At 41.1% G+C, this 230,686-nt stretch carries 179 protein-coding genes (1 of these 179 running past the window's edge); 74 read left to right on the top strand and 105 right to left on the bottom strand.

Annotated elements, in window-relative coordinates; translation table 11 throughout:
* The 4 genes from ilvA to can all read left to right on the top strand — a co-directional run.
* On the top strand, positions 1–1,504 hold the 3' portion of the coding sequence (ilvA, locus tag AN213_RS09660) for a threonine ammonia-lyase, biosynthetic (protein ID WP_054561166.1). The gene continues 47 nt to the left of window position 1, outside the view; only the last 1,504 of its 1,551 coding nucleotides appear in the window; its start codon lies off the left edge, out of view; its stop codon occupies positions 1,502–1,504.
* A 140-nt stretch (positions 1,505–1,644) separates the two neighbouring features.
* Positions 1,645–2,640 (top strand): ABC transporter substrate-binding protein, encoded by a 996-nt coding sequence (locus tag AN213_RS09655; RefSeq protein ID WP_055198480.1) that lies wholly within the window; start codon positions 1,645–1,647, stop codon positions 2,638–2,640.
* A 49-nt stretch (positions 2,641–2,689) separates the two neighbouring features.
* Positions 2,690–3,868, top strand: coding sequence for a methyltransferase (locus tag AN213_RS09650; RefSeq protein WP_055198453.1), 1,179 nt, complete (start codon positions 2,690–2,692; stop codon positions 3,866–3,868).
* 18 nt (positions 3,869–3,886) lie between these two features.
* A complete protein-coding gene (gene can / locus AN213_RS09645) occupies positions 3,887–4,549 on the top strand; it encodes a carbonate dehydratase (protein WP_054561164.1) in 663 nt (220 codons plus the stop codon).
* Between the two features lie 51 nt (positions 4,550–4,600).
* On the opposite strand, the gene ubiK is transcribed toward can, so the two are convergent.
* A complete protein-coding gene (gene ubiK, locus AN213_RS09640; RefSeq protein ID WP_054561163.1) occupies positions 4,601–4,864 on the bottom strand; it encodes a ubiquinone biosynthesis accessory factor UbiK in 264 nt (87 codons plus the stop codon).
* A gap of 111 nt (positions 4,865–4,975) precedes the next feature.
* Here ubiK and rep point away from each other — a divergent pair, with 111 nt between their 5' ends.
* Complete coding sequence (gene rep, locus AN213_RS09635) at positions 4,976–6,988, top strand: DNA helicase Rep (protein ID WP_054561162.1); 2,013 nt, start codon at positions 4,976–4,978, stop codon at positions 6,986–6,988.
* Here rep and AN213_RS09630 read toward each other — a convergent pair.
* From AN213_RS09630 to elbB, 3 genes are all read right to left on the bottom strand, one after another.
* Positions 6,978–9,542 (bottom strand): diguanylate cyclase domain-containing protein, encoded by a 2,565-nt coding sequence (locus tag AN213_RS09630; protein WP_054561161.1) that lies wholly within the window; start codon positions 9,540–9,542, stop codon positions 6,978–6,980. The genes rep and AN213_RS09630 overlap by 11 nt on opposite strands.
* A 200-nt stretch (positions 9,543–9,742) precedes the next feature.
* A complete protein-coding gene (locus tag AN213_RS09625) occupies positions 9,743–10,135 on the bottom strand; it encodes a cytochrome c5 family protein (RefSeq protein ID WP_054561160.1) in 393 nt (130 codons plus the stop codon).
* Positions 10,136–10,317: 182 nt separating this feature from the next.
* Positions 10,318–10,968, bottom strand: a complete 651-nt coding sequence (gene elbB, locus AN213_RS09620) for an isoprenoid biosynthesis glyoxalase ElbB (protein ID WP_055021876.1) — start codon at positions 10,966–10,968, stop codon at positions 10,318–10,320.
* Positions 10,969–11,479: 511 nt separating this feature from the next.
* Between elbB and polA the strand changes: the two genes are divergently transcribed.
* Entirely contained in the window at positions 11,480–14,215 is a 2,736-nt protein-coding gene (gene polA, locus AN213_RS09615) for a DNA polymerase I (protein ID WP_055198450.1), read from the top strand.
* A 200-nt stretch (positions 14,216–14,415) separates the two neighbouring features.
* Here polA and AN213_RS09610 read toward each other — a convergent pair whose 3' ends face one another.
* Together AN213_RS09610 and AN213_RS09605 are read right to left on the bottom strand one after the other, a co-directional pair.
* Complete coding sequence (locus AN213_RS09610) at positions 14,416–14,724, bottom strand: hypothetical protein (protein WP_055198448.1); 309 nt, start codon at positions 14,722–14,724, stop codon at positions 14,416–14,418.
* Between the two features lie 42 nt (positions 14,725–14,766).
* Positions 14,767–15,714, bottom strand: a complete 948-nt coding sequence (locus AN213_RS09605) for a GlxA family transcriptional regulator (RefSeq protein WP_054560742.1) — start codon at positions 15,712–15,714, stop codon at positions 14,767–14,769.
* A gap of 119 nt (positions 15,715–15,833) precedes the next feature.
* On the opposite strand from AN213_RS09605, the gene AN213_RS09600 reads away from it, so the two are divergent.
* Complete coding sequence (locus tag AN213_RS09600) at positions 15,834–16,370, top strand: cysteine hydrolase family protein (RefSeq protein WP_055198446.1); 537 nt, start codon at positions 15,834–15,836, stop codon at positions 16,368–16,370.
* Here AN213_RS09600 and AN213_RS09595 read toward each other — a convergent pair.
* Positions 16,351–17,250 (bottom strand): LysR family transcriptional regulator, encoded by a 900-nt coding sequence (locus tag AN213_RS09595; RefSeq protein ID WP_055198444.1) that lies wholly within the window; start codon positions 17,248–17,250, stop codon positions 16,351–16,353. The genes AN213_RS09600 and AN213_RS09595 overlap by 20 nt on opposite strands.
* A 106-nt stretch (positions 17,251–17,356) precedes the next feature.
* Between AN213_RS09595 and AN213_RS09590 the strand changes: the two genes are divergently transcribed.
* Both AN213_RS09590 and AN213_RS09585 read left to right on the top strand, forming a co-directional pair.
* A complete protein-coding gene (locus AN213_RS09590; RefSeq protein ID WP_055198442.1) occupies positions 17,357–18,190 on the top strand; it encodes a type 1 glutamine amidotransferase domain-containing protein in 834 nt (277 codons plus the stop codon).
* A 43-nt stretch (positions 18,191–18,233) separates the two neighbouring features.
* A complete protein-coding gene (locus tag AN213_RS09585) occupies positions 18,234–19,388 on the top strand; it encodes an iron-containing alcohol dehydrogenase (protein WP_055021311.1) in 1,155 nt (384 codons plus the stop codon).
* A gap of 177 nt (positions 19,389–19,565) precedes the next feature.
* Here the strand turns inward: AN213_RS09585 and AN213_RS09580 are convergent, their stop codons facing one another.
* On the bottom strand, positions 19,566–20,039 hold the full coding sequence (locus tag AN213_RS09580) for a YqhA family protein (protein ID WP_054560737.1): 474 nt from the start codon (positions 20,037–20,039) through the stop codon (positions 19,566–19,568).
* Positions 20,040–20,385: 346 nt separating this feature from the next.
* On the opposite strand from AN213_RS09580, the gene AN213_RS09575 reads away from it, so the two are divergent.
* Positions 20,386–20,952 (top strand): hypothetical protein, encoded by a 567-nt coding sequence (locus AN213_RS09575; RefSeq protein ID WP_150114706.1) that lies wholly within the window; start codon positions 20,386–20,388, stop codon positions 20,950–20,952.
* A gap of 69 nt (positions 20,953–21,021) precedes the next feature.
* On the opposite strand, the gene AN213_RS09570 is transcribed toward AN213_RS09575, so the two are convergent.
* Together AN213_RS09570 and zigA are read right to left on the bottom strand one after the other, a co-directional pair.
* Positions 21,022–21,690 carry a DUF1826 domain-containing protein gene (locus tag AN213_RS09570; protein ID WP_055198438.1) on the bottom strand — a complete coding sequence of 223 codons (669 nt, stop codon included), beginning with the start codon at positions 21,688–21,690 and terminating at the stop codon, positions 21,022–21,024.
* Positions 21,690–22,886, bottom strand: a complete 1,197-nt coding sequence (gene zigA, locus AN213_RS09565; RefSeq protein WP_055198437.1) for a zinc metallochaperone GTPase ZigA — start codon at positions 22,884–22,886, stop codon at positions 21,690–21,692. Before zigA ends, AN213_RS09570 begins: the two co-directional genes overlap by 1 nt.
* Before the next feature lie 436 nt (positions 22,887–23,322).
* Between zigA and AN213_RS09560 the strand changes: the two genes are divergently transcribed.
* From AN213_RS09560 to AN213_RS09545, 4 genes are all read left to right on the top strand, one after another.
* Positions 23,323–25,389 (top strand): catalase, encoded by a 2,067-nt coding sequence (locus AN213_RS09560; protein ID WP_055198431.1) that lies wholly within the window; start codon positions 23,323–23,325, stop codon positions 25,387–25,389.
* Positions 25,390–25,447: 58 nt separating this feature from the next.
* On the top strand, positions 25,448–26,425 hold the full coding sequence (locus tag AN213_RS09555) for a DNA topoisomerase IB (RefSeq protein ID WP_055198429.1): 978 nt from the start codon (positions 25,448–25,450) through the stop codon (positions 26,423–26,425).
* Between the two features lie 137 nt (positions 26,426–26,562).
* Positions 26,563–27,561: a kelch repeat-containing protein gene (locus tag AN213_RS09550; RefSeq protein ID WP_055198427.1), complete on the top strand. Its 999-nt coding sequence runs from the start codon at positions 26,563–26,565 to the stop codon at positions 27,559–27,561.
* A gap of 90 nt (positions 27,562–27,651) precedes the next feature.
* A complete protein-coding gene (locus tag AN213_RS09545) occupies positions 27,652–28,653 on the top strand; it encodes a family 43 glycosylhydrolase (protein ID WP_054560730.1) in 1,002 nt (333 codons plus the stop codon).
* A 67-nt stretch (positions 28,654–28,720) separates the two neighbouring features.
* Here the strand turns inward: AN213_RS09545 and AN213_RS09540 are convergent, their stop codons facing one another.
* Entirely contained in the window at positions 28,721–29,542 is an 822-nt protein-coding gene (locus tag AN213_RS09540; RefSeq protein WP_236702904.1) for a DUF2306 domain-containing protein, read from the bottom strand.
* A gap of 215 nt (positions 29,543–29,757) precedes the next feature.
* On the opposite strand from AN213_RS09540, the gene AN213_RS09535 reads away from it, so the two are divergent.
* The gene (locus AN213_RS09535) at positions 29,758–30,894 is read left to right on the top strand and encodes a helix-turn-helix transcriptional regulator (RefSeq protein WP_236702903.1); all 1,137 of its coding nucleotides are present in this window, start codon (positions 29,758–29,760) and stop codon (positions 30,892–30,894) included.
* 3 nt (positions 30,895–30,897) lie between these two features.
* On the opposite strand, the gene AN213_RS09530 is transcribed toward AN213_RS09535, so the two are convergent.
* On the bottom strand, positions 30,898–32,625 hold the full coding sequence (locus AN213_RS09530) for a response regulator (protein WP_055198423.1): 1,728 nt from the start codon (positions 32,623–32,625) through the stop codon (positions 30,898–30,900).
* 1 nt (position 32,626) lies between these two features.
* Positions 32,627–33,166 (bottom strand): heme NO-binding domain-containing protein, encoded by a 540-nt coding sequence (locus tag AN213_RS09525; RefSeq protein WP_054560727.1) that lies wholly within the window; start codon positions 33,164–33,166, stop codon positions 32,627–32,629.
* Between the two features lie 192 nt (positions 33,167–33,358).
* Here AN213_RS09525 and AN213_RS09520 point away from each other — a divergent pair, with 192 nt between their 5' ends.
* Positions 33,359–34,963, top strand: coding sequence for a diguanylate cyclase (locus AN213_RS09520; protein ID WP_054560726.1), 1,605 nt, complete (start codon positions 33,359–33,361; stop codon positions 34,961–34,963).
* Between the two features lie 116 nt (positions 34,964–35,079).
* Entirely contained in the window at positions 35,080–36,666 is a 1,587-nt protein-coding gene (locus tag AN213_RS09515; protein WP_055198421.1) for an RICIN domain-containing protein, read from the top strand.
* A 57-nt stretch (positions 36,667–36,723) separates the two neighbouring features.
* On the opposite strand, the gene AN213_RS09510 is transcribed toward AN213_RS09515, so the two are convergent.
* Positions 36,724–37,872: a hypothetical protein gene (locus tag AN213_RS09510; protein WP_054560724.1), complete on the bottom strand. Its 1,149-nt coding sequence runs from the start codon at positions 37,870–37,872 to the stop codon at positions 36,724–36,726.
* 264 nt (positions 37,873–38,136) lie between these two features.
* Between AN213_RS09510 and AN213_RS09505 the strand changes: the two genes are divergently transcribed.
* From AN213_RS09505 to AN213_RS09495, 3 genes are read left to right on the top strand one after another with little or no spacing between them, the layout of a single operon-like run.
* Positions 38,137–38,991, top strand: a complete 855-nt coding sequence (locus tag AN213_RS09505; protein ID WP_235575450.1) for an alpha/beta hydrolase — start codon at positions 38,137–38,139, stop codon at positions 38,989–38,991.
* Positions 38,988–39,545: a DUF2975 domain-containing protein gene (locus AN213_RS09500; RefSeq protein ID WP_055198419.1), complete on the top strand. Its 558-nt coding sequence runs from the start codon at positions 38,988–38,990 to the stop codon at positions 39,543–39,545. The genes AN213_RS09505 and AN213_RS09500 overlap by 4 nt, the downstream gene beginning before the upstream one ends.
* Positions 39,545–39,751: a helix-turn-helix transcriptional regulator gene (locus AN213_RS09495; RefSeq protein WP_054560721.1), complete on the top strand. Its 207-nt coding sequence runs from the start codon at positions 39,545–39,547 to the stop codon at positions 39,749–39,751. The genes AN213_RS09500 and AN213_RS09495 overlap by 1 nt, the downstream gene beginning before the upstream one ends.
* Here AN213_RS09495 and AN213_RS09490 read toward each other — a convergent pair.
* Positions 39,748–40,518 (bottom strand): AraC family transcriptional regulator, encoded by a 771-nt coding sequence (locus tag AN213_RS09490; protein WP_055198417.1) that lies wholly within the window; start codon positions 40,516–40,518, stop codon positions 39,748–39,750. The two genes, AN213_RS09495 and AN213_RS09490, sit on opposite strands and share 4 nt — an antisense overlap.
* Before the next feature lie 156 nt (positions 40,519–40,674).
* Between AN213_RS09490 and AN213_RS09485 the strand changes: the two genes are divergently transcribed.
* Positions 40,675–40,923, top strand: coding sequence for a hypothetical protein (locus AN213_RS09485; RefSeq protein ID WP_055198415.1), 249 nt, complete (start codon positions 40,675–40,677; stop codon positions 40,921–40,923).
* Between the two features lie 44 nt (positions 40,924–40,967).
* On the opposite strand, the gene AN213_RS09480 is transcribed toward AN213_RS09485, so the two are convergent.
* A complete protein-coding gene (locus tag AN213_RS09480) occupies positions 40,968–41,618 on the bottom strand; it encodes a tellurite resistance TerB family protein (protein ID WP_055198413.1) in 651 nt (216 codons plus the stop codon).
* 182 nt (positions 41,619–41,800) lie between these two features.
* On the opposite strand from AN213_RS09480, the gene AN213_RS09475 reads away from it, so the two are divergent.
* The 5 genes from AN213_RS09475 to corA all read left to right on the top strand — a co-directional run bounded on the left by AN213_RS09475 (position 41,801) and on the right by corA (position 45,545).
* Positions 41,801–42,184 (top strand): hypothetical protein, encoded by a 384-nt coding sequence (locus AN213_RS09475; RefSeq protein ID WP_054560717.1) that lies wholly within the window; start codon positions 41,801–41,803, stop codon positions 42,182–42,184.
* A gap of 167 nt (positions 42,185–42,351) precedes the next feature.
* Positions 42,352–42,564 carry a helix-turn-helix transcriptional regulator gene (locus AN213_RS09470; RefSeq protein ID WP_055198410.1) on the top strand — a complete coding sequence of 71 codons (213 nt, stop codon included), beginning with the start codon at positions 42,352–42,354 and terminating at the stop codon, positions 42,562–42,564.
* 31 nt (positions 42,565–42,595) lie between these two features.
* Positions 42,596–43,210 (top strand): hypothetical protein, encoded by a 615-nt coding sequence (locus tag AN213_RS09465; protein WP_054560715.1) that lies wholly within the window; start codon positions 42,596–42,598, stop codon positions 43,208–43,210.
* A gap of 28 nt (positions 43,211–43,238) precedes the next feature.
* Positions 43,239–44,468, top strand: coding sequence for a serine hydrolase (locus AN213_RS09460; protein WP_055198408.1), 1,230 nt, complete (start codon positions 43,239–43,241; stop codon positions 44,466–44,468).
* Between the two features lie 120 nt (positions 44,469–44,588).
* Positions 44,589–45,545: a magnesium/cobalt transporter CorA gene (gene corA, locus AN213_RS09455; protein WP_054560713.1), complete on the top strand. Its 957-nt coding sequence runs from the start codon at positions 44,589–44,591 to the stop codon at positions 45,543–45,545.
* Positions 45,546–45,623: 78 nt separating this feature from the next.
* Here the strand turns inward: corA and dps are convergent, their stop codons facing one another.
* The 4 genes from dps to AN213_RS09435 all read right to left on the bottom strand — a co-directional run bounded on the left by dps (position 45,624) and on the right by AN213_RS09435 (position 49,130).
* On the bottom strand, positions 45,624–46,142 hold the full coding sequence (gene dps / locus AN213_RS09450) for a DNA starvation/stationary phase protection protein Dps (protein ID WP_054551887.1): 519 nt from the start codon (positions 46,140–46,142) through the stop codon (positions 45,624–45,626).
* A 227-nt stretch (positions 46,143–46,369) separates the two neighbouring features.
* Complete coding sequence (locus tag AN213_RS09445) at positions 46,370–46,789, bottom strand: HPP family protein (protein WP_054551886.1); 420 nt, start codon at positions 46,787–46,789, stop codon at positions 46,370–46,372.
* A 79-nt stretch (positions 46,790–46,868) separates the two neighbouring features.
* Positions 46,869–47,879, bottom strand: a complete 1,011-nt coding sequence (locus tag AN213_RS09440; protein ID WP_055198406.1) for a substrate-binding domain-containing protein — start codon at positions 47,877–47,879, stop codon at positions 46,869–46,871.
* A gap of 102 nt (positions 47,880–47,981) precedes the next feature.
* Positions 47,982–49,130 carry a GGDEF domain-containing protein gene (locus tag AN213_RS09435; protein ID WP_095209728.1) on the bottom strand — a complete coding sequence of 383 codons (1,149 nt, stop codon included), beginning with the start codon at positions 49,128–49,130 and terminating at the stop codon, positions 47,982–47,984.
* A 145-nt stretch (positions 49,131–49,275) separates the two neighbouring features.
* Here AN213_RS09435 and AN213_RS09430 point away from each other — a divergent pair, with 145 nt between their 5' ends.
* Together AN213_RS09430 and AN213_RS09425 are read left to right on the top strand one after the other, a co-directional pair.
* The gene (locus tag AN213_RS09430) at positions 49,276–49,947 is read left to right on the top strand and encodes a penicillin-insensitive murein endopeptidase (protein WP_055198402.1); all 672 of its coding nucleotides are present in this window, start codon (positions 49,276–49,278) and stop codon (positions 49,945–49,947) included.
* A gap of 254 nt (positions 49,948–50,201) precedes the next feature.
* Positions 50,202–51,383, top strand: a complete 1,182-nt coding sequence (locus tag AN213_RS09425; RefSeq protein ID WP_055198400.1) for a hypothetical protein — start codon at positions 50,202–50,204, stop codon at positions 51,381–51,383.
* Positions 51,384–51,442: 59 nt separating this feature from the next.
* Here AN213_RS09425 and AN213_RS09420 read toward each other — a convergent pair whose 3' ends face one another.
* Positions 51,443–52,033 (bottom strand): LysE family translocator, encoded by a 591-nt coding sequence (locus AN213_RS09420; protein WP_055198399.1) that lies wholly within the window; start codon positions 52,031–52,033, stop codon positions 51,443–51,445.
* A 99-nt stretch (positions 52,034–52,132) separates the two neighbouring features.
* Between AN213_RS09420 and AN213_RS09415 the strand changes: the two genes are divergently transcribed.
* Positions 52,133–52,582, top strand: a complete 450-nt coding sequence (locus tag AN213_RS09415) for an Lrp/AsnC family transcriptional regulator (protein WP_054551870.1) — start codon at positions 52,133–52,135, stop codon at positions 52,580–52,582.
* A gap of 98 nt (positions 52,583–52,680) precedes the next feature.
* Positions 52,681–53,490: a hypothetical protein gene (locus AN213_RS09410; RefSeq protein ID WP_055198397.1), complete on the top strand. Its 810-nt coding sequence runs from the start codon at positions 52,681–52,683 to the stop codon at positions 53,488–53,490.
* 31 nt (positions 53,491–53,521) lie between these two features.
* Here the strand turns inward: AN213_RS09410 and AN213_RS09405 are convergent, their stop codons facing one another.
* The 9 genes from AN213_RS09405 to AN213_RS09365 all read right to left on the bottom strand — a co-directional run bounded on the left by AN213_RS09405 (position 53,522) and on the right by AN213_RS09365 (position 63,754).
* Positions 53,522–54,223, bottom strand: coding sequence for a (2Fe-2S)-binding protein (locus AN213_RS09405; protein WP_055198395.1), 702 nt, complete (start codon positions 54,221–54,223; stop codon positions 53,522–53,524).
* Positions 54,198–56,597 (bottom strand): GNAT family N-acetyltransferase, encoded by a 2,400-nt coding sequence (locus AN213_RS09400; RefSeq protein ID WP_055198394.1) that lies wholly within the window; start codon positions 56,595–56,597, stop codon positions 54,198–54,200. Before AN213_RS09400 ends, AN213_RS09405 begins: the two co-directional genes overlap by 26 nt.
* 19 nt (positions 56,598–56,616) lie before the next feature.
* Positions 56,617–57,804: an MFS transporter gene (locus AN213_RS09395; RefSeq protein ID WP_055198392.1), complete on the bottom strand. Its 1,188-nt coding sequence runs from the start codon at positions 57,802–57,804 to the stop codon at positions 56,617–56,619.
* Positions 57,801–59,093, bottom strand: coding sequence for a lysine N(6)-hydroxylase/L-ornithine N(5)-oxygenase family protein (locus AN213_RS09390; RefSeq protein WP_055198390.1), 1,293 nt, complete (start codon positions 59,091–59,093; stop codon positions 57,801–57,803). Before AN213_RS09390 ends, AN213_RS09395 begins: the two co-directional genes overlap by 4 nt.
* Positions 59,086–60,630: an aspartate aminotransferase family protein gene (locus tag AN213_RS09385; RefSeq protein WP_055198388.1), complete on the bottom strand. Its 1,545-nt coding sequence runs from the start codon at positions 60,628–60,630 to the stop codon at positions 59,086–59,088. The genes AN213_RS09390 and AN213_RS09385 overlap by 8 nt, the downstream gene beginning before the upstream one ends.
* 466 nt (positions 60,631–61,096) lie before the next feature.
* A complete protein-coding gene (locus tag AN213_RS09380) occupies positions 61,097–61,666 on the bottom strand; it encodes a PepSY-associated TM helix domain-containing protein (RefSeq protein WP_055198476.1) in 570 nt (189 codons plus the stop codon).
* Positions 61,659–62,129, bottom strand: coding sequence for a DUF4920 domain-containing protein (locus AN213_RS09375; RefSeq protein ID WP_054551863.1), 471 nt, complete (start codon positions 62,127–62,129; stop codon positions 61,659–61,661). Before AN213_RS09375 ends, AN213_RS09380 begins: the two co-directional genes overlap by 8 nt.
* An 89-nt stretch (positions 62,130–62,218) precedes the next feature.
* Complete coding sequence (locus AN213_RS09370; protein WP_054560701.1) at positions 62,219–62,854, bottom strand: response regulator transcription factor; 636 nt, start codon at positions 62,852–62,854, stop codon at positions 62,219–62,221.
* 3 nt (positions 62,855–62,857) lie between these two features.
* Positions 62,858–63,754 (bottom strand): sensor histidine kinase, encoded by an 897-nt coding sequence (locus AN213_RS09365; protein ID WP_160316759.1) that lies wholly within the window; start codon positions 63,752–63,754, stop codon positions 62,858–62,860.
* A gap of 403 nt (positions 63,755–64,157) precedes the next feature.
* Between AN213_RS09365 and AN213_RS09360 the strand changes: the two genes are divergently transcribed.
* From AN213_RS09360 to AN213_RS09345, 4 genes are all read left to right on the top strand, one after another.
* Positions 64,158–64,970: a MipA/OmpV family protein gene (locus AN213_RS09360; protein ID WP_055198386.1), complete on the top strand. Its 813-nt coding sequence runs from the start codon at positions 64,158–64,160 to the stop codon at positions 64,968–64,970.
* A 15-nt stretch (positions 64,971–64,985) separates the two neighbouring features.
* Positions 64,986–65,639, top strand: coding sequence for a hypothetical protein (locus tag AN213_RS09355; RefSeq protein ID WP_054560698.1), 654 nt, complete (start codon positions 64,986–64,988; stop codon positions 65,637–65,639).
* 111 nt (positions 65,640–65,750) lie between these two features.
* Complete coding sequence (locus tag AN213_RS09350; RefSeq protein WP_054560697.1) at positions 65,751–67,118, top strand: alkaline phosphatase PhoX; 1,368 nt, start codon at positions 65,751–65,753, stop codon at positions 67,116–67,118.
* A gap of 141 nt (positions 67,119–67,259) precedes the next feature.
* Entirely contained in the window at positions 67,260–68,336 is a 1,077-nt protein-coding gene (locus AN213_RS09345) for a hypothetical protein (RefSeq protein ID WP_054560696.1), read from the top strand.
* Here AN213_RS09345 and AN213_RS09340 read toward each other — a convergent pair.
* The 3 genes from AN213_RS09340 to AN213_RS09330 form a co-directional block, all read right to left on the bottom strand.
* On the bottom strand, positions 68,333–69,028 hold the full coding sequence (locus tag AN213_RS09340) for an ATP-dependent Clp protease proteolytic subunit (RefSeq protein WP_054560695.1): 696 nt from the start codon (positions 69,026–69,028) through the stop codon (positions 68,333–68,335). The genes AN213_RS09345 and AN213_RS09340 overlap by 4 nt on opposite strands.
* Before the next feature lie 43 nt (positions 69,029–69,071).
* The gene (locus AN213_RS09335; protein ID WP_054560694.1) at positions 69,072–69,992 is read right to left on the bottom strand and encodes an alpha/beta fold hydrolase; all 921 of its coding nucleotides are present in this window, start codon (positions 69,990–69,992) and stop codon (positions 69,072–69,074) included.
* Between the two features lie 154 nt (positions 69,993–70,146).
* The gene (locus tag AN213_RS09330; RefSeq protein ID WP_054560693.1) at positions 70,147–72,516 is read right to left on the bottom strand and encodes a TonB-dependent receptor domain-containing protein; all 2,370 of its coding nucleotides are present in this window, start codon (positions 72,514–72,516) and stop codon (positions 70,147–70,149) included.
* Between the two features lie 252 nt (positions 72,517–72,768).
* Here AN213_RS09330 and AN213_RS09325 point away from each other — a divergent pair, with 252 nt between their 5' ends.
* From AN213_RS09325 to AN213_RS09315, 3 genes are all read left to right on the top strand, one after another.
* The gene (locus AN213_RS09325; protein ID WP_054560692.1) at positions 72,769–74,022 is read left to right on the top strand and encodes an MFS transporter; all 1,254 of its coding nucleotides are present in this window, start codon (positions 72,769–72,771) and stop codon (positions 74,020–74,022) included.
* A 143-nt stretch (positions 74,023–74,165) separates the two neighbouring features.
* Positions 74,166–77,726 (top strand): ImpA family metalloprotease, encoded by a 3,561-nt coding sequence (locus AN213_RS09320; protein WP_054560691.1) that lies wholly within the window; start codon positions 74,166–74,168, stop codon positions 77,724–77,726.
* 139 nt (positions 77,727–77,865) lie between these two features.
* Positions 77,866–78,339: a VOC family protein gene (locus tag AN213_RS09315; protein WP_054560690.1), complete on the top strand. Its 474-nt coding sequence runs from the start codon at positions 77,866–77,868 to the stop codon at positions 78,337–78,339.
* On the opposite strand, the gene AN213_RS09310 is transcribed toward AN213_RS09315, so the two are convergent.
* Positions 78,336–79,976, bottom strand: a complete 1,641-nt coding sequence (locus AN213_RS09310; RefSeq protein WP_095209726.1) for a hypothetical protein — start codon at positions 79,974–79,976, stop codon at positions 78,336–78,338. The two genes, AN213_RS09315 and AN213_RS09310, sit on opposite strands and share 4 nt — an antisense overlap.
* A gap of 235 nt (positions 79,977–80,211) precedes the next feature.
* Here AN213_RS09310 and AN213_RS09305 point away from each other — a divergent pair, with 235 nt between their 5' ends.
* A complete protein-coding gene (locus AN213_RS09305; RefSeq protein WP_054560689.1) occupies positions 80,212–81,525 on the top strand; it encodes a DASH family cryptochrome in 1,314 nt (437 codons plus the stop codon).
* 115 nt (positions 81,526–81,640) lie between these two features.
* Positions 81,641–83,323, top strand: a complete 1,683-nt coding sequence (locus tag AN213_RS09300) for a sensor domain-containing diguanylate cyclase (protein WP_054560688.1) — start codon at positions 81,641–81,643, stop codon at positions 83,321–83,323.
* On the opposite strand, the gene AN213_RS09295 is transcribed toward AN213_RS09300, so the two are convergent.
* The 8 genes from AN213_RS09295 to fucP form a co-directional block, all read right to left on the bottom strand.
* Positions 83,309–83,878, bottom strand: coding sequence for a DUF2799 domain-containing protein (locus tag AN213_RS09295; protein WP_054560687.1), 570 nt, complete (start codon positions 83,876–83,878; stop codon positions 83,309–83,311). The genes AN213_RS09300 and AN213_RS09295 overlap by 15 nt on opposite strands.
* Before the next feature lie 128 nt (positions 83,879–84,006).
* Positions 84,007–85,674, bottom strand: coding sequence for an asparagine synthase-related protein (locus tag AN213_RS09290; protein WP_054560686.1), 1,668 nt, complete (start codon positions 85,672–85,674; stop codon positions 84,007–84,009).
* Positions 85,675–85,786: 112 nt separating this feature from the next.
* Positions 85,787–87,670 (bottom strand): propionyl-CoA synthetase, encoded by a 1,884-nt coding sequence (locus AN213_RS09285; protein ID WP_054560685.1) that lies wholly within the window; start codon positions 87,668–87,670, stop codon positions 85,787–85,789.
* A 149-nt stretch (positions 87,671–87,819) separates the two neighbouring features.
* On the bottom strand, positions 87,820–89,988 hold the full coding sequence (locus AN213_RS09280) for a tetratricopeptide repeat protein (protein ID WP_160316758.1): 2,169 nt from the start codon (positions 89,986–89,988) through the stop codon (positions 87,820–87,822).
* Positions 89,989–90,039: 51 nt separating this feature from the next.
* Positions 90,040–90,795: an ABC transporter substrate-binding protein gene (locus AN213_RS09275; protein ID WP_054560683.1), complete on the bottom strand. Its 756-nt coding sequence runs from the start codon at positions 90,793–90,795 to the stop codon at positions 90,040–90,042.
* Between the two features lie 84 nt (positions 90,796–90,879).
* Positions 90,880–91,260 (bottom strand): hypothetical protein, encoded by a 381-nt coding sequence (locus AN213_RS09270; protein ID WP_054560682.1) that lies wholly within the window; start codon positions 91,258–91,260, stop codon positions 90,880–90,882.
* Positions 91,260–91,610, bottom strand: coding sequence for a hypothetical protein (locus AN213_RS09265; protein WP_054561182.1), 351 nt, complete (start codon positions 91,608–91,610; stop codon positions 91,260–91,262). The genes AN213_RS09270 and AN213_RS09265 overlap by 1 nt, the downstream gene beginning before the upstream one ends.
* 80 nt (positions 91,611–91,690) lie before the next feature.
* Positions 91,691–92,980, bottom strand: a complete 1,290-nt coding sequence (gene fucP / locus AN213_RS09260; RefSeq protein WP_054560681.1) for an L-fucose:H+ symporter permease — start codon at positions 92,978–92,980, stop codon at positions 91,691–91,693.
* A 155-nt stretch (positions 92,981–93,135) separates the two neighbouring features.
* On the opposite strand from fucP, the gene AN213_RS09255 reads away from it, so the two are divergent.
* A complete protein-coding gene (locus AN213_RS09255; protein WP_054560680.1) occupies positions 93,136–94,266 on the top strand; it encodes an ROK family transcriptional regulator in 1,131 nt (376 codons plus the stop codon).
* Positions 94,267–94,299: 33 nt separating this feature from the next.
* On the opposite strand, the gene AN213_RS09250 is transcribed toward AN213_RS09255, so the two are convergent.
* Both AN213_RS09250 and AN213_RS09245 read right to left on the bottom strand, forming a co-directional pair.
* Positions 94,300–96,339, bottom strand: coding sequence for a S9 family peptidase (locus tag AN213_RS09250; protein WP_054560679.1), 2,040 nt, complete (start codon positions 96,337–96,339; stop codon positions 94,300–94,302).
* Between the two features lie 141 nt (positions 96,340–96,480).
* The gene (locus AN213_RS09245; protein ID WP_054560678.1) at positions 96,481–97,713 is read right to left on the bottom strand and encodes a TMEM143 family protein; all 1,233 of its coding nucleotides are present in this window, start codon (positions 97,711–97,713) and stop codon (positions 96,481–96,483) included.
* A 236-nt stretch (positions 97,714–97,949) separates the two neighbouring features.
* Between AN213_RS09245 and AN213_RS09240 the strand changes: the two genes are divergently transcribed.
* The 3 genes from AN213_RS09240 to AN213_RS09230 all read left to right on the top strand — a co-directional run bounded on the left by AN213_RS09240 (position 97,950) and on the right by AN213_RS09230 (position 101,170).
* Positions 97,950–98,858, top strand: a complete 909-nt coding sequence (locus AN213_RS09240; RefSeq protein ID WP_054560677.1) for a GGDEF domain-containing protein — start codon at positions 97,950–97,952, stop codon at positions 98,856–98,858.
* Between the two features lie 59 nt (positions 98,859–98,917).
* Positions 98,918–99,502 (top strand): YqaA family protein, encoded by a 585-nt coding sequence (locus tag AN213_RS09235; protein ID WP_055021262.1) that lies wholly within the window; start codon positions 98,918–98,920, stop codon positions 99,500–99,502.
* A gap of 81 nt (positions 99,503–99,583) precedes the next feature.
* Positions 99,584–101,170, top strand: a complete 1,587-nt coding sequence (locus AN213_RS09230; protein WP_054560675.1) for an L-lactate permease — start codon at positions 99,584–99,586, stop codon at positions 101,168–101,170.
* 58 nt (positions 101,171–101,228) lie between these two features.
* Here the strand turns inward: AN213_RS09230 and AN213_RS09225 are convergent, their stop codons facing one another.
* Together AN213_RS09225 and AN213_RS09220 are read right to left on the bottom strand one after the other, a co-directional pair.
* Entirely contained in the window at positions 101,229–103,157 is a 1,929-nt protein-coding gene (locus tag AN213_RS09225; RefSeq protein ID WP_054560674.1) for a phytase, read from the bottom strand.
* A gap of 58 nt (positions 103,158–103,215) precedes the next feature.
* Positions 103,216–105,516 carry a TonB-dependent siderophore receptor gene (locus AN213_RS09220; RefSeq protein ID WP_055198384.1) on the bottom strand — a complete coding sequence of 767 codons (2,301 nt, stop codon included), beginning with the start codon at positions 105,514–105,516 and terminating at the stop codon, positions 103,216–103,218.
* A gap of 284 nt (positions 105,517–105,800) precedes the next feature.
* Here AN213_RS09220 and AN213_RS09215 point away from each other — a divergent pair, with 284 nt between their 5' ends.
* Both AN213_RS09215 and AN213_RS09210 read left to right on the top strand, forming a co-directional pair.
* Positions 105,801–106,718: a sensor domain-containing diguanylate cyclase gene (locus tag AN213_RS09215; RefSeq protein ID WP_054560672.1), complete on the top strand. Its 918-nt coding sequence runs from the start codon at positions 105,801–105,803 to the stop codon at positions 106,716–106,718.
* Positions 106,702–107,700 (top strand): AraC family transcriptional regulator, encoded by a 999-nt coding sequence (locus tag AN213_RS09210; protein WP_054560671.1) that lies wholly within the window; start codon positions 106,702–106,704, stop codon positions 107,698–107,700. The genes AN213_RS09215 and AN213_RS09210 overlap by 17 nt, the downstream gene beginning before the upstream one ends.
* A gap of 32 nt (positions 107,701–107,732) precedes the next feature.
* Here AN213_RS09210 and AN213_RS09205 read toward each other — a convergent pair whose 3' ends face one another.
* The 4 genes from AN213_RS09205 to AN213_RS09190 form a co-directional block, all read right to left on the bottom strand.
* Positions 107,733–110,489, bottom strand: coding sequence for a cadherin-like domain-containing protein (locus AN213_RS09205; RefSeq protein ID WP_054560670.1), 2,757 nt, complete (start codon positions 110,487–110,489; stop codon positions 107,733–107,735).
* 168 nt (positions 110,490–110,657) lie between these two features.
* Positions 110,658–111,725, bottom strand: a complete 1,068-nt coding sequence (locus AN213_RS09200; protein ID WP_054560669.1) for a cytochrome-c peroxidase — start codon at positions 111,723–111,725, stop codon at positions 110,658–110,660.
* Entirely contained in the window at positions 111,718–114,396 is a 2,679-nt protein-coding gene (locus tag AN213_RS09195; protein WP_054560668.1) for a TonB-dependent receptor plug domain-containing protein, read from the bottom strand. The genes AN213_RS09200 and AN213_RS09195 overlap by 8 nt, the downstream gene beginning before the upstream one ends.
* A 302-nt stretch (positions 114,397–114,698) precedes the next feature.
* A complete protein-coding gene (locus AN213_RS09190) occupies positions 114,699–117,452 on the bottom strand; it encodes a cadherin-like domain-containing protein (RefSeq protein ID WP_054560667.1) in 2,754 nt (917 codons plus the stop codon).
* Between the two features lie 240 nt (positions 117,453–117,692).
* Between AN213_RS09190 and AN213_RS09185 the strand changes: the two genes are divergently transcribed.
* The 3 genes from AN213_RS09185 to AN213_RS09175 all read left to right on the top strand — a co-directional run bounded on the left by AN213_RS09185 (position 117,693) and on the right by AN213_RS09175 (position 120,910).
* The gene (locus AN213_RS09185; RefSeq protein WP_054560666.1) at positions 117,693–119,045 is read left to right on the top strand and encodes a magnesium transporter; all 1,353 of its coding nucleotides are present in this window, start codon (positions 117,693–117,695) and stop codon (positions 119,043–119,045) included.
* A gap of 154 nt (positions 119,046–119,199) precedes the next feature.
* Positions 119,200–119,937, top strand: a complete 738-nt coding sequence (locus tag AN213_RS09180) for a hypothetical protein (RefSeq protein WP_082401532.1) — start codon at positions 119,200–119,202, stop codon at positions 119,935–119,937.
* Positions 119,938–120,004: 67 nt separating this feature from the next.
* Positions 120,005–120,910 carry a lipopolysaccharide assembly protein LapB gene (locus tag AN213_RS09175; RefSeq protein WP_054560665.1) on the top strand — a complete coding sequence of 302 codons (906 nt, stop codon included), beginning with the start codon at positions 120,005–120,007 and terminating at the stop codon, positions 120,908–120,910.
* Here AN213_RS09175 and AN213_RS09170 read toward each other — a convergent pair.
* The 3 genes from AN213_RS09170 to AN213_RS09160 are packed head-to-tail and all read right to left on the bottom strand — an operon-like array spanning position 120,907 to position 123,729.
* Complete coding sequence (locus tag AN213_RS09170; RefSeq protein ID WP_054560664.1) at positions 120,907–121,455, bottom strand: hypothetical protein; 549 nt, start codon at positions 121,453–121,455, stop codon at positions 120,907–120,909. The two genes, AN213_RS09175 and AN213_RS09170, sit on opposite strands and share 4 nt — an antisense overlap.
* Positions 121,456–121,514: 59 nt before the next feature.
* The gene (locus AN213_RS09165) at positions 121,515–122,210 is read right to left on the bottom strand and encodes a response regulator (RefSeq protein ID WP_054560663.1); all 696 of its coding nucleotides are present in this window, start codon (positions 122,208–122,210) and stop codon (positions 121,515–121,517) included.
* Between the two features lies 1 nt (position 122,211).
* Positions 122,212–123,729, bottom strand: a complete 1,518-nt coding sequence (locus AN213_RS09160) for an ATP-binding protein (protein WP_054560662.1) — start codon at positions 123,727–123,729, stop codon at positions 122,212–122,214.
* 231 nt (positions 123,730–123,960) lie between these two features.
* Between AN213_RS09160 and AN213_RS09155 the strand changes: the two genes are divergently transcribed.
* Positions 123,961–124,842, top strand: a complete 882-nt coding sequence (locus AN213_RS09155; protein WP_082401530.1) for an intradiol ring-cleavage dioxygenase — start codon at positions 123,961–123,963, stop codon at positions 124,840–124,842.
* A 63-nt stretch (positions 124,843–124,905) separates the two neighbouring features.
* On the opposite strand, the gene AN213_RS09150 is transcribed toward AN213_RS09155, so the two are convergent.
* The 4 genes from AN213_RS09150 to AN213_RS09135 form a co-directional block, all read right to left on the bottom strand.
* Positions 124,906–127,425, bottom strand: a complete 2,520-nt coding sequence (locus AN213_RS09150) for a TonB-dependent siderophore receptor (protein WP_054560660.1) — start codon at positions 127,423–127,425, stop codon at positions 124,906–124,908.
* A gap of 136 nt (positions 127,426–127,561) precedes the next feature.
* The gene (locus AN213_RS09145; protein ID WP_235575448.1) at positions 127,562–128,542 is read right to left on the bottom strand and encodes a GGDEF domain-containing protein; all 981 of its coding nucleotides are present in this window, start codon (positions 128,540–128,542) and stop codon (positions 127,562–127,564) included.
* Positions 128,543–128,691: 149 nt separating this feature from the next.
* Positions 128,692–129,069 carry a DP-EP family protein gene (locus AN213_RS09140; protein ID WP_054560659.1) on the bottom strand — a complete coding sequence of 126 codons (378 nt, stop codon included), beginning with the start codon at positions 129,067–129,069 and terminating at the stop codon, positions 128,692–128,694.
* Between the two features lie 23 nt (positions 129,070–129,092).
* Positions 129,093–132,347: a winged helix-turn-helix domain-containing protein gene (locus AN213_RS09135; RefSeq protein ID WP_054560658.1), complete on the bottom strand. Its 3,255-nt coding sequence runs from the start codon at positions 132,345–132,347 to the stop codon at positions 129,093–129,095.
* 238 nt (positions 132,348–132,585) lie between these two features.
* Here AN213_RS09135 and AN213_RS09130 point away from each other — a divergent pair, with 238 nt between their 5' ends.
* Together AN213_RS09130 and AN213_RS09125 are read left to right on the top strand one after the other, a co-directional pair.
* Positions 132,586–133,014 carry a hypothetical protein gene (locus AN213_RS09130; RefSeq protein ID WP_054560657.1) on the top strand — a complete coding sequence of 143 codons (429 nt, stop codon included), beginning with the start codon at positions 132,586–132,588 and terminating at the stop codon, positions 133,012–133,014.
* On the top strand, positions 133,011–133,202 hold the full coding sequence (locus AN213_RS09125; protein ID WP_054551820.1) for a helix-turn-helix transcriptional regulator: 192 nt from the start codon (positions 133,011–133,013) through the stop codon (positions 133,200–133,202). Before AN213_RS09130 ends, AN213_RS09125 begins: the two co-directional genes overlap by 4 nt.
* Positions 133,203–133,240: 38 nt before the next feature.
* Here the strand turns inward: AN213_RS09125 and AN213_RS09120 are convergent, their stop codons facing one another.
* Complete coding sequence (locus AN213_RS09120) at positions 133,241–134,431, bottom strand: MFS transporter (RefSeq protein ID WP_054560656.1); 1,191 nt, start codon at positions 134,429–134,431, stop codon at positions 133,241–133,243.
* Positions 134,432–134,698: 267 nt separating this feature from the next.
* On the opposite strand from AN213_RS09120, the gene AN213_RS09115 reads away from it, so the two are divergent.
* Both AN213_RS09115 and AN213_RS09110 read left to right on the top strand, forming a co-directional pair.
* The gene (locus AN213_RS09115) at positions 134,699–135,550 is read left to right on the top strand and encodes a universal stress protein (RefSeq protein ID WP_055198382.1); all 852 of its coding nucleotides are present in this window, start codon (positions 134,699–134,701) and stop codon (positions 135,548–135,550) included.
* 104 nt (positions 135,551–135,654) lie between these two features.
* Entirely contained in the window at positions 135,655–137,787 is a 2,133-nt protein-coding gene (locus AN213_RS09110) for a TonB-dependent receptor (RefSeq protein WP_054561980.1), read from the top strand.
* Between the two features lie 438 nt (positions 137,788–138,225).
* On the opposite strand, the gene AN213_RS09105 is transcribed toward AN213_RS09110, so the two are convergent.
* From AN213_RS09105 to AN213_RS20060, 4 genes are all read right to left on the bottom strand, one after another.
* Positions 138,226–139,083: a GyrI-like domain-containing protein gene (locus AN213_RS09105; protein ID WP_054561979.1), complete on the bottom strand. Its 858-nt coding sequence runs from the start codon at positions 139,081–139,083 to the stop codon at positions 138,226–138,228.
* An 85-nt stretch (positions 139,084–139,168) separates the two neighbouring features.
* Positions 139,169–142,036 (bottom strand): prolyl oligopeptidase family serine peptidase, encoded by a 2,868-nt coding sequence (locus AN213_RS09100; protein WP_054561978.1) that lies wholly within the window; start codon positions 142,034–142,036, stop codon positions 139,169–139,171.
* Complete coding sequence (locus AN213_RS09095) at positions 142,036–142,587, bottom strand: hypothetical protein (protein WP_054561977.1); 552 nt, start codon at positions 142,585–142,587, stop codon at positions 142,036–142,038. Before AN213_RS09095 ends, AN213_RS09100 begins: the two co-directional genes overlap by 1 nt.
* Before the next feature lie 513 nt (positions 142,588–143,100).
* Entirely contained in the window at positions 143,101–143,247 is a 147-nt protein-coding gene (locus tag AN213_RS20060) for a DUF2986 domain-containing protein (RefSeq protein WP_064971746.1), read from the bottom strand.
* A gap of 156 nt (positions 143,248–143,403) precedes the next feature.
* Here AN213_RS20060 and AN213_RS09090 point away from each other — a divergent pair, with 156 nt between their 5' ends.
* Positions 143,404–144,894 carry a dipeptidase gene (locus AN213_RS09090; RefSeq protein WP_054561976.1) on the top strand — a complete coding sequence of 497 codons (1,491 nt, stop codon included), beginning with the start codon at positions 143,404–143,406 and terminating at the stop codon, positions 144,892–144,894.
* Positions 144,895–144,959: 65 nt separating this feature from the next.
* On the opposite strand, the gene AN213_RS09085 is transcribed toward AN213_RS09090, so the two are convergent.
* The 4 genes from AN213_RS09085 to AN213_RS09075 all read right to left on the bottom strand — a co-directional run bounded on the left by AN213_RS09085 (position 144,960) and on the right by AN213_RS09075 (position 148,034).
* Positions 144,960–145,751 carry a putative porin gene (locus tag AN213_RS09085; RefSeq protein WP_095209725.1) on the bottom strand — a complete coding sequence of 264 codons (792 nt, stop codon included), beginning with the start codon at positions 145,749–145,751 and terminating at the stop codon, positions 144,960–144,962.
* A gap of 126 nt (positions 145,752–145,877) precedes the next feature.
* The gene (locus AN213_RS09080; protein ID WP_054561975.1) at positions 145,878–146,306 is read right to left on the bottom strand and encodes an OsmC family protein; all 429 of its coding nucleotides are present in this window, start codon (positions 146,304–146,306) and stop codon (positions 145,878–145,880) included.
* A gap of 89 nt (positions 146,307–146,395) precedes the next feature.
* Entirely contained in the window at positions 146,396–146,548 is a 153-nt protein-coding gene (locus AN213_RS20055; RefSeq protein WP_082401584.1) for a DUF2256 domain-containing protein, read from the bottom strand.
* The gene (locus AN213_RS09075) at positions 146,538–148,034 is read right to left on the bottom strand and encodes a cryptochrome/deoxyribodipyrimidine photo-lyase family protein (RefSeq protein ID WP_054561974.1); all 1,497 of its coding nucleotides are present in this window, start codon (positions 148,032–148,034) and stop codon (positions 146,538–146,540) included. Before AN213_RS09075 ends, AN213_RS20055 begins: the two co-directional genes overlap by 11 nt.
* Positions 148,035–148,202: 168 nt before the next feature.
* Here AN213_RS09075 and AN213_RS09070 point away from each other — a divergent pair, with 168 nt between their 5' ends.
* Together AN213_RS09070 and AN213_RS09065 are read left to right on the top strand one after the other, a co-directional pair.
* Positions 148,203–148,490, top strand: coding sequence for an EF-hand domain-containing protein (locus AN213_RS09070; protein WP_054561973.1), 288 nt, complete (start codon positions 148,203–148,205; stop codon positions 148,488–148,490).
* Complete coding sequence (locus AN213_RS09065; protein ID WP_054561972.1) at positions 148,487–148,954, top strand: hypothetical protein; 468 nt, start codon at positions 148,487–148,489, stop codon at positions 148,952–148,954. The genes AN213_RS09070 and AN213_RS09065 overlap by 4 nt, the downstream gene beginning before the upstream one ends.
* A 55-nt stretch (positions 148,955–149,009) precedes the next feature.
* On the opposite strand, the gene AN213_RS09060 is transcribed toward AN213_RS09065, so the two are convergent.
* The gene (locus AN213_RS09060; RefSeq protein ID WP_054561971.1) at positions 149,010–149,609 is read right to left on the bottom strand and encodes an FMN-dependent NADH-azoreductase; all 600 of its coding nucleotides are present in this window, start codon (positions 149,607–149,609) and stop codon (positions 149,010–149,012) included.
* Between the two features lie 188 nt (positions 149,610–149,797).
* On the opposite strand from AN213_RS09060, the gene AN213_RS09055 reads away from it, so the two are divergent.
* The gene (locus tag AN213_RS09055) at positions 149,798–151,720 is read left to right on the top strand and encodes a S9 family peptidase (RefSeq protein ID WP_054561970.1); all 1,923 of its coding nucleotides are present in this window, start codon (positions 149,798–149,800) and stop codon (positions 151,718–151,720) included.
* Positions 151,721–151,780: 60 nt separating this feature from the next.
* Here AN213_RS09055 and AN213_RS09050 read toward each other — a convergent pair whose 3' ends face one another.
* Genes AN213_RS09050 through yghU form a run of 3 tightly spaced genes read right to left on the bottom strand, consistent with a single transcriptional unit; the run spans position 151,781 to position 154,399 of the window.
* Positions 151,781–152,167: a hypothetical protein gene (locus tag AN213_RS09050; RefSeq protein ID WP_054561969.1), complete on the bottom strand. Its 387-nt coding sequence runs from the start codon at positions 152,165–152,167 to the stop codon at positions 151,781–151,783.
* Between the two features lie 58 nt (positions 152,168–152,225).
* The gene (locus AN213_RS09045; protein WP_235576258.1) at positions 152,226–153,551 is read right to left on the bottom strand and encodes an MFS transporter; all 1,326 of its coding nucleotides are present in this window, start codon (positions 153,549–153,551) and stop codon (positions 152,226–152,228) included.
* 8 nt (positions 153,552–153,559) lie between these two features.
* Complete coding sequence (yghU, locus tag AN213_RS09040) at positions 153,560–154,399, bottom strand: glutathione-dependent disulfide-bond oxidoreductase (protein ID WP_054561967.1); 840 nt, start codon at positions 154,397–154,399, stop codon at positions 153,560–153,562.
* A 111-nt stretch (positions 154,400–154,510) separates the two neighbouring features.
* Between yghU and AN213_RS09035 the strand changes: the two genes are divergently transcribed.
* Both AN213_RS09035 and AN213_RS09030 read left to right on the top strand, forming a co-directional pair.
* Entirely contained in the window at positions 154,511–154,885 is a 375-nt protein-coding gene (locus tag AN213_RS09035; RefSeq protein WP_054561966.1) for an STAS/SEC14 domain-containing protein, read from the top strand.
* Positions 154,886–154,893: 8 nt separating this feature from the next.
* Entirely contained in the window at positions 154,894–155,913 is a 1,020-nt protein-coding gene (locus AN213_RS09030) for an endonuclease/exonuclease/phosphatase family protein (RefSeq protein WP_054561965.1), read from the top strand.
* A 32-nt stretch (positions 155,914–155,945) separates the two neighbouring features.
* Here the strand turns inward: AN213_RS09030 and AN213_RS09025 are convergent, their stop codons facing one another.
* Positions 155,946–156,536: a rhomboid family intramembrane serine protease gene (locus AN213_RS09025; protein ID WP_054561964.1), complete on the bottom strand. Its 591-nt coding sequence runs from the start codon at positions 156,534–156,536 to the stop codon at positions 155,946–155,948.
* 112 nt (positions 156,537–156,648) lie between these two features.
* Complete coding sequence (locus tag AN213_RS09020; RefSeq protein ID WP_054561963.1) at positions 156,649–157,335, bottom strand: type 1 glutamine amidotransferase domain-containing protein; 687 nt, start codon at positions 157,333–157,335, stop codon at positions 156,649–156,651.
* 134 nt (positions 157,336–157,469) lie between these two features.
* Between AN213_RS09020 and AN213_RS09015 the strand changes: the two genes are divergently transcribed.
* Positions 157,470–158,381 carry a LysR family transcriptional regulator gene (locus AN213_RS09015; protein WP_054561962.1) on the top strand — a complete coding sequence of 304 codons (912 nt, stop codon included), beginning with the start codon at positions 157,470–157,472 and terminating at the stop codon, positions 158,379–158,381.
* Here the strand turns inward: AN213_RS09015 and AN213_RS09010 are convergent.
* The 5 genes from AN213_RS09010 to AN213_RS08990 all read right to left on the bottom strand — a co-directional run bounded on the left by AN213_RS09010 (position 158,378) and on the right by AN213_RS08990 (position 163,982).
* Positions 158,378–159,115, bottom strand: coding sequence for a dienelactone hydrolase family protein (locus AN213_RS09010; RefSeq protein WP_054561961.1), 738 nt, complete (start codon positions 159,113–159,115; stop codon positions 158,378–158,380). The two genes, AN213_RS09015 and AN213_RS09010, sit on opposite strands and share 4 nt — an antisense overlap.
* A gap of 89 nt (positions 159,116–159,204) precedes the next feature.
* Positions 159,205–160,374, bottom strand: a complete 1,170-nt coding sequence (locus AN213_RS09005; protein WP_235575476.1) for a glycerophosphodiester phosphodiesterase family protein — start codon at positions 160,372–160,374, stop codon at positions 159,205–159,207.
* 95 nt (positions 160,375–160,469) lie between these two features.
* The gene (locus tag AN213_RS09000) at positions 160,470–161,327 is read right to left on the bottom strand and encodes a carboxylate/amino acid/amine transporter (RefSeq protein ID WP_054561959.1); all 858 of its coding nucleotides are present in this window, start codon (positions 161,325–161,327) and stop codon (positions 160,470–160,472) included.
* A gap of 89 nt (positions 161,328–161,416) precedes the next feature.
* A complete protein-coding gene (locus AN213_RS08995) occupies positions 161,417–163,555 on the bottom strand; it encodes a M3 family metallopeptidase (protein WP_054561958.1) in 2,139 nt (712 codons plus the stop codon).
* Positions 163,556–163,772: 217 nt separating this feature from the next.
* Positions 163,773–163,982 carry a hypothetical protein gene (locus AN213_RS08990; RefSeq protein ID WP_054561957.1) on the bottom strand — a complete coding sequence of 70 codons (210 nt, stop codon included), beginning with the start codon at positions 163,980–163,982 and terminating at the stop codon, positions 163,773–163,775.
* A gap of 195 nt (positions 163,983–164,177) precedes the next feature.
* Between AN213_RS08990 and AN213_RS08985 the strand changes: the two genes are divergently transcribed.
* Entirely contained in the window at positions 164,178–165,050 is an 873-nt protein-coding gene (locus AN213_RS08985) for a mechanosensitive ion channel family protein (RefSeq protein WP_054561956.1), read from the top strand.
* Between the two features lie 23 nt (positions 165,051–165,073).
* Here AN213_RS08985 and AN213_RS08980 read toward each other — a convergent pair whose 3' ends face one another.
* Positions 165,074–165,622 carry an HdeD family acid-resistance protein gene (locus AN213_RS08980; protein WP_054561955.1) on the bottom strand — a complete coding sequence of 183 codons (549 nt, stop codon included), beginning with the start codon at positions 165,620–165,622 and terminating at the stop codon, positions 165,074–165,076.
* A gap of 155 nt (positions 165,623–165,777) precedes the next feature.
* Between AN213_RS08980 and AN213_RS08975 the strand changes: the two genes are divergently transcribed.
* The 6 genes from AN213_RS08975 (at position 165,778) to yegD (ending at position 173,575) form a co-directional block, all read left to right on the top strand.
* On the top strand, positions 165,778–167,472 hold the full coding sequence (locus AN213_RS08975) for a mechanosensitive ion channel family protein (RefSeq protein ID WP_054561954.1): 1,695 nt from the start codon (positions 165,778–165,780) through the stop codon (positions 167,470–167,472).
* A 368-nt stretch (positions 167,473–167,840) separates the two neighbouring features.
* Positions 167,841–170,102 (top strand): TonB-dependent receptor, encoded by a 2,262-nt coding sequence (locus AN213_RS08970; RefSeq protein ID WP_054561953.1) that lies wholly within the window; start codon positions 167,841–167,843, stop codon positions 170,100–170,102.
* A 110-nt stretch (positions 170,103–170,212) separates the two neighbouring features.
* Positions 170,213–170,512 (top strand): hypothetical protein, encoded by a 300-nt coding sequence (locus tag AN213_RS08965; RefSeq protein WP_054561952.1) that lies wholly within the window; start codon positions 170,213–170,215, stop codon positions 170,510–170,512.
* Positions 170,513–170,560: 48 nt separating this feature from the next.
* The gene (locus AN213_RS08960; protein WP_054561951.1) at positions 170,561–171,217 is read left to right on the top strand and encodes an HAD family phosphatase; all 657 of its coding nucleotides are present in this window, start codon (positions 170,561–170,563) and stop codon (positions 171,215–171,217) included.
* An 83-nt stretch (positions 171,218–171,300) separates the two neighbouring features.
* A complete protein-coding gene (locus AN213_RS08955; RefSeq protein WP_054561950.1) occupies positions 171,301–172,140 on the top strand; it encodes a DNA ligase in 840 nt (279 codons plus the stop codon).
* Between the two features lie 67 nt (positions 172,141–172,207).
* Positions 172,208–173,575 (top strand): molecular chaperone, encoded by a 1,368-nt coding sequence (gene yegD, locus AN213_RS08950; protein WP_054561949.1) that lies wholly within the window; start codon positions 172,208–172,210, stop codon positions 173,573–173,575.
* Positions 173,576–173,607: 32 nt separating this feature from the next.
* Here the strand turns inward: yegD and AN213_RS08945 are convergent, their stop codons facing one another.
* The 4 genes from AN213_RS08945 to AN213_RS08930 form a co-directional block, all read right to left on the bottom strand.
* Entirely contained in the window at positions 173,608–174,072 is a 465-nt protein-coding gene (locus tag AN213_RS08945; protein WP_054551787.1) for a methylglyoxal synthase, read from the bottom strand.
* 8 nt (positions 174,073–174,080) lie between these two features.
* The gene (locus AN213_RS08940) at positions 174,081–174,713 is read right to left on the bottom strand and encodes a LysE family translocator (protein ID WP_054561948.1); all 633 of its coding nucleotides are present in this window, start codon (positions 174,711–174,713) and stop codon (positions 174,081–174,083) included.
* Positions 174,714–174,811: 98 nt separating this feature from the next.
* Positions 174,812–176,653, bottom strand: a complete 1,842-nt coding sequence (locus AN213_RS08935) for a S8 family serine peptidase (RefSeq protein WP_054561947.1) — start codon at positions 176,651–176,653, stop codon at positions 174,812–174,814.
* Between the two features lie 223 nt (positions 176,654–176,876).
* The gene (locus AN213_RS08930; RefSeq protein ID WP_054561946.1) at positions 176,877–178,049 is read right to left on the bottom strand and encodes a multidrug effflux MFS transporter; all 1,173 of its coding nucleotides are present in this window, start codon (positions 178,047–178,049) and stop codon (positions 176,877–176,879) included.
* Positions 178,050–178,215: 166 nt separating this feature from the next.
* Here AN213_RS08930 and AN213_RS08925 point away from each other — a divergent pair, with 166 nt between their 5' ends.
* The gene (locus tag AN213_RS08925; RefSeq protein ID WP_054561945.1) at positions 178,216–178,692 is read left to right on the top strand and encodes a hotdog fold domain-containing protein; all 477 of its coding nucleotides are present in this window, start codon (positions 178,216–178,218) and stop codon (positions 178,690–178,692) included.
* On the opposite strand, the gene AN213_RS08920 is transcribed toward AN213_RS08925, so the two are convergent.
* From AN213_RS08920 to bcsR, 12 genes are all read right to left on the bottom strand, one after another.
* Positions 178,689–179,171, bottom strand: a complete 483-nt coding sequence (locus AN213_RS08920; protein ID WP_054561944.1) for a polymer-forming cytoskeletal protein — start codon at positions 179,169–179,171, stop codon at positions 178,689–178,691. The two genes, AN213_RS08925 and AN213_RS08920, sit on opposite strands and share 4 nt — an antisense overlap.
* Complete coding sequence (locus AN213_RS08915) at positions 179,161–180,312, bottom strand: M23 family metallopeptidase (protein ID WP_054561943.1); 1,152 nt, start codon at positions 180,310–180,312, stop codon at positions 179,161–179,163. The genes AN213_RS08920 and AN213_RS08915 overlap by 11 nt, the downstream gene beginning before the upstream one ends.
* 151 nt (positions 180,313–180,463) lie before the next feature.
* Positions 180,464–181,777, bottom strand: coding sequence for a fumarylacetoacetase (gene fahA, locus AN213_RS08910; RefSeq protein WP_055021458.1), 1,314 nt, complete (start codon positions 181,775–181,777; stop codon positions 180,464–180,466).
* Positions 181,778–181,921: 144 nt separating this feature from the next.
* Positions 181,922–182,968 carry a 4-hydroxyphenylpyruvate dioxygenase gene (gene hppD, locus AN213_RS08905; protein ID WP_055021474.1) on the bottom strand — a complete coding sequence of 349 codons (1,047 nt, stop codon included), beginning with the start codon at positions 182,966–182,968 and terminating at the stop codon, positions 181,922–181,924.
* 315 nt (positions 182,969–183,283) lie between these two features.
* Positions 183,284–186,007 carry a metallophosphoesterase gene (locus AN213_RS08900; protein WP_055021459.1) on the bottom strand — a complete coding sequence of 908 codons (2,724 nt, stop codon included), beginning with the start codon at positions 186,005–186,007 and terminating at the stop codon, positions 183,284–183,286.
* A 115-nt stretch (positions 186,008–186,122) separates the two neighbouring features.
* Positions 186,123–187,553: a peptide MFS transporter gene (locus tag AN213_RS08895; RefSeq protein WP_054561940.1), complete on the bottom strand. Its 1,431-nt coding sequence runs from the start codon at positions 187,551–187,553 to the stop codon at positions 186,123–186,125.
* A gap of 244 nt (positions 187,554–187,797) precedes the next feature.
* Positions 187,798–191,610, bottom strand: coding sequence for a cellulose synthase subunit BcsC-related outer membrane protein (locus AN213_RS08890; RefSeq protein WP_055021460.1), 3,813 nt, complete (start codon positions 191,608–191,610; stop codon positions 187,798–187,800).
* Entirely contained in the window at positions 191,601–192,716 is a 1,116-nt protein-coding gene (gene bcsZ / locus AN213_RS08885) for a cellulose synthase complex periplasmic endoglucanase BcsZ (RefSeq protein ID WP_054561938.1), read from the bottom strand. Before bcsZ ends, AN213_RS08890 begins: the two co-directional genes overlap by 10 nt.
* A complete protein-coding gene (gene bcsB, locus AN213_RS08880) occupies positions 192,716–194,965 on the bottom strand; it encodes a cellulose biosynthesis cyclic di-GMP-binding regulatory protein BcsB (protein WP_055198380.1) in 2,250 nt (749 codons plus the stop codon). The genes bcsZ and bcsB overlap by 1 nt, the downstream gene beginning before the upstream one ends.
* The gene (bcsA, locus tag AN213_RS08875; protein ID WP_054561936.1) at positions 194,962–197,628 is read right to left on the bottom strand and encodes a UDP-forming cellulose synthase catalytic subunit; all 2,667 of its coding nucleotides are present in this window, start codon (positions 197,626–197,628) and stop codon (positions 194,962–194,964) included. The genes bcsB and bcsA overlap by 4 nt, the downstream gene beginning before the upstream one ends.
* Complete coding sequence (bcsQ, locus tag AN213_RS08870; protein WP_054561935.1) at positions 197,618–198,340, bottom strand: cellulose biosynthesis protein BcsQ; 723 nt, start codon at positions 198,338–198,340, stop codon at positions 197,618–197,620. Before bcsQ ends, bcsA begins: the two co-directional genes overlap by 11 nt.
* The gene (gene bcsR / locus AN213_RS08865) at positions 198,337–198,564 is read right to left on the bottom strand and encodes a BcsR/BcsP family cellulose biosynthesis protein (RefSeq protein WP_054561934.1); all 228 of its coding nucleotides are present in this window, start codon (positions 198,562–198,564) and stop codon (positions 198,337–198,339) included. Before bcsR ends, bcsQ begins: the two co-directional genes overlap by 4 nt.
* Positions 198,565–198,685: 121 nt before the next feature.
* Between bcsR and bcsE the strand changes: the two genes are divergently transcribed.
* The 3 genes from bcsE to tyrR all read left to right on the top strand — a co-directional run bounded on the left by bcsE (position 198,686) and on the right by tyrR (position 203,712).
* A complete protein-coding gene (bcsE, locus tag AN213_RS08860; RefSeq protein WP_055198378.1) occupies positions 198,686–200,311 on the top strand; it encodes a cellulose biosynthesis protein BcsE in 1,626 nt (541 codons plus the stop codon).
* 169 nt (positions 200,312–200,480) lie between these two features.
* The gene (gene bcsG, locus AN213_RS08855) at positions 200,481–202,061 is read left to right on the top strand and encodes a cellulose biosynthesis protein BcsG (RefSeq protein WP_055198376.1); all 1,581 of its coding nucleotides are present in this window, start codon (positions 200,481–200,483) and stop codon (positions 202,059–202,061) included.
* 94 nt (positions 202,062–202,155) lie between these two features.
* Positions 202,156–203,712: a transcriptional regulator TyrR gene (gene tyrR, locus AN213_RS08850; RefSeq protein ID WP_054561931.1), complete on the top strand. Its 1,557-nt coding sequence runs from the start codon at positions 202,156–202,158 to the stop codon at positions 203,710–203,712.
* 65 nt (positions 203,713–203,777) lie between these two features.
* Here the strand turns inward: tyrR and AN213_RS08845 are convergent, their stop codons facing one another.
* The gene (locus AN213_RS08845) at positions 203,778–204,266 is read right to left on the bottom strand and encodes a hypothetical protein (protein ID WP_054561930.1); all 489 of its coding nucleotides are present in this window, start codon (positions 204,264–204,266) and stop codon (positions 203,778–203,780) included.
* Positions 204,267–204,375: 109 nt separating this feature from the next.
* Here AN213_RS08845 and AN213_RS08840 point away from each other — a divergent pair, with 109 nt between their 5' ends.
* Positions 204,376–204,906, top strand: coding sequence for a thioesterase family protein (locus AN213_RS08840; protein WP_054561929.1), 531 nt, complete (start codon positions 204,376–204,378; stop codon positions 204,904–204,906).
* A gap of 61 nt (positions 204,907–204,967) precedes the next feature.
* On the opposite strand, the gene AN213_RS08835 is transcribed toward AN213_RS08840, so the two are convergent.
* The 9 genes from AN213_RS08835 to AN213_RS08795 form a co-directional block, all read right to left on the bottom strand.
* A complete protein-coding gene (locus tag AN213_RS08835; RefSeq protein WP_055021466.1) occupies positions 204,968–206,212 on the bottom strand; it encodes a DUF642 domain-containing protein in 1,245 nt (414 codons plus the stop codon).
* Between the two features lie 246 nt (positions 206,213–206,458).
* Complete coding sequence (locus AN213_RS08830) at positions 206,459–210,538, bottom strand: hypothetical protein (RefSeq protein ID WP_055021467.1); 4,080 nt, start codon at positions 210,536–210,538, stop codon at positions 206,459–206,461.
* The gene (locus AN213_RS08825; RefSeq protein ID WP_055198373.1) at positions 210,528–214,802 is read right to left on the bottom strand and encodes a hypothetical protein; all 4,275 of its coding nucleotides are present in this window, start codon (positions 214,800–214,802) and stop codon (positions 210,528–210,530) included. The genes AN213_RS08830 and AN213_RS08825 overlap by 11 nt, the downstream gene beginning before the upstream one ends.
* Entirely contained in the window at positions 214,787–215,530 is a 744-nt protein-coding gene (locus tag AN213_RS08820; protein ID WP_054561925.1) for a hypothetical protein, read from the bottom strand. The genes AN213_RS08825 and AN213_RS08820 overlap by 16 nt, the downstream gene beginning before the upstream one ends.
* A complete protein-coding gene (locus AN213_RS08815; protein WP_055198371.1) occupies positions 215,520–217,784 on the bottom strand; it encodes a hypothetical protein in 2,265 nt (754 codons plus the stop codon). Before AN213_RS08815 ends, AN213_RS08820 begins: the two co-directional genes overlap by 11 nt.
* On the bottom strand, positions 217,771–220,884 hold the full coding sequence (locus AN213_RS08810; protein ID WP_055198369.1) for a poly-gamma-glutamate biosynthesis protein PgsC/CapC: 3,114 nt from the start codon (positions 220,882–220,884) through the stop codon (positions 217,771–217,773). The genes AN213_RS08815 and AN213_RS08810 overlap by 14 nt, the downstream gene beginning before the upstream one ends.
* Positions 220,884–222,776 carry a hypothetical protein gene (locus AN213_RS08805; protein WP_054561922.1) on the bottom strand — a complete coding sequence of 631 codons (1,893 nt, stop codon included), beginning with the start codon at positions 222,774–222,776 and terminating at the stop codon, positions 220,884–220,886. The genes AN213_RS08810 and AN213_RS08805 overlap by 1 nt, the downstream gene beginning before the upstream one ends.
* A gap of 9 nt (positions 222,777–222,785) precedes the next feature.
* On the bottom strand, positions 222,786–224,999 hold the full coding sequence (locus AN213_RS08800) for a CapA family protein (RefSeq protein WP_055198367.1): 2,214 nt from the start codon (positions 224,997–224,999) through the stop codon (positions 222,786–222,788).
* Positions 225,000–225,332: 333 nt separating this feature from the next.
* Positions 225,333–225,986, bottom strand: coding sequence for an OmpW family protein (locus tag AN213_RS08795; RefSeq protein WP_054561921.1), 654 nt, complete (start codon positions 225,984–225,986; stop codon positions 225,333–225,335).
* 234 nt (positions 225,987–226,220) lie between these two features.
* Between AN213_RS08795 and AN213_RS08790 the strand changes: the two genes are divergently transcribed.
* Positions 226,221–227,639, top strand: coding sequence for an MATE family efflux transporter (locus tag AN213_RS08790; protein ID WP_054561920.1), 1,419 nt, complete (start codon positions 226,221–226,223; stop codon positions 227,637–227,639).
* A 70-nt stretch (positions 227,640–227,709) separates the two neighbouring features.
* A complete protein-coding gene (dapE, locus tag AN213_RS08785) occupies positions 227,710–228,888 on the top strand; it encodes a succinyl-diaminopimelate desuccinylase (RefSeq protein ID WP_055021472.1) in 1,179 nt (392 codons plus the stop codon).
* Positions 228,889–228,939: 51 nt separating this feature from the next.
* On the opposite strand, the gene AN213_RS08780 is transcribed toward dapE, so the two are convergent.
* A complete protein-coding gene (locus AN213_RS08780; RefSeq protein ID WP_055198365.1) occupies positions 228,940–230,658 on the bottom strand; it encodes a lysophospholipid acyltransferase family protein in 1,719 nt (572 codons plus the stop codon).
* Between the last annotated feature and the right edge of the window lie 28 nt (positions 230,659–230,686).

Raw genomic sequence — 230,686 nt, 5'->3', positions numbered from 1 at the left:
CATGGAGCCCCTTGCAAAAGTCACTGAGGTCAGCGAAATGGCTGATCTTAGTGCACGGCTAGGCAACCATGTGTGGTTAAAGCGTGAAGACCAACAACCGGTTTATTCATTTAAGCTTCGTGGTGCATTTCATAAACTGAGCAAGTTGCCAAAAGGTTCTGATGTGATCACAGCCTCAGCGGGTAACCATGCACAAGGCGTTGCACTCAGTGCTTCATTTTTAGGCCATAAAGCAACGATTGTGATGCCAGTCACAACACCAGAAATTAAAGTGAATGCAGTACGTTCACTCGGTGGTGAAGTGGTATTACACGGCCATCATTTTGATGCGGCAAAAGCCCATGCTTTAGAGCTGACAGAGCAGCGTAACGGGGTGTTTGTGCCACCGTTTGATGATCCTGATGTGATTGTTGGCCAAGGTACCGTTGCCCGTGAATTAATGCAGCAATTGAATGACCTTGATGCTGTTTTTATTCCTGTTGGCGGTGGTGGTTTGCTAGCAGGCATGGCGGTGTACATTAAGTCGTTACGTCCTGATATCAAAGTCATTGGTGTTGAAGCTGATGAGAGTGCTTGCCTAAAAGCAGCGCTTGAAGCAGGCAAGCCCGTTGAGCTTGACCGTGTTGGTAGCTTTGCAGATGGTGTAGCCGTAAAAGTTATTGGCACAGAAACATTTCGTTTAGCGCAAAAGTTTTGTGATGAAGTGGTCACTGTAACGGGCGACGAAATCTGCGCCGCAATGCAAGATATCTTTGTTTCGACTCGTGCTATAGCGGAGCCTTCAGGGGCGCTATCAACAGCGGGCCTTAAAAAGTGGTGCCAACAAAATGGTGTTAAAGGCTTAAACGTAGCTGCGATTTTATCGGGTGCAAACTTAAACTTTGACCGCTTACGTTATGTTGCAGAGCGAACGGCACTTGGTGAAAAGAACGAAGCACTGCTTGCCGTGACCATAAAAGAAGAAAAGGGTAGCTTTAAGCAGTTTTGTAACTCATTAGGTGGCAGGGCTATCACCGAGTTTAATTACCGTTATGCAGGCCCTGGCGAAGCACAAATTTTTGTTGGTATTGCCTTAAGACAAGGGCAGCAAGAGCTCGATGAGTTAAAAGCAGCACTGACAGAAAATGACTACACGTTTTGCGATCTATCAGATAACGAGCTGGCTAAATTGCATATTCGTTATATGGTGGGTGGTAAAGCGCCAGCTCAACTTCATGAGCGTTTATTACGCTTTGAGTTTCCTGAATACCCAGGTGCACTGGCGCGATTCTTAGATACCCTTGGTAGTAATTGGAATATTACTTTATTCCATTACCGTAACCATGGTGGAGCTATTGGTAATGTGCTGGCGGCCTTTGCTATCGAACCGAGTGATTATGAAGTATTCAATGAGCATTTGAACCGTTTGGGATACAACGTTCAAGATGAAACAAACAACCCATGTTTCACCCAGTTCCTAACCAGCCAAGGTCAGGAGTTGAGCGCAGTGAAAGTGGCTAATTAGTTATAAAACCTGAATAAGGCTGCTAACTAGCAGCCTTGTTTTTTTCTCTATTTTTCCTATAGTTAATGCACGGTTTCAAGCAAGGATGATGCGTGCAAGGTATAAAAAGCCTATTAGGGGTAATCTGTTTAATACTAACTATGAGCGCGCAGTGCGCTGATAAAGTTAGCTTACAATTAAAATGGACTCACCAGTTTCAATTTGCAGGCTATTATATGGCTGCTGAAAAAGGCTTTTATAAGGAAGCTGGCCTTGATGTCTCTATTATTCCTGCTGATCCAAACCACCCAGATACCTTCCCTAAAGTACTAAGCGGTAAAGCCGATTTTGCCATTACTCACTCAGGCATATTACAAAAGCGTCAGCAAGGCGCTCCGGTTGTTGCCCTTGGAGCCATACTGCAGTTTTCACCTTACTGCTGGATGGTAAAAAATAACTCAGATATTTTTCAGCCAAGAGACTTTGCTGGTAAAAAGCTAAGTAAAATCGGTTCAATAGAAAATGCTGAATTACTGGTGATGTTACAGCGCGCAGGATTGAGCCTAGAAAGCTTGATGGCAGCTAGCCATGAAGGCGGTATTAAAGAGTGGCTTGCCGGTGATTTAGATGCGGTGCAAGTTTATGTCACTAATGAGCCTTACACGATGACATTACAAGGAGTAGGTCACCGACTTATTTGCCCGCAAAAGTTTGGTTTGAATGTGTATGGCGATATTTTATATACCTCTGAGCAATTTTTAGCGAAAAAGCCTGAGGTTGTTGAGCGCTTTTATCGTGCCAGCTTAAAAGGGTGGCGGTATGCCTTATTACACTTAGAAGAAAGCATAGATGTAACCAAGCAGCACTATGCCACCCATAAAAGCGTACAAGAGCTGGCCTATGAAGCCCATGTGTTAGCAAGCTACATTCAACCACCGGGCATTAATCTTGGCAATATGTCGATGGCAAAGTGGCGCTTGATTGCAGATTTATATGGCTTAGATCAGGATGAGTTTGATCAGGCCTTTGATGGCTTTATGTATGATCAACAGCAAACAGAAGGGTTTGAGCTATCTTGGATGCTGATCCTAGCCATCATTTTAAGTATTGCATGTGTGCCATTGTACATTCGTTTGATCAGTAGTAACCGACGTTAAATAAGATAAATCTGTTATACTGCTTTTTATTTCTTGTCGCTAAGTAGTTATGACACTTGCTGAGCACTTTGCTGCCTTAGATGCACTGCTATTTTCAACCCGCCAATACTGGCAATGTACCGCATTTGATTTTGATGATCTTCCTTGGCCTGAATTAGCCAACTTATTATGGGCGCTTGATGACCAACAAGTGAGTGAACTTGATGCCGATCAGCAGGCTTTATATCGTTATTTTACTGATGAAATCGAACACATCGAAAAGCTGGCTGAATTGTGTGAGTTGCCAGCGATAAGTGCTGCCCGTAATGAATTTCCGTTTTGGATAAGTAATGGCATTAAAGGCCGTAAGTTTGAGCAACTACAAGACTTTGTCGCGGCGATCAGTCAGCAGCCATTAAACCAGCCTGTTTTAGAATGGTGTGCAGGTAAAGGGCATTTAGGTCGCATGTTGGCATTCAATGGAGCACCACGTGTACATAGCATTGAGCTACAACAACACTTGTGCGACCAAGGTCAACACAGTGCTAAACAACAGCAATTGGCGATGCAGTTTACACAAGCTGATGTATTAACCGATGACACTGATGGCTTTTTTGAAAGCCAGCAGCATGCTGTTGCTTTACATGCTTGTGGTCGTTTGCATCAAACATTTATGCAGCAAGCAAGCAAAGCGAAAACCCAACAAATCAGTTTTTCACCGTGCTGTTATCATTTATTCACAGATAACGCCTATCAAGCAATGAGCGAGCCTGCCAAGCAAAGCCAACTTGCACTTACTCATCGCGATTTAAAACTGGCGCTGCAAGAAACGGTAACAGCACCGAGCCGAGTTGATAAGGTAAGAAAAACAGAGGTTGAATGGCGTCTTGGATTTGATGCGCTACGTAAATCGCTGACCGGTGAAATGCACTATGTGAGTGTGCCATCAGTGAACAAAGCGATCTTCTCTGATTCGTTTAGCTCATTTTGTTTGTGGGCAGCTGAGAAAAAATCATTATTTTTACCAGAAGGCATTGATTATAATAAATTTTTAGAGATAGGTAAAAAGCGCAAAAGGGTTACTGAGCGAGTTGAACTCGTCCGACATGTGTTCAGAAGGGCAATTGAAGTTTGGCTCGTGCTCGATCGTGCTTTATATTTGCAACAACAAGGGTATCAAGTAACAGTTAGTACGTTTTGCGAAAAGCAGCTGACACCAAGGAATATCTTGATCCAAGCTAATTATTAAATACCGTAAAGAGGCGCAATGAGAAAGTTAAAAAATTTATTCGAGAATAATAAACGTTGGGCAGCGCGTACGAGTGAAAATGATCCTGAGTTTTTCAAAATTCTATCAATGCAGCAAAATCCAGAGTACCTGTGGATCGGTTGTTCTGACTCGCGTGTACCTGCAAACGAAATCGTAGACTTATTACCGGGTGAGCTATTTGTTCACCGTAACGTGGCAAATGTTGTTGTGCATACCGACCATAACTGTCTTTCGGTAATGCAATACGCTGTTGAAGTACTGAAAGTGAAGCACATCATGGTCGTTGGTCACTATGGCTGTGGTGGTGTTCAAGCAGTATTAAACGAAGCGCGTTTTGGCTTAATTGATAACTGGTTACGACACGTAGGTGATGTAAAAGAAAAACACATCGAACAACTCAATGCATTACCTGAGCAAGAGCGTTTAAATAGCTTAATTGAACTAAACGTTATCGAACAAGTACGTAATGTGTGCCGTACTAACATTGTGCAAGATGCTTGGGCGAAAGGCCAAGAGTTAACAATTCATGGTTGGGTGTATGGCTTAGCAAATGGTCACCTTAATGACTTAGAGTCGGTTGTGACTTGTGCAGAAGAAGCCAGTGATACCTACGGTATTGCCGTTAAGCGCGTATTTGAACGTGTGGCAGAAAAAAGCTAAACCTAAAACTAGCTAGGTAGAAAAAAGGAGAGCTAATTCGCTCTCCTTTTTTTATTGTTCGTCTTGTTTGCTAGCAAGTTGCTGCTCGAGCAATGCAACTTTCTCTTCAAGCTCAGTGAGTTTTTCACGAGTACGAATAAGTACTTGGCTTTGAATATCAAACTCATCACGGCTTACAAAGTCCATCTCAGCAAGTTTGTTTTGAATAGCTTGCTTTGTTTTGCCTTCAACTGTTTCGGCAAGGTTTTTCACGCCTTGCGGCATGTTGTCAGTAATTTGCTTAGCGATTTCTTCAAGTTTTGCTGGGTTGATCATCTTCGTCCCTTGAGTCACGTAAAAAAACAATCTTACCTTATTGGCTAGGCGTAGTGTAGTGATTACGGTAAAATTGCCCGTCCTGTCTTTGGATAATTTCTTTAGGGGCTTATGAAACTCAACCCAAAACAAGATGAAGCGGTAAAGTATATCAGTGGACCGTGTCTGGTATTAGCCGGTGCGGGATCTGGTAAAACGCGTGTTATTACTAATAAAATCGCTTACTTGGTGCAAAAGTGTGAGTATCAAGCGCGCAATATTGCAGCGGTAACCTTTACCAATAAAGCGGCAAAAGAAATGCGTGAGCGTGTAACGCAAACACTGGGTAAACAAGAGTCGAAAGGCTTATGGGTTTCAACGTTTCACACCCTTGGGCTTGAGATCATCAAAAAAGAGTTAACGACGTTAGGTTTTAAACCTGGTTTTTCGTTGTTTGATGATCAAGATACCAACCAGTTATTAGCAGAGCTGACCGAAGAAGAACTTAAAAAAGACAAAGATCTACTCAACCTACTAAAAATGCAAATAGGTAGCTGGAAGAACGAATTGATTCTGCCAGAGCGTGCTGTTCGCGAAGCCCGTGAGCCGCAAAAAGCCTTGTTTGCTCAGCTGTATGCGCGTTATCAAAATCAATTACGTGCTTACAACGCCCTAGATTTTGATGATCTGATCATGATCCCTACTTTGTTGCTGGGCCAAAATGCCACTGCTCGTGAGCGTTGGCAACAGCGTTTTCGTTACTTGCTGGTGGATGAGTATCAAGATACTAATACCAGTCAGTATCAGCTGGTTAAGTTATTGGTGGGTGAACGAGCTCGTTTTACCGTGGTAGGCGATGACGACCAATCAATTTATTCATGGCGCGGTGCTAAGCCTCAAAACCTTGTGCTATTGAGTAAAGATTTTCCGGGCTTACGTTTAATTAAGCTTGAACAAAACTACCGTAGCGCAGGGCGAATTCTAAAAGCGGCGAATATTTTGATTGCTAATAACCCTCACGAGTTTGATAAAAAGCTATTCAGTGAGCTTGGCTATGGTGAGCCTATCAAAGTGATTGGTTGTCGTGATGAAGAGCATGAATCAGAGCGAGTGGTGGCAGAGATCATTTCTCATAAATTCATGAAACGCACCAGTTATAAAGATTACGCGATTTTATATCGTGGTAATCACCAAGCACGCGTGTTTGAAAAAGCACTTATGAGCAACCGCATTCCCTATAAGATCAGTGGCGGCATGTCGTTTTTCTCGCGTTCAGAGATCAAAGATATCATGGCGTATTTACGCCTATTGGTGAACCAAGATGATGACAATGCCTTTCTACGTATAGTAAATACGCCACGTCGTGAGATTGGTACGGTCACACTTGAAAAGCTCGGCACCCTTGCTAATGAAAAGCATATCAGCTTATTTGCTGCCTGTTTTGAGCCTGAGCTTGCGCACAGATTAAAGGGTCGTGGTTTTAATGCTTTAGCTGGTTTTGCCCGCTGGGTAGTTGAGCTTTCTGATAATGCGGTACGGGGCGATACCCTTGAAGCAGTGAAAGAGTTAGTTAGGCAAATTAACTACGAAGCATACCTTTATGAGTCATCACCGAGTGCAAAAGCCGCTGAAATGCGTATGAAAAACGTTTCAGAGCTTTATCGTTGGATCACCGACATGCTAACAGGGGATGCAGATAATCCACCGCTGAACCTTGCTGAAGTGGTTAGTAAACTGACCCTGCGCGATATGCTTGAGCGTAACGAAGAAGAAGACGAATCTGACGCGGTACAATTACTGACACTGCATGCTTCAAAAGGTTTGGAGTATCCGTATGTGTTCATGGTTGGTATGGAAGAGGGTTTGTTACCGCACCAAGTAAGTATCGATGAAGATAACGTTGAAGAAGAGCGTCGTCTTGCTTATGTAGGTATCACACGTGCTCAGCAAGAACTGGTAATGACTTATGCTAAGTTACGTCGTCAATTTGGTGAAACTTCAGATACTGAGCTCAGTCGCTTTGTACAGGAGTTACCACAAGATGATTTAGCCTTCGAAGCGAAAAAGCCACCGTCTTCGCAGGCTGAGCGCATGGAAAAAGGCCAAGCTCGTGTAGCTAATCTAAGAGCAATGCTTAAGAAGTAATAAATTGTGCGCTCGGTGCTTCGTGTTCGAAGGGCGCCAGCGCATGTTGCTTACCAATAAACAATGACAATCCGTGCTTATCGAGTAAGGTGCGGTAGTTAAAAATTGACGGGCCTTTCGCGATTACTTGGATATTTTGCAGCTTAGTAATCGCCAGCACACCTTGCAGTTGTAGGTGATAGTTTTCTTGCTGTAGTACACGCTTACTGAATGTTGAACTTAATAACAAGTAATCGAATTGGAACTCTGTTAGTAAGTTTAACTCACAGCGATCTTTAGCAAATTCATTTAAACCAATCGAAAATCCTTGTGCGACCAAGTTTTTTAAATTTTCAATTTGTACTGCTGATGCATAACGAATTTCTTGTTCATTGAATAATAAACACATTCTATTTGCATCGTGGGCTTTTAATAGCTTACACAGTGCTTGAAAATTAATACGTTCAAGGACTAAACCAGAGCAAGGGAACAGTACTTTTTCTAGATTACTGTCACTTACTAAGCTGAAGGCTTGTTTTAATAAATTAAGTTCAACCTCAAAGTGCTGTACTCTATCGGTCGCAAATTTCTTAAGTACTTCAAAGCTGGTGCTACCAAGTACTGGGTGTTCACCAAATGCTTCGAGTAAAGACTCTGCGCGAGATTGTTCATCCAAGGTAATGATTTCGGCACTTCTAAAGTGCATAGGCAAATCATCTAAGTGATGCATATTGTCAGCATCATGCTGTACATTGCTGGCATTAAGCAGCGGATGGAAACATTCAAAGCGATTACGGCCTGCATTTTTCGCGTAATACATGGCTGCATCCGCATCACGTATAATTTCATCGGTGTGCTTGTAGCTTGGTTTTGAGTAGGTAATACCAATACTGGCACCACTTTGAATGCACTGACCCTTCATACAGAAAGGTTTTCTCATAATTTCGATAATACGTTTGGCAACATCTTGGGCTTGCTGTTGTTCTGTTAAGTGAGTGAGCAATATCACAAACTCATCACCACCTAAACGTGCAAGCAAATCGTGCTCACGTATACAATGCGAGAAAGACTCGGCAACACCAATTAAAAATTGATCGCCTGCTTGGTGACCAAGGTGATCGTTGATGTCTTTAAATTTATCAAGGTCAATAAATAGCACTGCAAACTGCTGCTCTGGGTAGCGCTGGTAATGCTGCAATGTTTTTTCAAGTTGAGTTAAGAATAAACTGCGATTCGGTAAGCTCGTCAGTGAGTCATGGTGTGCATCGTGATACAGCTGTTGCTCTATTTTTTTACGCTCTTCAATTTGCATTTGCAGGTGCATATTGGCTTGGCGAAGTTCTTTGGTTTTTTCAGTGACCCGGTGCTCAAGCTTTTGGTGACTAAGCTTTAACTCTTGGTTTGCTAGGTGAGTTTGAATAACATTAGCAATTTGATGCGATACAAAGGTGATTAGCTCACAATCATCCTGACTAAATTCATGTTTATTGTTATAAGCTTGGCAAACAATGAGACCTATAACGCCTTGCGAGGTTTTCAGCGGAGCACCTAACCAACTCGTCGCGGTGCGCTCTGGTGGTACATTAACCGGTCTTTCTATAACGCCCAGCTTGATAAGCTCTTTTGCTCTTTCACTATCTATGACTTGGCATTTTTCAGTGCTGAGCACCAGTTCACTGTAGCCTTTAGCAAATGGCCTTGGTTTACCATTGTCGTTAAACTCATCGACGCAGTAAGGAAAACTCAACCAATGTGATTGTTGGTCGTACAATGCGATGTATAAGTTATCTGCATAGGTAATATTTTTTATAATGTTATGTACATGCAGATATACATCGTCGAGGTTTTTACTTTGTGTTGCCAGCTCTGATATTTTAAATAAGATCTGTTGACGTTCTAGTGCACTTTTACGTTGTTGAATTTCGTCGTTAAGTGCTTGGTTACTTTGTGTCAGTGCACGGGTGCGAATTTTTACTTCAGATTCGAGCAGTTCACGTTTTTTTACTCGTTCAATTGCTGTCGCTAAATATAATGACATAGCCTCTAGCAACTCTATTTGCTGCTCCGAATAGCCTTGCTTATTGTCATAGCTTTGCGCGACCATGACGCCAATAATGACTTTATCGCGATAGACGGGCACCCCAACCCAATGCTCAGCTGGCGTACCAAAGCATTTAAGTAAGCCTTGTTCAACCGCTTGCTCTGTTTGTTGTTTGGTAAAGTAACAGGTTTTACCTTGTTTAAATACGTAACCCGTGAGGCCTTCTTTAAAGTACTGCTCATATTTTAACGGTACTGAAAGACCATCTTTTTCATCAGCGAAATAAGATAACTCAAGGTTATCGTAAACCGGGTTATGCAACACAACGAAGAAGTTTTTACTTGGGATATAGTCTTGCAGAATGTTGTGGATAGCAGGGTAGAGCAGAGTTAATTCGGCAACAGTACTTGCTTGCTCTGATAATTGTAAAAGAGCATGTTGCAAGTGATGTGATTGCTTATACTTTTGTAAAAGCGATTTTAAGCGAGCATTTTTTCGCTCTAGCTTATCAATGTGTGTTGCTGAATCTTCCAATGATTTAGAACCAGATCTTATTATTGTTTAAATTTCGTCCTTTATAGTTCCACTTTTTTATTAGATCGTCAAGTAACAGATGTTAACAAAATAGTAATTTATGATGGGGCGTATTTGGCTACAGCATTAGTCTAGCGGCTAAAAGCAGGCACAAAAAAAGGCTTAATAAAATTAAGCCCTTAGTATTAGTTTTTGAACTGTTACTTGCTAGTCATGAAATCGATAGCAGCGCTGATCTCTTCATCAGAACAGTCCATACACGTACCTTTAGGAGGCATCGCGTTGAAACCGTTGATTGCATGGTTAAGTAGAGTGTCCATGCCTTTAGCAATACGAGGAGCCCAATCATCAGCTGATTTAGGTGCACCTAGTGCGCCAGTACCATGACAAGCAAAACATGCTGCTTGGTAAACTTGTTCACCAGAACGAGGACCTGTAGGTTCAGCAGCGACCGCAGCTTTATCACCTTCTAGATATACAGAACCAATTGGCGCTAGACGCTTTTTAATTGCATCTTCAGTCAAAGAGTTGTCATACGCTTGTGCATATGCCGTTGTTGCTAGCAGTAATAATGCAGCTGATAGTTTTTTCATTTTGCCTTGCTCACTTCGATTTGAACGTGATCAATCACGATATCTGACGGAAATTAGAACGATTATAACGCTAAGCCACAATTTATAAAATGATCTAAAAGGCTTTTTCTTGAGAAAAACCGTCATTTTTTTGCGTTAGCGCAAGAAAAGCCAGCATTAAATACTGGCTCCTAGCTTGATGTTTAAGCAAGCTCTAATACTTTGTTAACCAATTTTTCGATACCCGCATCAGCATCTAAAATGCTTTGGGCCAACATATAGGCTGGGGTTGTGACCACTTTATGCTGAGGATCAACAACGATATCATCCACAGCACAGCTTTGGTGCGCTCCGCCAAGTTGCTCTATAGCTGAGGCGGTGTCTGCATCGTTACCAATGGTTGTTTTTACACCTTTACCATAAATAAGCGGCAGCATGGCAGGAGCAATACATATATAACCTGCTGCTTTGTTGGCATCGACAAAGCCCTTCGCAGTTGTCAGTACATCACCTTGAACTTGGGCATCTGCGCCTTTAACAGCAAAGTCAGATAGGTTTTTCGCGGCCCCAAAGCCACCTGGTACAATCAAGGCATCGAATTCATCTACATTTAGCTCGGTCAGCGCTTTAATTTCACCACGGGCAATACGCGCAGCTTCAACTAACACATTACGGTTAGGAGTCATTTCTTCACCGGTTAGGTGATTAATGGTGTGCATTTGGTCGATATCGGGTGCGAAGCATTGATAGCTCGCGCCTGCTTTTGCGATATGTAATAAGGTTAATACGGCTTCATTGATTTCTGCGCCGTCGTAAACACCGCAACCAGCTAAAATTACAGCAACTTTTTTCATTTTTGAACTCTCCTTAATGCGACTAGCTTTAGTTTAACAAGGATACGAGCATGGCGACAAAATAAAAAATTTTCGTCGCTTGATAACTCGCAAAGCGTGATGAATAGCTGTTTATGCCTTTTTATAAATTACTAACGAAAAAAAAAGTATAAAGGATCGCTATGATCTTTGATCCATTATGCTAGAATACTCCTCCGGTTATGAAAAGGGATGTTAATTCGGTATCGAATAAGCAAAAGGTTATCGCTACTAAAACCGTTTTCCACATCGGACAAAAATAATAAAAAAAGAACGCCGTAATATCTTTTTTAAATCAAAACATGAACTTATAAAATTTTCCTAAATGTTTTTTCATTTCGGGAGAATAGGCTCTGTCTGTTATCTACAAAGTTATCCACAGCTTGCTCTGTCATAAACCTTTATTGGTTAATAATTCACAGTCGTTTTCTTCATGGCCTTATGGCATGCTTACAAACAATTTAATGTTATTCAATTAGGATCCAATTTCACCATGGCTCAGATCCCTGAAAATCCACTTATTCTTGTAGATGGTTCTTCTTATTTATTCCGTGCATACCATTCGCCACCGCACCTTACTAACTCAAAAGGTGAAGCGACAGGCGCAATCTATGGCGTAGTTAATATGCTTAAGAGTTTGATCAAGCAATATGATCCGTCGCACATGGTGGTGGTATTTGATGCCAAGGGTAAAACCTTCAGAAATGACATGTACAGTGAATACAAAGCGAATCGTCCGCCAATGCCGGATGACTTACGAACACAGATCGCACCACTGCATAACATTATTAAAGCAATGGGTTTCCCACTGATTAGTATTGAAGGTGTTGAGGCTGACGATGTTATTGGTACCTTTGCGCGTATAGCGTCAGAGCAGCAGCGTCATGTACTGATCTCAACTGGCGATAAAGATATGGCGCAGCTTGTTAATGAGCATGTAACGCTGATCAATACCATGACAGATAGCATTTCAGATCCAGAGACTGTGGTTGAAAAGTTTGGCGTTGGTCCTGAGTTGATCATTGATTACCTTGCTTTAATGGGTGATAAGGTCGATAACATCCCAGGTGTTGATGGCTGTGGTCCAAAAACCGCAGTGAAATGGCTACAAAAATATGGATCATTGCAAGGTGTTATTGATCATGCAGGTGAAATTAAAGGCAAGATTGGTGAAAAACTTGCTGCTGCACTTGATCATCTGCCACTTAGCTATGAATTAGCAACAATTAAGTGTGATGTTGAGGTTGAGTCAGATCTTGAAACCTTTAAGCTGCAAGAGCCTAATCGTGACGAGCTGATTGCACTTTATGGTGAGTGTGAGTTCCGCCGTTGGTTAGCTGAGCTACTTGATAATCCTAAAGACGCTGACACGCATTTAGATGTGCCAACTGAAGCTAACGAACTACCAAAAGTTGCTGATGCACACTACGAAACTATTTTAACTGAAGAGCAGCTAGATACCTTAGTGGCGCAGTTAAATGACGCTGAATTATTTGCTTTTGATACTGAAACAACCAGCCTTGATTATATGCAAGCGCAATTGGTTGGTATGAGCTTTGCTGTTAAGGCGGGTGAAGCGGCTTATCTTCCGGTTGCTCACGATTACCCAGATGCGCCAGAGCAATTAAGCTTAGAAACCGTAATGGCAAAAATTGGCCCAATCTTAGCTGACGAAAACAAAGCGAAAGTGGGGCAAAATCTTAAGTACGATAAAAGCGTGTTAGCGAATGCGGGCTTTGAGTTAAAGGGTATTAAATACGACACTATGTTGGAGTCGTATGTATTTAATAGTGTAGGTAGCCGCCATGATATGGACTCACTGGCACTGAAATACCTAGGTCATAAGAATATCAGCTTTGAAGATATTGCCGGTAAAGGTAAAAAGCAGTTAACGTTTAACCAAATTGAGCTAGAAAAAGCGGCGCCTTATGCTGCTGAAGATGCGGATATAACGCTACGTCTTCACCAAGTGTTATGGCCAAAAATTGATGCCGATAGCCAATTAAAATCGGTATTCGAAGATATTGAGTTACCACTTGTCACAGTGCTTTCTGATATTGAGCGTACTGGTGTTGCAATTGATAGCAACATGCTGGAAGCTCACAGCCAACGTTTAGGTGAACGCCTGTTAGAGCTTGAGCAAGAAGCTTATGATATTGCAGGTGAAAAATTTAACTTAGGCTCACCTAAGCAACTGCAAACTATTTTGTTTGAAAAACTTGAGCTGCCTGTTATCAAGAAAACACCTAAGGGTGCACCTTCGACAGCAGAAGAAGTATTGCAAGAACTTGCTCATGATTATCCATTACCAAAAGTGATTATTGAGCACCGTGGTTTATCTAAACTTAAATCAACTTACACAGATAAACTTCCGCTAATGGTTGATGAGCGCACTAAGCGAGTGCATACCTCTTATCATCAAGCTGTAACAGCAACAGGGCGTTTAAGCTCAACGGATCCTAACTTACAGAATATTCCAATTCGTTCAGAAGAAGGCCGTCGAATTCGTGAAGCCTTTATTGCTGCACCTGGCCATAAAATTGTGGCTGCCGATTACAGCCAAATTGAATTACGTATCATGGCGCATTTATCACAAGATAAAGGCCTATTAACTGCGTTTGCGAATGGTTTAGATGTGCACAGCGCAACCGCTGCAGAAGTCTTTGGGGTTAGCCTTGAAGAGGTTACCAGCGATATGCGTCGTAAAGCGAAAGCGGTTAACTTCGGTTTAATTTATGGCATGTCGGCGTTTGGTTTATCACGTCAGTTAGATGTACCACGCCATGAAGCACAGCATTATATTGATAAATACTTCGAGCGTTTCCCAGGCGTACTTGAGTACATGGAAACAACCCGTGAAAAAGCAGCTGATAAAGGGTATGTAGAAACGATTTTTGGTCGTCGCTTACATTTACCGGAAATCAATGCCCGTAACGGCGCTCGTCGCAAAGCCGCTGAACGTGCTGCGATCAACGCACCAATGCAAGGTACTGCTGCTGATATCATCAAAAAAGCGATGCTTAAAGTTCATCAGTGGGTGAACGCGCAAGCTGAAGGTTCAGTGAAGCTGCTAATGCAAGTGCACGATGAATTAGTGTTCGAAATTAAAGAAGAGTGTGTTGACGACTATAAAGCTGAAATTTGTAAGCTAATGTCTGAAGCGGCTACTCTTGATGTGCCTCTGATTGTTGAAGCCGACAGCGGTGACAACTGGCAACAGGCACACTAATAGTCGCAAAAAATGAAAGCTGTCAGCTATCAGCCGTCAGCTTTCAGACCAAAAGTTAGCGAGTTACTAGGGGAAAGAGTAAAATTAGCGAGTTGCTTGACGCGTTAGCTAAGTCATTTAGGCTTGCTAACTTGCTAACTTGCTAACTTGCTAACTTGCTAACTCACAACTCACAACTCACAACTCACAACTCATTCCATTTAATCGTCTGGGCCTTTTAGGGTAAACACTAAATGCCTGCGCATGTCTTTTAAAATCACGCCTTTTTTCAGCATTGCGCCACTTAGGCGTTTTTGCCATTTTAATAGTTCTGGGGTCGCTGCATCGAGTGATTGCTGGTTTTCAAATTGAAAACATAATAGCAATGAGCCTGGGAATAAGTGGTATTCCACATCAAACCAGCATTGCAACATGCCTTCAAGTTCTGCACGACCTTGCTCTTCAAGGGCGTCGGCAACATTTAATACAAGGGTTTGCTGTTTTAATTGTACTTTAGAAAGCTTTTTCATTTAAAACCAAAATCGAGTCGAAAAACAGATTATACCTAAGCTTTACGCTTGGCGGAATGCATTACGCCAGTCTCGCGGTGATAAACCAAACTGAGAGCGAAAATGATGACGTAAAGTAACAGATGAGCCAAAGCCGCATTGCTCGGCTAAATGTTCTAGTGGTAAATCAGTTGACTCAAGAAGTCGCTGTGCGTGGTTTAAACGTTGATTTAACAGCCACTGCCCAACGCTCTGTCCAGTAAGCGATTGAAAGTGGCGGGTAAAGGTGCGTCGGCTCATGTGCATTTGCTCTGCGAGTGTATCAATCGTATGGTTGCTAGCTAAGTTTTCTTGCATCTGTTCAAGTAAGCTTGCTAAACGCTCATCAGCAACACTTTCGGGGACGGGTAAGGCAATAAATTGTGTCTGCCCACCAGTGCGATACGGAGCCGTTACCATCATTCTGGCAATAGCATTAGTTTGCTCGCTTCCTAAAAATTTGCGAACTAAATATAAGCAGCAATCAATAGCTGCTGCTGTTCCTGCCGATGTATAGAGCTGGTCATGTTCAAGGTAAAGTACTTGATTGTTAAGTTTCACTTTTGCAAAGCGAGCTTTAAAGTCATCGCTGTATGCCCAGTGGGTGGTTGCTTCAATATTATCTAAAAGCCCAATGTGTGCTAACGCATAAGCTCCTAAACAGAGCCCTACAATAATAGCGCCACGGCTATGAGCGTTTAGCAAACTGGTTGCTAATTCTTTAGAGGGGGCTGTTTCAGGGGATGGCCAAGACGGAATAATTATAATATCTGCCTGATCAAATTTTGTTATTGAGTGGTGAGCTTGAATATCAAACCCCGCACTTGAGGGCATTACCTGTTCACATTCGCTGCACACTGTTAAATTAAATTCTTTGATACCTGCCGAGCGAGCGCCCTCACCAAACACCATACATGGTACTGCAAGATGAAATGGGCTGATATTAGGAAATGCGAATACTGCAACATTCATGGTAAAGCCTTATTAAACACTTTGGCCCAATATTATCGATAAATGGTATTTGGGTCACTGTTTGATACGTTAAAAATTCAGCAAACTAGGGTTCAATAAAATGAAAAAGGGCTCATACAATGACAAACACAGCATTACTAATTATCGACTTACAGAATGATTATTTTGAAGATGGTGCATTTCCTTTATGGCAGGCTAAACAAGTAAAAGATCAGCTAGTAGATGTGATCAAACAAGCAACAGAACGCGGAGTTTTACCTATTCATATTCAGCATGTTGCTGATCCTTCTCAGGGGGTAGCGCCATTTTTTAATGAAGGTACAGAAGGTGTTGATATTCATCCTGATATTTTAAAAGCAGCACCAGAAGCCCCTGTGGTTGTAAAACACTATGCAGACAGCTTTCATCAGACCAATTTAGAAGATGTATTAAAGCAACATGGTATTAAAAAACTTTTGATCGCAGGCATGATGACGCAAAACTGTGTGACTCATACTGCTATCTCAGAGCAAGCTAAAGAGTACGATGTGGCAGTTATAACGGATGTGAGTACCACAGTATCTGAAATGCTACATTTAATCGCACTAAATGCGCTTGCCCCACGAGTAAAACTGTTAGACGCAAAGCAAGCCTTGCTTAGTTTGCAAAGTAGTTAATATTTGCAAAGGCCGAAATAACATCTTTGGCAAATGCAATACGGGGGTGCTTTAGTGCCCCTTTGTTCCAAACTAAGTAAATTATGTTTTCTGGGCCTTCGGGCCCTAGTTGCACAAGCTCTCCGGCTTTTATCTGATCGCGACAAAGGTAATCGGGTAATACAGAATAGCCAATACCTGAACGAATAATATTGCTAATAGCACGTATGTCCGGGCAAATAGCAATGACGTTTGAGTGGCATTTTGCGTTGAATACAGCTTCAAAGTATTGTCTTATCAAAGGCAGCTCTTCATCATAAGCAACGACATTGTAGCTTGAGAGTAAAGCTGCGGTAATGGCGCTGTCTTTGATTTCTCGGCCATGTAGACGGTTCATCACCAAAATGAGCTTTTCTTTGTCGAGCACAAGGCTATCGAATAGTGCTGGATCAGGCGCTGATGCGGCAATAGCAATATCTGCAGTACCTGATTGTAATGCTTCAAAAATACTCACCTTATTACCAATATGCAGAACAAGGTTTACATTGCCAGATTGCAGTAAGTTGGCAATTTGTGGCCCCGATACACTACTAATATATTCGGCAGGTCCTGCAATATTAACAGTGCCATGTGCGGCATCAGAACGTGCCCGTATCGACATGATCTTTTGCTCTAATATATCGATATGACCAGAAACCTGAAGTGCTAGATCATGTGCAGCGGCAGTGGGGGTAACGCCACGGGCTTTGCGCTCAAATAAAGGTTTACCAACTACAGCTTCCATTGCTTGAATGTGTGAGGTCACCGAAGGCTGAGATAAGCCTAAATTAGCCGCTGCCTTCGTAATATTTTTACAACGATAAACTTCAACAAAGGTTTTTAATTGCGTGAGATAAGACATGTAAATGTACGAGCCATAAATATTCTGATTGCTCCTCTTAATTTATCCGAATTCTACTCGCCCCGCAAACCAACTATGATGGCTGTACTTTCTTAAAGGATGAGTTATGAAAAAGATATTACAGCGACTAACGCTTGTTGCTGCATCAACTATGTCGATGTTTGCAGTGGCGGGTGAAGGCGAAGTATTGGTTATTTTATCAAGTGAAACAACCATGGACTTAGCTGACGGCCAGAGCATCGAAACAGGCTACTACCTAAATGAGTTTGGTGTGCCAGCAAAAGCATTAGTTGATGCGGGTTATGAGCTTGTACTTGCAACACCTAAAGGTAATGCGCCTCAAGTAGATAAAAAATCAGTGAGTACCGACTACTTTGATGGTAATGAAGCTAAAATGCAGAGCATTCAGCGTTTTGTAGCATCGCTACCAGATATCAAAGATACCGCAAGTCTAAGCGAAATTTTAGCGGGTGACTTAAGCCAGTATGAGGCAGTATTTATCCCAGGCGGCCATGCGCCTTTAATTGATTTAGCAAACAACCCAGAAGTGGGTGAAATTTTGCGTCACTTTAATAAGCAAGGTAAACCAACAGCGGCAATTTGCCATGGCCCAATTACGTTGTTGTCGGCACAAGTTCAGCCAAATTCTTATTATCAAGCGATAAAAGATGGCGAAAAGGCATCGGCCAATAACTGGATTTATGATGGCTATAAAATGACTATTTTTTCAGACCCTGAAGAGCGTGTTTTTGAAAGCAGTTTAGAAGGTAAAAAGCTTAAGTTTTATCCCGCTATGGCAATGGAAAACGCCGGTGGAAATATGGCATTCGCTAGTGAGTGGCAGCCAAACGTGGTTGTTGACCGCGAACTCATTACGGGGCAAAACCCGTTTTCAGATAAATTATTAGCAGAAAAGCTTTTAGAAATGTTAGCTAAGTAAATTAGCTAATTAGCAATTTAAACCTAATTTAAGGGGCATTTAAATGTTGAACTTTATTTATAAAAATCAAACCGAAATTTTGTTTGGTAAAGGTCAAATGAGTGAGATCACGTCACGTTTACCAGAAAACGCTAAAGTACTATTACTTTTTGGTGGTGGCTCAATAAAGAAAAATGGCGTATACGACCAAGCAATGAGTGCATTAGCCGATGTTGACGTGATTGAGTTTGGTGGTGTTGAACCTAACCCAACATACGAAACGCTGATGCAAGCTGTGGCAACTGCTAAAGAGCAGAATGTTAACTTTATTCTAGCTGTTGGCGGTGGCAGCGTTATTGATGGCGCTAAGTTTGTTGCAGCAGCTTATAACTTTGCAGGTGAGCCGTGGGATATCCTTGTTAAAGGTGCTGAGTTTAGTAACCCGCTTCCTATTGGTGCAGTTTTAACTTTACCTGCAACTGGCTCTGAGAGTAACGGTAACTCAGTGGTTACTAAAAAAGAGACGTCGCAAAAACGTGCTTTTTCATCACCGAGTGTGCAACCTGTTTTTGCAGTACTTGATCCTGAATATACTTTTTCGTTACCAGAGCGCCAAGTAAGTAATGGTGTTGTAGATGCGTTTGTACACGTTATTGAGCAGTACTTAACTTACCCAGTAAACGCGCCATTACAAGACCGCTTTGCAGAAGGTATTTTACAAACCTTGATCAGCGAAGGGCCTAAAGCACTAAATGAACCGCAAAACTATGATGTAAGAGCCAATGTTATGTGGTCGGCTACAATGGCACTGAATGGCTTGATTGGTCAGGGTGTACCGCAAGATTGGTCTACGCATATGATTGGTCATGAATTAACAGCCCTTTATAACCTTGATCACGCACAAACGCTGGCGATTGTTTTACCTGCGCTAATGCATGTTCAAAAAGAGCAAAAGTCTATTAAAATACAACAGCTTGGTGCGCGAGTGTTTGGTTTTAATTATAACGATGAAGCTGAGCAAATCGATAAAACGATTAAAGCAGTGCAAGACTTCTTCGAAGCAATGGCTGTGAAAACGCGCCTTGCTGATTATGACCTTGATGAACAAGCAATCGATGCGGTTGTTAAAAACTTAGAAAAGAATGAGATAACTACGCTAGGTGAACACGGTGATATTGATTTAGCGAAAGTTAAGCAAATATTAGCGCTTGCACTTTAGGGCTTAAATTTAAAGGCGTAACATGAAGTGTTACGCCTTTTTAGTGCTTAAAATCGATTTGCTAGAACTGGCTAAAGATAGCCAAAAGAGCGGTTTACTTGAGCAGTTTAATGCGTGATGAAAGAGCAATATCAGCTACGTTACCCCAATAAATAAACTAATGTAGGTGAGTGTTCACTATTTCATTGAGCGCCATGCAAAGGTCGAAGCGGCAACCACAATCGCAATAGAAATACCGAGGTAGAGGGTTTCTATTGTGCCGCCAAACTCAACGGCGTGCTCTAAAAACAGAATCACCAAAATGACAGATGTTACTTGCACTAAAGTAATTTTTAAGTCATGAAAATCTTCGATATGAAAGGCGGCCAAAAACTGGCTACTCTTTGTGGTTGCAGGCGAAATGAATAGCCGGTACAGGCTGATGGTAATAACTTGAAGAGTAATGCCAATCAGTAATAAGTCGAGAATTTTTAAAAGCTCGACTATCATCTCTTTCCCTCCCTTAGCAGAGTCAGGCAACGATATAAGAGTCGTTTTAACAACATTAAAAACGATGTTCACACAGGTTATATAAACAAGTAATGACGAAATTGCTGTAGTGATAATCGCGATGATGACTAAAAACCGGCTATTTTGAAAAAGGCGCTCCATATCAGCTCACATATATAAATTTCTTTGTTATAAGAAGCTTAGCTGGTTTTTGATTAAATACAGCACGTTCATTAGCTAAGGGGGCTTAACTTATTAGTTCTTTAAGTATTTACGTGCGAGCTCTGGTTGTGTATAAGTTTAAGGAACAAAAAGGTTGCTTCTATTAAGCATTAATACAAAAGGGATTTTTATGGGCTCGATGGCTAAGCACTCACTCGAACTGGATTTAAATGATAAAAAATGGTTTCGATATGCTGCCTTTAAAGAAAAATCGTCACTAACTGAAGAGTCAATAACAGAACTAGAATCTCTCCCAGGCTTAGCGACGTTATCTGGGTGGGCCGAAGTGTTTTTTGCGCTTATGGTATGCGCAATTTCGCTATCTAGTTTTTATTTAGTAGATGCTTTTAACCCATGGCTGGCTTTTTTAGTTTGTCTTACAAGTTTTTTGGTCGTGTTTATTACCAAGCGCATCATGACTTACAAGAAGTATGGCTTTGGTTCTAAATGGGCAATGAGCATAAGCAAGGATGAGCTCAAAATTGATAAATTGACTTTTAAAGAGCACCAAAATCACACTCTCACCATTGCTAAAAACGAAATCGCAGAGGTTTTGTTTCACTACACGATGGATCTAAAACGCAAACGAAAGTTTGGCGAACCACGAATTAGATTACCCACTTTGCATGTATGTGAAATTCACTTAAAAAATGGCGATACCCATGAAATTGACGGGATGCGGGTAGGGCTTTTTAACGTGTTATATTTAATGGTTTTTCATGGCTACCCATTAAGCTTTAAAGGCACTTTTGCTGGTGGCGCAAGGAATGCCTTAATTCTGTTACTAAGGATGTTTGCCCTATCGGCAATTGCAAGTGCGCTCAGTATGCTTTTCATTAATTTAAAGCCTTGAGCAGTTGTAGCGTGTTCTTGAATGAAATAGCGCCTATTAGAATTAATAGACGCAGTTGGTATGCTCGTATTAAGCAATAAAGTCGAGGGTTACAAGTAGCCGTTTTTCTCCAGCAGCGAGTGCTGGTGAGCGGTGCACAAGGCCTTTGCCTTCGTTATCTTGCCAAGTTTCGCCTTTTAATAGAGCTACATCACCCACATTAAGAGAGTGAATTTTGGAATTTGCTGTCATTAACCCTGATTCTTCATCACTTAATCCTTGGTGACCTGCACCAAGTTTAGTGCGATCAAGTCCTGCATTTTGCAACCACTGTGAGCCACTACCACAATAGGTGCTGACTAACCGACAAGGAACTCTGTCAACATGAAAACGTGGGCACATGGCACGTTCAAGTACTCTTAGGCGCAATCCGGTGCGCTTTAACTCAAATAAATAACAAAACATATCAACAAGCTGAGCGAGGTCGGCTTTAAGCTCTTCTGCTTGAGGTAGTTTTTCAAGGGCCTTATTTATGTCAGCCACAATGGTATTTTGATTGATCACAGCGTTAATACTGAGTTCTGGGTTAGCTGTAATACTCTCAGCTACTTCTGATTGCAGCTGTTCAGTTAAGCTGCGTTGCCAAATTGCAATGTTATGCTCAGGTTTATAAATTTGTGAAAACACCACAGGGCTTAGCGCTGTTGCTGCCGCTGATGGTAGGTTATCAGTGTCATGTTCTAATGCGTAAGCTGTCATTATGCTTCCTCCCAAACAGGAAATGGATCGGGCAGGGTTTGCCAAAGCGCTTTGCCTGCTAATAGTTCATCGTCGCTAAGTAAGCATTTATCGAGAGCTTGAATGATCGCTGCTTGATTGAGGTTTTGACCAATAAAAACCAGCTCTTGGCGCATATCACCAAAGGGTTCTTGCCATACTTGGTTAATTGAATCTAAGTAGTCGCTATCAGTTGGCCACTGATCTTTCGGTAAGGCTTTCCAAAATATCCCGCCAAAACCATAGCGGGCTATGCCGCCTGCTTGATTCCATTGGCAGGCAAATTGCGGTCGAGAGGCTAACCAAAAGTAGCCCTTGGAGCGAAGCAATTTGCCTTCGCGTTGATTGTTATGAATAAAGTTATAAAATTTTTCAGGGTGAAAAGGGCGGCGGGCCTCGTAAGTAAAGCTGCTAATACCGTATTCTTCGGTTTCTGGGGTATGCTCGCCGCGCAGCTCTTTTAGCCAGCCAGGTGCTTGCTGAGCTTTTTCAAAGTTAAACAGGCCCGTGCCCAAAATTGTGTTGATATCAACTTTGCCATTCTCAATAGCAATAAGCTCTGCAGAGGTATTTAATGAACTTAAAATGGCTTTTAAACTCTCAAGCTCATCGGCGCTAATTAAGTCTGTTTTACTAATTAAAATGACATCAGCAAACTCAACTTGATCAATGAGTAGGTCGGCCACGCTTCGCTCATCTTCATCACCTAAATGCTCGTTGGTTTCTTGTAAAAATTTGGCTTCGTTAAAGTCGTTTAAAAAGTTAACGGCATCAACGACCGTGACCATGGTATCAAGTCTTGCAACATAAGAAAGTGACACGCCATCTTCATCGGCAAAGGTAAATGTTTCGGCAACCGGAAGGGGCTCTGAAATCCCGGTTGACTCAATAACCAAATAATCAAATTGGCCTGTTTGCGCTAAAGCGCGTACTTCAATGAGTAAGTCTTCACGCAGTGTGCAGCAGATACAACCATTACTCATTTCTACTAGTTTTTCTTCGCCGCGGCTCAGCGAAACATCGTTTTTAACTGTTGCTGCATCGATGTTTATTTCGCTCATATCATTGACGATTACAGCCACTTTTTTGTCTTCACGGTTATTTAAAATATGGCTGAGCACAGTGGTTTTACCTGCACCTAAAAAGCCAGAGAGCACGGTGACGGGAAGTTTGCTCATGGTAGTGACCCTTAATTAGATTAAACAAAATATGGTAAATGTTTTGTTATAATATATCAATAAAGGGGCGGTTAGGAATAGTTGTTATGTATTATTGCAAGATAAAGGTTAACGATAGTGAAGTGTAATACGCTATCGCATTGCTTTTTATTAGTGAAAGCTGAGCTTTGCTGTGTGCTTACCTAAAAATACGAAGTTAATAAATGCCGAATGTTGAGTGTATTTTATGGTGGGGAGGGTAAATCTAAAGTAGGAGGTTTAGATTGTTTTAGTTAGAAAAAATTACACAAATTGTGTAATAAGTTTATTTACATGTTATTTAATTTAATTTTAACTTGTTGATATTGTTGGTTTTAATTTTTGGCTTTTTACTTGCTACTAGTTTTCCTAAATTTACGTAATAACAATTTAACGAGTTTAAAATAAAGGGAAACTTATGCCGGAGTCATTTAAATATTCAGGTCAAAAGGGGCATGGTGGTGAGCTACATCAACATGCAAATAATCAGTATTCAACAATGACTACAGCACAAGGCTGTCCTGTTAGTGATAATCAAAATTCCTTGTCAGCAGGGAAGCGTGGTCCAACATTAATGGAGGACCATATTTTTCGTGAAAAAATGTTTCATTTCGATCATGAGCGTATTCCTGAGAGGGTTGTGCATGCTAGAGGTTATGGGGCACACGGTTACTTTGAAACTTACGAAACACTTGAAGAGCTGACATGCGCGGATATATTTCAACGAAAAGGCGAGAAAACACCTGTATTCACTCGGTTTTCAACGGTAGCTGGTAGCAAGGGCTCGCCTGATTTAGCAAGGGATGTGCGCGGATTTGCTGTTAAATTTTATACAAAAGAGGGAAACTGGGATTTAGTTGGTAATAACATTCCTGTGTTTTTTATCCAAGATGCGATGAAATTCCCAGACTTGATCCATAGCGCTAAAGCTGAGCCTGATCGTGGTTTTCCGCAAGCTCAAACGGCTCATGATAATTTTTGGGACTTTATTAGCTTATCGCCTGAATCTATGCATATGGTCATGTGGGCGATGTCTGATAGAGCTATTCCACGTTCATTACGCTTTATTGAAGGATTTGGCGTTCACACATTTAAGTTTATCAATAAAAATGGTGAGCAAAAGTACGTTAAATTCCATTGGAAACCTAAATCAGGCATGCAATCAGTGGTTTGGAATGAAGCTGTTAAAATTAATGGAGCAGATCCTGACTTTCATCGCCGTGATATGTGGGAATCAATTCAAAATGGCGATTACCCTGAGTGGGAACTTGGCGTACAGGTATTTGACCAAGCTTTTGCCGATGACTTTGAGTTTGATGTATTTGATGCCACAAAGCTTATCCCTGAAGAGCAAGTACCCGTTAAGATCATTGGTCGAATGGTTTTAGATAGAGTGGTTGATAATTTTTTTGCAGAAACCGAGCAGGTTGCTTTTTGCACACAAAACATAGTTCCCGGAATCGATTTTACACCAGATCCACTATTACAAGGGCGTAACTTCTCATATTTAGATACTCAAACAAAGCGATTAGGAGGGCCAAATTTCACTCATATCCCTATTAATGCACCTAAATGTCCAATGCACCACTTTCACCAAGATGGTCACATGGCAATGCATAACCCCAAAGGAAGAGTAAATTATGAGCCAAACTCTTGGCAAAGTGATGAAAACAATCCAAGAGAATGTCCTGTTCATGGCTTTAAAAGCTCTGATGATGAAGCGCAAGGTAGCAAGCTAAGGTATCGATCAGAAACCTTCAGTGATCATTACAGCCAAGCTAGGCAGTTTTATCTAAGTCAAACTAAGATAGAGCAATCACATATCCAGGACGCATTGATTTTTGAACTGTCAAAAGTGGAACATTTAGCTATTAGGGAGCGTGTGGTGTCTCATTTACTAAATATTGATAGCGAATTAGCTAAGTTAGTGGCCGCTGGTTTGGGTTTGCAAACAATGCCTGAACCTGCTGAGGCTGCACTAAAAACTCGCCAAGATTTACCTGTATCTGATGCACTGAGTATTCAAAAAAGTGCTTTGGCTACTTTTGAGGGAAGGAAGCTCGGTATTCTCGTTAGTGATGGCTTTGACGATCAGCTATTTAATTCATTAGTTAGCGAACTAAACGAGCAAGGTGCGAACTTTGAAGTCATTGCAGCCCAGATCGGTGGAGCGAAAAGCTCTACTGGTGTTCACCTTGGAGCAGAGCAAGTTATTAACGGCGGCCCTTCTGTTTTATATGATGCAGTTGTTTTACTGACATCAGAGGAAGGTGCTAAAGAGTTAATTAAAATTCCAGAGGCGAGAGATTTCGTTTCTGATGCGTACTCACACAAAAAATTTATTGGTTTTACTGAAAGCTCAATGGCGTTGTTAAAAGCTGTTGGCTTAAATGAAGACCAAGACGACGGCATCATTAACCTAGAAACGTGCAAGGCATGTGACTTTCTTCAGACACTAAAACAACTTCGTTATTGGCAACGATAACTCATCTTTCAAGGCGAGGGCTACTCGCCTTGAGTAATAATTATAGTGAGAAGGTGCAGTGAAATTAATTTATGTTGATGATAATTTGCCCGGTATTACTCGAAAAAGTCACTCTAAATGTTGGCTTTACTACGACCCAACAGGTAAGCGGATTAATGATAAAAGTGAAATCGCCCGTTTAGATGCACTAGCATTCCCTCCTGCATACAAAGATGTTTGGTTTTGTCCTGAAGAAAATGGCCATATTTTAGCAACTGGTTACGATACAAAAGGGAGAAAACAATACCTTTATCACCCAGATTTTAGAGAGCAGCAGGAGCTAAAAAAGTTCGAAGTGTGTGAGCTTTTCGGAAATAAATTACCCTTACTTAGGGCAAAGTTAGCTGAATATTTAGAAGGTAATACACTTGATTATCAAAGGACAATAGCTGCAGTTGTAAGATTGATGGATTTAGGCTCTTTAAGGATAGGGTCTAAACGTAACGCGAAAGAAAATAATAGTTTTGGAGCGACAACCTTACGTCGCCGCCATGCGAAGATAACAGGGAAAAATATTCGCTTAGAATATAAAGCTAAATCTGGCAAAGTGAGAGAGGTTAACCTTACAGATCGCGTTTTGAGCTCCATTATTAAAGAGTTGCAAGATTTACCCGGACAAAACCTGTTTCAATACAAAGAGGATGGTGAATGTATTCCCGTGACCTCACGTGAAGTTAATCAATTTATCCAGCATGTAATGGGAGAGGAGTTTAGTGCAAAACACTTTAGAACCTGGCGTGCAAGTGTTTTAGCATTCGAAGCTTTTTATAATGCAAAGAAAAAGCTCCCTTTGTGCGACATGCTAGAAACGGTATCGAGCCATTTGGGTAATACGCCAACGATAGCCCGTAATTCTTATATTCAACCGGCGCTTATTGATTTATGTAAAAAGGATGAAAACAACCAGGTTGGTTTAAGAAAGCAGTTAAAACTGCCCCGTAAAACGAAGTATTTGAATAGATACGAGCGAGGACTTCTACTCTTTCTCGGCCAGTAGATATGTCTATTTCTGGTAGTCAAGAAATACCAATTCCTGATAGCAACAATGACAGAATAAGTAAGACTATTTGGCAGTGTACTAATCGGTACAACTAGTTTAACTTTTTGCTAAATAACTGCTCATTAAGGATTTATATGCGCTTAGCCAAACTGTTGTTAGCATTTTCTATTACTTGTTTACCTTATACGTTATCGGCAAAAGAGCCATTAGCACCAAAGCTCCCAGAGGCTATACAAGAAATTTACCCTACAGTAATGAACCAACATATTTGGGTTGCAGGGGGGATCTCTACCGAGCTGCCAGCATCAGCGGGTAAGATGACAGCAAAAGTCCATTATTGGTCACCTAAGTATGCTAGTTGGCAATCAGCACCTAGTTTGCCTGAAGGGCGTCATCACACGTATTTAATCGCAGTAGAAAACAGATTATTTGCCTTTGGTGGTTTTGTTAATACACAAGGCCAGTGGACCAATAGCCGTGATGTGTTAATGCTAGATAAAGGCGCCAAAGCATGGCAAAAGGTGGCGAGTTTGCCTTTTGCGTTGAGTGAAACTGTGGGCGCAGTGCTTAATGGTAAAGTACATTTAGCTGGTGGCCGTAGCCCGAATAGTGAGAAAAATGGGCAATGGCAACATAGTTTAGATGTGAGTGCGCATTTAGTCTTTGATCCTAAAAACTTCACCTTCAAAGAAGCCGCGGCTTTACCTTCAGCTAGAAACAGTGCAGCGAGTGCACAAGTAAACGGCCGTTGGTTTGTGTTAGGTGGCAGAACCGTTGGCGGCGAGCCTATCACTGACATGCTCGAATACTTACCCGAAACAGACACTTGGCAAGCACATGCAGCACTCCCTAAAGCACGAGCAGGGCATGCGGCGGCAGTTATTGATAATGCTATCACTGTGTTTGGCGGTGAACATAGCCAAGGAGTTGACCGTGAGGTTTTTAGTTATGATTTAACCAAGCAGCAATGGCGCAAAACTTTCGAATGGCAAACACCTCGCCACGGTTTAGGGGCGGTTACATTAAACGGCGAAATTTGGCTATTGGGTGGTGCCACAAAGGTAGGGCTTTCTGAAACGAGCCGTGAAGTTAATAATGCAAATGTGCTGTTTGAAGGTATGAAAGGTTTATGATTACTGTCTGTTAAAAATAATGTTATATTTGTGTTTTTACTTAAAAGTAATAAAATAATACAAATTAAAATTTAACGATCAGGTTTCAAGATGACATTACAAACAAATAGTCCGTTAGTAGAGCAGCGTGCCGATCCGTTTGTGCATAAGCACAGCGATGGTTTTTATTATTTTACAGGTTCTGTACCAACTTATGATCGCATTGAACTTCGTAAGTCTGCGACATTAGAGGGCTTAAAAGACGCTGAAACCTTTGATATTTGGTTTAAACATGACAGCGGCCCGATGAGCCGTCATATCTGGGCACCTGAAATTCATTACCTAGATGGCAAATGGTATATCTACTTTGCTGCCAGTGAAGAAGATGATATTTGGGCATTACGTCCGTATGTGCTTGAGTGTAAAGGCCAAGATCCGCTAAATGATGAGTGGGTTGAACTTGGCATGATGCAAGCCGCTGAGGGCGATGAAAAGTCGTTCACCGATTTTTCTTTAGATGCCACTATTTTTGAAAATAACGGTAAGCGTTACTTCTGCTGGGCAGAGAAAACTGGCGGCCAATTTGCTGCATCAAACCTGTATTTAGCTGAGATGGAGTCACCTATTAAGCTAAAAACAGCGCAGTTTATGCTGACTACACCTGATTACGATTGGGAACGTGTCGACTTTTGGGTAAATGAAGGCCCGGCAGTACTTAAAAATAACGGTAAAATCTTTATTGCTTTCTCTGCAAGCGCAACAGGTGCATGTTACTGCATGGGCTATATGGAAGCCGATGAAAACAGCGATTTACTTGATCGTAATTCGTGGACTAAAACACGTATGCCAGTGCTTGAAACAAGTGTTGAAAAGAAAATTTTCGGCCCAGGTCATAACTGTTTTACAGTAGCTGAAGATGGTGAAACACCACTGTGTATTTACCATGCTCGTGACTATGAGCACGCAGTTGGTGAACCAAGTGTGGTCCCAAAAACAGACACCCGTCCACTTGAAGAGATTGTAAAAGATCCGCTTTACGATCCAAACCGCCATGCTCGTGTTATGGAAGTGAAGTACGACGAAAATGGTCGTCCGCTATTTGAACTGTATTAATTTTATAGTGACGTAAATTAACTTCATAAAGCCACCAGCTTAGGTGGCTTTATTGTATGAGAGTTAGTTAGCCAACAATAGCTGGGTACCAGTTTGCCAAAGTCACCCCAAATAAGCCGATTAAGAACACGATTGATATTAGCGTCATTAAACAGGCAGTGCCGATAGTGATAAACGTAATATTTGTACGAGCTGCATAGCGAACAAGTTCGGCTATTAAAAGTGGTACTAAGTAAGAGCAAAGGCTAACAGCAAGCACGGCAGGCCCAGTGAATGTGGCGGTATCAACGCCTAAGGTGCCAAATACTAAAAACCATGCAAATATCAATAATCTAAAAAACAACACACCATTAGCCGCAAGATATAACCGTATAGCCCACCTTTGATGAGCATTGAAGTTACGAGCCCGTGCTGTTTTCACTGCAAATATACTTGATACAATAACCACTAAGCCGCCAAACATTGTCAGTGCATGCATCAGTGTATTACCAACGGTGCCCCTTACTATCATTAAATACATGCCAGCAAATGAAATACAGCAAACTAAAACAACAAATACACGACCATTGTAGCGATGGAATGCGCTGTATTTTGTCCTCAGTTTTTCAATGAGTTGTAAGCTTCCGCCAAGGATCATCACTACCGCAAATAATACATGCACTGCATACATCAAATTCCCTGTGGCATCATTAGCAACATAGGCGGTGTTATTAAGTCGGTTCCAACCTGATAGACCTGTAGTTAACCCTGTCATTCCATAACCAAGAATGAGATAAACTACAAAGCAAGTTTGCGCCATTAGCAGGCTAATAAACCAAAGCTTTTTACTGTATTCGAGCGCTTTTAAAGGTGTGATTTTGCTATCTTTGTTAAACATCATCAATTCCATTACATTTTTCTAATACCGCTAATATAAAGGGCTAGAGCAAGATTTCTTCTCAAATTCGAAATTTGATCAATGAAATATTGTGTTTGTTTTTGAGAGCTCACACAGAGTTTGACATATTCACTAACAAACTCTTTTTGCTATGTTGATCTTGAAAAAGTAAACTTATCTGATTGGTAAATAATTCATCAAACTCCCAATTTAAGGTATGTAGAGTTATGCAAAATACTTCCCCTTATTACTTACTCGTTTTTGTTTGTATGGGGCTCATGCTGCTAAATGGTATGAAAAAAGAGAAGCAGCTTATTCATTATCTGTTTGCAGTATTTTGCGGTTCGCTTTGCATGGTTGGGGTGCAAAAAATCAGTGCACCAACTATTGGTGTTTACAGTTATTTAATTGGCTTATTTACCTGCGCAACCTGTAATATGTCTTGGCTTATATCACGCACTTTGTTTCGTAAGCATAAGCCTATTGCTTCGGTACATATTGTCGTGGCAGTTGCTATTGCTGGTTTAATTATGTTTAACCAAACTTGGCATTATTTGGTGAGTATTGATGTGCAAGTTTTCCCTGATAGCCAATTCATGTGGCGTTTAAAGCAAGGTATGGCCGAAATAACGGTGTTGCTATCTTCGAGTATTTTGGTGCTCTCTTTTTGGGAAGCATTACGAGGCTATAAAGAGAAAACACAAACGCAAAAGTTGCAGGCAAATATTTTTGCTAGTTGCTACTTTTTAGCGGTATTTAATGCCAGCATACTGCCTAAATTTTTATTCAGTGAAAGCGAATTTCAACAATTTGAGCCGCTTATAATTGCCTCATCAGCATTGTTGATTGTACTTGCAATGCAGTTAGTGATGTTTTTGCAAAAACGTGCCCACAACACAGTGCCTGAAGCTATTGATAGTAAAGTGGTGAACTCTGAAAAGGTAATGAAAGCTACCCATCAGGCTGAACAATCTGAAAATAAAGAGGTAGAGCCTGAGCTTATTACTGGCATAGAAGCACTCATCAATAAGCAGGTTTATTTGCAAACTAATTTGAAAATTTCTGATTTTGCTCAAGCATTAGCAGTACCTGAGTATAAGATCAGCCGGGCTATTCGTTATCATTTTAAAGCCGCAAATTTTAATTTGTTTATTAATCAGTATCGAATACAGCATGCGCAAGGGCTGTTATTAAAAGATGAAGCAAGTCATTGGAGTATACTCAGTATTGCAATGGAAAGTGGCTTTTCTTCGCTTGCTACCTTTAACCGTGTGTTTAAAAGTATCGTTGGGGTTAACCCAAATGAGTTTCGTAAGCAAAACAACTCATTAGTAGAACAAAAAATCATAGAGCTTACTGACTAGAAATTACAGCTGCTTTTGCATTAAATGCTCTGCAATGACCTCAAACATGGTTTGCACTTCAATTGGCTTGGCTATATAGCCTTGCATTCCTGATTCTTTCGCTTTTGTAAGGTCGGCTTCCATAGTGTTGGCGGTCATGGCGATAATAGGGATATGGGCAAACTTTGATTGCTGTTTAATTTTATTCGCTGCGGTATAACCATCCATTTTTGGCATTTGGCAGTCCATCAAAATACAATCGAAAGATTCTTTTTCGACAGCTTCAATCGCTGCTATGCCATCTTCGGCAATATCAACCACAAAGCCATTTGAGCGTAGTATTTGCGATGCAACTTGTTGGTTAAGCGGGTTGTCTTCAACTAGCAGTATTCTTGAGCCCGCAAGCTTTTTAAAGCATGTGTTGTCGACTCTGGTCTCTTTTTTCGTAGCGATACCCATCACATGCTCGAGGGTTTTCAATAGGTTCCCTTTAATAATCGGCTTTAATAATATTTCTTCAACGGTTTTATCTAGCGTACTTAGCGTGTCTTTAACTTCTTGGTTTTCATAAGAAGCGAGGATAATGGTTTTTTTAATGTCGATAGAAAGCTGCTTTTTGAGGTTCTCTAGAATGTTATTTTGTTTGCAGTTTAATACGTGCCAGTCTAAAAAAATAAAGTCGTAGTTGTGACTAATATCAGCGTTAGAAAGCTTTTCATCCATGCAATCAATCGTCTGTACATTGATGTCTAATGCATTGAGCGTGGTATTTAAAATAGCTTCAGGTTGGTCGCTTTGCTCAATAATAAGAGCGCGTTTATGTTTGAAAATATCTGTGTCGTGGCAGCTTTGCATAACCGATAGCGAAAATAACACATCAAAACTGAAGCTACTCCCTTTGTCTAATTGGCTTTTAACCTCAATATGACCTCCCATAAGCTCGATAATTTTTTTACTGATAACAAGACCAAGACCTGTGCCACCAAATTTACGAGTTGTTGAAACATCGGCTTGTGAAAAAGGCTTAAACACACTATTAACTTGCTCTTCAGACATACCAATGCCTTGGTCAATGACCTGAAAATTAATACAAATAGAGGTATCGGTTTGTGATTTTTTTGTCAGTTTCAGCGTGACATCTTGCTGGTTTGAAAACTTAATGGCATTGCTCAGTAAATTTAATAAAACTTGATTAAGCCTAAGAGCGTCACCGATTAAAAACTCTGGAATGTCATCATCAATATCAAAAATGACTTCGATGTTATTTTTCTCAATTAAACTACTGGCTAAATTAGCGAGGTTCGCAAGAAAGTCATTTAAGTTAAAATCACTGTTTTCAAGTTCAAGCTTGTTGGCTTCTATTTTAGAAAAATCGAGAATGTCATTAATAATCCCAAGCAGTGATTTGGCCGAAAGCTGAATTTTTTCAACGTAATCATATTGTTTATCGGTTAATTCAGTATCAAGGGCGAGGTGTGCCATGCCCAAAATTGCATTCATAGGGGTGCGGATTTCATGGCTCATATTGGCTAAAAACATTGATTTAGCTTGATTGGCGGCATCGGCCAACTCTTTTGCTTTATTTAAATCTTGTGTGCGAAGAATAACTTCTTTTTCTAGATTTTCGGCCGCATGTTTTAGCGTCATATTGGCTTCATATAACTCTAAAGACTTCTGTTCTAACAGGGCTTCGGCTTGTTTTCGAGCCTGGCGCTCTCGTTCTATTCTACGTTTGTAGAGTTCTTCATCCACACTAATCTTCTTTTGTTAAAGTAAAGGTTGCCGACATATGATCAGCGCTTATATCCTTTTTAATCGTAATTTTTTCATTAAATTTTTCACATGCACCTTCAATTAATCCACCTGCTAAACAGGCGAAAGGGTTTCCAGAGCGATAGAACATTTGCATTTTGCGCTCACTAATACGTTTTGTTTCAAAGCTTGGTAACTCAGCATCGCTATAAAGCTTTTTAACTTCTACATGAACATGGCGGTCGATGGTATCTAAAAAGTCAAACGTAGTTGAAACACTGGTGAAAAAGTGAGGAAAAAGGATAAAAAAACGATTTAATAAATACTTACCATAGTGCGTGGCTAATTGTTCTGCAGGCGTATTGACGTGCTTACTTAACGAAGTAATAAGCATGATCATTTCAGCGTTGTCGTAATTACCAACACTGGTATAGGCCCCATTTGAAGCAAGTGAGTTTTCTTCAATGATTTTGTCTGCCACTTCATAAGAAAATTCATTTTCGACCATGTCTAAAAACTCGGTAAAGACGATACCTTTCATACAGTAGCCCTTCAAAATTTCATACTAAAAGTTTAGATATAAACAGGGATTTTACAATTTATCAGTCACCAACTTTAGTAGAGGTTCTGCCTTTATGAGACTGATTTATTAAAGCTTGGCAAGCAAACTGAGTAAACGTGGTTATACTTTTTAATACTAATGTACTTTTTATTCTGCTTGGTTTGGTATTTTATGGTGATTGGTGCGAGGCTCAAAAAACGCTTATTACTTGCTTTCACCGCGGCGTGCTTTGCTATTTTGTTGGCGCAAACAATTATTCGGCATTTTTGGATATTGCCAACTTTTGAAGCGATGACAAAACAAAATGATCGGATTGATATTCAGCGCGTGGAGTCACAACTTCAGCAAGAGGTTGATGCGCTGTCAAAAATGGTCTTTGACAGCGCTGCTTGGGATACCATGTATGAAGCTGCACAGCAACGTGATACCCAGTGGTTTAATAGTGACTATGTTATTGCAGACGCACTACAGCGGTTAGACGTAAATGGTTGGTATTTATATGATACACAGGCAAATATTATTGGCGGTGGCAGCTTTAATAGTGATTATCAGCCTTACTCACCAACGGTTTTAGAAAGCCCCAATTTGTTGATAAAAAACGACCTAATAATCTTATCTGGCGATATAGACAATAGCCAATCTGAGTTAACTCATAAAGTCCGGTTTATTACCATAGATAAAACGCCTGCCGTCACCGTCGCTTACAATGTAACGAAGTCCGATGGCACTGGTGAATTTGTGGCGACATTATTGCTTTGGAGCTTTATTGATGAAGACTTTGTCGAAAATCTAACACCAGGGTTAGCAAATGATATTAGCTTTTATGGCATTGATGAAGCACCTAAATATAGGGATCATCTAATTAGGGTGTTTGGTGAGAAAAGGAGAGCAGTCGAGACGACTCAACACAATCGACGGCTTTACTTAGGAGTCAATGATCAAGCAGGAGACTTACTATTTGTGCTATCTATCGCATCCCGTGAACGAACTTACGACCGAAGCTTGTTTGATAGCTCTTTAATTACCGGTTTATTGATATCTGGATCTGTGTTTATTTTGTTTTATTTATATATAAATCAACAGGTTTTAAGGCCACTCAGAAAGCTTTATACATTGGTGAATTCAGCAATCAGTAATAACGATTTTAGCGCTCGGGAAGAGTATTTTGGTAATAACGAATTGCACCAACTCGGGCGAGGTATGAATGAGTTATTTACTTTGATAGAAAATCAACGTGATGAAATACTAGAGCGCCACCAGAAGTTAAAACATATCAGTTACACCGATTCAATGACGATGCTTGCCAATCGTCGGGCATTAGATAAACATTTTGCGAAGCTTGCCAGCGATGCAGATTTAGCATCGCAACCTATCTCAATGATTGTCGCCGATATCGATCATTTTAAACTCTACAATGACTTTTATGGGCATGATCAAGGTGACAAAGCGCTCTGTGAGGTCGCCAATCTTCTTAAAGAAAACACCCAGCCAAGTAATCACTTTGTTGCTCGGTATGGCGGCGAAGAATTTGTTATTGTGCTCAGCAATACCGATAAGCATCAGGCACTCAAAGTGGCTGAAACGCTACGAAACGCCGTTGCATCAGCTCACATAACTCACCAAGGCCGTGCAGACTTAAGCTATGTTACCTTATCGATAGGTATTGCCAGTAAGGCTGCTAATGAGGCGTTTGATTCAGATAGCTTGTTTAAAATAGCAGATGACGCGCTTTATAAAGCGAAAAAGCAAGGTCGAAATTGCTGCGTTGTTGGGTAATTTTTAACATTTGTTTACATAAAATAAACATAAATAGGTGTTTTTAGGTACGTATAAATTAAACTATCTCTTTAATAATGTAATTTTATATTACAAATGTAATAAAGGAGATAGTCTTGAAGATTTTAAACCAAACTAAACTGTTAGCATTATGCCTACTAGCAGTTGCGTGTTTTGCTCAGAGTGCTGTTCATGCACAACAGTGTAGTGCTATGCCTGAATCTGGCACTGTATATTCCATTATTAATAGAGGCTCTGGCCTTGCACTTGATGTAAATACCAGTGATTCTAGCTCAGCCCCGAATATTATTAGCTACGAATACTGGGGTGGAAATAACCAAAAGTTTCAGCTTATTCAAGAAGCAGATGGCTATTGGATTATACGCTCTAAATTTAACAATAAAGTTATTGATGTGTTGAACTCATCGCAATCAAATGGTGCAAATATAATTGCTTATGATGATTGGCAAGGGGCTAATCAACGTTGGTTGTTAAAAGCATCTTCATCGGGCGGCTTTAATATCGTCAATAAGTTAACTGGTAAATCTTTGACAGTTGCAGGCTCAAATAATACTGCAAATGTTTATCAAAATGATGATGCTGGGATCAGTTCACAAAGATGGTTTATTAATCCAGTAAATGGCGACTGTGGGACTACCGGAACCACTCCCAGTGACTTAATAGGCTTTGCATCTCAAGCAGGTCAAGATGGATTGAGCACAACGACCGGTGGTGGTAATAACACTGCCATCACAGTATATAGCTGTGATGATTTAAGTACTGCATTAAGTTCTGGCTCTGCTGCGGTTATTCAAGTTCCTGATAACACAGTGATTGATTGTCGAACCGCCAATAGAACGGTACCAGCTTGTCCACTTGATTGTGGTCAATGGGGAGATTACGGTAAGACGTGGTACAGAATTCCCGTTGGTAATCAAAGTTGTAGTGAGTTGGGAAGCAGCTCAAACTCAACCGTGAATGTTACCCGAAATGATAGACGTATCATTGTGCAATCAAATAAAACGCTGCAAGGGTTGGGTAAAAACTCGAAAATAATCGGTGCCAGCCTCGTCATCAGTAAGCAACGAAATATTATTATTAAGAACATTATGCTTGAGGATATTAACCCTGCGCTTGTTGAAGCAGGTGATGCTATTTCAATAGATGATAGCAGTCATGTATGGGTTGATCACATGGCATTTAATAAAATAAGTGATGGATATATTGATGTCGACAATAGTCAAAACGTTACTTTAAGTTGGAACCGTTTTTATGGATATAACCCTCAAGTTTGCGCTAACCAGCATTGGTATACCCATTTATTTAGAAACTCTCAAATAACAGCGCATCACAATTTTTGGGATACAGCTGCAGGGCGAAACCCTAAAGTAGACGGCTATAACTCTCGTGTGCATATGTTTAATAATTACTGGAAGAACATTACTTATTTTTCAATTAGTGCGGGGAATGGCGCAGAGGTTTTAGTGGAAAATAATTACTTTGAAAATTCAGCGAAACCTCACTGGAATCAAGGCTCTGGTTATTTTAGTGCCTCAGGAAATGTTTACACTGGAAGTTCTGCAACTGATCAATATCGTGATAGCGGGGCAACAGTATTCGGTGATATTCAACTTTACCCATATCGATTAGATGATCCAAGTTCTTTGGGCAGTAAAGTGAATGGCGGAACAGGTCCACAATAAGTATCAATTGTGAATTGGAAAAAGCTCAGCTATTGCTTTATAGCTGAGCTTAACGCTTTAAATTGCAACCAAGCTCTGCTCAAGCATTGCTTTAATTTGCTTAACAATTTTCGCTTCTGTTTCTGGCTCAAATTGTTGAATACGTGGGGTGTGAATATGCCCCGTTGGGATGTCTGAATTAAGCTCATCACGCAGGCGAATACTACGGTACGAGATTTCATTAGATAAGTAGCCTCCGCCACCACCTTTTACTGCAATCGCACCTTCTAACTCTTTAAGTGATTTTGGCTCAAATGCTTTTTCAAGCGTAACGACTTTATGATTGTCGTTGATTGGGAATGGCCCTTTGGCTTGTTGCATTTGCTTAACTGGTAAGCTGAACGTTACAAACTCATTGCCCGGAAGAGGGCGGTCGTTAAGGCTCGAAATTTTCGGTGCAGTTGCTGTGCCGCCATACACAATATTGGCGTTATCGGGCGCCGTTACACTGCGGCGTTTACCCGGAAAGCGTTCAAGGTCAAAGTCTTTGCTGCCCATACTGATAGTGGCAATCATATCGACATTGTTAAGTGCATAATATGGCGCAAGTAATGATTCGATAATACCCTGGTCAAAGTCTTCGTAGCGCACTGGCACCATCACCGTATTGATCTCGGCGCTAATGCCATTGTAATTAATTACTTGGCCATCAAGTAATAATGCTGCAACACCGGATGGGTTACTTTGATTAATATTTCTATCTAATAAGAATGGATCAAAACCTGTAATTAAAATGCGTTTGTCGGTTTTTTTACTGTAATCAAGGTCGGTGCGGCCACGGCTGCCATTTTCGAGCATTGTTAATAACGCGGTTTGTTCGCTGTCGGTCATTGCAAACTGGGGTTTGCTGGTACGAATAATCTTGCTTGAAAGTAAACGAGCCCAATACAGCTCTCGGTCGTCGAAGCTGTTGGTTTTAATTATACGTGTTTTGGCATCGCGCCATAATTGTTTGGCGTAATCATCAATAAGGTCACTTGCTTGCTGATAACTAGCAGCAGCTTGCCACTGTTTTTCAAATTGGTTTACTTCATTAGAAAAAGCATTTAACACCTTTGGCATGGCTTTGCTGGCTTTTTCAATACGCAGTTCTTCAACGGTTAAATTGGCTGCAAATGCAGTAAATGACGAGGCGATTAAGCCGGTGGCAAGTAAAACTTTTTTCATGATTATCCTATTTAGTTACAGCTCGTTTAGTAGGCTTGCGTTAACTATCCTATGGATAAATGCCGAGCGCAAATAAAATCGCTCAACACAGAATTTGAAAAATAATGAATTAAAGGAGATAGCGCTTTTGATCAAAGCTATTTTTCAAAGGAAGGGCTTTTAATGTTCGATATTGAATAATTAATTATCGTTTTTCGGTAATTTTAGTTTGTTTTTTAACTTATCTAGTGCCATAGTAGTTTTTTTACTAGAAGGATCGTGAAAATGAAATTTGGTTCTATTGCAGTGGTTTCGCTGATTGTGCTGTTATTAACTGGTTGTACGACAATTAAAGTTGAGGAATCTCACTTTTTATATCCGGATAAAAAAATAACGATGCAGGAAATACAAAGTGTTAATGCCACCGCCAAAACGCAGGAGATAACTTTAAACACCGATGAGGGTACTAGACTTAAGGGTACCCTTATTAAAGTTGCAGATGCTCGTGCGACGGTAATTTACTTCGGTGGTAACCAGTTTCGCGTTAGTGCCGCAGGTGGGGAACCAGCCAAGCTACTTTTACCTTTTCAAGTTAATATTTTAATGATGGATCATCGTGGTTATGGGCTTAGTTCTGGAGTACCTAGCGTAGCTAATCTGCAAGCTGATGCATTACAGGTATTTGATTATGTAAAAGGCAGATCAGACCTAAATACTTTGCCTGTGGTGATCCATGGTCATTCTTTAGGAAGTATGATTGCAGGTTATCTTGCCAGTCAGCGTAACGTTGATGCTCTGGTACTCGAAGGGAGTGTGACAAATGTTGAACAGATGACAGCAGCACGAATTCCGTGGTTTGCTAAACCGTTTGTTAGTGTTGAGTTTAGTGAAGAGATTAAACAAGTCGATAATTTAAAAGCGTTACAAGTTTATCAAGCACCGCTATTAATAATCACCGGTGAAAAAGACACTCAAACTCCACCTGAGTTAGCTAAATCACTATATCAATATGCAAAATCTCAGCAAAAGCAGATTTACATTGCAAAAGGGAAGCACCATTCTAATGCGTTAACAGGTAAGCAGTTAGCGACTCATTATGAGCAACTTCTAAAACAAATAACACTGAGTAAATCGTCATGAAAAAAATTGTTTGGATGAGTTCGTTTATCCTAAGCCTGCTAATTTTTACGCTTATTAGCTTGTTAGTAACAAGCATTATTGTGCTTTTCAGTGACAGTAATGTTTTAAGTTTTACACAAAGTAATGGTGCGCATATGTGGATTGGTCTTGAAGTCAGCGGCTCCTGGCAAGGAGTAGCACAAACATTAAATGAGCATGGTTTTGATAGTGTTTTATGGCTTGGTCTTGTGCAATTGCTACCGTTTATTCTGATCAACATAATTTTGATTCGGTTATTTTTGCTTTACCGACGTGGATCCTTCTTCGCTATTGAAAATATACAATGTTTTAAATGGTTAGGTGGCGTATTATTGGCGCAATTTGCACTAGTTGTGTGCTACCCGTCACTACTTATAACTCTTCTTAACTTGGCAACAGGATCAGATATCGGAAGGGTCGTGGCTATACAAGATACTGATATTATAGGCTTAGTGATGGGATTAATTATTTATGTTATTGGTTGGATCATGGGTCAAGCGCAGCAGCTACAAAAAGAGCAAGAGTTAGTGATTTAATGGCGATTATTATTGATTTAGATGTAGTGTTAGCTAAGCGAAAAATGAAGTCTGCAGAATTAGCTGAAGCGATAGGTATTACGCCACAAAACTTATCAGTTCTTAGAGCTGGACGAGCTAAAGCTGTGCGCTTTACGACCTTAGATGCAATTTGTAAGCACTTAGGCTGTCAGCCTGGTGATATTCTGCGTTTTGAGGACGACTAACAAAAAATAAGCTTTGTTTGTTTAGTTTGAGAGTCTTTCAATAACTTGCGGTATTTTGCTGGGGTGATGTGCATTATTGCTTTAAATTCTTTGATTAAATGAGGCTGATCGGTAAAGCCACATTCAAGTGCAATATCTGCAAAGCTCATTTCAGGGTTATCTTTAATTGCTTGTTTAGCAAGTTTTACTCGGTAGATACGCTCAAAATACTTAGGGGTAACGCCGCATTGATCCTTAACTTGTCTTTCGAGCTGTCGTTGACTGAGTGGGGCAAGTTGGTAAGCAGTTTCGAGTGGCGTTAACTCTATAAGGTTACGGATTAGGTGTTTTGAGTGCCTGTTGCTGTGGTTAATGTTTTTATTATCAGTAAAGTGGTGGCTAATAAGTGCAACAAACGCGGCTAAGCTGGCATCATTTTGCAGATCTTCGGCAATTTCACATAGTGACTGCTCTGCAAGGAGTGGGTGAGCATTACGCTTTAGTTCAGACAATACGGTTGGGTTAAAACGAATACCACAAAACTGCGCATCGTGTGAAAATGTGACTTTAGATGCTTGAGTCGATGTTTCTTGCACTGCATAAGGGGCAGCAAGCGGCTTGTCATCAAGTAAAACTTCACCAGCAACAGGAAACACAAGCCCTGTGGCACCATCGCAGGCAAGCCATTGCTCTCCTTGAGAGTGCGCTGTGGCATACCAAATAGCTTGTATGCTATCGGCAAGATTGCCCTTTGGGGTCATTAATTCGAGCGTTAAATGGTTACTCATTAAACTTCACTGCCTCTATCGATAGCGAAAGTATCATCAATTGAATAGCGTTGTGTCAATTTTTAGTCCAAAAGTAAGCTAGATTAGGGGCTGTTATTCGCACCCTGTTTTTAATCCTGCTATGCTACGCCCATTAGCAATCACTGAGTATTTGAGATGATTAACGATAACGATGTAATTGAAACATTAGACGAGTTAGAAACATTTTTACGCCTAGTTGAAACTGGCGGTTTAGGGCTAGAGAATGTAACCGGTGTTGCTCTTGCAACCAATAATAGTGATGGCCGCCCATTTATTGCGGTACTTGATGATAAACATCAACTTTTACTTGGCCGTTACGTGACAACTGAAGTGTATGAAAACGGTAAAGATATGGTACGTTACGGCACTAAAAAGTCGCATTAATCATCACTGTTTACCAATAAAAATGGGGCGAAGACGCCCCATTTTTATTGGTAGTCGGCAAGCTCTCTGTGAATGCTCATTACCAGTTCATTAGGAATGCATAATTGGTTAGCGAGCGTGTCTAAGTAGTGTTTAGAGATTGCTTGGTTTAAATCAATTGCGCTGGCACTGGCTGCATATACTTCAATGCCCATTTGTGCGTTAGGCACAGCGGCAACTAACTCTGATAGTTGCATTGGTTTTCTTAGCTCATCGAACAGCATGGCCTTTTCTTGCACAGACAATTGCATTGTTTCTACTTGTGCGAAGATTTTTTGTCTTTCCGTTTCATCAATGTGGCCATCAGCATAGGCGGCTGCAATCATAGCGCGCATCAGTAATAATTGCCCATCATTATGGTTATCGTCGATTGCATCAGTAAATGACTGCTCAGACAGCGTGGCGGGGGTAATATCAAAACCACGAGAACTAGTTTGCTGAACTGGAGCCGCTTTTTGTTCTGAGTATTGTTTATAGGCTTTCCAAGCAAGGCCACCGACAGCAGCAAGCGCACCATATTTTACGGCTTTTTTACTGCTCTTTTTACTTTTTCCGCCCATTAAGCTCGTTAGTCCGCCGCCAGCAACGCCTCCTAAAAAACCACTCAGCGCACCTGATTTATTTAAATTACCCACTAACTTTTGTATGTCTTTCATTGTTCTCTCCTTGCAGTTATGTGCCCAGACTAGGTGATTTAAAATGAAAAGGAAACGAGATAAATGTTACAAAACACATCAGGTAACAATTCTCTGCTTTAGGTACTTATCTTTAGCTTGCTTAAAATACACTCAGTACTATAAGTTAGGGTTTCTGTTTGATTAATAATAAGGAAAAACTCATGGCAGATAATTACACTCCACCTGAAGCAAGCCTTGAAATGGCATCTGAAAATAACTCAGGGCAGGGGAAGGTAGACGATTTACCCGAGGGCATTAAAGGCTTTAGTTGGGGCGCTTTCTTGCTAAGTTGGATTTGGGCAATTGGCAACAGCACTTGGATTGGCTTATTGGCCTTAGTGCCTTATGTTGGTTTTATTGTGTCGATTTATCTGGGCTTTAAAGGCCGAGAAATGGCATGGCAAAATAAACGTTGGGATAGTGTTGAGCATTTTCAACGAGTACAAAAACAATGGTCATTTTGGGGCGTGTTGATCATTGGTGGCATATTTTTATTGGGTATTGTAGCGGCGATAGCTATCCCTGCTTACCAAGCCAATGTCTAACTTATAAATAGAGCGAAAAGCCAGTATTTACTGGCTTTTTTTATGCCTGAAATGGTCAAAATATGGGTTTAATTACTTACTGAGTTATTATGTTTTTCATTCTTTATTTTATGATAATCGTAAAATAAAGTTTGACAATCATAAATCCGCTGTGTACTTTTTAGACTATGAAAATACGAATCAACCTAGATATAGAATTGGCAAAGAACAAAATGCAGCTGAAAGAGCTATCTCAGCGCATTGATATTTCTATGACCAATTTATCATTACTAAAAAACGGAAAAGTGAAAGCGATCCGCTTTAGTACCCTTGAAGCTATTTGTGAAGAGCTTAATTGCCAACCCGGCGATATTTTGGTGTACGAACGCGATAGCGATTAACTTTACAACGCAACAGGATTTTGGAGGGCATATGCTCAACCGTGATTATTTACTACCCGGCATAGCAGCGGGGTTACTTGCCATAATTTTTCCTATGTACTGGATTTCAGTATTTGGCGAAACACTTGATGGCTTAGGCGAGGCGCTTAAGCTTGATTTACAAAGCTTAAACTTTTCAGACCTTGTGTTCGTGCTCATCGGTGCACTTGAAATTTACGTGTACCTGAGTTTACGCAAGGCACTAAAAGATATGTTTGATGTTGAAGGTGTACGCATACTGTTATGTGTGTTGGCGGTGTTGGTATTAGCTTTTCATGCCACTGTGTTATGCGATGTTTATCTTGCTGTTGCAGGTGATAAAGCATCGAATGATGTAGTAGAAAGTATTTCAATTATTGCCATGGTGGTCTCGGCTGGGAGTTTAGGCTTGTATGCGTTAGTGGGTTTGATCACAGCCGCATTATTACTAACAAAGCGCCATGGAATGTCATCGTTGCTAACGGTGTTTTCTATCCTATTGTTGCTAATGTGCATCTTACAGCTAACGGTGATTTTTGCTTATTTGAATGTGTTTTTATTCCCAGCAGCATTATTAATTTTAATGGTGTTCTTTATCAAAAAACCTGAGCAAATCGAAGTGATTTAACAGCGCTTTGTAACACAAGGAATAGGGTATGAGCTGGTTTAAAACGATTCTGTTAACGCTATTTTTGTCATTTGTTTGGGCTGCTACCTGTGTATATGGTGGTGTCAGTGGTTGGTTTTTAAAACCCATTGCCGAAACGGGCAACACTGAGCAATTTATTGCTAATAGTCAGGCGCTGATTGCCAACAATCAAGCAAACATCGCTTATGTTTTGATTGAAAATGGCCAAGTGGTTTTTCAAGATTACTCAAAAAGCAAAGATGAAATAACTGCAAATACTTTGTTCCCAGTGGCATCGCTCAGTAAATTTATTACCGCCTATGGTGTGATGAGTCTGGCAGAGCAGCAGCAAGTCCTTTTAGATCACGCTATTAATGAGCAACTGACGGGTTGGCAGTTACCTGAATCAGAGTTTGATAATCAAACCGTTAGCCTTGCACATCTGTTATCGCATACTGCGGGGCTTGGTGATGGCTTAGGCTTTGCTGATATTCCTCTAAATGAAACCGTACCAAGCTTGCTTGAGTCGCTCAACAAGCCGCTATCATCAACGGGTGTGCGTGAAATAAAAGTCACCAAGCCTGTGGGCGATTTTAAGTATTCTGGGGGCGGCTATTTAATGCTGGAGCTGCTGGTAGAAGAAAAAACGAATCAACGCTTTGCAACTTGGATGGCTGATAACGTCTTTAAGCCAGTCAATATGACTGATGCCAGTTACGATGTACTCACTGAGTTAGACAACATCGCACCTGCTTATGATAAAAGCGGGCAAGCTGCTGGGCATTTTCAATACGCATCGGCAGCAGCAACAGGCTTACTGGCAAGTAGCCATGACTTAATCGCTTTAGTGCAAGCATTAACATCACCTCAAACAGGGCAGTTAAGCCTGCAAATGATCAGCTCCATGCGAGCGCCTTTGGCAATTAGCTTAGGCGCACCAATTTGGGGGCTAGGTACCATGCTTTATGCACCAACAGCATCGGGAGATTTTGTCTTTGGTCATGATGGCGCGAATGAGCCAGCAATAAATAGCACGCTTCGCATCAACCCAGATAACAATGATGCAATCATCGTACTTAGCAGCGGTGGTGAACATATTGCATCAAAACTCGGTTATGAATGGACGCTTTGGCAAACCGGTTACCCCGACTTTTTAGCGTTTGATATTGCCCTGCAAAGCGCTTTTGTACCTTGCTTAATAGGCCTTGGTATCATCTTGATAGGTATGCTTTTGGTGCGCTTCAAAAAAGCGAAATAAGCAATTGATGTTAGGTTTTAATTATTTTCTGCTTTACCTTTTAATTCGTTGCATTGTCATTGTTCATTAACGTGAACAGCTATAGTATTTGTTTTAAATTGATTTATCAGGGTAGGGCAAATGTTACGATTTTTTTCTATAGACCAAGGTGTGATCACAGAAACTGAGCCAGCTGCTGATACGCCTCTTGCAACAGCCATAAAAAATGCCCACTGGATTGATACCATAAATCCGACTGAAGAAGAACGACAAGCGCTGGCAAGCACGCTTAATATCACCTTACCTGGTGCTGATGATGTTGAAGAAATCGAAGCCTCTTCCCGTTGTTTTATTGACCATGAAGGTTTGCATGTGCATGCGCTTTTCATGTCACCAAATGAAGGGCGCTTTAATACGGTAACCGTGGCTTGTTTGCTACAAGACAACTGCTTGCTGACAATCCGCGATGATGAACTAGCTGATTTTCGTCTATTACGACTGCGTGCTCGTAAAGGGCAAGTAGCGTGTGATAATCCGAAGCAACTTTTGGTGACTTTATTTGACCAAAAAGTCGAAAACCACGCTGATATGCTTGAAGACATGCATCACCAGTTAGAAAAACTCAGTGCCTATGTACTTGAAGAGGATGACTCAGACTTAGAAGAAGCTGTTAGTCGAATTTCGCGCCTTGAAGATAATAACGGTAAAGTGCGTTTATGTTTGATGGATACGCGCCGGAATATCTCGTTTTTACTGCGCCACCTAGGAGCGCCGACAGAAGACCGCGAGTCACTTCGTGAAATTGTACTCGATATTGATACCCTTATGTCTCACTGTACATTTTTGTTTGATAAGGTGAATTTCTTAATGGACTCGACTCAGGGTTTTATTAACATCGAACAAAACCAAATTATCAAAACCTTCTCTATTGCCTCTGTGGTGTTTTTACCGCCGACCGTTGTCGCCAGTATCTATGGGATGAATTTTAACAGCATGCCTGAACTGCAATGGGCATGGGGTTACCCGTTTGCAATTGGCATTATGTTGCTGTCTGGCTTTGCACCTTACTTGTTCTTTAAACATAAAGGTTGGTTGTAACAAAGCATAAAAAAGCCCAGCAAATGCTGGGCAAGGGGTCTTCGGATAGACCTAGGGGGTTTAACCTTTAAATGGGGTTTAACCTTTCAATTCGCCGGTAGACGATTCGATATGTGCACGAACAAACCATTGGAATTGTTCTAAGTCAGCCAGTTGGCCGGTGATCATATCTTCAGAAACTGGGTCTAGCTCACCAAGCTTATCGATAGCTGCACGGTGGTCTTTATTGACTCCGTTATACACTTTATCAAGTGCTGTTAGATGGTCAGTAACTAAGCCTTTACCAATTGAATAATCTTGCCAAGTACGGCGTTCTACAATTGATTGTGGTGTGCCAACAGGTACGCCGCCCATAGTTGCAATACGCTCTGCGATCGTGTCAGTCATCTCTTGCACTGCGCTTACTTGCGGGTCTAACATTTCGTGTACACCAATAAAATTAGGGCCAACAACATTCCAATGAATGTGTTTTAAAGTGAGGTGTAAATCGATTAAAGCGACCATGCGTTGGTCTAGAATAGCAATCGTGTCAGCTGCAGCTTGGTCTTTAACACCGGGTGCTGTAAATTCTGCGATTTTTGATGATGAATTACTCATTACTCCTCCGAGATTATCTGTAAATTTCCTTTCGCTTTTAATCTAAAAAGCATGTGTAATTACATAGAAGCAAGCGTTGTGCCTAATTATTTTTAAATTATAAGATTATGAATTTAAAGGGTTAATTTCATTTGGGTCTTGAGTGAGGGTGATACTAGCTAAGAAGAAGTATGAAAACTCTGCACACCTTCTGTAAAAAATTCAGTGTGCAGATACTAATTTACGACTTAAGAAAGTAAAGCCGCCGCTAAACGAACAAAATCAGATGAGGTTAGAATGCCCACTAGGTTGTTATCTTTATCAACCACAGGCATGCAGCCATGACGGTTTTCAACAAAAAACTTAGCAACTTCGTGTAGCGGTTGCTCTGGCGAGATACTGGTAAAATCGGTAGCCATAATATCAACCACTTTAGTTTGCTTTTCCTTGCGTTCGAGGGCGCTGGCACTGTAATTCGCCATGATATTCATTACCTGAGCAATCATGATTTTTTGCGTTAACATGCCAACCAAACCACCATGCTCATTGATCACTGGAATATGGCGGACATTTTTCTCTTTCATTAGATTATGCGCGTCATGCAGGGTATTTTGCGCGCTAATGGCGAATGGGTCTGGCGTCATCAAATCACTAACTAGGTGTGTCATGGCTACATCCTTACAATTAATCAAGTTGTGGTAAGTCTAGCGCTTATCGAGTTAATTGCACTTTAGTGAGATCAAAGTTTTAGTGATTAACGGTGCAAGTACCTGCATTATTTTGCTGACAATAATGAAAGTCTAAATAATAGTGAGACTTAGCTGGTCGTTCACCTTTAGTGAGGTATTGATACATCAATTCTGCAGAAAGTCGGCCCATTTCAAATGGGTTTTGACCAATATTGGCCGATGATAATCCTTGTTGTAATACTTCTAATTGCATTTGCTCAGTATCGGCAGAAACGATCACCACCTCTTGATTAGCAATACGTTGCTTATGTTTAGCAATCACGTTTGCATAATTAGGGTTAAATTGGGCAAAGCCCGCTACCGCTAAAAATAGTGGTGGATTTTCAAGGTTAAGAAGTTTGTCGAGTTGACCGAGGGAGACCTCTCGCTTGCCTAAGCTATATAAAGGGCATCTATCAAACTCACTCCAGCCATTTTCACCACTTAAACGTTTATCTTTTTGCCCAGATAACGCATAGCGAACACCTTCAATGCGCTTGTTTAAATTAGGTGTTGTTGAGTGCCCTGATTGAATACACACCTGGTTATTTTCTTTGCTGGTGAATTTTTTTAATTCGTTCCCCAAGGCCACACCATAGTCAAAATTGTTGGTACCTACATAAGCTAAACGGTACTGCTGATCTTCTTCGAGCAGATCAGAGTCAAAAGTGATCACAGGAATATTGTTATCTTTAAGCTGTTTAAGGGCTCTTTCAACAAGGTAATTGGAATCTGTGGTTGCGATTAATAAACCACTAATGTTGTTTCTGCGAACAAGGTCGGTGATCACTAAGACTTGTGTGCGAATATCTTGAAAGTCTTTGGGGCCATCGTAAATACATTCAAAATCGAGATGCTGTTTTGCAAATTGCTCACACCCTTTAAAGGCTTGCTGATAAAAACTATCGTTTTTGGTTTTACCCACAACAGCCACCACATATTTAGCCTGAATTGGCAGGGCAAAAAGCCAAAAACTGGCACACAAAAGTACCCAGTTCAATTTAAAATTTAATAATACTTTTAAGGACATAGCACTACATATTGCAAGTTAAGCACGAGCTAATTATAGTGACAGAGTTGGAATTTACAAGATTGATAGAAAGGTATTTGTTTTAGTGGCGTCTCTAGTTATTTACTCCTTGTTTAGGCTGTTTGTTTCTATGCGATTACGACCATTATTTTTCGCTGCATAAACGGCTTTGTCTGCGCGGTTTACTAAGCTTTCAAAGCTGTCATTTGGTTGCCAATTGGTTAAACCAAAGCTAGCAGTAACCGATATACGATGTTCTCGATAAGCTATTTGACTGGTTTCAAATGTTTTACGTAGGCCCTCTAAAAATTGCTTAGCCGAGCTGATGTCGGTAGCAAAGAACAACAGTAAAAATTCTTCACCGCCGAGCCTGCAACATAAGTCTTCTTTTTTCAAATGGTGTTTCATTAGATCAGAGAACACTTCGAGGACTAGGTCACCGCCATCATGCCCGTAACTATCATTAATACGTTTGAAGTAATCAATATCAACTACGCAGGCGAATAAGCTAGATGTTTGACTTGGGCTGAATAGTTGCTGTTGTTCAATAATGAATTGCAGCCCGCGGCGATTGTAGAGCCCGGTAAGCGGGTCTTTTAGAGACAATTCCAAATAACGCTTTTTTTCATCCACCAACAGGGTGGTGATGAGACCGAGGCCAGTCATAACAAACACGGTTGCATGGGCAATGACGGTCAATGAATACAAGGTCGCTAAGTTATGTTCATGGGTAATAATACTTAGCTGTGAAATGGGCACTAATAGTAAAATGCATTGCGCCATTGACAACACAGTGTTGCCAATATTCTTTTCACATACAGCGCGTTTAGTGGTGAAGTAAATAAGTGCGGGTAATACGCTTAATGTAAAACAGGCTTCGACAAGGGCAAGTTGATTTATATTTTGAGTGAGGAGGGCAAATACAGAAAAAATAGCACCATGCGCAATAATTATCTTATTAAATCGGCTGGGTTCGTCGTGGTTATAAATGGATAATTGTAGCAACGTCATGGAAATCATATAAATCACCACGCCAGAGCGAAAACTTGGCGTAAGGTCTAATAAGTCTTGGATCCACAGCCATGCAAAGCCAATTACACCAAGGTAAAAAAACAGGTTAAATAAGTAAATCGAGCGGTTATTAAAACTACTGCGCATCAGGCGCGTGGCTATAATGGAGCAGGTTACTACCGTAATGAGTAAGAAGACAAAAAAGCCGTGGTAAAAGTAATTCTCTACGTTACTAGCCATGAGTCGCACTGAAAAGCTCTAGGTAAATAAAGCTTAGCACAGGAAAAATTACTCACCTTTAAATCCTACCTATGATTCAAAAATGCTTTAATCGTTAGTTCATTTATTGATAGCTAAGCTTTAAATTTTTAAAGAAGCTACTGCAATGAAAACATGTTTATTTTTAGCCTTATTATTTTGCTCTGGGTCGGTTTTGGCTAATAGCGTCTGTGGTGGAACGACTGCCAATGGCTATGTACGCAATGCAGTAAAACTACCCAGCAAGGGTGATAACTTTACCAGCTACAGCAAAGTGGCTGAGCTGGCAGGGCGTACGTATGTTCATTCGCAGGTAAAAAACATTATTGTTGATGCCTACCAAGCGCTCCAGAAATCCCATCCAGATAAACGATACAAATACGCTGAAACGGGCTTAGAAAATGGCGGGAAATTTAGCCCGCATAAAACTCATCAAAATGGTTTGTCGGTTGATTTTATGACACCTGTTATTAACGAAAAGGGGCTATCAGTTCATTTGCCTACACATGTGTTTAATCGTTTTGGCTACGATATTGAATTTGATAAACAAGGTCAGTTTGAACAGTTTAAGATTGATTATACCGCTTTAGCAGCCCATATTGTTGAGCTGCATAAATCGGCAACAGCCAAAGGTTACGATATTTGGCGAATGATCTTTGACCCAACCCTGCAAACTGGGCTTTATAAAACTAAGTATGCTGACTATTTACAAGAGCATATTCAGTTTTCTACTAAGCCATCCTGGGTGCGACATGATGAGCATTACCATGTTGATTTTTTAGTACCGTGTGAAAAATAGTCTTCAATTCATTACGGTTAGAATTGTTTATTAGATTATACGGTTTTAGTGAACAAGCAGCTGAAAGCTGATAAAGTACGTTGCGCAAAACATGGATGTTTCAACTTGTGCCACTTTTAAGTAAGTCCCTCACGTTTTCTTTAAGAAAAATAGAATCATGCCTCTGTTTGTATTTAATATGCTTAAAGCCTCACTATGCACATAGCTTAAGCATTTTAATTTAGAATTTACTATTAAATATAGAATTTAAAAATATGAAAAAATTAATACAAATCTTTGCTATTTTATTCTTTGTATCAACTTTAGCTGCTTGTATGACAACTTATAACCCTGTTCCTCAAGGGTATCAGGGCGAAACTGCAACTATAGATGACACCTTCAGAACCATGGCAACTAGTACAGGACGGTTCTTTTACTTGAGTAAAGTGAATGGCAAAGATGTCAATAACGCTATTAGGGCAACAAACCAAGCTACTTATGGACAAGGTATGGTTCTGTCACCTGTTGGGTTTAGTCGAAAAGTACCAGCAGAGGAAATGACACTAACACTAGTAGCGCAGGTCCATCATGCCGCACCTATTAACTATATGTTTAACTCAGGAACGAATTACATTGTTACAGGTGATGTATCTTTTATTCCAGAAGCAGGGCAAAGCTATCTAGTAAAGGGGTATTTGAGTAGCGACTTTTCTTCTGTGTGGCTTGTGAATAGCGCTGGTGAGCAAGTATCTGATGCTGTGGTTTTAAAAGGTGATCCTGATAATAATGCAGCTGTAATCGCCAAATTAGTTAAGGGCAAAGTTGTACTTCCCGAGCCGCCAAAAACGCAAGCGACTATTAAAAAGCAGGTTGCTATCACAACAGAGTCATTTGATAACCCATTGTTTTTTCTTGAGCAGGGACTGAGTGCGGAAGCTATTATTAAGAAGTTAGGTGAGCCTGATCATATTCGTTATGTTGAAAAAGGCTTTTTTAATAACCAGCCTGAAATGCAGATATTTCATTTTACAGATCTTGGCAGTGTTCAAATGGTTAAGTCACCTGCAGATGGGCAGTTTTATTCAAAGTTAACTTATAATGTTAATAGCCAAGAACATTATCAGTTTGTTGATGTAGTGAATCAAGCTGATGGTACCGAAACTCAAATCCTTGGTAAGAAATTTTATAATATCGGTGTTTACAAAGAGCAATACCTAGACGCATTAGCGAATAAGCTATGGCAAAATAAATATACTGTCGATGGGCGTATGCTAGATGGTGTCGCGTACTATTGTAAAATTATTGCCAATGCACAATCGATGCGTTACCAAGCTATGCTAAAAAACCTTGTTGCAGATAAAGATGTTCCTTCAAAGTTACGTCGTCATTGTAAAGCGGCCAAAAAAGACATAGACAAATTAAAGCTCGCAACTGTTGAGCAGTTTGAATTTATGTAGTTTAGTTCCAAGCCAATTCACTTAATCAAGTGAATTGGTATTTAAATCTTAATAATCATTTAAAACAAACTAAACATCACTGAAGCAATTAATAGTATTGCCATTAGGTAGTTAAATGCTTTTAAGCGCTTTGGGCTGGCAAGCCAGTGTTGCAGCTTTTCGCCAAGTAAAGTCCACGAGCTGACACACGGCAGGTTAATTAAACCAAATACGAGGCTTACGATTAACACTGAGGTGAGGTTTTTGTCTGGGGCATACAAACTAACCGCGCTTAATGCCATTGCCCAGGCTTTTGGGTTCACCCATTGAAATAGTGCAGCCTGAATAAAAGTAAACGGCTTACTTTCACTACTGGCTTTTTGTTGTGCGTTACTTGTGGCAATTTTAAACGCCAGATATAGCAAGTAAGCAATGCAAAATACTTTTAATATCAAATAGCTTGGAGGGAATAAGTCAAATAGCTGCATGATGCCAAGGCCCACCAAAACCAGCATCAACATAAAGCCAAGCGTCACGCCAAGTAAGTGTGGTGTGGTTCTTTTAAAGCCAAAGTTAGCACCTGAGCTCATCAACATTAAGTTATTTGGTCCAGGGGTAATTGATGACACCAAAGCAAATAATGCCAAGGCTGTTAAAATTTCAAAACTCATCGCTATCTCTCCATTTGAATTAAGATGCAATTATAAGTTGTAATGCGCGCAATTTTTGCGCTTAATGTTGTTGTGTATGTTTAAGGTTCACAATCAAAAATGAAAAAAGATAAAATTAACGACAGAATATTGCATGAGCTTAAACGCAATGGCCGAATTGCCAATGCCGAGCTGGCAGATAAAGTGGGTTTATCGCCATCGGCATGCCTTCGTAGAGTGCAAGAGCTAGAAAAGCTTGGGGTTATTGCAGGGTATCGGGCGGTTATTAATAATCAGGCTGTTGGCTTAGGATTTATCGCTTATGTTGGGGTTGGTTTAAATGAGCACTCAACAGTATCTCAGCGAGCATTCGAACACGCTCTTGAGTTTATTGATGAAGTAAAAGAGTGCCACAATGTAACTGGCTCGTTCGAATATTTGCTGAGGGTTGAGACGGCGGATCTCAAGTCCTACAAAGCGTTTCATGCAGATGTACTCGGCTCAATTCCACAGGTACGAACCATTACCACTCACGTGGTGATGGAATCACCGAAGGATGAACGCGCTTAACAATAGAGTTTGTACCTTTTTTGTTATTAATTTATTGCGAGCTATAAGGCCTTAGTCTAGAATCTTCGCGTTAAAATAATAATATATAAGGGAATTACGTGAAAACGTTTAAGCCTTTTTTGGCGTTTATAGCTTTAGGTTTATTAGCTGGCTGTCAATCGACAACCGAAACAGGTGTATCGATGGCACGCTTTGAGAGCCCAGAGATCAACAGTGACCCCTTTCATTTTCGTGCAACCGTTGGTACAGATACAAGCAAGATCATTGCGAAAGATACCAGCGAGAGTACATCAACGAGTACTGCGATAACGACTTCGATGAGTATGACCTTAGGTTATTCGACGGAGCTTACCGTAGGGGCTGGTATTGGTGGCGATCATGATTATGAAAAATACGCTATTAAGCATCAGTTTTATGGTAGCCCTTTAGAATCGGCCGTCGAGAAAAACTTCTCTATGGCTGTCAGCCTTGGCTATATTCGCAGTGAAGATGCGGGGTATGGTCCACTATTAGCGGGTAATTATGATGACGATACCTATGATTGGGATTTATCGCACGATACTTATGATATTGCACTCATTTCAGGATACCGCTTAAGCTCAAAAGCCTTATTATACGGCAGTATTTTTTATCAAAAAGGCACTATCGATGTTGATTATACCCAAATGTATTACCGTACAGAGGAAGGTGATGTATTTTTATCGGGTGCATGCAGTGATACGCCAGAGCAGTGCCTTGATTTTAGTGCTGATTACGATGGTCATAATGCAGGTGTCAGCATTGCACTTGAATATGCATTTACGCATTGGTTCGCTATTACAGGTGAAGCTGTTTATAAATCGATGAACTGGTTTGATCGCAGTGAAAGCGAGACAGCGGCAAATGTAAACTTTGAATTTAGGTTTTAGGCTCTAGGTTCGGTTTTTCGAGAAAAAGGCATTAGCAAGCGCTAGTGCCTTTTTTGTTTAACGGGCAGTTAGCGCAATAATCAGCGGCTACAAGTTGGTAGTGTAAGCAGCAGGTTTTACGCATAAATGTCAGCGTATTGTTTTGATCACGAAAGCGATGTTTACCACATAGCTTTTGCCATGGTTGAAAACGCTTTGCTATAAATTCTATCGATTTCTCTGGCCAGCAAGCGATTAACGCTGCGTGGAAAGTATCACTTTGTAAACGTTTTAATAATCCTTCATTTAGCCTGTATTGCAATGGCAGGTTATCATTCCAAGCGTGCTGGAGGTCAAATAAATGATTGGCTGCCAGTTCTATCAAATCTGCATTATTAAAAGAGTCATGTTGAACCATGATATTTAAATTAGCCAAACCATAAATATGTGAGCCCGTTACCCGCTGCTTAATATTGACCAGATCAGGAATGCAACCAAGGTGCTCTACACTGGCTACTAATAAGTAAATAACTTGCCAGCTCAGCTGTAAGTAGAGATTGATTGCGACATATCCCTCAGTAACATTTGTCCCTCTTAATTTTATAGCGTTAGCCAAATCGGTTAGTTGCTTGCTAGTTAAACATTGACTGCTAAACCATTGTTCATCGTTTGTTGGAGTTAAGAACGTCAGCAGTGAACACTGCTGACGTAAGGCTAACTCAAGCTTATTATGCTGTTGTGTTTGCAAGTGCATATTGCGCCAATGGGTTTTGCAAATCACCTGCATACTGCAAGCTTGAAGCTGGGTCGGTAATATCAACCATTTGTTGATTATTACGCAGCTGTAAGCGGTTTAAGCATGACAATGGGAATGACTCAGCAAATAAATCATGCTCAGCAAACTTGTCTTTTAGCGCTGGGTGGCTCGCCTGATACTGAACAATTGTATCGGCGACGGCTTGCCAAAATTGTTGTTCGGTCAGTAGGCCATCAGTTACTAAAATTGCCGAAAGGTAGCGGAAGAAGCAATCGAAAATGTCAGTAAAAATAGACAACACGGCAACGCCTTCTGGAATGGTTACCTTAATCCGCTTTATTTCATCATTCAGCTCGATGTTACTATTTAATAAGGCAATTTCTTCACCAATGTCTTTAATGAATACGCCTACCGGAACATGATTGTTAAATCGAACGATGAGGTTTTCACCATGTGGCATAAAGACTAAATCATATTGGTAAAAACAATGTAGCAATGGTGTCATATAAGCCTGTAAGTAGTGGGCTAGCCACTTATCAGCACTTAGCCCCGATTTGGCAATTTTAGCACTTACAAATGAACGGCCTTCGCTATCGATATGAAGTAGACTTGCCATAGTGGCAAGGCTTTCATTCTCGTCCATATATTGAGCAGGATTTTCACGCCAAAGAGCCGCCATCATTTTCTTATAAGGGTTATCGCCAAGCGCAGGATGAGTGTAATACTGCTCATCAAAGCCAAGGGTTGCGACTTCTCTTAAAGGTTGAAACTTCAGTGATTTTAAATAGCTATCTTGGTTTACTAAGTCGAACAACCATTGATTTATTGCCGGAGTTACTTTCATATAGGCGCTCGATAAGCCCCGCATAAAGCCCATATTTAAAATCGATAAGGCGGTTTTAACATAGCATTTGTGTGGTTTGCTGATGTTATACAGGGTACGAATTGATTGCTGCGGTAAATAACTATCTTGCGAGTAGCCTAAGCACACAATGTGTTTTTGCGAGATATGATAGCTATAAACATGGACTAATTTGTTGAACCACTGCCATGGGTGCATAGGAAATAACAGATAGTCACTTGGCTTTAAACCTTGCTCAGTTAGTGCTTTTTCAAAGCGCAAACGCTCAGCTACATCAAGCTCATCGGCAATCAAGCTCTCGTATTTATAATCATCGGTACTTTTAAAGGTGGTATGCTGTTTGTGGCACGCAAGCCATATTATTTGAAATGGGTTTGCGGCTTCTGGGGTATATTGGTGAAAATCTTGTGAGTTAAAACCAATGCGGCCATTGTTGGCAATAAAGCTTGGGTGACCCATGGTCATTTGGGTTTCGATCAGCTGAAAATCTGCGTCTGCTAATTGCTGAGCGTTATAGCGATTATTTTTAAATTTAAATGCAAATCCACTGAGTGTGCTCGCGAGTTCTTCGAGATAGGTGCCAAGCATTGATTTGTCTATGTTTAACTTGTCATTACACTCAAGTACAAACGAGATAGCGTCTAATGGCTGGCTGTGGTTAAGCGCCATTTTAGTAATGCTATTTGGATCTACTTGTAGGTGATTAAGCAGCATTGATTCACCTTTAAACTGATAGCTTTGCCCACCCATGGTATGCAACACGTAATGGTTTGGTTTTTCACTGTCGTAGCTAAATAGTCGTTCGTGATAAAACTCACTGAGCATTTTGGCAATCAGTAAGCGGTTTGCGTATTGCCACGCTTGTTGGTCTAGATGTGAGGTACTGCAAGATGGCGTTGCTTGTTGCACTGCGGGACCTTGCTGTGAAGTGTCGAATCGAGACGAAAGATGCTGTAAGTAATTAAAATGATCTTTTTCTAAACTACCTAGTAATGCAGTTTTCTCACCTAATTTAATAACTTTATGATGGCTGAAACCTGCCTTTAAGTTAAGGCGATGAATTTTATGATTGGCTACATCTGGCTCCACAATCACTCGCTCACATGAGAGGGTATTAAACATAAACTCTAATACCGACTGCATAACAGCAAGGCTAAACCCTGCAACAGAGAACTGCTTTGGAGCGAGTAAAATATGCATGCCCAAATCGCCGTTTTTAAGCGCTAGGTGGTTCTCAAGTTTCAGTATTTGAGGTTTGTAAATTTCAATTAAAGCAATGGGTGTTTGGTTTATTTCAAGTAAATAGGCTTGTTGAGCCTCATCTTTATTGAGTGTTGTATAAAATTCTAAAATTTCTTCGGGTGAATGTTCCATTGCTCCCCAAAATTGAGCTTGGGGATGTTTAAGCCAAGGGGTAATAGTTGTTAGATCGTGTTCAGGGTTTAATGTTCTGATTTTTACATCACCAAGCAAAGCGTGCTTGATAGGAGTTTCAGTGATATTTTTCATAATCGTGTTCTCTTAAAAATTAATAACTGTGAATAGGGTCTGTTGAGGTATGTTTGTTGCGTAAAAAAAGCAGATAAAACAAACATAAAGTGATGGCAAAGCCGACAGAACCCGTCAGTAATGGGGTGTTAAGTTCAAAGCGAGATACTAAATCTCCCGCTAAAAATGAGGCGCAGATGACACCGATATTTTGCATAAAATGAAGCTTGGCAAAGTCGCTTGAGTAAAAACGTGGTTCGCTCATTGCAAACAACATGACTTGTAGACGCACGGTTAGTAAAAATAGCCCAATAGCAAATACAACACGGCCGAACACAAGCCATTGCCAGTGTGAACTAAGTTGTATAAATAGGCCGATACTGCTCAACACAAGTGCATAAGCGATTGTTTTACTGTGCTTATTGGTTGCGGCTTTGTTTTTGGTTGTAATCAAAATGATAAGTGCAACCCAAGCAGGGATAGCAAACACAGCGCCAGCTAAAAGTGCATTGCTGAAATTGCTTACTTGTTGCCAAAGTAGCGTAAAGTATGGCGTTGCTAAGAACATGCTGAAGTACACGCCCATAGATATAACTCCTAAGCGAATTATGTAGCCAGGGAAACGCTGTCGTTTTACTGATGATGCGCTTAATTCTCGCGGCTTGTAGCTTACTTTTAATAAGTAAATTAAATACAAGCAGAGCATAACTTGTAAGCAGTCACCCGCAGCCATCACTAAATATAAAAAGCGCGGCTCAATACTTTGAATGATCAAGCCTCCTAATAAAGCACCGCCAATACCACCAAAGTGTAAAAGCACGCTAAATAAAGCAACGACACCGAGGTGCTGTTGTTTTTCTTCGATACTTAGAACAAAGGGATAAATAAGCAGGTAACTTGCTTTAAATACCAGCATGAGCTGTGATAACAGCCAAAAGCTCCACACGTTTTCGCTGTAAAAGCACGCAACACCTAATAGCCCTGCAATTATTTGGGTGATCACCCATAAATACAGTTCGTGCACGTGCTGCGCCATTTTCGCCCATACAGGGAAAGCACACATCACGGTGATGCAGCAAACAGCAATATAGGCACCAATGTGATTACTTGATTGCAAACCAAATTGGGCACTAAAAAACTGCGGGTAAAAGGGCAAAATCATGGTGTCGCAAACAACAGATATAATCGTCAGCAGCACCAAGCTTGACTTTAATGCGGGTTGTTTCATGCTATTTGCTTCTGTTTTTCATTGATAACATCGGGTAAACCAAACTCTTGAAAGGCAATTTGTGTTTCAACAGGGTAGGGGGCATAACCTAAGATTGAGCGCAGAATATGGCTGTTTCGATAGCAGGCCATGCCCAGATCTGGCGTTACAAAACCATGACTGTGGAGTTCAGCATTTTGTACAAACAGCCTTTGAAGCTTGTCGATACTGTAATTTCGCTCAACAGCAAAGCACCCGTTATCTAGCCAATTTATTTCGCTCATTAAGCCACTTAGAAAATCGGGTAACTGATAACTAAAGCCTGTTGCCATAATGACCTGATTACTATGCAAGCTAAATTCAGCCTGTTGTTCACTGTGTCTAAAAACTAACTTACTGCCTTGTTTTTTAATGAGCTCGCTGTTGGTTAGTAACCTTGCGCGGTTCACACCTTGAATATCAAGTTGATAGAGCTGATCATAAATTTGATTAATTAACTCTGAGTTGATGCCTTTGTATAAATTACGTTGCTTGGCTAGTAACTCCTGTTTGGTTGTCTGTTCTAGGTTATAAAAGTAATCAACATACTCAGGAGAGGTCATTTCTAGTGTGAGTTTCGTGTACTCAAGAGGAAAGAAACGTGGCGCTCGCGTTACCCAATTGAGTTGGTAGTTATGCTGTTTAATGTCACACAACAAATCATAAAATACTTCAGCAGCACTTTGCCCTGAGCCAATCACAGTAATGCTCTTACTATTTACTAACTCATCCCGTTTATACAGATATTCAGTGGCATGGCAGAGCTGTGTATCTTCTGCCTGAACAGCGGGTGGATAATAAGGTGAGGGACCTGTGCCCAGTACCAGGTGACGACAATAAAGCGTTTTAGTTTGCTTTGCTGATTCGACAGTGAGTACATAGAGCTGCTTTGTTTGATCAAACTGGCTATGAATGACTTTATGACCAAATTGTATGTTACTTAATTGGCTTGCTGCCCATTGGCAATACTGGTTGTATTGCTCGCGCAGTAAAAAGAAACTTTCTCGAATATAAAACTGATACAGCTTACCTTGTTGTTTCGCATAGTTTAAAAAGCTGTATGGATTGGTTGGATCTGCCAATGTGACTAAATCCGACATAAACGGTGTTTGTAATGTAACGCCATCGAGCATCAGCCCTGGATGCCAATTAAACTCATCACGTTGTTCTAAAAATAACGAATCAAGTTTTTCAATTGGTTCAGCTAAACATGCTAAGCTGAGGTTAAACGGACCAAGACCCACAGCAATTAAATCGTACACTTTATTCATAGCTAGTTTCCTCTACTTTTAGGCATGCCTTGATGCTGTAGGCGCAGGCTTTAATATCAGCTGCAATGCTTTTAATGTCTTCAATTTGTGTGTTTGGATTAAGTAACGTGAACTTTAAGTAGTTGATACCTCTAAATTTGGTGCGAGCAATGGCACACTCACCTTGTTTGAATAGCTCATCTTTAATTTGATAATTAAGCAGGTTTAATTGCTCATCACTGAGGCTTTTATCGTTAAAGCGAAACACTAAAGTGCTGAGTTCAGGTTGGTGAATTAGCTCAAATTCTGGGTCTTGTTTGAGCGCCACATAACTACTACGGGCTAATGCCATAACAGAAGAAAACACTTTGCCAATCTGTTCGTGGCCCATAATGCGTAAAGTTAGCCAAAGTTTTAAGGCATCAAAACGGCGAGTAGTTTGAATGCTTTTATCAACAAGGTTTGGCGCTGCTTGTGGGTTGTCGTTAAACGGATTTAAATAATCAGCATGATGAGTTAAATGTTTAAATTGTTTTTTATTAGCAACAATAAATGCACTGCTACTGACAGGTTGTAAGAATGATTTGTGGTAATCTAACGTCACCGAGTCAGCCTGTTCAATGCCATTGAGTAAGTGACGGTGATCATCAGCGGCAAGTAGTCCACAGCCATAAGCTGCATCGACATGAAGCCATAAATTATCAGCTTTGCAACGCGTTTTTAGCTTATCGATAGGGTCTATTGAACCAAAGTCAGTTGTGCCTGCGGTGGCAACGAGCGCTATCGGAATATTGCCTTGCGCTTTACATTCATCAATCGCTGCATCAAGCGCAGCTAGGTCCATTTTAAACTCTTTATCAACAGCAACAGGAACAACCGCGTTATAGCCAAGACCCAGTAAAGCGGCTGACTTTTGAATACTAAAATGGCTGACTTCAGAGCAAAAAATACGGTAGCGATGAGCATCTGGACCTAAACCAAAATCGCGATTTAGGTGCCCAGATAAACGCTCTGCTGCATGGTCTCTAGCAAGTAACAATGCCATTAAATTAGATTGACTGCCGCCACTTGTGAATATGCCATCGGCAGCAGCACTTAAGCCAATGCGTTCGATACTCCAGTCAATTAACTTTTGCTCAATGAGCGTCCCGCCAGCACTTTGGTCCCAGGTGTCTAACGAAGAATTTATAGCAGTTAATAACTGTTCGGCTATCACCGCGGGGTAAGCAACGGGGCAGTTTAGATGGGCAACATATTTTGGATGATGAAAGTAGACTGCATGATCTAAATATAGAGATTTTATTTCGCCTAGCGCTTGCTCAACGTTATTGAGAGGTTGACTTAGTTCAACACTGGCAATTTGTTTACTGAGCTCCTTATGACAGACACCAGAATGAACTTGTTTTGCAGAACGCAGTGCTTGATGGATAAGCGACAGTGTTTGCATTGAAGCCATCTCATATTTGAGTAAATTATTTTCGTTAAAAATAAACGCATGGGGCTGTTCATCAACGTTTATTGATGAATGAGCATTATGCACGGGGGCTAATTGATTCACGACTCAATTCCTTCTCAGTTAATTTGAATCGGGATCGTAATGATAGTGATTCTCAATATCAATAATAATAAATCATTAATTTACTTTACAATTTAATTACCTTTTATAGGTTGAAGGTGTTTTATTTTTTGTTTTATCTAGTAATAAATAATTGCAATTAAGTCATAAATTATAACTAAATTAGTCCCTTTTTTAGGTTCCATTTGGCAGCGTTCTTTTGCTTTTTCGATGAAAATGCTCACAAATAAAAGCAATAAAGCCATCATTTAAGAAAACTATAATAGGTAGGTGAGAGGTTTTAAGAGCTAAGTAAACACACTTTGAGCTGCTATAAAATGCTTAAGCAAAGTGAGGATTCTGCGAATAGTTATTTTAAAAAAGCTGTGTCAAAAAGTGGGTGAGGATTAAATTAATTGAAAATAATGTTGCCATCGCTGTTTGCTAGAATGGCAACAGGAGCTTTAGTTTATAAAAATACATAAGCAGCGGGGAGTAGCATACCGCTAATGACTAATACAGAGCGGCTGCCCCATGGGCTATTTTTACCTTTGATCATAAACAAGCCGCTGATTGCTAAAAACAGCAGCAGCCCAGCAAAAATATCAGAAAAAATCACCCACGAAGCTTTTGTCTCGTTCAAGTGTAAGCGGTTAAATGCTTGAAATACATGACGAGGCTCAATGGCTTCATAGTTTATGATATCTTGATTGAGTTTAAGGCTGAGGTTGTTACCGTTTTTTAAAAACACCTTAAACTCTTGCGGCGATACCCAATAAGAGGCCTTTACCGGCTCGCTTACATCAGCATGAGAGATAATTTGCTCAATCAGCAACTCGTCATTATCTAATTGCCAAGTTTCATCGCTCACACTGATTTGCTGGTGGCTTACTTTGTAGTTTGGGTTCCAATCATCTTTGTGGTTCACTGCAATGCCAGAAACCGCAAAGATAATCACTAAACCAACACAAAAGTAACCAATATCGCGGTGTAAGTTTCTGTTTAACTTAAACCAGTTGATACTTGATTTGTTACTCAATGATTTCAACTCCGCTCGGTACGAGCTGATAAATAGCCATTGCTTCAGTCACTGAGTTTGCATCAAAGCTTTCGCCGGCTTGCTGCGCTTTGTGAGCAAGTAGCGCTTTAGTGCGGCCAAGGCTAAGCTGAATTTTATCGAGTTTACCAGTTACGATAGCTTTACTACCTTTAGCCGTCATCGGGAACACCATGTCGCCATCTTCAACTTTGATACGTAAGTTTTCAAAGCGCTTGTCAGATGCAAGTGTCATCCAGCAACCACGTTTTTCGCATACCCCAGTGATAGTCCCTTCCACGGTAATTGGACTTGCAAGGTAATCGTCTGGTGAGGCCATAACCGTCGAAATTTTAATGAGTTTGTCACTGTCGACTTGATTGCCAAACTGTAAGCTAAAGGCGTGTTGGCTAAAGCTTAAAAGCGCCAATGAGAATGCAATAAATGTTTTTGATTTTAGGAACATAGTGGTTGCTTCTTTAAATAAAATTAAGCCTTAGTTTAAGCGATTTACTTGTATGATAAAAGCTTAATGAGATTAAAAATGATTTGCAATTATATCAAACCTAGATCAATTGCTTTTAATGCTGCACGGGTTCTATCACGTACATCTAGCTTTCTGAGAATAAAAGACACTTGATTACGGATAGTCCCTTCAGACTTATAAAGTGCCTCGGCGATTTCACTATTTGAATAGCCTGCAGCGATTAAATTGAGCACTCTAAGCTCGCTTTTACTTAATTTATCAGGAGTTGCTAAAGAAGTATCGGTTGTTTTAGTGGGCTTATTCAAAATTCGCTCGGTGATCGCAGGAGCTAGCGCTGAGCCACCTTTAGCAAGTGTTTCGATGGCGCTGACCAAGCGCTCTAAATTAATATCTTTTAACGCATAACCCTTAGCGCCATAGCGAATACATTCTAGCACTTGTTCACTATCATCAAAGGTCGTGAGTACCAGTACTGGTTGCCTCAGCTGTTGTGCTTGCATACTTTTCAGTACGCCAATACCGTCTAGAATAGGCATGCGAATATCAAGGAGTACAACATCAATAGAATGTTGCTTGAGCATCTCAAGAGCCGTTTGGCCATTGTCAGCCTCAGCCACGACTTGAATATTTGCTTTAAGGGCGAGTAAGCTTTTTAAGCCTTCTCTTAATAATGTTTGGTCATCAACGAGTAATACCCTAATCATTTTTTACGCCAAAGTATGTGGATTAAGTTTATGAGGTAACGTTGCAGCAATCGCAAACCCATTATTATTTTGTTCAAACTCGATTGCCCCTCGCACTAAAGCTAAGCGCTCTTGCATGCCTGTTAAGCCATTGCCTAAGTTCAGCTTGGGCATTTCGCCGCCGTTATCATAAATAGTGAGATGCACTGAATCAGCTTGGAGGTCTAAGCTTACCGACAGCTCGGTCGCATCACTGTGTTTAATACAATTCGTAATCGCTTCTTGCACAGTATGAAATAACGTTTGTGCCAATAACGTATCACTTATTTTTATATTTTCATCGTAATTGAGTGTGACATTTAAGCCTGTAACATGGCTGCACAGTGAATTAAGCGATGCATGTAAATCAATGGTTTGGTTTTCTCGCATTGACGAGACAGAGTCACGCACATCATTTAATAACAAGCGGGTAATTTGCTGTGCTTTAGTTATGTGTTTTGGTGCTTCATGATTAGCACAATGATTGGCGACTTCTAAGTGAATACTGAGTCCTGTAAGGTGGTGGCCAAGGGTATCATGTAAATCTCTGGCAATACGAATACGTTCATCGCGAGTTGCGGTGTCGTTTAAAAGCGCTTGAGTTGCTTTTAATTCACGTAATAAATGGGCTGCTTGTTCTTTGGCTTTACGCTCAGAAATAAGCCGAGTAGCAAAGCGATAGGCAAAGCTATTGTATAAAGTGAAAGCCAACCCGTTGAGCAATACAAATTGCTTATCAAAGCCATAGTGAAGCGTCAGCGCCATCAAAAAGGGCAGGCAAATGAGTAAATAGAGGCTGGCTTTGTTTGGCTCGTAATCGCTGAATTTAACTAAGAAGATGATCAATAGAATTGCAACAAAGCCAATATTAAATAGCCACATCAATAGCACAACATTAGCGATAGTGAAGTTCAAAATACGGGTTTGATAGTGCTTAAATCGTGATCTGAAAAACTCAAAATAAATTAAAAAAGCAAAAAAGCTTATAAATAACACACTGATCAAAAACGTATTTATTGTACTAAAACTTAGCTGCGCCGACTCTGCTCTTTGCGACCAAGCGTGCAGAGTATAAATAAACACAAACCCCCAGGTGATTGCTGAGAGTATGAAATCGCTTCGATGTATCAACGTTTGCAAGAGTTTGTTCATACGCTTAGTTTAATCCGCAATTATTCGTTTATGTATATGACAAATGTCACGATTAAATATGTGACATTTGCAGCAAGTCAGCCCTAATGGTGAGGCGTTAAACTGCATAAAACACCAATATAGGGACATTATCATGACCAAACATGAATTTCTGCGAAATAGTCTTTTTTCTTATCTGTTGATTGCAGCTTATTGTTTAGCAGCATTATTTGTTGATGATGCCAAGGCCGATGAGCAATCACAGCAATGGCAAATGGAGGTCGGTGCTGCACAATTGGCCATTGATACAGCATGGCGAGATCACGATATTCAAACCATGGTCTTGCCATACTTCAACGCCCGAAAAGGCAACTGGCGCATAGGGCCTAAATATGGCTTAGTGCAATATGCCTTTTTACAAGGCGCAGAATTTGAAGCGTCAATGGGGCTTAGTTTCCGAGATGAAACCTACGATAGCAGTTTAATCTTTAGTGATGAGTTGTCGGATGATGAGGTTTTCACTGACTATAAAGACGGCAAAGGTGAGCTAACCTTCAGAACGCAGCTGCAATATAAACAGCTTTTTGTTCGTTTAGCGCAAGATATTTCGAATCACTCCGATGGACTTACGTTTCTTGCCCGCTATAACCTACCGATTTATGGCCAAGGATTAGGGTTACAGCTAAGTGCTGATCTCGGTTTTTATTGGCAAGATAAAAAATACACTCAATACCTGTATGGCATAGCTAATGGCAATATCGCCCCTGAGTTTGGCAGATATGAATATCAGCCAAGTGCAGCCCTAAACCCATTTACCTCGCTAAACCTGACTTATGTTTTTAATGAGCAGTGGTCTGTTTTTACGAGCTTGCGGTATGAGCAACTTGACTCAGCCATCAAAAAAAGCCCGCTCGTGGGTGAAACTGCCAAGCAGCAATTCGCTGCAACTATAAATTATCGTTTTTAGAAAAAGGGATGAGCAATGAATTATCTACTGAGATTATGCATTTTACTCTTACTTACTGGTTGCAATAGCGCTGAAGAGGAAGTGTTTGACGAAGACGATTTATACCAAGGTGTCTATGAAAATGACTATTATGTTTATAACTTTAGCGAGTACCCGGTTGATTTTTATATGATGAACCTACGAAACAACACACCAACAAGCGCAATTTATAAGGAGCAGAACTTCCAGCAATCAATCGATGGCTACGGTGGTTTTGAAAAGCTTAACTTTAAGCGTTCAGTGGTCTCAAAGGTTGGCTTTGCAGCTTTTTATGATGCTGAAATAAAAGCTCATCTACAAAAGTGGGTTGTTAGTGATATAGCTAATTATGTGATCAGTTATATGGATGGCGAAACGCTGAAACTGGCTTTTTTAACACGCACTGAGGCTGTAGATAGTGGTGATTACCCTGTGGTTAGGCTGGTTAGTTTTATCGGCAATACGAACTACAGCTATAAACTTGCTAATAGTGAATTAACTGAAGCAACAGCAACAGCTTATATACCGCTAACTCATTGCGCTAGTGACTTACAAATTGCAGGTTTTGAATTTGATTTTTGTAACTTAGAGCAGCGTGGTTACTTAATTGTGCTGCTACCTAATAAGCAACTAGCAATCATCAAAGAGTAGTGCTTTATGACAATTTCGTGAATATTGTGATAATGTAACTTTTTATCGTTTCATTGCTTTATAATGCCTTTTTTATTTGTATGATAAAGCTGGTTTTAGCTTGGAGTTAGCATGGTTTCACGTCGAGAATTTTTAGTAGGGGCGGGCACATTAGCCTTTTTAGGATTATCAAAAAGTGCCATAGGTAAAGTGTCGTTAGGTGATTTAAAAACAACGGCTGTCGGCTTTGGTCCGTTAATTTCTGATCCAGATAAATTGCTCGACTTACCCGAGGGATTTAGTTATCAAGTAGTTTCAAGCCTAGGTGAGAAAATGTCTGATGGGTTTACAGTACCGGACAAAGCTGATGGCATGGGCTGTCTAGCGCTTGGTAATGACCGTGTTGCATTAGTGAGAAACCATGAGCTCAAACCAAAAGATTTAGCGAAAGCTGAAGCAAGTATTGCCAACCATAAAACGCCCCTGGCTTTTGATACTAACAGTGACGGTGTGGCGTTACCGGGTGGCACAAGTCATATCGTTTATAACTTAAAAACCCATCAAAAAGAGCAAGAATACCTGTCATTGGTTGGCACTATTCGTAACTGTTCTGGCGGTATTACGCCATGGGGCACTTGGCTTACGTGCGAAGAAACCACCGATACTAAAGCCGATGGATTTAATCAAGACCACGGCTATATTTTTGAAGTACCCGCAAATAGCAAAGGCTTAATTAAACCTGAGCCATTAAAAGCCATGGGTCGATTTAACCACGAAGCGGCTGCTGTTGATCCGCGTACGGGCATTGTTTATCTAACTGAAGATAAAGGTGATAGCGTCTTTTATCGTTTTATTCCAAAGGAATATGGCAAGCTGCATAAAGGCGGGCAATTACAAGCTATGGTGGTAAAAGGTAAGCCACAATTCGATAGCCGCAACTGGAATAATAAAGCCATGGGGCTACATCAAGAGCTTGAGGTTGAGTGGGTCAATTTAGATAACCCTGAAAGCCCGAAAGACGACTTACGCCTGCGCGGATACAAACAAGGTGCGGCACTATTTGCTCGCGGTGAAGGTATTCACTGGGGTGATAAAGAGCTTTATTTCTGCTGTACCAATGGCGGTAAAAAACAACTTGGTCAGGTTATGAAATATCAGCCATCAGAATTTGAGGGCACAGATAAAGAAGCACAGCAACCAGGTAAAATCTCGTTGTTTGTCGAAAGTACTAGCAAAACCCTTTACAACTTTGGCGATAACCTAACCGTGTCACCTAATGGTCATTTAATTGTTTGTGAAGACCAGTACACCGATGTGGTTGATAATCATCTTCGTGGTGTGACACCAGATGGGCAAGTTTATAATTTTGCCCGGTTAGTGGCGCAAACCGAGCTGGCAGGTGCCTGTTTTTCACCAGATGGTAGCACATTGTTTGTGAACGTTTACTCACCTTCAAAAACACTTGCTATAATAGGCCCATGGCATAAGTTTAGTGTTTAATTAAAGCTTATTTTAAATAGCCACTGCGAAGTGGCTTTTTTTGTACCACGAAAATTTATGTTCCTCTTTTTATAATCAGCTGTTCTAGTTAGAATCACTTTGTTTTACAGGAAAAAATAATAAAACCAAAACGGAGTTGATATGTCTGTTACTGAGCAGAGTCGAGAGCAAGTTAAAGAAAAGCTAGTTAAGCAAAGTCCACTTGCAGCCGCAATCGGCGTAGCGTGCTGGAGTATCCCAATCATTATTTTATGGATCACAGTATTTTCAATTAAAAGTGCTATTGGGCCAGTAATGTTAGTGATTAGCGGCGTACTCGTTGGCCTAGCCGTTCGTATTCATGGGCGTGGCTATGATCGTATCTTTTCAGTTATTTCACTTATTGCATACCTATCAGTAATCGCTGTTGCGCTCAGTTCGGAGGTTTTGATCAGCGGTACATTGTCTTTATCAATTTATGCTTTGTTATTTGCACTTGGCTCTTGGTCAGCAGCATTTATTGCACGTAAAAGCATTCCATTTATTGATCATAAGTTATTTGCTGAGGTGTATGAATCTGGTGAGCTAGCAGGGTATAAAAAAATTAAAAATCATTGGTTGGTAGTATTACCGAGTACCCTAATTGCTACATCATGTTTGAGTTTTGCAGGCGCCGTTGGTGCATTTGCTCACCAGCAGTATTTGTCTATTGAAAAACAGGTAGAACAAGAGCAACATCAAGCTGCTAAGTTTAGAGCAAAACATATTCCGACAGATGATGAGTTTCTTGCAACCTTGTCTGACAAAAAAGCATTTAGCTATGCTTTTGCCTATTATTCCGGTCGTCACTTTGATGAACGAGGCGTTTATCAGGGGAATTTTCCGCAAGATACATTTAAATCAGAAACTATTTTACGTTATCTCGTTGAACATAAAAATGAACCTAGAGCGCAATTTATTCTGGGAAGAATGCTTGCTTTTGAGCGTGGTGAAGCACTCATGGCAAGCTCAAGACATAGCGGTGATCAGTTCGCTCGGTTATATGACATTTATCAATTCGGTTGCCATATAGATGCAAAGCAAGGACGTACGCTATTGCAAAGCTTTAAAAAGCTCGTAACAGAGCAGTCGGTGATCATCGATATTCAGCAAATGCAGAGTAATGATTTTCGTGATTATTGCGACATTCTAGATGACACCGAATTTGATTACCGTTATATCCGTGATTACAAAAGCTAATCCCCAAGCTCACTAATTATTAGTAACGGAAAGTTCTTTGCCGAGCGGGGCTGCCAGTCTGCAAACTCAATATTATTCACATTCAGTGTATTGAGTGCTTTTTTTGAGTAGCTCCAGCCTCTGGCTTTTTGTGCCACAGCTGCACGTTTTAGCTCTTCAGATAAACCAATCGTTAGCAAGTCATGATTAACCCCGCGTTTTGCATAAAAGGCTTTTTCACGAGTCACGGCTTTTGCGATTATTTCATCGTAATGAGTGCGTAAAGTCTGCCACTTGGTTGTTTTTTCTGGCTCTTTTAAATGCGTTACCATGGCATCAATATCGCTATCTCGCCAGCGAGCCGAAGCGGCATCGCCGTGCCAACCGACAATGGCGTTCTTAGCTATGGTGGTAGGGTTTCCTGCAAGCAATACGTAATTCGCACACGACGAAAAGCAAAATTGTTTTATATGAACTTTTAAATTATGCGCCAAAATTAATTCGGCGAGGTCCATACCTAAATCAACGTTTCCGCCACCACTGGTAATTTGTATGCTGTTTATGCTTGGCTGCTCAGCCAAAAGCTGTGCAACATGTTGATTGTTTTTGGCACTAATTTCGCCCTGATAAATAATGCGCTGCTCGCTTAGTGACACACCGGCAAAGCTTAACCAAGGGATAATTAAAAACAGACTAAAAAATACACGCAACATAAAACGCTAACCTTATAAATTGTATGATAATTCTATCATGCTTTTAGGGTTTTTTAGCGGCTTTTTTGGCGCTGACTTTAGCTGCGTGTTTAGCAATCCACTTAGTCATTTTTTTCATTAAAGCGGGCGGAAAATCATGACCCATACCAGGCACAACTTTTAACTTACTGCGCTTTATTAACAGTGCGGTGTTGATACCCGCAGACAGTGGCATAACAGGATCAGCGCTGCCATGAATTACTAATGTGGGGGCTTTAATCTTTTTTAGTAATTGCTCGCGATAAGGCGTTGCGGCAATGGCTGCAAGCTGACGTTTAAAGCCAGTTTGATTCGTGTGGGCCCGTTCAATATAGCGCTGTGCGTTGGCGTATAAAGCGTGTTCATCTTGTGGGTAGGCTGGGCTGCCAATGAGTTGGTTGAGCCTAACATTGTAATCAATCGCGGCTTCTTTATTACTGCTTCGGGGGCGTATTTTAGCGAGCTTTACTAGCAGGTTAATGTTTGAACCCGAAAACGATAACGGCGAGCTACTCGACATAATTGAAGTTAAGCTCAGTACATGTTTTTTATACTTTGCCGCGGCAATTTGCGCAATCATGCCACCCATCGAAGCCCCCACTAAGTGCGCTTTTTTGATAGCCAGTGCATCCATTAATTCTTTTACATCGCGAGCCATGTCATCGAGCGAATATGGCAGCTTTGAGCGAATCGGTAATCGGCGGCTAAGCCAATGCTTCACCAGGCTCGGCTTGCCTAACTCATCTAACGATGAGGACAGCCCTGCATCACGATTATCAAAACGAATAACCCGAAAGCCTTTTTCGACCAAGCCAAAATATAGCGACTCTGGCCAAACGGTAAATTGAGCACCTAAGCCAATAATTAAGATGATCACTGGCGCATTTTTATCGCCTTCATCTTGATAACTAATACAGATACCACTGGCTGTAAGGATATGTTCCATAGACTGACAAATAAGCTTACGCAGGTATCATCAGCTTAGTGTGTGAAGTTGGCAGTTTAGTGACAATAAAAAGAATACTGATAGTAGGAGTAATTGTGTAGTTAGAAAAATAGACAGCACATGACTGCATGCTGTCTATTTTCAGGGAGTTTTCTTAGAAGTAAGCGGTGACGCCAATCCAGAAGTTACGGCCTTTATCTTTAACGTTGTAGTCGTCTGTGAATGTGACTTCGCTAACTACACCACGACCTGTTAGGTATTCGTACTCACCATCGCCATTTAGGTCGGTATAGCTAGTGCTATATGAGGTGAAATCTTCGTCTAATAGGTTGTTTACACGGGCATTGATTTGCACGTACTCATTTACATAAAACTGCGCACCTAAATTAAGTAGGTTGTAGTTTTTGTAATATAGCGCTTTGTCGTGCACGTTATCCCAACCGCGGTAACGGTCTGAACGATATACACCTTGTAGGTATAAGTTCATAAAGTCAGTCGCTTCCCAGTTTAGGGTAAGGTTTGCCATGTGCTCAGCTGAGTTAGTTAATGGCTGACCTTGTTCAGGACCGCTCTTTTGTTCGCTATCAGTCCACGTGTAGTTACCGTTAACAGACACTGTTTTAGTGATAGTGTATTGACCAGCAATTTCAACACCTTGAAGGTCTACTTCGTCGATATTGATCTTTTGGCTGTAGCTATCGTAGCCAAGTTGATCGTACTGACCTAAGTTCACACAAGGGCGTACATCGTTAGTTTGTTCACAGCTTAAAATAGTGTCGCCGCGGGCAATTTTGTCTTCAAACTTGGTGTTGTAGTAAGTCACATTAATGTTGTGATCGCCATCAAGCGAAGTCCAGTACAGTGCAACTTCAGAGTTCACACTGGTTTCTGGTTCTAAATCTGGGTTACCCGCAAATGGGCTTGTGCCCTGACCACCAAATCCGGTGATACCGTCGTAAAGATCAGTGGTTTGCGGCGTTTTATAACCTGTACTCACACCCCCTTTTAAGGTCCAAGTGTCAGAGAGGTTATATACACCGTAAACGCGCGGTGATACTTGGCTGCCAAATACATCATGGTCATCGTAACGAGCACCTAATGTAAAGGTGAAGTTGTCAGTTGCCATCCAGTTATCTTCGGCAAAGATTGAGTACATGTTTTGCTCTTGCACTTGACCTGCTTGGTCACTTTCAAGGCCAAATACGCCGTCTTTTAATTCACCGTCGATAAGCTGACCACCAATTGCTAGGTTATGGCTACCAAAGCTACCTGTGATAGGAATATCAAAGCGTAAGTCATAGGTATATTGGCTGCTTTCAAGTGGGCGAGCAGGGCGCGGTAAGAATGTTTCTTCGGCTAAGTCTTTACGTGCTTGCTCGTCCATTCCTTCGTATTCGCCAGTACCATCGTACATAGCTTGCAGCTCTAATCGCTCGCTTACACTCAGTGGTAAAGTACGGCCATTGTTTTGCGTATCAACATAAGATACAGAGGCTTTAATCGTTGCCCAATTAAGTTCACCATCATAACTGAGTGACCACCATTCACGGTCAAACTCTTGGTCTGCCGCATAACCTGCGCGCGGGTTTACTTGGCCGCGGCGGTCTTGCCAAATTGATTCAATGTTATCTTTAGTACCAAGCGGGTAAGTAATGGTGCCTGACTCAATGTCGTAGCTTGGCGTGTTGTCGTACACTTGGCTTGAGTTATCGTAATCAAAACGTAAATGATGCGACTCAAACGGTGTATAAGTTAAAGTAAAACCATACTGCTCGTTTGTATTATCAACGGTACGACCGCCACTACCAAAACCTAATGAACGAGCATGTACAACACCATTAGGATCGGTTGCTGGTTCAAATGTTGGCGATGATGCTTGTTGCTCGTAAACGCTGCCGCGTACACCTAAGCTTAATACGTCTTTGATAAGCGGACCCATCACACTAAAGTCAGTGGTAATGTCATCACCAAAATCATCGTTTTGTTGTAATGAACGGCTAAAAGATACTGCACCGCTCCAGCTGTCAGTGTGCTTTTTAGTGATGATATTAATTACACCACCCAGTGCATCTGCACCATAAAGCGTTGATGCAGGGCCGCGAATTACTTCAACGCGCTCAATGGCATCGACCGGTGGTACGTGGTTAAACGCGTTACCACCAAAGTTGTTTGGATAAATATCGCCATGGTTGTTTTGGCGTTTACCATCAATAAGTAACAGGGTGTATTCACCTGTTAAACCACGCATACTTACACTGCCTTGGCCTGTTTTATCACGAGTTGTGCCAATGTCGATACCTTCTAAATACTGCACAGCATCAAGTACTGAGGTGAAGGCATGAGACTTAATATCTTCATTAGTGATAATTGAAATACTTGCAGGTGCTTCGGTAACTTTTTGCTCAAAACCCGTTGCAGTAATAACTAAGCGTTCCATATCTTGTTTCGGCTTAGCGTCATCAGCAAAGGCTGAAAAATGTGTTGTTATGGCAAGTGCCAGTAAGCTTGGTTTTATTGATTTCATTGTAGGTTTCCAGTTCTTTTTGTAGGTTATCCCTTTGAGGAACGCTGCGTATACTACAGAAATGAAAAATACAATCAATAACTATTCTTATTTAGATTAATCTTTTTCAAGTTGGCTTAACACTATTCACAATTAAGTTGCGTTTGTTTTTTAGCTAATTAATACGCTGTTACAAACAAGTTTTAGATTAAATACCCAAGGCAGATTCAGTTCCTGTATAGTGTTTTAATCATCATCATAAAAATTAAAATAATGAATTCAGATATCTCTTTAGCGCGCTTTAAGCAGTTTCCTGTGCTTATGTGGATCTTCTTATTTGGCTCGTTTATTACCCGTGGCAGCTATTACATGGTATGGCCATTTCTTGCGGTGATCTTGTACGAAAAGTTTGCTTTATCGGCGACAGAAGTCGGTTTGGTACTTACCAGTGCTGCCGTGATTTCGGTGTTTACCAGTTTTATTGGCAGTAGCCTCTCAGATAAAGTGGGCCGGCATACGCTGATGTACATCACTGGTGTGCTGTATATTATTTCTTTCTCGCTGTTGGCTGAGGTAGAAACCGTGGCCGGTTATGTGATTGTGATGACCTTATGCTCTATTGCGACTGCACTTTGGCGACCACTAACCAGTGCGGCGATTGGCGATATTATTAATGATGCACAAACTCGTGAGCTGGCCATGCAGTCGCTGTACTTTATTGTTAATGTGGGCTGTGCGGTGGGTCCATTAGCTGGGGTATGGCTAGGTTTAACAGGTGAGCAGTCGAGCTTTTATATTACCGCAGGGGCATTTGCTATTTTATTAGTGCTGCTTGTTTGGGGCTTTAATTTTAGTGATAAAGCCGCCAAAAATACTGCCGCAATCGACGAGCCTGAAGAGAAAAAACCAGCTGTACAAGGCAAGCAAATCTTACGTATTCTATTTGCAGATAAGCTGCTGCAGTGTTTAATTTTAGCCAATATTTTGTGCATGTTTATTTATGCGCAAATGGATAGTTCACTCATACAATACCTAACTCGTGCAGAGGCACCCGACCTACTTGCATTGATTTCTGCGCTGATATTTACCAATGCGATAGTGATCATTTCAAGTCAATTTCTGCTGTTAAAAATGATGGCGCGATTTAGCCTAACGGTACGAATACAAATTGGTTTGGCGCTATTGATGGTGTCGCAGTTTTGGCTCGCACTTAATCCAATCGATTTATTCTGGGGCTGGATAGGTGCGATAGTGGTGATGAGCTTGGCCGAAACCATTTTGTTTCCGACGATGAATGTTCACCTTGATAGGCTCGCACCATCAAACTTACGTGGAGCCTACTTTGGCGCGGCTTCGTTTTATGATTTAGGATTTGCTTTAGCACCCCTCGGTGGTGGTTTAATTTTAGATTATTACGATGGCCCAACTTTATTCTTTGTAGCGGGAGGGCTTTGCCTTGTGGTGATTTACTTATACGCCATACTCGAAAAGTTACCCAGACCCGATTTCGCAAACCCAAGCTCGTAACCCTTAAATAGCCCCTTTATGGGGCTTTTTACGCTTTAACAATTAATGACAGCGATATCAATTTACGTATTTTTTCCGAGATATTAGTTTGTAGTATCGGCTTATAATGTTAAAAAATTGTTTACCATACCGATAAGAACTCAATGAACGCACCTTACTCTTTGTGCATACGCTCGCTATTATGCTCGGCTGTATTGCTAACACTTGCTGCTTGTGGCGGCTCAGGCTCAGATGAAAAACAAACAACAACCCCTCCTGTAACCGAAACACCACAAAATCAAGCGCCGCAAATCAGCGGTCAATCACAGACTTTACGTGTTGGTGAAACCTTGAGTTTTAGCCCTGAAGTCTCTGATCCAGATAATGACCCACTTACTTTGTCTGTAACAAACTTACCAAGTTGGCTAAGTTTTAATGAAGCCTCAGCAAGTATCAGTGGCACGCCTGAGCAAGTAGGTAAGTATGCAAACATTGAGTTTACGGTCACTGATGGGCAGCTCTCTGCACAGCTTTTGATTGATATTAATGTAGAGGCCAAACTTATTGAAAATACACCGCCAACGCTCACGTCCATCCCATCGGATAGCAATGAAGGCCAAGCTTATACTTACCAGCTAACATTTACTGATGCACAAAATGACACTGTGGTAGTAAGTGAAGTTAGTAAACCTGATTGGCTTAGCTTTGATGCGACTAACCTCAGTTTTAGCGGCACGCCCTTGTTTGCGAATACGGGCGAACAGCAAATTCGTTTTCGTTATTCAGATGGCGAAGTGACGCAGCAGGCAGAGCAAACATTTAACATCGCTGCCAGAGCAAACTCAGCGCCTGTGGTGTCTCCACTGAGTAGTGAAGTTCGTGCTGAGCAGGCTTTGAGTGTGCAGTTAATCAGCACCGATGCAGACAACGATGATGTGAGCTTAACCTTAACAGGTTTACCAACGTGGCTAAGTTTTGATGAGCAAACTAGCATCTTATCAGGCACCGCGAGTAATGAAGAACTTGGTGAACATAAATTCACAATCACAGCCTCTGACTCACGTGTACAGGCAAGCTTTGAGTTTGTGTTAAACATCACCCAAAGTTATGTGGCCGAGGCACTCGAAACGGGTAATGCGCTGGTTGTTCCAAACAGTGAGTTGCTACTTGATGCTGCGCTTAATGAAATAGATACCCACAAAGCGCGCTTTCAAAGCATTAAAAATAGCTTATTTGCTTTTGGCTCAAGCTCCGCTCTTGATGAATTAAACTGGTATCCAACATGGGATGCAACGTTATTAAATGCCACTTATCCATTCAATGAGCCAGTTCTACTTACCAACAATAGTTGGCAAGATGGCTACGAGACAAAAGTCAGAAACCTTGCTGTAGTTGGAACTAGTGATGGGGAGCAGGGCCGTTACTTGGTATTTGGTAGTAATCCTTATCGAAATACCATTAACGAGCAAATGACTCAGTTTTTGAAAAACAGCACCACATGGTTAGCTGGTAGAGAAATAACCGCAGAGCAGCCACTTAAACTTGTATTAGCGCAACTTGATCAAAGCTATTACTTTCAAGATAGGATTAAAACGCGAGAGTGGTTTGATAGTCAATATGAAGGCATGGTGAGCTATAACGACAATACAAGTTGTGACAATGACGCTTTAGCGGCGTGTTTAACAACTGACACGGATGTACTGATTATCTCTCAGCATGAGCGTGAAGGATTAAATATTGAGAATGTTGTGGCTGCAGTAAAGCAAGCGCAAGCAAATGATATAGCGGTGATCTATATTCAGCGTGATGGTAGTCAAACAGCACTAGGTAAAGCGCTATTTGAATTACTCCATGTGAGCGTTGCAGGTGATAACTATTGGCACCGATTAGAACTGGCACAGTGGAACCCAATTGCTATCAACGACAGCTTGCCAACTGATGCGCAAACTATTAAAGACTTACTTAGCCGCTTTAAAAGCAGCGAATTTAGTGTTGATTTAAGTGCCTGTGATAATCGTAGCTGCCCAGCTGAAAGCCAATATCAGCAACAGTTTAGTGATGCGGCAACTATCATTAATTCGGTTTTTAGAGGTTTTGACCAAGCGAAAACAGATATCTTTACTGAGCAGGGCTATCGCTTTTACCAGTTACTGGCGCTGCTTGCAGATCATTATCGCCAAGTTGTGAGCTTCCCGATGGATAAGCTAAGCACCGATAATACAAGCTTCTTTCGCGCACTGTTTACTGATCATGCGGTATTAAATATACGTAAAGTTAATCCACTTCAAGTTGATATGGGGAATTTCAGCCGTAGTGATTTTAGTCATGTAACACCTAAAACCGTCACCGTGAATATGCAGAGTAAGGCGTATTTTCGCTCAACGGGTGTGTATGCCTTGCCGGGGCAAACATTTGCTATCAAACGCACCGATAATCAAGCAGTGAATACCAAGGTGTTTGTTAATACTCTGCGTGATGGCGCAACACATTACATGAGCAGCAATGGCTATAATCGACCCGCTAAATTGCAGTCGGTTCATGTGCCTATAGAGACAAATGAAACGGTCTATTTTACGTCACCTTATGGTGGGCCAATTCAAATTGAGTTTGATCAAAATGATTTAGATGTCAGCTTTGAATTTAGTAATGTAGGTGAGCACCCGTATTGGCGCAGCAGCAGTGATGATGAGCGCTTTGCTGAGTTGCTTGAAAAAGGCGACTATGATTGGGCTGAGGTAGCAACCGGTGGCTTTGAAGTGCATTCAAAGCTCGAGAAAATGCGTATTTCAATTAACGATGGTTATTGGCCCATAGCGTCTGACTTCGCCCATGCAGTAGAGCGTTATACTCATAACTATCCGCATGTACTTGCTGGTTTCAAAGGGCCGGGCATCGATGTGGTTAGCGAAATTCATGACTTTGCGAGTGCACGCAATATTGAGGTGCAAACAATTGATATTGTAAAACATATGAATGCAGACCAACCGACCTGTGGTTGGGGTTGTTCTGGTAATCCGTATGACGCAGGTTGGAATTTTAATCCAACTGGGCATGGCGATATCCATGAATTAGGGCATGGACTTGAAAGAGGGCGCTTCCGTATCGAAGGGTTTGGTGGCCATTCAAATACCAACTTTTACTCCTACTACAGTAAGTCGAAGTTTGAAGATGAAACCGGCTTTTCGGCATCGTGCCAAAACTTGCCATTCGAGAACTTGTTTGATCATTTACAAGCCAGTAAACAAAGCGCAGATGCATTTGCTTATATGCAAGGTTTAGCGATGTCAGAGTGGTCGCAAAGTCACGCTATTTATTTACAAATTATGATGGCCGCACAGGCACACAATAAGCTTGAAAACGGCTGGCATTTATACCCTCGCTTACACATCTTGGAGCGTGCGTTTAATCTAGCTGATAACAGCGAGACTAATTGGCAGGCACAAAAAGATGCACTTGGCTTTTCAAGCTACAGCTTGTCGGAGGCACAAAGCATAGGCAACAATGATTGGCTATTAATAGCGCTTTCAGAAGCAGCCGAGCTCGATTTGAGCAACTACTTCAGCATGTGGGGCATGGCAACGTCAGACAAAGCAAAACAGCAGGTTAAAGCAAAAAACTACACGGTATTAGGTGATGTTTACTATGCCTCATCTGCCACAGGTTATTGCACGACGTTAAATCAAACAGAGGTTGCAATTGATGGAGCTCAAAGCTGGCCTGAATAATACACCGCTTTGTTAAGTTGATTGGTATTTGTATTTAAAACGCCAGCGAAAGATTTCGCTGGCGTTTTTATTATTAGATTAGTGAAATTAGCTACAACTGCTACCTTTATAACTCACACATTTAACGTTGAGGTGTAACATGGCTGTTTCTGCAATCCCTAAAGGTTTCCATGCGGTAACCCCGTATTTGGTTATTGAAGGTGCCACTAAGGCGATAGAGTTCTACAAACACGCTTTTGATGCAGAGCTTGTAATGCAAATGCCCTTGCCTGATGGTGGAGTGGCGCATGCTGAAATAAAAATAGCCGACTCTCATATTATGCTTTCTGATAATTGCCCTGATGTGCAATTTAAGTCGCCGCAACAACTTGGCGGTACACCGGTGAGCATTATGCTGTATGTTGAAGATGTCGATGGTGTTTTTGCTAAAGCTTTGTCGCTTGGGGCAAAAGAGCTACGCCCAGTACATGACCAATTTTATGGCGATAGGTCAGGGACTCTAGAAGACCCTTTTGGTCATATCTGGACTATAGGCACACACAAAGAAGACCTCAGTGAGCAAGAGCTTATGCAGCGCATGAGCGAGCTTATGAGTAAAGAGCAAGATGCTTAAAAAGTTGTTTCAACCGACATTCCTATTTGCCATGAATCCACGTCTTGGTAACTGCCCAGAGGCGTACTAAAGTCGATATGTATCACATTGTCGTTACTTGAGCGCGATGAATATAGGCGAATACCAACGCCTGCACTGGTTAGCATTGAATCTGAAATATTTGCAGTTTCAGTGCTGCCAAATGCTTGGCCTACATCAACAAAGCCAACAAAGCCTACATCTACAAACTGATACAGATTGATATTAGGGTACATTCTTAGTTCAGCCGTTGCTTGTACGCTTGATGTACCATGTTGGTAACTTTCTGGGAAGCCACGCATGCCTTCTTCACCGCCAACGGCCAGTGGTTTATCAGCAAATTCATGGTTTTGCCAATGACCATTTAGATGCGCATAAAAAGCAAATGAGTTTGACCAGCGATAGTTAAATTGTGCTTTTGAATAAAGCGCTAAACGGTCATCAAGCTCAGTTCCCATATTGCCTTTCATTCCAGCGGCAAATCGATACAAGGCGTTATTGTTAAACCACGCTTTGGTAAGATTTGTATCAAATAAAAAGCCTTGGCCAAAATTTACGGTATCGATGGCAAACTTTGAATTTAGCTCCCAACCTAGGTTAACGTCTTCGTTGTGGTTTATTAGGTCAATATCGTGCAATACGGCATAATTGTCTTCTAGCCAATGTAATCCGACCCAAGGCGCTGCAATGGTGTAATCGTTAAGGCCTGCAAGCAAAGGCTCTGTTTCAAAAGGGCGGTAACTGACATCTTCGTAATCAATCCCAGCAAGCCAGTGAAAGGTTTGCTGACTGTCTTGCGATAAAATTCCGCCGTAAGCAAACTGGGCGATTAATTCATCAGTAAAAAACTCTGAACGAGTCATGCCATTTTGATAGATATAACTTTTTTGCTTTTGTGATTTAGCAAAGTAGCGCATTAGTGCGTCACTGCTGCGTTGATAAAAAGGCTGATGATAATCCACTAAAAACACTTGCCCGTCATCGTAATCATCAGCTTGTAAAGTGAGGGTTGCATGAGGCTGCCAAGGCACTGGCATTTGCAGCACTGAGTGGTAGCCTGAGCGTTCATGATCTGATTTATACTTTAAAGATGCGCGAATACCGTAGCCTAAAAAGTTTTCTTCTTTAAAACCTAAGCTGTATTTATTATTGCCACTACTACGGCCAAAATTAATGGTTGGCAATAAACTCCAGGTATCCCAGGTATCGATTTGCACCACGCGGGGTTCATCTTCAAGGCAATCTTTTGTATAGCTAACCTTGGCATCTCTTAAGTATTTTTTGCTGCGCAAAATGCGCTCCGCTTCTTGTAGCTGACGCTCACTGACTTGATCACCCTCTTTGAAGGTAATTTGCTCACTAACCACTTTGTTTTTGGTATCAATGTGCAGCCAGTTGATAAAGCGATGTAGGGCGGTTGTTTCAGGGTCATTAGGATCGAAAATCGTATGCGTATCAATGTTGAGTTTATCAACAGTGATGTCTTTGTCCTCGCTTAACTCTGCAGTAGGTTTGCTTTTTACTTCACAAACCACATCTAAGCTTAAAGGCTCGTTTGCATAAACAGTCCCTGTAGCAGTGCATGTTATTAATAAAACCGATGTTATTTTATTCATCATTATTATGCCTACTAAATACCAAGGAGATGCAGCGTGTTTGGCTTTATCAACCTTTAAATTCTTTACAGTTATCAGCATAAAATCGCTAACTTAAGAAAAACTTAACTAAAACTTAAACTTCATTGAAGGTTGTAAGTTTATGATTAATAAACGTTATGCTAACTAACTGTGGCGAAGTTAATCGATAAATAGCTGGCTTACGTATGATTTCTTAAGGTTTCTAATAGAGCAAATAATGAAAAAGCGTGTTTTATATTGGCTGCAAAATGACTTACGCCTAGTCGACAATGAAATTCTATCTGAGTTAGCTGATTTTGATGGCGAGCTTGATTTAGTGTTTGTGATTGAGCCGCGCTGGTTTAGGCAAACTAACTATCAATCAAAACCGTATGGCACGCATAGACACCGTTTTTTACGTGAAAGCCTAGCAGCATTTGCACAAGCTGTTGAGAAGCTTGGGCAAACACTTCATGTGCTAAGTGGTGAGCCTGAGCAAGTAATCAGTCAGCGATTACAAAAGTACGATATTGAAACTTTGGTTTGTACAGAGCAAGTTGGCGTTTATGAGCAAAAACAGCTCTATAAAATCAAAGTGTTATGCCCAGAAGTGACAGTGAAAACTTATCAACAAGATACCTTGTTTAAAGCAACGGACTTGCCTTTTCAGTTTGATGACCTACCTAAAAACTTTACTGCCTTTCGCAAAAAGGTAGAAGCTGAGCCAACCTTTATAGCGGCGCCACTGCAAGCGGTTAGCCACTTACCTCATCCTGTACAACTATGCCCTGATAACCCTATTGATGATGTTGCAACTCAACCTAACATTTTTAAAGGTGGTTTACTTGCAGCTCAGCAGCATTGTGATGCGTACTTTTCATCTAAAGCGCCAAGCAGTTATAAAGAAACACGCAATGAGTTAGACGGCTTTAGAAACAGTACTAAGTTCAGTGTTTGGCTCGCTGGGGGCACAATTAGCGCAAAACAGCTTTACCGAGAAGTTGAAGTGTATGAGTTAGAAAACGGTGCGAATGAGTCGAGCTATTGGATAAAGTTTGAATTACTGTGGCGCGAATATTTTAAGTGGCATGCGATGCATGCTGGCGCAACACTCTTCCAGTTTAAAGGGCAAAAGCATAGTGCGCCACTGACGACTTTTAACAGCCAGCGCTTTAATGCGTGGTGCCAAGGTCGCACGCCGTTTGCTTTGGTAAATGCAATAATGCATGAGCTTAATGCGACAGGCTATATATCTAACCGCTCTCGGCAAATTGCGGCAAGTTGTTTAGTTAATGAGCTTGAACTGGATTGGCGCTATGGCGCAGCGTATTTCGAACAGCAACTCATCGATTACGACGTGGCTGCGAACTGGGGTAATTGGCAATATATTGCGGGTGTCGGCGTTGACCCTAGAGGCGGTCGACATTTTCATATTAATAAGCAAACAGCGCTTTATGATCCCCTAGCGCGTTACATTCGAAAATGGCAAGGAGATCAAACCATCGTAAGCACAATCGATAGTGTTGATGAGGTGGATTGGCCAAGGATTTAATAGCCTGCGTTAGATCAATATTCTTCACAGATTTTTAGTGTTTTTTTATTTTGTTAACTAAAATAATGATTAAGGCTTGCTTTTATTGTTGGTGGGCTAGTTAACAAGGCTAATTATGGCATTTAGTGAAGGGTATGATGCGATTAAGTCGCATCTAGGTTTAGACATTGCTCAGCTAATTCTCGACAGTGGAGATGCGGGTATTTGGCTTTGGAATGTACAAACAGGCGAAACCATTTTCAATGATAAGTGGGCCGATATTATCGGTTACACACTGCAAGAATTATTGCCAGTTTCAATTGAAACTTGGCTCAGCTTTGCTCACCCTGACGACCTATCAAAATCGGAACAGCTATTAAACGCTCACTTTAAAGGTGACTCTAAGCGTTATATTTGCGAAGCGCGAATGAAGCACAAACAAGGGCATTGGGTTAAAGTGCTCGATAAGGGCCAAGTGCAAAGCTGGGATGAAAATGGCAATCCTGAATGGATGCTAGGCGTTCATATCGATATTACTGAACAGTGGTTAAAAGAGCGAGAAATTGAGTTTTTACATGCTAAATTGCAAAAGTTTACTGATAACTTACCGGGGTTTGTTTATCAGTATGTGGTGGAAAAAGATGGCACCGCATATTTTCCTTTTGCCAGCTCCAAAGTCTTCAACATTTATGGCTGCACGGCAGATGATATAAAAAACTCTGCAGATTTAATCATGCAAACGATTCACCCAGATGATTTAGAGCGAGTCGTTAAAAGCATTGAGAAATCGCGAGGCGAATTATGCGAGTGGCATGAGGTATATAGAGTTAATCATCCAACTAAAGGGGTGATTTGGGTTGAAGGAAAATCCTCACCTATTGCCCGTGCTAATGGCAGTGTTGAGTGGAATGGTTATTCAGAAGATGTCACTGAAGAAGTTAAAAGCAACGAAAAAATACAGCTGCTTACAGCCGTTTTCTCAACAACAAGCCGCGGTATATTAATAACCACCCCTGAGCCTAAAATTGTGGATGTTAACCCTGCTTTTGAGCAAATTACAGGCTTTTGTAAGGCAGAAGTGCTTGATAAAAACCCATCTATACTTTCAGCTAAGCAGCAACCCACAGAGTTCTTTGAGTTGATGTGGGAGTGTTTAATACACAATGGGCGCTGGCAAGGTGAAATATGGAACAAGCGCAAAACCGGTGAAGTTTTTCCTGAGTTGTTAACCATAGATGCCATGTATGACGAACATGGCCAAGTGAGTCATTACATTGGTGCATTTGATGATATTTCGCAGGCAGTAGAAAAGCGCCAACTGCTTGACGAATTAGTCAATCAAGACCCTCTTACTAAGCTGTTAAATCGGCGAGGTTTAGATATTCAGTTACATTCATTTTCTCATCATGCGGCGAATGAAGGTAACCAGTTTTCGTTGATTTATGTCGACCTTGATAACTTTAAACTGGTGAACGATACCTTTGGTCACGAGCAGGGCGATAATCTACTGCTTGAAATCAGTGAGCAGCTTTCACTTCAGCTGCGCGATAAAGACATATTAGCTCGTATTGGCGGCGATGAGTTTGTGATTGTGTTACCAACGTTAGCAAAACTTTCTGTTTGCCAAGACATTGCAGGGCGCTGCCAAAAAGCGGTTGAAGGCGTAGCAAAGCGCTACGCAACAAAAGTGCCTGTGAGTGCTAGTTTTGGAATCGCGCTTTACCCAGAAGATGGTAAAAATGCCAAAGAGTTACTCGCCACTGCTGACGAGCAAATGTATAAGATGAAGCTTAAACATAAAGCATCACCACTCGGTTGAAATTTCGACACTCGGCAGCTTATTCAAAAGCGGTAGTAAAGCACGCTCTTTACGTAAATCTTTGCGCTCGTTTTCTAAATCTCTTCGTTCTCGATAAAGCTCTTTTTGTTGGCCATTATCAAGTTGATTGCTGTTAAGCTCAGCGCGAATATCTTTTAGGCGGCGGTCAATATCGTCAATTCGGTCATCAATGTATATCAGCCTTTGCTGTACTTGATACCTGTCGTTGCCTTCTTGCCATGCTTTACGAAATGCTGTGCTATTACAGACGCCATTGTAAGATGCTCCCTGCATGCCAAGGGTAAAGCCATTTTCGGGCTCACAATACACCGCCAGACCTTGATCGTATCCCACTTTATATTCAGCAATATCGGCACTTACGCCATACTCGCTACATTGTGATAAGGCATCTATGCCATCACGATACTCAGTGCCATCTGCACCATGTTTATAACCAATACCATGCCAATTGGCTTGTAAACATTCATCTTTACTGACTGAGGTACAGCCTGCTAATACGATTAATGGCAGTAGAGGAAGTGTCCATTTTCTCATTAAAGTCTCAGCTTAAATTATTAATAACTAACTTGATTCTAGCCTGTAATATTATTTTTTAGAAAGTAGTTTTTGTATTTCATAACAATGCCCTCAAATGATTAAGTTTTATTGCGCCTAGGTATCCATTACCACTGACAGAACCGCTGAGCAATGCGAATGTTTGGCTGCGCATTTTTTAGGTGAGCTAACTGTAATAAGCATAACGCGGTAAAGTGACTGCGTTTGATCAATTGATGGCGGTCAAAGCGCATGATCTCGTACCACAGCTTAAACAGCTCGCCAAAACGCATTAGATTGTTATTGTTAAACTGCCACTGTGATTGGTAATTTACCTTGATAGGGCAAGGCATATGACCCGGATAGGCTTGCCATGGTGCAAGCATAGCTCGTGGGTAACTGGTTTTCAGCCAGCGCTGATAAAAGCGGTGCTTACGAACATATTCAACAGGGACAGCTAAAGGATATTGCAGCACTTTCCACGAATAAAACGGATGGAAGAACTCCATTTTAAACTCGCATACTTGCTCGTTCGGAATGCTCAAATGATGATGTTGATCATTGAGTAGTAAAAACAATTGGAATGCTTTTTCGAGTGGTAATTCAGCCAAGGGTTTAAAACTAAGTTTTAGGTTATCAATTAGTTTTTGTTGCAGCATAGACGCATTATGTACCACTGACTTTGGCAAATAAGCGTATTGCTGATCTAAATAAGCTTGAATGAGCTTATCAAGATTGTTTTCTTTTGCCGCCTCATAAATAGCGTCGCCATAAAATACGGCACCTAAACCAACACTGCCACCATTACCAGACCAACTAATTTGTGGTCTTGAAACTGTTTTATATTCATTGTGATGCGCTTTGCGCCAGTATTTACCAAGGCGCTGCTCAACAGAGAGCTTTTGCGTGTCGCGTACTTGCACAACCTCAAGTTTAAGGGCATTTTGCGAAGCATATTGTTTTGCGCAGTAGAGATCTTGGCTATCTGATTGCGAAAAATTAAACGACTTAAGCTCAACACCTTGGCGTAATAGCTCGCAGTTAATTAGCCGTGAATCAAGGCCGCCAGACAAGGTGCTCAGCACTTTTTTATCGGTGTGCATCGCTTTTGTTACAACACTGCGAAAGGCCTGAGTAACCCCTTCAATTGCGTCGGTCACCTCAAAGTTCTGTTTGGCAAGGGCGACCCAATCAAAGTAACGCTGTTTTACCACGCCATGACTGGCATCAAAACGTAATATTTCGCCTGGGTATGAGCATTTTATGTTTTTATATGGCGTGTGATCTAATAGCGGGTAACCAAGCACAGCAAGCTCTGTGAGTGCTTCGGCATCACTTTCAAGCTCAATACTGAGCTGTTTAAATAACCCCAAGTTGGTTGAAAACAGTAAGCCTTGCGCTGTTTTTAAGGTATAAAACGGCTTTAAACCAAGGGGATCGGTGGCGAGTACTAAGCTGCCTAATTGGCTATTAAACTGGCAAAAGCTAAATACCCCTTCACATTGCTGTAAGCAAGTGTTGAGGGAAGCTGTATTGGCCATGGTTTTTAAATCATCACTGCGCGAGCTGCTTAGTAAAGGGTGACCAATCAGCGTTGCAATTTGCGACTCAGTTTGCAACCAACTCGCTTGTTGGTAAGCATCAAAGTCATAGTGAAAAATAGCTCCATTATCACAATCAAAGCGCTGAACATCTGCTTTTTTGTAGCGATTAAATACATCAGCTAGTTGATTAATATAATGAAATTCTGTTTTGCCTAATTCATTGAATTGGATATAACCTGCGATAACAGCCATGTTAACCACCTTTTCGTTTGCTAACTTACATGTAAAGTTGCAAGCCATAGGCCAAAACGAATAAAGGCCTTAAACAAGGCCTTTGGTAACATTACAAAATTACAATCGCAGATCAGCGATTGTTAAGTTGTTGGTTGATTTCATCGAATATACTCGCATCATCAATGGTTGATGGAATTTGCAGCTCTTCACCATCGACCAATTGGCGTAAATTCTTTCTGAGTATTTTCCCTGAGCGGGTTTTTGGAAGGCGCTCAACATGCAAAATGTTTTTCAGGCAGGCAATGGCGCCAATTTGATTTCTTACCGAGTGAACTAACTGTTGCTCAACTTCTTTGCTATCGCCAAGATAATCGTCTTTGAGCACTATCATCGCCATGGGTAATTGCCCTTTGAGTGCATCGTTAACACCAAATACTGCGCATTCAGCAACAGCAGGGTGGGCTGCTACAATCTCTTCCATTTCACCGGTTGATAAGCGATGACCTGCAACGTTAATTACATCATCGGTACGACCCATAATAAATAGATACCCATCCTCATCAATATAGCCGCCATCACCAGAGAGATAATAATCAGGGTACTCACTTAAGTAGCCCGCCTGAAAGCGTTCATTGTTTTGCCAAATTGTTGGTAAGCAGCCAGGAGGTAAAGGCAGTTTAATAACCACTGCGCCGCTTTCGTTTGCGGCGCACTGCTCACCATTCATATCAAGAATTTGTACATCAAAGCCCGGTGTTGGCACAGTTGAACTTCCCGGTTTAGTGGCAAGTTGTTCAATACCAATTGGATTACACGCAATTGCCCAACCTGTTTCTGTTTGCCACCAGTGGTCGAGTACAGGCAAGCCAGTGTTGTCTTTCAACCACTCATACGTTGGCGGATCTAGGCGTTCGCCGGCCAAGAATAAACGTTTTAAACTTGAGGTATCGTATTGTTTAAAGCCCTCGGCGGTCGGGTCTTCTTTTTTAATTGCGCGAAATGCAGTTGGAGCACTGAATAAGGCGGTGACTTTATAATCTTCTACAACACGCCAAAATGCACTGGCATCAGGAGTTCTTATTGGTTTTCCTTCATAAAGTACGGTGGCACAGCGATAAATGAGCGGTGCATATACAATGTATGAGTGACCAACCACCCAGCCAATATCGGAAGCTGCCCAAAATACCTCGCCGGGCTTCATGCCATACACGGTTTCCATGCTGTAATGCATTGCAACTGCGTGACCACCGTTTTCTCGAACCACCCCCTTGGGTGTGCCTGTGGTACCTGATGTGTAAAGAATATAAAGCGGGTCGTCGCCTGCAACAGGCACTGCATCGACTGCACTTGCTGTATCAGAGGCTGATTGCCAATCGATGTCTCGGCCATCTTGCATCTCGGCAATGGCTTGTTCACGCTGAAATACAATACAGTGTTCAACAGCATGCTTGGCGTTTTCGAGTGCTTCATCAAGCAGTGGTTTATATTCGATCACATGATTAATTTCGACCCCGCAAGACGCAGTAAGCACAAGCTTAGGTTTTGCATCATCAATACGCACAGCGAGTTCGTGAGGTGCAAAACCACCAAATACAACGGAGTGAATGGCACCAAGGCGCGCACACGCCAGCATACCAATAACTGCTTGTGGGATCATTGGCATATAAATGACTACACGGTCACCTTTGCTTACGCCAAGGGATTGCATGAGCCCTGCAAATTTAGCAACTTGAGTTTGTAACTCGCCATAAGTGTATTGTTGTTTGGTATTGGTAACAGGGGAGTCGTAAATCAGTGCAGTTTGGTCGCCATAGCCAGCTTCGACGTGTTGGTCCAGGGCTAAGTAACAAGTGTTTAACTGACCATCGGCAAACCAATGGTAAAAATCATTATCGTCATATTGATAAGGGGCACTTGGCTCTTTAAACCAAGGAATTCGTTTACTTTGCTCAAGCCAAAACTGACCCGGATCGCGCTGGAACTGTTTGTATTGTTGTTGATATTCGCCCGCCATTGTGAGGCTCCTATACTTTTTAGTGAGAGACCCTAAAAAATGTAGGTGTTTTTTTGATTAAATAATATGCGACCTTGGTCGGCATTAATTGGGCTAAATGTCGTGAAATCGCCCTGTTTAGGGGCGATTTTAGGGAATCGTGGTGCTAATTAAACCTGTTGTTCACTAATAAGCGGTAAGCAAATGAAGATCTTAACGCCACCTAGCTCACTGTGCTCAGCTTTTATAGTGCCTTTGTGTGTTTCTATCAGGCTTTTACAAATCGCAAGTCCAAGGCCTGAGCCGCCTGTTTGACGGCTGCGCGACTTATCAACGCGGTATAAACGTTCGAATATTTCAACTAACTGATTATTGGTAACGCCGGGTGGGGTATCTTCAATACTAAAAGTAATACTCTGCTCTGAGGCCGTTGCTATAAATTTAATTTTGCCGGGTTTATCAGTATAAAAAGTACTGTTTGATAAAAGGTTCGTCAGTACTTGCTTAATTTTATCTATATCCCATGTCACTTTGATATCTGCAGCAAGGTGAATGTTACTAGTAAATTCAAAACCTTTGTTTTCTACAAAAGCAGTAAAGTCTTGCTGCCAAACGGATAATACGTCAGCAAGTAAATAGGGTTTTAAGTTCAGATATAGGCTATCGGAGTCAGCTTGTGCTAGTTGATGGATATCACGGATCAGTACATTGATATCGGTAAGTTTTCGATTAATGGCATCGTAAGAGGCATCTACGTCTTTGGCGATATTGTATTGCAATGCTTCAACTTGCAATTGTAGTGCTGTGAGTGGCGTGCGAATTTCATGAGACACATCGGCTAGTAAGCGGTTCTTTTTATCAACGACTTCTTGGAGTAGCTGTGCTCGTTCACTGGCAAGCTTACGCTTTTTAAATGAGCGGTAACCAAAGCCAGATATCAGCAAAATCACGCAGCTTAAGCCCAGTAACCACGCTTTGAATTGCCATTCACTTTCGCTTAGTTGAGCCGCTTGAATTTGCTTTTCAGCACTCAATTGGTTGATTTCTTGCTGATTTCGCATAAAAGCTACTTGGCTTTGCATCGCGGCCACGGTTAAGTCGTGCTGATTTTTACCTGTATTATCCTCAAGGGTTTGATAGCGGTTTTGCGATTCAAATGCTTGTTTATACAGTTGTAAAGCAAGGTAAGAGTCAGTGAGTAACTTATTTAAGCTAATTTGATCTTCAACATCTTGCAGCTCATCAGCCTGTTTTAAAGCCTGCTCTGCGGTTTTAATTGCTTCAGCGTGATCATCAAGGGCTTGATAAATACGTGTTTGGGTGATCCCTAAAGATACCAAGTGTGAGCGAAAATTATAGTCAGTAGCGATTGCCAAAGCGCGGTTGATATAGGCTTGCGCTTCACTTATGTTATTTTGTTTTAAAGCAATTAACGCCATTAAATCGTACGAGCGACATAGCCCTGTGTTTGAAGATGATTGCTGATAATAGCTAATCGACTTTTCTGCGTAATCTGTGGCTGTAGCAAGTTCGCCTTGTTTTAGTGCAGCGTAGCCGACCTTCATGGCACTGTTACCGATGTCGACTTTTGAGCCAATTTCTAAATCCAACACGTGAGACATTTTAAAGTGCTTTAACGATTGAGCACTGTCGCCCATACGGCGGTAAACTTCGCCAATTTCGTAAAGCGAATCGGCTATGCCTTTTTTGTCATCAAGCTTTTGATGCAAAGAAAATGATTGAGTTAAACTTGCAAGCGCCGCATTGTGATCGCCAATAATGGCTTCGATTATTCCTAAGTTTAGTAATGCCGATGCATACGATTTTTCATCATCAAACTCATGTAAGATATTAACAGATTTTTGTGCCTCATTAAGGGCGGCTATGTATTTATCTTGCCAGCGTAAAATGGCTGCTAATCGCTCATAAGACTGGGCAATCAGCACAGAATCTTTTATCTGTTTTGCAATAGCTAATGCATCTCGGTAGTGCTGCTCTGCTGTTAGAAAGTTACTTTTTCTACCTTGTGCGTAGCCCTGAATAAGCATCGCTCGTACTGTGATTGCCTGATTACTTTGCTTTTGTCCGTACTCCAGTAGCTGCTCTGCATAGCTCAGTGCTTGATCATAATCACCACTGCTGACATTCATAAATGCCAGCGATTCAAGCGCTTCTTGCATGATGTTAGGCTCATTGACGAGAGTTGAGTCGTTAGTTAACTGATCAAAAATTTCAGTGGCTTGGTTTGGGTTACTATTGCGTAGTGACTGGGCTTCGTTTAGCTTTTCTAACGCTTGTTCAGGGGTAATAGCATAGGCGCTTAGCGATAGACAGCTCAAGGCACAAGCTAAGGCTAAGCTTTTGTAAAATAATGGAGTATTTTTCATTTTTTATTTAGGTAAAGGCAACTGCCATTTTTGTAAAATTGCTTGGTATTGACCACTTTGCTTCAAAGCTTCAATGGCGTTACTTAATTGCGCTGCGAGTTGTTTATCTAAATTAAGATTCGCAGCTAAATAAAGACCTGAAGGAAAGTCATCTAAGTGTAGGCTTTTATGAATGTCACTTGGATCAACCCCAGATAATGCCAGTTCGTTTTGCAAAGTCAGGGTGTTGGTCAGCACAAAGTCTATGCGCTCTTTTTCAAGCAATTGCCAAAGTTGATGGTAATGACTGACTAGCACCAAATTTTTATCTTCATTAAATCCGGCATGCTTCAAGTAATGCTCACTTGAATAGCCTCGAATAGTCGCGACACGGTACTGCTGAGCTTGCTTTAAACTAAATATTTTGTGGCTTTTGCTCGCAAGGTCAACGAGGTAAGCGTCCGAAAAATAGGTTTGTGCTAACCACTGAAAGCGGTTTTCGCGAGCTGGGTTTTTTAGTAGCGAAATCATTAACATGTTTGGATTGTTTTCGAGCTCATGAAAAGCCCGCGCCATAGGCATAATTGCGAATTCGCTAGGGATGTTTGCGTGTGCTAAGGCGGCTTTTACTACTTCAACAAGTGCACCATCGGCTTCGCCTTGCTGATTTTTAAAATGGTAAGGAGGTAGATCTTCAGCGATAAAGGTCAGTGTTTTCGCAGCCGTTGCACAACTGATGAAACAAAGCAGAGTAGCAATCAGTAATGAGCGAAACAGCATAAAGATCCTTTATCCTTAAACAAGTAATTAACATACTAAAGAATCTTAATGAAAAGGTATAGGTTTTTAATTGCCAAGTCAGATTTAGTTGCTTTTTTTACTGCGGGGTGCCCCTAGCAAGATACCGATATGGCAAACACACACAGATAGAAAAGCACTCAAGCCCAATGCACCGCCATAGCCATGCAAGCGCGGCACAAGGTATTCAAACAACAAAGCAAACAATATTGAAGCAATGGCTAATGTAAAAATGCCAAAGCGTTTTGGTGCGCTCATGCCAATGAAAGTCCCCCCAAAAAACGCCACGCTGTAAAGTTCTACATCAACAGGGAATAGGCTTAAAATTGCAAATGCAATAATGCTGGTGGCGGCTGAGGCGCGAATGCCATCAAAGCGGTTATGATGCGCTAAAAAGTAAGTAGAGTAGGCACCAAGTAAAGCGGTAATTGTAATAAACAAATCCATTAAAAGACCCCTTTTGCAAGCATGTAAAGCGCCACACTGGCAAAAGCAACGCTACCAAGACGACCACCAAAACCTGCAAATAGGTTCATAGTTAATACGTAAAGGCTGGCACCAATTAAAGAGATAAAACTCAGCTCCCAGTAGCTGTTGATTAAACTCGATGAGCACATACCAGCAAAACTACCAGCGTAAATGGCTGCATAAGGATGGTTACCAAAACGAGCAGGAAAAGGAATAAATGTGCCAACTAAACCGGTAAATGCAGCAGATAACACAAGGGCAACATTGGCTTGGTCATGAAGTAAAAAGCAGGAAAAACAGCCAACAGAAAAGGCCAAAAACTTGACCATAAAAAATGTAATATGTGCCATTAATTGACGATACACCTCGCTTAAGTAGGTAAACGAGGTGCATTATCTCATTGATGCGTTTAGTCCTGCAACTGCGCTTTGGCGGGTATTGCTGCTACTTTGGTATGGTGGCCATACAAAGCAACAATTAAAAAGCAAACAAGTGGTACAACAAACGAAACCGCAGTGTTAAAAGCATCTATAGTTGCAGCTTGGATCAGAGGTAAAAATGCGCCCCCTAAAATTGCCATTACTAAACCTGCCGCACCAACTTTTGCATCTTCGCCGAGGCCTTCAAGTGCTGTGCCGTAAATGGTTGGAAACATCAAAGATAGACAGCTTGAAATAGCTACAAGTGCGACTACGCCCACTAAATTAACTTGGGTGGTAACAATAAAACAAAGCACGGCTGCAACTAAAGCCATAAAGCGCAGTAATTTAGCGCCGCTAATAAAGCGCATTAGCCAAGTCATGATGAAGCGAGAAACTAAAAACACCAGCATAGAATATTGTAATACCTGACCGCCGGTAACTTCTGTAGTGTTAAGAGCTTCCATGGTGTAGCCAATGGTGTAGGTCCATACACAAGTTTGTGCGCCAACATTAAAAAACTGTGCAAGCACACCAAATCGGTAGTGCTTATTTTGATACAAATGTTGAAAGGTCTTTTTAAGTTTACGCGGTTGCGCTGCGGCTTTTGTTACTGTGGCAGGAGAGCGGCTAAAAAAGATACATAGCCATAGTAAGATTAAACAACAGGCCATACCCACATACGGCACCATCACAGCGTCAAGCTCTGCACTCACAACGGTTTTTAATTGCGCTTCACTCATCAGAGCACGGCTTGCGCTATCAGCTTGATTTAAGTTCGGTAAGATCAACGTCGCCGCTAAAAACACACCAATATTAGTACCAACGGGGTTGAAAGCTTGCGCGAGGTTAAGTCTACGGGTTGCTGTGTGCTCGCATCCTAACTGCATGACATAGGGATTTGCAGAAGTCTCTAAAATAGACAAGCCACCAGCAAGAATAAACAAGGCCAATAAAAAGTGGCTATAGAGCATGGTTTGGCTAGCAGGGTAAAACAATAAAGCACCACAGGCGGCCATGGCTAAACCCACTAACAGCCCCGTTTTATAATTAAACCGTCTATTGATCATGGCTGCCGGTAAAGCTAAGCAAAAATAAGCACCGTAATAACTAAACTGCACCAGTGCTGATTGCAACGCACTCATCGAAAATGTTTTGCTAAAAACTTTCACTAATGGGTCTGTCATATTGGCCGCAGTACCCCAAGCAGCAAAGCAAATTGTAAGCAGAATAAAAGGCCAAAGCATTTGGCGCGATACAATAGCAGGCTGTGTTTGCATAGTTCACCAGATTAATGTGTTCATATTGTTGTGGCCGACAGTATTCACGACTATAAATAATAAATCAACATAGTTGATTTATTATTTTGACTGGTAGATAGTACGCCAAAAAGGTCTAATAGGCCGCGTATTAAGCTGGTATCAAGAAGGATGTTATGAAGAGTAGTTTATCGCGAGCACCAAGAAGCAAGAACGAGCGCGCAATTCTAAGCTTAATTAGGCAACAGCAAAGCATGCCTAAAGCACAAATAGCGAAAGCGTTAGCCTTGTCTGCTCAGGCTGCAACAGTGAACATCAACAAGCTCGAAGAAGATAAGCTATTGCTTCGTGATGCACCTATAAAAGGACGAGTAGGGCAACCAAGCGTGCCGTTTAGGCTCAATCCAGATGGCGCGTTTAGCTTTGGTTTGAAAATCGGGCGACGACGCTTCGACCTGATACTCGTTGACTTACAAAGCACGCAAAGAGCATCGGTATCTGTTGAGGTGAATGAAGCATCGGTTGATGAGCTTAAATCATTCTTAGAAATACATATCCCACAACTAATCAGTCAATTAGAACCTGAACTGCGCTCACATGTGTGTGGGCTAGGGGTCGCTATGCCGTTTGATATTTGGCAATGGCAAGCCGCTTCAGACACTGCAACAAATACCCTTAGTCAATGGCAAAATTTCGACTTAAAAGGTTACTTAGAAAGTCAGTTTAATTTACCGGTTTATATTAGTAACGATAATAACGCTGCCTGCTGTGCAGAGCTAAGCCTTGGTAACCCTAATAACTACAGCGATTTTTTGTATGTTTATTTGGGGGCTTTTTTAGGTGGGGCCGTGGTGATTAACCACCAACTTCTCGAAGGTAAAAGTGGTAATGCCGGTGCTATAGGCTCAATGCTAAACGCTGAACGCGAACAGTTACTTAGTCAATGTTCACTACTCTCATTACAAAGCGAGTTTGATAAGCAGCAACTTGGTATATCTGTGTATGAGCTTACCGACAGTCAGTTTTCAGATCATAAACGGCTAGTTCAGCCTTGGCTTGAAAAATCTGCTGAGGCTATCAGTATTGCCATGCATAACTGTTTGAGTTTATTAGATATGCAAGCTGTGATTATTGATTCGCCGTTACCGAGTAAAGCGCTTGAACAGCTCAAGCAGTTATCAATTGCAGCATTTGCACGGTTAGATAGTCGTGGACTACGTAGTTGTGAAGTTGGTTTAGGCGTGTGCGGGGAAAAAGCGCAGTCGATAGGTTCTGCTCAACTTGCGCTTAGTCATCATTATTTTTAAGCAGGAGTGAGCACCTCACTCCTGCTTAATTCATTACTTCTGATATTGTTTGAACCACGCAAGGGTGTATTCAATTTTCGAAATCATACGTGAAGGACGACCCGCAATACCATGTGGTGAGCCCGGTACACGAATAAGCACGGTATCTACCTTTTGCAGTTTTAATGCTTGATAGAACTGTTCTGATTCTGAAATCGGCGTGCGGCGGTCTTCTTCACCTGTCATGATCAATGATGGTGTGGTTACGTTACCCACTAATGAAAGCGGTGAACGTTTCCAGTAGTGCTCAACATTGTCCCATGGCATGCCAGGGAACTGGTTACGAATTTGACCAATATAGCTGTCGGCTGAAAGCGTTTTACTTAACCAGTTGATCACAGGCTTGGTAATTGCCGCAGCGTTAAAGCGGTTTGTTAAACCAACCGCATAAGCCGTTGCAATACCACCTGCTGAACCACCAGCAATAAATAAGTTATCTTTGTCGATAAAGCCTTTAGCAATCATGGCATCAACTGCAGAGTTGTGATCGGCAAAGTCTTCTTCAGAGCTGTATTTACCATCTAGCAGTAGTGCAAAGTCTTTACCGTAACTTGTTGAACCACGGTAATTCACATACACAACAACGTAACCTTCAGCGGCATAACGTTGTAATTCAGCAGTAAAGCTTGGGCCATAGGCAAGATGTGGGCCGCCGTGAATTTCAACCATTAATGGGTATTGTTTGTTTTCATCAAAATCAGGTGGCGTAATGTACCAACCTTGAATGGCTTGGCCGTCGAACTGCGATTTAACATTCAGCTCGTGCACTTTACCAAGCTTTTTATGGCCTAATACATCTTCGTTTAATGAAGTTAGTGTTTTACTTTTACCTCTGTAGATGTAGCCTAAATCAGCTGGGCGGTATTCGCTGCCTGTGGTGTACGCAATAGCGCCATTATTGGCCATGCTGAAACTACCACTAATATACGGACGACCAATTGAAGTGCCCGATACCGTATCAGTTAAGTCAGTGACCTTACCGCGGCTGTTGACTTTAGCGAGCTTACGCTTACCAAAATCATCGTACTGAATAACGAAGTCGCCATCGCCTGACCATTTATAATCAGCCACTGAGCGGTCTAATTTTTCAGTAATATGCTTGATTGATTTATCATCTAAATCGAGCATAGATAGTGTTGAGTTAATGTAAGGCACAGGGGCATTGTCGCGCGCAACAAAGGCAAGTTCATCACCGTCTTGTGCGTAACGTGGGTTACTTTCACGGCCAGGTAAATCAGTTAGTTGCGTAAGCTCGCCTGATTTTACATTGATTTCATATAGGTCTGACTCAGTTGTGCGATATTCCCACTCATCATTGCGATCAGCAGAAAAAGCTAGTTTTGTGTTACTTGGGTCCCAAGCAAGAGGGCCATAGTGCTGATAATCACCCGATGTTAATTGGCGTGGTGTGCCACCCGAAACAGGAATAACAAAAACGTGACGATATGAAGGCTCTAAAAAGCCTGCGCCATCAGCTTGATAGCGTGCTTTTTCAAACACTCTCACTGGTTTTGACCACTCAGCGCCTTTTGGCTTTTTAGGCAATTTTACTGATTTAGCGAACGCAGATTTACCTTCAGGAATGCTCATGGTGAAAGCAATTTGTTCAGAGTCATTCGACCAAGTTAAGTTACGTACTGATTTTGGTAGTTGCGTTAATAATGCTTGTTTGTCTTGCGCTAACCAATAAACGTGAAGCTGATTTGAGCCACTTGAGTTGCTGGTAAAGGCAATTTTCTTGCTATCTGGAGACCAAGTAGGTTGGCTATAGTTATGTTCATCAGAAAACAGTGGCGTGTGTTGACCAGACTTTATATCGTACAGCCAAAAGCTACGCTTATTACCATCTTTCATGATGTCGTAGCCGCTGCGAACATAAACGATTTTTTTACCGTCTGGGCTTATTTGTGGGTCGCCTGCGTATTCAAGTTGAAAAATATCTTCAGAGACAAATTTGTCGTTAGCATATACTTGAGCTGTTGTTGCTGCGCACAGCAAACTTGCTCCAATAAGGATTGTTTTTTTTAATTGCATGGAATGGTCTTTTTTTAGCCGTAAAATTTTATCCTAAAAGCAGACCATTCGCTGCGCAAGCACATTGAGACCAAAATGCCGTAACGAGAGTTAAACAGACTCAGACTCGATTTGTACTTGCTAGTACCTGATTTTAAAGGCTTAGGCAAACTTAAAATAGTCATCCCAACGCGCATCTAAGCGCTGTTTTGCCTTATCTAAATCAACCGCCGAATAAAGTTCATTTTGCTGATTAACTAGATCAAGCTTTACGAGTTTGTCTAAAGCATCATCAATTTCAAAGTCGAGCTGGCAATTATGTTGTTCGTTAAACCATTGCTCAATTTGACTATCTAATTGCTCTGCAGTCATCGCTGATTCGCTTTTTAGTAAAAAGGTGTAGGCAAGCAGCGCCTCTTTAACATCTTCTTCTTCAGCTGCATCAACGAGAGTATGAAAAACACCTGCATTGTTATCGAGGTTTTTAAAATACAAGTTGTCGGCCAGTGCTTTCATAAAGCGAATTTTACGGTTTTTAAACTTGCTCCATTCTTTAAAAATAAAGCTGCCAAATACCCCCATGCCGATTGCAAAGGTAATAAAGTGTTGCTGACTCATATGTACTTCTTCACTGCGCCAACCACCCCAAAAGGCAATCAGAGCAATCAGTAGTAAAATTGACGCGCCTAATTTTGTTACCAACACCACAGCACCGCCAATCAATGCTGATGAACCAATAATCAGTTTATCTATTGGGCGCATTTTTACTTCGCTATTCGGAAACAGCATTTCTAAATCGGCTTTTGGCACATTCTGGAATAATTTGACAATGGTTGAATTTGGTTCAAAGCCCACTGGCATTTTGCCTTTTTCTAAAAAGTACTGCTCGTCTTTAAAGCGGATGAATATGGCAACGCGATCATAGTTAGTAAATTGAATCTGTTTTTTCTTAAGCCCCCAAAAACTGCGCAGCGTCTCAGTTTTTTGCGATTCGCCGCGGCGGTAAAAAACTACTTCTGCAAAGTCATCAAACTCAACGGCTAAACGCACTTTAAATAAAGACTCTTCATTCAGTGCATCTTGCAAGTCTTGATTGGTAATGGTTTCAAAATTGGCAGCATTGAGTACGGTGGCAAAGTCTTTTGCAAAGGCAGATTGGTAGCTGGCACGTTGCTCGTCGGTAATCGGTATTAGAGTGCGGGTGTCGCTATTTGGGTCAAATGGCGCATAGTTGTTTTTTAATGACTCCAGCAGCTCGTGATATTGGTAATGAGTCACGCTTTGCAAAAGTGTAGCAAACTCCATAAACGAACCTGATTGCGATTCACCTAAATAGGCTTGGCAAAGGTTGATGATGTCGTGTTTTCGAAAAGGAATAAATCGTGCGTCGCTCATTGATTCTTGCTGTGTCATTTAAATTGTCAGCGATGATAAAAAAATAACAGCAGAATTGCGACCGTTAGTGGCAAATAGCATGAACTTAGACTTTTTCACTGACTAAAACGGCTTATTTTTAGACTTTTTACTCCAGTAAAAACGCTGGTTTTTGCCCTTTTAAGCGGCTTTATCATGCACTTTTAAATTTGCTTTGCTAATGTTTAGTTCATTGCAGTACGTTGTCGTGATTAGTTATGAATAAGCAAGCATCCCCTCCTGAAGTAAAGGCTGAGTTAAACTCAGTACCACTCATAATAAAGCGGTTATTTATTAGTTCTTTTATTGTCTTTTTGTTGCTGATAGTGATCACTTATCTGTATTACTTTAATCGGCTCGAAAACGATATCTACTTAAATGGCGTGCTAAGTGATGCCATTAACTTACTTATTTTGATTTGTATTTTCGCGTTTGTGCAAACCTCGGTGGTTGCAAAGCGCAGCTACTTATTTTTAAGTGTGGGTATCTTCCTTTGGAGCGTTGGGCTTACTTTTGATTTTTTAGACGAGCTGGTATTTCAACCAATCTGGGTTGGCATTTATATTGAAGATATTACTCGCACTTTAGGGATGCTAGTAACTGGGTTTGGTCTTTACCTTGCCCTTACAGACTTAGCTAAAACCCGTGAACAGCTTGAAGAAGAACTAAAAACCGATGTATTAACAAAGGCGTATAACCGTCGTTATTTTTATCATTATGTGCAGCAAAACCAAGATAAGCCACATAGCCTAGTGATAGCTGATATTGATCATTTTAAAGCGATTAATGATGAATATGGCCATGATGTTGGTGATCAGGTATTGATAGATTTTGTTTATCAGTGTCATCAAGCATTAGATGAAGACATTCTATTTGCACGAATCGGTGGTGAGGAGTTTGCACTTTATGTAGCCACCGACGACGCTGATGAGTTACGTGCTACCTGTGAGCAACTGCTCAGCCTTGCTAATAATGTGATGGTGACGCCTAGTAAAACGCTCAGCGTGAGTGTTGGTTCGGCTATAAAACGTGCCACAGAGACATTTAGCAACACCATGAAACGTGCCGACCAAGCGCTCTATTTGGCAAAGAATCAAGGCCGTAGCCGTTATATTCATAAACCGTAAGGGACGGTTAAGGCTTTTTGTTGTAACCTATATCGCAACAAAACTCCAAGGGATGAATAATGGCAATTGCTAAAAAGTTAAAGCAAAAAACACGGCAGTTTATCGACTCTAAACATATGCTCAAATCAATCACGGTGGCATCATTTTTAGAGTCAACTATAGTGCCTATTCCTCTTGAAGCTGTGCTTGTTCCGTTAATGCAAGCCCGCCGAGAAAAGCTTTGGTTAATCGCATTAATGGCGACCATTGGGTGTATTATTGGTGCTATTTTTGGTTATGCCCTCGGCTACTATCTATTTGATGTAGTGGGGGACTGGGTGATTAATACCTTTTCAAACCCTGAGCAGTTCGAGCAAGTTAAGCAAAAAATGCAGGCACAAGGCTTTTGGTTTGTATTGACGCTCGGTATTGTGCCCATCCCATTTCAAATTGCCATGCTGGCCGCTGGAGCAACTAAGTATTCAATTTTTCTATTTTTACTGGCAACGGTTATTGCTCGCTCAATCCGCTACTTTGCCCTTGCTGCCGTTGTTTATTACGCGGGTAATCAGGCAGAGCGAGTTATTCAAAAGCACAAAACCAAAGCTTTAGTCGCTATTTCTGTGTTAGTACTGTTACTTTGGTGGCTCAGTACACTCATTTAACAAATAAAAAATACTGATTATGGTTATCCTGTCTATACTTTGAATTAAGGAAAGCGCTTAATAAAAACAACAGGATGACCCATGAATACCCTAGTGGCTGCACTGCCTATTTTGGTGCTGATCTGGATGATGGTAAAACGCAGCCCCATCGCTTCTTATATTGCCTTACCCATAACAGCGCTACTCGCTGCTTTACTGCAACTGTTTTACTTCCAAGCTGATTTAAGGCTGTTGCTTGCTAATTCGTTTGCTGGTGTGTTGTCTGTTATGACGCCCATTTCGATTATTGCAGGGGCTATTTTACTTAACCGCATGTTGGCAATATCTGGGGCCGAAACTACGATAAAACATTGGCTTGAATCAATTAGCAGTAATCAAGTTGCACAGTTGATGATCATTGGTTGGGCATTTGCATTTATGCTCGAAGGCGCATCGGGCTTTGGCACGCCTGCGGCCATCGCGGCGCCTATTTTGGTCGGGCTTGGTTTCTCGCCTTTTAAAGTGATTATTTTCACTCTTATTTTAAACTCGATCCCCGTATCTTTTGGTGCAGTTGGCACACCAACATGGTTTGGCTTTTCGGCGCTAAACTTAGATGATGGGCAAGTGTTGGCTATCTCAAGGTGGACGGCGCTTTGTCATGTTATTGCTGCTTTGGTTATTCCTATGATTGCGCTGTGTCTTGTTTTACCACTAAAAAAGGTGCGTCAAAATAGCGTATTCATTTATTTGAGTGTGTTTTCATGTGTCTTACCTTATTGGTTGTTTGCCCAGTGGAACTATGAATTTCCATCGTTGATAGGTGGTGCAGTGGGTCTATTAGTCACTATCTATTTAGCAAGTAGGGGAGTGGGGTTAGATAAGTCAGCTGTAAATGCACAAAGCTCGAAAGGCAAAGCTGAGCTTACACCCAAAGCGCTATTTTTAGCTTTATTACCGTTATTACTTTTGATTGTTGTGCTGGTGATAACCCGTATTCATCAGTTGGGCATTAAAGCATTGCTTAACGACGAAACGCTCTGGGTGAGTATTCATTTGGGCTTTGCACAATTTGAATTAAGCAAAGCACTGATCTTATCTTTACATGAGATATTCGGCACTTCAGTGGGGTGGTCGTATAAAACCTTGTTTGTACCAGCGTTGATCCCGTTTGTATTAGTGGTGTTGATCTGTGTGCCGTTACTTAAAATGAGTAAGACACAAGTAAAGCAAATGTGCTCCGACACCATAGGCCGTATTGTTATGCCATGTATCGCTTTAATCGGGGCGCTGGTGATGGTGAATGTTTTAATGCAAGGCGGCCATAATGCGCCCATATTTTATATGGCGAGTACCTTTGCTGATTTAAGCGGTGAGCACTGGGTGTTATTTGCCTCCTACTTGGGAGCTCTCGGGACTTTCTTTTCAGGTTCGGCAACCGTGTCTAATCTTACCTTTGGCGGTATTCAATATGGTATTGCACAGCAAGTGGGCCTATCAGAAACCTTAGTGCTTGCGTTGCAATCAACGGGGGCTGCGATGGGGAATATGATCTGCATTAGCAATATTATTGCTGTAGCCAGTATTGTTGGAGTGAATAATCAAGAAGGGCCAGTTCTTAAGAAAACCTTTTTGCCTATGCTAATTTACGGTGCAATTGTAGGATGTTTTAGTTATTTATTTTACTGATTAAACATGTTCAGATAAAAAAGGTGCCCAGATAAACCGAGCACCCTTACGGAGTAATTTATTGAATAGCTTTTTTTACTTCGCGCCAGTCAATAATCTTAAAGTTTTGCGGTGCCTGTGGCATACGATTGTAACCATCTTGCACAATTAGCACCCCTTCAGGGTAGCCCGGTAACGCAGCCGGTGTTACCGTTAGGCCATCAGTTTCTGATACGCCATCTATTGCTAACTCTAGGTTATTGCTGATTGCAAATTTACCCGCAAACTCTAGGCTAGGGGTATTGCCATCAATAATTTTATAAAGCACATAGCTGTAATCACCTTGGCTAGAAACCACTAAATAGCGGGCATCTTTTGCGTGGTAGATTTCCATGCCTTCTACATCATCAACCAACATATCGTTCACAGTTTGCAGCATTACAGGTTTATTTCCTGCTGTTGGCTCAGCGCCAATAAACCAAATACCTTCGTCTTCTTCACCTAAAAATAGCTGTGCGGTTTTATCATCTGCACTGCACCCTTCAGGTTGGCTTGGAACACTAAATTCGCGTACTAGTTGTGCTGATACGCTCTCATTATTACCAGTTAGTTTGTATTGCTGAAATAGGCCTGATTTGTCATTCATAAACACATAGTTGCCAGTGTTTGATGAGTACATACACATACCGTAAATTTCGTTTAAAGTCGTTGGCAGCTCAGCAAGATGTTGCACCTGATTGTGAGTATCGACGCTGTAAACACTGATACTGTTATGAGTACGATTACTTGCGGTGATCCACGTATTGCTTGCGTTGTTGATACTTGCATGTTGGCGCACATCAACATTATTTAAACGGCCTGTTTCTAGCGCTTGTAGCTCTTTGCCTGCAAGGTCATACACCATTAAACCACGGCGTTTATCGGTACCTAAGATCAGGCTTTTTGCTGCATTTTTAGAATTTACCCAAATAGCAGGGTCATCGGCGGCATCACCAAAAGCACGTACTGCATCGGTTTGCGCTTGCGCATTGATGTAAGTAACAGCGGCTGTTTTAGCGCTATTATGTTGTTTAGCCTGCCCATCTATTTGACCTTTTACATAATGACCTGATTCGTCATCGTATAACACGATATCAGCTTGCTTATTGTTAAAGCGCACTGCGGCAGATTCAATCGCCAGTTCACCAGCAAATTGCCAGCTGCTAAAACGTTTAGTACTCTTTTCGTAGCGATGTAATTGGTTATCTTCAGAGGTGGTGAACCATAAGCTACCATCATCTGTTGTGGTTAAACCGCCAACTTCAGGCGCTAAGCTGCCAAATGGCGACATCAAAGCCACGGGCTTTTTATCGGCGCGCGATTCAGCATCTGCGTTAATTTGCCAAATGCCTAGCTCGCCTTCACTTAAATAAAGAGTTTTACTGTTATCATCAACCGCACAGCCTGATGTTTCACTTACACCGGCAAACTCACGTAATTCAAGGTTTAACGCGCGCTTATTTTCCATGTCAAACACCAGTGTTTCGCGGATAAGACCACGAGCGTCTGCCACAAATGCCGAAACTGCCTGAGTTGTCGGGTTAGCAAATAAGCACACCGCTTCAGGCTTTGCTTTTGGTGGGCTAATACGGCTAATTTCAGTTAACTGCCATTTAGCTGCTTTTTGTAAGCTAAAAATCACTGCTTGGTCAGCTTCGTTGTCGATACTAGCAACAAGGTAGCTGTTTTTGCTGATTGCCTTAACAGACAGCGCTTCGAAGTTACCTTTTTGTAATGCATGTTGTTTACCTGTGGCATCAATAAGTTGTAGGCCTTGGCTTTGTGAGCTTAATAGCCAAGCGTCATCAGCAAGGGCCGCCGCTTGTGAGCCTTGCATATTTTCTGTTGTGCCAAATGCTGTTAATTGGTTTTTACTTGGTGCCTCGGTTACCGTTGTTTGGCTACACGCTGCTAGGGTGCTTAGTATCACTGCACTGGCAACAAGATTAAGTGGTTTTTTAAAATTCATGGGATCCCCAAATATACTACAAGGCAGCAATGCGCTGCCTTAATAACTCTTATGTGTATTAAAACGCGTAGCGCAGCATTAACTGAATAACAGGGCCTGCTTCTTCAGACTCCAGTTCATACTCGTCAAAGTCGCGGTTGATTTGATCATCAACCGTGTCGAACTTGTTAAAGGTTTCGTCTTTGCTTGCATCTAATAGGTTTGAGCCCACCAAACGAAGCGTGACGTCTTGCCAGCGTTTTTCTACGAATACTTCAAGGTCTGCGCCGTAGTGTGTGGTTACTTCTTCACCCACGATACGGCCATAAGCATCACCTTGTTTACGGTAAGTTGCACCGAACGAAGCCCCTAAATCAGGTAGATCTTGAATAAAGCCAACGTTAAACACGTAGTCAGATTGGTCGTTGAATTTACGGCTACCGAAAGTGTCATCTACTTCTGAATCAAGCCATGAGTAGTTAAAGAATACCCCTGTGTTTGGCATGCTAATAGCGCTTAGCGGCGTTGATAAATCAAGCTCGATACCTTTTACGTTGCCATCACCGGTGTTACGCGGTTGCAAAATGTAAGTACCATCACCTTCTGAACCTTGTTGGCCTGTATTAGCTATTTCGATAAGGTCAGTGACATCACGGTAGAACACATTGATACCCACGACGCCGCTTTTACCTAAACGATACTCATAACCTAAGTCCATACCCCACGATGATTCTGGTTGTAGGTCTGGGTTACCTAAAAAGTCGTTATCGCCTAGCTCTTTTTCAAGTAGAGCAGGGGTGATGTAATCAAAGTCAGGACGACGTAAGCTACGTGCAACCGATGCACTAACACGGCCGTTTTCAGAGACGTTATAGCGTAAATGTGCCGATGGTAAGAAGAAGTCATAATCGTTTTTAGCGCTGACACCTTCTGCTTTGTCAGTAATGGTTGAGTCGGTTGTTTCGTAGCGCACACCTAACTCCCACGAGAAGTCTTGGTCTTCGTGCTTAACTAATGCAAATACATCTAGGCGGTCTTCTTCGAGCTTATTGACGCCACCAGAGGCTGCTTCAAACTCGTTGTTAAAGCCTGCAAGTGACAGTGGTGTTTTGCTGAACTGATCCCAGCTAGTAAAGCTTTGTTCGCTTTCACCTTCGGCTTGATAAACCGCAGTATCGCGCTCTTTACCTTGTACAAAGGCACCGAATTGAATCGTTTTGTTCTCGCCTGCAAACAAGCTATGTTGCCATTGTAATGACCATTCTTTGTCATCAAGGTCTACGGTTTCTTCTTCTTCCTCAAATACCATAGGTAGTTCAGAGGTATCGATTTCTACTTCTTGTTCGTAAACAGACTCTTCAAAGCTTGCAAAACCAAGTTTGAATTTACTGGTGCCACCAAAAAGGGGTAACTCATAACCCGAGTTGATGTTGTAGTTGGTTTGGTCGATGAAAGACACATTGGCGTTGTCGGTCTCAAGGTTACCGCCTTCAACAATTGAGTTATTAATTGCTGTTGGGTCGTCATATTCAAATGAACGCTCATCTTCAGTACGGTCGGTATCAACCCAAATCGCGCTGATATCAAACTTACTGCCATCATCAAAAGCAATTTCGTAGCTGGCATTTAGCGAGGTGTCGTCACCGTCGCGAATATCTGATTGATCTTCGCGGTTATCGAATTCTTCGGTTTTGTAATTAGCGTTATTCTCTGGGCTATCGCCATAGCGTAGGCTTGATTTTTGTTTTGGGTTATAACGACCTTGTAAGTTCGCACCTAGTAGTAAACGGCCGCCAGCAAACTCAGTGCCGTAAACACCTGCAAAGCTTTCTTTTAATTCGCCATCGTCATAACGCAGGCTACCCGCACGAAGGTAACCACCATCTAGGCTGTAACCGTCACGCAATACAATGTTTAGCGTGCCGGCAATGGCATCGGCAGAGCGGTTTGCACTTGAAGCACGAATAATTTCTACACGCTCAATTAGCTCAGCAGGAATACGGTCAACAAAGAATGAGCGGTCAGCACCTGCACCAGGTACTTCTTCACCGTTGATAAGCACCTTTGTGTAAGCTGGGCTTAAGCCACGCATACGCGCGCCATCAGACTCTAAAACATCTGATAAAAACGTCACACTCGGTACACGTTTTAATGCATCACCGGCAGTCAGCGGTTCAAAACGTTGAAAGTATTCTTGTGAGTATTCAAGCGTCGGTGCTAGCTCTTGTGAGCGGTTGCGATAACCAATCTCGCCATATACAACAAGCTCTTCAGAGACTTTTACTTTTTTCTCATCGCTGCTTTGTTCGTCTTGTGCGTAAGCGGCAAATTGGCATAAGGCGAGGGCGCTTACTAACGCCTTCGTTTTAAATTGTTTCATGGGTTTGCTCCTGGTTGTCCTTGGTTTGATGAGCAAAGTACGCAGCTTAAATGACGCAAATGTGACAGAAAATCGCTAACAACCAGTAAAAACAAGTGATTAGGGGGTTTTAAAAGTACTTTTGAGCTGCAATAACCCCATCTTTTTAAGGCAATTATAGTACTTAAAGGGTTTAACAAGGTTTGACTGTCGTTTTGCTGTCACATCATTGAGCTAATATGACCCTGCTGCTTTAAACGCTAACGAGTTAGCATGGCAGCGTGAATTATTGTTAGGTACTGAGAATGCGATATAACCCTTTTACTCATCATCGATTTTTAACCAATGCCGTTATTGCTTTGTTTGTGATTGCGTTTTTGCTAAGCGCGCAAGCAGGAGAGTTAAAGCCTCTAGCCGATATCGCATGGTTAGATATTTTAGGCGAGGGTGGCATTGTGCTTATGACCCTTACTTGGATAGCTGCGCTGCTTATTTCGAGGCCGCCCGGCAAAGTCACCAGCTTTTTAGTGCTTGGGCTTGGGCTTTTTATGTTTTCAGCTTCCCTTGATTTATTTGATGAGTGGTTACATCAACCAACCAACACGTGGCTTACTTGGATTGAATCATTGCCTGCGCCGATAGGTATGATCTTCACAAGTCTTGGACTTTATCAGTGGCATCAAGAGCAATACGTCCTTAACAGGCAGTTAAAGCGCCGTGAAGCACAGCATCGTGAGCATGAATTAGTGTGCTCAATAACAGGGCTGTATAAGGCTGATTACTTACAAGATGTACTAAAAGAGCAGTTAAGTGAGCCACAGCCATTGCAACTAGCCGCTATTGATATTCGCGGTTTTGCTGATTTTAACGCTGAATTTGGTTTTATCGAAGGCGACCGCTTACTCCGTGAAGTGAGCGAGCTTTTATTGATGAATTGCCGCCTTAACGATGTCGTATGCCGCTATGCAGGAGACTGCTTTATGGTGCTAATGCCAAATACCAGCGCAGTACAAGCAAAAGAACTGGTGGCGCAAATTACCTCGGCGCTGAGCCATTGTGCATTTAAGGTCGAAGGCGAAAAACACGCTAAGTTTCAATATGTAACAGCGGCCTTAGTGGGCAGTATACAAGGCGATACACCACAAAGTTTAAGCTCGCGTTTACACGCTAAGTTACAACAACAAAAACAACAAAGAGTCAGCCATTGTGAAGCCGTATCTTAATCAAGATGACAAATACCTCACCGCACAGGGACTGATCACCACGCTGGTGGAGCTGGCCTTAAGTCGCGGCATTGCACTGCATAAGTTACTCAGAGGCACAGGGGTGTTTGAGCAAGACTTAATGAGTGTGCAGCATCAGTTTAGTATTTCACAGCAAGTGCGCTTATTGACGCAGTTTAAGCAGTTGATGAAGTCCGCCGACAGCGGTTTTTTATTAGGCAGTCAACTAGCAAACGATACCTCTGTTGCCGCCCAAGGCGTGTTAAATTCTGAGTACATCGGCCAAGCTTTAAAACAGTTACACAATTTACGCATGCAATTAGCACCTTTGTTATTTAGTTATAGTTATGTGCATAACGAGCAGTATTACATTGTGCTGCAAAATGCTGTGGGCTTGGATGATGAAATAAGCCAGTACGTAATGGAAATTTACAGCGCCGCGTTTTACCAAGTCCTAAAAAAAGTGGCAGGTGAGCGAGTCCCTTGTCAGTTTGAGTTTGCCTATAAACGCGCCAGACATAGCCAAGAATACGAGCAGCATTTAGGCCTTAAAGTCGCTTTTGAAAAGCCTATAACCCGTTGGGTATTGAATAAACAAGCGCTTAGGCTCACTAACCCCGCGTTTAGTAGTTTTAGGTTCTCACAAATTAACTCGCAGCTAGCGGCATTAAATTCTGCAAATAGCACCTTTGTGGAAGCCGTAAGCCGATTAATTTATCAAACTCCGGCGTTAAATTTAGACCAAGTAGCTAGCCAATTTGCCATGAGCCCTGCAACCTTCAAGCGTAAATTAAAAGCTCATGGCGTACGTTTTTCTACCTTGTATGATGAGCAAAGTAAGCGCAAAGCTATTTACCTACTTGCCATGCGCGAGCAATGCAATGAGCAAGTTGCCATGCGCTTATCATTTTATGATATTGCTAATTTTAGACGAGCGTTTAAACGCTGGACCGGGCTTACGCCAAGTCAATTGAAGGGGTAAGAAAGCCCATGCTATTGCATGGGCTATGGGTGTTATTCACCAATAGGTGTGATGTCATTTTCATCTAAAATGCCATCATTATCAGCATCATCATCAGCCGTTAGACCAGACTCTAAAATTGCTTGTTCAGTTACATTAGGCAAAAAGAAGTTGGGTTTGCCGTCATGATCTGTATCAATACTGGCAATTGCTTGACCAGAAAAGTCATCCCTTTGAGCTTTTAGAGTCGCATGTAACGTGAGTAAAGGTAATTTATCCGCTTCAGCATTAACAGGAAGGTTGATTAGTTCGTTTACAGATTCATCGTCACCTAATTGTGCGTACACAGCCACAAGGGCTTCTAGGTTATCTTGTATTACTTTATCTGATTGAGTTAATACATAAGCTTTTGCTTTGTCGATAGATGTTGTAAGTGCTGACATCGTATTTGCATATACTTCAGCATATTGCTGGTTGTTTGCTTGAAAGCGAGACAGTGCTGTTATAAGTGTATATTGCTCAAAAGTCCCAGTGTTAAGCAACTCATTACTTAAAGCAGACTCAAAAACTGACTCTAATAAAGCAGTGTAGTCTTCAATATCTATATTTTCTTTTTCGCTATCAATAATGGCTAAGCTGGTTTCTAACCACGAAACAGCTGTGTCTAATAAGCCGGCTCTCACCAAATAACCAAGTACTTTCAAGCGTTTTTCTGCTTGTTCATGTTTATTACTTAATAAGCTAATTTGTGTATCCAGTTTTGAGGCGAGACTACTTATACCTTCGTTGTTTTCAATAAAACCATACGTCGCAATAAGAGACGTTAAAGCACTGATACTGCTATTTGTTGAAAAGTTGTTTTCATTTTCTAAAAAGTACTCATCAAGCATTGCGGCGCAACTTGTTGCGTAAAGTTTCGCTTTTTCAGGGCTGTTTAAGTTAAGGGCTAATTGTACTAAGCCACCACATCCAAATTTACCCATAATGTAATATTCAGATACAGATAAAACATATTCAGGCGATGCTAGGATGCTTTGGGCATAATCAGTGACTTCTAGTGCTAGTTCATTTTCGCCACGAGTTTGTAAAATGGCTGCAGCACCAGGCTGTGCCGATGCATTTATTAAGGTTTGATAATAGCTTTTAGCATTGGTAGTTTCACCTTCCATAAAGTAGTTTTTAGCGTTACTGACCGCGTCAGATAAAGTTTGTCCTGCTTGCAATTTATTTGCGATTTCATACGCATAAGAGTATTCAATTGCGTCGTCTTTATCGGCCTGCTTAGTCAGTAATTGATAGGCAGGGTTATTTACCAGCTCCACATCATAGAGGGCTTTAATCGTTGCTGTAAGTGCTTCAAGTGGATAAGTATAGGTTGCGAGGGTTGCTTCAGCGTAAGGGCTTGCTGAAAAACTATAGCTATTATCAAAGCCAACTACACCATAGTATGACAATGACAAATTTGTATAATATTTAGCAGATTCAGTATCATTGAGTCTTAAATAATAGTCGGCAGCCCAACTCATGTACAATGCCCGCATACGCTCTGTGCTTTGGCCTTTGTAATCTCCTGACGGTTGGGTGTAAGCCCCAATATTTTCGGCAAGATCTGCCATGGTTTTTATTACAGCAAGGCCTGCATTTCTAACTGCTTCGGTATGGCTCGTACTATATTGTTCTACAGAAGCGATTGCTGTTTTTTTTACAGCTGAAACAAATCTAGCGTAAGTTTTATTGTACTCTTCAGTCCATACCTTACTGGCGTAAAGAGAAATAGTATCTAATATGGCTTGTGCGTGTTCAGTTTGACCAGCGCTATTGTATTGATTTGAAATAGATAGATAAAAGCTCGGATCGCTACTGCTAATGTTTTCTAACCCTTTTTCAGCAATATATTGATTGTATGTCGTAAAAGCTAATTCTCTGTACTCAATAGCTGCATCACTTTGTTGTAATTCATCTAATTTAGCTGCTGCATCAAGATATGCCGATGCTTTTTCATGAGATGTTGTGATTTTTTCAAAATGTGAATTAGCCTTGTCAGTAAAACCAGCAATTAAATAACCCACAGCTAATTGTGCATTTACTTCATTTAAGTAATTGTCGTCATTAATTTCACTACCGATTGCCTCTGCTTGCTTTAGGTGTGATTTATGTGAGCTGTAGTAAAAATTGCGTTTATCTTCATTTGTCACATATGAAGGTGTTAGTTCAATAGTAGCTGTAATCGCTTCGCTTATTTTGTTATCGGTGAAAGCGATTTCAAAACTGTCGTTTATTTCTGAGAGTGTTTCTGCCTCATAAGTAAACTGACCTGTGTCGCTATCTAGCTGCAATGTGCCATTAGCGGGTGCTGTTACTAACTCAACAGTAATTACGTCTCCATCAGCATCATTAAATACTAATGAACCTTGTGTTGTCGTTGACGTTGTCACCGTCACTGTTTGACTAACTAATACAGGAGCGTCATTTACATTATTGATTGTGAAGGTTAAAACAGCATCCGTATTTAAGTTACCATCACTGGCTGTGACCGTCACTGTGTCTTGACCAGCAAAGTCAGCGTTTGGGGTATAAGTGAAACTGCCATTGGCATTAAGAGCAAATAAACCATGGCTTGCAGCAGATGCGAGTGTGAAGCTCAATGAGTCATCGTCCGTCGCCTCAAGTTGACCTGAGAAAGATGTATCTTCCTCTAATGTAAATGCTGTGCTGCTTGTAAACTCTGGCGCTTTGTTACTCTGCGAACCGCCACAGCCTGCTAAAGCGAGCGCAATAACTAGCGGTGCGTATTTGATCTTATTATTCATCTTATATCCCGTGTTAATCATATAATATTAAAAACGGAACGGATTTTACCACTCAAATAAAAATAATAATAGATCTCGTTTGCATTTGGTTGTTGTGTTTTTTGGAATTACAGCTAACTAAGAAGTGATAGTTATATGGATGAGAGCGTTGTCATTCTCATCCATTTTTTAAAGTATTTCTAAGAAGGCGACAAGCGCTTCGCGCTCATGCTTTTCTAGCTCTAACTTATGGAGTAAGTCTGTGGTTGTAGGGAAGTTTGGGTCGTCTTTATACTTTCCCTTAGGCTTTGGTCTTGCACCGCCTGCATTATAAAAGTTAACAACACCAGCTAGTCCTTGAAATAAGCCTGTATGCATCCAAGGGGTACTTTGCTTTAAAGCAAGTAGAGAAGGTGTTCTAAACTTGCCAATATCAGCTGGGTCTTGCGTGGCATCAAAACGTCCTAAATCTTGAAGTTTTCGACCATAAAAATGCAGCCCCGTAACATGAAATTCATTGTCGCTGAGTAAAGCTCCTTCATGACAAGTCATACATTTTGCTTTGGTTCTAAATAGATGTAAGCCTTCAAGTTGTTGATCGTTTAAAAGTGCAACCGCTTCATTAGGATTGGTTTGCGCTTTATCGATAAACCGCGTGAATAATGACTCTGGGATATCAAACGTGCGTTCAAAGGCAACAATGGCTATTGCCATTTGCTCTTTGCTCATTGTTTGATTACCAAACGCTGCGAAAATAGGGGGTCGGTAATCTTCTGCAGCGTTTACTTTGTCAAGCGACTGCTGAATAGATGAGTCCATTTCTTTGGGATTTTCGATAGGCATTAAAGCTTGCTCTGTCGCTGTTTTAGCTCTGCCATCCCAAAAAAATGTTTGCCAATGATCAATGCCAATAATTGCCTGGGTATTACGAGTACCGACTTGGCCATCAATGCCGACAGCTAGTTTACGCCTATCCGTAAACGCTAAACGAGATTCATGACAGCTTGCGCAGCTTACCGTGTTATCTCGTGACAAACGTGTATCGTTAAATAGCTTTTCACCTAATGCAATGATCTCATCACTTTGGTTAAAAGGTTTGGCTTTTAACGGTTTTAGTGGCGCAGCAGGGGTCTCTTTAGCTGTCATTATGGCTGGCCATTGACTTTGCTCCACAGAATAAAGTTCTCGCAGAGTTGTGTCTGCATGAACTACAGAAGCAAAGAAAACACAAGCGACTGAAATTAACCCTTTATTCATAGTTATAGGTCACTCCTAGCCAAAACATTCTGCCAGGTTCAACACCTGATTTTCCTTCAATAATAGAGTAGGTACGAGCATTAAATAAGTTGCTTATATCAACACGTAATTGTAATGACTGTTTTTGCGTAATTTGATACTCCCAACTGGTATTTAACGAGACCATCACGCGAGCTTTATATTCATAGTCTTTGTAAATTGGAATAGCAGTATTTATGCTTTCACAGCCACTACATTCACTTTCGACACCGATAACTTCAGAACCAGAGCCGAGCACAGCTGTGGTGTAGCTACCAGAATACGTTGCTGTTAAGCCAGTCGATAAGTTGTCTGTCCAAAAAGTATTCCAACCAAAGTTTGCAGCAACAGGACGGCCAAAGTTAGCTTTAATAGTATTGAGTTCAGATAAGCTAATGATTTGATCTTTATAATAAACCAATGATTCAATAGGGGTGTTGTCAGGTGTAGCTGTGTAATCAGTATTACTTTCTGAGTTTTCACTGTAGCTGATATTAGCCCACAAAGAGTGATCGCCAAATTTTGCATCCCAAGACAGTGAGTAACGTTCGCTTTCACCTGTGCCAGTATTTTCCATAGTAATGTATTTATAACCATCATTATGTAAGTTGGTTTCTTCATTACGGGCAAGCTGATCACGTTTAAATCTTTTCACATATTTCAGTGATAGGTTGCCAAAGTTTTCTGTGGCATGGCGAAGACCTAGCGCAATTTCATCATCGTAAGGGCTTTTCACATCGTCAAAAATATAGCGAAAGTTACCTGTGTAAGAAGAAGGAAGCCAAGCCTGTAAATAACCGTTTTGAATAGGGCGGTACTCACGGTAGGCAAATTTTTGTTGCTCTTTGATTTTGTATGCTAATAATCCTGCATCATAGTAGCGATTTAAACCCGCGGTAAGCAGTGTATTGCCATCGTTAAATACGTCATAACCCATTGATAAGCGAGGAGCGATATTGTGATTTCTGAAAAAATCATCGTAGTCGTATCTGAGCCCTAATTGAAACTCAAACTGCTTCCAGGTGATCACATCGGTTGCATACAGTGCTGCTTTATTTAAGCTTACGTCTATTTGTTCACTGGGTGTGACCAAACGTGAATTAAAATACTGAGCCGTACTTGCTACATTATTAGAGTAGGCAAGTAAGTGCTCTGGGTTATTAAAATCGATACTGCCGCCTAGTTGCTCGGCAAGGGTATCTAAATCCACATAAAAGCTTTCTTCAATACAATCAATAGTATAACCGCTACAGTTTAATGAGTTTTGGCTTGAAGAGTACTGCACAGGTGAATCATATTTGTAATAGTTTTGTGCGCGATTACGTTCTACGTTTTGATGATTCAATTCAGCACCAATACGGATGGCGTGCTCTGTTTTACCCCAGTTTTTGCGGTTTAGGGTTAATGAATTACGCCAGTTGAAGGTTGTTTGGGTGTTTTCTAAATTACCATAACCTCCTATTTTGGAGAATAAGATAGGTGTGTAATTTTCATTGCTAGATTCTTGGTCAGCATACTGACCCCATTCTTTACCTTTAGCTTGTAGCCATTGATAAAAATGCGCAGGGGCGCTGCGATTATTATCGCTTTGGCTAGCATTAAACTCACTACGCCAAAAGCCTAAACTGGTTTCTTCACTTAGATTGGCAATAAAGCCCGTATTACCGCCATCAATTTCATAGTCACTGTCTAGTACGTCATCGAGGAAGCTTTGTGATTTGTATGGGGCGTATAAAAACGTTAGATCAAGCGCATCAACCCAACCATCACGATAACTATATTTTAGTAAGCCATTGATATTTTCTCTGTGCTCGGTTTTCATTTCTTGTAATGAAATAGAAGAGATATCACTTTTTAAGTAACTTAAATTGAACAATAGGGCGTGTTTATCATTGATACGCTTTTGCAGCATCAAATCGATATCTGTTTTTTCAAATACTGGCGGCTCAAGTGCTTCTTGCTCTGCGAGCGGATTATCATTATCGTTATCTTCACCTCTGATAATGTGATATTCCCCCCAATCACTTTGGTTAGTACGTACACCTAAGCTTATCTTTGTATCTTTAGAAAAGGGTGAAATGGTTTCGGCATCAATAACACCACCAGAAAAGTCACCATAATCAGCTGGAATGTTGTGATCATACACTGTAATTGATTCAACCAATTGGCTGTTAACATTCATGCTTTGTACACCACCATAGACATCATTTTCTGATGCACTGATCCTTGAAGAACTAGCAGGATCTAACCGATTGTTGTAGTTCATGCCATCAATCATAAAACCTGTTTGCCAAGGCTTAGCACCCGATATGCTTATTTCTGGGGCACTGACTTCTGCCAAACTATCAATTGAGAAATGACTTTCACTTAATAACACGCCAGGCAGTAAGCCAATTAGCTCGTTAATATCGCCATTTCCTTTTGGAGTTGCTTCAATAAAGTTGCGATCAAGATAGGCTCGACCAATTACTTCAGGAACCTCAATCCCTATGTACTGACCTTTTACAGTAATGCGTTCAATATCGTCGGTATTACAGTGCTGATCTTTACTTGGTTCACATTGAGGCTTAATTGTTTGCTCTTTTACTTCGTTAGCATGTAACGGGGCATTAAGTAAAAGCATCAAACACGCTGATAAATAGCGTATTTGCATTGTGACAACTCCTGATTGTTGATCTGGTAAAAAGCTTAGGTAATAACTGCAGCTGCATGATGTTTAATCACGACTAGCAGAAAGTTAGCGTGTTATGTGGGCTGATTTTATCATTAAAATACGAATGAAAATAGATCTCAATTGCATTTGTGGTTATTATTTATGCAGAAAAATTAAATAATTAATGGGGCGTTTATCAGCTAGAGGGTCGCTGTTTCTATGTTTGGGATTTTATTAGATGAAATTCATTGTCTTTTTGCAAAGAGTAGGCAAGTACATGTAAACATGTACTTGCCAATAATTTACTCACCTAATGGCGTAGTATCTAAACTATCTTCAATACCATCATTGTCAGCATCGGTATCAGCAGTGAGCCCTGAGTCGCTAATAGCGTCAGGTGTTGCCGATGATAAGAAGAAGTTTGGTTTACCATCGTTATCAGTATCAACACTTGCAACTGTGCTACCCGGAAAATCATCTTTAGTTGCTACAAGAGATGCTTGTAAAGCATACAGTGCTAATTTGTCTGCCTCTGCATTTATATCTAAGTTAATCAATTGCTCGGCTTTGTTGTATTGCCCTAAACGAGTATACATAGATACATAGGTTTCTACGTTATCCTGAATAACTTTATCTTCTTGAGTTAATAAATACTCGGTTGACTCATCTAGCATGCTAATAAGCTGGCTGTGAACCGATTGATAAATGTCAGCATACTGTTCGTTATTTGATTGGTACTTAGCTAGAGATACAAAGAATGAATCGCGTACAAAATATTTATCACCAACTTCTTTTGTACTAACTAGGGTCAAATAAAGTGTTTCAAATAGGTCAGTAAAGTCTTCAAATTCAAGTGATTGTGCATTGCTTGAAACAAGGGTAATGGCTTCTTGCACCCATTCTACTGCAAGCTCAGTTAGGTTATTTTCGTTTAGGTAACCTAAGTAAGAAACTAAATGGGGGATTTTGCTTTCAGGATTTTCCAGCTTGTCAATTTCAGCCTTCATTTTAGCTACTAATTCAGGTATTTTGTCATTAATCCCTGCCATGTTGTAGGTGCGAATTAATTCGCTATAACCTTTAATATCGAGCTCTGTAGATAGCTTTCCTGAATTTGCTTCCATCCACTGAGTACATTGCAGGGCATGGCTTTTTGCTTGCTCTTCGCTGCCCATTAATAAATCAAGCGAAATATGGCGAGCACAGCCCTGCCAACCTGTTCTACGATGAGAGCTCCTGAAGGACTGTTGATCAAAATAGGCTTCGGTAAACATAACTTTACTTGCTTCGTCTAAGAGCGCTAAACCAAGCTCAGGGTAGCCATAACTATAAACAATAGAGGCAGCACCCGATGAGGTTGTACCATCAGCCATAGCCCAATATAAGCTAGTTACGTTATTATCATCTTGTTCTATAAAGTAATCTTTAGCATCTGCAATTGCATCTGCAACGCTAAATCCAGCAATAACTTTGTTTGCAATTTGATAAGCATAAGACTTCTCTCGTGCATCAGTTTGGTCTTTTTCGGTCGAAATTAAATTAAATGCAGGATTCTGTGCAAAATCGATATCGTACAAACTGCCAATATAGGCTGTTAATTTTTCTAAAGGTGATTGATAAGTAGCAAGTGTTACCGCAGAGTTTGTTGCTGCACTAAATGAATAGTTGCTATCAAAACCAGTATGACCAAATAGTGATAATGCATAGTTAGCGTAATATTTAGCAGTCTCAATATCATTAACTTGCATCGACAGTTCAATAACACCTTGAATATAATAAGACTTCAATCTGTCGGTTTTTTCACCTTTATATTCACCACTGCTAACGTACTGGTAGCCTGTTTTGGTAATAGCTTCACCGTACGTTTTAATTATCTCAGAAGCGAGCGCTTTATTTGTTTCGTTTGGCTCTGCTAAATACCTTTCTACAGCAGAACTAGAAGCGTTGCTAAATGCTGTTAATAAACGACCATAAACTGTTGTGTAGTTCTCTTGCCTAACACTATCTGCGTACAACTCTAATGTTTTATAAAGCTCTGCGGCGCGAGTAAATTCACCAGAATCTTTATATTCATTAGCAATATACGAATAAAATGCAGCGTCGCTAGATGTTAGGTTCTCAACACCTATGCTTGCAATATATTGATTATAAGTGGTTACTGCGAGGTCTCGGTAAGAGCTTGCTTGTTCTGCAACACCTAGAGCATCAAATTTTTGTGCGGTTAATCGGTATGCGTTTGCTTTGTCACTTAATGTTGTGATTTTATCAAAGTGTTCGATCGCTTTTTGGTCGAAACCAGCTAATAGATAACCAATTGCCAGAGCAGCATTAACGTCACTCATATAAACATCATCATTAATGTTTTCGCCGATTGCCTCAGCTTGTTTTAGATACGATTTATCTGAGCTGTAGTAGTAATTGAGTTTATCCTCGTTCGTAACATACGAAGGTTTTAATTCAATAGTTGCGCTGATAGGCGAGCTGATATTGCCATCGGTAAATTCAATAACAAAACTGTCGTTAATTTCTGACAGCGTTTCTGCGGTAAATGTAAATGCCCCCGTTTGCTCATCTAGAGTTAGGGTACCGTTGACTGGAGGTGATACTAAAGACACAGTTACAGTATCGCCGTCGACATCATTAAAAGTTAATGTACCTTCTGTTGTAGTCGAGGTAGTTACAGAAATTGATTGACTCGCAAGTGTTGGCGCATCGTTAACGTTATTAACCGTAAAAGTAAGCACTGCATCTGTGCTTAAGTTACCGTCAGTAGCAGTAACAGTTACCGTGTCTTGGCCTGCAAAATTTTCTTTTGGGGTATAACTAAAGCTGCCATCAGCATTTAATGAAAATAGTCCGTTACTTGCTGCAGAGCCAAGTGAATAGCTTACTGAATCGTCATCGCTGGTAGTTAGTTGACCGGTAAGACTGCTATCTTCGCTTAAGGTAAAGGCGCTACTGCTTGTAAACTGAGGAGCCTTGTCGCCATCTGAACCACCGCACCCAGTGAGTGCTAGCGCCACTGCTAATGATAAATACTTTATTTTGTTACCCATATGGAAACTCGCATTAATTATTTTTGGAAATTGGCGAGATAGTAACATCAAAATACGAATGAGAATAGATCTTAATTGTATTTTGTTTGTTCAAGCATAGTATATACAGAAATTTCAAATGTTAATTCACTTTAAAAGTTGGCTTCATATCATGTTAGGAAAAATATACCTTTTCAGAGCAGTTATTTTCCCCGAGCTGCGTTAGACTATTGTTATTGATGTAATTAACCGAGGTCTCAAATGATTGAGTATCCTGTTGACCAACTTCCCCAGTTAATTGATGACTTGCTTCAGTGTGATACCACAACACGTAAAAATAAGTTACTTGCTGATGCTAAAGAAAAGCTTTCTACTGAGCATTTATCGTTATTGTTTGAAGCCTTACCTAAAGAACAGCGTTTAGAGATTTGGCAATTACTCGATGAAGATACACAACATGAAATCTTCATTAACCTAGGTGGCGACAGCTGTCGTTGGCTATTGCAAAGCCTAGAAGAAGCCGAAGGCTTTAAGCTACTTGACGAAGTAAGCGTAGAAGAGTTACTTGAACTTGAAGAAATTATTCCTGAGCGCTTTGTTGATTATGCACGCAGACAACTTGATGAAGTTCAAACAAAACAGTACGACCTTGCACAGCAATATAATCCAGAGCAGTTAGGTCACTGGCTCGATTTTGATGCTTTAAAAGTGTCAGAAAAACTCACAGTGGCAGGCGCGCGTAAAATTTTTCAAAAAGGCTTACCGCAATATACCGAGGTGATTTATCTAGTCAGCCGTAAGGGCACTCTCATTGGTGAAGTGGCTATCAATGCTTTATTTAAAGCCAATGATAATGACAGCCTACTGGATTACGCGAACCTTGATGTATCGGCTTTACATGCTGATGACGACTTATACGAAGCTGCTGAAGTGGTTATTCACAGTGAGCAAATGGCGATGCCTGTTGTGAATGCCGACAACAAACTATTAGGCCGATTGTCAGTGTCATCAGCTTATGAATTGCGCCAAGAAGTCACCGACGAAGCCGCTGCAAAAGCCGGTGGTCTTCGTGAAGACGAGGATCTGTTCTCAAGCGTCACTAAATCGGCAAAAAACCGCGGTATTTGGCTTGGTATTAATCTAGCAACGGCGTTTTTGGCCTCTTGGTTTATCGGTTTGTTTGGTGCAACTATCGAGCAAGTGGTTGCGCTGGCGGTATTAATGCCGGTTGTCGCTTCAATGGGTGGTATTGCAGGTAGTCAAACGTTAACGGTTATTGTGCGCGGTTTAGCACTCGGTCAGGTTACCGACTCCAACCGTAGAGCACTGCTGAAAAAAGAGCTAAGAGTGGGGGCGTTAAATGGCTGTGTTTGGGCCTTTGTGATTGGTGTACTCACTTATTTTTGGTTCAATGATGGCATGTTAAGTCTAACAATTACTATCGCTATTTTACTTAACTTGGTTGCTGCTTCGTTATCAGGGGTGGTGATCCCATCGATTTTAGATAAGCTTAAAATCGATCCAGCCCTTTCAGGTTCTGTGATCCTGACCACAGTCACCGACATCGTCGGTTTTGTTACCTTCCTAGGTTTAGGTAGTTTACTCCTTCTTTAAGGGATCGGATGCTGGCTAAAGTAGTGTTTAGCCAGCTTTTACAAATCAATCCCCTCTAGTGATAACTTTCAAAAGAACATAAAATAAACACTTTTATTTACCTAATACACAGTTATTATGAATTGTGACTCAGTCAAGCTAAAAGGACGTTAATATGGTATTAGGTAAAAAAGGAGTACTCGCTGCTTTATCGGTAATGTCAGTGTTTAATGTTTCAGCGGCGCAAACTACAACTGGTGAACAAACTAAGCTGAGCGAAGATCCCACCAAGGTCGTCACTCAGTTTGGTGCAAGTTATTCAGATGAATTAAGGATCACTGGTTCGCTAAGTTTGGGAGCAGTAAAAAAGCTTAATGCTAGTGTGAGTGCCAATGGCGATGAATGGCGTGTTGGTGGCTCGTGGCTATTTGATATTGGCATTGTTAATTTTAACTTTGGTAAGCAAAGTTATGATCAAGGAGCTGAGCGCACAACCTATAGTGTTGGCACTTTTATGCCACTGAGTTACTTTGATATTGCGCCCTATGGTTGGCAAATTTTCGCTATGGGTGGTTATAGCCATGTTGATGGTGAAATTGCTTGTTTAGCAGGGCAAGGGGCGTGTTTAACATCAGAAATACCTGGCCCTGAGGGTTGGGTGCTTATTCCAAACAGTAGTGATGGTGGTTATTTGGGGGCGTTTGCTTTAAAGCCATTATCCGAAAAATGGACATTAATGACTGCAGCAGCGTATTCGGTAGGTTCTAACGATTATTCAGGTTATTTCGCCGCTATTGGTGCAAGTTATCAATTTGATAAACAACAAAGTTTTAAGCTATTTGCTGCAACAGAAGACAGTGATTACGGCTCAGATCAAAATTTAGTGCTGGGTTACACTTATCAATTTAATTAAAAAATACTGTTACAAAGCATTAAATTTTGTTAGTTTTCTGAGTGAGTTATCGCTGAGAAAATAGTGCATGAAGAAAAAGTTAGCCTTGTTATTGTTAGGATTATCGAGCCTTAATGCCAATGCCTCTGAAAACTTTAGTGATCATGAGATGTTTTGTGAGCAACAATCACAAATTAGTTGCTTAGATTACATTAATCAACAGCTAGCAAGCAGTGAGCTTGGATCTGCGCGTTGGTATGAAATTAAATCTTATCAGTTTGATTATTTCTACGACAAAATGGAATTTCAAATCTTGAAAGATAGCACTGAGCCTTTCATTACCGGTGAAGAATTGCCTGTTGTCTTCCAAGTGCAAGTTTACTTTTATTACGCTAAATCAATGCATTATTTAGGCGACTTTGAAACTGGTCGTAAATATGCCACAAAAGCATTTGAAAAACTGCAAGCAATCTTCGACTCTTTTGGTAACCCTATGCGCATGGTCGAATTGGCTAATTTGCAATACGTGTTTGGCAACAAAGAAACGGCATTGCAAATTCTTGATAGGGCAGAGCGACGCTTTGGTAAAAGCAAAGATCCCATTTTTCACTTTGAACTGGCTTCGAATAAAGCAAATGTTTATCACTCATTAGGTGATGTAGACGGTGCACTTGCAAGCCGAAAATCCGCTGCTGATTGGATTTTAAAAACCAACCATAACCGCAAAATATCTGTCGCTTTAGGTAACTTAGCGCGTACCCACCAACTTCTGGCAAGTTATGAGCAAGCTGACGCTGTATATATTCAGTCTCTTAAGTACATGGACTCAGACTCAGATCGAAATATGATTGCTATATATAAGTTACGTCTTGCTGAAATCAATTGGCAAGCAGGAAAGCAAGATCAAGCATTAAAATGGTTTAAGCAAGTGCATAAAGAAGACATTCGCCAATCACATGCGAAACTTTATGCACACCTAGGTAACGTGCTTTAGATAGTGTAAAAACACCCTGGTTTTTCGGCTTCACCCGGCGCTAAAATTTGTAGATGGGTTGACTCACCTTGTTCCATCAAAGGCTTCATAGTTTTATCAAACTGCTTAGCGGCATGTTCAATTAATTTTGCTTGCTGTTCCAGTGCTTTAAAATCGGCATCATGAGCAGCCATAAGTTTATTGAGTTCTTTAGCCAACTTATCTTGCTCTTTTAATAAACTTTTATTAATTCGCAAGTGGTTCTCGTCTTCAACAACTGCTTCTTCGGTGATTGCTTCTATTTGCTCAGAGTACTCAGTAACTTGTAGCTCTATGTCATTAATTGGTTGCTCGAGTGCTTCAAGTTTTACTTGTTCACGCTCAAGCTCTAGGTATGCTGCAATTTGCTCGTTATTGAGGGGACTTTCGCTTACCTTTTTACAGTCTTTAAAAGTGATAACGCGATAATCACCCTGGTTGTTTGTTGTGCTGGCATTAGAGAGGCCAATACAAGCAGTAGTGGCCGTGATTAAGATTGCACTTATGCTAATACGTACTAAATTCATAATGATGTCCTAATGGGTTATGTTATTTAGTTAGTCGTCGCAAGTGTGAAAAAGGTTGTTTAAATTTTAAATTTATATCCCACGCCATAAATTGACTCAATGTAATGGCTATCAGGGTCGGCTTGAGTCAGCTTTTTACGCAAGTTTTTAATGTGTGAATCAATGCTGCGCTCGTAGCTCTCAAAGTACTTCCCTTGGGTCATGGTCAGTAAATCTTGGCGTGAAAAAACTTTATTAGGTGAAGCAATTAATATTTTTAATAAACTAAATTCATTAATTGTAAGTTTCAGTTCTTCATTTTTTACCAGTACTTTGTATTCGCTCGGATCAACAATAATATTGCCTGCTTTGAATGTACTTGGTTTGTTACTTGGCATTCGGCGTCGTTTTAAAATAGCTTTCACACGCGCCATTAACTCTTTTGGTTTGAATGGCTTAGTAACATAGTCATCGGCACCAACATCAAAACCAATTAAGTGATCAATTTCTTCGACCCGTGCGGTAAGCATAATAATAGGCACATCACTGTATTGTCTTATCTTGCTGCACAACTCAATACCATTTGTGCCTGGCAACATGATATCGAGAATAATCAAATCAGGGTTTAGCTCATTAACAGCATCCAGTGCGCAGTTGCCATCGTGAATTAGGCTTGTTTTAAACCCTTCAAGATATAAATACTTTTCTATTAATTCGGCAATTTTAACTTCGTCTTCAATAACGAGAATATGCTGTTTAGCTAAGGTTTCTGACATATTATTGCGCCTCTGCAAGCGGGAGTTTTAACGTTAAACACAGACCGCCTAAACGGCTTTTAGTTGCATTTATTTTTCCTTGATGGGCTTCAACAATTGTTTGGCAAATCGCCAAGCCTAAGCCAAAACCGCCGGTTTTTCTGTTACGAGAGCTATCGGTGCGATATAAACGATCAAATAGTTTTTCAAGAGCCTCATCAGGAACACCGGGGCCTGAATCTTCTATCGACAAAAATACATGATGGTTAGACACGGTTAAATCTAACCAGACTTTTTGCTGTTCATCGGTGTAGCGTAAATTATTTTCTAAAATGTTTTGTAGAACTTGTGTAATACGATTTTGGTCGGCTAAAACCATCACTGTTTGCTCTGGTAAGGTGGCATTAAGCGTGATATTTTTGGATTGAAATTTAAACGCATACTTATGCGCTTGTAGGGCCACCAAGGCATTAAAATCAATAGTTTCCATATGATAGTTAAAACTGTGTCTGTCGAGTGAGCTAACTTTATGTAAGTCGTTCACAAGTCGGCTTAACAGCGCCACTTCTTCTTGCAGTGAGCTTATTGCCTTTTGGTTTGGTTCAATAATGCCATCATTAATGGCCTCTAGTTCACCCTCTAAAATAGTTAAAGGCGTGCGTAGCTCATGAGAAATATCCATGAGCCATTGGCTTTGCTGCGACTCAAAGCGTCTGAGCTCTGTGGCAATACGATTAAAATCATCCGCTAAGGTCGCAAATTCATCACTACTGTTGACGGTTATTTTGGTCTCAAACTCGCGTTCTGCAAGGGCTTTTGCGCCTTTTTTCAGCTGCGAAATAGGGTTCGTAAAATGACGTGCGAGTAAGTAACTAAATAATAACGCAATTAATAAACCAATCCCTGCTGTCCACAAACTGATGTTAATTTGTGTATTAAGGTAATGCTGAGTCAGTGCGCTGACATGATTGCGGTTAGCATGCAGTTGAAGTACTGCAACAACGTCGCCATTGTGGGTGATTTCTTGCTCGTTCACGACCTCAGTTTCGGTATTGCCTGCAATCAATATTTCGCCTTTTTCATCAAGCAAACTTAGGCGTTTTTCAAAGGGCATGAAGTCATCAGGCATGGGTTTATTGCGAGGTGGCGACTCATGCATGTCAGCAAAGTTAGCAGGCTCGTTAAACTCATTTGATGGGTCAAATTCAGGTGGCTGGTCGAACGATGGTGGCACCCCAAAGTCATCGGGGGGTGGCATCGCTTCATTTTGCATACGTTTTTCAGGAGGGCCATTTAATGGAAAAGGGCCGGGCTCTCCTGGTTTTGGGCTATTGGGCGAAAACAATAAACGGCTTGAATGAAAATTACGGTTAATTAATTCATACCACAGGGCTTTAGAATCGATAAACATCCCAATCGAACCCGTTTGCTGATACTGCAGGCTAATTTCAGTGGCTATACGGTTAAATGCTTCGTTATCTATATCTTCAAATACATTATTGAGCATACGCTTATTGGAAATTGCATTTAGACCAAACATGGTCAGCACCAGTAGTAGCGTAATGATAAGATTGGTAATTAAGAGTTTGTGAATTAACTTCATAGATGTAATAGTAAAATGTAATAGCCAGAAATGAATATACTATAAATGTCTATTTTTTGGCATGTGCATCCTAGTCACTCTATAAAAGCACCATTTTTTCTACACAAAGTCTCTACATTTGTTCTTTATACTCGACGTTAATTACTCATGTTAGCGAAGGGGCACAAGATGACTTTAAAACCTGAACTTTATACTCGTAGAAAAATGCTTAAAACATTAGGTGTTTCAGTTGCTGCTGTGCCTATGTTGGCATTTTTAGGCTGTAACTCAGACAGAGTATCATCAACGGATACAACATCTGACACCGATACATCAACAGATACAGACACCAGCACTGATACAGACGATACAACAACCACGAACGACAGTGATTATGTATCAGGCACAACAGCTCTTATTACAGATGACTTTCCTGATGACAGCATTTTTGAAACATCAACCGCATGTGTGTTAGCACTGACTCAAGCAACAACCGAAGGCCCATGTTACTTCCAAGCTGATTCAGACGAAGACATCTCTGATGGCCTAACGGGTTTACCTATGATGCTGTGCTTACAGTTAATCGATAGCGACTGTAACCCATTAGCAAATTACGAAATCTCGGTTTGGCACTGTGATATCAGCGGTATTTATTCGGGCGATACTAGCAGTAGTTCTGATAGCTCACGTTTTGCGGGAGATTTCTGTACTGATGGTGATGCCGAAGCTGAGGCAAGTACCTGGTATCGTGGTTCATTGATCACAGATAGCAGTGGTCGTGTGAACTTTAAAACGCATTTCCCAGGTTGGTACTCTGGCCGTACTATTCATATTCACTTTAAAGTAGCAAACAACAATAACGACTATGTAATCAGTCAGTTCTGTTTTACTGATGCGTTTGCAAAAGAAATTTGTACCACTCATAGCGATTACAAATCACGTGGTGAACAAGATACAACCCTTGCTAGCAACGATAACGTGTTTGGTAGTGATTATGAGCAGTTTATTTTAAACACAGCACAAAATAGTGATGGCACTTTATTGGCGTATCACACTATTCAAATTAGTTAATTTATTCACTTATCATTGTAGGTTAGGGCGTGTTAGCAATTACTGCTTTCACGCCCTATTTTTTTAGAAGCTATAAGTGATGTTACCGTAAATAAAACGGCCATCTAAGCTGTATGGCGCAAAGCCACTATAAGGGAAAATTTGGTTGAAATCGCTGTAACCAATATTACTTACAGTATCTTGAGGGTACTGATCAAAAAGGTTGTTGGCGCCTAATGCAAACTTCCACTGCTCATCAGGGCGGTAAGCCACTTCTAAGTCAGCAATCCATTTAGCATCAAGTACTTCATCACCATCTTCACTGCTTGCAGTGTCAACTACTTCACCATAACGAGTTGCTCGTAATGTCGTTTGGAAGTTTTCATAATCCCATGTTGCAGATAGGTTCCATTTATCGGCTGGCGTGCCTTTTTCAAAGCGTGTGATTTCACGACGAGAGAAATACTCGTAGCTATCGCCAAGGGCTTCTAGCTCTGCTGGGTTTTCTTTAACATGTGTCACTTCGGTGTCGTTAAAGTTAACTGCTGCACTTAAGCGTAAATCACCATAGCTTTCTAAACCTAATGAGTAGGTCGCAACAATATCAACGCCTTGCGTACGTGAATCAATGGCATTAGTAAAGTAACGAACGCGCTGCGTATTTACTTCGCCCGCTTCGGCTAAAATCGCTTCAACTTCAGGGCCGCTTAAGTTTTCAGACAATACGATACGGTCGTCAATTTCAATGCGATACGCATCAAGGGTTAAGCTAAAGCCGCCTTGCGTAAAGATGAAACCCGCCGTCATATTAACTGACTCTTCAGCGTCTAAATCACGAGCTCCCAGTGCTTGCGCTGCTGGCTCATCAACAGGGAATAAACCCACTTCATTTGGCACACCATTTTCAAAAACAGTGCTTACTGATTTATAAGATGTTTGGGCAAGTGAAGGCGCTCTAAAACCTGTGCTAATTGCACCACGTAGCGACAGCGACTCGTTAATGCTGTAACGCGAAGCAAGTTTAGAGGTAAAGGTACTACCAAAATCACTGTAATCTTCAAAACGACCTGCTAAAACAAGGTTCCAATCTGTAGTTAGGTAAGTATCAAACTCTGCAAATACCGCAATGTTATGACGGCTTTTATCTGTTGCACTTTCTGGTGAGAAACCAGGTAACACTTGCGCGCCACCGGCAGCAACTGGGTTGCCATCGTCATCTAATACAGTGAGGTAAGAGGCTGTTTCACCTGCTTTGATTTGGTAGTTTTCGTGACGATACTCAGCACCAATCGTAACAAACACATCATCAGGTAAACCTAAATCTAGTGTGTTGCTAGCATCCATGTTCACCAAGTATTGTTCATAAACAAGCGAGCCATCATCAAATTCTGTTGGGCTGCTAACACCCATCGAGGTATTTAAGCTGTTGCTTACGCCAATACCAAAATCGTTGCGACCATAATTGGTGCTTACATCCCAAGCCCAATCATTGGTTTCGCCATTTAGACCAATTGCAAATGAGTAATCATCAACATCGGTATCAATTTGCGGTAAGAAACCGTCAGGATACACTTCAGTTAAGTTACGAGAATCTTTGGCGCGACGATAAAAACCACCTGAGTTACCTTTACGGTTTGAGTAACTTGCAAATGAGTAAAGCGACAGCGAGTTATCAAACTCATAACCTAGGTTATAAAAAAGCGCGAAGTCTTCGATATCGGCTTTACCAAAGCGGTGGTTATAGCGGTCGAAATCAAATTCACGCGAATCTAAATCGCCATTTTCATCACGGCTATATTGCTCACGCGCATCAAAGCCAGAGCGATTTGTTGGCTCGTTATTACGTGACTCAATTGACACGTTAATAAAGCCATTATCGCCTAGTGCAAAGCCCGCATTAGCACTTGCTGTACGCGTAATGCCGTCGTTTACTTCACGGTCGCTGCCAGTTTCAAAGCTTAAGTTGCCTTCGCTATCAGTTGTGGCGTTTAGTAGCTGAGGAGAGCCAGCCATTTGTGTGTCGTATTCACCGTATGTGTAGCTCACGCTACCGCCTTCATCGGCATCTTTTAATACAATATTGATCACACCGGCAATCGCGTCAGAACCGTATTGAGCTGCAGCGCCATCACGCAGAATCTCAACACGTTTAATTGCAGAAGTCGGAATATTATTTAGATCCACTGCCGTTGAACCACGGCCAACCGTACCATTTAAGTTTAATAATGCACCGGCATGGCGGCGTTTACCATTAATCAGAACTAATGTGTGATCAGGAGCAAGGCCACGTAAAACAGCCGGTTTAGCGTGGTCAGTACCATCTGCAATGGTGGCACTTGGGTAGTTAAAGCTTGGTAATTGTGATGCTAATACTTGGCTCATATCAAGCTGGCCTGTGCTTGATAGATCGCGGCTTGTTAATAAATCGACAGGCACGGTACTTTCAGAAATGCTACGAAGGCTACGGCGAGTACCTGTAACAGAAATAACTTCAACATCTTGAATGGTGTTGTCAGTTGTTTGCTCAGCAGCGATTGCAGTCACTGATGTAGCGAGTGTACTTGCAATAGCGAGTTGCAAAGGTACTTTTTTAAAAAATGTCATTGTTGGATCCCTTCTGACGTTGATTTCGCTTCGCAGTTTATCAATAAAAAAGGAACAAACAAATAACATAAAAGTATACTATATGATTATCTTAACAAGCTATTTAGCTCACGGTGTTTACATTATACTAACTTTGTTATGCGCTAATGCTGATTTTATTTCTGCCCTCTGTTTTTGCTCGGTATAAAGCAGTATCTGCTGCGCAAATTAATGCCTCTGAAGTACGGTATTGATTATTAAACTCGCAAGCAATTCCTTGGCTTACACTTATTCTAAAATCACTCGGTAAACCTATGTCAGTAAATGGCATGTTATTTACTTTTATTTGAATATGTTTAGCAATAGCTGCGGCTGTGTCTTTTTGACAGCGGGGTAATATAATGGCGAATTCTTCACCACCATAACGGGCTGCTAAACAATCCCGAGAAGGAAGTGACTCTGCGATTATACTGGCTACTTTTTGTAAGCATTTATCGCCTTTTACATGACCAAATCGGTCATTGAATAACTTAAAGTAATCAATGTCGATTAATATAGTGCTAATAGCTTGATTAGTTTGTACGCTTTCTTGCCAATGCTCTTTTAATGACTCTTCAAGGGTTAATCTATTTGCAAGGCCAGTTAAATGGTCAGTAGTAGCCTGTTTTATTAAGCGGTTATATTGCTCTTTGTGTGATGATAAATCATGTAATACACAAATAAATAAATTTTCTGCAACGGCAATATTTTTTGGCAGGCTCGATATACATAAATCCGCCTCAAGGGTTTTATTATCGGCGCGGTTTATTTTAACTTCGTTTGGCCCAAGGCTTATCGGCGAGTCTTTATGGTCTAACCAACTGAGTAGGGTATACATGTATTTATCACGGTCGGTGTCGTGTAGGTAATGTAAAATGTTTTGCCCGATTAACGCTTCTTGGTTGTCTCCAAAAAGCTGAGCCGCCATCGGGTTTGCAAATTCAAACGTGCCTTGACCATTAATGATAAACACTCCTTCAGGAATGTTCTGAAACATTTGGGCAATCAGCGCAAGTTGCTCTGAATTAATAGACTGCGCAAGTGCGCTCTTCGCTTCTGATTTAGCAGTGCTCGGTTGTTCATTTTTATTAGTAGACACGTTCGTTTCCTTTTTGCCGATGCAAACGATTTTGGTGTCTATAAAGTTACTTAAAAAAGTGCAAATTAACCTTCTGGTAATCTTCTGGTTTTAATCTGTTGTTTTGTAATGTAAAAAAGCTCCTAAGAAGGAGCTTTTTACAGAGGTATTTAGTCTTCTTTATCATTTTTTACTTGCGGGTCGGCACTTTCATAGCTTGTGCCATTGCACTCTACGATGAAAATCATACACGCAGTACCGCTATTATCATCTGTATCGGCAATCTCAATTGTTTGACCATTATCAGTGACTTTAAAGCTAAAGTCTTGCTTGCAATCACCCTCAAGGTTTGCAAATTTAGCACCTGTAAATTTAAAGCCAGCATCAACAGTTGCGTCATCAAGTGTATAAATACCGAGGCTGTTTCTTTCATTGACAGTACCGCCACCAGAAACTTGCTGACCGTCTTGGAAGTATGTGAATACAGCTTCATTTTCAGTGTTAAGTGTAACATTCACTGTAAAGTTGTAAGTTTGACTTTCGCTCATTGTTATTACCTTCTAGTTGTTTTTTATAGATCAAAGTTAGTAATACCTAACTCTATTAGTTTACTTTTAATTGTGCCTACCTCACTTTCTTTGTTTAAACAGGTGTAGGCTTGAATAAGTGGGTAAGTTCTTTTTATACTTTTATTACCATTTTTGTTTTTCTCAATTGTATTTATAGTTGCTTGGCAAAATTGTTGTTTTGCTATTTTGTCTTCAGCAAGCTTTGCTTTAATTAAGTTAATCTTTATTAGGATAGAGTTGTTTTCTATTTTTTTAGTATCAGATAGTCTCTCAATTAAGTCTGAGTTGTTTTCTAATTTTAATAAAAGGACTTCGGCTTCACTTAAAAGGTTTCGATTTATTAAATAATGAATGACATCTATTTGAATGTTTATTAAAGTTATATTTGAAAACCCTTGGTTATCAATGTAACTCAAAACATCTTTTACCCTTTCACTAGTTTTATTTTTATCTAACAGCATTAATTGGTATGCAAGCGTTCTGTAAAAGGTGCGTTGAAAGTTTTGATTTTTTGGATCTTGTATTCTTGCTTGATTAATTGCGTTGGTTGCTTTTTCTGCTTTTAAAAATGCCGCTCTCTTATTTGGGAAGTAGCTCAATAAAAAGCTTTGCTGCATATAAGTGTTTGCTAAATGACTTTGCAAACTTGCATCATTCGATGACGTTTTAAGCATGTTGACTAGCTGTTGAGAGGCTTGTTCAAGCATTTCGAGTGCAGCGTTTAAATTACCGAGCCTCTCTTCTGTGGTTGCAATCCAGCTAATGGTGTCTGTTTTATCGCGTAATAAATTTTTGTTATTAGGTTTAAGCTCAAGAGCTTGGTTTTTAAGTTTTAAAGATTCTGTAAAGCTCTGTTTTGCGAGAGCGTAGTTAAACTGCTTTATATACAGTGAACCAAGTGAATTGTGTGAGTAAGATAGCTCCATAATTGAATTAAAGTCATTGGGCGCTAACGCGTACATTTGTTCGCTGTACTCTTGATACCGTTTAAACCAAGGTTCGGTCGCATTGTAGTCGCTGTTGTCATAATGTAATTGCCCAAGCCAAAAAGCATTAGCCCCTGCGAGCATTAAAACATCTAGGTTGTTGGGTTGAATTTTTAGTAATGATTCTAGGCGCGTTCGTGCATTTTCAAAGGCAGTGAAGGCCTCGTCGGTTTTGCCGCGCGAGTAAGCGACTTCGCCCATGGCCTCTAAGGTTTGAGCGTATTGAAAACGGTTATTAAACTCGGCTTGTTTATCGCTAAAGTCAAACAGTGACGCTGTTTCTTCGTTTTGGTTGGTAAAATACTCAAGGGCTTTGTTGCTAATACCATCCAGTAAATCCATACGTTCAACGCTTCTGAGTTTGTCGGCAAATTCACCGACCATAAAGCCCAATAAACTTTCGGCCTCTTGGCGTTTTTGTTTTGCTATTTGTTCGGCGTGATAGCTGCGTACGCTCATAAATGTGGCAATAAAGGTTAAGCACACAAGTGCAGCCGCTGTTATTTGTAACACGCGTTTTTTACGTTTGGCTTTGTTGTTAGAGGCTTTAATTAACGCTTGTTCGTCACTCGATAAGCTAAACATAGGGTTTTTAACTAGGGTTTGTGCTTCTTGCAGCGGTTTGCCTTGCGCTAATAAAAAGTCACTGTGTTTATGCTCAATCAGCCAGCGCTCGGTAGCTAGTTGCACACGGCTTTGAATTGCTAAGCTTTGTTGGTGCTCTTTCACCCAATCTATGGCGCGTTGCCAATGGCGTAGCAGCGCTTCGTGAGCAAGGCTAAAACAGGCTTGTTCATTTTTAAGGTGTGATACAAACAAGCGGCTATCGACCATAGCCTGAACAAGCTTGGTCGCAGCAGGGCTGGTTAATTCGCTCCAATGTGCAGCACGGCTGGTGAGTGTTTCGCCATCTGGGTTTAAAGTGATCAGCTTAGAAAGAACTGTGGCAAGTTCAGTTTGTTGGTCTTTGGGTAATTGGCAAAATACCTGTTCGGCTTTTTGGCCGATGGCTCCTTCGATAGTGCCAAGCGCTTGGTATTCAGAAAACAATAATTCGTTGTCTGGGCTGCGCTGCAAGTAAAGCTGCTGCAAGGTGTATTGCAGCATTGGCAATGCATCAGGGTTATTGGCAGTATCGTTACAAAGTTGTTCATCAAGCGGTGTGTGATGCTCTGGGTGATGTTGCCAACTTAAGCCTGCTGCAAGTGCTGGCAAACGGATCATTTGCTTTAGCTCAGAGCGAGTTGGCGCTAATAAGTCAAAATGTGCGCCATTGGCTTTACCTGCCATTAAACTTGGTTGACTCACTACTTGCGGGTAAAAGTCATTACGACAGGCACTAAAAATGATCATGCAGCCACTTGTTGCTAAGCGCTCAATAAGTGCTAACAGCTGGTTGCGCTCGTCATCGCTAAATAGCGGCGATGACAATAGCACTTCGAGCCTGTCGATAAATAAAAATAGATAGGGCGTAGTGCGCTCTGCATTTAGCGCTGCAAGTGCTGCTTTACAGCGAGAAATAACCAGTTCTGGATCTGTTAATAACAATTCAGCCAACGCATCGGCGCTTATATCGCTAAGTACAGGTGCGTCGTTTATTTCTAAATCGAGCAAGGTTGAGGCTAAATCAAGCAGTAAGCGCTCTTTGCTGACATCGGCAAAGTCGAGTTGGCAGTAACTGTGTACTCTAATGCCATCGTAGCCATTACTCGACATTAAAGCGGGCAATACACCTGCGTTAACTAACGACGATTTACCTGAACCACTGGCTCCCAAAATTAAGCAAAATGCGCGACCAAATTCTATTTGAGCCGATACCCGCTGTAACAAAGTGGCAATTTGTTTGTTACGACCAAAAAACACATCGGCTTGCTCTGGTGCAAATGCACTTAAGCCAACAAAGGGCGAATCACCTTGCCAACTGGTTTGGCTGGCTTTTTGTTCTTCGTTGAGTGGAAAGTTGATTTCGGCAATAACCCGATAACCACGTTTACGAATGGTTTCTATGTAATGCGGATCGCTTGCTTTATCTTCAAAGGCTTTACGTAATTGGGTGATCACTTTATGCAGGGGATTGTCACCGAGCGCTACATTTGGCCAGCAGTGGCTGATAATTTCTTCACTTGTTAGTAGCTCACCTTGTTTTTCGCAAAGCAGCAGTAATACATCCATCGCCTTGGGTTCAAGATGCTTTGTTTGTTCACCGCGTCTGATTGAATTAGTGGCCGGAGTAACTTGCCATTCGCCAACGAAAAACAGTGCCGTATTCATAGTGTTATCTTCATTTTTATTGTTAGAAACGCAGTCCGATTGGACCGATTTTATATTAGATTACGGAATTCTTTGATTAATACAATATTATGAGATCAACAGCAAGCGCCTTGCCTTTTCTGACATTAAAAAATCATATTGATGTCGTGTATATAAAACTTTTTGTAAAGTTTGTTTGACTTTTTGTGTTGCTAGGTTAATCTTTAGTCAAGTTTACTTTACTTTCAAGGTGAGAATAATGAATCAAACAGGATTAACCTTTAAACAACGTAATAAGCAGAACACGCTAAACCTCGCTAAATGGACATCTGCATGGGTGATTACTTTAGCAATTGCCTCATTTGGACCACATTTTTTATGGCAAGAGCAGGCTGTTTATAGTGTTGTAGCAATCTTAATTAATGTCGTAGTTGGCATCATGATGATTTTATCGAACAAGCGACAACTACAAGGAATGGATGAGCTTCAGCAGCGTATGCACCTTAATGCAATGGCCATTACTTTGGGTGCAAGCTTGGTATTTGGTTTAGCTTATTCGGTGGTGCAATCAAGCGGTTTAATAAGCTTTAAAGAAGATATATCGCACCTCGTAATCTTTATGAGCTTAACCTATTTAGTGAGTCTTTTAATGATGAATAAGCAGTTAAACGACGAGGGCGAAGAATGAAAAACCGCTTGAAAGTGCTTCGTGCTGAGCACAACTACACCCAAGCGAAACTCGCAGAGCTTTTGGATGTGTCTAGGCAAACTATTAATGCGATTGAAAAAGGTAAATTTGACCCAAGTTTGCCATTAGCATTTAAAGCGGCGCGTTTATTCAACCTGAGTATCGAAGAGATATTTCAGGATGAATAAGCCTTCAGCCTTCAGCGATCAGACTGAGAGCTGAGAGCTTAAGGCTTACAGCTTTGTCTTTTCATTTGCATTGCACTTAACGACCACATTAAAAAACCACCTAAGAATAGTGCCGCCGAAACATAGCCTGTTTGACTAGGGAGTGCGCCTTCGGCAATAGCCATGCCGCCAAGCCAAGGGCCAATCGCATTAGCTGTATTAAACGCACACTGCACCAGCGCACCAATCATGGCGTGGCCTTGTGGTGATACATCCATTAATAATGATTGGATCACGGTACCTAAACCCACGCTAAAACCAATAAAGAAAATCACCGCGTATAACAGCCAAATATTATGGCTTGCGCTTACATAACTGGCTGCAAATACCACAGCACCAATCAGCGCAGCCCCTGTGGTTTTCAGCGGTGAGTGGTCGGCGGCTTTACCTAATACATAGTTACCTAAAGTACAGCCAATACCAAACATGATCATAGCAATAGAGATAGTGTAAGCAGGGGTATGGGTGACTTCTAAAATAGTGTCGGCAATGTACGTGTAAACACAAAATACACCACCAAAACCTATAATGATGATACCCAGAATGGTCCATACGAGCTTATTCTTTAATACACTTAACTCATCGAGAATCGATGTTGGCGCGGTATTTTTTACGTTAGGTACGTATTTCACAATCAATACCAAGGCAACTAACGCAAGTACAGCTGTGCCCGCTAAACAATAACGCCAGCTAAAGTTTTGCCCCACTAATGTGACCATGGGCACACCAACAATAGTAGCAATGGTTAAACCCATAAATACTTTTGACATAAAGCTTGCGCGTTTATCGGCAGGGGCAATGTCGGCTGCCAATAAAATAGCGGCGGCGAAGTAGGCACCGTGTGGTAAACCACTTAAAAATCGAAATAAAATAAGTTGCTCAAGTGAGTTTGCAAAAGCACTTAAGCCATTGAATAAAAACATCATGCTGACAAACATCAACAGTGCATTGCGCTTACGCATGTTGGCGGTTGTGATCATAAATAGCGGTGCACCGACGACTACGCCTATCGCGTAAGCACTGATGGCATAACCACTTTGCGCTGGCGTAGACGAAAATGTTTCGCTGATCAGGGGCAACATTGGCATCATAGAAAATTCTGATAGGCCTAAAATGAATGTGCCTAAAGCCAATACTATCAGAATGGTAAACGTGCTTGCGTTGCCTTGGGAGTTGGCTACGTTAGTCATGTAATTCCTTTAAAATAAATTTAAAAACAAAATAGATTTTTGATAATTGAAAATGCCAGTAACAAATACTTTGTTCTGGAGTAGAGATGTGTGCCCAGCGCTATTGTAATACAAATTGACGGGGTTGATACAGTACTTTTTGGAACGTTCTATATTTGTTTGCTATAAGAAAATAACCTGAACTTCTTAAGTCTTTGCTGTTCAAAATAAATACAGAGAAAAAGCCAACTATACTTGGTTAACTAAATTGGTTTAAAGGAGAGCGCAATGAAGAAGATATTTGCTTGTATCGACGGTTCATGCATGACCGATGCGGTGACAGAAGCTGCTATTTGGATTTCTAAGCGCTCCAGCCATCCAATTAATTTTCTGCATGCTTTAGAACCTCCTTTGCCGCAAGGCAGTGATGATTTAACCGCAATTATTGGTTTAGGTTCGCAAACCTCATTGTTAGAGCAATTGGCAAAACTTGAACAAGAGCGCAACAAAGTAGCGTCGCAGCACGGTCAATTATTGCTAGATGAAGCAATAAAAAAAGCCGAGCATGCAGGCTTAACTGAGATTGAGCAACAGCAGCTCCCAATGAGTCTTGTTGATGCTTTACTTGAACATGAAGACAATGCCCGTGTGATGATTATTGGCCGCTCTGGTAAAGGCCATTACGATGATTTTAAAGTACTGGGCTCGCACATTGAAACGCTGATCCGTCAGGTGCATACCCCGGTTGCGATTGTGCCACCGCAATTTCATGAGCCTACAAACTTTATGCTGGCTTATGATGGCAGCGAAAGTACCGACAAAGCAATTACACAAATTATCAATGGCGGTATTTTAGCCGGCTTAGATTGCCACTTGGTGATGGTTGATAAACAAGACGGTCACTGCCAAGACAAACTCGATACTGCCTCAGCTAGGTTGGCTGAAAACGGCTTTAATGTTAGAGCGCGCATGCTCGATGGCGATGTTTACCAAGCGCTGTGGCGATATAAAAGTGACCACGCCGTTGACTTAATGGTGATGGGCGCATTTGGTCACTCTAAATGGCGACAATTCTTTTTAGGCAGCACGACCTTAAAAATGCTTGAAGATAGCCGTATTCCTTTAGTGGTGTTGCGCTAAGTTATTTACCAGTGACAGGGTGCGACAATATGTCACGTGTTCAGACTAATTAATGAGTTTTATAATCGGCGTCATTAATTATTTGCTTTGATTTTAAAAGAGTTATGAACACGCAATCTTCTCGCCCTGGTTTTTTATTTTCTAAAATTGCTGCAGCACTTAGCTGTGTTTTAAGTATTTCGGCCTTTGCTGATGATTCTATTGAAGTGATAGAAGTACAAGGTCATGCCCAAAATAACCATCAATTAGTTGGCTCTGCAGACGCATTACTAAAAGATTTAGGTGTTGATTTTTCTGCGGCTGGAGGGGTGTCTAACTTGCCGGTGATGAACGGCATGATGGGCGATAGAGTTAAAGTTTTAGTTGATGGTGCTGATGTCACAGCAGCGTGTGCTAACCAAATGAACCCGCCACTCTCTTATGTGTCGGCAAACCAAATTGCCTCTTACAGTGTTGTTGCTGGTGTATCACCGGTAAGCAGTGGCGGTGATAATATTGCCGGTGTTATTAGAGTAAATACGATTGCCCCTGAATTTAGTGATACAGACTCAGTGAACTGGCGCGCAGGCTATGTTACTGCCCAGTATAAGAGAGTTAACGACAGCCAAGCATACGCGCTAGGTGCAAGCCTTGCGAGCAAACAGTTTAGCTTGTCTTACCAAGGCAGCTTTGAAGATGCGAACAGCTATGATGATGGGCATGGTGAGCGTGTACTTGATACCTTATATCGAGTGCAAAATCATGCTTTAACGGGCGCTATTCGTGATGATAAACAACAGCTTGTTGTTAAACTGACGCATCAAAAAATTCCTTACCAAGGCTTTGCAAATCAATACATGGATATGACCGATAACACCAGCTATGGTTTCGTTGCTCAGTATCAACGTGAGCTTGAAAGTGGTGATTTGCAGGTGCAAGTGAATGCGCATGATGTAAAACACGAAATGGGTTTTTTCAGTAATGAGAAAACCGGCATGATGCCAATGAATACCGATGCACAAGATTACAGTTATCAAGTTCATTGGCGCACTGATTTATCAAAACAGTCATCATTAATGCTAGGGCAAGAATATTACGGTTATCGAATTGATGATTGGTGGCCGGAGGTTGCAGGGTCAATGATGATGGGCCCAAATGAATACGTAAACATTAACGATGGCAAACGTGACCGCCTTGCTGCATTTGCTGAGTACCAAAACCAAGTAAACCAAGCATGGTGGGTGTCGGCAGGTGTTCGTATTGAGCAAGTCACCACAGATACAGGCGAAGTGCAGGCCTATAACGAAGGTGGCATGAGCGGTATGGCTAATATGGGCTCAATGATGGAGATGTCAAAAACCGACGCCCAAGCTGCGATGGAATTTAACCAATTAGACCGTAAACGTGACGACACCTTAGTTGATATTAGCTTACTTGCTCGCTATCAATTATCGAATAACGATGAGCTGCAATTTGGTTTAGCTCGTAAAAACCGCGCACCTAATTTATATGAGCGTTACAGCTGGGGTGTAGGTACGATGGCAACCACCATGATTGGTTGGTTTGGCGATGGTAATGGTTATATTGGTAACCCAGATTTAGAAGCCGAAACAGCTCACACATTGAGCTCTAGCTACACCAAACTTGCCAAAGACGATAGCTGGCAAGTAACGGCAAATGTTTGGTACACGCAAGTAAATGATTATATTGATGCTGAAGTGACTAAAAGCTTTAATCGCACTGACATGGCGCATACCAAGCGTAATATTCTTACCTTTACGAATTTAGATGCCACTCTTTACGGTGCAAAACTGGCGGGCTTGGTAGAGCTTTACAACACAAAGCAAGCAGGAAAGTGGCAGTTAAAAGGATCACTAACCAGTACTCATGGCGAGCGTGATGATAGCAATGAAGACTTATATCAAATTATGCCACTGCACACTGAGCTGAGCCTAGAGCACGAATACAAAGGCTGGCAAAACGCACTGAGCTGGCAATGGGTTGATAGTAAAACCCATGTTGATGAGCGCCGTTTAGAAAACCAAACCGACAGTTATCAGCTATTGGCTATCTCAAGTCAGAAAACGTGGCAAAATTTAACCTTTAAGTTGGCAATTACTAACTTACTTGATGAATATTACCAACAGCCACTTGGCGGTGTAAGCATTGCTAATTACAAGCAAGATATGAGTAATGGTTTTGAGCAACTTGCAGGGCAAGGCCGCTCGTATAATGCCAGTGTGAGTTATAGGTTTTAGAGAAAGCTATCAGCTTTCAGCTGTCAGTTTGAAGCTGAACGGTGTTGCTTACAGGTCTTTACCAAAGGCCTAGCTCGTAGGGGGGGGCTTTAGTGCCGAAAATATCTTCACAAAGAAAATGACGAGCTGTCAGCTTTCAGATTAAAAACCAGAGTTTCTAGTTACGAGAGTAAAGTTAGCGAGTCAGGTCACGTGTCCGATACAAATGTGAAATAAGCTGTCGTAGGCGTGAAATTTATTTCGCGCGAGGGTGCTTGTATTGTGTGATGGTTGAGACGCGCCAAGCAAGCGTGACGCCTACGGCTGATAACGGCGTGAAATTTCTTTTGCGTATTGCGCGATATAAAAATCGCGCCTACAATCTTTGCCTCGAAACTCGAAACTCGAAACTCGAAACTCGAAACTCGAAACTCGAAACTCGAAACTCGAAACTCGCAATCATTTTATCGGCAAATATATATCCGTTTGCAGGTCACATTCATCAACTTCATGGATGAGGTTGAGGTAATGAAAGAAGCAAGGGAAGTCTCTGACTTCTTCGCCGCTTTGCACCAGCCATTCACGGTATAAGTAGTAAACTGTATCGCTAATGGTGTCATGAGAGCCATTATGACGAACTACGGCGCAGCGTCCTGCTGGAATTTCACCATTTCGCACACCTTGCGGGTTTTCAGTAATCGGTGAGGTGATACTGCCTGCAAAGTCAAAACGAAATGCATGGTCTTCAGTGGTGGCCGGATCGCTATACGGGATCCCATATGTGTTACTGGTTTTAACAGGTGAAAAGCCTGATTCTTTTCGCCACTCAATAAATTTTGCAGCGGTATTCATCAGGGTATTAGCAGCGCCTAGGTGGGTTAATAAAGCCACCGGCTGTGCTTTAAAATCAATAATGTTTACATTCATAGGGCAAACCTTTTTGTCAGGTAATGAAAATTCAAACTGTGAGTGCCAATTAGGCCAGTTTGGTTTGCTTCTGAATTCGCTTGGCGATTGCGTAAAGGTGCGCTTAAAAGCACGACTAAATGCTTCTGGGCTATCAAATTGCGCTTCTAATGCAACATCAATAATTTTAAGTTGATGCTCAAATGCAAGTCGAAATGAGGCACGCTTTAAACGCGCAAGCTGCGCATATTTGGTAACGCTTAGGCCAACTCCAGCGACAAATAAACGATGAAAATGATATTTCGAACAACATGCCACCTCACTGAGTGTCTCCAGTGATAAAGGTTCATCAAGATGCTGGCTAATGTAGTCACAGACTAACTCAATGCGTTGTTGTTGCTTCGTTTTCATGGTTACTCGTTAATGCTTTTCAGAAGTGGGGCCAGTTTGCCATGGCCCCTAAGTCGTTACCTGATTGAAATTGCGCATTTTGAGTTTAGTTGATAGCTGTCACTTTAAAGGTGTTTTGATAGAGCAACTGTTGGTTTGCTCCCATTACATCTAGTGTCCACGTACCTGGAGTCGATGTTTCATCTAAAGTGCGGTAGGTAGACCATTCATCAAGAGGGCTGCCCCATAAAGTTTGGTAATAAACATTTTCATTTTCTTCAGGAGAGCTTGGTTTGAAGTGCCATTTGGTAAATATAACCAAGCGATCCTTACGATTATCAATACCCTCGCGGTTCATTGAAAACTCGATTCCAAAGCGCTGTTTTTCGTTCAGTGTATATGAAAATTCCGTATTTTCATTGAGTTGCTCGACACTAGAACGGCCATTAAATTTTTCAGATAAAACTAGTTTAAATAATCCAGCCCGCTCTAACTCTAAAATCGCATTTGGATAATCAAGTCCATACAGTTTTTTAATTATTTTCTGAAGCCTTTCTCGTTCTTGAGTCGAATATTGACCTTCCAGCATCAGCAGGGCTATCTGCTCTCTAACTTCTCCGTTTGAGTTACTGCCAACTTTTTCAGCATACTCTTCTATTAAGCTTAAACACTTTTCTGTATTTCTAAATTTAATATCAGCAATGCAATTGACTACTGCTAAGTTAAATGCGTTTTTAACAGTTTGCTCTTTATCATAAAGTTCTTGAGAGTACTTTTGAGCTTTTTTGAAGTCAGGCTCCACAAGTAAGCTGTAGGAATAGATAAAACTTAGTCTTTCTTTTGCATTCTCATAGCCTAATTCCGCCGAGCGGCTGTAATACTCAATAGCTTTTTTAATATCAATAGGCCTATTATCGCCACGATGATAATAACTACCGACATTAAACATGGCTCGATCATGATCTAAGTTGGCAGCTAATTGGTAGTAGTCAAAGCTTTCTTTTTTACGATCAGTTTCTATAGTCTTACTGTCAAAAGTATCTGCTAACAATATGGCATCACGTTGAACCGCTTTCTTTTCTGATTCAGTATAATTAGTCAATGTACTGTTTAGATTAAGTTTTCTTTCAAGAAAGTCGTTAGCTAAAGCTGCTTCTACTTGATCGTAATACCAAATCTGATGGCCATGCCCTGAACGCTCGAAAAACGCTTTTTCAACATCATGACCTAAACGCTTTAAAACATAGTAAAAGCGATTACTTTGCTCAAAGCCCGATATTTCATCTTGTTTACCAGCAATAATAAGAACTGGGGCTTTTAAAGATGTAGCCTGATAGACGGGGGAAATATCTTTTAAATCTTGGCTATATTCACCAACCGTACGTTCTATAAGCTCTTGATAATCTTTAGTTAAAGCGATATTACTTGCGTTATAAAGTAGAGGTAAGTCATAAATACCAAAACTTGCAATCACGCATTCATAAATATCAGGGTGTTTAATTGCCAGCATCACCGCAGAATAACCACCATAGCTTGCGCCAATAGAGCAGGTATGTTTAAAGCTATATTGTGAACGAATATGTGCCACTGCGGCAGAAATGTCTTGTTCGATAAGGTTACCAAATTGACCAACACCGCTTTCTAAAAATTCTTTACCAAACCCTGCTGAGCCTCTGAAATTAACACGTAAAATAGTAAAGCCTCGAGAGGCAAGGTATTGCACTTCAGGGCTAAACTCATCACTTTCACGAATACCTATTGGGCCACCATGTGGCATCACTAATAATACCTGCTTATCGTTGTTAATAGGTTTGGTTAAGTAACCTTCTAGGTTAGTTCCATCGTAGGCTTTAAAGTTAAAAAACGTTGTTTTAGCGTACGTTGCGTCTTTATTTTTGGCGACAGAAAACAGTAACTCCATGTGATTTGTTTCTGATTGGTATAAATAGTATTTGCCAGGTACGGTGGCTGAGTGACTGAATAAAATTTGTGTCTTACCATCGATAGAGCTATCAACCCAAAAAAACTGTTCGTCTCCTAAAGCTTCCGCAACTTTGCTATGCAATTGCTCATAGGCGTCAATAAAATAATCGGTAGTATATTTACCATGCTTGATATACGAGGCAGCAATAAGTTTACCATTATCATCAAGCTCAGCGGACTGAATGTCATATTTTGGGTGCTCATAGAGTGTGTCGGTGATTTCTTGTGTGTTGATATTAAAAAGGCTCACCTGGCTCTTATCGGTATTTTTGTTGGTAATGACGGCAAGGTGATCTTGGTCTGTAAATCCAACTGGTAAAAACTGATAATCTGCGTCAGTGAGTGTAAAAAGTGGTATCCACTTATCACTCCCGATAACCTTATAGAAAAACTGTAAACTCTTTTCGTCTTCATCAAATTTTGCAGTAAAAAGCTGCTGTTTGTGCTCGTCAAAGAAGTAGCTATAGGCACCTTTTAAACCTTTTTCTATAGGAGTATAAGAGCTGTAATCATTACTGTATAAAGCTGTTAAGGGCACTTGATAAAGCAGTGTGTTTTTCTTATCAGGTTTAGCAAATAAGATATGTTCAGGATCACTGAGTAACCTATCTACGATGTAGCCTTTTGCTTTAACTCTATGCTGTTCAATTTTTGGTTTTTTTTCGCCTTCAATAACATTCACGACGACTTCAAAATCGTGACTATCGCGACTTTTTACACTGATAAAAATATCATCGTCTGTTAACCATTGATAATTGTAAAAATCATTATCCTTGTCGAGTTTGACGATATAGTACATTTTCATCGAATCCATATCGATGATATTGAGAGTTTTGGTTTTGTCTTCCTGCGCTTCTAAAAAGCTGATCCAACGGCCACTGGGCGATACTTTAACTTGGCTTTGATCGGGCGAATACATTAAGTCTTCACTCGATAACATTTCAGCATGCAAGGGAAAAATAAAAAATAATAAGATAAGTAGCTTTTTCATTATTTTGCTTCCTGCTGCGAAAATGTTTGTTCCAAATAATCAAAGAATGAGTCTTCGCCGGGGCCGCCATAATTTAGCGAGCGACCGGACAAAATCGTTGGGAAGTTTTGTTCCATGTATTGCAGTGCTTCAGAACTACGGTTTTCTAAAACAATATGAGAGCGTGTGTTCCAGTAACCTATAGTTGTTATGTCTAAATGGCCAACATAATTAACTTTGTTAGGGGCAAGTGTGAATTGCCAACTTTCTTCATCGTTATCAAATTTGAGAAATGAGTAATGACTTAAGTTCAAGCGTGTGATGGTGTAATCACCCAATGGTAGATTCGCTAAAATATAATTGCTACCACTTCGAATGTCCTTAGCCGTAAGAACAAGCGATTTTGGACCATCAATATAAATGGCTTTTAAACTGCGGTTAGTTTCAATGCCAATCAGTAGGTAGCCTTCATCGGCTTTAGATAGTGTGTCTCGGTCTTCTTTTATGTTGGTAACTTTAGATGCGCATGCACTTAACAAAAGCGCACAGCTAAGCAGCAATAAACTTCTCATTCCCTTGTATCTTATTGTTGTTATTTTATTAATTTTAAAATACTCAAAAATCGGAACTATGTGAAGCACAATTTGTGAATGAGTGTGAAAAGAGTTGAGTTGCTAGGCGTGAAATTTCTACACGCTAAACCAGAGTGGACAAAGAGAATGATGAGCCGTCAGATTTCAGCTTTCAGTTTGAAAACCAGAGTATCTAGCTACGAGAGTAAAGTTAGCAAGTCAAATCACGTGTCCGATACAAATGTGAATTGAGGTGTGGTAGGCGTGAAATTTATTTCGCGCGAGGGTGTTTTATTTGTGTGGTGGTTGAGACGCGCTAAGCAAGCGTGACACCTACGGTGTAGGAGGCGTTTTAACGCCGAACAGCTTTACTTTATTCACGGCTAAAGCCGCTCCCACGTTTTTTGATGTAGGTGTGAAATTTATTTCGCGCGTTATCTTTTTATATTGCGCGATGTAAAATCGCGCCTACAATCTGACCGCTGACCGCTGACCGCTGACAACTAGGTATTTTTAACTTTCCTGCTCAGCTTCTTGCTGTGCTAATTTTTCGCGTTCTGCCTTTGAAATATATGCCGGTTTATTGCTTTTATGCAATTTTGCATTGGCACGCTTATCTTTTTGCTTAAGTTTAGTGAAGATCTTTTTTCTGCGGTTCATGAGTCTAACAAACGAATTAATAGGGTGAGTGGCTATTGTACCTTGTTGGTATTTTTAAGCGATCTATTTTGCTTTAATTAGAGATGTTATGTCGGCGTTATAAGCGTTACAATCAAGGCGACTTTCTAAAAACCTTGTTAAACTCTGGAGCTTATCTTGAAACATTCATTACTTGCTGCATTTTTATTAAGTGCTTTCTCTAGTCAGGCTGCTGTGTCTGAGCAAAGTGAAAAGCTGGCTAACTACGCGGTAGAGCAATATCAACAAGCGCAAATTCATACCTTAGAGAATTTAGTTTCGTACCCAACGGTAAATAAAGAAGGTCTAGCGACTCCAGATAACCCAGATTTCATTGGCTTTAAGTCGTTCTTAAAAATGAAAGCGGCGCAGTTTGGTTTTGATTATCAAGATTTAGGCTACACAGTGTTAATTGGCATGGGTAACCAAGCTGAAAAAGTAACCATAGTAACCCATGGTGATGTGCAACCAGCAGATGCCAGTAAATGGCAGCAAAGTCCATTTAAAATGGATAAAACCTCTGAGCCAGGAAAGCTAATTGCACGTGGTACAGAAGATGATAAAGGGGCAATTGCGACTGCACTGCATGCAATGAAGGCGATCAAAGACAAGGGTATTACATTAAATAACCGTATTGAATTAATGGTTTACCTTGCAGAAGAGTCTGATTGGGCACCACTCGAAGAGTTCATGAAAACCTATCAGCAACCTAAATACGCAGTCACTATTGATGCTTCATACCCTGTGGTTGTTGCAGAAAAAGGCTGGAGCTTAATTGCCCCGACTTTCTCAGCGACCTCAGCACAAACAGGCTTATATGTTAGTGACTTAAAAGGCGGCGCCTTTGTTAGCCAAATCCCTGAAGATGCCAGTGTGTTAGTACATAACGCTGATGCGGCAACTGTGGCTAAATTGCACGATAATGTCGCTAAGCTCAAAAACGTCAAAGTGGCGATGACTGAGCAAGACAATGGCTTGTTAGTCCAAGTGAAGGGGATTTCAGCGCATTCATCTGAGCCAGAAGCGGGTGAAAATGCCATTGCGCACCTTGCAGAAATCTTTAAAGGTATTGATCTTGAAAACAATAGCGATGGTCAAGCAGTTGAGTTTATCAATCAGCTAATTGGCCTTGATTTATACGGCGCGCAATTCGGTGAAATTGGTTATAAGCATGACTTTATGGGCCCGATGACTGTTTCGCCAACCTTATTAAGCCGCGACGGTAACGAGATTAAACTGTCGATTAATATGCGTCGTCCGGTAGGTAAACAAGAAGCGGTGCTTAAGCAGCAAATTAATGAAGCGCTTAGCGCTTGGCAAACCACTAATGGTGTTACGTTAAAAGACACTAAAGTGGTAATTGGTACGCCAATGCTGTTAGATGGTGCGCCTCATGCAGAAGCATTACTCGATATCTTTAAGCACTTTACCGGCGATAAAGACGCGGGCTTTGTGTCAATTGGTGGTGGCACAAATGCTAAGCTGTTTGATAATGCGGTGTCATTTGGTCCATCAATGCCAGGTAAAAAGTACACAGGTCACTCAGAGCATGAGTTTATTACTGAAGAGCAGTTAGCACTGAACTTAAAAATGTACACTGCAATGATGATTAAGCTAGGCAATATGTAATTCTATAAACTGAAAACGCCGCTTTATAGCGGCGTTTTTGTTTAAAGCTGTTGGCTCATATCAGTTTAAAACTGGGCAACAAACTTAAGGTTATAAAGTTCAGCAGAGTCGCTTTCAGTGTAATTAGCGGTTAAATAGTATTTATCATTAATAAAGTACTTGCCTTGTAAAACGAGTTCAGAATCATCCAAACCTGCGCCTATGGCATAGTGATCGCCGAAGTAGTAGCTGATCATGGCATTGCTTGCTGAATCATTAAGGCTGTCTTGGTGGCCAACATCGACAGTAATGTAATGGCTACCGCTTAAATGATTAAAGTATCTGGCAGAGACATTCCAAACGTCGAGTTCATCATCTGTTTCTGCACTAAAACCAAGGTAATCCTTATCGTTGATTTGGAGGTTATACTGCGCTTTCAAGCGGAAATAATCATCACCATAGCTACGCACATCCCTATTTATAGAGACTTTTAAGGCATCGGCAAATAAGTAGCCAATTCCTAGCGTGTAATTGTCTAAATCCCTCACATCCCTCATATCGGCTACAGCAAACCAGTTGTTCAAAAAATACTCGCCTGATAAACCAATATCGTTGTAATAGTCTCCTCCTGAGTAATTCACTCGAAAGTTTGTATCTGTATCTAGGTAACCATAATCATCGAGCACACCCGAGCTTTGCTGCTCCTCAAAGTAGTAATGGCTTACTAATTGATAACCATCAAAGTCATAATAGTCATTATTAATATGAGTGTATTCGATACTGTTGAACCATTGTTTACTTACTTGTTGTTCTGTGGCGATTGAGCAGTTTGAATAAGCAAGTGTTGCAAGAGCGATCGGGGCTAATTTTTTAATCATACATATCCTTGTTGTATTTGGTTTTGCTTCATCAAGATAATACAACAAGTAAGTATTTACATTGTAATAAAGTGTTGTGGGTCTGTTAGTTTGTGAAAAGGCCAAGCAGTGCTTGGCCTACAGAGATTAATTAAGCGTTGTGGTGAGTGATATTTCGGCATTCATCAGTTTAGAAATAGGGCAGCCTTGCTTAGTTTGATCACAAAGTTGCTCAAACTTTTCGCTCGAAATTTCTTTTATCTTTGCACTAACATCAAGTGCAATGTGACTCACTTCGAAGCCCTCATCAACTTCATCAAGACTCACTGTTGCTTTGGTCGTTATGTCGTCAGCGACAAAGCCTGCTTCAGTTAGTGCAAGCGATAGCGCCATGCTAAAACAGCTACTGTGTGCCGCTGCAACCAGCTCTTCAGGGTTAGTGCCCGGCTTATCTTCAAAGCGAGTGTTAAAGCCAAATGGCTGTTTCTCAAGCGCGCCACTTTGACTAGAAATATAGCCTTTGCCAGATTTAATATCACCAGACCAACTCGTATGTGCAGATTTTTTAATCGTCATCGTCATCTCCTTTGTAAATTATTTCGACAACCGTGAAAGGCTTTCAGGGTTTTGTGCCGAAAACTGTGAGTTAACGATATAAGTGCAACTTAAACGCCAATATTTCTTTTTGCTTCACGCTTGCAACGTTCTGAGCAGTACTTTACATGCTCCCAGTCACGTTGCCATTTTTTACGCCACATAAATGGCCTGTCGCAAACGGGGCAGGTTTTGCTGGGTAAATTAAGCTTTTTATGAGCCATGGCGTTGTCTTTTAAGGCTTATCACATGCTTATTCAATACGGCTTTTGTGCCACGCTTTACATCATCACGTTCTCGAAATGACCATAATCGCTCACGTGCTGCTTTGGCTGCATGTTCAATATCTACCATAGGCTCAGGGTAGTCTTCGCCGAGTTTAAAGTTATTAAATAAGGCCTCCATTGGCGGCTGTTGCCATGGCTGGTGGAGATCTTCTATGGGTAAGTTTTTAAGCTCAGGGCACCATGTTTTAATAAATATGCCATCTGGGTCTTTATCTTGAGATTGCTTTATTGGGTTATACAAACGAATCGTGTTGGTTCCTGTGACCGATGCTTGCATTTGGATTTGTGGGTAGTGAATACCAGGCTCAAAATCTAAAAAATAACGCGATAAAATAAAGCTGACTGATTGCCAATGAATGTTCATATGATGAGTCATAAAGCTGACTAACATAGCGCGCATTCGAAAATTAATGTAACCCGTTGCTGCTAGGCAGCGCATGCACGCATCAATAATGGGAATACCTGTTTGACCTTGCTCAAAGCGTTTTAAGTGCTCTGCAACGAGTTCATCATCGCGATAAGGGTAGTGCTTGTAGCCCGCATTTTGCGGTGCAAACTCCATGCTGCATTGAGTTTCGAATTTTTGCATAAAATGGCAATGCCAGTGAAGCCTTGACTCGAAAGCATGTAATGAGCGACGCCAGCTTAAAGGCTGCTTTGCTAAATAGTATTTAAGAGTTTGATAAACTTGTCTGAGGCTCAAGTTGCCAAAGGCTAAGTAAGGCGAAAGCCTAGAGCATGAATCTCTACTTTTGGAAGGACTCGAGATACCATTTTGGTAGCTCTTTGCACGCTCTTCTACAAAGCTCTGTAGGCAAGCTCTGGCTGCATGAGGGCCACCATATTGAAACTGCGGGTCGTGCTTTAGAAAATCATCAGCACAGGTTGCTGCTTGGTAATTATGAGGCTGCACTGCATTAAAGGCTTGCCAATTTGGCGTTACAAGACGTTGGTTCATCACACCATGCCAATGTGTTTGCCAATCAAACTGTTTAGGTCGTGCTCGTTTTACACCTCCAAGTGGCGTTTCGTGCCAAGGAATTACTTTGCTGTCTAGCCAGCGTTTGACCTGTTTATCTCGCTCAAAGGTATTGTAAAGACCTATTTCTTCATGACTATAAACCCCTGCAATATCAAAATCTTCACTAAGGGTTTCTAACAAGGTAATCATTTCTTGATTATAAATGGCGATTTCAGCGTTATATTTTTCGAGCTGTTGGTTGATGTCTTTAAGTGACTGAGCAACAAAACGCCAGTGCCTAAAGCTGTAATGGGGGTCTTCGAGTAATAGGGGCTCAAAGTTGTAAATAAGTAAGCAAGGCAGCTCTGATGCAATTGCACTGGCAAGTGGCTGATGATCAGATAGTCGTAGGTCACGTTTAAACCAAACAAGATTTACTTTTTGTTTTTTTGAGCCTGCCATAAACGTGGAGTTGAAAATTGCTTTGATGATTATACGTAGCAAGTCACAACTTAGATTAATTACTAAAGCAATCCACAAAGTTTCCACATTTGTAGCATATTGCCCACACACTTTTGGATGGTATTCAGATTATGCTTACGGTCAACTGAATGACATAAGAGGTTCGCTATGAAGCAATTATCTGCACTTTCTGTTTTAGCTATTTCGTTGTTAGCCACAGCGCCCGCTTGCTTTGCTCGCGACCATCAAGGCGGTCCACCCCAGCGACCTGACTTTGCATCGATTGATATAGATGGCAATGGGGCGATTGATTTTACTGAGTTTAGTGAACAGCCTATGCCTGTAGATATGCTGCAAACCATTTTTAATGACATGGATGCTGATCAAAATGGTGAAGTAACTGAAGACGAGTTCAACAACCATAAACCACCAAAACGTAAGGAAAATCAACGATGATCAACAGTGTTTCATCGGGTGCGAATTTTCAGCCCATGCAACGACCTCAAGCAGAGCCGTTGACCAGTGAACAAACAGAGTTAATGAATGAAACCTTAGCTCAGTTTGATCCTGAAAACTTAACTGCAGAAGATGCACAATCTATTATGCAGACATTTATGGATGCGGGTATTCAACCGGGTCAAGAAATGGAAGCAATTATGGCTGAAGCTGGCTTTGATGCCGCTGAAGTCGGTGAATTAGGTCGTCCTGAAGGTGAGCGTCCGCCTGGTCCGCCACCACCGCCGCCAAGTGGTAATTCACTTGAGCAGGTTGATAGCGAAGAAGTTGTCAGTTATTTAGATGAGTTGTTAGCGCAATATTCTGATCAACTGGGAGAAGAAGATAAAGAAGCAATTCTAGCCTCTGTGCAAGAAAAGTTTGGTTTATCTGAAGGTGATTCGCTGTTATCGGTCACAGCGTAAATCACAAAGCGGTCATGATGACCGCTTTTTTATATCTAGCTTTATTAATCACATATTAAAGTGACGCGGTGAAAGCCTTTATTTCGTTTTGTGCAGCTTCTAAGCTTTGATCTGCACCTGGCATTGCAAGGCCTTCAGCGTAAATAAAGTTAACATCAGTCATACCCACAAAACCAAGTACATCTTTTAAGTATTTAGTTTGTGTATCCATCTCTGTGCCTTGATATACACCACCACGGGCAGAAAGTACCACTACTTTTTTGTCTTTAATTAAACCTACAGCGCCTTGCTCTGTATATTTAAATGTAATACCAGCACGAGCAATACGATCAATCCAAGCTTTGAATGTTGATGGAATACCAAAGTTATACATTGGCATACCAATGACAATCAGTTCGTTATCGTTAAGTTCAGCAATTAAATCGTCAGAAATTGCAGCAAGTAGCTTTTGCTCATCGCTACGTTCGTTTGCATCAGTCATCCAAGCAGCCATTTCTGTCTGCGTTAAGTGAGCAATCGCATTGTCGCTTAAATCGCGAGTTGTTACTGAAATTTGTTGGTTGTTAGCAAGCTGCTCAACAAATAGTTGGCTAAGCTTGGTTGAATTACCTTGTTCACCATTTAAAGATGAATTTAACACAAGTACTTTTTTCATCATGTCACCTAAGAAAACTGAAGTTGTGCAGTTATTATAATTAGCAAAAAATAAATTAATAATGCTATTAATCGAGTGTTACGTTCGTTTTAAACGAATGGAAGAGGTGTCTAATTTTTTTGAATTAGTCTTTTTTTGTAATTTAATGTTACTATTGCCGCGACAATAAAAAAGAAATGGACTTTATTATGAAGTACTTACTGCTTACTCTTTTTGCAGTGCTGAGCTTAATGCCTCGTGCTGCTGAAAACACACAACTCCCTGTAGAATCATTCGCCTCTTTACGCGCTTTTAGCCAAGTAAAATTTTCGCCAAATGGTAAAAATTTATCGTTTATTCGAAATGTAAATGGTGAGTTGGTTTTAATGGTTTATAACCGTAAAACTAAAGAAGCTGATTCTATTATTCGTTCAGATAATCATACTATTTTCTTCGATTGGTATGAATGGGCAAATGATGAGGTACTTCTTTTAGGTGCCCGCTATATTCAACGCCAATTTGGCGGCCCTAAATATACCTCTACACGTTTATATGCATATAAAATTGGTGGTGATGGCAAGGCGAAACTGGCTATAAAGCCTAACTTTAATCGTGATGAACGCCAACCGCAATTTGGTGATCAGGTAATCAGCTTTTTACCCGATAAAAAAGATAAAATTTTAGTTCAAGGTGATTTTGATGTTGCCAATGCCCCTGGCGTGTATGAACTTGATTTAAGTACACTTCGTAAGAAAAAAATTCAGCGCTCACGTAGTAAAGTGATTGATTGGACAGCAGACCGCCAAGGTAATGTGCGTATTGCCCTAAAAATGGATGAAGACGAATTTGAATATATTCTTTATGACGAAGATCGAGATAACCGTAAAACGTTATTCAAATATAAAGCATTTAGCCCTGATGTAGTGACTGTTTTGGGCTTCGATAAAGACCCTAATATTCTTTACTTCAAAGCTCTTAAAGATGGCTATGATGCGCTTTATAAAATGGACCTAACGACCATGAAAAAAGAGTTAGTGTTCAGCGATGATAATTATGACTTCGATGGTCATATATTCTATTCATCTCTTACAGGTGAAGTAGCAGGGTTTACGCACTCTCAATTAGATGAGGGGATCCGTTACTGGGATGAAGATTTAAACAACCTTTATAATGGCTTACGCGCTGTATTGCCGGCAGATAAGTTTGATATTGATATTATTGATACTAGTAAAGAACAGCGTCAATATGTGGTTTACGTTTCAGGTGAGCAAATCCCTGGTACCTATATGTTGGGTGACCGGGATTCTAACGAATTAACTGCATTTGCCTCGGCATTTCCAGATGTTGATGAAACTGTTTACAGTGGTAAAAAGAAAATTAGTTATAAAGCTCGTGATGGCTTAACTATTGAAGGGTATTTAACTCTACCTGTGGGCTACAAAGAAGGTGATAAGTTACCAACAATTGTGTTCCCGCATGGTGGGCCAATGGCTCGTGATTACGCTGGTTTTGACTATTGGACTGCGTTACTTGCTTATAATGGTTATGCAGTACTGCAACCAAACTTCCGTGGTTCAAGTGGCTATGGGCATGAATTTGAGATGGCTGCAGTTCAAGGTTTTGGTAAAGAAATGCAAGATGATTTGCAAGATGCGGCGAATTGGCTTGTTGAAGAAGGTATCGCTAATAAAGATAAAATTTGTATTGGCGGGGCAAGTTATGGTGGCTATGCTGCATTAATGGCAGTGGTTAAACACCCTGAAACATTCAAATGTGCAGCAAGCTTTGCTGGCGTTACTGATCTTGAGCGTATTGTTAGTAAAGCGCGTTATTTCACTAATAAAGAAATTGTGCGTAAGCAATTTGGAACTGATGGCGATAAACTAGAAAAAGTGTCGCCTGTTAATTTTGCAAAGCAAATTAATCGTCCGGTGCTATTGGTTCATGGCTCTGATGATAATGTAGTGCCTGTTTATCATAGTCGTGAAATGGATGATGAACTTAAAGACGAAGGCAAAGATGTTACTTATATTGAGCTCGAAGATGGCGACCATTACTTATCGCACCAGCCGTATAGAATTAAAACGTTAAAAGCGTTTTTAGAGTTCTTCGATAAGAACTTGAAAAACTAGAATTAGCAAAGAAAAAGGCGACCTAGGTCGCCTTTTTTAATACCTGATTCTGCGTCAATTTTATTTATAAGCTAATTCAGCATCAATATTGCGCATTAAGTTGGTAACCCAATTGATATATTGGCGGTGGATTTTTTTGCCATTGTAATCAAGGTTTATCGAATCTTTGTAATCAATAGAATATTCTTGCTCGTTAAACGTAATATCAACGCGTAATTGGTGTTTACGAATATCAAGTTTACCTAAGATTTGGCCTTCGGCATTTGAACGACACGTCCAGCCTAGTTTCATACATGCTTTTAAAATATTGGTTTTGATACTTTCAAGGTCATGTTGGCCAGACGCCATTTGCGGTACAGGGTTTGCGTCAAAGTTACGAATAGGCACACTGGTGCTACAAGCAGAAAGTGTAAGTAGCGTAAGAAGTGCAAGAGCTGCCTTTTTCATAGTAAGTCCTTTTTGGAGATAAAATCAGCGCGATTATGCGCTTTTTTTACTGCATGGTCTAGGCATCGGGTAAAAACCACGCACTAATTGCACCAAGTAAGCCTAAGATACTGTAGAAAAAAATTAACTCAGCAGTCGTTAAGTAGGTATTTAGTAAGCCGACGCTACCTAGCAGTAATAATATAACTCCGATCACCGTATTACTAACAGAGACATAGTCAGTGCGCTTGTTTCCTTCAGCCATATCAACAAGGTAGGTTTTACGACCAAGGCGAACCCCTTGATGAGCTACGGTGAGTAAAAAATAACAGAGCGGTAATAGCCAAAATTCATTGAGCGTTTGTGGGCTCAGATAAGCAACTAAATAAACGGCGAAACCGTTGAGGGTGACGAGCATTGCAGCAAACACTAATACCTTGCGGCTCGATAAATCACTTAGTCGACCCCAGATAGGCGCAGAGACTAAGCTGGCAAGCCCAGAAAGCGCCATAAACGTAGCAAGTAGTGAAAAGTCGAAAGCCTGTTCACTAGCAAGAACGATATAAAACGGGGCGCTCAAAGCAGAACATAGCAACAACGCACGAGTGATAATAAAGTGAGCAAATTGTTTATCTTGGTAAAGCAGTTTTAATTTTGATAAAGCATGCAGAAAGCCGTTTTCAGCGCCCTCGGTTGCACCCTTGTATTCTTGAATGCGGCTATAACTGAGCGCTGCAAACAGCCACATTAAAGCGGCCAGCATTAAAGCAACATACACCCCATTTTCATAGCCAAGGCTTTGTAGATACCATAAACCAAGACCAAATGTGAGCGTTGCAAATCCTGCAAAACTCGCAGCAAGACCGCTAATGCTGCCTCGTTGTTGTTTAGGTATGACCTTGCCTAATACATCTTTTGCAGCAATGGAATTAAAGCCACGAGCAAGGCTAAAGATAATCAAAATAGCGATGATAGCAAAACCTGCCGTTGCACCTTGAAGTGTTAAAGCACAAATAAGCATGCCTACAATACACAAGGCTTGCACTATGGCGCCAATCACCCAAACCCACTTTCTGACAGGCAGCCTACGAATAGCACTTGCGATGGCCAGTTGTGGCAACATTGAGCCTGACTCACGAATAGGCACAAGCCAAGCAATAAAACTACTTGGTACATTAATGCTCTGTAAAAGCCAAGGCAGGGTCACTTTAGGGTTTAACAGGGCATCTGCAAACTTACTAAATAGTTGGCTTACTAATAAGGTAAGAAAATTGCCGGGCACTACTTTACAAGCAGCTTCATCAATTGCTTTGCAGGCACGGGCATCCTCGGTGTTACTGAGGCGTTGGTAGATATCTTCTTTACTGAGCTTTTGCATACTTTTTATTTTTATGAAAAAGGGCATTTAAGCCCTTAAAAATCTTCCTTAGAGTGGCGCTCTGCTAACTGCTCAGCTTCATCACCCCATGTTTTGTTTACTCTGCGACCTCGTTTTACAGCAGGGCGGCGCTCAATTTGTTTTGCCCAGCGCATCACATGACTATATGACTCAACATCTAAAAACTCTGCCGCATCATATAAATTGCCAAGTGCCAAGCTGCCATACCAAGGCCAAATAGCGATATCGGCAATTGAATATTCGCTACCAGCCATGTAGTCATGGTCGCTTAAATGGCGGTTTAATACGTCTAACTGGCGTTTTACTTCCATGGTGAAACGGTCAATTGGGTACTGCATTTTGAATGGTGCATAACTATAAAAGTGACCGAAGCCTCCGCCTAAGTAGGGGGCAGAGCCCATTTGCCAAAACAGCCAATTACGACATTCTGTTTTACTGGCGTGATCGCTTGGGATCAGCGCATCAAATTTCTCAGCCAAGTATTGTAAAATTGCACCTGACTCAAACACGCGAGTAACGGGCGTGGTACTGTGGTCCATTAAGGCTGGGATTTTTGAATTAGGGTTAACACTGACAAACCCTGAAGAGAATTGATCACCATCGCCAATTTTAATTAAAAATGCATCGTAGTCAGCTTCATCAATACCAAGCTCTAATAGTTCTTCGAGCATGATAGTCACTTTTTGGCCGTTTGGTGTCGCAAGTGAGTAGAGTTGGAGATCGTGTTTACCAACGGGCAAGTCTTGCTCGTGGGTTGCACCTGAGACCGGACGATTAGTCTTCGCCCATTCACCACCGTTTTCTGCATCCCATTGCCACACTTTAGGTGGCGTATAACTGTCGGTATTACTCATTGAAACTCCTAAATTGTGCTTTAATGAATGTCATTACTAGACTACCATCCTAGTTGATCAGATAGAGCAAGGGAAGTACAGTTATTAATTATGAATAACAAGGAGGATGACATGAAAAAGCATGGTTTAGCCATTGGCCTTGAGCGAACTGGCACGACTTTTTATCTCACAATTAAAGTAGTCGGAAAGCTTACCCACGAGGATTATAAAACTCTCACTCCTCTTATAGATAATGCTGTAGCGGCAGTTCCGAGTGCAAAAATAAGAGCCTATGTTGATATTACTGAGTTAGAAGGCTGGGAGTTACAAGCGGCGTGGGATGATTTTAAGTTAGGCCTTAAACATAACAAAGAGTTTTGCCGTATAGCTGTGCTTGGTAATAAAAACTGGCAACAAGTGGCAAGCAAAGTGGGTAACTGGTTTATCAGTGGCGAAGTGAAATACTTTGAAGACCTGATTATTGCCACTGAGTGGTTACACGAATAAGGAGTTAAGTGATAGAAAACAGTCAATTAAAGGTGGCGACGTTTAATTTATATAATTATTTATCGCCACCTGACGCATTTTATGATTTTCAGCGCATTTATAGCGCTGAGCAGTGGGCCAAAAAGCAGCGCTGGTTGGCTGATTACCTTAAAAATCAGCAGCCAGATATCATTGGCTTTCAAGAAGTGTTCAGTATCAATGAGCTAAAACAACAAGTTAACGCAGAGGGTTACCCCTATTTTGCAGTCGTTGATGAGCCAACGGTGATTGATGACTTTATTTATCGCGATCCGGTTGTGGCTATTGCCTCACGCTATAAAATTGTTGCTGTCAGTCAGGTTGAGGCAGAGCAAGATGATATTTTAGCGATGGGCTTGAGCGATAATTTTAACTTTAGCCGCAGTATTATTCGCGCGACACTTGAAGTACCTCACTTAGGACACGTCGATTGCTATGTAGTGCACTTTAAATCTAAGCGCAGCATGCTCCATCACCAAGAGGATGAAAGCCAAAGCGAACAGCAAAACTTAGTTATGCAGTTAAAATCGCAAGTTCTTGGACGCTGGGCATCAAGCATGCAGCGTGGCAGTGAAGCAGCGCTGTTACTCGTAGAAATCATTAAGCGCAGAGCGCACACTAATAACCCTGTGATTGTGATGGGGGACTTTAATAATGAGTTACACGATGGCGTGCTTAACCATTTAATCGCTGACCACCTTCGTTTTAGCGGTCATAGGCAAAATAGCCCATCTCGTTCAGAGTTTAAACTACAAGATAGTTGGCAACTCTATCAGCGCCATGTTGTCACCGAGAACGACAGAGAAGCCACCCACTATTTTGGCAGTAGCAGCTCAGTATTTGATTATATTTTGTTATCCCGTGAGTTTGATGCCGGGTTTCAGGGTAGCTTTTTTGAGGTGGTTGATTATCACACCTATGATCAGCACTTGATCAACCCCCAGTTTGCCTATGATGATCAAAGTACCGACCATGGCGTTGTGATGGTGACAATGAAGTTGAGAGACTAGAAGCTAATAGCTTTCAGCTTTCAGCTTTCAGTTTAAAGCTTAGGTCTCTTTTGCTTATCACGCTTTGCCATAATATAGCCGATGAATGCGCCGCTAATTGCGCCGAATAAATGGCTTTCGAATGAAATATGAATGCGCTGCGGGAAGACACCCCAAATCAGGCCGCTGTATAACACAACAACCGCAATACTGATTAAAATGGCTTTGAATGAGCGGTGCATAATGCCGTAGCTAATTAAGTAGCCCCATAAACCGTAGATAACACCACTTAGTCCTACATGAATATTGCTGCGGCCAAATAGCCATACTAATAACCCACCAATGAGCGCTGTGCCTGCAAACACCAGCCAAAAGCGTTTTACGCTAAATTGGCAAACTAGCCAGCCGAGAATCGCAAATGGCACTAGGTTACTAAAAAGGTGTGCCCAGCCACCATGTAAAAATGGCGCAAAAAACACCCCCGATAAACCAGACATTTGTCTTGGCAAAATACCTAAGCCGTTTAAGTTTATGCCGGGTAGGGTATTAATTATTTGCAGTACCAAGCACACCAGCATAATGCCTAAAATTGCGAATCGCTTACTACTAATAGGAGGAATTTTGACAGCTTTTTTTTCAGTCATGATGAGAAGCTCTTAAATCAATGTGACCGAATGAGTATAACTTATTAAAAGTGAAGGTAAACACCTTGATATGCAAGGTGTTTACTAAAGGTCTAGGGCATGTTGACTTATTTTAACCTAATTTGGTTAATAGTTTTTTCGCAGCAAGCTCTGAACTTGCAGGGTTTTGCCCTGTGATTAGTAGGCCATCTTCAATCGCAAGCTCGCCCCAATCATCGGTTTTTTGATACTGACCACCTTGTTTGATTAGCTCATCTTCAACAAGTAATGGCACAACATTGGTAAGTTGTACGGCGTCTTCTTCTGAATTACTAAAGCCGGTTACTTTTTTATCAAATACCACAGATTTACCAGCTGCATTTTTCGCATTCAGTAATACTGCACTGGCGTGACATACTGCACCCACTGGCTTCTCTGAATTAATAAATTGCTCAATTAAGCTAATTGAATCTTGGTTATCAACTAAGTCCCATAGCGGACCATGGCCACCAGGGTAAAATACCGCATCAAAATCATCGGCTTTAACTTCAGCCAGAGGTTTAGTGTTAGCCATTAAAGTTTTTGCCGCACTGTCTTGCTCAAAACGTTTTGTGGCATCGGTTGCTGCATCAGGGGCTGCACTGTTTGGATCAACCGGAGGTTGGCCACCTTTAACAGAGGCTAAAGTTACCTCTACACCAGCATCAATAAAGGCGTAGTAGGGCGCCGCAAATTCTTCAACCCAAAAGCCTGTTTTATGGCCTGTATCGCCAAGCTCATCGTGTGAAGTGAGTACCATTAAAATTTTCTTAGCTGACATAGTGAATCCCTTTTTGTGTATTAAACATCGTTGATAACACTATAGGGGTGAAAATAGAGTTAAACAACGCAGATAAATTTGACTTCATTGGTTTAATAATTGATACAATTATTCAGGTTAGATTAGGAGTTTGTATGAAAGTATCGTTTGAGCAATTAAAAAGCATGGTGGTGTTTGCCCACATTGTGCAGCAAGGCAGCTTAACTAAAGCAGCTCAGCAACTTGGTTTATCAAGGGCTGTTGTTAGTTATCACTTAAAGAAATTAGAACAGCAACTAAAGCTTACCTTGCTTAACCGCTCAACGCGTACCATGACCCTCACCGAAGCAGGTATGGCTTATTATGAACGTTGTCAGGCTATCACCGAGCACGCTGAGGCAGCTAACTTACACCTTGAAAACTTAAAGAGTGAACCGGTTGGGGTTATTAAATTGAGTTGCCCGGTGAATGTAGGCTTGCAACTTGTGGTACCAGCACTGGCTCAGTTTAAGCGTTTGTATCCGAAAATTGATATTGATTTACAGCTTAGTGATGATGTGGTTGATATCATCAAAGAAGGCTACGACTTAGCGATTAGAGGCGTGGCCCTTGAAAGCTCAAGCTTACAAGCCTCTAAACTTGCAAGTATGGCTACTTGCTTATGTGGCTCAGTCGATTACTTTACAAAATACCCTATACCAAAGAGCATCGCCGATTTAGCGGAGCATACATGGGTGGTGTATCAACCAAGTAGTGCTGTTGTCACGCTAGAAAAAGATAAACGCCGCTTTGAGGTGGCAGTTAGTGGTGGCATAAGTACCAACAACGCTGCTGCACGAACTGCCTTTGTAGAAGCTGGGCATGGCTTAGCGAAAATCCCAGTTTATGATGCATTGCCAAGGATCAAAGCAGGATTGTTACGCACAATCTTAGATGATTACAAAACTGCTGATATTGAACTTTATGGCGTATTCCCGCCAGGGGCGGCGGGAAGTAAAAAGCTGCGGGTTTTACTTGATTACTTGAAGGATTATTTTACTAATCAAGTAGCCACTATGACGATTTAAACAAGTGTGCGATTAAATAAAGCGACTGCTTGTTGATACATGCTGATGGCAAGAGCTGGGTCGTATCGGTCGCCTTCGTCGCGCATAAACGCATGTTGGGCGTTCACTTCTTGCCACTGGTAATTAATGCCTGTTGCCACCGCTTGTTGGTAAATTTTAAGGCGGCCTTCTTTTGGTACATGTGGGTCTTGTTTACCCCAAACAAAGTGGATCTCACCTTTAATATCTGCCATGCGCTCAAATGAGTTATTACCTGCTTGTGCTGGTAAAGTATCGCTGTGTATATCTGTCGCGTATAAACAAAAAGCGGCTTTGATACTTGGGTTTAATGCAGCACGGTATGCAAGGTGACCACCAATACATACGCCCATCGCACCTACATTTCCTGTGCAGTATTCTTGCTGACGTGCAAATGCAATTAAGGCGTCAGTATCTGAGTCATGGCTCTCAAGCGGTTTTGCCCATTTGTCGGCATTGCCTTTGTCTTTACCAGCATCATCATAGGCAAGTACTGTCCCAATAGGATTTAACTCATGAAAAACTTCTGGCACTAACACGACAAAACCATGACCAGCAAGTATTGCCGCAGAGCGTGCAATTGGTGCTGTTTCTTGGAAAATCTCAGAATAGAAGATAATACACGGGTATTTACCTTCTTCTACAGGACGATAAATACTGGTGCGCATTACACCTGTGTTAGTCGCTATGTCGTGGCTATGGTGCTGAATAATCATGTTTATCCTTGTAAAAAACGGTTTAGCTAATAATACCTCAGCTCCACCTTTTGGACGAGTAAAAGCCCTTGAAATTTATTGATGCTCAGTTAACTCTCTGAGGCAGGATACTGCATACAGCTTGCGTAATAGGTAAGAGTAGCAGGCCAGTCAGAGAAAATAGCCATTACACCAATTTGCTTAGCAAGCACGTCTATCACATTCATCATTTGCCCATCTTGTTTAATTACACGGGCAATCGACTGGTAATAATAACCACCGCCATTATTTAATGGACCAGAGCGCTCTAAACTCCAAGTAATGATGTTCAGTCCAGCTTGTTTAGCTTTAATAGCATAAAGGGAAGGCACGATTGCACCTGACTCATCAAGGCTCAAAAGCATCCACATTGGCGGTGCGATAATGCGTACTCCATCGTTATATAGAGCCTGCATTGATGGCTGCCAAGTTGTTTCATCCATGGCATCAAAGTCTGCTTGCTCATCTCGGCCATCAAGATAAATACTGTTGTTTGCAAATTCAGGGTGATTGTTTAGCCAATACTTCACATCTTCAAGATTAAATGATTGAGGATAAACATCTTGGCTATTCACACCTAAAGCTCGGTACTCATCAAGCATTTTTTGCGCATAATCTTGCTGGCTAAAACCGTTAAATGGCATGCTAACTTCTGGGCTTTTTAGTTCGGGTGTCATTTTTACACCCAGTGATTTGAATAACTCAATGCTTTGCTGGTGGGTCATTACGGTGCCACTGTTTGCGTATAAATCAGTGCGCCAGCTTGGTGTGCCTTGCATATATTCTGCGACCGTTTTGGCATTTGCATTGGCACCATCCATTTTAGCTTTTAAGGTTAAAAACTCAGCTTGGGTGATATCGCTGGTGCAGCATTTAGCATGAGCTGGTTGGCCGTCTTTGGCCGGGGTAAAAGGTTGGCTGCATTTTGCAGCGAGCTCAGGAATCGCTAAAATGTTGGTAGTAGTGTGTAAATCACACTGTGAATGGCGACACACGAGTTGTTTGTCTTTAGTAAAGGCGACGTCACATTCAAGTACGCCTGCGCCCATTCTTGCAGCGGCTAAATATGACTCTTTGCTGTGCTCAGGAAACTGCATGGGGGCACCGCGATGACCAATTACAAAATCAGTTTTGTAAAAAGGGTCATTACCGCAGGCAGCAAGTTGCTGCTTTAAAGGCCCATCTGTCATCTTGTCGATTAAATAGTAAGGCCTTGCACCCACTTGCACTGCCTGATCCATAGGCAGATTCTTACAGCCTTGAATAACGAAAACTAAACAACATAAAACCAGTGCGCGCATAACAGCATCCCTCTAATCGAATAGAGTTTAGCCTATCATGACTCCGTGGCAGTTTTATTAAGTTTCTGATTTATAATAAGTGCTAATAAGATAATCGCTGCGCCGATAGCAAGCTTGATGATATCGGCATCACGATTCCAAATCACAATGTTAACGATGATCCCAGCTGGGATCAGTAGGTTATTCATTACGGCCAAGGCACCTACATTGACAATAGTCGCGCCCTTATTCCACGCGAAATAACCAAGCCCTGAAGCAATCGTGCCTAAGTAAATTAACACGCCCCATTGTGTCGTTGTGGTGGGTAGCTTACTGGTATCACCAAATAAGCCGTAACAAATCAGTGCGACAATTAAAGCGCCAATAAAGAACCAAGCAAACACCCGAGAGTGAGGGAGTTGCTCATCTTGCATTAAACGTTTGTAAGTTACTTGACCGGTAGCAAAGCAAATATTGGCAGCCTGAACCATTAACATACCAATAAGATAGTTTTCATCGACGCCTTCATAGCGAATAGCAACGGCGCCTAAAATAGCTAGCATTGCGGCGAATAAAAACTTTGCATTAAAACGTTTTTCAAGCAAATCGTTTAACAAAGTGATGTAAAGTGGCGTCATTACCGTGAATAGCAGTACCTCGGGCACACTGAGGTACAAAAACGAATGGTAATAGAAGCTGTACATCACACCAAGTTGTACTGCGCCTATTGCCATGAGCTTTAGGGCTAAGGCTTTAGGGGTTTTACGCCAGTGCAAAAAGGGCAAAAACACGCAAGTTGCCAAGCCGATGCGCATTAAGACACTAAACCATGCATCTACTTGGCCTGCTAAATAAACACCAATAAGACTAAACGAAAAGGCCCAAAGTAGGGTTACAGCAAATAAGTAGGTCATGTTTGATTAATTTGTAATTTTAAAAATTGCACTATAACAAAAAGCCCGCATTAATTGCGGGCTTTCATCATTTTGCGAATAATTTTAGATTATTCAACTAAACCACGACGCTTTAATAGTGCGTCTGTTGTTGGTTTTTGACCACGAAACTCAATGTAGCTTTGCATTAAGTCGCGGCTATTACCTTTAGATAAAATCTCTTTACGGAAATTATCACCGTTTTCACGTGTTAAACCACCTTCTTCGGTCATGTGTGCAAACGCATCTGCTGCGAATACTTCAGTCCAAAGGTAAGCGTAATAACCCGCTGAGTAACCACCGGCAAAGGTGTGGCTGAAGTAGCAAGACTTATAGCGTGGTGGTACTGGGTAGTAAGCAATACCGTGCTTGTCTAATGCATCATGTTCAAACTTTTGAACGTCTGTAATGTCAGCATCAACACCAAATGAGTGCCATTCCATATCAAGCAGTGCCGCAGCTAAATACTCAGTTGTATCAAAGCCTTGGTTGAATTTTTGTGACTCAAGTACTTTATTTAAAAGCGCTTGTGGAATTGGTTCACCTGTTTTGTAGTGCTTGGCATAGTTTGCAAGTACTGTTGGTTCAATATTCCAGTCTTCATGTGCTTGTGAAGGGAATTCAACGAAGTCACGAGCAGTTGCTGTACCCGCTAAGCTTGGGTATTTAACATCAGAGAATAAACCGTGTGCAGCGTGACCAAACTCATGGAACATAGTCGTTACTTCAGAGAAAGTCATAAGTGTAGGTTGACCTTCAGCTGGCTTAGGAATGTTCTGTGCGTTGTAGATCACAGGCATAGTGTCTTTAAGGCCGCTTTGGCTAACATAAGCACTCATCCATGCACCACCACGTTTACCTTCACGTGCGTAAGGGTCCATGTAGAATAGACCGATAGCGCTACCGTCTTCGTTAAATACTTCAAACACCATGACGTCTTCGTGATAAACCGGTAAGTCTTTACGCTCTTTAAAGGTAATGCCGTAAAGTTTATTCATCGCAAAGAATAAACCGTCGTGGATCACTGACTGCATTTCAAAGTAAGGCTTAACTAAAGCAGGGTCTAAGTCGTACTTCTCTTGGCGAACTTTCTCAGCGTAAAACGCCCAGTCCCAAGGTTGAAGCGCAAACGTTTCACCTGACTTTTTAATTACTTGTTGGATTTGCTCTGCTTCAGCTTCTGCTTTAGCAACCGCTTTCGGTGCTAAGTCATCAAGGATGCCGTAAACATTTTCAGTTGTTTGCGCCATACGATTAGTCATTACATACGAAGCCCAATCTTTATAACCAAGTAATGCCGCTTTTTCTGCACGTAGTTTAGTTTCTTTGATGATGATAGGGCTGTTTGTTGCTTGTGCACGCGTTGAAGAAGTTGTCCAAATCTTTTCACGAAGCTTGCGGTTTTCAAGGCTTTGTAAGATAGGTTGGCGAGTCGTGTTCACCAATGTGATCATGTAACCTTCTTTACCTGCTTTTTTAGCAGCAGCTGCAAGGCTTGCAATTTCACCTTCAGATAAACCCGCTAATTCACTTTTATCTTTAACTAAAATCACATCTTCTTTAAATGATTTTAAGATGTTTTGTGAAAACTCAGTTGAAAGCTTGGCAAGCTCTGCGTTGATTTCACGCATTTTTGCTTTTTCAGCTTCAGTTAGTTTTGCACCCGCGTTAACGAACTTTTTGTAGTAGTAATCAACAAGGCGTTGATCTTCAGCATTTAAAGATGCTTTGTTGTCGTAAATGCTTTGTACGCGAGCAAATAAAGCTTTGTTTAGGTAAATGTCATCAGTGTGAGCTGACATAATCGGCGCCATTTTCGCGGCGATACGTTGGTACTCACTGTCAGAGATTAAACCTGATAAGTTAAAAAATGCCGCAGATGTGCGGTCTAATAGCTCACCAGAGAACTCCATTGCAACAAGGGTATTTTCAAATGTTGCTGGTTCTGGGTTGTTTGCAATCTTTGCAATTTCAGCTTTTTGCTGTGCGATGCCTGCTTCAAACGCTGGCTCGTAGTCTTTGGTCGAAATTTTATCAAACTCAGGGGCCATGTATTGTAAAGGGCTTGGCTTGAAAAGAACGTTTTCAACATTAGCTGTTTGTGTTTCAGCGGCAGTTTCAACTTGAGTTTGAGTGTCGGCTTGTTGTGAACTACAAGCAGATAATAAAAGCACACTAGCAATCGTAGTTGCTACTAAGGTCTTACGCATGAGAGCTCCAAAAATGTGGATAAATCTTTTCTAACTTACCAAATTTTTGGCTAGAAACAATCAAGTTTGTCGTTTGATTGGGGAATTTGAACGCAAATAATGTGATTGAGAGGATAAATGTGTGTAAAAAGCCATCAATTGTTTATTAATGGCTCACTTAAGTAAAAAGTGGCACTAGCTGCCAGTTTAAATCTTGATGGTAATAAGTCACCATAGATTAGTTGTAACCCAACACAAACTTTTTCTCTGAGCCAAAGCTCTCTGGCATAGCGTTGCCAAACTCTTTGTTAATTAAATTCAGTGAGTGTTCTTGCTCAGCAAGTAAGTTTAAGATGCGGTTACGGTACTCCAAACTTGATTCAAATAAGTTTAGATCAACCAAGGGTTGTAAAGTGGCAAGTTTTTGTGTGAGTGTCATTTGTGACATTGTGTTCTCCTCGTGCTATTCAAAGCCTGTGAAACCTCAAGCTCTCTATGTATATAGCAGCTGTAGTCTAAAATAGTTAATAATTAGCGCATATTGCGCATAAAGAACTTAGTATTTACCAAGTTTTCACCTATTATGCCGTGCTAAACTTAGTCACAACTGAACCAAACTGATTTTTACTAGGAATGTTAATTTATGACCCTTGTTGATCTGCAATCTGCATTATCGTTTGTATTGTTCACCTACAATGATGTGCAAATTACTGTACTAAAAGTAATTCAAGTGCCTTTGGCGCTGTTTTTAATGTGGTTTGTGGTTACCTGGATTGGTCGATTAATTAAAAAAGCATTACTGGCAAAAAACCTAGGCCCTGACGCGGTTCACTTATTTACCCGTATTTACCTTGTTGTGACCATCGCAGTGCTTGTGTTTACCTCGCTAGAGGTACTCAATATTCCTCTAACGGCGTTTGCATTTGTTTCTGGTGCCATTGCGATTGGTGTTGGTTTTGGTGCACAAAACATTATCAATAACTTCATTAGTGGTTGGATTTTAATGTGGGAGCGACCAATTCGTATTGGTGATTTTTTAGAAGTGGGCACAGCTAAAGGAGTCGTTGAGACAATTAATACTCGCTCAACCCGTATCCGCCGTAACGATGGTGTGCATATGCTGGTACCAAATAGCCAGTTATTAGAAAACACAGTAACTAACTGGACCTTAATTGACCGTAATGCCCGTTCATTTGTGAATGTTGGCGTTGCTTATGGTTCAGACGTGGTGCTTGTAGAGAAGCTGATGAAGCAAATTCTTGATGATCACCCAGCCATTTTAAAAACACCTGCATCATCTGTGTTATTTGATGACTTTGCTGATAGCTCTTTAACTTTTAGCGCTATTTTCTGGGTGTGTGCTGAATCAGAAGCCCCGCTTCGCCAAGTGCGCAGTGAGCTGCGTTTTAGCATTTATAAAGTATTTGCTGAAAATAACATTACCATCGCATTCCCGCAGCGCGATATTCATATCGATGGTGAGATAGCTTTAACAAGGCGTAATAACCAAAAATAAAAAAAGCGGCTTAGCCGCTTTTTTTATGCTCGTTCATTGAGTTTTTTTAGCTTCATAGCAAGCAACACCATCATTATGCCAAATACGATGGCATAGGTTGCAACTAGCCAAAGTAGGGTGATTATGCCCGCGCCAGGGTTAAATATCAGATAACCACCAAAGATAATCGAAATAATACCGCTACCAATTAACAGCCATTCATTACTGATCTCTTTGCGTAGCTTACTCGCAATCAATATTTCAATCACTCCGATAGCAATGGCCCATGCGGCAATAAAGTACAGCATTAAGATAGCTGTTACGTTGGGAGCAAACAGGGTTACAAGTGCAGCAGCAATTGAAATTAAACCACCCACTAATAGCATCCACCAAAGTGGGTTTTCATTTTTTGAAGCAATAGCTAACCAAGTTCTAATGGCACCATCGACAAAAAAGTAAGCGGCGAAAATAAACATCAGAATCGCTAATGAGGCTTCTGGGGCAAACCAACCACATAAGCCAAAAACGATGGCAATGGCACCGTGGATCATTAATGATGACCAATGGGGGATCAGTGAACTTGAGATTTGCATAATAGTATCCTTTGCTTAAGTCTCTATATAACTAACATTTCAGTGCTTGCTTGCAAAGATTTTTAATTATTTTTTGTACAGTTACACAAACCATGCTCTAATTTAATTAGCTGATTATTTCAGCGATTTAATGTTTATCGAACAAGGAATAGAGTGTGAGCCGTTGTAATACCAAGTTTTCATTACAATTTAGTAAGTTATTAGTGTGTTTTTTACTGTTGTTTAATGCGCCATTATGGGCAACAACCACACCAGAAGTGACCGTTAAATCTTTAATTGATAAAGACAACAAGGAAGAGCAAGCCGAACAAAAACCGGCCAAACAAGAATCTGAAACAAATACACCTGCTACAACGGAAAAAGTGCAGGAGCCTCTTGAAGATGACTTACCCTATGATGCGTTTGACCGAATTACGCCACGCAGCTCCATGCAGGGGTACTTAAAAGCGGCCCGGGACCGCGATTTTGAACGTGCAAGCCATTATCTTGATTATCGTAACTTACCCAAAGACGTTGAGGCATTAGGAAAAATCCAGCTTGCTGAAAGTTTATCTGTGGTACTTGATCGTACCTTATGGGTCGATGTTGATAACTTGAGCAATAAGCCTAAAGGAAAACAAAAAGAAAGCGTGCCTAGTTATCGTGATTTGGTTGGAGAAATCAGCACTTCACAAGGTAAGGTGCAAATTTTATTGCAAAGTGTACCGGATGATAAAACAGGTAATCGGATCTGGAAAATATCGAATGCCACCGTAAGTCAAATTCCTTTACTCACCAAAGAGTATGGCTATAACCGAGTCGGTGAGTGGCTTTACAATAACCTGCCAGACATAGAGTTTTTAGGGGTGATGCTTTGGCAGTGGATTTATTTTGCCTTCACATTTGTTCTGTTTTTAGCGGTCGCGATTATCATAACCCGCCTAATTACGTTTGTTCTCGCACACTTAAAAGTCCCTGTAGAAAAAGATGTTATTGGTTTTATTAATGGGCCAGTTAGCCTGTTACTTGCAGTATTTATGGCGCGTTCATTGAACGACCAATCTAATGTAACTATTGCTGTGATGGCGCTATTCCATGGCGCGACCGTATTATTGATCGCTTGGGGCTGGATTTGCCTACGGGCAGTTGATCTTGCCAAACACAGATTAAGCCAGCGCTTTATTAGACAAGATAAACCACAAGCGATTTTCTTATTACGCCCTATAAGTAATGTAGCTAAAACCCTGATTGTCATTTCGTTGCTATTCATGTGGTTTGAAAACTTAGGCTTTAATGCCACTACCTTACTGGCAGGTTTAGGTATTGGTGGCCTTGCAATTGCCCTTGCAGCGCAAAAAACTGTTGAGAATATCATTGCAGCAATCACCTTATATATTTCTGCACCAGTAAAAATAGGTAGCTTATGTAAGTTTGGCAGCCAGTTAGGCACGGTAGAAGAGATAGGGCTAAGAGCGACGCGAATTCGAACGCTTGATCGTTCAGTTATCTATGTAGCGAATGCAAAGTTTGTTGATATGCAGCTTGAGAATGTTTCGGAACGGGAGCGTATTTCTTATCGACCTAAATTGATGCTCAGTGCCAATACTAAGCAACAAAACCTAATGTCGTTTATGCAAGCCCTAAGAGAGCTTTTAGAGCAACATAAGCACATTGCCTTTGAGCCTTGCCGTGTTCGCTTTAAAGGCTTCACGCCTTGGGCTTTACAAGTGGATGTACTAAGCTACGTAGAGACCGTCGACTTTGCTTTTTATATGGAAGTAATCGAAGAGTTAAACTTAGCAATCTTAGGCTTATTAAATGAGCATGAATGTGAATTAGCTAACCCAGAATTCGCACGTGTGACTGATTAGTTGCTAAAAAAGGGGTAAATGAAAGCGGCTCTCATTTGTACATAATGTCTACACATTGTTGCAATTAGATGCACAGGACATATGTCCGCTTTAGTGAAAAATAATTGCATAAAATCTTCTAAATGTGGCGATGTTGCCGCTAATTGTTGTAAAAAAATTGTATATTTCTAATTTTTAATGCAGTAAAAGTGTCATAAAGTGTTATAATCGTCAGCGTTCGTTCAGCCTCTTTACTTCGTTTTGCACTCTCGAACTAGAGGTCCGCGCAGCTTATTACAAGGCGCGAAAAATTGGCCGAGCCCGTCAAATGAATTGACGCAACATCATCACCGTTGAATAAGAGTGCATAAAAAAGGTTAAAACCCGACATGAAAGCAATGAAAAGATCTACGTTAGCAACACTTATCAATGCAACGTTGTTCTCTGCCGTAGCAGGTACTTCATTTTCAACTCTTGCTGCCGACGAAGCGACAGCAGAAAAAAACAACCAACTAGAAGTTATTCAAATCACCGCTCGTAAACGTGTAGAAAACGCTCAGGAAGTACCTGTAGCTGTATCTGCATTACAAGGTGACAGCTTAGACGCTTACAGCTCAGCTGGTATGGATATTCGTTTTATGAATGCGAAGATCCCAAGCTTATCAATCGAATCTTCGTTTGGTCGTTCTTTCCCACGCTTTTATGTTCGTGGTCTAGGTAACACTGACTTTGACCTAAATGCTTCTCAACCAGTTTCGTTAGTTGTAGACGAAGTTGTTCAAGAGAACGCAATCTTAAAAGGTTTCCCTGTATTTGACGTAGCACGTGTAGAAGTTCTACGTGGCCCACAAGGTACTTTATTCGGTCGTAACACACCGGCTGGCCTTGTTAAATTTGATACAGTTAAGCCATCACAAGAATTTGAAGGCTATGGCTCAGTTTCTTACGGTAGCCGTGGCGCAGTTGATTTTGAAGGTGCTGTTGGCGGTGGCCTAACAGACCGTTTATCAACGCGTGTTTCTGTACTTTGGCAAGAAAAAGACGATTACATCGATAACCGTGCACCTGGTTTTGAACAAGATGACGTTTTAGGTGGTTACACTGAAAAAGCGGCACGTGTTCAGTTCTTATATGAAGGTGACGATTTCACAGGTCTTTTCAACTACCACGTTCGTGATATGGACGGTACGCCAATCGCATTCCGTGGTAACGCTATTAAAGCAGGCACAAACGATTTAGCTGATAACTACGAACATGATGTGGTTTACCACGATGCTGCTTCTCGTGCGACACAACAAGTTGAGTCTCAAGGCGCAAGCTTAAAGCTTGAGTGGGATATCAATGATTTAACTCTTACGTCAATCTCTGCATGGGAAAGCGCTGAAATCTATTCTCGCGCTGACATCGACGGTGGTTACGGTGCAAGCTACTTACCAGATATGGGCCCAGGTTTTATCCCGTTCTATTCTGAAAGTGCTGACGGTATTCCAGATCAAGACCAATACACGCAAGAACTTCGTTTATCTAGCAACTATGCTGGCGACGTAAACTTCCAAGTAGGTGTTTTCTACTTTGATGAAGCGCTAACAATCGAAAACTTCAGCTACGACACTTATGGTTCAACACCAGGTGAGTTAAACGGCTATGTTATCCAGCAGCAAGATACCAAAGCATGGGCGGTATTCGGTTCATTAGATTACACAATCACTGATGACTTAAAAATCACTGCAGGCCTTCGTTACTCAGATGACGAAAAAGAGTTCTCTGCAAACCGTACTTTAAGCCCAGCAGGTGGCGGTGCGTTATTCCTAACAGAAAATCCAAGTGACGACCACGTTAGCTGGGATTTATCTGCTAACTACAAGATCAACGACGACGTAAACTGGTACGCGCGTGTTGCTAACAGCTTCCGTGCACCAAGTATCCAAGGTCGTATCTTATTCGGTGATGAAGTAACTGTTGCTGAGTCTGAAACTGTGACGTCTTTCGAAACAGGTATCAAATCAGACGTACTTGACGGCCAAGGTCGTGTAAACGCAACTGTGTTCTACTACACAATGGATGACCAACAATTAACAGCTGTAGGTGGTGGTGCAAACTTCAACCGTTTAGTTAATGCCGATAAGACAACTGGTTACGGTTTTGAGTTAGACACTGAGTGGGTATTAACTGACAACCTAAACGCTACATTTAACTTAAGCTACAACAACACTGAGCTTGATGATAAAGACCTAGCCGTTGACGTGTGTGCGCAGTGTACTGTAACAAACTCATTAAACAGCGCAGGTCAAGCTATCCTTGATGGTAACAGCTTACCGCACGCACCTGAGTGGATCTCTAACCTTACATTACGCTATAGCCGCGAAGTAGCTGACGGTGAATTCTTCACTTACGCTGACGTGTCTTACCGCAGCGAAATCAACTACTTCTTATACGAGTCAGTTGAGTTTGAAGGCAAGCCATTAACTGAAGTAGGTTTACGTTCAGGTTATGCTTGGGCTGAAGGCGACAACGAATATGAAGTATCAGCATTCGTTCGTAACATGTTCGACGAGCAGCAATCAATCGGTGCTATCGACTTTAATAACAACACAGCAATGGTGAACGAAGAGCGTTACATCGGTGCTGAGTTCAAAGTAAGCTTCTTCTAAGCTGAAATAATAAGTCCTATTAAAACCCGCTGTATAGCGGGTTTTTTCGTTTATAATCGCGTTGGTAACTGCTAAAGTGGCAGGATTAATTGAAGAGAAAGAGAATAACTATGGCTGGATTTTGGAACTACCGTGTAATTTTTTGTGAAGCAACAAAAGATGAAGCGGCACAATATCAAATTCATGAAGTTGAATATAACTTAAATGGTAAAGTGACTAACTGGTCAGAAACCGGTGCAGCACCATTTGGTAATACAGTCGAAGAACTTGAAGCAGATGCAGATCGTTTAAAAACAGCGTTTTCTAAGCCGGTTTTAAAAGTGGTAAGAAAGCAACGTGGCTACGAGCTGGTTGATGTAGAAACAGGCGAAGAAGCTTTTGCTGAGCCACCTGCGGGCTTAACTGAATAATCATATTTAAAGGTGCCTATGGCACCTTTTTACTTTGAAGGAATGAGGATGACTTTAAAAGCAGTATTGTTTGATATGGATGGCACCTTGGTTGACTCTGAAAGTGTGCATTTTAATATTTGGAATGACTTGTTAGCTCCTTTTGGCGTGCAGTATGATGAAGCTACGTTTTGTCAGCGCTTCTCAGGAAGACCCACACTTGAAGCCGCTAAAGAGGTTGTGACAAATTATGGGCTTACTATCAGCCCAGAACAGTTAACGGATGATAAGTACGCTGCATTTGGCCGTTTTGTTAGTACTAATTTACCTGCCTTTATGCCACATGCAAAAGCGGTGCTTGAGCAAGTCAAAGCCAGTGGTTTAAAAATGGCATTAGTAACAGGTAGTGCAAAAGATGAAGCCTATCCTATTTTAAAAGGCTATGGCATTTTCGATTGGTTTGACTGTGTGGTTACCAAAGATGATGTTAATAATCCTAAGCCTGCTGGTGACCCTTACCAACTAGCCCTAGATAAACTAGATATAAAGGCTAATGAGGCTGTAGCTGTCGAAGATACCTTTACCGGTGTTACCGCTGCGAGCAACGCAGGTGTTGCTGTGTATGCGGTGCCAAATCATTTCACGTTAGAGCATGATTTTAGTAAAGCCGCGGGTGTGTTTGCTGATTTGAACGAATTTTTCAAATGCCTACAAACTAAACTATAATTAGCTGACTGTTGCTAAGCTGCTTTTGTTAAGTAGTCAAAGCCAGAGCCCGTTAATACTCACAAATTTGCAAGGAAGCAATAATGGTTAAATTCACTCGTGCGCTTTTGTGCGCAATCACGTTATTTATAGGCTTTTCAGCCGAAGCGCAACAAGCTCCTTCAGTGCTTTTAGCAAACGTCTATCAAGCCGAAAAGGTAAATGTATCTGACTATTTAGTTAGTGAAAAATATGATGGCGTTCGGGCTATTTGGACAGGGAGTCAATTAGTAACCCGAAATGGTAACCCAATTTATGCCCCCAAGTGGTTCACAGATCCACTGCCAGGTGTTTGGCTTGATGGAGAGCTTTGGACTAAGCACCAAGATTTTGCCAATGTGAGCGGGATCGTTCGAAAAGTCACACCTGTAGAATCAGAATGGCAAACCGTCAATTACATGATATTTGATATGCCGGATGCGACAACGCCATTTAGTCAACGTTATGAAAACTACACAAGGTTAGTAAACCAGCTGCAAAGTGAGCATATTAAAGCCGTTGCGCAAATGCACTTTAATGATAACAAGCAACTTAGTTTGTTTATGGATGAACTAATCGCACAAGGAGCTGAGGGCGTCATGCTGCATCTAGCAGCTGCAAAGCATAGTGCAGGGCGAAGTGATGCATTGCTAAAGTTAAAGCCTTATTTTGACGCTGAAGCGGTTGTAATCGGTTATATCGCAGGAAAGGGTAAGTATAAAAATATGCTTGGTGCACTCAAGGTGCGCAGCAGTGATGGTACCGAGTTTAAAATTGGCTCGGGGTTTACCGATCAACAAAGATCATCGCCCCCAGCGATAGGTAGTACTATTACCTACAAATATCATGGCTTTACTAAGAATGGCCTACCACGTTTTGCAAGCTTTTTACATGAAACGCCATAGCGTCATTCAAAAACGGCTGCGACTATGGTAAATTTCGCGGCCTTTTTATTGATGTATAGGTGTTAGAATGTTTGCAGGCTTTGATTACGGTAGCTCAAATTGTGCAATCGGTGTAATGAATAACGAGCAACAAGTCTCTTTAGTGCCGCTTGAGCAGGGCAAGCAATATTTACCCTCAACACTTTATACTCATCACAGTGCATTAGTTGTCGATTTTGTGACAAAACACCTTACGGGTAGCCCATTTGAGCACGACTTTAAAACTGAGCGACAAGCGCTTTTAAATACCATTCCTCGTATTAAATCTGACCTCGATATTCAAACTGGTGATGAGACCTTATTTATAGGTCGAGAAGCAATTAGTGAGTATGTGCAATTTCCTGAAGAAGGTTACTTTGTAAAATCGCCTAAGTCATTCTTTGGTGCAGTAGGCTTAAAGCAAGGGCAAATAAACTTCTTTGAAGACATTGCCACGGCGATGATTTTAAAAATTAAACAACGCGCCGAGCAATCATTGCAAGACACATTAACAGAAACGGTAATTGGACGACCGGTAAACTTTCAATCAGTCGGTGGTGAAGAGTCTAATCAACAAGCGCTCGGTATATTAGAGCGAGCAGCAAAACGCGCAGGCTTTAAAGAGGTGTCGTTTTTATATGAACCATTAGCGGCGGGCATTGATTATGAAACCTCATTGCAGCAAGACCAAAAAGTGTTGGTTGTCGATATTGGCGGGGGTACTAGCGATTGCTCATTTGTACAAATGGGGCCGAGCTTTCGTGATAAGCAATGCCGTGACAATGACTTTTTAGCTCACAGTGGTAAGCGTGTAGGTGGAAATGATTTAGATATTGCGCTGAGCTTTCATGGTTTAATGCCATTACTAGGTTTAGGCACTGAGTTTAAATCGGGTCTTCCACTGCCGAATCAACCGTTTTGGCAAGCCTGTAAAATCAATGATGTAAATCTGCAAAGCCAGTTTTATAGCGATGCCCATCATCGCGAGTTACTGACTCAACTTCGTGAAGTTAAAGAGCCTGCGCTTTTTAAACGCTTAATTCAATTGCAGCAAAATAAGCAAGGTCACCAATTAGTGCAGCAAGGTGAAGCGGCAAAAATTGCGCTCTCGTCAGCGAATGAATTTACTACAGATTTGCGCTTCTTAGATTCAGACTTAACGCAGTGCTTAACGCTAAAAGATCTAGCTTTAGCTGTTGATGACTCAATAAGCCAGATAGTGAGCTTAGCTAAACAAGCGATTCAAGAAGCTGGCACAATGCCTGATGTCATTTACTTAACGGGCGGTAGCGCGCAATCACCGCTGATAAAGGCCGCGTTAAAATCCCATTTAGGCGATATAAATATGCTGAACGGGGATCACTTTGGTAGTGTTACTGCAGGTTTAACTAAGTGGGCGCACAAGCTTTATAGCTAATAGCCCCCACTTTGATATATCGACTTATAGAACTAAAGAGTCACTTGGCGCGTTGCGAGGTATTTTTCGTAATCTGGCAACGTGCGGCACAGCTCAGTTTCCATCATAGGTGAGCTTAATAGCATATCGGCACTGACTTCATTACAGGCAACAGGAATATTCCAAACCGCAGCTAAACGCAGTAATGCTTTTACATCTGGGTCGTGTGGCTGCGATGCAAGTGGATCCCAGAAAAACACCAGCATGTGCACTTCATGTTCAGCAATTTTAGCACCAAGTTGTTGATCGCCACCCATAGGGCCGCTTAGCAGCTTAATTACTTCAAGCCCTGTTGTACGCTCGATTAAATGACCTGTTGTGCCCGTACCGTATAGCGTGTGCTTACTTAAAATGTCTTGGTGCTTTTCACACCACGCCTGTAGGGCTGCTTTTTTACCATCATGGGCTACGAGGGCAATATTCTTTTTGGCTGGTAAGGCTTGTTGTTTTTGTTCCATAAGTGCTCTTATATCAATAGGTTAATTGCTAGTGCAATAAACACCAGCCCCGTGATCCGATCAATCCAAATCTGGGTTTGTGGGTGCTCACGAAAATAACTGGCTATCTTATCGCCGAAATAAATATACGTGCAGTCGATTGGAAAAGCAAAAAGCGGGTAAAGTAAACCAAAAAAAGCGAGCTGAAAGGTCGTTGAAGATAAGCTCGGATCGACGAACTGCGGAATAAACGCAATAAAGAATAGAGCGACTTTTGGATTAAGTACCTCGGTCATCATTGCTTGAAACATCACATTTTGCTTTTTACTGGTACTTACATGGGGTTTTTCTTCGCACTCTGACTCAGGCTGTGTAAAGGTGTCTTTTAACGTCATTACGCCTAAATAGCACAGGTACGCCGCACCTAAATACTGAACTGTGGTATAGGCAACAGTCGACGCTTTTAAAATTGCCGTTAAACCTACCACCGCAAAAAAAGTATGCACCACACCACCTAAGGCAAAACCAAAGGCACTTTGCATCCCGGCTTTACGGCCATTGGCAAAGGTTTGTGCCATTAAAAATGCATTAGAAGGGCCGGGGGCCACGGCAATTAAAAAGCTGGCGCCTAAAAACGACAGTAGAAATTCTGGATTGATCATCGGCACAAAGATAAAAAGCTAGGTAGTTGATTTTAACAAGCTTCTAGAAAAAGAAAAAGCGGACAATCAATGCCCGCTGATTTGGGTTGGGGAAAGTATTAGAACGTCACAGTGCTGTTGTTTGAACAAACAGTTGTGCTTTGTGCTTCACATACTTGGTAAGTGTAAGTGCCACCACCTTTTGTTGTGATAGTGTCAGTATAGCTGTTAGTGTTTGCCACTGAGCCTACTTTGCTACCATTACGGTAAACATCTACAGTGCTTGTAGCAGCGCCACTCCAGCTTAAATCAATGTATTTAGTGCCTTTTGACTTATAACCTGAAGTAGAAAGACTAATATCATCACCACCTGGTGTTGTGCCACCGCCATTATCGCCACCACCTGAACAGCCATTGGCTGTTAGGTATGCATCTGCGTCAGCTGCTTTAACAATACCGTGACCGAAGTAAACATCGTGACCGGAAGCACCTTGATCTTCTGCCGTTGCTTTTAGTGCATCACGGATTTCTGTACCCGTACACTCAGGGTGATTTGACCATACTAGCGCTGCGATACCTGAAACAGCAGGCGTTGCCATTGATGTACCGCTCATGAAACCATAATCACTAGTACCAATTGCGATATCAATAGTTGTGCTTGAAAGAAGAGCTGAACGGTCTTCAAGTGCCGCACCGACAGCTGGAATTGTTGTATCGTTAGTATCGCCTAATGTAGCGTATAACATGCCAGCTTCGTTATTGATGATAACAGCCCCGATACCGCCTGAGTTTTCGCAGTTATTTACCTTGTCATAGAACGAGATATTGCCGCGGTCAATCATACAAATTTTCCCCGCTGCGCCAGCATCTACGCTTTCAGCAGTACCCATGTAATACGCCGTGCCTGATGAATTACCCGCGTTTTCCATTGATGAAGTAGCAAAGCCTGCGCCATCAGCTGCTAAGCTAGCTGACGTTGCCATACCAGCAGGGTAAGTAGAAAGAGTATCAACACCACCTGCTGTTACTTCAACACAGATAGTTTCATCTGTAGTAGCGCGTTTACCGCGACCAGATGTACAGCTAGGGAATTGCGAGAAATCTGCAATTTGGTTGTCCGCATCATTTGCACCAACCATCATTACTGATGGATAGCCTGCAGGGTATGAACGTACGTTGTTACCATCGTTACCCGCTGCAGCAACAACTAAACCGCCAGCGCTTGTGAAATTAGCAAATGCGTTAGACTCGGTGCTATTTGAACCACCGCCACCAAGGCTCATGCTGATGATATTTGCACCTGCCTGAGAACATAAATCTGCTGCGTGTGCTAAGTCTGAAGAGTAACCCCAGCCTTCAGCGTTGAATACTTTTATGATGTGCATTGCCACACCGGGCGCCATACCAACCACACCAACATTATTGTCTGCTGCGCCAATAGTACCTGCTACGTGGGTACCATGTGGGCCACCATTGTCGTACCAGTTGCCTGTGCCACTGTCATTATCACCTGTAATGTTACCCCATACGAAATCAGGGTTTGTAGCATCTAAACCTGAGTCAATCACACAGACTTTCATGCCAGCATTTGCATCGAAGGTAACTTGATCAGCTTGTGATTGGTAAACTGCGTATGGCGTTAATTGCTGCTGCATTGCATTACCAGCGTCATCGTTATAAAGCGCCATTGGTACACGCTTTTGGTCTTCTTCAATTAGTTTGATGTGAGGGTTGTTTAGTAAGCCTTTTACGCTTGCAAGGTCATGACCTGTAAATTGCGCTGCAATAAAGCCATTACCATCAACTTTAATATCACCACCAAGCTTTTTAGCGAGTGCTTTAACTACGCCTTTTTTATTGTTGTCTACTTGGATGATGTAACGGTCATTTGCTGCGTTTGCAGTTCCTGCTGCACATAGTCCACTGATGATCAGTGCTAATGCTAATTTATTCTTTTTCATAATTCGTATCCCAAACATGTTTTTGAGTTAACCAAATGTTAACGTGAGTAAACAATAGATTAATGGCTCTATAGGTACAAGTAAAATAATCCACAAAACTGGAACAAATTATTCTAGAAAGATGCTTTTTATAACGGTAGGAAATAACAAGATGTCTAAACGGATAAATAGAGTATAACGATTCTCATTTACCCGTTATGACTAAAAGTATGATAAAACTTTTTTATGACAAGTGCTTATATTTGAACAATAAGTAGGTGAAAGGGATGAGCATTAAAAAATGCACGCCAATTAATACTGGTGTAGTCAAGTTTAACAATTGCGTTATAAACACTAATAAGCTTGCGCCACTCATTTGCATTAAGCCAATAAGTGCTGATGCTGTGCCTGCTTGCTTAGGAAATAAACTTAGTGCACGGCCTGCTGATGAGCCAAGTGTCAGTGCAAAACCAAACGCAGCAATAAACATCGGAAACATCAAGGCAAGCGCAGTACGTTGTTGGCTAAAGGCCAACATTAAGGCACCTGCGATTACAAGCAACAAGAGTCCTGCTTTTAACGCGCGTTTTGGTTGGCGTTTGATGTAAAGTGGCATAATAAAGCTTGCAACAATGCTCAAGACCGCATTACAGGTAAACCAGAAAGTAAAGTCGGTAACACTGCCACCTAATTTAGTAATAAGCCAGCCAGGTGCTAACGTAACGAAGACTAAAATAGCCGACATAGTTACCAAGCAAATTAAGCTATGAAATAAAAACAATGGCGTGCTGATAATTGGCATAAAACGGCGCAGGTCAAGAATATGACCACTATATACACTATCTGCAGGGCGGGTTTCTTTGTACATTAACAAGGTTATGAATAAACCAATGAGTGCAAATACAGCCATGAATAAAAAGTTCATGCGCCAGCCAAACTGTACTGTGAGCCAAGCACCTAAAATTGGCGCGAGGGCAGGGATAAAGCAGACGATACCATTAAGATAAGTAATGATTTGGCCGCTACGTTCACTACCAAATCTATCTCTTACAATGGCAAATGCTACTACAAATGTGGCACAGGCCCCCAAACCTTGCAGTGCTCTTGCAATCATCAGGCTTGTAAAATCAGGTGCCAGATACGCGCCAAAAGCCGCTAAACCATAAATTGTCACACCGGTAATTGCCACAGGCTTACGACCAAATTTATCTGCTAATGGCCCTGCAATGAGCTGTCCAAGCCCAACGGTAAGCATAAAAATAGCGACGGTTTGCTGAATTTGCTTTTCTGAAGCGCTGAATTGTTCTGCAATGGTCGGAAAAGCGGGTAAGTAAATATCAATTGCTAACGGGCTAAAGATAACCAGAAGGCCAAGAATAAATAGTAAGCTGAGGTTTTTGTGCTGGCGTGACTGCATTCGCTCTCCTTTAAAACGGTATTTTATGTGCCCCTAAAGGAAAAGAAAAGCGTTCACTTAGCGAAATGTGTAATCATTAAAACTGCTAACAAAAATTTTCCATTTCGCTATCTGGTCTGATGTGTTAGCTTTTTATCTCACATCATAAAAATAATGGATAAACGTCGTGAGCTCACAATCATCATTATTAAAAATTTGGACTAAATGCCTGTCACTGCCGAAGGGTAACTGGTTGTTTAGTAAAGCCGTGTGCTTTAAAGCCCCTTACTTTGGTTCAATAAAGCCATTGATCACAGATTTAACTGCTGGGCATTGCAGCGCAACTGTTAAAAATCGCCGAGCAATCCATAATCACATTGGTACCATCCATGCAATTGCACAATGTAATGTTGCTGAGCTATGCGCTGGCTTGATGGTTGATGCAACTGTGCCGGCAAAAACACATCGCTGGATCCCAAAAGGCATGACAGTGAATTATTTAGCGAAAATTGACACAGATATGCGTGCTGTTGCCCAGATAGACGTGCCGAGTGAGTGGTTAGAAAAGCAAGACTTGCTAGTACCAGTGAAGGTTTATAATAGCCGCGATGAACTCGTTTTCACTGCGGATATTACAATGTATGTAACCGCTAAAAAACGTTAAGACTTATCAGCGGCTTGTTTGTTTACAAACGACAGGTCGTTGTCATCATCAGCCAGTATTGAAGAACTGTTTTGTTCTTCAGGCTTAATAGGCGCCACATTATCTTCTTCATTACGATGTTTTAAGCTGCCTTCAATGATTGCGCCGGCTTCGATGCTCAGGGTGTCATGAAATACATCGCCATGAACTTCTGCAGTGCTTTCAATAGTCACTTTATTGGCAATAAGCGAACCAATAATTTTACCTTTGACGATGACACTGTCAGCTTCAATAACACCTTCAATCATGCCAGTGTGACCAATCACTAAATGTTTAACACGTAAATCGCCTTCGATGCGACCGTCAAGCTGAACTTCACCTTGGCTGCTGAGGCCGCCAGTTAAACGAACGTCTTCAGAAATAATAGAAGGGGTGTGGTTGGTTCTTTTTAAAGATGAGCCAGACGAGCTAGCTGCTGATTGTTTTTTTTTACCGAACACGAGAAAGCGCCTTTGTTATTTTAACCGGGTTGACATGTTTGCCATTCACTAAAACTTCGTAATGTAGGTGAGTGCTGGTACTACGGCCAGTACTACCCATTAAGCCGATGACATCGTCTTTAGTCACTGTTTGGCCTTTTTTAACCTTAATTTTATTAAGGTGACCGAAGCGAGTAACGAAGCCATTTTTGTGTTGTAGTTCGATAAAGTTGCCATAACCGCCATTACGACCAGCACGTAAAACGGTGCCGTCAGCGGGAGCAAAAATTTCGGTTTTATGCCAACCTGCTAAATCAACGCCTTTGTGAAAAGCGCGGCGGCCATTCATTGGATCTTTTCGTAGACCATAACTACTTGAAATGTAGTAATCGGCAGCAGGAAGTGTTTGTGGTAATTCGCTCAGTAAGTTTTCGAGGTTATTTAATGCCAGCAATTTGTCGGCAATTGCTAAAAACTCAAGAGGGATTTTTGATTCGTCGAATAAGTCTAATGGACCACCTTGTGCTGTATCTGTACCTTCTAATACCGAACCATTGGCAAGGCTACTATCAAGGCCTGCGCCCTCTAACATAGCAACAATTTCTTGGTGGCGAAGTTTAATTTGCTCATCTAATACAACAAAGCTGTTGTTATAAGCTGCATCAAGGCGAGCTAGGCGCTCAGAAATGCTCTCTAAGCGTTTAACTTGTTTTGGTTGCTGTTCATCTTCTAAAGGTGCGTGAAACTCTTCAGCGTGCTCCTGAACAGGTAAAAGCAATGGCTCTGCGTCGGTTGGCAGTGCCGGTTTGTTCATTGATTCTGGTAATGACTCGATCATGCTTTGCAATAGCGCTTGTTTTTGTTCAAGTACGGCTAATTGCTCGAGCTGTTTTTCATAGACAGCTTGTTGCTGATAATGCTGTTTTTGCCATTCTTGCTGTTTCGTAAGCTGGGTTTGTTCAATGCTGGTGATCTTGTCAGCTTGAGAAATGATTTGTAGTGTCGAAATGCTTAACCAAACAATAGCAGTTAAAATGACTAGTAAAGTCGTTAATTGCACCCAAGGGGCTAATACTAAGTGTTTTACCTCGCCATTTTGACGGATCAACAGCTGACGAGCTGGAAAAAACGTGCGATAAAAAGACTTAAGTTTAACTAACATGGCGTACAAAATTTGACTAATAACCGAGCTAAGATAGCAATCTGATTTAAAAAAGCCAGCAAAAAATTGTAACTCAACTGAAAAAAATGCAAAAAAAAGGGCAAAAAATGCCCTTAATCGTTGTTCTGGAAATAAAAATAGCTAGTTATTTTTATTTTGCAGGTAGTACTGTACCTTCGACTGAACCAAAACCAATACGTGCAAAACCGTCTTTTTCACACCAACCACGCATGATTACGTTGTCGCCATCTTCCAAGAAAGCACGTTGTTCGCCATTAGCTAGGGTGATCTTTTCTTTACCACCGCGTGATAGTTCTAATAATGAACCAGCTTCTTCGTGCTCAGGACCTGATTGCGTACCTGAACCTAACATGTCGCCTGGTTGGAAGTTACAGCCATTTACTGTGTGGTGAGTCACCATTTGCGCGACTGTCCAGTAAGAGTGTTTGAAGCTTGATTTAGATACTTGTGTTGGTGCTTCGCCAGCCGCACGCATCTTTTCAGTTTCAATTTGCACATCCATTTTGATATCGAATGCACCAAACTCACGGTTATGAGCTGACTCTAAATAGTCCATTGGTTGTGGATCGTTTTCGTCACGTGTCCAATTTGTTCTAAATGGTGCCAGTGCTTCTGTGGTAACAATCCAAGGAGATACAGTCGAAGCGAAGTTCTTCGCAAGGAATGGACCAAGCGGCTGGTATTCCCATGCTTGTAAATCACGTGCAGACCAGTCATTAAATACACAGAAACCAAATACGTGATTTTCAGCATTTTCAATGGCAATTGCATCGCCTAATTCATTACCTTTACCAAGGTAAATGCCTAACTCAAGTTCGTAGTCTAGGCGTTTACAAGGGCCGAATGAAGGGACTTCTGCATCTGGCGCTTTAGTTTGACCGTTAGGGCGGTGGAACGTTTGACCAGAAACATCAATTGACGATGAGCGGCCGTGATAACCAATAGGTACCCATTTGTAGTTAGGTAGAAGTGGGTTATCAGGGCGGAATAGACTACCTACCGCTGTTGCGTGGTAAATAGAGGTATAAAAGTCAGTGTAATCACCAATACGGCACGGTAGCGCAAATTCGATGTCTGCTTGAGCGATAAGCGCTTCGCTTAATTGCGCTTGCTCACTCGCACCTTCACGGAGTGCTTTTGATAATGCTAGACGAAGTGCAGACCAATACTGCTGACCAAGACCCATAAATTCATTGAGTGTAGCTTGGCTTGCGGCTTTAACGGCAACCTGTGCATCACCAGAGAATAAACCAAGTTCATTTACTTTTGCTAAGTCGATAACTTGATCACCAATTGCTACAGCGCCACGGAACGCTTCGTCTGAATTTTTACGACGTACTTCTGCAAAAGGAAGGTTTTGAATTGGGAAGTCACAGTTCGCTTTGTTAGCAGATGCAACCCAGCTTTTTAGATTAATATCGTGGGTTTCGTTAATTAGGCTCATACTCTTTCCTTATTTGGTTCGCGCTGATTTATTAGTTATCTATATGGAGGCAATCAACGCAATTTAAACAGTTAGTTTAAAACAGAATTTAAAACGACAAAAAGCAGCGTGTGAATAACGCTGCTTTTTATTCATTATGATGATTTAGATTACACCACGACGCTCTTGATCACGTTCGATTGATTCGAACAGCGCTTGGAAGTTACCTTCACCGAAACCGCCGTCATCTACACGTTGGATCATCTCGATAAAGATAGGACCGAATAGGTTCTTCGAGAAGATTTGTAGTAGGTAACAATTTTCGCTTTGGCTATCTACTAGGATCTGATGCTTACGGATCTTCTCTTTATCTTCTTTAACCCAAGGCACACGGTCAAAAATAGTGTCGTAGTACTCAGGGATGATATCAAGCGTCGCAATCGTTGATTGGTCAAGCTTATCAAGTGAACTTACTAGGTCATTCGTAAGGAATGCTAAATGTTGTACACCCGGACCATTGTACTCATTTAAGTACTCATCGATTTGGTTATTGTTGTTATCTTTACCTTCGTTGATTGGAATCGAGAAAGTACCGCACGGAGATTTAAGTGCGTAAGATAATAACGCTGTTTTTTGACCTTTAATGTCGAAGTAACGAACTTCAGTAAAACCAAATACGTCTTTATAGAAGTTAGCCCATGTTTCCATCGTGCCTTTATAAACGTTATTGGTTAAATGGTCGATACGGATGAAGCCTTTGTCTTCAACAATGTTTTGCTCGCTTAAATCTTCAAAATCTGACTCATAGATAGAACCTTTGTCGCCAAATTGCTCGATGAAATAAATTAAGCTGTCGCCGATACCGTAAATAGCAGGGTATGGTAAGTTTTTGTGAGTTGAGTCTGTTGCAGGTTTTGCACCGCGCTCAACAGCAACTTCGAATGCTTTTTGTGCATTCTCTACACGCCAACCCATAGAACAGATTGCCGGGCCGTGGCTTTTAGCAAATTCAGCAGAGAAACCTTCACGTTCATTGTTTAGTAAGAAATGAATGTCATGTTGGTTGTAGTAAACAATGTCTTTACCTTTGAATTTTTTTAGCTTTGAGAAGCCAAAATCAGTAAACACTTTGTCCATGTAATCTGCATCTGGTGTTGCGTATTCAGTGAATTCAATGCCCATTAGGCCTAATGGATTATTTACTTCGCTCATTGTCATTACTCCCGCAATTATAAGCACTGCGCTAAAAAAGAATTATTGTTCTGTAATGAGCGGATGATTAACCAGAATCTCGATAAGGGGAAGATCCACGCACTATTTAGCCAAAGCCCCTTTTGTAAATTAAATGGGACAATGATTTTAATTTCAGCAATTGCAGTTTCAAAGGCAATGAGTAAGCCACTAGGTTGACTAATATCTACTATTCTATTTTGTGGTTATCTATATGTATTTGAAGGTAAATTTAAGTATTTATCAGGCAATAAAAAAGGCCTGAAATGGCCTTTTTTATTAAGTTGATTGTATAGCTTAGTTTACAGTTTGGCGCGCTTTGTTAAAAAACTTGCTGCGTTGTTGTAACCAAGGGTTATTCATAATTTGTGGCGCAGCTTGATAATGGCGCTCAACCACTTGGTTTAAGGTACGGGTTGATTGCGTAAAATTAAGTTGCTGCTGTGCAGCACCCATATTGGCAATCTCGGCATCAGTCATCGCACGACCAGCAAATAACAAGGCGTTTAAGTAACCCGGCTTAGTTTCGTAGTCATTATCGGTTAAAAGTAAGGCCGCACCGTTGATTGCCCAGCGCTCATTGATTTCACCTTCATCTTTAATACCAATCAGCTCGCCATCAAGATAAATTTTTAGTGCCCCGTTGTTTGGAGCAGCATAAAACACAAAAGCAATACGGTGCCAGCTGTTTGCTGTAAGCTCGCCAAAGTAACCACTGTCACTGGTGGCAATACCGATGGCGTTATCTCGGCTAACGTAAAGGTCTGCGTCATCACTGTTAGTGATATCGCTTTGTAGTAATGAGCGCCACTCATTGGTGCTTTGTTCTGGCCACATAATATCCATCACTAAGGTGTAATCAGCGATAAGCCCTTCAGTTTGGTAATCACCGTTTGCAGCACTATTAGCCGTTAAGGTTAAGCCTTGCGTTGGGCTATGGCGAGCAAAGGCGAGCACGCCTGAAGCACCGTTTGCTAAATCAGCTATTTCAAGCTCACTGGTGGTGGCAAATTGGCTATCTTCTGGCCCCCAATTTTTGTCTTCAGGGTCATAAAAGCTGAGTGTTGCAGGGCCAAAGTCACTGCTAAAGCCTTGCTCAGGGTTGTTAAAATTCCATACTGTGACCGCATCATCTGCTTTACACGCATTAAGCATGTTATCGGTATCGATATATAAACATTGGCTGGTGCGTGCTCGCGCGTAGTTATCAAGTAGCCACCAACTTTCAGCGACCAATTGTGCTTCTAAGTTTGGCAGAGCTGGGAAGAACAACTCGCTATTTAGCGCTGGGCCTTTAAATAGAGCAACGAGGTAAGTGCTTGCATCATCAATGTTATCTGGCAGTAAAGAGACCCATTCTGGCTGGCTTTCGAGCATGCTTTTCAACTGGCTGCCAGTCACCTCAACTTGATAAATTGAATTAAAGCCCGGGGTATTCGATGGTTGGCGTTCAACCTTAAACGCGGCATGAAAATCTTCTTGGGTTAATGTACCCGGTAGCCAACGATCTTGTACTTGGCTTGCATCTAGTAACGCTGCATCAATAGCAGGGAACTGCTGCATAGTTGCTTTGGCTGTAATCGTGGTGAGTTCTTCTGCAGTGGGGTAGTTTTCTGAAACGGCAATTTCGGTGTTTGCATCTGGGGCATAGCGACCCATGATTTCATCGATAGCGGCCTTAGTGCTTTCATCTCGGCTTGTAATGCTGGTGGTTGCGACGGTATTGTAATCAACATCTGCAAGAGATTTGTCTTCAAGGTTAAAGGTTAAGGTAAGATCCGTTAGACCTTGTGCAAAAAAGTTTGGCTGAATAACAATACTGCCGTTATCTAAGGTTTGATAACTTTCACCGCCATGGGTATGCCCACCAAGCACTAAATCAATTCCCGTAACATTTTGTGCGATGCGGGTGTCAGTGCCTTCACCTAAGTGACTGACCATGACCATATAATCAACATCTTGACGGTATTGGTTAACAAGCTGCTCAGCCACTTCTTGCCACTGCCAATTCATTTTGAAATTAGCGATAAAATCAGGAATTGGCTCGTCTTCAACTGGTTCATCGAGTTCATTCCAAGGCACTGAAGTCATGCCAAAAAAGCCGATACGTAGGCAACCTACTTGGACAACCGAAAAATCAACACCGGCAAACGGCGTATCATCGCTACCATCATATTCGGTGTTACTTGAAAGCACGATGGCATTATCGTCATCGGCAAAGTCCAACAGTTGCTCAGGTCCCCATGCATAGTCGTGGTTACCAATCACACGTACGTCAAAGGCCATGGCTTTTATTGCTTCGACTGTGGCTAAACCTTGTGATGTTTGTTCTGCTACGGTGCCCTTTTCATAATCGTCACCGCCATTGGTGAATAAGGTGTTAGGGTTTTCAAGTTTAGCTTTGTCGTAGTAACTGCGAATACGGCTGAATAACTGCTCTTTAAAGCCAAAGCGCGCGTGTAAGTCAGCAACATGAATAAAGCGTACTGTTTGGTTACTGGCAGTGTCATTACATTGCTCGCCAATGGTTTTACTGGCTGCAGGAACGGTGCGAGACATTAAAGCAAAGCTACCAAATTCTGTAATAGCACTGACTGCAAATCCATCATTGCTTTGTTCTGTACTGAGAGTTTGCCATTGCTCATCGACTAACTGCACTATGCTAAAAGCAAGGTTGGTTTGTTCATCTGGTAATTTGATCGCTAAACTTAATGGCTCAGCAAATATCAGGTTATTAGGGCGAAAGGTATGAATACTCGAGACAATACCTTGCTCTATATCCGTGCTTGAAGCGCTCGTCTCAGTGTAAGTAAATGTGGTGTCTGTTGTGACTGTGTTACTTATTGCATTAAGTGTGACATCGCCCTGTGCAAATTCAGCCGATAAGCCATTTTCGACAGAAATAATCAAACCAGACTGATCAGGAGCTGTTGCGACTTCTTTTGTTGTTTTATCGCCACCGCATGCTGTTAGTAATAAGCTGGTCAGAATAATAACCAGTAGTTGAGTGTTAGAGCGCACTTACTCAGTTCCTTTGCAAACCAAATTAATATCAGAATATAGTATCAGTTTTAAGGACACTGAGGGAATAGGGGAGAGAGAAATTCCCCGCAGCGGGTGCTACGGGGAATAAGTATTATTGTTTTTCAGCTGTCACTTCTAGCTCTTCAGCTAGGATGTGCTCAGTAGTTTGTGGCTCGTGTTGACCTTCAGCACCGTGCATCCAAGCAACTAGTTTGTCACTTAGTAAGTACATGATCACAGCAGAAAGAACCGCTGTTGCGCCTAAACCAATGAAGATACCCATCGCGTTGTCTAACGCTTCTTCACCTTCACCTAGGAATGAACCTACGAAACCTGCAATCTTGTTTGCAACCGCTGTACATAGGAACCAAATACCCATAAGCATTGAAGCTAAACGTAGAGGTGCAAGTTTACTTACCATAGATAGGCCAATTGGAGATAAACATAACTCACCTAGGGTGTGGAATAAGTAGAATAAAACTAACCACATCATGCTGATTTGTAGGTGCTCACCTTGACCTTGTGTCATTAGCGCTAGGATCATAGTAATGAAACCAAGTGCTAAGAAGATAAGTGCAATAGCAAACTTAACCGGTGAATTTGGTTCACGTTTATCAAGCTTTAACCAAATAATGGCAACTAAAGGTGCAAAAACAATGATGAAAATTGAGTTTAAAGATTGGAACCAAGAAGCTGGTACTTCAAAACCAAGTAACATACGGTCTGTGTAATCGTTAGCGAAAAGGTTCATTAAACCACCCGCTTGTTCAAAGCCCATCCAGAAGATGATGCTGAATACACTCATAGTAAAGATAACTTTAATACGGTCAGTTTCTACTTTAGTTAGTGGCTCTTTAGTGTTTGATTCAGACTGTGCTTGAGAAAGCTTAGCAGAAGGCACAACACCGATATCGCCTAAGTATTTGTTGCTTAATGCAAGCTGTAAAAGTACAGATAACACCATACCAACACCAGCTACGATGAAACCCCATTGCCAGCCCATTGCAGCTGCAGCATAACCCGCAACTAAAGGACCTAATGCACCACCTAGGTTGATACCCATATAGAAGATAGTGAACGCGCCATCACGACGTTGGTCACCTTCTTTGTATAGATCACCTACCATAGTTGAGATGTTTGGCTTAAATAAACCGTTACCCACACAAAGAAGTGTTAAACCAATGTAGAATACATTTTCTTCTTGGCCAGCTAAGTAGCTGTGTGGGATACCCATAGTGAAATGGCCTGCAGCCATCAATAAACCACCAAGGATAATTGCTTTACGTTGTCCTAATACGTTATCGGCTAACCAACCACCGAATAGTGGGGTGATGTATACAGCCATTGTGAAGGTACCATAAAGGCTTAATGCGTCTGCATTTGACCAACCAAAACCACCTTCTTGTACAAGCGCTACTAAGTATAAAACTAAGATGGCGCGCATGCCGTAATAACCGAATCGTTCCCACATTTCTGTGCCGAACAACAGGAATAACCCTTTAGGATGCCCTAAAAAGTCACCTGCTTTAGGTAATGAACTCATATTTACTTCCTAACTCTAAGTTTTTATTTGAGGCCTTATTGTTTTTGCTTTGGTCGTTCTATGTATTTATTTAGTGAACGGGCGGCCATGTTTTTTGATGCAGCTAAGATAATGGTTTGTTGCTCAAGTTTTGTACTTGAAGGAAAGGGACACACCCTTATCCTAGCTACAAGTGCGCTACAGTATACATAGACCTTATGGAGAGGGGAAGAACTTGCGACACTTGCCCCTTGTGATGCGACAGTTAGTAGCTTGCATAAGGTACAACAGGTTTACCCGGGAAAGCCAGTTCGCTATACACCGGATTAAAGTAATAACGAAAATACAGCTGAGCATAATTCGGCTCGTAAAAATCGGCTCTATCTAAGTTGACGTAACCACCAAAGAACCAATGAGGCGTGAATCGATACTCAAAACTTGCCCCTAAGTTATACGATAAACCATTGCTGGTATCGCCTTCAAAGTAAGGTACAACGCCCGTAACAGCTGTTTGAGCCTCTGCTTGGCCTTGCAAAATAGGGTCGTTAGGAAAAAATGCGATGTCGTCTGTCGTGGTGGTTGACCAAGATACGCCAGCGCGCAGTCGGTATACAAAATTATGACCAACTCGCTTATCAAAAATCACAGGTAATGAAGCGCCCAAGTAGTTTTGTGGACTGTAATAGCCACCATGTCCCCAGGTTTCTTCACTTAAATTATACTTATACGACCAGTGTAATAAGTTAAGGCCTAGACTTAATTCGGTGTTTCTTTCGCGAATATAACGATAATAACTGCCACCCATTAGGCTGTAGCTTTGATTATCTTTTACGTTTTTACCTTGCAAGATTTGATAGTTAGTACTGCCCCAAAAACCCCAATCTAGGCCAAGGTCATGAGATAGACTAAGTTGTAATTGCGTAGCTCTAACACCGCCCCATACTTGGTTGGTAAAGACATCTTCTAGTCCGGCGTAAGATAATACAGAGCTGGTAACCGGGCGTTTATTAAAGGTAACGCCATAACCAAAGTCGCCTAAATCACCATTGTAATTAACGCCCCACACGATATCTTCGACTAAAAAGCCAAGTGGAGTGGTCCCAACATCAATTCGCCATTGCTCGTTTTGCCAAGCAAGGCCAATATCCATACCTTGTTGCTTTGGTTTTATACTTAAAAGTGGGCAGTCAAAAATACACAGGGCTCCTTGACCATAGCGGCTACCAGCAAAGGTTTCATCAAAGCGGGTTTCTTGGCTCGATATTGTCATTGGGTCTAATTTCACAATCCCAGTGCCACCCCATAGCGGGAAACCTGCTTCAATAGGCGTTGCACCAGCGCCCAGTGTGGACTCATTTTGTGTGCTGGTTTGGCTACTTAAGTTGATTGCAGCAGTGATATACGCTTGCTCATCGCGCTCAATACCTTGCAATTGACGCTTGGCATTATTGACATACCAAGCTTCATTTTCATCAAGGGCATACAGTTCATAGTTCTGCTCATCGCTTAAGGTGCTCGTTGCCGTATCTGGATCAACTGCAGCGCGGTACCAGCTTTGAGCAAGCGTAGTTTGTTGCTTAGCTTGCGCAACCGCTGCTGCTTGATAATAAAGCTCTTGGTTGTTGTTTGATTTAGCTAGCAATTGCTCAGCTAGATTTATCGCACTTTGTGTATCTTCAAATTGTTCAAGGGCTGCCATTAATTGCTGCTGACGATAGCTTTGCTCACTTGAAAGCTGATTAATTTGCCCAGCAATGATGCGATCTGCTAAACCATCTCTTTGTTGCTGACGAGCAAGTGTCGCAATAGCTAAAGCAGTATCCGTTGACACAGTTTGTCCTTTTGCAACGTGCTGCTCAAAGCGGATAATGGCCTGATTACTATTGCCTTGCTCGATATGAGCATTGATCAGCGCCTCTGACAGTTCTGGGTTATCAGGGTAACGTGTTGCAAGCTCTGAGAGCTTAGCAACTCGTTGGTTACTATCACTAAAGCGATTAACGTAATTAACTTGTAGTGCTAACCATTGTGATTGCTCTGCATCGGTTGCGTTACTCGGCAGTTGATAGTCTGCAAACCAGCTATCAGCAGCGTTTTTATCGTTGCTTTCAATTAGCCAATTTGCATATGTCATGTGCCAATATGGGCTCAAACTTGGGTCACGAGTAAGAGCTTTTTTCAGTTGCCTTATTGCATACTGCTGCTCATTAATTTGTTGCCATTGACTGGCAAGCTCAGCTTGCATTAAAGGTGTTAATGGCTGTGCTTCTAACTCGGTGAGCTTATAAATCACCGTGGCTTTATTCGTGGCTGTATTGTTGGCAGAGAGCCTTTCTAGTTTGGTATTAATACTTAGCTGCTCTGTAAGCACATTAATTTGTTCAGTGCGCGCGTTATTAGGAATGTAATCTAAGGTTGCCAGTGCTCCTTGGTAATCGTTCAACGAACGTAAAAATAGTGCATGGCTATAACGCAAATCTGCATCTAGCGGAAATTGCCACAAGGTTTTTTTATACAGAGCTTTGGCATGATCAACTAAACCTTGTTGTTGATATAAATTTGCAAGGTCGTAGTAAAGCCAGCTTTGACGTGGGCTTTGTTTGATTGCCATAAGTAGCACATCAACTGCTTCATCTAGCTTACCTTCAGCAGTAAGCTCATCAGCGCGGGTTCTCAGTTGCTGTGTTTGTAATAGGGTATAATCTTCAGCAATTAATGCCTGTTGCTGACGAGTTAAGCCATTATAAAAACGATGACTACGAGCATAATTACCATCTGAGGCGGTCAATTCAAGCATGGCACGCAAAGTAGGCTGTTGCAGAGGGTCGTCTTTTAGCACTTGCTTATAAAGGTTCATTGCGTTTTGCAGTTGGCCTGCTTGTTTGGCAAGTTCAGCACGGTAAAACAATACCGTATTAGGGTCTTCATTTAAGGTGTCAGCTAAATCCAGCTTAAGCGCAGCCTGTTTGAGTTCATTGCTACTAATGGCTGATTTAGCTTCATCTATGTATTGCCAAAAACGAGCAGTATTGGCGAGGCCTTTTAAAACTGTTATACGGTTTGCATCTATGCTGTATTTTTGAGCTTTTTTAAAGTACTGGTAAGCATTGGCATTACGACCTTGCCTTAAGTTCAATAAACCTAAGCTATTGTATATTTCAGGATCTTGAGGACGACCTCGCAGTGCTTTATTAAAAAGCTTTTCTGCTGTATCAAAGTGGCGTTTTTCAAGTTCGACACTGCCCATAAGCCATGTCTGATACGCAGGGTCTGCTTGCTTTTTTTGCTCCGCTAAATGCGCTTTTTTAAAGTCACTAAATTGTAGCTGACCTTTACTGCTTTTAGGGTAGGCTGCAAAGTAACGCTGATATTCGCGCTCAGTTTGTTTATTAAGCGGCATATCCTCAAGGGCTGCAAGCCACGCAAACTCAGCTTCAACACCATATTGGTTACTGTGTGCATAATGGCTCAGTAATTCTATGGCTTCTTTGTTTGTTGGGTTTTGTTTTAACAGATGTCTTGCGTAGGCAAGCTCAAAACGGCCACTATTTGGGTAGCGTTTTAGTAAAGAACGATAACCGCGCAGTGCTTGCTGATATTGATTTGGATCTTGAGCAAGCCAGTTTATGTGCTCCAGCTCATATTCAATATTAGGGTAGGCGGATTTAAATAGCCGATTGTAGATTTTTACCGCGTCACTGTATTGTCCGGCCCTGGCACGAAGCCTGGCTTGTTGAACCGCTTCTTTGTCTTGGTTATTGACGCGTGCAAGTAGGGTTAAGCTTGTTACGCACGGATGTGATAGGTTACTAAGCTCTGCTAAATGCGCATTGGCTTTGTCGGTTTCTTTGAGACTATATAAAACGCGCACCTCGGCGCATTGCACTTGAGTATTTTTAGGTGCAATGCTTTGCAGCTTTTCTAAGCTGTCGCTCATCAATTGATTATCACGCTCAATTTCACCAAGTTGTACTTGGCTAATTAACCAATCAATTGATTGACTATCAAGGTCTTTGTTTATTGCTGCGGATGCACTGGAGCTTGCTAAAACTGCAGCAAGTAGCCACTTTATCGGCATTCATTGCTCCAGTTAGTTGTTAAAGCCCCGTTTTTATCAATACTAAAACGTTTGTTCAATGCGCTGTTACCAAATAAATACAACACGCTGTCGTAGTAGCGGCTGGTGGTAAAGCGGGTATCCATCATAATTTGCTGTTGTAAAGCTGTCACAGTTTGTGATGCATTATCTTCAGCAAGCAATGGCAATAAGGCGGCAACAAAACCACTTGGGGCGTTGCCTGCCGTTTTGCCTGAGACTGCATTGGTTTCTAATGGCACTTTGCCTGAAGAAACAATGCTATCAACAAAAGGTTTAAACTGCTGTGTAAGGGCATTTTTATAGGGGGCATCTTCTGCCATCATACTGGCCCAAAGGTAGACGCGGATCGCATTATAACTACCTGTAGCAGGGGCGCTTTTATCATGATAAAAGCCTTTTTCCACGCTGTAATTAACCCAATCAGGGCTCACGCCTTTTGGTGCTGTATCTATTAATAACTGCGCCGAGTTATCGTGTAATGTTTGCCAAGGCGAGTGCGGGTATAGGTGTGCAAATTGCGCAAATATAAATAGCGGTGCATAGCTTGGATTTAATTTCCAGCTACTGTCTTTTTCAAAGCCTGTTGGCCCAGGTAATAGAGTCAGACCGAGGTTTGGTATTTGCGCTGTTTCTTCACGAATGATGCGCTCAGCAAGCACTGAGCTGAGCACTGCGTAGCGTCTTTCATTCCATAAGATAGCTGCTTGCGACAGGGTATAAGCAATCCATAAATCTGAATCAGAAGCTGGATTTGAATCAAGGATTTGTCCTTGATTTTGCTTTATTCCCCATTGCCACGCTGGTAAACGGGTACTTAAATCACCTTCAGAAAGATGTACTTCAGTCCACTCAAGCAACTTATCGAAGCTGGCTTTATCATTGGCAAGTAAAGCAAAGAATAACGCATAAGATTGCCCCTCTGAGGTGGTAATACTGTAATCACTACCCAAATCAATTACGCGTCCTTCTGGTGTTATGAAATGAGTTTTAAAGTTATTCCATTGCGGCCAAGCGCTGCAGCTTAACTGAGCTAAGGCGTTGCTTGAAAAAACAAAAACGAATAGTAAAGAAGCGATAGTTTTCATTATGCCTGATCTCCTTCAGATAAACGTTTTTTGGTAAGTAGCGCGAGCACTCGCCACAACATAAATGAAATAAGTAATAGGGTTAGTAGTGATAGAATCGCTAACAATACTGGGCGGTCTGAAAAGTGGAACCAAATGAGGGTATGAATAGGCACGTGACCGACAAAATACTGTTCATCGGTTTTAATCGTTTTGATGCCTTGGCTATTGATAATGGCTGAGCTTCCCATTATTTGAGCTGTTTTATCATTATTCAGTAGAGCATCAGTGAGAAGTGCAAAAGCATTTTCATTACTGGCAATCAAAGAGACTACTGAGCGGTCTGAATCAAACGGTGACTGGAACCCGGACATCACGGCTAAACGACCAATGCTGCTTATATTTACTTTAATTTTTTCAGCACCTTTAGTGTCGTAGGCACCATTATAGATAGCTTGATCAACAATGCGTTGGTTGTTGTTGATAAGCACACTTAGGGCGCTGTCTTTGGCAAGTGAGTTTAAGAAAGAGTCAGGCTTACCAATAATAATAATGTCTTTATCGTTTAGCGCCAATTGGTTACTTGGAAATTGAATGTCTAAACGGTGCGCTGGGTAGCCTGTTATGGCACCCAAATGACCTGTGAAATTAAGCAATAAACTAATCGCGTTAACTGAGCTGTTAGCTTCCATTACAAGCGTACTTTGGTGTAAATCGGCATATTTGGTGAATGGGAAACCGCCATTTGCAAAGGCGCGTAGGTTTGGCATGGCAATATAGTGATGGAAGTCACTTACATCAATGGTAGAGCTGCCATCAATTGCACCAAATTCACCGCCTGCAGGAATGGCGCTACACTCACCGGTTTTTACGACTGCAAAATTAAAATCATAAGTCAGCTGGTTATTTGTTGTTAAATCTAACCCTGTTAGCTCAAAGTCTTGACGAGTTTTGGTTGGATTGAATTCAGATAAAAGCGGTAACAAGGTATCGGTTGTAATCGTTTTACCACCTTCGTTATCAAGAATAAAACCATCCACAAACTTACCGTTAATCAACATATTCAAACGCGACAACATGTTTTGCTCAACAGGCGTGTTGCGGTAATTCAAGGTAATAGGAATACCATTTTCACGCCAAGTGAATAAATCTGGTGCAAAACGCAAGTCTAACCGAACAGGTAGACCGCGATAGCCTTCCGATTGCAGCTGAGTTGGGTATTCAATAAATTCATCAAAGCTTACTGGGCGATCAGAACGCACCCACAGTGGCGCATCGTAGGCTTCTCGAAGCGGTAAGTTGCTAATTGCATCAATGGTTGCACTGCGACCTGTCATTACTTTATAGCCAAAGACTAAACCTACTACGGCTTCTTTCAATTGTGCTGTGTCTTTACCTAAAACAAGCAGTACTTTGGCGTAGCGCTGAGTAGGGCTGCTGATAATTTCTACAGTTGGCTTTTCAACATCAGGGTAATTCAATAAAAAATCAGGCTTGTTGTCGTTTGTTGCGAATACGACACTATGTTCTGTCGGTGTTGCATTAATTTGCACAGGGAACTGTGCTTTGCGCCATTTTGCTTGAGCGCCAAAAAAGCTTGATAGTGCAGCCGCTGCTTCGAGTGTGTTTTCATCAGGTTGTGACGCAAACACAAATGGCAAAGTGACCTTGTTGTAATCTCGCGAATCAAAAAATGGTGCAGGGAAATACTCAAGTAAGCTTTCAAGAGCAAGTGACTGACGGTCAATAGAAATACGGCTGCTTTTACTAAGCTCGGCCCATATTGTTTTACTATAGTCATCCTGACAAACCAGATCGTAAAAACCGACTAGTTCGAAGCGAATTTGGTTAAAGTCTTTAATTAGCTTAGGGTTAAGAACAATGCTGCGCTCAGAGACTGTGCCAATTGGCGTTGTCTTATCATCAATAGGTAGCACAGTGACAAGGTTTTCATTTAAGAAAATTTTCAAATGTGAGACACGGCCAATAAGTGATGGTGAGGTTGTGTATGAAAAGTCTAGAGTCAGTTTTTTCCCTAATTTATCGAGGCGGTTTGTAAAATCAACACGGGTACTATTACTCACTCCATCAAGCTTGAACTTGCTTAAACCAAGCTTTTCAAAGCTTAGCGTCATGCTTTCAATTGGTGCTTGCTCTGGGTAACCATCATCAAAAATCGCTTTATTAGAGAGAGGCTCAGCACTTATCGCCCAGCCAGATATGCCGAGTGTGCCAAAAGCTAATAACAAGGTTAAAAAAGTTTTTATCATGATGTTTTTAGTACTTTTGTTGGTTTTTTAGGTAATAGCGACGCCACAAAGTACAAGACTCTTGATGCAAACGCAATCGCGGGTCTTAATTCATTTGGGGCATGGAAAATCAAGTTCTTAAAGCCTCTTAGACTGGTATAAAAAACGTGAGAAAAGCTGTATGAAGGCTTGTCGTGTTTAAAGTTTTCTTGCCAATCAAGCCAAGCATCAGCACGTGAGAAAGTGCATTGAATAAAGGCTTTTTGTTTTTCTAAATCTAAATCCCTGAGGGTAAGACCCAGTTGTTTATCGCGGGTGTTACAAATATAAGTTGGGAATGAAAACTGCTTCAAGCCACGGCTCATGAGTAGCTCGACTTTATCATTTACACGGCAAAGGTGATTATGGTCAGTTTCAAGACCAACACCATTATTTGAGTAGTCCGTAATTTTTACTTTAATAGTACGGCCATTAGCAAGGCGAATAGCTGCAGGGAAATTTGCTTTAATGCGGTGTGAGCTGCGTACTTGTTTGGCTTCAGCGGCAACAGCCACAGCTGCACCTAAAATTATCACGTTATAGCTTGCCCACAGCATGCTAATGACGAGTACGCCTATTTGTGAACTATCGCCGAAGAGCAATCTAAACACGCCGTAGGTCATACCCAAAACGTTAACAAGCAACAAGATTATATAAGGCTTTGAAATCGTCCAATCGTAGTGATCTTGCTTGTTTAAACCGCCTTTTTCAGTCACGTTAAATTTACCCTTATTCGGGTTGATAAGCGCAACTGTCGTGGGTTTTAAAATATACCAAGCAAGTACTGACTCATAAACTTCGCCCCAAAATGAATAGCGGTATTTACCTTGAATTCGAGAGTTGGTTATTTTTACCTGTAACAGGGTTGGCACAATATAAAGAAAGATGGCAACAAACGGTGCATAGATAATTTGCGCATTAAAATAAATTAATGCCAGTGGCGCTGTTAAGAATACAATTCGCGGAATGCCTGATAAAAAGTGCAACATAGCGTTTAAATAGCACAAGCGCTGTGCGATATTTAGGCCCTTACCAAACAGCGGGTTATCTAATCGGAATATTTGTGCCATGCCGCGTGCCCAGCGAATACGTTGACCAACGTGGGCAGATAAACTATCTGTAGCTAGGCCGGCGGCTTGTGGAATATTAATATATGTTGTTTTGTAGCCAGCGCGCTGCATTCTTAGCGCGGTGTGGGCATCTTCAGTGACGGTTTCTACGGCAAAACCACCAATTTCTTCAAGGGCACTGCGCCTTAAAACAGCACACGAACCACAAAAGAAGGTCGCATCCCACATATCATTGCCATCTTGAATTAAGCCATAGAACAACATATTTTCATTTGGGATTTTACGATGGTTTTTGAGGTTGCGCTCAAACGGATCGGCAGAGAAAAAGTGGTGAGGTGTTTGCACTAAGCACACTTTACTGTCATTGATGAACTGTCCCATTGTCATCTGTAAAAATGAGCGAGCAGGGATGTGATCACAGTCAAAAATAGCGATGTAATCACCATTAGTAACTTTCATCGCATGATTCATGTTACCGGCTTTGGCATGGTTGTTATCAGGACGAGTTAAATAACCAACACCAATTTGCTTTGCGAATTCGGCAAATTCAGGGCGCTTACCATCATCTAGAATATAAATATTAAGCTTATCTGCTGGCCAATCAATACTTTGCGCGGCGATTGTCGTTGGCTTAACAACATCAAGCGGCTCGTTGTAAGTAGGAATATAAATATCAACTGTTGGCCAGTTTGTTGTATCTTTATCTAAAGCGATCGGTTTACGGTTTAATGGGTTGATGGTTTGGAAAAAACCTAAGATCAGTACCAACCAAGCGTAGCTTTCAGCAAGCAGCAAACCAATCCCTAGGGTAAGGGCTAAAGGGTCACCCCAGTTAAGAGTGTCAGTGTAGCGCCACCATAGATAACGTGTAGAGGTTGTAACAGAAAGGGTGATCATCACAATAGTGGCCATTTTCCCTTCAACCCGCCTTAGAGAATAAGCAACAACCAAAATTAAACTAATGAACACTGCTTGCGCTTCAATACTAAATGGCACGGTTACAAATATAGCCACCGCAAAAATAATGAGAGTGAAAAAAGCGACCTTTAAGGTGCTGTTTCTCCAAAGTGGAGAGCGACTCACTGCTTTATATGATTTAGTTTTTGTTTGCTTTCTAGCAACTAACCAAAGCCCTTTAAAAGAGCGTACTAGTTTACTGTCTGCCAGTCTCAATAAGCGAGCTGATCGCGTGATTTTACGCCAAGATTTACGCTGCTCAACGGCGATATGTTGCTGTGAGGTTGTGGTGGTATTGAATAGCGCAAGGTACACACTTTGCAATGCAATCCGAATGCAATTGCTTGGTGTAAGTACTGGTTGAGAAACATGAGGATACAAGCGTTTAAGTTTAAGCTTTAACTCACGTTTTTTATTGTTTTCTAATTTAATAAACAATGACAAAAAAAGCACAAAAAAGGGGAGTAAAATCGCTCCCAATAGGCTCATTTTGTGTTGGTTGTAATAACTATAAAATTTTATAAATACGAAGCGCACAAGTTGCTTCGTTAAAAACAACCCTAAAATACCTTTAAGTAGTCGGTGTGTGATACCGAGTGAATGGATGCTATTGGTCATTCTGACTCGCGCGGCTTACAAGCCAACCGGCTAGCGTTTCAAAGTCATCATTAGCAACGCTGTATGGAGCACAGTTAATCGCCACATTTCTAAATGCAGTTGCTTCTTTGATGACTTCATCTTTATTGATATATAAAGGTGCAATTAATGGTAATTCAGTCTGCCAAAGCTGCAATAAATCTGATTCAATCTCAGAGGCTGAATTATATTTATTGGTTAAAAAATAATGCTGCCAAGATGATTCAGCCTGCTTTAGAGTGTTTAAACGTTTGAAAGCAAAACTGTGACAAATAGCATCACAATTAATAATCTCAAGGAATATATCGTCTTCATTTAGTGAATAGCGGTGCACATCAACATGGGCTGGGCAGTCAAATAAAAACCAGCTGTCATCGCTGTCATTAAGCTGCTGACAACTTTCTATAATGCTTGAAAAGTCTAACCCTAAGTTCGAACGGCTGCCATAGGGTAAAAACTTTACGCCGTCGTTATCTTGGTGAAACTGCTCACATGCAGAGGCAAAGTTTGGGTAATCACTCCAGCCTAGCTGATGCTCCCAAGCAAGACCAAGGTGTAGGCCTAAGTCGCCTTTTGGATCTAAATCGATGGCATACACAGGCACATTTGATTTTCTCAAAGCACAAGCAAGGTTGGCCACAATAGATGTTGTACCAGTGCCACCTTTAATTCCTTTTAAAAAAATTCGCTTCATTTATGATTCTTTATTGCGTTTTTGTTAATTTTTTTCGTGCTCTGTGTTTGTGTTGTTGCTAATGCGATATCGTTAAGCAAAGGGTACTTTTCAATCGTTTTGCGATTTTTTTCAACATCAACAATTTCAACATAATCCGTTTCCTTGCCGCCAAATTGGCGTAACAGCTTTTCAATATCGTATTGAGTTAAGGTATGTGAATTTTTTACTGCAAAGTCATTCATCTAAAAAACCGTTATGAGAAAAATTAGCTTAAAAATGTTCACGATCCATGGACATAATCTGCATTATATATAGAATAGCGTTTAAAACTAGTACTAAAGTATCTTTTTTAAGGGTTTGTTGGTGCCTCATTTAAATATTACAGGACTAAACGGAGCTTTCTCTGAGCTAAAGCGAGGCGCAAACTATGCTTTACTTGCCCCGCTAGATAATCAGCTATTAGAGTTAACAAGGCATCTTTTAACCAATCATAAAGACTCGGTTTTTTTGCTCTCTGAACAAGTCGAATTATTTTTCGAAGGAGAGAGAAGCGAGTTATTATTTACCTTGTTCGAACAAGGGGTACTACGTCCTTTCCATTTACATCATAATGAGAATGTATCAAAAAGTTTGCATTTTTCCCGTGGTGTTATTAACGAAATAAAACAGTATGAGCAACTGAAAAACAGTACGGTTATCGTGCATGTCGATTCAGAACATTTAGTCTCTTTGAACGAACAGCAGCTTGGTGAAAAACTCAAGCTCTATGTTGCTTTGTCACAATCAAAAAATGTCACTTTAGTGTTTTTAATGTCAGGTGCTTATGTCAGTGAATTGAGACGTCAGTTATTAGCCTTAAACCGTTTCTTTGATGGCCTTATTTATATAACTCAAGAGGCATCAATTCGCACTCTTGAGTATGATTATTGGTGTCATAAAGAAGGAGTTATCGCTGGGCGTTCGGTTAATTTACAGCTTCATGATGGTCAACTTGCATTAGTTGAGGTAGAGCAAGAGGCTGATGATAAGTCGCAAGCAACGGAGCAAGACTTTGATGAAGACGAGGTATGGCTAACTCGCAGTGCTGTACCTGAGGGTACAAAGCTACCCGTGTTTTATAAAATAATTGATGATAATGATGCTCTTTTTTCTAAAGGGCTTACCAAAAAATCAGCGACGTTAGTTTTTGCAGTTACCCGATACACTGATTTAAAAGCGTTAGCCAAAGATTGCTTCTCTCTTCGAAAGAAATGTGGTCGCCGACTGAAATTAGTAATTCAAAATGTTGATGGCATTATTCGTCACCAGGACGAGTGCTTATTTTTAACTTTAGGGGTTAACCTTATTTTATATAGTTATTCTGAGCCTTCGCGTTTACTGTCACAAATTCAGTCAATTCAAGGGTTTCAGTTTACAAGGCCACTACCGAAATCTATTGATGATGTTCTAAAATACAGTGAAAATGTATTGGCTAAAGGTTATTTGCCTCCAGATAAGTTCGTACAGCAGGTTGCTAAACATAGTGACTCAGCTGCCAATCTGGGTGTAAGTGGCGTGCTTGTTATGTTGCAGCTTTTACCGCGTATTGATGCCATACATCCATTACATTTATTTCATGTAAAACGTGAAGGGGATATTTTTAGTTTTGCTGATGGCACGGTTTACCTTTATCTACATGCTTGTCGAGAGCACGATGTGGAAAGTGCGATTAAACACTTATTTAAATTACAGATAAGCGACTTTTTTATGTCAAAAAATGTCATTGCTGATCATTTTTATATTCAGCAAGAATGTCGCCGTATGCAACGTCATTTTGCTAATACTGAAATAACCGACTTTACCCAACAATTACAAGAAAACGTCAGTTACATTTTTGATACAAAAATAGCAGACATTGCAAATTTAAATACAGAGACACCGGAATTTAAAAAAGTGATTCGACCTATATCTGAGCCAATTAAAGTGACCTTAAAAGGTGAGCTATCATGAGCTTAAACCAGTTTTTTATTACTTTTATCATCGCAATGTTAATCGGCATTTTGCTAAGTAATACAGGTAAGGTATTGTTTAATAAAGTAGTCGTGCTCTACCGAAAACTAACATTTAGGCATGTATTATTAACGCCCTATACGCCAAAACGACACAAGAAGGATAACAAGTGAGGCTTTCAGGATTAGGTATTTGGAATTTATACTTTCTAGTTAAGTTTGTTCTGTATAGCCGAGGTGATATTTCTTTTGATTTATTTGCAAACTTAGCATTTTTTGCTTTTCTAGCGATCTCTTTTCAACATGTATGGTTATCTCGTATCAAACACGCTATGTGTGTGGTGGTAGGAGTGGCCTTGTTGTATCACGACTCGTGGTTGCCCCCGATTTCCAGGCTCACCAAGCAAGCTGGCAATGTACAAGACTTTAGCATCGGCTACTTTTTTGAGATCACAGCGCGCGTTGCTAGCCTCGATATGATTTTTGCGCTCTTTGCTTTAGTGGTTTTTTATTGGTTTACTGTGAAGTGGTTGCGTTACACCAGTATTTCAATTATTGGCTTTATGTATGCGTTTTGGTTAGGTGGGGCTGTTACGAGTGATGAGGTTACAACTCAAGTTGCTAGCAATAACCAAACTACAAAAAAACAAGTACCCGTTTTAGTTTCTGATACAGCAAAACAAAAGACACCGGATCAACAGTTACAAGACTTTTACCAGCAACAGAATTTACTACAAAGCCAGTTTCCTGACGTATTTAATGGCCAGCCATTTGATGTTGTTGTGCTAAATATTTGCTCTTTAGCGACGGCTGATTTAAATGCAATTGGTGTTGAGCCACGTAACTTATTTGCTGATTTTGATATTTTGTTTAGCCAATTTAACTCAGCAACGTCGTACAGTGGTCCTGCGGCAATTCGACTATTACGAGCAAGTTGCGGGCAAACAAGTCAAGAGCAACTATTTAAACCTGTTGATAAGCAATGTCAGCTATTCACTAACCTTGCTGAGCTTGGCTATAAAACCAGTGTGGCTCTTAACCACGATGGACATTTTGATGACTTTATTGGTTTGATTAGACAATACGGTGGTGTTTCTGTGCCAAAACTGGATTTTAGCCAATTTAGTGCTGCGCAGTATGGTTTCGATGGCAAACCGATTTATTCTGATGCGGATATACTCACTAATTGGTTGAAAAAGCAAGGTTCGAGTGAGCAGCCTAGGGCTCTTTACTACAACACCATTAGCTTACACGATGGCAATCAACTTGCTGGTCGTGAACGTATGAATAGCTTTGAAAGCTATCCGCTTAGACAACAGCGCTTATTTAATGACATCGATAAGTTTATAACTGAGTTAAAAGCACAAGGTCGAAACGTAATGCTGGTGGTTGTGCCTGAGCATGGGGCTGCCTTACAGGGTGATAAACTACAATTCTCTGGTTTGCGCGAAATTCCGAGCCCTTCAATAGTTTCAGTGCCAACAGCGGTTAAATTCATCGGTCCTGATATAAAGCATGATGGGCTGAATGTCGTTGATGAAACAATGAGTTATTTTTCATTATCAGAGTTAATCAATAATACGATGAAGTTAGATTTGTTCACAGGGTCGGTACCCATTAACCGAGTGCTTGATAATTTACCAACTTCAGCCAAGGTCGCCGAGAATGAGGATACGGTAATGATGTATATAAAAGGGCAGCCTTACATCCAATTAGATGGTGGAGAATGGACCAAGTACCCGACTAATTAAGTTATTTGTCCAAAATTGTTTACAATAGACTACCCAGCTGCAGGGAGTTAGCGTATTATTCTCATACTATAGGTTCCCGTTTTTTGAGGATGTAATGCGTTTAGATATCCACTGTGCTGACCGAATTGGTATCGCACAAGAGATTCTCAATATCTTGGTTAGTTACCAAGTTGATTTAAAAGGCATCGAGGTAGATTCGGTTAATTGTCGAATGTACGTGAGCTTTCCGCCTATTGAGTTTGAACAATTCCAAAAAATTATGCCATCTATCCGTTTGATAGATGGCGTGAAAGACGTTCGTACAACTGCATTTTTACCTTCTGAGCGAGAGCATAATGAGTTAAATACATTACTACGTGCATTGCCAGACGGTGTGATATCTATTGACGCTAAAGGCTGGGTGCGTTTATGTAATGATGCCGCTTGTCGCGACTTGCAATTATCTGAAAGCGAAGTGATTGGCGCTAACATTAATAATTTGCTCAAAGGCTTTAATTTTACGCGTTGGTTAGAAGGCAAAGAAGTACTTGGTCAAACAACCCGAGTTGAAGTAGCTGGCGAAGACTTTATTGCCGATATTCTACCTATTTCAGTCCCCCAAGGTGCTGAAGGGGATGTGTTAGCCGGTGCAGTTATCAATATCAAATCACAAAGTCGCTTAGGCCAACAAGTCAGTGCGTTCCGTCGTTATGGCCAAGAAAGTTTTGCAACCATACATAACTTTAGTACTGCAATGCGCCGTGTGGTTCGTGAAGCGCGTAAAATGGCACAACTTGAAGCGCCAATCCTGATTACTGGTGAAACAGGTACAGGTAAAGAGCTACTTGCTCGTGCTTGTCATTACGCATCAAACCGCTCAGTAAAACCGTTTATCGCTTTGTCGTGTGCTTCGTTGCCTGATGATGTCGCTGAGTCTGAACTATTTGGTTACGCAGGCTATGAAGAAAACGCGGCACCAAAACGCGGCGTTTTAGAGCAAGCTGATGGTGGCACAGTGTTTTTAGATGAAGTTGGTGAAATGTCGACTCAGCTACAAACTAAGCTACTACGTTTTTTACAAGACGGTACCTTCCGAAAAGTCGGTGATGAAAACGAAGTAAAAGTAAATGTGCGTATTGTTGCCGCAACACAAAAAGATTTACCAGCGATGGTGCAAGAGGGAACATTTAGAGAAGATCTCTATTACCGAATTAATGTTTTGACTTTAGAAATAGCCCCATTACGTGATAGAAAAGCAGATATCGGCCCGCTAGCAGAGCACTTTATTCAAAAGTATGCCCAGCAAAATGGTCATTCTGTGCCTGTGATGTCTGAGGATTGTTTACGCTTTTTACAAGATTACCCATGGCCGGGTAACGTGCGCCAATTAGAAAATGCGATTTATCGTGCGGTATCCTTGCTAGATGATAACGAACTGCGTATTGAGCACCTGCAGTTACCAACATTTACTCATGATTTAGGTTATCTTGAGTCTGACTTTGAAGGAACCTTAGACCAAGCGGTAAAACGTTTTGAGGCGACATTACTTCGCAAGCTTTACCCCGCTTATCCAAGCTCTCGCCAGCTCGCTAAGCGATTAGGTTTGAGTCACACTGCAGTAGCAAATAAGCTGCGCGATTATGGGATTAACCGTAAGACAGTGAAGGTTTAATTATCTAGTTTAATTAAGCAAAAAAGGCTTAGGTAAAACCTAAGCCTTTTTCTTTTCGATAAAAACTATTGTTTGGTACCCATATCTTTGGTGACACCATCAATGGCGATACTTTTTATACCCTCATCGTCGAACTTAATAACAACACTGATGTTATTGCGGGCAAAAAAGTAGTCTCGATTATCAAGGCTGATAACATAATCACCTTTGACTGAATCGCTGAATTTGCGCTTTTCGAGTTTTAGGGTGTGATCAGCAATTTGCCAGTTGAAGCCTTCAATAAAGCCATTATTAAATTCCTGAACCCATACCTGTTGCTCGTCTTTGCTGAGTGTAATCGCCACAGAATATGACTCAGGTAATGACATATCATAGCTTTTATCACCAATAGTGAACTTTTCAGCATCTTGTTGCCAAGCAAAGCCAAATTTAAAGGCTTTTTCAACACCCGTTGGGTACTTTAAGGTTCCATCCCCAGCAAAGTTAAAATCTGCAAAGGCAGAGCTGGTAAATAAACTGGCTGAAAACAGAGTGACCAAACTAAATAATTTCATTAGGTTATTCTTTTTTTATACTAATATATGCACAGATTAGAGCAGAATATTCGCCTTAGCAATACGCTGTGATACACTTTGTGCATCATCAACTGGTTAGACCTTTACCGTGAACCTCTATTTTCGACTAATACTGCTGTTTTTTAAAATTAAACGTAATCGTGATTATCAACAATTGTTAGACACGATTGATATTGAATTCAAAGCGTTACCGACCGATTGCGATATTAACTTCCATCTGACTAATTCTCGCTACTTAGCAATGATGGACCTTGCCCGTACTTGGATGACTGAGCGAGTAGGCTTGTTAAAGCACATAATGAAGCGCCGCTGGTTTCCAATCGTTAATGCAACTGCAATTACCTATATTCGCGATATAAAGCCAATGCAAAAGTACACAGTTAGCACTCGCTTGGTTGGCTGGGATCATAAATACTTTTACATTGAGCAAAAATTTCATTCAGAAAGAGGTTTGCATGCAATTGCTTATGTGCGTGGTGTATTTAAACGCAAAAAAGGTGTAGTCAGCGTTGAAGAGATGCTTGAAGTTGCGGGCTTTAGCGGTGTTGCCCCTATTTTGCCAGCAGAAGTGATGCACTGGAAAGAAATGTTAGAGCAAAAGAAGCTCACTAATAAGTGATACCTAAGATTAGCTAAAAAAAATGCCAGCTAAGCTGGCATTTTATGGCTTTAAACACAGTTTACTCTGCTGCGCAAACTGCTTCACTAACAAACGTTAAGTCGTTTACGTGTGCTGGACCATCCATTACAAATGTCGCTTCAGCGGTGTTTTGATCTAAGGTGTAGATTTTTGCATTCTCGCCGCTTTCTCTACCTGAAATATAAATTGTACCGTCATCAGCAATCGCAATACCTGACGCCCAGTTAACACCGTGCTCACCGATTTGAGTTAACTCAAGGCTGCCTTCATCTAATGTGTAAAGTGCTTTACCAGTTAATACGTAAAGTACATTGTAGTCACTTGAATAAGCGATGTCGCCATCAGAGAATGAGTCGCCTTCATACGATAGTTTACCTAATACCGTTTTTTCACCTGTAGTTAGGTCAAAATCATACATGTATGTTTTGCTTGTCGCACGTAAAGACAGACCATCCGCAGTCACTGTTGAGCGATAAATAGGGAATGATGTCGCATCGGCAACTTCAGCTTGCGTATCAGTGGCTAAATCTAGGCTATAGATTTTTGACGCTTTGCTGCTCTTATCAAGTTGCTCCATGAAGTACAGCAAACCGTCTTTGCTAGCAATATTTGATGCTGTATTGTTAAGACCTGCAACAACCGTTACAGCGCTTGATTCTGGGTTAAAGTGATACACATAGCCTTCAGTCTCAGAACCAAAGTTATTAATACCATATAAACCGGTTACAACTGCACATGGTGCCGGAATTTCAGTCACTACGACGTTATCAATGAATGCACCTACTGAATCAGATGTCCCCGCGCCTGCAAAGCTTAACACTGAGCTTGCGCTGTCAGCCTCAACTGTAAAGCTGTATTTAGTCCAGCCTTTTGTGCTGCTGCTGACAACGGCTAATGATTCACTATTCCAGAAAACTTCTGCTTTATTTGTTTGTTCATTGCCTGTTACACGTGCAGAATAGTAAAAGCTCACTTCATATTGATTCCCAGCAGTCGTCGCAATTGCTTGCGAAATACTGTAGTTGGCTGTTGAATCAAGCTCAATGAGTTGCTCACCATCTTGCGCAGGAACAATGCCAAGTTTATTGGTTTGAATTTCAAATTTAGCGTTAGTACTACGAGTCCAACCAGGTATTACATCAAATAACTGCCATTGACCATTGTGATCGGTCACTGTATCTGTATTCTCAAATGATCCGTTTTCTACTAAATTTGTGCCAGCCATTGCGATCGTTGATGCAATAGCTAAAGGTAAAATTGCTAGTTTAGTAACCAAGCTTTTCATGACACTCTCCGTTAGGTGATTAACATAAAATTAATATTGAATAGTATAATTTTACTGCTTTAAATGGCTTTTGTTCAATTAAGGAACAAGCCGGATTTGCGGTGATTTTACGTATAACCGTTTAACTTTATGATTTGTAAAAGCTTGTTTTTTGATCGGAAATTTCTGATTTTTCAAGATTTTTTTATAGCTCAAAAAAACCAAACCCATAAGTATTGGGGTTTGGTCTTGGGTCTAACCATAAAGTTAGTCTTGATTTGACTTGTTCGCGAACCATCCAGACTTTTGATTGCGACTAAGTTTACCGAGTAGCTTAATCGCTTTTTCTAAAGTGATACGCTGATCTGCAATATCGCGATAAATTTGGTTTGCGCGCTTTTTCCGTTTTACTGCAGCACCGGCATCTAAAAATGATTCAATTAGTTGATTGAAGTATTTCACAAGTAAGGCTTGTTGTTGCTCCTGCTTCTGGTTTGATTCATCTTCTTCAAGTTTTTCTAACAGGCTAGATATTTCAGCCTGGCAAAACTCATTTTGCGCAAGGTGAGTTTTCTTTAAAGTTGCTAAATGTTGTTTCATATAGTCTATTTCAATGAGATTGAACGAAACAATCATATTTAAGTTTGTAAGTGCGGTACGAAACTCTTTAGCTGAACACTGTTCAGTAAATAAGTGGCGAATGGTTTGATGTATTTTCTGCCACTGTTGCCATGCGTACACGTAGTTTAAACCCGCACCTTTTATGTTTTGCATGCCTACAATAACCTGATGTGTATTTGGCAGAGCTAAATCGGCGGTTGAAATAGTAAGTTCATCGGCAGATAAGTTACTATTTTCATGGACTGTTATTTTAGACTTAGTAATAGTTAATAGGCGCTCTTTTATTTCATTTGCATTTTCAGCTATGTTTTCTTGTAAAGCAGCAAGCGCATTTCGTTGAAAGTGGTGGCAGAAATAACTCAAAATAACACCTACTTGTGAGTCTAAAATATCTCCGAGAATTTCTTTTACGCAGGCTTTATTGAGTGTCCCTTCACTCAGCGACATTAATTTATCTGCATTGGTTTGCCCATATGCATTGACAAAGCGGGCATGGAGCTGCTCTGCAGTAAATAAGTTCAGTTGTACCAATAGACTTTCAAGTTCTTCAATATCATTATTTTCAATGAGCTTATCAATTCGCTCTGTTAATGCATTAATAAAATAACTATAAAAGCCATCTACATTAGTACCTATCACTACAATTCGGTCAAACCTTAAGTCATGGCTCAAAATATTAGCGAATACTTTCGAGCGAGCGACACGATCATTACGGTTATTAATTAATGCAATGACTTGTGTCTTAGGGCAATCATTGAGCTCATAAAGGCTGAGTCTGCGCCAATTCTCAAGCGTTGCTAAGCGCTCGTTTGCCGACATACTATTTACAAAAGACTGCTCTATAGAACCTATTGGTGCCCTAGGAAACTGTTGTAATACGCCGATATCAGGAATAATTCGCGCAGAGGTTTCTTTAAATACATAATCTTTGCTGAGGCCAATGTGTTTGGCCATTTTACAAACTAAAGCAATATTTGCAGGGTGCTCTTGATATGGATAAAGGGCTCGAATATCTTCGGTAATTTGTAGGCCGTCAGCCCAATGAACCTGAATTAAATTTGAATTCTTTTGCTTCGCATTCGCCTCAAGTATAGGGGCCATGTTTTGCTCGCTGGTGAATACTAAGCTGTTTTCACCAATAAAATGGCTTGTTTCATTAGCAACATCGATACCTGTTGGTCCTAAAATGTCTTCATGATCCGGGTAGGCGTTAGTGATAGTTGAAAAGCTATCTTGCATCCAGTTGCGCAAAATTCTGACATAACGCGGAGTTAACCCCATGCATTCCCATAAAAAAACATCCGCATTTACATTTTTGGCAAAGTGTAAAACGTCACTTTGTTCCCAAATGCTGGCTTTATCAAAGGGTCTAAATAGAGGGATTTCGAACTGTTCACCACTGGCTCTGGCATAGATCATGGTCGCTTCACAGCCTGTGGTTTTACTAACAACTTTTAACGTGAGGCTACTAAAAAGTGCAGCTTTTAAACGCTCAGTTCCTGACTTTCCTCGCGTTCCCCAACCACCAATTGAAACCGGAATGTGTGCTCTGTCAGACTTTATTTGACGACTAATTTTCAAATGCCTTGCCCAAAAGTAGGCAATAAAGCTGAGCACAAAGAATATAAGCTGGCCTATGCTATTTTGGTAAATTGAATACGCATACTCTTTAAAGCTTGACCATAGATTAAACAGAAATGGTGTAATTGCGAGTTTGTTATATAACCTACTGATACTTGTTTCTACCGGGAAGTTTGTATCAAGTACGCTACCATACGGCTGAAAATCAAGTGTAAACCCTTTACTTTTTAATATCTCTAAAAACTGTTTTTGTTCAACTTCTGAGCCATTTCTCAGTTCGTTTAATTTTTCATAGTTAAACGATATCCAGCTATAGCAGTAAAGCCTTTTAAATAGGCTCTTCGGTGGGGTCACTATGAGAATACCATCCGGTGTATAGGTTTTTGCTGGCGTTTTTAGGTTGTCTTGAGAAAGGCTGCTCAAAAGAAAGTCGAGTAATGGCAAGTGTTCACGAGCACTAAATTGCTGCTCATCAAAGCGTGGTTCGCCAGGGACTTCTGTTTGACTAATTTCAGCCACTGTACTACTAGGTACATGCATAAATGCACTTGGTTTTCTTGCATGCAAGTGGTTAAAACTCTGGCGTTTATCAGTACTCGGCGTTTTGAATTCATGCCAAAGTCGCCAAAAACGAAAGCCTCGCTTGTAGCCATATTGTACTTGCCATGATTTCTTTCGCGCACTGACATTGTAGGCTTCATAATTTTGCGCTTGATTACTTAATAACCTGCCGAGTAACTGCTCATTCCAATCAGCTAAATCTAGATTTTTGTGGGCGCTCAGGTCAACTTCAAGTTGTGCTACTTGCTGCTGGTGCACAAAGCTGACAAGTTGTTCCCGTACACGGCTGATAATGCGGCGAATAGCGAGACTTGGCTCATCTTCTAGGCGCTGATTTAAAAATTCCACAAATGATTTAAATAAACTATTAGCTTGCTGCTCTGTATGGCAATCCACTTGCAGGTTAAACATAATGCGAGGACTTAACTCGAGTAATAAGCGCTTTTCAGCAAAGCTAGCCGTTGCTATTAATTGTTGTTGCCAAACTTTGAATCCTTGCTGATGCTCACTGAAACGTGGATCGGCTAATTGCTTAATCAGAGTTAACCTAACAGCCTGTTGAGTCTCATTTTGTAAGCCTTCTAAAATAAGCTGTTGCGAGCATGGCCATGGCAACACAGAACACAGCTCATAGACACTTTGCCTTACTCTTGGGTAGCGATGTTTGGCGAGTAAAAATAATAGTTTAATGTTAACCTCACTGAGGTTAAGCTGTTTGCTAAGGATGCCAGCAAAGGCACTGAGTAAAAATAACTGCCTTCGGTCAATTTGCTCATTTTCAGGTAGCTCTAAATCAATATGAGAGCGCATATAGTAGCGTGTGAATGTTGGCCTTAAATTAATTAAAATTTCTAAGATATCGACTTTTGCAGCATGCGGGGTTGTTATTTTTTCAAGAGACTGTAGTAAGTTTTCTACTAATTCGGCATTAAACTCAGGATCATCTACATATTCACTTATTAGCTGCACTTGATTTGCCAAAGCGCGAAAAATTGAGTTGCGAATGGCTTCATTGTCAGTTTTTTCTAATAACGACAAGAAAAAGCTTTCTAAATTTAGAGTCAGCCATGATTTCGCAATTTCGTCAGCGTGGCTACGTAAATAGCGATTCGCTAAATCCCCAAGTTTACCAATTAAAAATTTCAGTGATTGTTCAAGCTCAGAGGTTTTATCTTGATAGCGATTAATCATCGCACCTTCATCAAACCAGCGCTGAAAAGCCTCTTGATCTTTTTTTAGCTGCAGTCGGTCTGCCCCTAAAATGTATGCGTAATCAAGAATGTGAAACTCACGTTCTGCTTTTAACTCTGCATGGCTCAAACGCTCTACAAAACGGCGATGGTCGGTATCAAGTTTAAGCAACTGATTCTGCAAGGTTTCAATCTTGTGAGTAAGGAAAGCAATCGCTTGTAATAAAAGCCAGTCATCTTCATCGTCATCGTCAGGTTGATTTTTTATCAGCTCCCATTGGCTTAATTCATCAACAAGTTCATGGTACTTCTGACGGTATAAGTCTAGCCAAAAACTAGCTATATCAGCAAATAGCAAGGTTTCTAGGCGTTGTTTAAGTTGTTTACTGCTCATAATCACTGTGCTCTAGCAAATGGTTAAGTTGAAGTGCAGGGAAAATAATTTCATCATGAGCAAAAGGTGCAAAGCCGGTGTGCTGGTTATTACCTGATGAAAACTCGAGACTAATATTATGATTGTTCCAGACCCAGTCTTGCTGCCAGCTTAGTTTCAGCCAGCCGTTTGTAAAACTGCCTAAATTGACTTGTTTTTGCCACGCAAAGCGAGTGATGTATTGCCATGTGGCTGTAGCTCTATGCTCATCGGCAAAGCGATAGTAGCTATCTAAACCAACTTGAAAAATGTGGCCACGATAATATTGGTTCCAACTTGAGTTGAAACGTAAGTAGTCTAGGCTTATCCAGTCATCGTTAGAACCAGAGGAAACACCAAAATTAAGGTAGTTATCAACCCAAGGTTGATAACGGTACTGGTAATAACTCAACCAGCCAGATGCATGATTTTCACGGTAGAAGTTGAAAACGCTCGAGTTTAGTTGCTCATCTGATAAGTAATCATCAAGGTCTGCGCTGTTATAACGAATGTAAGGCGTTACTTGCCATTGGTGACGGTGCACAGTATCGCGCTGCCAAGACTGACCAATACTGATACTTGCATCTAATGCATACTGTAAGTCAAAACTATCATGGCTTGGCTGCCAACGTGAGTTGATTTGCGTGTCGATATACCATGGGCTGTTTTCATCTTGCCAAGAATGGTAACCATTTAGGGCAAAAATATCAGCCTGGCTATCGCTCATAGAGTAATAGCCCTCTAATTGATACCAGTGGTTATCATCATTGAGGCGTAAGCGGGCACCTATATCTATTTCTTCACGGGCAGGTATATCTTCGGCACTTTGGAAAATTGTTTGTTGATCGTAGCGAATAAATCCCTGCCAATTTAATTCGTCACTATGTAGGTTTATCTGCTCATTGATAATAGAGGGCTTTTCTGGCGCTTGATAAGTGACCAGTTCTGGCAACAGGGTTTTTGCCTGTGAGTAAGGTGAAATTTTATTGCTTTGCTCACTTAGCTGCCAGCTATACAAACGAACGTATTGTAATTTATCTGCAGTCACTTCAACCTTACCCGCAGGGTGGAAGAAACGTCTTTCTGTTCGCTTAAATTCATTCATCTGTTCTAACTTAATGAGTCTGTCAGCAGGTAATTTGGCCATTAAAGGCGTATCAGGTGTCACTGTGTAAAAGAGTAACGTTGTCGGCAGCTCTAGGTGTTGCCAGCGACCTGTAACATATTGTTCAGCTTCAATTGTTAGGTGCTGCGATAGATACGGGTTCAGCCACCTGACAGAAATGATGTTGTTATCCAATTCACGTTTGTTAAATGTGAAAGGAATGCTTTGCTGCTCTGTGACTGACCAGATCTTTTGATCATTTGCTAATTGTAATGACAGGTTAGCAACATTTGCACGAGCCAATTCAGCAGTAGAAAAGTTAAATTTAAAGCGAATTTGTTGCCCTTCAGTTTGTGCTAAATCAATGTTTAATGTGTGGAATGGGCGCAGCAGTATGCCTTTATTGGAGCCTGCCTGTGTATTAAGCAATGTAAAACGATCTGCAAAGCTACTTTGCGCTGTACTTTGCATGTCAAATAATCGCGTACCAGCAAAGTCGAGCAAACTATCTAATGGCTGCCATTGACCATAACTTTCTATTCTGTTTTGTAAAAAGGTCGACTTAGAATCCGCACCTAAGGTTTCTAAGCGCTGAAGAAGTTGTGTGTATTGGTTATTGGTAAGGCGCTTTTTACTAAGTAAATAAAGCCCATTTAATAAAAGTTCGGCTTGTGTAGCGTCTGCAGAGTAGATAAGCGACATAATATCATTTGATGGGGATTTATTTGCGGCGTCAGACACATAATCGAACTGACTAAATAAAGAGTCTGGAATGAAGCTCACATCAAGATAACTCGTATGGTCAGCTGTTATTTTTAGCGCTTCACCAGCTTTAAGGCGAATTACTAGTGTGGCTGCAATTGAGGCCGCTTGTTGGTTTTTAACAAACAAAGTAGTTGCGGGTATATCACTAAAAATAGGCATGAGTTTATGCTGATATTGACTCTCAGCCATAAGCCAAGCGGTTTGATACTCACCGTTCTGCTTGGCTGCTGTGCGAGCCTTAATAACTAAATTAATAGGTGTTTGGGCTGTAAAGTGCCATGGCATTGTTTTTGTGATGATAGTATTTTGATATTTCCTCTGGCTGTTAATAAAGGTTTCTTGCATACCAGCTTTTACTAAATAACGCGCTTCATCAATGAAGGGAGGGGCACTGAGAGTTTGATAGTTAAGCGCTTTAAAGCTTTCAGACACTTTAGTTGGCACAATTGATGAGTGAGCCAGCCACGCAGCCAAACGATGTTTTTGCTGTTTTACCGCTAAATTAATCAAAACTGGCGGGCACTCATTTATGCTTGTTAAGTTACCTGCACACAGTGCAAATAGTTTGATATCTTGACGTTCTGTTTGATAACTATCAATCAAGGCTTTTGCTGCAAATTGCTTCAGCTCTAATTGCTGTGTACTTTTGTATAGGCCTTCTAAATAACTATTGGCTAAGTGGAACTGTTGCTGTTTACGTAAAATTGCGACTCTAAGTTGCCAAGCTTGTTTAGCAATTGTTGTATTCGCATTTTGGGTCAGAGGTTTTAAAAATGCTAAGGCATCGAGAGGGGCGCTATCAGCTAAGTCTTTCGCTGTTAATAATGATTGTTCGGCATTAAATGCAGAGACGTTTTTACGTGCTGGCGCGTAAGGCTCGATGGCCGCTAAATAATCAGCATGTTGTTTGTGTAGGTCATCTGCAATCAGTTTTGATATCGCAGGGCTTATATTCTTAGTATTAACTGCTTGTTGATATATCACTTCGTCGCTTGGCAGATCAGCAAGCGTTCTTGCATAGAGCGCAAACTCAACTTTATTTGATTGACTACTTAAGCTTTGAATTGTTAACGACTGACTGCTCAGTGGCACAGAGATAAATAATGTTTGAAAGTCATTTGTTGCTTTTAGGTTTACTAACCAACTATTTTCACCTGCAGATAGTTTCAATTGGCTGTCTTTAGTGCTCCTTGCAATTAAAGTTAACCAAGGTGTTGCACGTTTTTCACTAAATAAATCAAATAGCTGTGCAGATTGGCTTAAAGTGGTTATAAGGCGGAGCTGTTGATTTATACGCGGATAAAACTGATCGTCTACTAAGCGTTGCTCAGCGAGTTCAGTAACCATACTATTTTGAGACTCAACTGCGTTCAAAGTGCGATAACTACCCTTAAGCTGGGATTGCCCAGTCATCATAGATAGCAAGTTGGTACGGCGTTTTAGGGCTAGTGAGTTATTTGCTTTAAATACATCATCACTAAACACTTGCAATGAGTGGTCGCGATAAACCGCTGTAATGGCATCATCAGCGACTTGATACCAGTAGGGTAACAGTAATTTTTCTTGTTCTTTTTCTGCAGCATTATCATCATAAATTGCGCGGTGACTTTGCTCCAGTTTGATAAATGCATCGGTTTTACTTTTTATCGTTAAGTATTGTCCGGCAGCGATAGCTAGGTACTCAGTATTTTCAAGGCCTAACGACTGTTCTTTATATTCTAAGGCTTGGCTATTAATGGTATTGATTTTAGCAACCAATTGTTTATCGACATACGCATAAACAACACCTTTTTCATCAGGCTGTTGCATATTTTGGCGAACAGATAATTTAAGCTTTTTTGCTGCCGAGAAAAACAAGGTGACTTCGTCATCTTTGCTTAGTTGATAATAACGTTCACTGCCATTGCGGTTTTTAGTTACAACTGAGGGCTTAGCAAGCGACAAGGCTCGTCTAAAGCTATCTACATTTTGTGGTATATGACCAATCATAGCGCTGAACGTGGCACCCTCATCTAGGTGATTTTGGATGGCGACAATTCGGTTATGGCTCATAGCGGGGAGTTGGCATCGCTTCGTATCGCATAATAAATCGCGATGCACTTGTAGGCGTTGTTGTATGTATTGGGTATTCCCCGCACTAATAATGAATTTATTAAGAAGCTCAGGGTCAATGTCTAGCCAATGCCCTTTCGGAAGCCAAAGATAGCGATGTTGCTTGGCACTAAAGTTCATATCTTGGCTGGTGGTATAGGGCGCGAGCTTTGGCGAGGTTTGCAGCCAAATTGCGGGCTCAAGAACACCTCTATTTGTATCAACAGCGTATGCAGGCTGCATTGAAAGCAGCAGTAAAATAATAGCAATTATGAAATAAGGCATTGGTTAAACAACTTAAATAGCTGGTTATTAGAAACTAATCGCTCACGCAACTGGCGACTTAACTCGATATGGAAAAACTGACTGTTGTTAGGAGCCAGCGATGCAAGAATATTGGTGGTGCCTCCAAGTTCTTTAACATCAAGGCCATAAACCATAGCTGTAATATCTAGCTGTTCATTTAAACAGGCTGTGATTGCAATCGTCCGCTTGCTAGGTATTGCATGACCATTACTTATAATTGCATCAGCTTTTTTACCCTCAGGAGTCTTCCTTTTTTCTTTTGCGTAACCATGGATCTGATAAATCGAAAATGACTCAACATGTTCAGAGTATGCAAGAATAAAGGCATTACTCGCGCTTGGTTTATACTTACCAAAGTCAATAAGTTCTCCATGCTCATCACGGTCGTTGCGGTGTTTAGTGTTGCTTAAAAATACTTGGCAGTGTGCATATAGTGCCTTTGCAATAGTATGTGTGTGTTTGTCATAAAAGCGATGTGGTGCATAAGCAATGCACTTTTCACCTTGCTGTTTATAATGAATTTCACCACCGGAATTTAAAGATTCATTTGCAAATAGAGCACCTTGGTTGACATTAAAGTGTGTGGGAGTCTGTTGCTGATCAACAAGCCATAACTTTAAGCTCAAGGTAAGCTCATTTAAACTAGGTGTTGCGTGGCATGTAGATACAAAGAGCCAAACTATAATCATCATTATTTTAGTTTTCATGGTTCCACCACCTTACTTTTTGCTCCTGCAAAGGATATTCCTCAAGTATAGAAACCCACACCGTGTCAGTTGTTTGCAGTGTTAGGGAATGTAATTCAGCAATGTCATTAGTGATTGTTTGAGTAACGCTAGGATAGCTTGTTAACTGACTATTTTTTGGGTGAATTAAAAAAGCATCGAGTAATGCCGATTGATTTAGCATAAAGCGTTGTTTAGCGATGCTGTATTCACTGGTCAGCCCTGCTTTGTAGTCGGCATTTTGTGTAAGCGATAACTCTACAGGTTCGCTGCTATTTGCACGAAACACTTTAAATACTAAGCTCATAGGGCGCTGTTGCTTTGTGAAATCAAGTGTCAAAGGAGTATTTTTATCAAGTTGGTAAATGCGTTGCTTTATCCATGGACGATCTCCATACCAATTTTGGTAAATAGTTTTCGCCTGTGACTGTAATTGCTGTAATGCCTCGACCGATAGCTCAGACACCGCGACTTCTTTGCTGCTTTTGTTAGTTAAGCGATAAACTAAACTATTGTCCTCAGAATCGTCATAAGGTGAATAGTTATTTTTGTTATATAAGCCAAAGTTAAACACCTGCGGTGGTAACTTCGGCATAAAATAGCGATCAGGACTTAGCACTAAAGCGACATTTGATAATGGCAGCTTTGCAAAGAGCTCTTTAGATTGATAAAAAGTTGTCACTAAATCCGGCTCTTTCGGCGGAGTAAAAGTACGGATATTAGTAAAATGTGCTAGCTGCGTTAACTCATAATGATTTGCAGCTCTTTGTTCATACCAAGCGGCAATATCGTAAAAACCATTGATTGGCTCGGGTAGATATTGATGAGAAATTGTTCGTTGATAATTGAAATCTGCTAACCGAGATTTTAATCGAACGTAGACATCTTTTTCAGCGCTAATTTTAAGATGATGAGCATTATCTGGGGTACGTAAATAGTAACTATTGAGCATACCGACACGCTGTCTTTGAGTTGTATCGGTGATCAATCGGTCGAAGTCTGACACTTCACCTTTTAAAGTCACGGTGTAATCTTCTATTGCTAGGTTACGTTCATCATAAATAACCACGTTAAGCTGACTACTTTGCAATGCACGAACGTCAATATTGAGATTACTATTTGGCTCTATATCAAAATCTACACTGGCAAATTCATTCACCAAATAGCTGCCTGCATAACTCGTTAAAATTGGTGTGCTTGACGCTGTTCGCCAATTTGTCAGTAATGGCTCTTCACTACAAATGGTGACTAGGCCTGCATCAATAAGCTCTGTCTTATAGCTATTTTTGCTATCGGTTGGAGATACACTGATTGGTATTGGCGCCTTGAACTGATGCTTATCATACCAAGTTAGCGATGGTAATAGCTGCTCTGAGTTGACGGTGAAAATAAGGCTGTCAGTCACATCAAGTTTAATACTGGCACAGAGGCCAAGTTCAGTGTAATAAGCGCCTAAGTCATGCTGCTGCATGCTAAAGTCATAAGTAGTGACATTGTAAGGTAGCGTTTCATACAAAATGTCAGATTTAAAGTCGATACCAGGGATCCCTTGAGGTGCAATTTTTTGCCACCAAAATGCCATCGCATTACTAATTTCAGCGCTGGTTAGCGTGTTTTCACCCATAGTTAAATAGTCAGTGGCACGTCTTCGCCTTTCTAGAGGGCGTTTAAGCCAACTGTTGAGTGGGTCGATATTTTGTTCAGGGGTTTTTGCATGAACACGGACAACCACGCCTTGTAGTGATTTTTCTTCTGGGATCAGCGTTAAATCAAGGCTTTTGGCATTTGGATAATGAGTGATTGGCAAATAAAAAGACTGCCCAGAAGCAACGTTTAGTGATTGTTTATTCTCTATTATTTGTTTGATCTGTTGTTCTTCACTATTGTTAACTAGTTTTGAAGCGTGATGGTAAATTTTATCTAAAATCACATTACCTTTATCGTCATAAAGAACGTATTTAATTGCGTAATTGACCGGTAATTCAAGAAACACAGATTGGTCAAACACGGCATTCGAGAGAATTCGTAATGAATGAGTTCGCTGATTAGAAAATGTAAATCGCAGTGGCTTTTCGCTACTTAACCACTGTACATTAGATCGCGTTTCGGTATTGCTACGTGCATCCACGGGCTCTGCTGAGTCTAGCCACACTAAAAAGCTGCGCCCTGCAAAAAATATAGCTAAAAGTAATGTCAAAATAAGTAATAGGGCGAATAAGCGTTTAATTAAATACACGCTGACCTCCTCCCATTAGCAGGTTAAATGCTTTTACATCAATCAGTTGATTGTTTGTCGGGTTATAGATCGCAAGGATGTTATTGTTCTGCTTTATCATTAGAGCGAATTTATCAAGGTGTTCCAGCTTGATGGTTTGTAAACTACAAGCGGGGATTTGGAAGCAAAAATCTCGCAACGATGTGAGACGCTGATTAGCGACATAGTTATTTACAAGGGTTTGTAGCTGTTGGTTCTTGTTAACATCCAACGGTTGCCAGTTAAATGGCGATAGAGTGGCAAGGTTTATTACCTTAACCTTAGAGTTACTCGAAATGGCTAATAAACGTTGTAACACACTACTTTGATCCATCGAAAACTGTTGTTTAAAGTCTGAAGCGAGCCACAAGGTTGCCAGCTCACTATTGGCATTAAACTGCTGGTAACCGGATTGCGGAGAGCTACCAATCTCGAGACCGCGAGTGGCTTGTTGCCCCATGACTGTTTGATAATTGACACCTAACGCGTTGAGTTCACTATCAACTTGCTTCATTAATGGGATCGCTGTATCGCTTATTTGTGTTGTTGAGAATGCGATTGCATTTGGGCGTATCCATGAAGGTGCGCTATGGCTGCGAATTTGAATATTCAAACTAGGCTGGTTTTGTGTAAAACGTAAGAAGCTTTGGTGAATAATATTGAATAAAGAATCAACATTATCTGCAGCTAATACATTTGCTTGTGGATGTGCATAAGGGTGCGCCCCTGCAACGAGTAGGTTAGCAGCGTTCGACTTAGCAAATAACTCACTGGCAAAGCTTAACGTATTACTTTCAAATAAAGGTCTAGGGACACTTAAGGTAATTGCTTCGTGCTCGGTCAAATTAAATAGGAATATGCCTTGGCCTTGTTGTAATGCAGCAGGAGTATCTAGCGGGCTCAGCAGTAAATAACGGCCACTGTTGTTCTTCACAAGCCTTAATTGATAGCTCAAAAGCTGTGCGGTGCCATTAATTTGTTTTAGCTGGTTTAGCATATCTTCAGTCAGCGCATCATTACCAATGCGAGCAATCAGCTTGTAAAGTGGCGTTAAGACTTCAAACTCCCAAAGCGCGACCTGACTATTAGAAAGTGGTTGATAGTCAAAACTGCCTTTTTTGCTTATGTGAGTCGAATAAATATCAACTATTTGATTAATTTCTTCATTTAATTCATTCAACTGTAGATTACTGTAATTGAAATTATCACGGTATATACTGGCTAAAATATTGGTGTAATTATCACCATCTAAAAACATTTCGAACATTGAACCAGAAAAGCTTGAAGAAGGTAGGCTGCTACTCGTTGCCGTGCCAAAAGAGGTTGTTTCACTGCCGACAAAATCATGTAACTCGCGTTGACTTACTGAGCTTGGTAATTGGTTATAGATCCAATATTGGCTGTTTGCGTGTATTGTTTTGTCTGAAAACAAAGTAGCAGTATGGCGGTTGGCCTCTCGAATTTGCAATATCTCTGTACCTTCTAATGCAGAGATAAACGCCTGATAAAATGGGCTTTGTTGATTTTCTTTCGCTAAGGTCTTTTGTGGCGTTTTACTTGTACCAAATACCAAAGCTTTACTTTGTAGCTGTTCGAAAATCAGGGCCGCAGAATCACTGGCTAAACTTTCAGTAATTGGAAATGGCACGGTGACTAATAAAGGGGTTTTAGGTTGTTTGTTGAAAACAAACAGTCCGCGTTGCCTATCTTCAATTGTATCAATCAGATAAATATAGTTTTCATCACCTTGCAGTAAAAAGCCAATGCTAGAAAATAAAGCTGAGAGCTCAGCGATATCTTGCTGTTTAATGATTGCCTTATTTAGCTGATAAACAGCATACTTAAACTCAGCAACGGCTTGATTTGCTTTATAACTACTTACACTAACTTTATTACTACGACTGGTATAAAGGTAACTTTTATACTGACTAACTTGCTGATTAAGCGTAATAACATGCTGAATTTCAGTTTCGGGTTTAAGGTTCGGCTTAGATAGTATCGAAGGAATTAGCATAACAATAAAGCCAACGATAATGGCAAGTACACCACCCACTATCGAAGTTTGTAATGTTGCTCTGACGACAAGACCTAAGGCGTTTTTTTGATAAATCTTTAAAGCAAGTAAGGTCGCTAACATATAACCAAACGCGAAAGTATCGGTCACTTTTATGGCAGGGAAATACCAGACCACAATGTAGTTAAGAATCAGTTTATAAATAAAGCCGATAGTGAAGAACAGCATCAATAATCTGGCACCTTCAATATTGGCGTGTCTAAGCCTAGTAAAATGAATAAGTGCCCCGCCAACGGCCAAAATAATGGCTGTTTCAGCAAATGAAGTTAGTAATTTACTCGGTTGAGTAAGTTGAAGGGCAAGAAGTGCTGGTAGCATGATACCGTTAAACTCCCAGCCGTACTTAATATTCGCCCGAGAGGCAAGAAAAGCGGTAATAACTAGGATGATATAGGCTTTGGGAGCCGCAATAATCGACGCAGCTACTGCTTCGTACATAATACCCAAGTTAGCAATACTAAAGTTTGTGAAAGGCATGAGCACAAAACGTACGAGAATAAAGGTTATAAGTATCTGAATAAAGGTTACTTTTAAGCCATATTTAAAGCCCCCGTTCCACATTACATTAGCTGTTAAAGCGATAATGATAAGACCAAGAGAGTAGAGCTGTGAAGCATAATCAAAGGTGATATCCCAGCGACTTAATTGGTTTGCAATTAACGGCCAAAACAAGGTATCCATACATACTCGAACTAGGATACTTATCAATATGATGGCAAAAAAACGATCACGACCAAACATTTGGCTATAGCCAAATTTTTCCATCATATAATGTGCGCTAAAACGCATTAAGGCATATACAACAATAGCTTCAATGATAATAACTGCCGCAGAGGTCGGACTAATTATTAACAAAGGAACGATATAACCGGGTACTACAAGGCCTGTTAATGGAAAGCCGAAGCGCAAGTTAAGTAAGCATACAACTGCAGTGCCTACCCAAACTGTTGTAATAACAGATTGACCAAGGCCACTACCTGCAGGGAAGAGTGCTAACACAAAATCCATTAACCTTGCCCCTCATGACGAGCTACATGGTTATCGATAAATTCAAATAATATACCTGATACTTGAAAAGGCTCACCGGATGCCGCTTGTGAGCTGTCAGTGTGTAGGGCTTTAATATTTAAGGTATAGTCTTGTTCGCCAAACTTAGCTGGTAAGGCCACCTCTGCTTTGTTTAGAGTGATATAACGCAATTTCCCTTTAGCAATTTCAGCGTCTAAATCACAGCTCTTGCAAAGTAGGTCTAGTGCCGTCATTTCAAAAATCGCAAGTTGGTGCTGCTTGGCAAATTGTTCAAGGGATGCGTTTGTTTGAATTACTTGACCAAACAAATTAAATAAAACAGTGGCAGAGCGGGTATGATTAAATACCATTTCTAAGGTTGTTAGCTTTTGCTCCATTTCATTAATAGATTGTTTAACCTGCTCACTAATCGGCTCATGTAGCTTTAAGGTTAGTAATTGATTTAATAAGCTATTGTTACTCGCTTGAGTCGTTTTAAATATATGATAATGGAAAAGCAATTCAGCAACTTGAGCTGCGAATTTATTGACGTTTTTTTCAAACGCTTGCTGATTGAAGTATTTGTTAGGGATAACAGATAGTGCCCAAAAGCCGCGGACGTCACCGGCATAAACCAAGGGCGCCATAAATTCGATTTCACCTTCTTTAATATGTGTAAAGAAGGGGCGGGTAATTTGTACAACCCCTAATGATTTTAACGCTTTGCTGTAAGGAGTGCGCTTGTAATCACGACGCATCTCTTGAATATCATCTAAATTACAATTTATCGCACGAATTTCAACAACACGATGATCATCTTCTTTTCGGGCAAGGAAAATTGATTTTTCTAAGTCTAGCTGCTGGCTAATTAATTGAATGATTGGATCCCACGGCGAGGCTTGCTCAATAAAGCTTTGTGGGATAAAACGGCCCATCATTTTTTGCTGAATATTGTTCACAACAGTGTTCAGCTCGTTATCTTCAGACATCTTTCGAACAACAATTACCCAAAATAAGGTGATAAATGTCAATACTATGTATTGTCCGATTGGGATGAAAAGTTGATTAAATTCTATGAAAAAATAGCCCAATAAGCACCATAGCAGCACGCTATTTAAGGCAATAATAAAAGAATATATGAGCGACAGTTTTTGAAAGCTAAAAAGCAGTACAAAAACAAGCGCAAGCTCAATAAAAATAGTCAGTAAGCTATTTAGTTGTTTTACAGTTGTTTGTTTATCAATACTGTCAGCGAGATAGGCTATCAGTAATAAAGGATCATTTAAGCCGTCGACTTTTGGGGCGCGAATAAAGACATTAAAAGCGGCCGCTTTTTGACCAATGATAAGAATCTTATTTTCAAGTTGCTCACTCATTACGTCAACATTTAGCACCCGTTCAGCACTAAATTTTGGCAGCGCAGTGACAGCTAAATCAAAGTCAATAAGTTGAACGTGTTCTGAATCATAATTAAATATCTGCTGCCAAATACTTTTGCATTCAAGCTCATTTGATTGAGGAATGCGCATTTGGTAAGTAGCCCAATTATCAATTTGTGGTACGCAATATTCTCCCTCAGCGTATGGGTAATAGACATTTTCTAGTTTTGGTGCGACTAATGTTTCATTAGCCAGCACTACAATCGCGCGAGGTTGATATTCAACCAATTTTTCAACGAGTTGCTGGTGGTTGTCTGTTAAGCGGTCGCTGGTAATAAGTACAACATTAGTTTGTTGAGTGTGGCTTAGTGACTCTAAATTTTGATAGAAAAAAGCATTGCTCGCCTGAAAGAGGTTGAACATATTACTTAACAAGACCACACAAAATAAGCTTAAAGTAAGCCAAAATGCGCGCAAGTTTTTTAAACGCAACAATTGTTGAACAGCAGACACATCTCCTCCTTAATCAAGTAATGTGAACGTAATTTTTACACTCGTATCATCACTTGCTGAGATTTTTAAAAAGTCAAAACCGTGCATTTTCTCGGTTTGCCATAGTCCATTATCTAAGCTGATAGCATCTTGCCAGCTAATTAGTGCAACATTATCTAAGCGAGAGATTGCTTCACCTGTACTTGGTGCATAATGTCTAAATTGCAGTTTCACACCTCTTGGTGGAAGTTCTTTTGGTCCTAAAGTGAACTCATCTGACGGTAAACTAAAGTCATGACTAAATGCATGCCATGCTTGGTCACCGCCTTCACTTACATCTATTTTATGTTGTGAAAAAGTAAGATCGTCTATTTCGGTTGTATAACTTAATAGAGCATCAATTTTTCCACCATTTTCTGATTGTAAATAACCATAAAATGAGAAGTCTTTACTCAGAAGTGGATCGCCATTTTCATCTGTTAATTCCATCACTCGCATTGTATGTCTAAACGGTATTATCGATGGCGTATTATCGAACTCGTCACGACTAGAGCAAAGTGCTTGAATGCCAGCATAAGGTTGGTCTGTACATGGAAAAACGCTGTCACTGGTGTGATCCCAGCGGCTTACTTCAAACGCCTCGCTGTCGTTATCCCAATCTTCAAAATCACCAAACACCATTATGTCGCGGCCAAAGACCATACTACTGAGTTCGCCACTGGTTACTTCGATCTCAGATACGAATGCGGCTGATGAAGGGGCGTATTGTCGCAAGTCAATAATGTCACTATTGCTATTTACCTCAATAGTGACGTCTGTCGTGCTCTTTGTTGCCTGATTTTGACTAAAATAGACTTCACCATAATTATCACGAGGAATTAAAGTGATATTGTCATCAGAAAACTCAGCAAGGCGTCTTAATAAGTAGTGAGTTAAAAAACCTGTTGTAAAGCGTGGTTTATAATCTTCAACAAAAATAGGATAAGCAAAAGCCCGGTTGACGGTTTGCGTTTCTGTGTTTAAATCGATCATCACAGCAACACCGAGTAAGGTATCAAGGCGAGGTTGGTCAAATACGAAATTACCAAGACCGAGTACAGCAGGAATATCGTTATAGACAGCAAAGCCTTGCGCTACATGGGGGTGGTGAGCAATAAGGAGATCTGTATTTTGCTTTGATAATGCTTCAAACCGGCTGCCAATATAGCTTGAAGGAGAATAGGTGTATTCATCACCTCCGTGCATTTGGGCAATGATAAATTGTGAAGAATCCTGTTCTTCTAGTGAAGATTTAACTGTATCCGAGTTGGTTAAATTTGCAGCCCCGCCTTTTTCAGTATTAGCAATGTAGCTGTATTCGTGTTCTGTCCCTGTGATTGAAGTGGCGGCAAAAAGCACGAGCGTTACATCTTCAAGTGTTTTACTCACTGTGGTCATTGCTTGGGTTTCATCAAGTCCTGCACCGCTATGTAGTAAACCAGCATTGCTTACTTCAATAAGGGTATCTTCTAAGCCGGATTGCAAGTAATCGTAGATATGGTTATTACCAAGACCAACATAATCTATGCCTATCTCGGTTAGCCCTTGCAGTGAGTCTGGTAGACTAAAAAAGCTGAACTCTTTGGTTGGATGGACGGTTGCTGGATTAGTCGTCACTGGCGATTCTAGGTTAACTGATGCAAAGTCAGCATTTTCAAATAGGGCTGCGACATCCGCAGTAATTGCAATACTGTCTGCCCCGGCTGTATCTGGATGGATCAAGGCATCAGTTACATCGGGAATAGACGTGCCCATGGTTTTTAATTTGGGATCTAAATAACGACGGCCAAACATGGTATCTCCAGCAAATAAGAGGCTTTTACTGCTCGAAGCTTTAGTTTGGAGTTGGACTGTAGTTGTCGATGAGTCTGGTTGATTAACGACAATACTTGCACGCGGAAAATATCCCGTTTGCTCAACCATAATCGCATGATTGCCATAAGCAAGGTTACTAACACTTATAGTACCATCGCTATCAGACTGATAGCTTTGCCCTGCTAAGGTAACACTGATATTGCTTAGAGGTGTTTGATTTTCATCGGTGATCGTAAAAGAAATATTTGCACTACCAGCAAGCAGCTTTTCGCGATCGCTGATTGCGACCTGCGTTTGCTCATCTGGTTTATCTTCGTTCGGGTCTTTTACTTTACATGCAGTTAAATTAAGACACGTAAGCAGAACTAAAGAATTAAAAAATATTTTCAACTAACGCCCCTCGTTATCACACAATTTACATTCTATACGTCAAAATTATTATGGTTATTTTATAATTGCTGGCTAATAGGGACAACAATTGACCAGCTCTGAAAATTCAGATATTGCATGCTCTTGGGCATAGTTTCGATGATATTTTGTACTGATGACTTAATAACCAATGATAAAGGTGTGGCTTAAGTTTTAAGTGTAGTTCAAATTTATTGGTTGGCAGAATTTGTCTTAAAATTTAGACAAATAGCAATTTGGTATTAGGAGATGAATGGAAATAAAAAAGGCCAATAAATGGCCTTTTTGTGCGTATGGGCTTTCACAAAATGAAAGTTAGAATTTGTATTTAACACCGAACATAGCAACAACTGGGTCGATTTCTACAGTTGAAGTTAACGCTTTTGCGCCGTCAGCATAAACAGTTGCATCTGTATCGATGTCGATTAGTGAAACCATGCCATGAAGGCCCCAGTTTTCACTCATCATATAGTTAAAACCAGCTTGAGCTGCAAAGCCAAATGAATCATCTAGTTTAACTTCTACATCGTCAGTGCCTAGTGTTGCTTTTAGTGCAGCTGAAGGCTCTTCATCAAAGAAAACAGTATAGTTTACGCCTACACCCACAAATGGACGGAACTTATAAGTTGAGTCTAAGAAGTGGTACTGCGCTAAAAGTGTTGGTGGTAAATGTTTGATTTTCGCAATTTTGTTACCTGCTAAACCACCTGCACCTTGAACATCATGACTAAAAGGTGTTGCTGCTACTAATTCAATTACCCAATTGTCATCAAGCGCATAATCTACAGTAATACCTAGCTGAGTATCATCATCTGCACGTAGACCTAACGTTGGTGCTTCATTGATTTTTGAGCTGTCGTTATCAGGGTTTACATTAATTGCACCTACGTTCACGCTTAAGTTTGCGTTTGCAACAGGAGAGAGTGCTAATAGTGAAGTAAGTAATGCAATGCTTAATTTAGTTTTCATGTTGTTCTCCGCGAACTACTTGTCTTATTTGGTTGAGGCTATTATTACTAACTTGAAGCGGACAAAACCTGTTCTAGATCAAAGTTTCAAAAATGTTTGAACTAAGTGAAGCCATTTATTGATTTAGATTAAGTTTTTAAACAGGTACAGCAAAAAAAAGATTGACTCTTATTGACTCTATATTCAGTTGCGGCTGATAAACTAACAGGGTTATTTGCTTATTAGGTGTTTTTCATGGCTGATCCTCAGCACTTATTTCTTCATGGCTCGATTTCAAAAGCGTTACTTAAATTAGGTATCCCGATCATCTTAATCAATATTTTGCAGTCTGCTTATCAGTTGACCGATGCATTTTGGGTAGGGCGCTTAGGGGCAGAACAAGTGGCTGCCGTTTCTGTCAGTATGCCCGTTACCTTTTTGGTGATTGCTATTGGCTCTGGTTTGGCAATGGCGGGCGCTATTTTATCCGCTCAATACATGGGAGCTGGTCAGCAAGATAAGGTAAACCATGTTGCTGCCCAAACTATGTTAATGGTGACAATTACCGCAACCATACTTGGTTTAATAGGCTATGTGCTTTCTCCTTACTTTTTGACTTTATTAGGTGTTGAAGATCAAGTGTTTGGTGATGCGCTTAAATTTATGCATGTATCTTTTATTGGCGTTGTGTTTGTATTTATTTATGCCATGTTTCAAGCCTTAATGCGTGGCATAGGGCAAACCAAGGTACCGCTTTATATTGTAAGCGCTACTGTATTACTCAATTTTGTGCTCGACCCTTTACTGATTTTTGGTTTTGGTGACTTTGCTGGATTTGGCGTAATGGGGGCTGCACTAGCCACACTAATCACGCAAAGCTTAGCGGCTGCAATCGGGGTATGGGTGTTTTTGCGAGGCCGCCACGGCATCCAACTTAAACTCTCTAGCTTTAAACCAGACTGGCAATATATGAAACAAGCCTTCTTTTTAGGGGCTCCTGGCTCGGTTGAACTTTCTGCGAGAGCCTTTGGCTTAATCATTATGTCGTTTTTGGTTGCCAGCTTTGGTACGCACACCATTGCCTCTTATGGTGTTGGTTCTAATATTTTACAAATGGTGATGATCCCTGCAATGGGTCTTTCAATGGCTGTTTCAACCTTGGTTGGTCAAAACATGGGGGCAAGAAATCCACAGCGTGCAGCACAAATAACACGTTTAGCCTCGCTTTGGGGATTACTAGGCCTAACATTAGTGGGCGTTGTTGCTTATCTGTTTGCTGAATACTTTGTGGCTTTTTTCATTCCTGATGATGAGTCTGTGATTGCTGGTGGCGCAGAGTTCATTCGCGTTATGTGTTTAACTTGGGGCGGAATAGGCGTGCAGCTTTGTGTGGTTGCTGCATTTAGGGCTTCAGGAAACATGCTCAATGCTATGGTTGTGTCACTGCTTTCGCAATGCGTTATTCAATTTCCTACCGCGTATATTTTGTCAAAGCATACTTCACTTGGACCACAGGGCATATGGTATTCGTTTGCTATTACTAATGTACTTGTGGCTATTATTACTTATCTTTGGTTCGCAGCTGGTCGTTGGCAGCGAACACAATTAACCAAAGAAGACAAAGATATTGCCAAGGTAACCCAAGAAACCCTCATTGAAGAAGGAAATCATTAATTTAAGTTTCACACTGCGGTCATAATCTCTCGTTGTAATAACCTAAGCTTTCTAACTGACTAGGGTTATTATGAGTTTGATATCAAATGCAGAGTTAGCAACGCGCTCAGTAGTGCAGTCTGACGTGGTAGAAACATTACAAACCTTGATCCGATTTAAATCGGTAACGCCTGCTCAAGCTGGTGCAATTGATTGGCTTGAAGATAGCCTAAGCCAGCTCGGCTTTGACTGTGAAGTATTTAGCTTTAATCATGTTACTAATTTAATTGCTAAAATCACCTTTGGTGATGGCCCTATCGTTGCTTTTTCTGGTCATATTGATGTGGTACCTGCTGCAGAAGGTGATTGGCGAGTTGATCCATTTAGCGCTGAGATAGTCGATGGCAATATCTATGGCCGTGGCGCAGCAGACATGAAAGGCGGCGTTGCTGCTATGCTTTGCGCAACAAAACGTTTTTTAGCGCAAAATAGCAATAAACGCGGCACATTTTACTGGTTAATTACCTCAGATGAAGAGGGCGAGGCTGAATACGGTTCTTTACTGATTGCTGAGCGTCTAGCCAAACAAGGTGTTGTGCTTGATGGTTGCCTAGTAGGCGAGCCGACGAGTCATTTGCATGTGGGTGATACCATTAAAAATGGCAGAAGAGGCGCTTTGTCTGCTCGATTATCTATTCAAGGTAAAGCAGGGCATGTTGCTTATCCAGAAAACACCATAAACGCAGCGCATTTAAGTGCAGAGGTTGTGAAGCGCCTAACGGCAATTAGTTGGCACAAAGATGAAGCTAGTTCGGCTACAACACTGCAAGTGACCGGAATTAATATTGCCAATGTGGTCGATAATCTTGTTCCTGCTCAATGTGAGCTCACGTTTAACGTACGTTATAGTCATGGCTATAAAAGTAAAGACGTTAAAGAAGAAATTCAGTTTGCATTGGCAGATCTAGCATCACAGCTAACGCTTGTTTGGGAACGCCCGTGTGAATCATTTTATACCCTGCATCAGGCCAGCAATTGCTTATTGCAGCAGCTCGAACAAGCCGTGCATGAAATCACTGGCAGCTTTCCGATGCTTAGTACTAGTGGTGGCACATCAGATGGTCGCTTTTTTGCTAATGAGCACACGCAAGTGATTGAATGTGGAGTGCGAAACCATACCATTCATCAAGTTAATGAGCATGTTCCTATCGCAGATTTAAAAACTATTGAGCAAATATATTTAGCTGCGCTTAGAAATACCTTTAATTAAAAAGAAAAAAGTCGGCGAGCGTGCCGACTTTTTTTAGCTATTTTATAACGACTATTCGCGTGTCTGTCCTAAGTATCGTTTGGCTTTACTCGCTTTCACTTTATCTAGGTCGACAAGCACTAAACCATCGATGCAGTTATTAAACTCAGGGTCGATGCTAAAACTTAAAAATTGTACGCCACCAGGTTCGCAAAGCTCGGTGTATTGTTTAAATAGGGTTGGGACTTGCGCGCCGATATTGGCAAGTACATGCTTAAGTTCAACAAAGTCTTCTTTAATATCATCCCCAGCAAATAGCTGAGCACATTGTTCTTTTTGTGATTCGGTATGGCGATATTCATTATTGGGGATAGCTAACACTTGTTTAGCACCATAATAATGCTGGTAATAATGAACGAGTAGTGATTTAGCTTGCTCGGGGAGTGCGTTAGATACGCTAACTGCGCCAAACAAATAGCGGTATTGCGGGTAGCGGTTCACAAATGCGCCAATGCCGAACCATAAATAATCTAAGCTCTTTCTGCCCCAGTACTTGGGTTGCACAAAGCTGCGACCAAGCTCAATGCCCTTTTCAAAATAAGGCGCAATATCATCGCTGTAGCTAAATAGGCTATCGGTATATAAACCTTTACGGCCATGTTTTTCTATAATGTCTTGTGCGCAGGCAAGTCGGTATGCGCCGACTAGTTCAAGTTGCTTAGCATCCCACAGCACAAGGTGTTGATAATCCATGTCGTATTTATCTATATCTCGGCGTTTGCCACTGCCTTCACCGACTGCCCGAAACGCAATTTCACGCAGTCGCCCCAGTTCACGGAAAATCGGTGAGCTACCACAGTATTGATATAAGTAAATTTTCATACCATCAGAGGTTTCACCTAATAACTCACATTCTTCAATGGCTTTTTTTAGGTCTTTCGTTGCTTCTGGACTGGCAATAGGGGTTTGCGTTTTTAACGGCAGAGGTTTTTTTGTGATAAGTCGATACAACTGCTTTCTTATCAGCTGAGCTATTTCTTTGTCTTTTAAATTCTCGATTAAATATGACTCAGGCGGGATGGACGCGCCAATTTCAAACTCTAATGATTTTTGTCGTTGTTTAAACATCTCTTTGACTAATAACAAACTGGCTAAGGGTTTGTAGATCATTGAGGTGCCGTAGAATAACGGGCTGTTTTTCGCTTTGATGTAAATAGGCAAAATAGGTGCGTTGGCCTTTTTCGCCATACGTAAAAAGCCAGTATTCCATTTACAGTCTTTAATGCCCGTTGGACTTAAGCGTGACACCTCTCCTGCAGGAAAGATTAATAACGCACCGTCTGATTTTAAATGCTGTTGGATATTAGCAAGCTCTTTCTTTTTGCTTGTACCAGAGAGGTTGTCAACGGGAAGAAGTAATGAATGCATCGGAGTGATTGACATCAGCATGCGGTTTGCAACGACTTTTAAGTCAGGGCGAACACTTGATAAGACTTTTATTAGCGCTAATGCATCAAGAGAACCGATAGGGTGGTTAGCGACAATAACGACATTACCTTCACTAGGAATATGTTCCATCTGCTTTGGCTTGTAGCGCGTGTCAAAGTCTAGCTCATCAAGTACTTGCTCTACAAACTCAAGTCCTTGTAAGTGTGGGTATGCATCACCAAAGGCAACAAACTCTTGCTCGTGTAATAAATAACCCAAACCTTTCTTTACTAAGCCTTTTACTTTTGGTGAATTTTCTAACTGTGGTAAATTTGCTTCTATTACTTTATCAACACTGATCATACAAACCTCAAACATAAACGCATTCAGC

The sequence above is a fragment of the Pseudoalteromonas sp. P1-8 genome (assembly GCF_001399985.1).
In the GTDB taxonomy this organism is placed as follows: Bacteria; Pseudomonadota; Gammaproteobacteria; order Enterobacterales; family Alteromonadaceae; genus Pseudoalteromonas.
Note: the sequence above shows the minus strand (reverse complement) of the source record. Positions and strands in the feature narration are given on the sequence as shown.

Excerpts from the sequence above, each read along its gene's own strand:
- AN213_RS09655 (WP_055198480.1), top strand. The coding sequence starts at position 1,645 with ATGAGCGCGCAGTGCGCTGATAAAGTTAGCTTACAATTAAAATGGACT.
- AN213_RS09650 (WP_055198453.1), top strand. The coding sequence starts at position 2,690 with ATGACACTTGCTGAGCACTTTGCTGCCTTAGATGCACTGCTATTTTCA.
- can (WP_054561164.1), top strand. The coding sequence starts at position 3,887 with ATGAGAAAGTTAAAAAATTTATTCGAGAATAATAAACGTTGGGCAGCG.
- ubiK (WP_054561163.1), bottom strand. The coding sequence starts at position 4,864 with ATGATCAACCCAGCAAAACTTGAAGAAATCGCTAAGCAAATTACTGAC.
- rep (WP_054561162.1), top strand. The coding sequence starts at position 4,976 with ATGAAACTCAACCCAAAACAAGATGAAGCGGTAAAGTATATCAGTGGA.
- AN213_RS09625 (WP_054561160.1), bottom strand. The coding sequence starts at position 10,135 with ATGAAAAAACTATCAGCTGCATTATTACTGCTAGCAACAACGGCATAT.
- elbB (WP_055021876.1), bottom strand. The coding sequence starts at position 10,968 with ATGAAAAAAGTTGCTGTAATTTTAGCTGGTTGCGGTGTTTACGACGGC.
- polA (WP_055198450.1), top strand. The coding sequence starts at position 11,480 with ATGGCTCAGATCCCTGAAAATCCACTTATTCTTGTAGATGGTTCTTCT.
- AN213_RS09610 (WP_055198448.1), bottom strand. The coding sequence starts at position 14,724 with ATGAAAAAGCTTTCTAAAGTACAATTAAAACAGCAAACCCTTGTATTA.
- AN213_RS09605 (WP_054560742.1), bottom strand. The coding sequence starts at position 15,714 with ATGAATGTTGCAGTATTCGCATTTCCTAATATCAGCCCATTTCATCTT.
- AN213_RS09600 (WP_055198446.1), top strand. The coding sequence starts at position 15,834 with ATGACAAACACAGCATTACTAATTATCGACTTACAGAATGATTATTTT.
- AN213_RS09595 (WP_055198444.1), bottom strand. The coding sequence starts at position 17,250 with ATGTCTTATCTCACGCAATTAAAAACCTTTGTTGAAGTTTATCGTTGT.
- AN213_RS09590 (WP_055198442.1), top strand. The coding sequence starts at position 17,357 with ATGAAAAAGATATTACAGCGACTAACGCTTGTTGCTGCATCAACTATG.
- AN213_RS09585 (WP_055021311.1), top strand. The coding sequence starts at position 18,234 with ATGTTGAACTTTATTTATAAAAATCAAACCGAAATTTTGTTTGGTAAA.
- AN213_RS09580 (WP_054560737.1), bottom strand. The coding sequence starts at position 20,039 with ATGGAGCGCCTTTTTCAAAATAGCCGGTTTTTAGTCATCATCGCGATT.
- AN213_RS09570 (WP_055198438.1), bottom strand. The coding sequence starts at position 21,690 with ATGACAGCTTACGCATTAGAACATGACACTGATAACCTACCATCAGCG.
- zigA (WP_055198437.1), bottom strand. The coding sequence starts at position 22,886 with ATGAGCAAACTTCCCGTCACCGTGCTCTCTGGCTTTTTAGGTGCAGGT.
- AN213_RS09560 (WP_055198431.1), top strand. The coding sequence starts at position 23,323 with ATGCCGGAGTCATTTAAATATTCAGGTCAAAAGGGGCATGGTGGTGAG.
- AN213_RS09550 (WP_055198427.1), top strand. The coding sequence starts at position 26,563 with ATGCGCTTAGCCAAACTGTTGTTAGCATTTTCTATTACTTGTTTACCT.
- AN213_RS09545 (WP_054560730.1), top strand. The coding sequence starts at position 27,652 with ATGACATTACAAACAAATAGTCCGTTAGTAGAGCAGCGTGCCGATCCG.
- AN213_RS09540 (WP_236702904.1), bottom strand. The coding sequence starts at position 29,542 with ATGGAATTGATGATGTTTAACAAAGATAGCAAAATCACACCTTTAAAA.
- AN213_RS09535 (WP_236702903.1), top strand. The coding sequence starts at position 29,758 with ATGCAAAATACTTCCCCTTATTACTTACTCGTTTTTGTTTGTATGGGG.
- AN213_RS09525 (WP_054560727.1), bottom strand. The coding sequence starts at position 33,166 with ATGAAAGGTATCGTCTTTACCGAGTTTTTAGACATGGTCGAAAATGAA.
- AN213_RS09520 (WP_054560726.1), top strand. The coding sequence starts at position 33,359 with ATGGTGATTGGTGCGAGGCTCAAAAAACGCTTATTACTTGCTTTCACC.
- AN213_RS09510 (WP_054560724.1), bottom strand. The coding sequence starts at position 37,872 with ATGAAAAAAGTTTTACTTGCCACCGGCTTAATCGCCTCGTCATTTACT.
- AN213_RS09505 (WP_235575450.1), top strand. The coding sequence starts at position 38,137 with ATGAAATTTGGTTCTATTGCAGTGGTTTCGCTGATTGTGCTGTTATTA.
- AN213_RS09500 (WP_055198419.1), top strand. The coding sequence starts at position 38,988 with ATGAAAAAAATTGTTTGGATGAGTTCGTTTATCCTAAGCCTGCTAATT.
- AN213_RS09495 (WP_054560721.1), top strand. The coding sequence starts at position 39,545 with ATGGCGATTATTATTGATTTAGATGTAGTGTTAGCTAAGCGAAAAATG.
- AN213_RS09490 (WP_055198417.1), bottom strand. The coding sequence starts at position 40,518 with ATGAGTAACCATTTAACGCTCGAATTAATGACCCCAAAGGGCAATCTT.
- AN213_RS09485 (WP_055198415.1), top strand. The coding sequence starts at position 40,675 with ATGATTAACGATAACGATGTAATTGAAACATTAGACGAGTTAGAAACA.
- AN213_RS09480 (WP_055198413.1), bottom strand. The coding sequence starts at position 41,618 with ATGAAAGACATACAAAAGTTAGTGGGTAATTTAAATAAATCAGGTGCG.
- AN213_RS09475 (WP_054560717.1), top strand. The coding sequence starts at position 41,801 with ATGGCAGATAATTACACTCCACCTGAAGCAAGCCTTGAAATGGCATCT.
- AN213_RS09470 (WP_055198410.1), top strand. The coding sequence starts at position 42,352 with ATGAAAATACGAATCAACCTAGATATAGAATTGGCAAAGAACAAAATG.
- AN213_RS09465 (WP_054560715.1), top strand. The coding sequence starts at position 42,596 with ATGCTCAACCGTGATTATTTACTACCCGGCATAGCAGCGGGGTTACTT.
- AN213_RS09460 (WP_055198408.1), top strand. The coding sequence starts at position 43,239 with ATGAGCTGGTTTAAAACGATTCTGTTAACGCTATTTTTGTCATTTGTT.
- corA (WP_054560713.1), top strand. The coding sequence starts at position 44,589 with ATGTTACGATTTTTTTCTATAGACCAAGGTGTGATCACAGAAACTGAG.
- dps (WP_054551887.1), bottom strand. The coding sequence starts at position 46,142 with ATGAGTAATTCATCATCAAAAATCGCAGAATTTACAGCACCCGGTGTT.
- AN213_RS09445 (WP_054551886.1), bottom strand. The coding sequence starts at position 46,789 with ATGACACACCTAGTTAGTGATTTGATGACGCCAGACCCATTCGCCATT.
- AN213_RS09440 (WP_055198406.1), bottom strand. The coding sequence starts at position 47,879 with ATGTCCTTAAAAGTATTATTAAATTTTAAATTGAACTGGGTACTTTTG.
- AN213_RS09435 (WP_095209728.1), bottom strand. The coding sequence starts at position 49,130 with ATGGCTAGTAACGTAGAGAATTACTTTTACCACGGCTTTTTTGTCTTC.
- AN213_RS09430 (WP_055198402.1), top strand. The coding sequence starts at position 49,276 with ATGAAAACATGTTTATTTTTAGCCTTATTATTTTGCTCTGGGTCGGTT.
- AN213_RS09425 (WP_055198400.1), top strand. The coding sequence starts at position 50,202 with ATGAAAAAATTAATACAAATCTTTGCTATTTTATTCTTTGTATCAACT.
- AN213_RS09420 (WP_055198399.1), bottom strand. The coding sequence starts at position 52,033 with ATGAGTTTTGAAATTTTAACAGCCTTGGCATTATTTGCTTTGGTGTCA.
- AN213_RS09415 (WP_054551870.1), top strand. The coding sequence starts at position 52,133 with ATGAAAAAAGATAAAATTAACGACAGAATATTGCATGAGCTTAAACGC.
- AN213_RS09405 (WP_055198395.1), bottom strand. The coding sequence starts at position 54,223 with ATGCACTTGCAAACACAACAGCATAATAAGCTTGAGTTAGCCTTACGT.
- AN213_RS09400 (WP_055198394.1), bottom strand. The coding sequence starts at position 56,597 with ATGAAAAATATCACTGAAACTCCTATCAAGCACGCTTTGCTTGGTGAT.
- AN213_RS09395 (WP_055198392.1), bottom strand. The coding sequence starts at position 57,804 with ATGAAACAACCCGCATTAAAGTCAAGCTTGGTGCTGCTGACGATTATA.
- AN213_RS09390 (WP_055198390.1), bottom strand. The coding sequence starts at position 59,093 with ATGAATAAAGTGTACGATTTAATTGCTGTGGGTCTTGGTCCGTTTAAC.
- AN213_RS09375 (WP_054551863.1), bottom strand. The coding sequence starts at position 62,129 with ATGTTCCTAAAATCAAAAACATTTATTGCATTCTCATTGGCGCTTTTA.
- AN213_RS09370 (WP_054560701.1), bottom strand. The coding sequence starts at position 62,854 with ATGATTAGGGTATTACTCGTTGATGACCAAACATTATTAAGAGAAGGC.
- AN213_RS09365 (WP_160316759.1), bottom strand. The coding sequence starts at position 63,754 with ATGTGGCTATTTAATATTGGCTTTGTTGCAATTCTATTGATCATCTTC.
- AN213_RS09360 (WP_055198386.1), top strand. The coding sequence starts at position 64,158 with ATGACCAAACATGAATTTCTGCGAAATAGTCTTTTTTCTTATCTGTTG.
- AN213_RS09355 (WP_054560698.1), top strand. The coding sequence starts at position 64,986 with ATGAATTATCTACTGAGATTATGCATTTTACTCTTACTTACTGGTTGC.
- AN213_RS09350 (WP_054560697.1), top strand. The coding sequence starts at position 65,751 with ATGGTTTCACGTCGAGAATTTTTAGTAGGGGCGGGCACATTAGCCTTT.
- AN213_RS09345 (WP_054560696.1), top strand. The coding sequence starts at position 67,260 with ATGTCTGTTACTGAGCAGAGTCGAGAGCAAGTTAAAGAAAAGCTAGTT.
- AN213_RS09340 (WP_054560695.1), bottom strand. The coding sequence starts at position 69,028 with ATGTTGCGTGTATTTTTTAGTCTGTTTTTAATTATCCCTTGGTTAAGC.
- AN213_RS09335 (WP_054560694.1), bottom strand. The coding sequence starts at position 69,992 with ATGGAACATATCCTTACAGCCAGTGGTATCTGTATTAGTTATCAAGAT.
- AN213_RS09330 (WP_054560693.1), bottom strand. The coding sequence starts at position 72,516 with ATGAAATCAATAAAACCAAGCTTACTGGCACTTGCCATAACAACACAT.
- AN213_RS09325 (WP_054560692.1), top strand. The coding sequence starts at position 72,769 with ATGAATTCAGATATCTCTTTAGCGCGCTTTAAGCAGTTTCCTGTGCTT.
- AN213_RS09320 (WP_054560691.1), top strand. The coding sequence starts at position 74,166 with ATGAACGCACCTTACTCTTTGTGCATACGCTCGCTATTATGCTCGGCT.
- AN213_RS09315 (WP_054560690.1), top strand. The coding sequence starts at position 77,866 with ATGGCTGTTTCTGCAATCCCTAAAGGTTTCCATGCGGTAACCCCGTAT.
- AN213_RS09310 (WP_095209726.1), bottom strand. The coding sequence starts at position 79,976 with ATGATGAATAAAATAACATCGGTTTTATTAATAACATGCACTGCTACA.
- AN213_RS09305 (WP_054560689.1), top strand. The coding sequence starts at position 80,212 with ATGAAAAAGCGTGTTTTATATTGGCTGCAAAATGACTTACGCCTAGTC.
- AN213_RS09300 (WP_054560688.1), top strand. The coding sequence starts at position 81,641 with ATGGCATTTAGTGAAGGGTATGATGCGATTAAGTCGCATCTAGGTTTA.
- AN213_RS09295 (WP_054560687.1), bottom strand. The coding sequence starts at position 83,878 with ATGAGAAAATGGACACTTCCTCTACTGCCATTAATCGTATTAGCAGGC.
- AN213_RS09290 (WP_054560686.1), bottom strand. The coding sequence starts at position 85,674 with ATGGCTGTTATCGCAGGTTATATCCAATTCAATGAATTAGGCAAAACA.
- AN213_RS09285 (WP_054560685.1), bottom strand. The coding sequence starts at position 87,670 with ATGGCGGGCGAATATCAACAACAATACAAACAGTTCCAGCGCGATCCG.
- AN213_RS09275 (WP_054560683.1), bottom strand. The coding sequence starts at position 90,795 with ATGCTGTTTCGCTCATTACTGATTGCTACTCTGCTTTGTTTCATCAGT.
- AN213_RS09270 (WP_054560682.1), bottom strand. The coding sequence starts at position 91,260 with ATGGATTTGTTTATTACAATTACCGCTTTACTTGGTGCCTACTCTACT.
- AN213_RS09265 (WP_054561182.1), bottom strand. The coding sequence starts at position 91,610 with ATGGTCAAGTTTTTGGCCTTTTCTGTTGGCTGTTTTTCCTGCTTTTTA.
- fucP (WP_054560681.1), bottom strand. The coding sequence starts at position 92,980 with ATGCAAACACAGCCTGCTATTGTATCGCGCCAAATGCTTTGGCCTTTT.
- AN213_RS09255 (WP_054560680.1), top strand. The coding sequence starts at position 93,136 with ATGAAGAGTAGTTTATCGCGAGCACCAAGAAGCAAGAACGAGCGCGCA.
- AN213_RS09250 (WP_054560679.1), bottom strand. The coding sequence starts at position 96,339 with ATGCAATTAAAAAAAACAATCCTTATTGGAGCAAGTTTGCTGTGCGCA.
- AN213_RS09245 (WP_054560678.1), bottom strand. The coding sequence starts at position 97,713 with ATGAGCGACGCACGATTTATTCCTTTTCGAAAACACGACATCATCAAC.
- AN213_RS09240 (WP_054560677.1), top strand. The coding sequence starts at position 97,950 with ATGAATAAGCAAGCATCCCCTCCTGAAGTAAAGGCTGAGTTAAACTCA.
- AN213_RS09235 (WP_055021262.1), top strand. The coding sequence starts at position 98,918 with ATGGCAATTGCTAAAAAGTTAAAGCAAAAAACACGGCAGTTTATCGAC.
- AN213_RS09230 (WP_054560675.1), top strand. The coding sequence starts at position 99,584 with ATGAATACCCTAGTGGCTGCACTGCCTATTTTGGTGCTGATCTGGATG.
- AN213_RS09225 (WP_054560674.1), bottom strand. The coding sequence starts at position 103,157 with ATGAATTTTAAAAAACCACTTAATCTTGTTGCCAGTGCAGTGATACTA.
- AN213_RS09220 (WP_055198384.1), bottom strand. The coding sequence starts at position 105,516 with ATGAAACAATTTAAAACGAAGGCGTTAGTAAGCGCCCTCGCCTTATGC.
- AN213_RS09215 (WP_054560672.1), top strand. The coding sequence starts at position 105,801 with ATGCGATATAACCCTTTTACTCATCATCGATTTTTAACCAATGCCGTT.
- AN213_RS09205 (WP_054560670.1), bottom strand. The coding sequence starts at position 110,489 with ATGAATAATAAGATCAAATACGCACCGCTAGTTATTGCGCTCGCTTTA.
- AN213_RS09200 (WP_054560669.1), bottom strand. The coding sequence starts at position 111,725 with ATGAATAAAGGGTTAATTTCAGTCGCTTGTGTTTTCTTTGCTTCTGTA.
- AN213_RS09195 (WP_054560668.1), bottom strand. The coding sequence starts at position 114,396 with ATGCAAATACGCTATTTATCAGCGTGTTTGATGCTTTTACTTAATGCC.
- AN213_RS09190 (WP_054560667.1), bottom strand. The coding sequence starts at position 117,452 with ATGGGTAACAAAATAAAGTATTTATCATTAGCAGTGGCGCTAGCACTC.
- AN213_RS09185 (WP_054560666.1), top strand. The coding sequence starts at position 117,693 with ATGATTGAGTATCCTGTTGACCAACTTCCCCAGTTAATTGATGACTTG.
- AN213_RS09180 (WP_082401532.1), top strand. The coding sequence starts at position 119,200 with ATGGTATTAGGTAAAAAAGGAGTACTCGCTGCTTTATCGGTAATGTCA.
- AN213_RS09175 (WP_054560665.1), top strand. The coding sequence starts at position 120,005 with ATGAAGAAAAAGTTAGCCTTGTTATTGTTAGGATTATCGAGCCTTAAT.
- AN213_RS09170 (WP_054560664.1), bottom strand. The coding sequence starts at position 121,455 with ATGAATTTAGTACGTATTAGCATAAGTGCAATCTTAATCACGGCCACT.
- AN213_RS09165 (WP_054560663.1), bottom strand. The coding sequence starts at position 122,210 with ATGTCAGAAACCTTAGCTAAACAGCATATTCTCGTTATTGAAGACGAA.
- AN213_RS09160 (WP_054560662.1), bottom strand. The coding sequence starts at position 123,729 with ATGTTTGGTCTAAATGCAATTTCCAATAAGCGTATGCTCAATAATGTA.
- AN213_RS09155 (WP_082401530.1), top strand. The coding sequence starts at position 123,961 with ATGACTTTAAAACCTGAACTTTATACTCGTAGAAAAATGCTTAAAACA.
- AN213_RS09150 (WP_054560660.1), bottom strand. The coding sequence starts at position 127,425 with ATGACATTTTTTAAAAAAGTACCTTTGCAACTCGCTATTGCAAGTACA.
- AN213_RS09140 (WP_054560659.1), bottom strand. The coding sequence starts at position 129,069 with ATGAGCGAAAGTCAAACTTACAACTTTACAGTGAATGTTACACTTAAC.
- AN213_RS09135 (WP_054560658.1), bottom strand. The coding sequence starts at position 132,347 with ATGAATACGGCACTGTTTTTCGTTGGCGAATGGCAAGTTACTCCGGCC.
- AN213_RS09130 (WP_054560657.1), top strand. The coding sequence starts at position 132,586 with ATGAATCAAACAGGATTAACCTTTAAACAACGTAATAAGCAGAACACG.
- AN213_RS09125 (WP_054551820.1), top strand. The coding sequence starts at position 133,011 with ATGAAAAACCGCTTGAAAGTGCTTCGTGCTGAGCACAACTACACCCAA.
- AN213_RS09120 (WP_054560656.1), bottom strand. The coding sequence starts at position 134,431 with ATGACTAACGTAGCCAACTCCCAAGGCAACGCAAGCACGTTTACCATT.
- AN213_RS09115 (WP_055198382.1), top strand. The coding sequence starts at position 134,699 with ATGAAGAAGATATTTGCTTGTATCGACGGTTCATGCATGACCGATGCG.
- AN213_RS09110 (WP_054561980.1), top strand. The coding sequence starts at position 135,655 with ATGAACACGCAATCTTCTCGCCCTGGTTTTTTATTTTCTAAAATTGCT.
- AN213_RS09105 (WP_054561979.1), bottom strand. The coding sequence starts at position 139,083 with ATGAAAACGAAGCAACAACAACGCATTGAGTTAGTCTGTGACTACATT.
- AN213_RS09100 (WP_054561978.1), bottom strand. The coding sequence starts at position 142,036 with ATGAAAAAGCTACTTATCTTATTATTTTTTATTTTTCCCTTGCATGCT.
- AN213_RS09095 (WP_054561977.1), bottom strand. The coding sequence starts at position 142,587 with ATGAGAAGTTTATTGCTGCTTAGCTGTGCGCTTTTGTTAAGTGCATGC.
- AN213_RS20060 (WP_064971746.1), bottom strand. The coding sequence starts at position 143,247 with ATGAACCGCAGAAAAAAGATCTTCACTAAACTTAAGCAAAAAGATAAG.
- AN213_RS09085 (WP_095209725.1), bottom strand. The coding sequence starts at position 145,751 with ATGATTAAAAAATTAGCCCCGATCGCTCTTGCAACACTTGCTTATTCA.
- AN213_RS09080 (WP_054561975.1), bottom strand. The coding sequence starts at position 146,306 with ATGACGATTAAAAAATCTGCACATACGAGTTGGTCTGGTGATATTAAA.
- AN213_RS20055 (WP_082401584.1), bottom strand. The coding sequence starts at position 146,548 with ATGGCTCATAAAAAGCTTAATTTACCCAGCAAAACCTGCCCCGTTTGC.
- AN213_RS09075 (WP_054561974.1), bottom strand. The coding sequence starts at position 148,034 with ATGGCAGGCTCAAAAAAACAAAAAGTAAATCTTGTTTGGTTTAAACGT.
- AN213_RS09070 (WP_054561973.1), top strand. The coding sequence starts at position 148,203 with ATGAAGCAATTATCTGCACTTTCTGTTTTAGCTATTTCGTTGTTAGCC.
- AN213_RS09065 (WP_054561972.1), top strand. The coding sequence starts at position 148,487 with ATGATCAACAGTGTTTCATCGGGTGCGAATTTTCAGCCCATGCAACGA.
- AN213_RS09060 (WP_054561971.1), bottom strand. The coding sequence starts at position 149,609 with ATGAAAAAAGTACTTGTGTTAAATTCATCTTTAAATGGTGAACAAGGT.
- AN213_RS09055 (WP_054561970.1), top strand. The coding sequence starts at position 149,798 with ATGAAGTACTTACTGCTTACTCTTTTTGCAGTGCTGAGCTTAATGCCT.
- AN213_RS09050 (WP_054561969.1), bottom strand. The coding sequence starts at position 152,167 with ATGAAAAAGGCAGCTCTTGCACTTCTTACGCTACTTACACTTTCTGCT.
- AN213_RS09045 (WP_235576258.1), bottom strand. The coding sequence starts at position 153,551 with ATGCCCTTTTTCATAAAAATAAAAAGTATGCAAAAGCTCAGTAAAGAA.
- yghU (WP_054561967.1), bottom strand. The coding sequence starts at position 154,399 with ATGAGTAATACCGACAGTTATACGCCACCTAAAGTGTGGCAATGGGAT.
- AN213_RS09035 (WP_054561966.1), top strand. The coding sequence starts at position 154,511 with ATGAAAAAGCATGGTTTAGCCATTGGCCTTGAGCGAACTGGCACGACT.
- AN213_RS09025 (WP_054561964.1), bottom strand. The coding sequence starts at position 156,536 with ATGACTGAAAAAAAAGCTGTCAAAATTCCTCCTATTAGTAGTAAGCGA.
- AN213_RS09020 (WP_054561963.1), bottom strand. The coding sequence starts at position 157,335 with ATGTCAGCTAAGAAAATTTTAATGGTACTCACTTCACACGATGAGCTT.
- AN213_RS09015 (WP_054561962.1), top strand. The coding sequence starts at position 157,470 with ATGAAAGTATCGTTTGAGCAATTAAAAAGCATGGTGGTGTTTGCCCAC.
- AN213_RS09010 (WP_054561961.1), bottom strand. The coding sequence starts at position 159,115 with ATGATTATTCAGCACCATAGCCACGACATAGCGACTAACACAGGTGTA.
- AN213_RS09005 (WP_235575476.1), bottom strand. The coding sequence starts at position 160,374 with ATGGATCAGGCAGTGCAAGTGGGTGCAAGGCCTTACTATTTAATCGAC.
- AN213_RS09000 (WP_054561959.1), bottom strand. The coding sequence starts at position 161,327 with ATGACCTACTTATTTGCTGTAACCCTACTTTGGGCCTTTTCGTTTAGT.
- AN213_RS08995 (WP_054561958.1), bottom strand. The coding sequence starts at position 163,555 with ATGCGTAAGACCTTAGTAGCAACTACGATTGCTAGTGTGCTTTTATTA.
- AN213_RS08990 (WP_054561957.1), bottom strand. The coding sequence starts at position 163,982 with ATGTCACAAATGACACTCACACAAAAACTTGCCACTTTACAACCCTTG.
- AN213_RS08985 (WP_054561956.1), top strand. The coding sequence starts at position 164,178 with ATGACCCTTGTTGATCTGCAATCTGCATTATCGTTTGTATTGTTCACC.
- AN213_RS08980 (WP_054561955.1), bottom strand. The coding sequence starts at position 165,622 with ATGCAAATCTCAAGTTCACTGATCCCCCATTGGTCATCATTAATGATC.
- AN213_RS08970 (WP_054561953.1), top strand. The coding sequence starts at position 167,841 with ATGAAAGCAATGAAAAGATCTACGTTAGCAACACTTATCAATGCAACG.
- AN213_RS08965 (WP_054561952.1), top strand. The coding sequence starts at position 170,213 with ATGGCTGGATTTTGGAACTACCGTGTAATTTTTTGTGAAGCAACAAAA.
- AN213_RS08960 (WP_054561951.1), top strand. The coding sequence starts at position 170,561 with ATGACTTTAAAAGCAGTATTGTTTGATATGGATGGCACCTTGGTTGAC.
- AN213_RS08955 (WP_054561950.1), top strand. The coding sequence starts at position 171,301 with ATGGTTAAATTCACTCGTGCGCTTTTGTGCGCAATCACGTTATTTATA.
- yegD (WP_054561949.1), top strand. The coding sequence starts at position 172,208 with ATGTTTGCAGGCTTTGATTACGGTAGCTCAAATTGTGCAATCGGTGTA.
- AN213_RS08945 (WP_054551787.1), bottom strand. The coding sequence starts at position 174,072 with ATGGAACAAAAACAACAAGCCTTACCAGCCAAAAAGAATATTGCCCTC.
- AN213_RS08940 (WP_054561948.1), bottom strand. The coding sequence starts at position 174,713 with ATGATCAATCCAGAATTTCTACTGTCGTTTTTAGGCGCCAGCTTTTTA.
- AN213_RS08935 (WP_054561947.1), bottom strand. The coding sequence starts at position 176,653 with ATGAAAAAGAATAAATTAGCATTAGCACTGATCATCAGTGGACTATGT.
- AN213_RS08930 (WP_054561946.1), bottom strand. The coding sequence starts at position 178,049 with ATGCAGTCACGCCAGCACAAAAACCTCAGCTTACTATTTATTCTTGGC.
- AN213_RS08915 (WP_054561943.1), bottom strand. The coding sequence starts at position 180,312 with ATGTTAGTTAAACTTAAGTCTTTTTATCGCACGTTTTTTCCAGCTCGT.
- fahA (WP_055021458.1), bottom strand. The coding sequence starts at position 181,777 with ATGAGCCTAATTAACGAAACCCACGATATTAATCTAAAAAGCTGGGTT.
- hppD (WP_055021474.1), bottom strand. The coding sequence starts at position 182,968 with ATGAGCGAAGTAAATAATCCATTAGGCCTAATGGGCATTGAATTCACT.
- AN213_RS08895 (WP_054561940.1), bottom strand. The coding sequence starts at position 187,553 with ATGAGTTCATTACCTAAAGCAGGTGACTTTTTAGGGCATCCTAAAGGG.
- AN213_RS08890 (WP_055021460.1), bottom strand. The coding sequence starts at position 191,610 with ATGCCGATAAAGTGGCTACTTGCTGCAGTTTTAGCAAGCTCCAGTGCA.
- bcsZ (WP_054561938.1), bottom strand. The coding sequence starts at position 192,716 with ATGAAAACTATCGCTTCTTTACTATTCGTTTTTGTTTTTTCAAGCAAC.
- bcsB (WP_055198380.1), bottom strand. The coding sequence starts at position 194,965 with ATGATAAAAACTTTTTTAACCTTGTTATTAGCTTTTGGCACACTCGGC.
- bcsA (WP_054561936.1), bottom strand. The coding sequence starts at position 197,628 with ATGACCAATAGCATCCATTCACTCGGTATCACACACCGACTACTTAAA.
- bcsQ (WP_054561935.1), bottom strand. The coding sequence starts at position 198,340 with ATGAAGCGAATTTTTTTAAAAGGAATTAAAGGTGGCACTGGTACAACA.
- bcsR (WP_054561934.1), bottom strand. The coding sequence starts at position 198,564 with ATGAATGACTTTGCAGTAAAAAATTCACATACCTTAACTCAATACGAT.
- tyrR (WP_054561931.1), top strand. The coding sequence starts at position 202,156 with ATGCGTTTAGATATCCACTGTGCTGACCGAATTGGTATCGCACAAGAG.
- AN213_RS08845 (WP_054561930.1), bottom strand. The coding sequence starts at position 204,266 with ATGAAATTATTTAGTTTGGTCACTCTGTTTTCAGCCAGTTTATTTACC.
- AN213_RS08835 (WP_055021466.1), bottom strand. The coding sequence starts at position 206,212 with ATGAAAAGCTTGGTTACTAAACTAGCAATTTTACCTTTAGCTATTGCA.
- AN213_RS08830 (WP_055021467.1), bottom strand. The coding sequence starts at position 210,538 with ATGAGCAGTAAACAACTTAAACAACGCCTAGAAACCTTGCTATTTGCT.
- AN213_RS08825 (WP_055198373.1), bottom strand. The coding sequence starts at position 214,802 with ATGCCTTATTTCATAATTGCTATTATTTTACTGCTGCTTTCAATGCAG.
- AN213_RS08820 (WP_054561925.1), bottom strand. The coding sequence starts at position 215,530 with ATGAAAACTAAAATAATGATGATTATAGTTTGGCTCTTTGTATCTACA.
- AN213_RS08810 (WP_055198369.1), bottom strand. The coding sequence starts at position 220,884 with ATGGATTTTGTGTTAGCACTCTTCCCTGCAGGTAGTGGCCTTGGTCAA.
- AN213_RS08795 (WP_054561921.1), bottom strand. The coding sequence starts at position 225,986 with ATGAAAACTAAATTAAGCATTGCATTACTTACTTCACTATTAGCACTC.
- AN213_RS08790 (WP_054561920.1), top strand. The coding sequence starts at position 226,221 with ATGGCTGATCCTCAGCACTTATTTCTTCATGGCTCGATTTCAAAAGCG.
- dapE (WP_055021472.1), top strand. The coding sequence starts at position 227,710 with ATGAGTTTGATATCAAATGCAGAGTTAGCAACGCGCTCAGTAGTGCAG.
- AN213_RS08780 (WP_055198365.1), bottom strand. The coding sequence starts at position 230,658 with ATGATCAGTGTTGATAAAGTAATAGAAGCAAATTTACCACAGTTAGAA.